This is a genomic window from Solibacillus sp. FSL R7-0668 (assembly GCF_038006205.1).
In the GTDB taxonomy this organism is placed as follows: Bacteria; Bacillota; Bacilli; order Bacillales_A; family Planococcaceae; genus Solibacillus.
Genome location: NZ_JBBOUU010000001.1, coordinates 1921143 through 2151828 on the forward strand (window position 1 = coordinate 1921143; position 230686 = coordinate 2151828).

Consider the following 230686-nt stretch of genomic DNA (forward strand, 5'->3'; position numbering starts at 1 on the left):
ATCCAGTATCATCCTCGTGACCGATATATCTTCGTTCTGTCACAGTAAACTCTGCATTTATTAAAGAAGTTGTGAGCTGTCTTTTCCGCCTTAGATAGTTATTTTTAGAGAACAGTGATATCCTCGCTTCCTGCACATCAAAGCCTGGACGGTTATCAGCATGAACTTCAAAAATATCCGAAAGAGGGAGAATCACGACATACTCATCTGGTGCCAAACCTGAAAAAACCCCGGTTTCCACGGGAAGCGGTATAGTGGAAACAAGGGTATTCAATTCCTCTAAAATATTCATATTTTCTCGATCTCCTCCTCCAGCTTGGCGACCATTGCGTTGATGCAAGGTTTCCTGGATGTATTCCTCGCAGGCTTTAGGAAGGGTTTTGCAGGCTGACCATGTTTGCCATATTCGATGATGCTGGCAAGTTTAGCATTGCTCTCACCGTCAGATCGCGGCTCAGCAAAGCCAACTTTTACATTGAAGTTACCGTTTCTATCCTGCTTTGCACTCGAGAGTCCTAATGAAGATAGCAGCTCGCCCGTACTTTTAGATGGATATTTCGTGCCCTTGCCAACCACCTTACTTAGATTTCCTTTAACTTTATCCAGCACCACTTCACCGCCAACTTCCAAAACCTTAGGAAGAATCACATCGGTCTGGTCAGCTAATCGAGATACCTTTAAAAGGAATTCTTCTGGCATCTTTATATTCGCTTTTGCCATATCCATCACCTCACAGTTGGTTCTAGCTTTTCAGCTAAAACCTCGACATACATTCCTCGATTTCTTACATCCTCAACACTTAAAATCTGATATCTTCCATCATCACAGACGATGACCATTTCATTCGTCACCTTAAGTCCGAAGATTTTCCTGAACCTGAATAGGGAAGTTGCAGATGAAAATGATGCCATATTCGTCCACCGTTCACTGCCATGCCGATCTTCCTTATAAGCAAGTACACTAGCGAGTATGTTGTCACCTTTTGTGGCGAAGCCTTCCTCATCCTTTATTGGTACCGTACAGATGATATCGATGAAGGTGTTCATCTTTCCAAAACTCATACTAAACACCCCACTCTCGGTCAAGTCGTAAAAGTAAGTTCACTGTGTTCCATACTTGTTGCCCCGCCTGTACACTATCTGCAAAGAAACCTGCCGTCGAGCCATCCCTGCTTTCATAGAAATGACTCGACAACATAATCACTGCCTGTTCTGTTGTTGGAGGCATGGCATGGGTTTCATAATAGTTTTCAGGAACATGCTGATAGCTCTGTGCATATGAAACTGCAGCAGTGATAAATCCAATAAGGAGGGAATCATCCTGATCATGCGTTAAAATTAAGTTCGCTTTAACTTTAGGCAAGAGATTATCTGCCACTGCCATACTACCAACCTCCTTTACATTCCACCTTAGTCAGTCTCCATAAGCCCCGCTGCCTTTAGTTTGGCGAGCAGAGAATTGAAGTCCGTAACTAATCCAGCAACATCGGTAGCTATGCTGTCTGCCTGATTTTCAAGAACAGGAAGCCCCGTAACCGAGGCCCCCTCTTTAATTTCTAAAACGCCACCGATAACAGTTTTTTCTCCGCCTTGTTCGGTATAGTTCTTCGTGTTATAACTCATAAAGCACCTCCGTTAGGCTTTCTGTTGGAGTACCTTAACGGCCTCCGGTAAGATAAGCTTTCCGTCAACTCGTTGAGTCGCAATAAATCCTACTTGACCTGTGACAGCATAGAGTTCATTTAAGCGTTTGAATACTCGTCCTTGACGGTCTGCCACCCAGTAATAACTAAAATCACCGAATACCACAGTCTTTGCACCTGCTTCAATAGTAGGTACATATGCTGAGGTGTACAGCGGACGGTTAAGGATCATATCAGGTGTTCCTGCCTGGATGGAAGGTTGCCATAGGTATTGCCCATTACCGTCTTTCAATTTACGAATAGCCTTTATTGTGGCATCGTTCATTACGAATACTGCCTTATTACGATAAGGTGCTTTTAAGCTGTAGAATAAATCTAATACCTCATCCAAAGTGATGGCAGTGGCACTTGCCGCAGTAACACCAACTTGGCCGCCTCCTGTCGCATTAAGAATGCCTGTTGGCTTTCCTGTACCGTCACCTACAAAGAAGGCTTCCTCCTCCTTGTTACCAATACGACGTGCGAATTCTCTCGTGATATAGCTTTCGAGATTAAACACGGAATCATTTAGCAGTTCCTCAGAGACTTTAATCATCGTTGCTAGTTTATAAGCACCAATCGATACTTGACCGAAGCTGTCATCACTTTCTGGAATGGCTCCTTCTTCATCTATCCAGCTAGCTGTGCCTTTGCTTGCAACAACAGGAATCTTACGGTCACCAGAAGATGTAGTGATTACATTGGCCAACCTACGGAAAATATTTTCTTCCTCTAGAGCTTCTACTAAATTACGCTCAAACTCATCTGGCACAAGGAATCCGCCTTCAGAATCGGTGCCAATCTTTAGAGCGTTTCTTACTTCATAGCTGACATTGTCACGCATAGCGTTCCAGAAAGCTTTTTTGTATTCAGCACTTGCACGACCAGTCTTTTCCTCTCCAGTTCTAGTAGGTTCGTTCGTAATTGGGTTACTGATTGCTTTCGACAGTTCCAAGTCAATAGTTGCTTGACGTTCCAAACGCTCAATTTCCCTGCCAAGAGCCACCACGTCTGCTTCCATTTTTTCATAGGTTGTCGTGTCCTCAGCGGATAACAGTCCGTCACCGCCACGTTTTGAATCAAGGAATGCCTTTGCTGCGTCCCAAGCTTTAGCGCGTTTCTCACGCAATTCAAGAATTTTACTCATTGTTATTTCCTCCTTTAAATTAGTGCAAAATTAAAGAAAGCCGCTTATCCAGCGACTCAATGGGTGTACCTGTTTTCTGTTTTGGTTGTTTTGGCAGTTTGCTGATAAGCGAGTTAGTAACCGCCATCCTGCTAAAGATAAGACTATCCGTCAAATCTGGTGTTTCACTTTCCATGAACATGATCTTGTCTGCAAAACCAAGTTCAATGGCTTTATTCGCATTCATCCATGATTCTGCGTCCATCAGATGGGAGAGCTTTGTTCGGGAAAGACCCGTTTTTAACTCATAGGCATTAATAATGCTTTCCTTGACCTCATCCAATAGAGCCTTTGCCCGCAACATTTCCTCACTGTCACCGATAGCAATAGTTGATGGGTTATGAATCATAAGCATGGAAACCGGGGACATATACACATCTCCACCAGCCATTGCAATAACGGATGCCGCACTTGCCGCAAGCCCATCAATCTTTACAGTGACTTTTCCGGTATACTCCATCAGCATGTTATAAATCTGAGCTGCTGCGAACACATCACCACCAGGGGAATTAATCCACACCGTAATATCGCCAGTGCCTGCCAGCAATTCATCTTTAAAAATCTTAGGTGTGACCTCATCGCCCCACCACGTTTCTTCGGATATCACTCCGTTTAAATAGAGGGTACGTTCTTCATCAGAATCTCGCACCCAGTTCCAGAACTTCCTCATTTACTGACCTCCTTCGGTTTTGGCAAACGCGCCTGCGTCAGCCAGTTTTGTCATATTTCCGTTAACCAGATATAAATCGCCGCCTTCCTCAGCTGGTATGCGGTTCATATCCTCCAGTTCACGGATATCGTTGGCAGACATCCAGCCATTTTGCCGTCCTATTGCGTAGCCATTCATACGACTTTGGTAATCACCACGAAGCAGACCGTCCAAATTGAACTTGATAAACAGTGAAGTTTTTTCAGAAGGCAAAATAAGCGATTGCTGGAGACTTTGTTCCCATCGCACCACCCACGGATCGAGGGTGTATTTTACAAACTCCAACGATTGCTGCTCAATATTGGAGAAACTAGACTTCTCAAGATCACCCACCATATGGGGCGGTACTCGGAAAATCCTCGCAATCTCATTAATTTGGAATTTCCGTGTTTCAAGAAATTGCGCTTGTTCCGGCGGGATACCAATGGCTTGAAACTTCATGCCTTCTTCCAACACAGCAATTTTGTGAGCGTTGCCTGTGCCTTGGTAGGCGCTATTCCAACTATCCTTGACCCTCTGTATATCTTTGATTACTCCTGGGTGTTCCAGCACACCTCCGGGATTAGCACCATTGGCAAAGAATGCCGCACCGTACTCTTCAGTAGCAAGTGACATACCGATTGCATTTTTCGCCATAGCGATAGGGCTATAGCCAATGAGTCCATCAAAACCTAAGCCAGGTATGTGTAGAACTTCATCTTTACGGAGTGTGACATAGCCACCTTTTGGGTTTAGGCCACTTTCATCAGTATCACGATAGTAGGTATAGACCAGCTCTCCGTTTGTTGCTCGACTAACTTCCATCTTGTTGGGAAGTAGGGGATAAAGTGCAACTGCCTGCCCACGACCGTTTCTGACCACCTGTGCATAGGCATTTCCCCAAAGCAAAAGATGACTCATCAGTGTTTCTCGAAACACGAATGAAGTCATCTCTGGATTTGGTTCATCATGAAGAAGGTAATACAGCGGGTGGAAAGGAATCTTTTCTTTACCTCCATCAGAACGATATCTATATACATGTAGTGGCAGTCCTGCAATTGCTTCAGCTAGTATCCTTACGCAAGCATACACCGCAGTTGCCTGCATTGCAGTACGCTCATTAACCGTTTTGCCAGATGACGTACCGCCAAACAAAAAGGAAAATGCACTGCCCACACGGTTTTGCGGTTTGTCTCTTGAACGAAATAGTCCTTTTATTAGATTCATAGGCATCACCTCCGAATATAAACATTGTGCTAACCATTAAGGTTTAAAAGACAATCAAACCTCGCTCGTCATACACCGAATCCCCACTATTACCTGAGCCACAACGAATAGCACGATCAAGTGCCATGATAGTTGCCACCGCGCCATCTATTTTTTCTGTACTTTTTTCTTTATCCGGCTTCACGTTGCCCGCCGGATCAGTTTTTATAAAGATGTTGTCCATCATCCACCGAAGCACTGGATGCCCACCGTGTGCTATTCTTTCTTCTAATGTCAATTTCATCAGTTCTTTGGTTGGTTGTGACATATCTTTAAAGCCTTGACCGAAAGGAACGACAGTAAAGCCTAATCCTTCAAGGTTCTGAACCATTTGAACAGCTCCCCAACGGTCAAACGCAATTTCTCGAATGTTATACTTTTCGCCCAGTTCTTCAATAAACCGCTCAATGTAGCCGTAATGCACTACATTGCCTTCTGTGGTTAGAATATACCCTTGCTTCTCCCAAAGATCGTATTGCACATGGTCTCTTCGGACTCGGAGGTCAATGTTGTCCTCTGGCATCCAAAAATACGGAAGAACAATGTATTTATCTGTTTCATCCTCTGGTGGGAACACCAACACAAAGGCTGTAATGTCTGTTGTAGAAGATAGGTCAAGACCCCCATAACATACCCGCCCTTCAAGACTTTCTGGTATAACCGGAAATGCACAGGCATCCCACTTTGCCATTGGCATCCAACGGACAGACTGTTTAACCCACTGATTCAATCTTAACTGCCTGAAGCTGTTCTCTTCAGCAGGGTTTTGCTTTGCACTTTCACAAGCTGCCCTTACCTTGTCAATTCCCACCGTAATTCCTAAGCTTGGATTTGCTTTCTTCCACACTTTTGGATCTGTCCAATCATCCTCTTCTTTAGCACCATAGATTACGGGGTAAAAGGTAGGATCGTATTTTCTGCCCTCAATAATATCAACCGCTTTTTGGTGTGTTTCGTAGCAGATACTTTGAGTATCCGTTCCCGCTGTGGTGATAAGAAAATACAGCGGTTGGGTCCTTGCATCCCCAGATCCCTTCGTCATAACATCAAATAGTTTCCGGTTTGGCTGAGTATGAAGTTCATCGAAAACAACACCATGTATATTGAAGCCGTGTTTGGAGTAGGCTTCAGCCGACAATACCTGATAGAAGCTGTTGGTCGGCAGGTACACCAATCGCTTAGTTGAAGCCAGCAACTTTACTCGTTTATTCAGTGCCGGACACATCCGCACCATATCGGCTGCTACTTCAAATACAATTGATGCCTGCTGGCGATCGGCGGCACAACCATACACCTCCGCCCGTTCTTCACCATCACCGCAAGTGAGGAGAAGTGCAATTGCTGCGGCAAGCTCGCTTTTTCCCATCTTTTTAGGTATCTCTACATAAGCAGTATTAAACTGCCGATATCCATCTGGCTTTAAAATTCCAAATAAATCACGGATTATTTGCTCCTGCCAATCGATAAGTTCAAAAGGCTTACCTGCCCATAAACCTTTCGTATGGGAGAGTGCTTCGATAAAAGCTACAGCGTAATCAGCAGCATCCTTATCGTAATATGACCCATCAGCTATAAAGGCGGTCGGCTTATATTTCTTCAGTTTCCGCATAAACACCGCCCCTTTTATGAAAAAGGACAAAAGAAAAGAGCCTCAATCCTATAGATGAAGCCCTTCTCCTTATCCTAGTTAAATTTTATTTACTTCTTTTCATCCACTTCCCCCGTCAGTATGAAATGAGCATATTCCGTTTTATGGTCTATTAAATAGACTACCAATTCATAAAACCCTCGTTCATTTGCTTCATACTGGACTCGGTTTGCATCAAACATATTTGTGACTCCACTTTCTCGGATGGAAAGGATTTGTTCTTTGATTATCTCATTCATTTATTACCTCCTCCGATTCATGTTTACTCTTCGATTCTCTTGCATAAATCCTCACCAAAGGCTACTCCAAGGGAACCACCCGAATCCCAACTGACATGAATCGTTCCTATGTCATCAACACTAGTAACCGTACCTTTAGATCCAGGCTGAAGTTTAGTATAAGGGTCGTTCATTTTAAGTAGCATCACACGTGTTCCTGGAGTGTAATAGCTTCTAAGTTGCTTTAGCATTTCTGGGTGAATGATATTCATTGTTCACTCACCTCCTGCTTGGCCGTTCCGCTTTTGAAAGCGGAGCTACCTGAAAGCTTGGAAAGGAGAATCTTTCGTTCCATCTTATATTCTGGTCCGATAAAACCAAGCCTTAGCAGGAAGCAACGGAAAGCATATTTTTCATTCTCTACTGATTTCTCGGTGGAGTTGACACGGGTCTGTTTTTTCGCCATTTCGCAAAGTGCCGTGACAAAATGGGTGTATGCCTTAACCTCCTCTGAGGAGCACTCACCTTGAAACCAAGGGAATGCTACAAATTCCTCATATACAATGATGGGAATGGAATCCGTATCAATTGCTTTCTTTATTAGAGTTGCTTTGCTCTCTACCAATCCTTTTAGGTTCTCGATTGCCGTGTCGGTAAAATCTGCCCGTGGCATTTGAATTATCAGATTGATAGATTCTTCCGTTTCATTTGCTTCTGCTTTCGGAGGTGGTGCGTCAAATTCTTCTGAAATTGCTTTGAAGTCGTGAAGTCCCAATAGATCATCGACCAGTTCCTTTTTATCTGGTCCGCTTAGAACTCCGTTTTTGTTAACATTGTAGTCTGCCACCTCATATGCAAATGTAGGTGCTCCGAGATATTTTACAGGGGCGTTTAGTTGTTGGCTGATTGCGTTAACCAGTGCTTTTCTTTTTGGTCCCGTAACATTATAGTTAATCTTCATTTTCATACCGCCTTTCTATTTTCGGTACGTACATATATCACTCTAAAAGCTGTTAATATCAAGTCATTTAGAGCATCTTTCTGTAGAAAATACGGTTTGAAAATACGGTTCCATTAATCGGCGGTATTTTGTGTAGATAACACAATGCCAGTCAGCACAAAACAAACGCATGGAAGTGCTACGCCATTACCCCACATTTTATATTCAGCTGCATCGGAATGAGGATTGTTAAGCCATTTTATAATCTTATTTCTTGTTTTTGGCCTTTTGCTTTTACCTATAATTTTGCGGTGAGTTTCCCAAACCTGCGTCCAGAATGAAATTTCATCTTCTTTAGGATTTTCCGTACCAAGATCATCGCACCAATCATCGGGAAAACCTTGCAATCTTGCACATTCCGTTGGCGTAAGCCTTCGAACAATATAGTCCGGCTCAACCAATCCATTTTGATAGCCTGGATTGGTACCATTGATAATCGTATTTGATGTACCGTCCTGTCTGTAGCATTGACTTTCAGCTTTCATCTGAGGATAAAACGAAGCTGGGTGCGCCACTGCTCCAGGACCTTTTGCTGTGAGCGTAGGTTGCTGTTCTTCATCTACAGTAGGTTTATATAGAGCATTCCTTCCTTGATTAAAAGCCGCCCTATCAATACCGTAACAAGGCTGAGTCACAACAGGGGCATCCTTATAATCTCTCGACAATAGAGTAGGTGCTTTATCTTCTTCAACCTGTGCATAGGCTCCGGTAGTCATGGCATAGGCAACAGCATGACGATCAGCGGTATTAAGCGTAAAAGAAACATCTTCATCTATACCGCTTCCTTGGGGACCGTTTTTATCCTCTCTTCCAATCATCGAGCCTTGCAGAGCAACCACTGCAATACCACCTTGATTACATCCCGGATTTCCCCCATTGGCATCAATGGTCCGAGAAGTATCCGCTTCATATATACCGCTATGCGGATTGCTAGACTGCATGGAATTGCTTTTATCAGAACAGATGCCATATGCGGTGGGCACAAAAACAGTCTGATCATTATTGCATCCAAGAGTTGCAGACTTGTCATCCTGTATCAATGCACCCTTGCCACCGCCTTCACAGCCGGAGCGGATTTTTAACGTTTTAGGAGTGCTCATGACAAGGGGGACATTCCCTCCACCAGTTCCCATACGAGAGGTAAGCGTCTGTACTTTATTATCCTCTGAGAGTTTTACACGGCTATCAGTTGGATAGTTTTCTATTACAACAGCTGTTTGATTATCTCCCATGCTTGCACGAAGTGATCCACTTAAATTTTCATCTGTATGACCACCAATACGTGAAACCGCACCTGGTTCAAAGGACATGACTGTACCTGGAACAACAACTGCTCTAAGGGTAGGGGAGCGTTCTTCCTCATATCCTACACTTCTACTCTTGGCACTGTGTTCGGTGCAAAATCCGCTTGACTGCATTACGCAAGGCTGATGGCCATGTTCCTCTGCTCGAAGTGTTGCTGTAATATCCTTCGAAACAGACATCACTCTTCCGCCTTGGTCATTTAGGCAAGTTATGCTATCGCCTGTTTTTCCAGTGCAGTTTTTAGCATTGTCGGCAGTTCTTTGCCACGGGCTGCCGCTCGGCGTAAAATTCCTTGGCATGCCTTCGGACTCAAATAGTATTTCTCCGGCACTTCTGTCTGCAAAATCTGCGACAAGGTAGATTCTACGACGACGTTGGGGGACTCCGAAATATTGCGCATCGATAGTTCGGTAAGCCACACTCCATCCGTCTCCCATATAGATGTCTGCGTAAGGCCATCGTCCTTTTTCAGGTAAAGGCACCGAGGCGTTCGGCTCTTTGACACTGATGACCGTTTCGAGGACTGCCTTGAAGTCTTCTCCTTTATTTGACGAGAATGCGCCGGGGACATTTTCCCAGACTGCGTACCTTGGATATTGTCCATTGGTCTTACACCTCATTTCTTTAATAATTCGGATTGCTTCATAAAAAAGGACGGATTGCTCTCCATCCAGACCGGCTCTTTTACCCGCCACACTCATATCCGTGCAGGGAGAGCCAAAAGTTATGATATCTACAGGTGGAAGCTCCGCACCATTCAATTTGTTTATATCCCCATAATGCTTCATCTGAGGGATGCGTTTAGTCGTAACCCGTATAGGAAACGGCTCAATTTCAGATGCCCATAACGGTTCGATGCCACAAAGCAAACCACCTAAAGGAAAACCACCACTGCCATCAAAGAGGGAACCAAGTGTCAATTTACTCATCCTCATTCACCTCCGGTAGGTCACAATATCTGAATTTCGAACCATCTCTTAAAAGAAACACACCATCAGAATTTCCGACTTGCTCAATATACCTTTTCACGATGACATCGCAGTACTTTTCATCCAGTTCAATGGTGTAACAAATTCTATCTGTCTGCTCACAGGCAATCAGTGTACTTCCTGAACCTCCAAAGGGATCAAGCACAATACAGTTACTAAGGCTCGAATTCATAATGGGGTATGCCACAAGTGCCACTGGTTTCATGGTTGGGTGGTCGCTATTTTTCTTTGGTTTCTCAAACTCCCAGATGGTGGTCTGCTTGCGGTCTGAATACCAGAGATGCTTGCCTTTCTTTTTCCATCCAAAGAGTACCGGTTCATGTTGCCATTGATAAGGAGAGCGACCGAGAACAAGGGACTGCTTTTTCCAAATACAAGTGCCTGAAAGATAAAATCCCGCATCCGAGAATGCTCTTCTAAAATTGAGGCCTTCCGTATCGGCGTGAAACACATAGATAGAAGCATCCTTCGCCATCGCCGTTTCGGAGTTCTGTAATGCCGCAAGCAGAAATTCGTAGAACGCTTCGTTTCCCATATTATCATTTTTAATTTTTCCGGCTGTTCCTTCATAGTTTACGTTATAAGGAGGGTCAGTAACTACTAGATTGGCAGCTTTCCCATCCATCAAGACATCAAAGGTGTCTTTCTTTGTACTGTCTCCGCAAACCAACCGATGTCGTCCAAGTATCCAAACATCCCCGAAATGAGAAACAGCGGGCTTTTTCAGCTCGCTGTCCACATCAAAATCATCTTCTTTTATTTTATCTTTAAGGGAATCCTTGAAAAGATCATCCAACTCTCCCGGATCAAAACCAGTCAAAGACACATCAAAGTCCGAAGCGTTTAGGTCCGTGATTAGAAGGGCCAGTTTATCTCTATCCCAGTCACCGCTTATTTTATTAAGTGCTATGTTCAGGGCCTTTTCCTTTTGCTCATCCATTTCGACAACTACGCATTCTATTTCATCCATGCCCATACTCAGCAGGACTTTCAAGCGTTGATGCCCTCCGATAACTCTGCCTGTGGTCTTATTCCATATAACGGGTTCTACATATCCAAACTCCTCAAGTGAGCGTTTAAGTTTCTCATATTCCGGATCACCAGGTTTTAAATCCTTCCTTGGGTTATATTCAGCGGGGATGAGTTGTTTCGTTTTAATCTTCTCTATCAACATACTTTTCCACCGCCTTTCTAAATTCACTGTATTTATTTACATCCTCCCAAGGGAAAAGACAACTATTAAAATGACCATAAGCCGCTGTGTCAGAATAAATCACATTTCTAAGACGTAGTTTTTCAATGATGGCCGCAGGTCTTAAGTTGAAAGTCTCCTGAGAAGCAAGAGTTAATATTTCATCAGAAACAGTTCCAGTGCCAAGGGTATTTACAGTAAAGGCTACTGGATTTGCCTTACCAATGGCATAGGAAATACTCACTTCACACTTCTTTGCATAACCACACCAAACAATATGCTTGGCAATATACCGAGCCATGTAAGCACCACTTCGGTCAACTTTAGTTGGGTCTTTACCACAAAGGGCACCTCCTCCGTGAGATGCAAGTCCACCATAGGTGTCGACCATGATTTTTCTTCCAGTCAAACCCGTGTCGGCAGCGGGTCCACCAAGAACAAACTGACCAGATGGATTGACGAGAAGTTCTGTTTCATCATCAAAAGGGAAATCCTCAAAGCATTGCCATAAGACATTGTTAAGAATATCTGCCTTAAGTTCTTCCTGCGTTTTATTCTTATCATGCTGCACAGAAATCACAATCGTCTTTATTCTTACTGGAGTGTCATCTTCATACTCCACTGTTACCTGTGCTTTACCATCAGGAAGAATCCCTTTTATCAGTTTTCCTTTGCGACAATCATCCAGTCTCTTTACGATTCTGTGGGAAAGCACAAGAGGTAGGGGAAGCATTTCTCTTGTTTCCTTTGTAGCATAACCATACATAGTTCCCTGGTCTCCAGCACCGATGGAACCGTACTGTTCGTTTATCCCATTTCGTGCTTCTAGTGCGATGTTCACACCAGCCGCAATATCTACACTTTGATTATGTACATATACATAAATCAAAAATTTTAGAGGGTTGTATCCCACATCCTTCAGTACAGTTTTTACAATGTCTCTAATATTCACTTTCTCGCTGCAGGAGATCTCGCCCGCCACGATAATTTTTCCCTTGGTTGCCATTACCTCACAAGCGACACGTGATGCCTTATCCTTACGTAGGCATGCTTCTAAAATGCTATCTGCAATGATGTCGCATAGTTTATCAGGATGTCCAGCACATACACTTTCTGCTGTTAAATATCTCTTACTCATTACATCATATCTCCTCATCTTTATTTTCCTCTGCGGGCAGATAGCAATCGCTCCATCACATCGTCCTGTGGGTTTAAACCAGAGTACTCTGTAGCACAGTTCTCCCTAACGATTTGATATATCTCCATCCATAGCCTGTTTGTCTGACTCATAAAGCTCTGGCTCATCGCTACATAAGGACTTTGAATTGCATTGCCGGTAGTTGGATGCTTTGCTAGAAAACCAAACTCGGTTACCGCTTCCTCACACTGTATCCATCTGGCCGCACTCATGGCATACCGTTCTAGAAGCTGTGGAAGTACCAAATGGGCACATTCTCGCTCCTCAAGCCATTTCCATGTAATTTCATAGATTTCACTCGCTACTAGGGTTTTCCCATCCTTTTGCACTGCGGAGAGCATGGCCCTTGGCTTTGGCATTTCCTGTCCCTTCAGGTCAGCAGTATTCTTGAACTCGACAACTTCAAGCTTTCTTTTACCGGGATTTCCCTCTGCAATTTTGTCAGCAAGTGGTTTTTTCTTTTGACCGGAGCCTATACGGGCGCCGCCTCGATTTGTTCCATCTTTGGCCATTCACTCACCTCTTTTCATCGATGGGCCTATTACCCCGTTTGAAACCGCGAATTTTCACGCGTTGCCCCACGCCCGTTACACAAATGAAAAGCTGTGGAGATTTGACTCCCCCTACCGGGTTCCCCAACGGTCTCCATCTCTTGCTGTGATAGCAGAGTGGCAAGGAGTACAAAGAGCCATCAGATTACTTCTATCGTGAGTCCCTCCTCTTGCAAGAGGAAGAATGTGATGGACTTCATTTGCTGGGGTCAGCTTTCCTTGTCGTTTACATTCCTCACAAAGAGGATGAGCTGCAATGTAGCGGTCACGTATCCTTTTCCAAGCACGACCATAACGCTTACGGGTTGCTGGGTCACGGTCGTACTTTTCATACCGTGCGGCTTCCTTTTTAGCATGTTCTTCACAAAAACGTCTGTCAGTCAGCTCTGGACAACCAGGATAAGAGCATGGACGCTTAGGTTTTTTTGGCATACTGCACCTCCTTTTGCCCATAGAAAAAGCCCTCGCAGGAGAGATGCTCCCGTGAAGGCTTCTGTTTTTTCTAATATTCCATACTACCATTATATAACTTTCACTACGGACAAACAGTGTCAACGTATGCCAAACTGTGCCACAGTGTGCCAACTTTTTGCGAGCATTCAGATTACTGCGTACAAAAACCACCAATAGATATTTTCAAAAATATCCAAAGTTATTGACATGTTTATTGTAATTGTTATAATAACAATGTCCAATATCTTTGACATAGGTGATACTGTTGAAAAATAAAATTAAAGCAATACGGAACAAATTGGGGATAACACAAGAGCAACTTGCTAAGAAGTGTGGAGTTGTTAGACAAACAATAAATTGTATAGAGAATGATAAATATGATCCCACACTGGAACTGGCTTTCAAATTATCAAAAACGTTAAAAGTAAAGGTAGATGAATTGTTTATTTATGAATAAATTTCATTCAAATTATATAATAACAATGAAAGATATTGTAAGGGAAGGTAATGATATCTTACATCGACCAACACTGGAAGTGATGGTACCTCCCCCTGAGGAAGATAAGGAAACATTAACTAGTATGATGAATTTCTTAAAAAATAGTCAAGACCCCATTCTATCCAAAAAATATAAATTACGTGGAGGAGTTGGATTATCCGCGAATCAGATTGGCTTGAATAAGCGAATGTTTGTAGCGTATTTCACTGACGAGATGGGGAAAGAACATGAATATACCCTTATTAATCCAAAAATTATTAGCCATTCCGTTTCTATGATTTACTTACCACCAAGTGAAGGGTGCCTATCTGTTGATCGAGATATAAATGGGTTCGTACCAAGATATGAGAGAATTAAAGTGAAAGGGTTTAATTTAGAAGGAGAAGAAATAATATTAAAACTCAATGGCTATTCCTCTATTGTTATTCAACATGAAATAGATCACCTAAATGGAATTATGTTTTATGAGCGTATCAATAAAGAAAATCCTTTCAAACTACCAGAAAACTGTAAAAGTTTATACTGAGATCATGCATTAGGTCGGTATTCAAAGTGGGTAAGCAATGAGTTGTTGTTTTGACAGCTCATTTTAATTTAATAATCATTAAAAAGGAGAAACTAATTATTTAAATCACTGTAATTTTCATACAATGACTAAGGTAATGGTGAAGAGGGCCTTTTAACCCTCTTCCTGCACTATTTTCCGGTTACTCCTTTTTATTTTGGAACCTTTAAATGTTGCAAAGCGGATGAGTGGAGTCTGTGTACGGTTCTCATAGAAACATTAAGGTTGACACAGATTTCTTCCCAGTTAAGAAAGTTAATGTATCGGTAGCGAAGAAGCAGCGTCTCATCCACATTTTCCATCTGGTTAATCGCTTCACGGATATCTGATTTAAGCTTTATTAATCGCTCAACCTCATGTTGTATCTGTTGCTCCAAATCTATTATCCTAATCACATATTTTTCAAAGGGTGGGTCAGTACTCTTGGTTCGACTGACTTTCTCATCAAGCACAGGGGATGAAACACTTCTTGATAAATCCCTTAAGTTTTGCAACTCTTCAAGGTCGGAGTTAATCAATTCATTCAAACGGTAAGCCTGTTTTAAGAATTCCTTAGCTGTCATCATCGCACCACCTCCTCTTGTAGTTGTTGAATTAACATGTCAGGGTTTAGAGAGGTGAGGACATTGAACAATTCAGAATGAAAGAAGCACTCAACCTCACGTTTTGTATATAAAGCAGAATCATTGCGAGGGTGTTTTGCTAGTCTTTTCAGTGCAAAACGATAATCTTTAACTGCCTGTAGAATAATGGCATTCGCCAGTTTTTCAAATGCATCCATCATACAGCATCCCTCTCTTTCCCAAGATTTGCTTTGACAGCATTGATAAGGTCGGACTGTGTCTTTTCCTTTTTCTTCAAAGCATTCATAACATCTTCATCAATCGTGCCTTTAGTAATAATGTGATGGATAACCACGGTTTCATTTTGTCCTTGTCTCCAAAGTCTCGCATTGGTTTGCTGATAGAGTTCCAGACTCCAAGTAAGTCCAAACCAGATAAGCGTTGAACCACCACTTTGTAAGTTAAGGCCGTGTCCCGCTGATGCAGGATGGATAACCGCTACAGAAATATCGCCGTTGTTCCAATCCTTAATATCCTTGGAAGTCTTAATTTCTCGTACATTGAATTTTGCCTTAATACGCTCTAAATCGTGATTATACCAATAGGCAATAAGCACAGGTTTTCCGTTAGTACCTTCAATTAAATCCTCAAGAGCATCTAGCTTGCGGTCGTGGATAATATGAGGATTTTTATCATCATCATAGATCGCACCATTTGCCATTTGCAGGAGTTTGCCTGAAAGGACGGCTGCATTCATGGCATCTATTTCTTCATCAGCAAATTCAATAACCATCTCTTCACGAAAGTGATCATATACGGATTGTTCTTTGTCATTTAGATATACTGGTACTTCATTGATCACGCACTCTGGCATTTTCAGAAAATCGACTGATTTCATGGAAATGGTAATATCCGAAATGAGCTGATAAATGGCATCTTCAGCACCTGGCAATGGTTTATATGAAAATACGATTTGCTGATTACGTTTATCCGGTGTAAAAAAGGAATTGCGGTAGTGAGTTATGTATCTGCCGAGTCTTTTACCCATGTCGAGAATACGAAACTCTGCCCACAAATCCATTAACCCATTACTGGATGGTGTACCCGTAAGACCCACGATCCGTTTTGCCCTCGGCCTTACTTTTAGTAAACTTTTAAATCTTTTTGCACCATAGGATTTAAAGGATGATAGCTCATCGATTACCACCATGTCATAGTCAAAAGGGATGCCACTTTTGTTTACCAACCAGTCCACATTTTCTCTGTTTATAAGATAGACACTTGCAGGTTTCCTAAGAGCTGCCAACCGCTCCTGTTCTGTTCCGATGGCTACCGAATACTCTAGTCCTTTCAAGTGCTCCCACTTATTTATCTCAGCTGGCCAAGTATCCCTTGCTACCCGAAGTGGAGCAATAACCAGAACCTTTCCAACTTCAAAACGATCAAGACATAGGTCAAATATAGCAGTTAGAGTAATGACGCTTTTGCCAAGACCCATTTCTAAAAACACCGCAGCAATGGGATGCTCAAGTATGAAGTTGGTTGCATAGGTCTGATATTTATGAGGATTGTATTTCACCCAGTATCCCTCCAATCTGCTTAACATCATCAATGACATAGCAGGTAAAGCCTAACTTCTGTAATTGCTTTATTCTTCTAATCTGTAACAGGCGAGGTTTCTTTCCGGGAGCCTTTAATTCCACAAATGCCATCTTTCCAAGTGGTAAAAGCACTAGGCGGTCTGGCATCCCATCCAAACCCGGACTAACAAACTTTGCTGCAATGCCTCCCATCTTTTTTACCTCAGCCACCAGTTTCTTTTCTATATATTTTTCAAGCATAAATACCTCCCATATAAAAAGGCTCGGAACAAGAAAACAACTTTGACCCAATTTTCCTATACGCGCGCGTATGCGTGTATGCACAGGCTACTATTACTTCTTTTTACTATTTATAAATAAATAGGATAATTCTTGTTCCACTTGTTCCGAACCGTTGATTTTCCTTATCGTTACTAGCTTTACGTAAAGAACCAGTATGGGAACAGAGTAAGGGACAACTTAGCGTTGTTCCTCGGCTCGGGAATAAGCTCGTTGCTTTCCGTAGACAGGAAACGTTACAACACCATTCTTGTTCCCAGTGTACTTGTTCCACTCACTGATCTTTCTCATAATGCCACCGATGGCATAGGAATCTGAAGGCTTTAGCATTGATGCCTCTTTACCGAAACACTCACACCAAATTTCCATATTACAGACAAGGGTTCTTTTTACTGTTCCAACACGGGTGCCGCCGCCAAATTCGCTACCGCCGAGGAAATTTCTACGCTCGTACAAAGACATCGTGTCCCAATCATCCGGCAAGAGCGTATCCAAGTAAGTACGAACTAGTCCTTCTCGTTCATCTGTTTCCATGGCATCTGCCTGTTCACTAGTTGCCATGGATACATCATCACCTTCAAGGTAGAGTTTTTCACCCCTCTCATAAAGAACTAGTGCCTCTGCCCAAATCTGCTGTACTTCCTCTTTGGTCATCTGCCAAGCTTTCTTTTTACTATTGCCACTAATGCGGACTGGCCAGAATCTACGGTTACCCGTAATATCCCGAAGAAATCCGCTTTCGGCATTGGTAGAACCTACAATCACGCATTGACGGGGATGGCTTTCCACGTTGACTCCATAACTGGCACGGTATTTATCATCTGCCCTCGAAATAAAGGACTTCACAATCTCCACATCCGTCTTACGCATTCCAGCAAGCTCACCCAGTTCTAACAACCAATATCCCTGAAGTTTTTCAGCACCTGATTTATCTTTCATGTCCGTAATGGTCAAACTATCTGAAAACCAATCCCCTGCAAGCTTCGCAAAGAAGGTTGACTTACCGATACCTTGAGGACCGTTTAAGATTAGAACACTATCAAACTTTGTACCTGGTCTATAAATACGGGCTACCGCTGCAACCATCGTTTTGCGAATAATTGCCTTTGTGTAGGAATTATCTGTTGCACCGAAATAATCAATTAGTAGATTTTCTACTCGGCTAATACCATCCCATTTTGGCAGGGAGTCCAGATACTCCTTAACAGGATGGTAGGCTCGCTCAGCCGCTACCGCTAACACAGCGTCCTTGGTCTTGGTAGGTGAATAGACCCCGTATTTGCTGCTTAAATACACTTTAAGAAGTGCATTATCTGAATCATTCCAACCCGCCTTGATCTGTTCCCAAGGCAGACCACCTTTGGCATCAATACCATCACGGTGGCAATTAAAAGCGATATGCTGTAATTCCTTATCATGCCGAATAATCAAAACGATGTTGTCCAGTGTGTCTTTTATTCGGCCTTGCTTATCCAATTCCAAAGCTGTCTGCCAATCCTCATCACTAAACTCCTCTTCAGCCTGTGCCTGTCTCTCCTTAGCAAACTCAGCTTTTACTCTTTCATCTTTTATAGCAAACTCGCACATTGCCACAAAAGATGGCATCTTACCAGGAGCTGTAGTGGTAGTAGCTTTATCATCTAAAGAACCGAATTTATGAATACGAACGAGATCAAAAGCATTGAGGAGTAATCCACTTGCTGGGTCTGTAGCATGGTGGCTGTATGCGAATTTATCATCATAGATAATCACACCGGCACTACTATCAGCTGGAATATAATCGTATCGTCCTTCCATAGCAGAAGGGGCATAAACTGCACCTAAGAATTTCTCAATTGCTTCACGTACGGGATAGGCACGACAGAATGTTCCTACCACACCTTCCTTTAAAAGCGGGTCTGCTTGCTCTTTAAGACTGCGATTAATAACCTCAGACTGCCTGCTTGATACGGGCCAAGTTGATGTATCTCGCCAGTTTTCATATTTTGAAAGATAAATATCCGGGTTAAGTAATGCTCCATCCTGCTCTTCGTAGACAAATTCACCGTTAGAGGAAGTGGATGGCCAATACATAAGGCGATGGGCTTCATATGTCGTATCATCGAAAAGATCTATGCCAATTTCTTTTGCCACCATACGTCCAACTGCTGCATATTCTTCTTCGCTGATTTCACGAGCAAGGGGAACGATAAGCCTGAGTCTTGGATTTTCCGGTGTGTGCTTATGGGTGGAGTAAACGCAACATTTGTAGTCGAAAAGCATACTGATTTGTTCCCAGATATCCGGTCTACCGTAATCCATATCAAGGGTAAGCAAAGAACGGCATAAAACATTGCCCTTCTTTCGCCTTCCTTCTTTTAAATGCCCTCCGACAAAGCCACCCACGTCTTTGATATCATCTTGCTGGCCTTTTTTAAGTTTCCGATATTCTTCTACCGTTTCTGTAGTACGTTGGGTTGTCTTTACACGGGAGCAAAAATCCTCCCAGGAGATATCTTTGTTTTTCCATTTTCTATCCATCCGGCTATTGCCCACTGCAATTTTCATAAGCTTTCAACCTCCTCATGCACCGGACTAAAATACCTGACCGTTTGCCTGCGTTTCTTGGCTACTTCAATCTCCCTTGCCATACCGCTTGAGATGGTATTGCCCAGCACCCACACCTCGGAGCATTTGCCCATAAGCACGATGTCCATAAATATGGCAAGCTCCCGTTCTTCGGGATTTTCATCATCCATAAACTGAGGAAACATAAGATGGGGAGCAATTGGGATACAGTTTTGGTCTAGAGCAAACCTGCAAAAACTGCGAGCCTTTTTAATGTTTCCTTCTACATCACCGGAATAGGGAGAACAGATATATACAAGCGGCTTAAAGGCAGATTTTTTCTCTGCCTTTTCCTTTCTCATTATGTTGGTCAGTGCTTCATGGGGAGTTGGGTCATGGTATCCTTCATGGTTAAATTTGTTGATTCCCATTACACACCCTCCATTTCTATCTGTGGCAAAATACCGTCTGCCTTCATCAGTTCGTAAATGAAGAGTCTGCCTTTTTGTGTCCAATATGTATGGACCTTTGTATGCTGTTGCCCATTACTGCCAAGGTAGCTATGAGTCTTAGTGCTGGTGTAACCTTTTTCCGCATACTTCTGATATAAAAGCCAAATGCCGCCTTGTTTAAATTGGATGCCCTTTTTATTAAGATAGCGGTTCATCCAAATAGCTGACTTACCGTAATCTTTGGCGATTGCTGATGTGGAAATGAGGTCTTTGCAATTTAAAACCACATCGTAATAAGACACTTTCGGTTTCATTTCTGCAATTTGCTGAATCTGAACAGCAATCGTACCTTCAAGCATTTTATTTTGTTTCCTTACTTGAGTTAGCTGTTGATTGGCAATCTGAAGTGCCCTTGCCATGATCGCTTCTGGGGAATTCCATCTTCTTTCTATTTCAAGAAAGTATTGACGGCACTCTTTCCCTTTAGGAGTACGCTGTATCATGCACAGCTCTTTTGCCATGTCAATTGTTAACTGATGGTCTATGCTTGGTCTGCCTCCAGTACTTTCGCTCAAAAATGAGCTAAAGTCTGATCCTTCCTCAAATCCGTACTCACACATTCTTGGAAACCAATCTTTATAAGCGGTCTTTACATCCAAGGCTTCATGTAAATCACGACCGAGTACGGTTGGTCGTTGATTTTCATAATTGATTTTTACTAATTCGTCCATACGAATTACCTCCTGCAATATAGTCAGAGGAAAGTTCCTCTACCTAATAGCCACAGGAGGTAATGATTGTTGAGGATTTAAAAAAAATAAATTATACATCCGATTGTTTTTCGGAATTTGAGTATGTAAAATAGATTTAACAGTTGATTCAGTAATTTTCTACTTTAACAAACGGACTAGATTGATAAACAAGAAATGGTAACGTAAACAGTAATAGGCCTATAGTGATTTGGGGCTAATAGGAAAAGAGAAAAACAGTCATTTTGGTATCATATTTTATCTATGACCTGGATGAGTAAGGTTGGTAGAGTCTGAGGAGAATCAATTAAAATAAAAAATACAGAGCGAGAAATTCTCACTCTGTATTTTTTATTTTTGCATCGTTCACTTATCGCTTTTACTTGATGTTATTTTACGAGTGGCTAAAGCTATGATCCCACCAACTGCAATAAATACAATGTCCAAAACGATTTCCAACCCTTGAAACGCATCAATATAATTTACTAAAAACCAACTTTTTCCTCCATTAGTCAAATGATTGATTAATCCTCCTACTCCCTGAATAATAAAAAGTAGGCTGAGTCCACTGATAATTTCTTTCATGATGAACACCTCTTTAATATTTTTTCTAATTTAATATGCCTCTAAGACCGATATTAAAAAAAACTGCACCTATGACTCCTATCGCTACCAAGAGTGAAGAGATTGGAGCTTCATTTAATTTTGACCTCATTTTAACAAGAATTTGTTGCAACCTTTCTTTAAATATAATATTAACCCCTAATAGAAATAGAGAAGGAAGCACCATTACTAGATTGTATCCAATAATTATTAAGATAGCAGGTGTAGTCTCAATTGTTTGATGATACATTAAAAAGATTGAATAGAAGTAAGGCAGTGCCGTTACAAATTCAATTAGGAAAACAATGATCCCTAATATAATCATCCCTTTAATAGTTGTATTATTGGGGATAAATGAAATTAAACGTTTTTTTTGTAGTCTCTTTTGGTTTACTGAAGCTTATAAGAACAAGAACTGCTCCAAGTAGGATATAAAACCAATTGATAAAGTCAAACTGAGACAATTGTTCTATTCTCTTCAATAATGAATTTCCACCAAAGTAGAGTAATAAACCCGTGATGAAATAGCCTAACTGCGTGATGAATAAAAACACAAATAAACGAGAAGATAACTGATTCGGTTGTGTCAGTAATAAATAGGCTGTTACAGTCAGTACACCGGGACTTAAAATATCAATTAAAGCACACAAAAAAATAATCATTAATGCTGAAGAAATGTCTAATGATGAAGAAGGCATCAATGCTTCAATAGTTTCGATCAAACAAACTAGTCCTCCTTTAAATGTTGTGGTATTATCTATTTAACACATCGTGCTATAAAAAGATAATAACACACTGTGCTAAATAAAGGAAGTGATTTTTATAATGCCAAAAATTGTTGATCATGATGAAAAGCGCAAACAAATTGCTGAGGCTGCATGGAATATTATTGGGAAAGAAGGGGTTGAGAAAGCGTCTATACGAAGAGTTGCAGCTGAGGCAGGGATGTCTTCTGGTGCGTTAAGACATTATTTTTCAACTCAAGATGAAATGTTATTATTTATTATGAATTACTACTTAGAAGAAGGGAAAAAACGTTCTCAAAATATAGAATGGTCAGAAAACCCAGTGCAGGCAGTAGAAGAAGTTTTATTAGAGCTAGTACCAATAGATGAAGAAAAGAAAATTGAAACGAGTGTTTGGTGGATTCTTGCATTACGTTCACTTACAAGTGATACAATAAAGGACAAAAAAGATGAAATGACGGACGGTACATATGAATTAGCAAATTCAATGATTGAAATCTTAGCTCTAAAAGGCGTATTATCAGATTCAATGAATGCAGAATTAGAAAAGAGTAGGTTAACGGCATTAATAGAGGGATTGTCGATTCATGCTTTATTAAGACCTGATGTATACTCTCCAGAAAAGGTGAAGGAAGTTATTCGTTATCATTTAGAGACACTCTGCAATAAAATCAATTAAGCTAATCGGTCGATGTATCAATTATTGTCCCATGTGTTTTTAATAGATTTAGTCTTACCCCTTGATTTATTATTAACTTTATAGAGAGAGGAGTCAAAATCGGTTCTTTCACTATATTTCTTCAAGATTCGAATTTTAACCCTTTATTCCACAAAAATGGAGCGTTTATTAAACAAACAAGATAGCACGTGCCGGTCATAAAATAAGTGCTATCCTGTTTTCATTATTTAAAAATTGAAGGTCTTTTAACCTCCTCCCACACGATTATCCGATTACCAATTAATTTAATCTTTTTGATAAAACAGACACTCATAGCCATCAGCACTAAGTAACAGGCCATTTGCCCATGTTGGTGTCCTAGCCATCTGTTCACAAATAGCGGAAAGTGACATTCCCATATCCGCATCGATGATAATTTCATCGTGTACATGAGCCACAATAGAACAATTCTTTAACGTCTGCATGGCATGACACAAAATGTCACGACTGATTGCCTGAACAATATTCTCTACAAATTTGGGTCCATAGCTTTCGATTCTTTCCCATTTCTTCGTCCCACCGACACCTTCATAAGTAACCGACTCACCGCCGAACACGTTCTCTCCCATACGGGGTTTCACATAGGCAAGCCGTCTACCAGAAGGAAGGACAATGAAGAGCATTCCACTTTGATAGATAAATTTAATGCCGTGTGTCGCTGTGGGAGTTTTTTGCTTAACACAAGTTTTTACTGCACGGTTAACATCCCACCACAATTTTGTGATATTGGGATTGGACTGTCTCCAAGCCGTTACAAGAGGCTGAAGTTCCTCTTCTTCAATTCCCATCTCTAAAGCACCCATTGATTTTAATGCTCCAATAGATCCTCCGTAACCGAGAGCAAGTTCAGCAATTTTCCCTTTTTGACGAAGGTGCCCGTTTACACCATGCTTTTCAACAGGTACATTAAACATCTGAGAGGCACTGGCACAGTAGATGTCACCGCCGTTTTGGAATACATCTAATCTCCATTTTTCACCTGCAAGCCAAGCAATGACGCGAGCCTCAATCGCTGAAAAATCTGCCACAATGAACTTCATACCTTCTCGTGGTATAAAAGCAGTACGGATAAGCTCCGACAGTACCTCTGGGATTGAATCATATAGTAAAGTAAGAGCATCAAAGTTTCCGCTTCGAACTAAAGCACGAGCCTGTTCCAAATCGGACATATGGTTTTGGGGTAGATTTTGCAACTGAATCAGCCTGCCAGAGAATCTGCCGGTTCTGTTGGCTCCGTAAAACTGAAACATTCCTCTTGCACGACCGTCACTACATACCGCATTCTCCATTGCTGTGTATTTTTTCACCGATGATTTTGCAAGTTGTTGCCGAAGTTCCAAAACAGTGCCTAGTGGTTCAGGTGCTGTCTTTAACATCTCAGCAACCGCTTTTTTACCAAGGGTATCTGTTTCTAGCCCGTTATCGGCAAGCCAGTCTTTCATTTGTTGTACAGAGTTCGGATTCTCTAAATTAGTTATATCTTGCATTAAAGCCATTAGCTTTTTACGGGAATGTTCATCTATTGCAACAGCCTGTTTTACGAAAGTCATGTCAATGGCAATGCCACGGTCATTGATTACCTGGTCGAGATGATATTCCTCCCAGATGGCCTCCGGTACTGGAAACTTAGATAACTTCTGCTGTATTGACATTTCGGCTTCTACATCACGAAGGTTATATGCTTTAAAACGCTCCCATTTATCCACGTCATGTTCCGGCAGATTACGAATTCGGCCACCATTTGATTTAGTAGGGGAGCAAGGTGTACAGAAATATTTAATGAGGTCTTTACCCTCTGTTAACTTTTGTTTCTCCAAACCTAGAACTGCACCAACTCCCTCCAAAGAAAGAGGTAATCCCATATATGCCGACCATATCATGGAACATTTCCAGGATGCAGGATCAAGATAATCTGCAAGGTTAAGCCATTTTGATAGACACACACGCTCAAACATTGCATTGAAAGCCCACTTGGTAACGAAATCATCCATAAGTGCGTTTATGATTTCATCGGGGATTTCCTCCCCACTGGCAAGGTCAACCACCTGTACTTCACCGCCATCCACCGAATAACCAAATAGTAGAATTTCAAAATCATCACTCTCGGCATAACGGTAAACTCCAGACTTCTGAAGGTTGGCACTACTAAATGTTTCAATATCAATAGAAATAGAATTCATATATTACCGCCCTTTCCAATGCAAACGAGGTGGCAGAAGAACAACCTCCACCACCTCGTCTGTATTTATTCCTTATGCTAGAAAATCATCATCATCAATAGTTGTGAAGTCATCAGCTGCATTGGTTCTTCCGCCTAAAGGCTCTCCATCTCTTATCTTCTGGATGTTGCCAAGACCACACGCTACACCCTTATTGCCATTAGAGTTAAAAGCATAGAAATTTAGGGATACTCTTGCATAACAACCGCTGTAAACCTCGTTGCGATCCAAGATAGGTCTGACTGCTTTATCTACTATTTGGGGTGGAGTCTTGCTGTTGGTATTTACAAAATAATGCCCTTTATAAGCCTCATCATCACGTTCTACATCACCATCACGAAGTGGTAGTTTAATAGCCGCCTTATTCGGCTTTTTACCACCAAACTTTGCAATGCCCTCTTCAATGGCTGCATCTACTGCTGCATTGATAGCATTGATAGTTTCCTTATCTGTTTTGGGAATCAATACGGATACACTGTATTTTTCCGCTCCGCCATTGATGGATACGGGTTCCCAGCCGTGAAAGTAGCTAAGACGTGTGTTGACGCTTGTAACAACCTTAGTTCTGTTTTGATTATTCATATTCCGATTCCTCCGTTATTTCGTTAAATTCGTTTTTTACGTTTGATATATTCATAGCTGGCCGCTTATCCGAAATTGGAACCAGCGTTGGCTTACCTGGTGGTTTATGTATGAGACCACCGAGGATTTCTTCGAATTTCGATTTACTCATCAGCTTCTGCATTTCCGTAAGGGTAATGAGACTCTGACGGTAGATATCTTTATAGCCATTTGCCTTGGCTGCTTCAGCCACAGCCTCTTCGTCCTTATATTTACGGATAGACCTGCCCTCGACTACCTTAAAACCGTGCCACTCTTTCCCGTGATTAACGGCAGCATCCGTGGCATAAGCAATGATTTCATTTGCCCACTTTGTAAGGTCGGACAATTTAGAGAGAACTTCCTCAATTTCAGAATCCGTAAGCAGGGGTGGCAGTTTAAACTCCATCTGTGCTAATTTCAGCTTTTCTTCTGCTCTTGCACGGCATTTGACAGCCGCTCGACAGAAAGTACACCATTCACCTGGAAGATAGTCACCTTCGCCTTCATAGGCCTTCTTCGCCTTTGGCTTCAGTTCATTTTCTGCCCAGTCTTTTAATTCCTTTACCGGGATTGTCCATGTGCTGACATTTTCCCTGCGGGGTTGGAAGATGGTCATGGAAACCTCCTCGATGTCATACAGGCTATCATAGATTTCCAAAGCTCCAAGGGCATATAATTTCATTTGCGGATTATCTACCGCATCTACCAGCACACCCAAACCATACTTAAAATCGATAATATGAAGCTTTTTATCGCCAATGATGATGCAGTCACCAGTTCCGAACCCCTGTGGTACATAGCAGGAAAAATCAAGACGTTGTTCAATAAGTATTAACGGGTCCGTACAGCTTTGCCTTGCCAGTTCAAGCTGCTCCATTACAAATTCCACATAGGCATCGCTGTGTTCTTCCATCTCATCGGTGTTATAAGCCGAGACAGGACGCTTACTCCTCATGTGAAGTCCTTTTTTAAGTTTATGTTCACAGAGAGCATGGGCGGCTGTACCTTCAGCGGCCGCATTGGATTCGCTATTTTCAAATTCTAGTTCCAATCTTGCAGATGGAAGGCAATTAAGCCACCTATGGGACCCTGATGCGGAAAGTACTGCGTGATCACTCATTACCTAGTACCTCCGCATCTTTCAACATATCTGCATAATGTTTTGGGTCAACTTCGCTTAATTTAGAGCCACCGTATTTTTGGATGATTTCCCTCACTTGGGCAGTAAGGCCAACCTGACTTTTTTCAGCAAGTTTTGCTCTGACTTCCTCCAGAGTGATTTCCTTTTTCTTTGGCGCAGATTCTTTTACGGTTGTAGTCGGTTCTTTTGTTTCCACAGGTTCATTGCCGGCCATTACATCAGCAACCGCTTGTATACTGTCCGCCAAAGAACGCATATCAGAAACCACATCAAGAAGTAGTTTGATTTTGCTCATGGTTTAATCCTCCCTCCTTAATCTCACTGATGGCGAGTTCCTGAACGGTGTCACCCGGAACAAGGATAGTCAGTTTCTGCTTATCACCAAGTAAGAAACGAAGGAAACGCTCCCTTATGGTGACATTACGACAGGAAACAATCCCGCCAGATTGTGGAGTTTTTGAAACACTGATTTTCAAATTGTGTTTCATGTTCTTCACCTCTTTCCGAGAGCGTTTATGTGTTGCCCTCTACCTATTAGCCCTGGCAAGAGGGGAAAGTTGAGGATTCTGGAAAAACTTTTTTGAAATTCTTCTTAGCTGTATCTAAACGGTGTGAAATGGCACTTTTACTAACACCCTCACGCTCTGCATACTCTGTTACAGAAACACCATCTAGGAATATAGCAATCAATAACTCTGCTTGTTTTTCCTTGAGGGTCTTGCGGATAATTTCACAGAGGTATTCATACTCTACTTGTTTCTCTCGAATCACTTCATCGGTGTTATCAGGGAAATAGTCCATATGGTCCGTAGCATCTTCGGATTCATCATCCTTGCGGAATGGTTTCTTTGGCATCCCTCTGTGCCTATCAAATTTATGCCAGTTATTGTACTCAGGTTTGTTGAAACGCTCGTCCATAATCTCTTGTGGAGAACGGCGTGTTACAGTTCCCTTGTCCTCGACAGAAGACAGCCTGTCCTCGTAATCTGCATCAATCATTAAGGTGAAGTCCTCGTCTGGTACCTCTAGATAGATAGATTTGTTTTCGTGCTGAATTCTAATTTTCATTTTGCATCCTTTCCGCCGGACTGCATTGGCGGCAAAGGATACAAAAATAGGTCTGTGCCTCGAAGTACACAGACCCTTTGTCCTGAAAATGAGCGCAACAAGGAAAGGTACTTCTATTGCAACGTATAACAATCCTTAACGGACTGAAGCGTAACAATATGTATCCTTTGCCCTTATTGCAAATCAGGCATTTGATATTTTTTTGTAGACAGGATCCGCTCGTCCTATCGGACTACAAAGAACCTATCCTTTGTCTGATTTCATTTTATGACTTCCAAAAAGTAACTGATAGTCAGCATATTAACTATTACTTTTTTAGAATATTTTTCTAATAGTTATTGTTAAGATTATGAAAATGAGATATTATTAACCTATAATTATTTTTATAATTACTAATTTTGGAAAATTAAAATAATAGGTTACTATTACCATTACTTTTGAGTGTTAAGGGGGTTGCGCTAATGGCTCAAAATACTGAAAATTTTTTTGAAAATAATTTATTTCGATTTGGCAGTTGCTCCTGTGATTGCGTTGAAGATATCATTCATACTGCACCTGGACAGCCAGAGAAACGAGTTTTAAAGATACAAGCTGTACCAACAGATACCATTCACTTTGCTTTCGCAGCTGGTGATGTAGGATTAGTTCGTCTTGGTACCAAAGGTGCATTAATTGAAAAGAATATACTGGGTAATTTAATCTCTATTAAAAGTGGGGACACTGCTGAATTATTTAGTTTTTTCAAAAGAAATGGTTTCTTTTTTAACGTAAGCAGTACAGAATATGAGGAGATTGACGGGGCATTAATCTTTGAATTAATTAGTAGAATTAGAGCAACCGTAGAGCTTATGAGTGCCCTTACAGCGATCCGTAGAGATTATGACAGGATATTGCACTTAACTTTATATTTGCTTTTATCGGAGCCTATCGCTTTAGACCTTCCTTCACTGGAAACCCCATATACAACCTGTAAGCATCCTTTTTTAGAGAAAATAAAAAACGCCTCTAATCTACCAGTAGTAGACCGAGGTCAAGAAAGTTTTGATAAATATACATATTCGATTTGTGATACCATCTACTCTCCAATTTATGAGTTGGATATTAATGACTACAATGATATTGTTGGTGGTTATATGAAATCCAAAATTGGGTCTGATAATCCTTATTTTAAGAACCTAACACTTTTATACTGTAATGGAATTTATGAAGATCTGCGGCTCCGGGAAATCATTGATTTTCTATTTCACTATCAATATGATGTTGGCATTATAAAAGCAATTGACTATGAAAATGGCATAGAATATTTCACAGCACCAGACAGAGACAATTTTGATAAACCTCTCAAAGATGCTTTAATTAAAGTTGCACAAATTGTGTTAGGGGAAGAAGTAAATGCTAATCTTGATGGCATTCACCCTCAATACGATGCTGTTAAAATGTCTCCATCTTGGAACATTGATACTTTGATGGCGGCACTTTACTTTTCAATTTTTTATATGACTCAATCTGAATTATATCGCCGTTGTGCTAATCCAAACTGTGGTGTGTATTTTCTTGTAAGAACCACTTCAACACGGAAAAGATACTGTTCAGATGAATGCCGTAACAGATTCCAGCAACATAAACACCGACAAAAGAAACGTTCCGAGCTAGAACGACTTGAATGAAAAAAGGCCTCTGCTATACAGTTAAACTGCATAACAGAGACCTTTCTTCAGTTATTCTCTTGTAATTTAGGTGGCGGCACTTCACCTTTAGAAAGAACCGCCTCTATGCAATCTGCTAATTGCACTTTGAATTTTATAGGATTTCCAGTATACACGTACATTAAGTATCTAGTATCTACCACAATTCCTTGAATTCTTTCATAGTTTAATTTATTAGATTTCCAATCTCCAACTGCCTCTCCTATTGTTCCAATAGGTTCCCCTAAGTTAAAGTAGTTATCTGCCATATTGTATGGCATTATGAAAGCATTAAATAGTGACTCATTAGCTATTTTTCGAGTTTGATGTAAATACTCACCATACGTAATCTGCTTATTTATCGAGGATGCATTAGGTAAGTCGTCTGGATTACCAGTTCGCCCATATTTATAGTACTTGGCATCTAATACATAATACTTACCGTTGTATATCATAATACTATCTGGAAGCAACGGACGCTTTTCTTTGTATTTACCATAGTCAAGCAGCCAGCGAGTTCGAGGAAAGTATTTGTCTTTATCCTTCTCTCCAAATACTCTATCTATCAATCTCTCCCAAACGCCTTCAAAGTTATCTGTACCAAAGTAAAATTGCTTTTCAGATGTCTTTTCATCCAAATATTCTAGCATATCCTTCATAGCCTTAAATAATCTCTTATCTTTATCATTGAAGGTGTGCATCAATTTATCATTGATTATGATAATTGATGTTTTTATATCAGGATGTGGACCTGGTGGTGGCGGCATATATGGAACATATAACCAACCCAATTTTTCAAAGCTCTCATAAACGCAATACCTGTTAATCTGGGTTATAAGTTTTGTTTCATTAGGTGTAACCGAACGGACTGTAAATTGTGTATAAATAAGCGAGTTTACACCATCTTTTTGTTGTACAAGCGGAGTCTGATTCCGGAATGTTTTGGGCCAATGAGCACTACCTCTTGCACTTGTTACATAGGTTGGATCTGTTTCAACGTAATACTGCCCGCCTTTTCCTAAGTAATAATTGATTACTTCTAAGTAGGCATGGATGGGAAAGTCCACAGTCTGTGGTGCCTCGAATTTATTCATTGCAAGCACACGGTCTTTTTTTTCTGTGAATTCCGAAAGCACTTGAAAAAGATGCTTTATATCAGTCCTAATTTCTGCATCTGTTTCAGGCAACTGATATCCTAATGGAAAATAGACGATAGCATCATCGGAATCCGCCTTCACTCCTACAAAACGATCTCCATCTTCATTCGTATTTACATGGCAGCGCCTTCTAATATCTAAATCTCTCTCCATATAGAATCACCGCCCTACTAGTTTTGCCTAGTGTTATTCTGATTTGTAAATGCATCACGTACATTTTGTTTAAATATTTCAAAACGTTCAAATTTCTTAGATTGCATAAATTTACGGATAACTGCTTCTAAACTTTGATATTCGTTTGTCTCAAAGATTACCTCACGTGAGAATTTGAATGCATCATCCCACAAGTACTTGATAACCTTTTCTGGGAATCTACGATTTTGTTGCATTGCATCTCTGATTTCAACAAGACGCATTTCTTCTTCAGAAGTAAGAATTCCTTCCTTTTCTTTTTCACAAAGGCTTTCATATTCACCCTCTGTCCTATCTTCAGATGCGGCATTATACTTTAAATCTCTCAAATGCACAAAATACGCACCCAATCTTTTGTCTTCTGCAGAAGTCATCCTTGCGTTGTTTCCAACAATAATATCATTGATAGAAACACAGAAATTTTTCCATGTAACCGTTGTATCTAGAATCTCTGCATTTGCAAAGTTCGAATCCACTCTCTCAAAACTGTTTTCGATCATACGCATTTCCCATCTACGTTGAAAAGCAGTATCCAAAGTAAATACATTTTGATCAGATGTATTCATTGTTCCTATAATAGAGAGGTTTGATGGAATACGAACCTTGCGTCTGGCATCCCCATAAACCACAAGCGCTATATTTTTATTAGTAATTCCATATTCGCTTGTACCAATAGGAAACTCGTCATCATCATCTTTAATTTCTACTTTTCTATCGAGTAGTTGGAACACTTCTCCAAAAATTGCTGGTGCATTTCCACGGTTAATTTCTTCAATTATAAGAATGTATTCTTTCTGAGGATTAACATATGCATCATGCAAAATAGTAGTGAATGGACCTGGGGTAAACTTGTAGCTAACTTGTCCATCTTCCGATACATCCGGTAAAATCTGACCAATAAAATCAGAGTAGGTGTAATCAGGGTGGAATACCAATCGTTCCACATTACTGTCCTTCTTGCAATACTCATGTTCGATAGTCCAACTCTTACCAGAACCTGGAACGCCATAAAGCAGTATATTTCTCCCCCCAGCAACCCTAGATGTTTCGTATGTATATTCACTTGAGCCTTCCCGAAGATACATATTCTCTGTTTCACTAACTTCAGGCGTTAAAATATATCTAGTATTTGATAAGCTTAAAGACGCATCGACACGCTTTTGATATGCCCTCAACTTATCTCCTAACCCATCTTTAATAGCAACTCCATTTGCATTGCCATATGTTAAAAATGGATTTAATTTATCCGATAGTGCAGATTTTAATATACGGAGTGAACCCTTTGCTTCTTTTCTATCGTTAATATCAACTGCAGATTCTTCTTCCTCCAGCAATTTCATATATACACTGTTCATATTAAAGATGATATCTTGATCCCCATCAGTTAGTTTGTACACCGCTTCCTCAGATATATAAACAAGCAAATGCAACAAAGCTTCTTCAAATGTAGATTCAATAGGGATATTTAACCCTATCCATGATAAGAGAACTTTTGAATACTGTTCATCGTCTGAGGATAGCACTGTATCAAGAATATCCATATTTTTTGTGAACAGGAGAGTTTTAGGATATCTTTTACCGCCAGTTCTCTCAGATGATGCTGGCATATTGTTGTCAAACTTAATTTTTGCAACACGCCAAATTAATTCAAATGCCACAATCAATGATTCTAGCTGTGATTTGAACAACTGGTTATTATTCACACGTTCAAGAAACTGTTCATCGGAAATTCCAATAGACGAATAAATAGGGTGATACTTTTCAATCAATCTAGTTTTTAACTCATCTGAAACTTCTATTGAATTACCTGCTTCTTTCGAGTATGCAAGTTCATCTGGATTGTTTGATGCTCTCCAAAACATCATTAATAATCCCAAGGTTGCCTTTACACTTGGTAAAGAAGATTTAATTCCTAGTTTTAAATCCACTTCTGGATATTTAACCATATTGTCTGGTCTTAACATTTTTTATCCTCCTGTTATATCATTCATAACAACCGTTGCAATAGCTTTGGCAAGCAATGGCGGAACAGCATTTCCAACTTGCTTCATCTGTGAACCTTTTGTACCTATAAAATGAAACGTATCAGGAAACGACTGAATCCTTGCAGCCTCTCGCACGGTTATTGCTCGATGTAAAAATGGATGAGTGAACTTACCAGAAGAAGGAGTATCAAATCTAGTTGTAATAGTTACAGATATCTCATCTTTGACCATCCTAGTCCAGGTTCCACTATAGATTGATTTAGTTAAATGTTCTTTAGGTAATACCTCTTTCCCTCTATTTGGAGGTATCATCTTTAATCTCTCAATTGCCAGCTCTGAATGTTTTGTCGCTTTATGATTATATAGATTATCGCTACCTTCGCGCATCATACGTTGATATTCACTTTGAGGAGGGTACCTATATGAATCACATTCTACACCTTCACCTGAATTTAAATATGCTAGATCACTAATTGCATCCCATATTGTAACTTTATAATCAAGTGGTCTTGGCATTGCAATTGCAGATTCTCCTTGTTTACCAATAATCACAGCTCTTCTTCTATTTTGAGGAACACCATAGTCGGCGGCATTGAGTGTGTCTGTTGACAATGTATATCCTAAACCCTCAAATAAATCTATAATTTCTTCCTTAAAGTAACCATTCTCCGCAGTTAAAAGATTCGGTACATTTTCCATTACAAAATATCGTGGACGTACAAAATCAACAACAGCTACAAAGTACTTAAATAAAAAGTTCCGTTCATCGTTGATGGTTTTTCTTTGTCCTTTCTGGGAAAACCCCTGACAGGGAGGGCCTCCAATAATAACATCTACCTTTCTACGATACTCATGAAATATTTTTTCAATGGGTAAATTTGTAATATCCTCAACAATCATTTTTGTATTTGGATGATTTAATTTATATGCTTTAGCTATAGATTCGTCATATTCATTTGCGAGCACAATATTAAAACCGGCCATTTCAAACCCAAGCGAAAGACCACCAACGCCCGCAAACAAATCAATCACTGTTGGCTTCATTCTTTCACCTCTTGAATACGGCGTGTAGCGATTTGAAAATAATCCTCACTTATTTCTACACCTATGAAATTCCTATTATTTAATTTTGCAGCCACACCGGCACTACCGCTACCCATAAAGGGATCAAGAACCGTCTCTCCTTCATTGGTCAGCACTTTAACAAAGAACTCCATCAATTGTACAGGTTTTTGTGTTGGATGTTTACCAAACTTGCGCTCACCGTTTGCTGCAACGCCTGTTTCAATAAAGTCATGTAGCACCTTTCCATCATTATTAAATGTGCCTGTTTTCTTCTTGTAAGTAAAATAAACCCACGCTTCCGTCGAATTAACAAAATGTAGATTCATGTTACGTGGCATAGGATTTAATTTATGCCAAATACCAGTAGTCTTATAATATAGTCCATGTCGCTCTGCAATTTTAATAATACTCTCTACCTTAATAATAGCCATGAATACAATCATAGCTCCACCCTTTTTAAGAACTCGAACGGATTCTTCGAAAAAGCTATCCATTGATTTTTCCCAATCCTCAAAACTTAGATTATCCCAACCAGCAGCCCCAAAAAAGTTATCACGCATCTTCTTTAGATTTGTATCTCTGCCTTTCATGAAATTACCTAAATTGTATGGTGGATCAGTTAATATAAGGTCTATAGAACCATTAGCGAGACGCTTCATAGAACGTATACAGTCTTCGTTATATAATATAGAATCAGCCATAACTCATTTCCTCTGCTTTAAATTTTATTAGTAGTACTTATGACCGATTGTCGAGTTCAACCTCAACAATCTCACTCAACTGGCAATTTAACTCATTACAAATACGCACTAGTACATCAAGAGAAACATATTCATTTTTACGCATCTTAGAAAAAGTACTAGGAGCAATGCCAGTGGCAAGATGCAAATCTGATACACATAACTCTTCATCTATCAATCTCTTCCAGAGTTTTTTATAGTTAACTCCCATTTTGCACCTCTCGTTTACATGGTAAAGTCATACGATTATTAATTATATCACATCTAATTCGAGTTTTCAATATATATTTTGATATCTCGAAACATATTAGTAAAAGTCAAAATGGAGATCCGCACATTCCAATCCTACTTTTTTATACATCTAATCCATCTCCACAACCCCACAAAATTATCTAATCTGTCAACTCAACCCCACGCACTTTATTACATTCGACCTGTTTCCTCAATAAACAAAAACAAGGATTTTCAAGATTGAAAGGCACTACCAGACATCCGGCAGAAAATCCTCCAACCTTGGAAATCCTTTATTTATCAGCCTTTGAATAGACCTTATTTCTCTACCCTTGACATCAAGACAACACACTCAACGTGTGTCGTATGTGGGAATAAGTCGACAGGTTGCACATTTTGAAGCTTGTAGCCAAACGGTAGCAATTCCGTTACATCCTTGGCGAATGTATCTGGGTTGCATGAAACATAGACGATTCGCTTCGGTTGTGAGCGGCCAATACGACGCATTACCTTTCCGCCAGCGCCAGAACGTGGTGGATCAATTAATAAAAGATCCGCAAATCCGAATTGCTCCTGCATTTCAGTTAGCCCTTTTCGTGCATCGCGCGCAAGGAATGTTGTATTATGCAAATCATTGTCAACCGCATTGCGTTTTGCTGATTCAATTGAAGTTTCGACAATCTCGATTCCTGCCAATTCTTTCACACGTGCTGCAAATGGTAGTGAGAATGTGCCAACACCACAAAACAGATCAATCATTCTCTCGTGTTCTTGTGGTTTCCCCACTTCTAACGCAAGCTCGACTAATTTTTCCGCTTGTTTTGGATTTGTTTGGAAAAATGTGTCGAACCATAGACGATAGCGATAGCCCGCCATTTCATCATAAATAAAATCACGTCCCGCTAATAAATGCGTGTCCTCAGATTGTGTGCGGTCTGCCCAGTCGGTATTGACAAGCCACAGCAAGCTTTTCACATTCGGAAACTTTTTAGTAATCCGCGCAACAAGATTTTCAACTGCCCCTGCTAATTCCCCATCAGGTTTTTTTGTCGCAAACAAGGCCAGCATCATTTCGCCCGTTGCAAAGGACTCTCGCACCATTAAATGACGAAGAAGCCCTTCATGTGCATCTTTATTATAGCCTTTGAGACCAAACTCTTTTACCCAGTCGCGAACTTCCAACATACCATCCACCATATTTTCCCCTGCAATTAAACAAGTTTCTAATGGTATAATTTTACGGAAGTTTCCTTGCTCATGCTGCCCCATTTCCCCATCAGGTGAAAACGTGAACTCCATTTTATTACGGTAATGCCACGGATTATCCGCACCAATCGTATCTAGCACAAGCCCCGAATCTAATCCTTCTCGCTCCAGTGCGTTTTTTACTTGCGCCGTTTTATGCTTCAATTGCCCTTCATACGTCCAGTGCTGCCATACACAGCCTCCGCAAAGCTCAAAATGCGGACAAGCGGGTGCCGTTCGCTCTGGACTTGCTACTAAAATTTCGCCCGCCTCTACTTTTCTTCTGCGCTTCTCCGGATTATCAACAACAACCTGCACAGACTCCCCTATGAGTGTTTGCGGAATTGTTAGCTTCAATTTTCTGGGATTATACCCTTTATCACTCTCACGCCAAATAACGGCTTGTCCATTGCCTCTATCATCTAAATGGTCAATTTTCGCAATGAGCGTTTCTTCTTTTATATTCGTCAAGAAATCTTGCCCCTTTCAATCGGTATTTCATCTATTGAAGGTTTGTTTCCACAATGCTTATGTAGTACTTCAAAACAGATAGACATAGTCATTATAACGAATATGCGCCGGAATGCACATTAAGTTGTGACAAGCTTAGTAATTTGATATTGGGTAATAAAGAATTGTGCCTCATTTATTTTAGAGTTAAAGCAAAATTACCAAGGAACATTTTACATACATTAAACCGAAGTGTAAAATTATGCTAACCGCATGTCATTATTTTCATTGAGAGAGGTGGATTGAATGAATAAGGACTCGGAGTTATTAGAGCGTATCGCTACACTTGAACAAGAACTTCACGTATTGCGTACAGAAGTGCAGCGTTTAAAAGCCCATGTAAAGCTTGAACAAACTGTACCTATTCAAAAAGTAGTAGCACCAACAATTGAACGACCAAAACAGCCCGTTCAAAAAGAAGCACCTATTGTCGAAGAACGAAACGCTCCTATTAAAGAGGATCGGTCACTTGAAGAAATCTTTACAAGGGCATTACCAAGAATTTTTATGGTCATTTTAGTGCTCGGTGTTCTGTGGGGCTTGAAGCTTGTGAGTGATTATGGCTTTTTATCGGACAGTATAAAAATTATCGGTGGTTTTGCGTTATCCATTGGTCTTGGTATTTGGGCATTTATAATGGAAAAAAGGCAAAAAGGTTCACGCGTTGTGGCCTTATCGCTCTATGGTGGTGCATTCATTGTCGGGATTTTAGTGACGGCAGCCGGGGCTATTTTATACGATGTCCTTCATCTATATGTCGCACTGATGATGGCACTTGTCTACATTGCATATGGGGTTCTCATTAGTTATGTAAAAGGAAATGAAGCATTAACTGCGCTCGTAATCTTTACATCCTTATTACTACCGTATTTACTTGAATATATGAAATTTAGCGCACTCATTATCGGTGTTTTCATCGTGCTACTCTTCGCTGTTGTGCAAATTGTTATTTGGAAGCATACACAACGCAAGGCGCTCTATATCGGGATGGCCTTTTCTATTTTGGCATTTGGCATCGTTTTCCTATTTAATCATGAGCAAAACGTCTTTTTCGCATTTGCAGTAGTAGTGTTATTTAGCGTCTTTATAGGGAGCTATTTACGATTATATTCTAGTAAAAGTAAAAAACATGCAGCCATGCTATTTAGCTTTACCATCCTAATTTTATCATTAATAAACGTGATGTTAATGCAAAAAGAAGGCGTCCTGCTTATCGTACTTATGCTCCTACTTGGTATTTTAGCTAGTTCTTTATACATCGTATTTAAACACGGGAACAGATTATTAATCGACATGTTTGGTACATTAGCGATCATTACAGTTTTAAATAGTATTGCACAGCTGAATATTTCACGTGAGGTCATACTACTGCTAATGATTATCGTGTCGTTTGCTGGATTGATCATTGCCGTAAAACATGCCATTGTGTTCATGAAATATTTGCAAGGAATGACGTTTTCAATCCTTTCATTTTTCGTTCTCGTCTATTATTTAGTTCAGCCATTTTTCTCTATAGAGCATTTAACGATCGTGCTCGTAAATACGATGCTTGTCGTATTATACTGGGTACTTCGCCGCTATGAGCATACAGCAGCAGAGGAAGATCAACAAGGGCTAATTCGTTTGGAAGATGTTTACCCATGTCTATTATATGTGGTCGCCCTTCTATACATTTGGAAAATCAACTGGGCGTATTTGCCACCCCATTATACGGCCGATTTACTGTTTAGTGCGATTGCGCTTGGGCTTGTATTAGTACTTCTTTTCAAACGTAATCAGATTGGACGTTTCCTGCCATTCCTAGCTACGGGTATTTACGGATTTGCGGCACTTGTGTTAATGTCCACACAATGGGTTGATGAACGGGCCATTACCGTCTCCCTTATCATTCGCATTTTATATGTAGCCATTCTTTGGGGCATTGTTGCAGATTTTTGGAAGCAAGGTAGAATATCTAAGCAATACGAACACCTTGTTAGTCGTTATACAGAGCAACTTACGCTTGTGGGTATGATTATTTCAGTTGTGTGGCTCTTTAATGTAACACACTTCATGAATTTTCATGAGCTAATAAATTGGAGCGCGGCTGTTATTTTAAATACCGTTTCGGTTTTTGTTATTGCTTGTTTATCACTCTTTTTAGCAGCAAAACGTGGTTACCAGCAGCTGAAATTAACCGGCATTGTCCTGCTCTTTTTAGGAATCATTAAAATGATTTTCTTTGATTTATCCGAACTGGATATTTTGATTCGTTCGATACTATTTATTTTCATCGGTGCCATTGGACTTGTAATTTCAAACAAGCTTCTAGGAAAAGGGAAAGCCGATTAAGTGATTGTTTGGAAGTAGCCTTGACGGATTTGTTGGGGCTACTTTTTTATTTTCCTGAACCTGGTGCTAAATCAATATTAAGGTTAAAGCGTTATGCTATTCTACTGTTATAGAATTAATTTTCAATCAATTAATCGTGAGGTGTATTCATTGAAGATGAGCGATAATTTAATAGGAGAAATCAAAGAAGAATATAAAAAACATAAATTAGATAGGCCATTTATTGTCGCAATCGATGGATTAGGTGGTGCTGGAAAAACTACGCTTGTAGATCAACTTGAATTTGAATTAAATAATGTAGTAGCTATTCATATTGATGATCATATTGTTGATACTAGATTAAGATATAATACAGGTCATGATGAATGGTTTGAATATTATCAATTACAATGGAATACTATTTTGTTAAGAGAGAATTTATTCGAAAAGTTACATCAGAATGCAAAGGAATTGTGCTTGTCATTTTATGATAAAGAAAAAAATATCTCGACAATCCGAACAATTAACCTCCCATTAAATAGCATAGTAATTATTGAAGGTATTTTTCTTTTGAGAGAGGAATGGAAGGCGTATTATGATTATATAATATACCTTGATTGTCCTACAGAAGTAAGGTACGAGCGTGTACTTCTACGTGACACATATATAGGGGATTTTGAAGAACGTTTAAGGAAATATCAAAATAGATATTGGTTGGCAGAGGAGTATTATATTAAAAAACAGAATCCTTTTAAAAATGCTCAGCGTATTCTACGGTTTTAATGTTCCTATTAATAACTCATTTTATTATATAAATCTAGGACCTGTGCATATGCGATTTTTATACACAAGTCCTTTCGTTAAGCTCTCACAGTCACTGACCCATTCCCTAGCTTTTGTTTCGCCAAGAACAACAATATATTAGATAAAATGAACTGTTCTATCTACTTACCATTTGCTAAAAATTGAAGCGTGACTTTGTTAAATTCTTCTGCTTGATCCACATTACATACATGCCCACTATTATTTAAAACTACTAACTTACTTGAGGATTGCAGCTTCACTAAGCGCTTCACGGGTTCTAAAAATACGTAATCTTCATCTCCCATAATATAGAGTGATGTGATTTTTGTATCTTTCTCATTGAATTTCACTAAATATTTGGCCATACCACCCGTTAATGTTAGCCAACGTAAAAATTCTCGGTGTTTAATTTTTTTCGCCTCTTGAATAAACAGATAACGCGAAGATTTATGTGTTTTTCTAGGCATTAATATCCACGCAAATAATTTATACAACCACATAAACGGGATAATTCTTTTAAATAGATTGGCTAAGCCCAGTAAAAAGTGAAGCCTTGGTGTAATGCGTATTACCGCCCCGGCGAGGACCATTGTATGAAATCTCTCTGGGTTCGATTCGGCTATTTGACGAATTAACATGGTTCCTAGTGAAATCCCAACAAAATGAGCCTTTTCAATATTTAATGAATCCAGCACTTCAAGAATATCTTGACTTACTAAATCAAGTGTATATTTTGTAGGGCTGTTTTCTATTTCACAAGCACCATGTCCTCGTAAATCGACTACCAACACATTGAACTGCTTTCGATAGGCACGAACTTGTTTATACCAAATCGTTGAGCTCCCGCCAGCTCCGTGCACTAAAACAACCCACTCTTTGTGTTGTTGACTATATATTTTATAATGTAACAACTACTTCTCATCCTTTGATTATTTTACGTCTATTATTAATACGAAAAGTAGCACGTGATAGTTTCATATAAATCAAATATTTACAAATTTCTTACCTAATTACGATAAAAACGTGCCTGCTTAACCAATAAGGATGCGCATAAAAATCGCGAATATTAGTAAGATCACAGCCATATTAATTATTTTCCACATTAAACTAGGGGATTTAATGGCGGTGTAGGTATCTTTTTCATAAAAAGAGCGTCTTATTAAGGATTGTTAAGTAATTCAATGGAATATCAACTTTAAACGTCCTACAAAAAGTATCGTTCAATTTCGTTAATGAAAGGATAAATGCTATGAATAACGAATGGGAAAAAGAAATAGGCTCACTTTCAACTATTAAAGTTTACTCAAACCCCAATAATATGCCGGTAACGATAAGTGGGGACGTTGCTAATTTGAAATGTATAGGTGTGGGGACAGATGCTGCTGTGTTTCAATCTCTTTCCTCCCCCACTTATGCATTTAAAATCTTTGCCCAGGACAAATTAGACAAGGTAAAAATAGAGGCAAGTATTTATCAACGATTAGGTGATTCTTCTTTCTTCCCAACCTGTTTTGCTTCATACGAGGAATACTTGGTTTTAAGTTACGAAGAAGGAAAAACGCTCTATGACTGTGTTCTACAAGGCATTCACATTCCGAGACAGGTGGTAAATGAAGTAGAGGAGGCACGAGCGTTTATTCAGAGTAAGGGGCTTAACCCACGTGACATCCATTTAAAAAATATTATACTTCAAAATGGAAAAGCAAAAATCATCGATGTCTCGGAGTACACAGTACCGGGAAATGATTATCGATGGGAACATTTAAAAAGAGGATATGAGCAATACTATCATTTAATAGATGGTAATTCTGTGCCATTTTGGATCATGGCAACCATTCAAAAATGGTATAATCAGCGTAAGGGCAATTCTTTTTCGTATGAAGAGTTTACAAAAACCATTTTGAAGTTTCTGTATAAAAAATAGTTGAACATAAGTAAGCTTATCATTACTTACTTGCTTACCTGTAAAAAATGCTGCGTGAAGCAATTACAATGAAATCCAATATCTTCTCGTTAGCTTTTGGTCGCCAGGGTCTACACGTTTATCCTCTAATATGCCACCATTGTTTTCAATTACTCCATATGAAGCGATATTGTCATCTGTGCATGTGATTAAAACGCGATCTAATCCGAATTTTTTTGCCTCGATTAAAGCAAGCTGCAACATTTTTGTACCTAAGCCTTGACGTCTTCTGCTTGGCGCAATGGAATAGCCAATATGACCAATATAATTGAATAAATAGTCATTTAGCTCTTTGCGAAAATTAAGCATCCCAACAATTGAATTTGATGTTGAATCGACTGCAATGTATTGCTCTGCTGGCATCCAACCTTCTTGCACAGATGCCCAATGGCGATTTTTTTCAACTTGATGAAGCCATTCTTCTACACTGTTGGCTAACATAAGCTCAGAACTACCTTCAATGCCATTCGAACAATCAGAAAATTCATCTTGATAAGTCAGTATTTGTGCCTTATAAGCAAGAGTTGGTGCAATTAATTGAATGGCCGTCATGAGATCTCCCCCTATTTGTTTCCAAATATTATAGCATGAGTTTATATTTCATAGATACAATATATCGATTCTTTCGTATGATGTTAAAACACCAAAAGAGGCGCTGATTCCATCACCTGGATCAACGCCTCTTTGTTTAAAGTAAAATAAAAAACGCCTGGTGACCAAACCAGACGTTGCACTGCAAGTTATTCTTCACGACAAGAATTTTACTGCCCTCCCTAATTTTATTGTGCATAATCTCCAGTATAATTAACTAGCGAACAAGAATGCAGGCCTTCAATGCTATTTAAATTATTCATAAAACTCGTATTATCATCGACTAAACGAATTTCTACCGTCATTTCAATAAACCCATTGCGGATTGTTTTTGATTTTAGCTTTGTATTTAATTTTTGTAAGGTTTTACGTACTTCTTCCCCAGCCTCATCATTATGCTGGAGAATTAGCAAATAGGTTTCGCCACGCACTTTTTTCTTTGATAACCATGCTAATGTTGCGCCAAATGCAAGCGAGCCGATAATGGCTAGAGGGTACATTTTTGCACCGATTGCGATACCTACTGCAATTGCCCAAAACATGTACACGATATCTAAAGGATCCTTTACCGCAGTACGGAAACGAACAATACTTAACGCACCAACCATCCCTAGAGATAGGACAATATTTGTGCTAATGGTCATAATAATAAGCGTCGTAATCATCGTCATTAAAACAAATGATACATTATAGTTGTAGCTATAAACGACACCACGGAAACAACGCTTATACACCCAATAAATAAACATACCAATACCGAATGAGCACAGTAATCCGATAACAATATCCAAGTATGAAACACTAGCAAAAGAATCTAGCTTAAGTACGCTTTTTTTAATAATATTTTGGAAATTTAATTGATCATCCATAAATAAACTCCTTTAATTGCTGCTTTATAATAAAAGTGGTTGCTGTTATTTATACTTTAAAGTATTGAATCGTTCTTTCACGACAGAGGACATATTTTGAAATCGCCGAACGTGTTAAGCGTTCGGGCTGAAGTAATTGCCGAATGACATCTGGTAAGAAATCATCGTATTTTACTTCTAAAATGACTTGTTCTGGATAAAGAATTTCTTGAAAGACATTATTTTTATGAAATAAGTCGATCCCATTAATGCCTGCGCGTAATTCTTTATCAAATGTAATGCGCACATTCCCTAGTTCATAAATATAGGCCTCGCGTGTGTAATCTACAATCACGCGAGGCTGAAATCGCCGGAATTCTAATGCGCGGTAAAAATCGTGAGTGAGCACTTCGGGACGCTCTTTTAAACTATGGTATTCACCGCGCAAAATGGCGTCATAGTCTTCCCGAGTTAATGGTGCACCCTCTTTATTAATATAATCACCATATTTACTCTTTCGTTCCAACTTGATAATGGCATCATTCTCGTTATAAATACGAATGCGGTATTTTTCGCGTCCGAAAATTCCGTCATTTTTATCGTGAAGGCTATGCTCATGCATTCCATCAAAATACAAGCTTCGTATATTATAGCCATCTGGGCTCGTCGCATGCTTATCTAGTGATAAAAAACTAGCTATCTTTTTTCGTAGTGCAATCATTTCAAAATACGTAATATAATATTTTAGTTCATGTCGAAAATGTTTATTTTCAAAAGCCATTACTCCACCTCAAATCGTAGGACACCAAAATGATTGATGTCTGTTTCTTCATCTCTATATAGCTCAAAAGACGTTTGTTGATTGCCTTGTGCATCGGTTACGGTCACTTCCCAATAATAAACACCCTTAGCTAATTTGGGGACGCGATATTCGTTTGTTCGCAAGCGTTTTTCTGAATAAAGCACTTGCTGCATGTACGGATCACGGGCGACTGTCACATCATAGTAAAGATCATCCCCTTGTAAATCAAAGGAAATTTCCCAACCAAAGACATGCTGATTGCCCTCCAATGGAATCTTTTCCGACATAAAAAATGGCTTTGGTTTTTCGAGATCATCATAATAGCGCATTATCGCATGTTCAGGTGTTTTTACGATACTTTCTACGAATTGATCATAGTTTTTACCGATGATTGGTAAATATTGATTGTCGGGATAGCGTTGTATATAAGGTTTGACGATAGGTCTATATAAATCTAATTGGTTTAGTATCGTTTCTTCATTAATATACATGGCGTTTAGCTCTTCTATTTTAGCTGTTAATTGCTCAATATTTTCTTGTTTTCTGAAATACCGATTTAATAATCGATTCGACCAGTAATTGCTTATCCCCGCTTGATAAGGTCTTATATATTCCTTACTGCGCTGTACATCCCAACCGCCATCATAATCCCAAGGTAAGATGAGCCATGTATCTAAATTTAAAGGAGAATAGAGGAAAAAGTTATTGGCATCTGTATCCATATTATCCATCAATATATTGATTGCTACCCAAGTAAGGATATTTTCTTCATCAAAATGGCGTTCGATGACTTCATCAATCGGTATGCTGTAATCATTGACATCATCTAGCATCTGGATTAACTTATCATGCTCCTCTCGCCCCTTAATTTCTAAAATAGATTCGAACGCTTCTTTCTCATACAGTTCATCTGTATGAGGGCGAATTTGGTCTGGATAACGATTAAATTCGAAAAAGCTGACCTTATATAAATAACCATTTGGATCAAAAAGATGATTCCGTAAAAACTGTTTGTTAGGCTGCTCAATATGTGTGTACAAGCCATAATCAACATATTCCGTTGATCCAGCAGTTGTATCTTTCACATAAAGATGAATAAATTGTGTGCGTAAGCTTGAAATATTCGGAATTGGCTCTATCAAATCAAAGCTTAATTTATTCAATAATCGACTGCCATCGGAAACATGCTTATTTAAATTAATCGTTCTTTGATCATTCCAAGTCGCCGCGCTGTCCAGCAATTTAATTTTATAAGACTTTTGCGTTTTATTGCGTGATGAATTTCCTCGGATGCTAATTTTCGCATTTGCTTTCGTTGCGTCTGCTCCAAACATGCCCGCTTGTGGCCCTGCACCATTTGGCCCACCTTCTGAAACAATAATATCTAATTTTTCTTCGCTATAACGCTCGGTAATGCGATTTAATCCGTACCAATCGAGTTCGGAGTTGTTTGCATTGGGTAAAACCGTTATATATAAGGCTTTGATTGCATCATCTTGATCGCGTTCATAAAGTCTTTTATCGTCTATTTGAATACGATTGTCGGCTGGTATTGTTGATTGTGCTAAGCTCGGTTTTACATCTTCATTCGGTAATTTTTCGGAACAGCCCACACTAATAAATGGAACTAATATAAAGAGTGCTAGTTTTGCAAATTTCATGCCCAAATTTTCACCTGATTTCAGTATCAATCGAAATGTTACTTAGATTATGTGCTGCTAGTTCACTTCAAATCGCAGTACACCAAAATGGTAGATACCTGTTTCTTCATCTTTGTACATTTCAAATGACGTTTGTTGATTGCCTTGTGTATCTGTTACGGTTACCTCCCAATAATAAACGCCCTTATCTAATTTCGGAACGCGATATTCATTCGTACGTAAACCCTTTTCAGAATGAATGACTTGCTGCATATTCGGGTCACGAGCAATTGTCACATCATAGTAAAGATCATCCCCTTGTAAATCATAGGATACCTCCCACTCGAAGATATGCTCATTTTCTTTTACTGGAATTTCCTGCGACATATAGAAAGGTTTTGGTTTTTCAAGATCTTTATAATAAAGTGCTAAAGAGTTTTTAGGTGTCTCTATAATATTTTGTAGGACTTGATCATAATTTTTACTAACAATCGGCAAGTACTGGTTGTCAGGAAACCGTTGGACATACGGTTTGACGATTGGAACATATAAGTCTAATTGCTTCTTTGCCATTGCTTCGTTAATATAGGTTGCGTGCAATTCTTCCAATTTGGCTGTTAATTTATCCACATTTTCTTGCGCTCTAAAATAACGATTCAGCAAACGATTTCCCCAAAAATTACTAATCCCAGATTGATATGGTCTAACGAAATTTTGGCTACGTCCAGCATCCCAACCATCATCATAATCCCATGGTAAGATAAGCCATGTATCTAAATTTAAGGGGGAATAAATGAAAAAGTTATTGGCATCTGTATCCATATTGTCCATTAAAATATTAATGGCTACCCATGTTAGTAAATTTTCTTCATCGAAATGCTTTTCGATGACATCATTAATAGGGAGACTGTAGTCATTAACATCCTCTAACATTTTAATAAGCTTTTCATGTTCTTCTCGCCCTTTTATTTCTAAAATCGATTCAAAGGCTTTTTTGTCATATTTTTCATCGGTACTAGCTCGTATTTTATCTGGATAGCGATTAAATTCAAAGAAAGTAACTTTATAGAGATAGCCATTCGGATCAAAAAGATGGTTCCGTAAAAATTGCTTATTCGGCTGTTCCATTTGTGTATACAAGCCGTAGTCGACATAGTTCGTTGATCCAGATGTTGCATCCTTTACATAAAGATGAACAAACTGCGTGCGTAAACTTGAAATGTTTGGTATCGGTTCCATTAGGTCGAAACTTAGCTTATTTAATAGTCGGCTACCATCAGAAACATGTTTATTTAAATTAATTGTTCTCTGATCATTCCAAGTACCCGCACTATCCATCAGCTTAATTTTGTAGGACTTTTGTGGTTGTTTTCGCGCTGAATTTCCGCGGATGCTAATTTTTGCATTCGCTTTTGTTTCATTCGCCCCGAACATGCCTGATTTTGGTCCAGCACCATTTGGTTCCCCCTCAGAAACGATGATGTCTAATTTTTCTTCGCTATAACGTTCTGTAATGCGATTTAATCCATACCAATCGAGCTCAGGATTTTTTTCATTCGGTAAAACCGTTACATACAGTGTTTTAATCGAATCATCTTGATCTCGTTCATAAAGCCGTTTATCGTCTATTTGAATACGGTTTATTATGGAGGTTGTCGGCTGACCTGAATTGGCTTCCACATCATCGACTACTACATCTTCGTTACATCCTGTTAAAATGAATGTAAGCACTACAATGGATAGGAGTGTTGTCGGTCTTTTCCTAAAGAAATTTTTGGAATTTTTTTTAGCCCCAATCGTTAATAATGGCTGTGGACAGAACGTACCGTAGTCAATATTTACTGAAATATAATTTAATCGGAAAAATGTTAAGCATAGTCCGATAAAAGACGCTATAAACATCCCCATACCGTGCCAGTTAAATTCCATTGTGATATACGATAAACTGGCATTCAAAACGATAAAAGTTCCGCTTATTACTAATAATCCTTTTCGATCATCGAAATACATGAGTAAATGGAGTAATAAAAACATCATTATAAAAAAGAAATAAGCGAAACATAAAATGATAAATAAATCTAATTGTTCCATGGAGAAGCCCATTCTTGGTAATAATAAAATACCAAGCGCGATGGATAATGTTGTAAACAATAATTGAATTTCTGCTAAAAAGCCTGTTTTATGGATGATTACTTTTTGTAGGCGCTGTTTTGCCTGCTGTATACTTTCATATGTGCCACCATCAAGAATATTTTTATAGTAATTTAAAAATTTCTCATAAAAGTCGGTTTCGATTATAACAACAAAGAATATTAAGGATGGTACCACTGTTAGATAGGCATAAAATACGGCCACATCATAAAGTGGCATCAGCAAAAACTGATTTGAAATTTGGGCATGATTATCTGCAAATAACCAATAAACAATATTGTGGATATAGACCCCTGAATAGACGAATAGCCCCGTAAATAGTGCTCCTGGATAGGTTTTAACTATTCGTAAAAATTGAAAATGATCACGCTGCTTATTGCGTGGAAATACATGCTCAAAATGCAAGGATGACCAGATAATAATACTTGCAAAGCCGATATTCATCCCAAGTAGTGCAATAACAACTGGATCCCATGATGTGAAATAAAACAAAAGAAAGCTTGTTAAAATCGAAAGGACGACGGCGATTAAAAACCCTCTAAAAATACGCTTATAATCCTTTAAAGCAGACAAGAAAATATTTTGAATCCAAATGGTAATAAGCTCAATAAAATAAATATACGCGACAATTTTATAACTGATATGTTCATTAACACCCCATAAAAACAGCGCGGCGATAATGGCAGCAATCGGTATCATGACAGTTAAACTACCGTAATAAGCCGTAATAATTTGCTCATATTGACGTTCATAGATTTTATCTGCGATGAATCTTGTCACAAGCATCGACAAGCCTGAAGTGACAATAACTGAAAACACAAAGCTATAGGCAATGGTCGCAATAAATAATTCATTTTGAAGAAAGGTACTATCGTTTTCACGCATCATCATTTGCTGTACGAATACAAGGATTAAACAAAGAATCATAGGTCCGACTGTTGTCATCGTGGAATAGCTATACGCTTTAATATTTTGAGCAAGCCCTTGTTCTCGATATAGCTTTCGTAGTTCAAAACCAATTCCAGCCATTTACCTCACCGTCCCTAATTCTTGATAGATTTCTTTGTAGCTCCTAATAAACGCTTGACGTGTGTAATGAGATGACACACGATTAAACCCATTTTGCCCCATCTCCAGTCTAAGTGATTCATCTAAACAGAGCTTAACGATGTAATTCGCCATCTCTTCATAATGCATAACGGGTACGATAAATCCGGCAGGGCCAAACGGATCATTGGGACGCCCTTCTATCAATTCTCGGCAGCTTCCCACATTCGTTGAAATAAAAGGCTTACTGCAAGCAAAGCCCTCTAATATTGCTAATGGCTGACCTTCACTAATACTTGAAAGCAGCAGAAAGTCAATATCCCCTAAATATTCCTTAATATTAACCATACCTGTAAACGTAATTTTTTGACTATTTAATAGCTGGACAAGCTGCATACATTCCTCATAATACTCCTCGTTTTCCTCGGCTGGTCCCATAATAAATAATTCGACATTCGGCAGTTGTTGCTCTACTAATGCGAATGCTTGAATCATCATTTTAATATCCTTAATCGGCACAAGACGTACAATTGCGCCAATTCGTATTGTATCGTCCTGAACGGTTCGAACAATATGACGGTAATCGTGAATATCAATGCCATTCGGAATAATACGTATTTGCTCTGGGTCACAACCGAGTTCCACTTGAATTTCCTTATTACGTTCGAATAATGTAATAATTTCGTCGGCTAATGTATAAATAGAATTAGATAAGGTGTAAAAATAATTAATCCATAAATCTTTAAAATAGCCCTTTACCCAATGTGCTTTAATGATTTCTTCTTCACGCTCCCTTGAATAAATGCCATGTTCCGTTAAAATGAGCGGCTTATTATAAATTACTTTTGCCAGGGCACCTACCACTCCGGCATAGCCGGTCGAAACCGCGTGATAAATGTCGGCTTTTGGAATGTCACCGCGCACCAGCATGAACAAAGGTAAAAGCATGGAGCCTACCGTCCAAAATAGCTCCGTAAAAGGCACATGCGTATACTTTGTTTTCGCCAAATCTTCTACTAAATCATAATAGTCCTTGCTTGATAAAAACTCACCAACATTTGTGAAATGATTACTTCTAATCAGCTGGAATAATGCGGCCCAGTCTACATTATTTGAACCGTTTACTAATGAAATTAAGCTGTTTCTTTGCACATCGCTTAAATGATAACGCTTTCCAGACTTGGCTTCTTCATATAAATGATCATCTAAAAAAAATTCATGGACTTCAATTGCGTTTGCTGGCAATGAATAGTTAAATTTCCCTTGCTGTTTACGTTCAGCGGCAATCGCATAAATGATAAATTCATGCTCTGGCATCGCATGCATCAAACTATGAATCCAACTAGAAACACCCCCCGCTACGTAAGGGTAAGAACCTTCTGCGATTAAACAAATTTTCATCTTTTATTATTACTCCTTTAATGTCACTTCAAATTGTGCATCTAAAGCTTTGATTAAATAAGCACCGTCATCAATTTTAGTAACCTTACAATTCTCAAGTTTGCTAATTTTTTTATCCGTTCGTAATATAAAATGTTGTTCATTCAAATAATTATCGATTGTTCCTTTCACGACATTGTCCTCTTTTTCGATTATAGTCGTCGTTTGCAAAGTGGAAGCAATGGCCATTGCTGCTTCTGAAGCCTTCATTGCGCGAAGCCAAGGATACGTTTCTTGAATGGTAGTCATAAAGTGATCAAACTCTTCATACATTTCTGACCAGCTGCCCCCAGCTCGGTCTGAACTAATAACATCGTCTGGGTGAACAAAGTGAGAAAATACACCGATACTTGTTAATGTATTAGCGATTGCCCAGTCATCAGAAACAGTGCGGGCATACCCAGAGGAAATACGCGGCATTTCAATAATGCCATCGTCTGCAACTTCGAATTCCTGATGGTAAGAGTTGCCGCTGATATCTTCCAAATAGAGAGAAGATATCGTAGTTAAATCAGGCCAGCTATTGATTAATGCCTGACGCCCCTCTTTTGATAAGACATTAGAAGGCGGTACATATGTCGTTATTTTATAGGATGGAAAAGCTTGTTTTGTATAGCTTTGTAACTCAAGAATGGATTTTTCCATATCTTCACGACTTTTCCATGCGTTATAGCCAAACGTAGAAGAAACCTTTTGGTCCATCGTTAGAGACTGATGATTATATCCGTGAAAGCCGATTTCCCCGCCATTTTGAATCAATTCCCGACCAAAGGAAATTAAATAGACAAATTCCTTATCTTCCACATTATCGAAAGGTGGAGTCACATTATCCAAATAGGACTCAATGATCGCGCCAGTATATCGAATATCGGCCCTAGCAGAGCTTTTTAGCATATTTGGCCACCAAATGGATTGATAGAAGGACGCAAGATTTTTTTTGTATTCATTGTAAATCATGTCATTTTGACTTTTGGCGATGGGTGCTGGGAAGTCATCAATGAAAAAGGTTTTTGTATTAAAAATAGGATACATATAATCCGGTTCCATTAAGCTAACGGCGCCAGCTATGATGCCTCGTGACGATTTTTGAAAAAGTAATCCGCCATTAAACACCATAAATGCCCCTTCGCCATAATTTGATTTCCAAAGTAACGGATTTTTTGTTGTGCTTTCCATATAGACGGTCGCATCATTATTGAGCGCAACGCCTAAGCCTACATCATCCATTGCATCTTCAAAAAATGTCTTTCCCGTTGTCCCAATTAAAACATTCGATTTCATATGCATTCCCGTTGTTGTGACATAGGTTTCATAATCTAAAATCCCTAATTTGCGATATAAAATTTCAAAGTGGGAATTCAGTGTCAGCACATTCATTAAGAACAGATGGCCACCAGCAGCTACATAGTTTTCTATTTCCTCCACCGTTCCGAGATCCTCTAAATATGGCGTACTGAGCAAAATAGTAGGACAGCGATCGAATGCTATCTTTTCCGTTGCTACATCAAATGTTCGCGTGCTTTTTTGCATATATTCAAGTGTCTTTTCTGCATTATTTTTTAAATCAATCGAACTTTCATCGTAAACGATACAATAAGCTGGATTTTCTGTATCAATTTTTCGATCTTTATTCATGTTTGCGGAAACAACGAGTTCCTTCATATCTAAAATGTCTTCATTATCCACCATTTTCAATACCATTTGAGAGCGTGTAATTTGTAAAATGATCCCAAATAAAAAAATTAGTAGGACAACAAAGATCATTTTTTGGTTATTCCATAGCCATTTCATTTGTATGATTCACTCCAGTCGACCAATAGCGTAGCGTGACTAACGCGTCATTTGTTAGCGTAATTGGTGCCTTTTTTAAACTATTTAAGACGATATTAAATTGGGTCGCGGCTTTTAATTCACAATAGATGGCTAGCAATTGTAAATAGGGCTTCTCTGAATGTGGATAAAGTTCTTTAAATAAGAGTGCGGTTTGTTCAGCAGCCTTTAATTCGCCTAGTGTTAGTTCCATATTTATTTTTTCATTGAATAATGCTTCTGTTGCTTGATTACTGTCAATAATTGTTTGGATCACTTGTATAAAGGTCATACGATAGTTTTTAGTGGACTGCGTATCTAGGAAGCCACTGCGCAAATATTCTTTAATAACGTCAACATATGTGAGTCCTACTTCTAGATCTTCAGGGTTTTGACTAAATTCCACCGATAATTTCTGTAGCAGTAAAGATAGCTCACGTTTCACTTCGATTACCGCTGTGACAGCATAGTGAGATGTTTCCGTATCATCATTCAACACCGCCGTTTGTAAAATGTCTAAATAGTTCATCGCATCTTGCTTTAATAAGTCCAACATAACGCGGCGGCGAGTTGTATAGTCACTAATAATGAGCGCCTCTTCAATCGAAACAACCGCTAATTCACGCTCTTTTTCAATGACTGTTTTTGAGGAGCGCAATTCGATTGGGATATCCTCTGTTTGGGCGTTCATATAGGCATTGAACTGGTCACCTTCATTTTTAAGCATCTTTTTCGGCCAAATGCTCGGAATCAACCAACCGATAATTGGTAAAAAAACAACCAGTATACATTTAAATAACCAAGCATGAAAATTGCCTCGTGCAAAGAACCATAAAACAATGACCGAAATCGCAACATAGAGTAAGTAAATAAATAAGAGAGCGGTCATAGCGGTACCTCATCATAAATGACATTTTCGATACCTATGTTATTAAATCGATTTATAATAAGCGGGATATCTCCTTGCTTTGTATTTGAAAGTAAAATATAAAGCGTATCTTCCAAATAGCTAATATAATCGGTCTCCCTCAATAAATGATTTACTTTTTCAGCCACTTGCTGCGATGTATGTGCGATGGCAGGAATTTTAATTAGGGCATAAGGCATATTATATTTTTCTTTTGCCAGTATTTTGCTATTCAATATTTCATGGAATACATCTGGCTGGAGCATGATGGATTGCCCGATGTATCGACTTTCTTCAGTAAATTGAATATATTCAAAGGCACGGCTTAGTGATGTTTCGATTAAACCTGCAATTACTTTGAATAAGTTTTCATGATAGTTAGAAAAGCTTGTAAAGGGTAAGCCGTCAATCGTAATAATGGCCTTAATCGTATTATTATAGTAAATGGGTGCAGCCATTACGGGTACATTGGCAAGTAATTTTCGATTAGCAAAAAGAGTATTTGTGCTAATGATTTGCTGTATATACGGTGTATCCTCTACTTTTAATGAGCTCGAATATGTTTTTTCATTTTGTAAATACGAACTTGCTACTAGTCGAAGATATGTTTCATCTTTATTTAATAAATAAATGGAGACATTTTCACAACGCATAATCTTTTGTACAACCTCAATCGTACTCGTAAAAATTTTCTCCGGCTCTACCTCGTTTAACTCTTTGATGATAGAATAAATTTTCCCGAAGCTATCCTCGTTATTTAATACACGTAATTGTAATTCATCCTTTACATCGCGCAGTTCCTCATGAATTGTTTCTAAAAAGTCATAGCGCATACGGAAATTTTCTAGCGCTTCTTTTTGTTCCGTAATTTTAATATTCTTTCGCTGCACAGAATAACCAACGACTAAGCCAATGAATAAGAAAATGGCGATTTGAAAAAAGAATGTTGTATCATACATAAGTGAAACGATTTCTCGTCCTTGACGGAAATAATCCAACAGTAGCAAACTAATGGATAAGCAAACCGCAAAGAATGCTTGCTTATTCCCGTAAATCGCACCGACCGTAATAATATAGAAAATACCAACTTCAAAAACGGATAAAACCGGCATATTTATGTTTAGTACGAGTACACTTAAAATGAAGAATAATACCGCGTTTTCTAGGTATGATTTAATATGCTTATACCAATTTGGAATGTTCTTCTTTTCCTTAACAACCGCCTGTACAGTTGTTGTCCGTGTTGTACCCCATTCATATGTTTTTTGCAGCCCTTCTTCGAGCGAATACATGGGCACCCAATCTAAATTTTGAATGATACGCCCGTTATCTAAAACAGAGCGTTGTATATCCCCTTCACGATGAGCCACTTGAATCGTTTGAATAGCTCCATGTAACGATTCATAATGGCGAATAAGATCATTGACACTGGATTCGGTATTGGTGGACAAATTATAAGTGCCTGTGAGCGAACTTTGAGAAGCGCGATAGATTGCAAATGCAACATCTCCTACATAAATAAAATCCCGTGTTTGATGACCATCCCCGTGAATTTGAAGCACATTATTCGTTAAAAGGCGTTCCAAAAATATGGAAACGACACCGCCCTCTCCTTCATGCGTTTGGCGCGGGCCATAAACATTTGAAAAGCGGAAACAAATGGATGCTAACCCTTGACTTGCTGCCCAATTGCTGCAATATTTTTCTCCTACAAGCTTACTTAATCCATAGGGTGAAATCGGATTTGTAGGCATGTCCTCCGTTATTGGTAGCAAAGCCTGCTCCCCATACACAGCTGCTGATGAAGCAAAGATAAATTTCTTCACCTTAAATTCCGTCGCAAATTTCAGCATTTGAACGAGACCAACGATATTGCTCTGTGCATCATAGCTAGGATTTTGCATCGATGTCGCCACACTTACTTGCGCTGCTAAATGGACAACGATATCAAAGTTATAAGCAGCAAAGATATCCCGACATTTCGGGTCATCTATCGAAAGCTGATAAAATTTATGTTTAAATGTAATATTTTCAACTTTCCCGGTTACTAAATTATCGATAATATGCACTTCATAGCCTTCTTTAAAAAATCGATCTGCTACATGAGAACCGATAAAACCATAGCCACCTGTTATTAATACTCTCATAAAACCTCTCTCTTTCTTTTTTTATTTACATAAAATGGTTGAAAACACGGATTCATTTTTGAAGCGATTATCCGTCGTTACTTTTTTAGAGATATTCATATGTTCTTTAGAGCTACATCTTAAATACGTATTGCTGGAAAATTCGATATTGCGTGTATGATTCTGAATGGTAACTTCTCTATAGCCTTTGTTGGAACGATCATTAAAGGTAAATTTATTAGCAATAATCAAGATATTCTCGGCTCCGCCATTATCAATACTTGCTCCACCTAAAATAAGACCCGCCTTTGTGTTTTTAGAAACAAAATTATTTCTTACGACAATATTTTTGGCGGAAAAACCTTCTTCTTCACTTGAGACTGAAATTCCGAAGTCATTATTGATAACATGGTTTTTTTCCACGACGATGTTTTGTGCGCCATCAATATAAATACCTGCCGATGATCCCGAGCCTTCATAAGCCGGATTGTTTGCAGAAGACATATAGGAAACTAAATTATTTGAAATCACGCCATTGCGCGCATAATCTATACATCCATCTCGATCACAAGCACCGTACCGGCCAGCAGCATCAATGCCGATATTATTGTTGTTGGTCAATATATTTTTATCAATGACGAAATTTTCTATATTGCCACTCAACGTTAAGGATTCACTACGACCGAGCGTTAAATCAGATAGTTTGTTGTTTGTTATTCGAATATCTTGAATGGGCTGTGGGTCATTACCGTATACAATAATGCCATGTGCATTCCCTTTTTTTGCATAATTCGCAATGTGATGAATGTTATTTTCTGTGATGTCAATATTTTCATTGTGTCCTCGTACTAAAATACCTGCTGGAAAGGATTCTTGAGAGTCGGCTTTCACATTTCGTATTTCAAAGCCTTCTATTCGAATCCCTTTCGAGTCTTTAATTTCAAACCCGGCTCTTTGTTTAGGCGTGATTTCTAAGCCTTCAGCATCGATAATCGGTGTTTCGTTCTGAAAATTTTTAATCGTTATCCATTGACCGTCTGCTGCCTCTTTATTCGAGATAACAACCAGTTCTTTGTAAGTACCTTCACGAACAAATATGACATCACCTGGTTCAGCTCGATTGACCGCATATTGGATGGATTGCCAAGGTGAACTATATGTACCTTCTGATTCGTCACTTCCATTGGGTGCAACATAATACGATGCTTGTACGGTTTCTATCGTTATCAAAAAAATAGCAATCGTAAGCATGTAACAAAAAAAGAAAACCGTTTTCCTATTTAACATTTAATTGAAATGCCCCCTTCTTACTAGCCTATTTAATGCAAAAAATTACCCATTAGTATATTTAGAAAATCAAAAATAACGATTTATGTTGAAATCTATCTGCCATAAAACTTAACCTTCTCCTCTCAAACTTTTTTCTAAGTAAGTTGACCCATTTCAAATTCTCAAGCTGAGCAAAAACATGTTGAACCGTGCGGAAAAATGCCCGTTTCGATTTCTTTTTTTGCTATTTGAAATAGTTTTAATCATTCTAGTTACGTTTGAGTATTAATTACAAAGGTTAAAATTAGGTTAAAAAATTGAATTAATTTGAAAAAAATAAATATTTGGGTAATCACAAATATCTTTATAATTTCGCAAATAAAACCCAAAAGTCGCAAATATATAACCACACATCAAGTCAATACAGAAGATGATTACGAAAATTCAACTCCATGTTTCAATGGTGTTTCATAAAATCGAGTATTTACTAGTACATTACGAGTTTTCCTCTAAATCGATTAAAATCCTCTCTCGAATGTTTATATTCTGTTTATTAGCTTATATAATCCAATTGAACAAAATCTGAACACATCAAAAAATAGTAAGGTAATTGGAGGATTTAGTTGATAAAATTGTATTAAGAGCATTTTTAGGAAAAGTTATTGTAGGGGAGAGTGCCATTTGTACTTGCTATGACTGCATTTGGCTTCCTCAAATAGAAAAAAAGAAAAAATTAAAAAATATAGAATCGTTTTGAAAAAAGAACAGCGTGAAAAAGAGGCGTTGATTCCATAATCTGAATCAACGCCTCATTGTTTTAAGCCAAATAAAAAACACCTGGTGACCAAACCAGATGTTGCACTGCATATGATTCTTCACAACAAGAATCTTATTGCCAAGGTTGTGAATTTTCTTAAATTGCTATCATTTCCTTAGCTTTTACGTCATAGCTAATAAATACACGCCAAAAGGATGGATACAGATATGAAACAAGCGATTATTTTTGATATGGATGGTACACTTTTTCAAACAAATTACATATTAGAACCAGCGCTAGCCGCAACATTTGACTATCTACGCGAACAAGGACTTTGGAAAGGTGCTACTCCGATTGACCAATACCGCAAAATTATGGGTGTACCATTAACGGTTGTTTGGCAAACATTATGTCCCGAGCATGACAAGTCGCAGCATCAGGAAAGTAACCGTTATTTCCAACAGGCATTAATCGAACAAATTGAAAATGGGACAGGTTCATTGTATGAGCAAGTTGAAGAGACCTTGAATCAATTAGCTGCGCATTATCCCCTATATATCGCAAGCAATGGTCAAATGCCCTATTTACAAGCGATTGTAAAGCAATATAAGTTAATGAAGTGGATAGAACGTGTTTACAGCATCGATACGGTTCCATCTGGTAACAAATCCGAGCTCGTTGCGAATGTCATAAGAGAAAATAGCATTACTTCAGGCTTCGTTGTCGGGGACCGCGCTTCCGATATAAAAGCTGCACAGGATAATGGCTTAACGGCGATTGGTGTACATTTTGACTTCGCACAGCCTGAAGAATTACAGCAGGCGGACTTTGTCGTGAAGTCATTCGCAGCAATTGTTCAAAAAATCCGTGCATAACAAACAACGATACTTTGTTGAATGCCATAGCTAACGTTCAATACGATAACGCCAATGGGCATGCTTAACATCATTAACATTAATATATGCGACGCTCGCCTCAATGCAATCATTTAAATTTAAGTCCTTTGCATGTGCAAAGTCTTTTAGGCATTGCAAAAGCTCCTTATCACATGTTGTACGGAATTCAATGCGATCTTTGGGACGATTTTTTTTATTAAAGCTAATGACACCAGCTTCAAGTAAATTACTATAGCCATTTTCGAGCAAGTAGCTAATATGGGTATCATGTGTTTCGGCCATTTGCTTAAGCTGCTCGAGTAGACTTGCGCTAATGCGGGTTTTATAACGCATGCGCGATTCATCCGCAGTTTGAATAAGTTTTCCGTTATGTATTTTCCACATAGGCACGCTCCTATTCTAGTGAAGTTTTCCTTTATTATAGCAAGAAAAACACTCCTTATGGGATAAGGAGTGTAAAGTGTAAAGTTACGATCGAGTTGTTCGTATTCAGTTGTCATCATCATATTTCGTACATTGTTTAACGTCATTGATCCTGCTTGAGCTGAAATCTTTTCATGAAAACCTAAGTTCGCGTATGCATTTCACTCGTCAATTGCCTGACATCTTTCGAAAATCTTCGTTAAAGCATTTTACTTCAATCGTTTTAAATAAATTGTAACGCATATCTTAATGGTCCAAAAACGCATACAACGAAGCTAATAGAAATCATAATACAAAATTTTTAGGTGTAAATCATTTATATAAAGTGATCGTAACTTTACTACAATTAGAATACCCCGTATAAACATCAATAAACCTATTTTGTAAAAAATATTTTTCATTTAGCAATTATCTTAAGAACGTATATAATAGAAGGACTGGAGGTGCCTTATGCTTAAAATAAAAAATATAGAATTTATGAAAGTATTGTACGATGATGCATTAGCACAAAATATTTTTTCCATCGCAAATATTACATTTTCAAACTATGAAACAATCAATGGCGCCCTTCTCTACTGGCAACAAAATCATTCAAAAGAGCCCTATACAAAAACAGGTGATTATAAATTCTTTTACGATTTAGCCAAAGCCCAATATTTTGCATCGGTAAAGTTTCCAAAGGATTGTGAGCTTACGCGTGACCAGCGTCAGGAGCTTGCCTATATTTTACTGGAAGAGCGCGGCGCCATCGGAACATACAGCTTTCTTTCAAAAAAGCCAAAAGTTCAATTTCATCTAAAAAAGGCATTTGAGGCCATTCTATTTCCAAGTGACTTCGATGTAACGCATTTTAATTCATTAGCCATCCTTCGCGCATTAGAGGACGGAGACGAAGCCGTTTACGAAATGCTGCCGTATGACCGTGCATTTATTAATTCCTATTATAGCTGGCTGCATTTAGCCTCGCAGCAGCATCATAGCAAATTAGTACCGTATTTAGGCTATATTCCATTTACGTATCTATGCTATGCCAATCCACTATTATCGGAGCAGTTTTTAATCGAGCATTTACAGGATGTCAATTTAGAAGCGCTGCAGCATAATAAAAGTGTATTAACCCGCCTTACAACAAGCTTCAAACGTTATTTAATCGATGAATTATTAAAAAACAAAAAGCATATTCATCCGGATTTTGTGGATCAAATAGATGATTTGATCGAAAGTAATGTTTTTTATCGCTCATTTGATATTGTGTACTTACCTGAAGCAGATGAAATACCGATTATGGACTTACAATACTTCGAGTACGACCGAGGACAATACAAATGGCCGGGCAGTGAGCATTTAGTAAAAGGAATTCCCTCATTAAAAAGTCAAAAATACGACCGCTATGGTGATATGCGCCTGACAAACAATGAGATGGACGACAAGTTTGCTAATCTGTCAAAGACCCAGCAACAATTATTTACAGCCGTATCCGAATTACACTGGATCAATCGCTACAAAAACGAAATCAATTGGTCGTATGTCTGTCAATATAATGAACATTTAACGGAAGATTTTTTAATGGCCCATATCAAATATTTAGATTTTGAAGCACTTGGTCAAAATACAGATATTGCGGTCAATACAGCATTTTTAGAAAAGTACATTCATCGTTTCAACCATTCGAAAGTAGTGCCATTAATTATTCGCCATTTGACGGAGGATTTCTACTTGTCGCATAAGGACCAAATCCAAGTCAATATCGATGTGCTTTACAAATATATCGAAAGCATTGATTTAGAGGAGTTTGCCCGCATTGAAAGTCATTTGAAACATTAAAAAAGGAGTGTCCCTCATGCTACGGGACGCTCCTTTTTTAATGTTTAGCTATGAATGCGATAAGCTCTTGTAATGGGAGTGGATCATTTAAGTATAAGCCTTGTACGAATGCACAGTTTAACTCTTTTAAAATGGCTAAGTCTTCCCCATTCTCGACTTTGGTCGCAACTACTTGTATGTTCAGTGCGTTTGCCAATGAAATAATGGCCGCAACCATCTTAGCGTTAGCTGGCACAAGATTTAGTTCATGTGTGAAGGATTGATCGATTTTTAGTAGGTTAATCGGAATTTCACGTAAATAGCTCAGTGATGAATAGCCCATACCGAAATCATCAACGGAAATGGAAATACCCATTTCATGTAATTGATTGATTTTATCATATAATTGTAGATCTGTATCTAATAAGCTTAACTCCGAAATTTCGATTTCAATGTAGTGAGGCTCGAGCTGAGTTTCCTCTAAATACGTCGTTAAATCAACAATAAAGTTCGTATCTTTTAAATAATCCGTAGATAAATCCACTGAAATTTTAAAATCATCCGCCACATATGGTTTGAGCTGTGCCATCTGTTGGATTGTATGTTTTAATGTATATTGATCAATTTCTATAATTAAGCCACATTGTGCTGCAAATGGTAGAAACTCCACCGGATTCATTTCACCATAATCCTCATCATGCCAATAAATAATTGATTCGGTTCCAATGATTTTGCCTGATTGTAAATTATAGGTTGGCTGGAAACGTAGTTCAAAAATGTTTTCACGTAATGCTTTATGCAGCTTCGTTTCTAATATTAAAAACTGGTCATTCGAACCACGCATTAATTTTTTATAGACACTAAAGCTATTGCCTTTTTTCGCTTTCGCTGCGTACATCGCAACATCTGCGGTTTTTAATAGCTTCGATACATTTTCTCCATGATCCGGATACACACTAATCCCAAGGCTGACGCTCGCATAAAATTCATATTCATCGAAGACAAAGCTTGCTTTAAAGACATCCAAAATTTTCTCTGCCATCTCATTTACAAGTTTGACATCCTCTAAAATATATACAAATTCGTCACCATTTAACCGGTAGAAAGAGTTTGATTGTGTATCGATTTCTGTTAAACGTCTCGCCAATTCAATTAAAAATAAGTCGCCGATTTTATGCCCAAGGCTGTCATTAATATTTTTAAAACGATTTACATCAAAGAAGAATACCGCAAATTGATTTTTATTGCGTAAACCATTTGAAATTTCGTTTTCAATGCGTTTTGAAAGACTACGTCGGTTCGGTAAGCCTGTTAAATCATCATGATAGGCGATATGTGCAATTTTCTTGATGTTCTTTTGGGCTGTAATATCTGTTCGGATGGAGATATAGCGTTCTGGTTTTCCATTTTGGCCAAGGAACGGAACAATGGTCGTTTTTACCCAATAGAGCGAGCCATCTTTTGCACGGTTGCATACATCGGCTTGCCACGTTTCCCCATTCCCAATCACACGCCACATTTCTTTGAAAAATGATTTCGGGTGGTAGCCAGAATTTAAAATGCGGTGGTCTTGGCCGATGAGCTCTTCACGGCTATATTTCGAAATCTCGCAAAATTGATCATTTACTTGTAGAATGAGCCCTTTTTTATCTGTTACTGCAACAATTGATGTCTTATCAAGTGCAGCCTTTAAATCGACAAGCTGCTCATATGTAAATTCCATTGATTCAAGAATTTTCGAATCGGTCATTTTTTGCATGATAATCTCTCCAGTCCATTTAGATGTTAAAAAATAGGAATGTTCTTATCTATAAAATTATAAATCGATTTGCCTATTTTAGCCAATCTTTTATGAGAAATAGCACGAATATTTTATCGTCAGCAATATGAAATTCACAATTTTATCATATTCTTATAAGTGAAATGGCTATTCATTAAAAAAACTATTTCAAAAGAAATACTTTTAAAATAGTTTTTTATAATATAAATTAAAGGAACTATACGCAAATATCCCCTTCCAATCTTAGGGATGCACTTGATCTGTTAATGATTTTAGTTGAGCAGTGACGCCGTTTAATTGGGTAATTACCTGCTCTAAACTTTGCGAAGCGGTATGTTGCTGATGGGCAGAATCGGTAATGACACGAACCGTATGAAGGGATTGCTCGTTCATTTGTGCAATTTCATGGAATACAGCTAAAGATGATTGCGTTTGATTGACGACATCCTTTGTAGCAGTTGAAATATGATCGATATCCTGCTCTAATATTGAAATAGTCTTGTAGATTGTTTCAAAAGCATATTCACTTTCACGGATAAACTGATTCCCCTTATAAACTTCTTCCATACCGGTATTCATTTTTTGTGCGACATTCCCAATTTGAAGCTGAATTCCTTCCAATACATTGTCCATTTTAACCACCGACTCTTGTGTGCTTGATGCCAAATTTCGAATTTCGCTTGCCACAACTGAGAAACCTTTCCCTGCCTCTCCCGCACGAGCAGCTTCAATCGATGCATTGAGTGCCAATAGCTTTGTTTGTTCAGATATTTTATGTACAACCATTAAGGAATTAGAAATATCCTTCGAATGGGCTTCTAAATTTTCAATCAGATGCTTAATCGATGTAATGGTATCTGTAATGACAAGCATTTGGTTTGTTACAGCGGTTACTTTTTCTTTCCCTAGTGTGACCCTTTCAAGGCCATTTTTCGCATGATGCGTTACCTTTTCGGTGCGTTCATGAATGCTTGCTAATTGTACGATACTTTCCTCGTTTTGACGTACACTGATGTTCAATGAATGCGCTTCTGTTTCTGCGTTTTTCTGAAATTTTGCTAATGCCTTTGTAATATTAAGACTTGAATCCGCCGATGCAGCAGAATCGATGGCAATTTGTCCAGATAGCGCTTGTAAATGATGACTTTCTTCATGAATGAGACGCAATAATTGTTGCATTTGTTGCTCTGCTAGTGCATTATCCGCCGCTAAACGTGTTTCCACTTTGCGAGTAGATAGGATAACAATGCTTGTAGAAACAGCCGTCATCACTAAGTAAATGGCATGAATCATGAGCAGTGAAAAGCTATAGTCCTCAGTCCCACATAATAATTGCGGAAAGAAAAAATACCCAGATAAATGATGAACAGCAAAAATAACCGTACTGATAATAATGTACTTTATTTGTTGAAAACTGGCGATCATGGCCAACACCATAAAAATGGAGAAATGATATTCTGTTAAACCATCCCCACCAGCAATGATGGAAATACTACTAAATGTTAACGTGAGTGTCATGAATAATTGCTGTGCACCGTGCTGAATTCGGTATAGCCAAATCGTAACTCCTATTAAAATGAGTGGAATAACAAGTAGCATATTCATCATAAAATACAGGCCACCTGTAACATTCGTAATGCCTTGCAGTAATAAATAGCCGTCTAAAAAATGAAATTGACGGTGTAATAAATGAGTAAAGATGGATAATACGACAACAAATGTCGTGATAATCAGCATCGTTTTGGAGTTGTTGTGTTCTTTATTCAATTGTATCCCTTCTTTTATTGTTATAAATTACGTGGATTGGGTATAAAATCATGCTTATACATATTACTAATTTCCTTCAAAAAAGTAAAGTATCGTTTCTTATTACGTAAATTATATTCGAAAGTCTATCTTTTTCTAAATATGCCAAATATAAAAAAGTCATTTTACACTATTTTTAGGTAAAATGACTCATTATGATTATAAATTTGCAAGTTCGGATTTCCCCCTTTTCTCAAGCGCGTGAGTATGATAAGCAGATAATTGGTCTTGCGATAAATTGATAAGGAAATAATGGAAGTTAACGGGCTCTAAATGATGTCGCTCGCAAGCTTCTTTATAATTTTCGAAGCCGATTCGGTAATCCATCATTCGATTTCCATCTCCATTTCGGATGCATAAGTATTATAAGCTTGGAGCTGCTCCGATGATAATTGCATAACATAATAGCGGAAGTTAACAGGCTCTAAACCAAATTGCTCGCATTTCTTTACGTATACTTGATACCCTTGTTGGAACATTGTCATTGTTCGTCATCCCCTTTGTACTATAACAGTTTTTGTTTTGTGAGTTAAATATATAACAGTTATAGTACAGTGTCAATAAGTTTTCTGAAAAAAATTAAAAAAACACATGTAAGTCTTTGCAACTCGAAATGTGTTTTAGTTTACATAATCTTATTATTATAAACTATTGAATGGATTGTTTTTTAATACTTCTTGAATTTGCTCATCTTCAATATGTGTATAAATTTGTGTTGTTGCAACGCTGGAGTGCCCTAAAATTGCTTGCAAGCTCCGGATATCTGCTCCTGCTTTATACATCATTGTCGCCGAGGTATGTCGCAGCTTATGCGGTGTTAGTTTCTCCTTTGGTGTCACGCTATTTTGGTTGATTTGCTTGACGATTTTGGCAATCGTTTGGCGTGCAAAACGTGTTCCCTTTTGTGAAACAAATAGCGGCTCTGGTCCTTCCCCTTTATAGGGTTTGCGCTCCAGCAAATAATTTTCAAGCGCAGTCAAACAGGCATCGTTCAAATACACTTGTCGTTCTTTATCCCCTTTTCCGATAACTGTCAGCATCCGATCATTTATCGAATGAAGATTCAAGGAACAAAGCTCGGAAACACGGATGCCTAAATTCAAAAAGAACACCATCATGCAATAATCACGTGAGCTATGATGCTGATAATCAACGGCCCCGATAAATTGCTGCGCTTCTTGGAAATTCAAATAGACCGGCTGTCGTTTCCCAATTTTCGGGGTTTCTAAATGTTCAGCAGGATTCTCCTCCAGTAAGCGCCGTTTCCCTTTTAAATATTTGAAAAAGGACTTTAATGTAGCAACCTTGCGTGCACGCGATGCTGCCGAATTGCCACGCTGCACCTCACAATATTCCATAAATAAATATAAGTCCTCCAGCGCTAATTCTTTGATGCTATCAATCGTCACGTCAGAAATATCAATCTTATGTATGTTCTTCATATCAAGGTCCTGCTCGATCGCTTTAATAAAACGCAAAAATAAAATTAAATCATATTCATATTCTTTTCGAGTACGAGGAGATTTCCCGGTAATCGTCGTTAAGTAAATTAAAAAGTCTCGTAAATATTTTGGCAGTTTCATAGATATAAATCTCCCTTTCTAAGTTCAATTATAGCACGAAAAACGTTCCCAAATTTATATTTGGGAACGTTTTTAAAGAAATGGACGATTTTCGGTGAATTTTGGGAGAAAATAGCCCTTTTTAGGAACGTACATTCCCTTTTAGTGATTTCGCATTCAGACGAAGTGAAATAATGATTTGCGGGTGCTAGTGCGTCTCGATTTGTCTGAGGTGGATTTTACAGACGATGGCGAAAGGGGTTATTTTTGAGTGATTATCGGGAATATTTCAAAGGGGGTGATTCAATGCAATCTGTGGAAAGTCATTATATATTCTATTATCCATTTAATTATCGGCAATTTCATTTTAAAGAATTAACCGAAACTTTAAACAAAAATCACTTTTATCATTTTCGGATAAAGCAAGAAAAAATGCATGAAGCGCTATATGGACCCGATGTTCAAATTAACTATCAATTATTGGAGCAGTTCTACTTCCCTTTTATTGAGGAAAAATTGCTGAATGATCGTGTTTCGCTTGTTCACTTTAACCGCTTTTCAAAAGATATTGGAGAAACCGGCCATATGCAAACCAAGTTTTGTAATATTAAGTTTACATTGCATAGTGCTGATATTAATTTATGCCCTTTTGGAATTGGTATTATTGCGCTAAGAATTCAACTGCATGATGTTCCTGATGTAACAACCGCATTGTCGTTCGCCCATTTTTTCCGCGTGTTACTTCCTAAAATCGATGAAGAACTTGGTGCACAATTATTTTTAGGTGAGCTACCGTATCAGCATACAGAGCAGCTAATATTAGAAAAGATTGCACCATTTTTATCTTATTTCTTTATTGATTATCAAAGGCAAAAAGCGAGTGCAAGTAAAATGCCATTTTTTGAGGATGAGCGGATGTATGTCAGCGGCTTTATGCAAGTAGATCCTACAATTGTATTAACCGATGAGCTATTATACCGTGCGGGCCAATTGAATGGCTATGATGAAACAGGGGCGGCCTACATTTCAAGTACTAACCCTGATTATATTCGGGCATTTGTCGATGAACATTTGTATATGCGCTGGATGCCAGATTTTGCTATTATGACAACATTACAGAGCCATATGCAACTAACAACGATACAGGATGCACGCTTAGACAAATATTTGTGCAATTTTCATTCAATCTCGTATTATAATGTGCTTATCCACTATTTTTATAAGATGATGCTCCTAAAATTAGCGTTTGAACATAGTGAGTTGAAGTTTTCGAAGGATAAAGATATTGTCGAAGAATTGATCGAACAAATAACAAAATTTGCTTCACGTTACTACTTTTCTGAAGTATCAGTTCGAACGGAAGGGAAAGAAATGGCTCAGTTTTTCAGGAAAACATTTCGTATAGATGCCCAATATCGTGAAATCAAAGAAACGCTCGATGAACTCTATCGCATACAGGAAGATCGTTCGACGGATCGTTTAAATGAATTGATTTTTATTTTAACTGTGTTTAGTATGATTTCAGGTATTTATGGTATGAATCTTGTCATAGATAAATTAGATAAGCCTTTTGAATTTTCGAATGTTTGGTCATTTACATTTTTTGAATGGGTAGCCTTTCTATTAACTATTGTCGGTCTTGCGATATCCATTCTATTAGTTGGGAACCAAATTCGAAATCTATTAACAAGCTATATTGAACGCAAGCGCCGCGCACGAAGTCAATGAAAAAGCAGCTTCGTTTTAAGGAACGAGGCTGCTTTTATTATTGCCCTACAAACATCTTATATAAAATAAAGAGGGTAATTATAAGAAGTGTAAATTTAAGTACTTTACTTACAATTTTAAAGATAAGCGGAATGAAAATAAACAGCAAAATTAAAAGAATAATAACTTCCATTTATACAAATAACGTTAACGTTTGACCGTTACGCTCTACTTTCCAATTTGATGAAACGATTGTTCGAATTTGCTGTTCGACGTCTGCGGATGCAGGAACATTTCGCAAGCCGTTCCCCTCCTCTAATGTATCGTATTGCTCTACCGGAATATGAAAGCGCATATGCAAAATATTACGCAAGCCATTAATCGTTAAAAATTTGATGGTATAAATATCCGTGTAGGCTTGTTTGAATGTATCAAAATCCGTATCATAAAGGGATTTAAGTACTGAAAAATCAAAGCTTTCGTCTATTGGAAAAGTAATCTCATTTTCTTTCAATTGCTCACTAACTTGCTCAAATGAAAGAGCATGAGCTTTTAATAGTTCAATCCCATAAGCCTCCATCATCGAAATGGCCATCGTTCGTTTCCCCCTTCGTTGTTTTTTTCTATTGTAACATAATTATTTTCCGTTATGGTTAAATCTTTGTCCGCGCTCATCTAACACCCATTTCCGAGCATAGCCAAATTGCTTGTATAAGTCAAAGTCCTCGGATTTCTTGAGTTCCTCTTGAATCGCATGATAACGCATATTGGTAGCGGTTACTTTAAAGCCAAGCTGTTCAGACATCGCTTTATAAATTCGCTCAACTGTTTTTACGCTAATCGGCTCCCCTAGCTTATTACCAACTCCGAGCCAAATATGTGGCGAATGCTTCGGGAGTGGCATAAAGGCATTTGTATGTAGCTGGTAGCGTTGTAAAAGTGCAAATAGCTCCTTTGAAATAGGTAAAATGCGGAATGACTTCGACGCGATTACAGTCAATTCCATTGTTTCTTCATCAAGATGCTTCCATTGCATACGCACAAGTTCGGCTGGTTTTAAGGCGAGTTCGGCAATTGTATAGACAATCGCGGTGTTGCGCAATGCAAGCCAGGCATGTTCTTCATTCAATGCAATATCATATTGATGCGGCCAAAAGCTTAGCGCCTGCTGCAACTGCTTTTTTGGTAAAACAGCCAGTACGGTCGGTTCTTTAGCAAGCTTTTGCAAATACTGTTCGTTATAAACGGTAATGACCCCACGCATTTGTAGGAAGAGTAAAAATTGGCGAATTGCTGCGAACTTACGGTTGACCGAGTTCGTAGATGAATACAGTGCTTGAATTTCTGCTGTATAGCTTTGTAATGCTTCATTTATATTCTCTGCATTTTTGGTAATGCTCGCAAATTGATTGGCATCAATTGTATATTGTTTCACGGTATGAAAGGATTTATTCAATGACCTTAAATAGGCTTCAAACGCTTGAACATTCGGTGTGAAATCAAGCATATTTCTTCACTCCTTTGCCTTTATTGTAGCATGTACGACGTTGTAATTTGAAATATGTGTAATCAAAAATGCTTAAACAATACGCATTTTTACTCGAAAATTCTAAATTGCATGTTACTTGCTATCAAAGTAGGCTATAATGAGCGATAAAGTGAAGCTTAGGAGGAAAAACAATGCAAGTACGAACGACAAGACTTGAGGCGGAAGAAGCTAAAATTATTTATCAAGAAACAGCGGGCCTTGCAATTATTACGATTCATCGTCCACAATTAAAAAACGCATTAACGGCTAATATGTGGGATCAATTAGCCAAAATCGCATTAAGCACATTAGAAAATCCAAAAAACAAAGTATTATTACTACGTGGCTCTGGTGAAAACTTCACAGCAGGCTCCGATATTAAAGAATTCAATTCCATTTCCTTAGAGAAGGCCGAAGAAGCATTCATACATATGGAGCGTACGATTTCAACGATTGAAAATTTACCGATTCCTGTGATCGGCGTCATTAATGGTCCTGCAATGGGAGCTGGTCTAGAATTAGCACTTGCATGTGATATCCGAATTGGGTCAGATAAAGCAAAAATGGGAATCCCTGTTGGTAAATTAGGGATTACATTAAACAATAAATTTGCAAAACGCCTTGTCGATTTAGTAGGTCCATCTGCAACGAAGGATTTTGTCTTTACTGGCCGTATGTATAAAGCAGAAGAAGCATATAAAGCGGGTATGTTAAATTATTTAGTCGCAGAAAAGGATTTAAATCGCTTTGCTATCCGTATGGGGAAACTGGTAGCCGGCATGTCTCCAGATTCATTAGTAGCTGTCAAACGCTCGGTGAAGGAATGCATCGATTCAACACCAGCCTTATGGGAAGGTTCAACACCATTTGTTTCTCAAACTGATTTTGCGGAAGGCGTACGAGCATTTGTCGAAAAGCGTCAGCCACAGTTTACTCGTAAATTAAAATAATCCCAACCATCCACTCAATGCGTATACAAGGCTTGAGTGGATTTTTTGGTGTCTGTCAATGTCCACAAACCTAATGAGCATGGGCTTTCGTTTCGATGCCAAATACATAGATATCAATTTGCTCTGGCTCCATCTGAAAATGAACGAAAAAGCTGTCTGCTATCGCTTGCTGTAACGCTAAAATTTGCTCTGGTAATGAATAATTTACCGGAGCCCCTAAATAAATGCCAAATGAGATGCGCGGTACTTGATTGACGACACATTGCAAATGCTGAATGCGCGTCACATGAGGATCGGCTTCCACCACATGCTTGACAATGTCCATATAGACCGATTTGGCAATAGTAATCGATTGCTGATGAAAATCTGGACGTACAAGTGTCGTTTCACCAATCTTTACACGATTAGGCGCAAAAATATCCATGCCCCGCTGTATAAAGCGTTTGAAAAAGTTTTGCTCCACTTGGCGAAATGGAACCGGCATTAGATGCTGTCCTTGAATTTCTCGAACAAAACGCGCTCGCTGGATGTCCTTTGCTGAACGAATATCCTCGACTTGATAATAATGAGCAATATCTCCTAAACCTAAGCGTTCAGCAATTTTCTTCGTCATGTTCGTTGATGTGCCGATCAGTAAAATTGAAGGGATTTCGTATTTATGTAAAGCATTTAATACTTCTGTTCGATGTGACTCATCGTCAAAAATCGCACGTCGTACTGCACGTAATGCCGATTTCTCGAATTTTGCCGAAGTACCTGCTACCTTTTCGCCATCAATAATGAGTAAGCCATCATCAATAATTGCTCGAATCTGATGATCATGCGCAAATTGTAGTGCACTCGTGCTTTTTCCTGTGCCACTCGCCCCACTTAATGAATATATTTCCATACCCTGCCCCCTATTAAAAGTAGAAATTTGCTATTCTACCTCACATAAACGCTTTTGTGTAATGAATTAATTCGAAATTCTGATTTCCTCCCCATTATACTGTATGAGTATGATAAAATGGGGCTTACATTTGAAAGTTTTAAGGAGTGTTTTACATTGAATATCCAACCATCAAAAAAAATGTCTCTATTTGCCCCTGCAATTTTTGGAGACTTAAAAAATCACGCAAAATTACAACAACAAAAAGGAATGGAACTAATCGATCTTAGCTTAGGAAGCCCCGATATTCCACCAGCTGAAAACTTACGCCAAAAGATGTCAGAATTAACAGCACTTTCATCTTCCTACGGTTACACACTTACGGGTATTCAAACATTTAACGAAGCAGTATGTCGCTATTATAAACGAGTAAACGGTGTGGAGTTAACACCAGAAACAGAAGTGGTTCAAACAATCGGCTCACAAGAAGGTTTAGTTCATTTACCAGTCGCTTTCTGTGATCCTGGCGATATCGTCTTAACGACAAACCCAGCCTATGTTGCCTATGATGCCGGTATTCATTTAGCAGGTGCAACACCGTACTACATGCCACTAACTAAGGAAAACAACTATTTACCTGACTTAAAGGCTGTTCCTGAAGAGGTGTTACATAAGGCAAAATTATTGATATTAAACCTACCAGGTAATCCTGTGCCTGCGATGCCATCATTAGAATATTTTGAAGAAGTTGTTGCATTCGCTAAAAAATATAATATTATCGTGTTACATGACGCAGCCTATTCAGAATTCTACTTTAAAGGCGATGCGCCGATTAGCTTCCTAGCAACACCTGGTGCAAAAGAAGTTGGCTTAGAGATTAATTCCTTATCTAAAAGCTTCAGCCTAGCTGGTACACGTATTGCCTATATTGTTGGGAATGCTGAACTCGTCGGTATTATGAAGCAATTAAAATCAAACTTGGACTTCGGGATTTTCGAGCCAATCCAACAGGTTGCTGCGCTTGCACTTGATAACGCGGAAGTGGTGACAGCCGAGCTTCGTAAAACGTTCTCAGCACGTCATAAAACACTAATGGAAGGCTTACAGTCAATTGGCTGGGAAGTTGCCCCAAGTGACGGAGGGATGTTCGTTTGGGCACAATATCCACAAGATATGAACTGTGTCGACTTTGCATTTAAAGCCATTGAAGAAACAGGCGTTGTTATGGTTCCCGGAACAGTATTTGGCTCTGCCGGTGAAGGCTATATGCGTTTAGCATTAGTACAACCAGTTGAAACATTACAAAAAGCTGTCGCACGTTTAGCGACATTATAATAAAACGAAAGAGCATTCGATTTTGTGTCGAATGCTCTTTTTGGTTATTCCCTATTCATTTTGTTAATCCATATTTTCATAATGATTGGTATCGTCCGTTTGGAACCGATTATAACGTATTTTAAATAAACGATAAAGATGGGTTATGAGCACTTTAATGATCGCATAGCCAGGTATACCAAGAATAACACCAGGAACACCAAATAATGCGCCAGCTGTTAATAATACGAAAATAATCGAAATTGGGTGAATGCTTAGTGATTTCCCCATAATTTGTGGTGAAATAAATTTCCCTTCGATTAATTGAACAATTGTCCACACAATCGCTAATTTGATAAGCAGCCATGGTGAATTAACAATGGCAATAATTGCTGCAGGCGTTGCAGCAATCATAGGCCCTAAATAAGGAACCACGCTTGTAATCATCGCCAGGAAACCCAGTAAAAGTGCATAAGGCATACCAATAATTAAAAAGCCAATTGTCATCATGACACCAATGCAAAATGATACTAAAATTTGTCCTTGTATATAGGAGCTAATTTGCTTATCCATATCATGTAACACTGCACCTATTTCCTCACGCATGCGCGGCGGGAATAAAAACAAGATGAAGCGCGGCATCTTTTCGCCCTCATACAATAAGTAAAACGTAATAAATGGAACAATAACAAGTGACAGAACAAAGCCAGTTATAGCAGATACAAAGCCAGTAATACCTGAGGCGATACCTGTTGCGACCGCTGTTAGTGTTTCTTTTACTGTATTAATAAAGTCATCCGTAAATTTCGTCAAAAATTCATTATAGTTGAAGTTAATTTTCCCAAAATATTCATCAAAATGTGAGTTATTTAAAAACGTTATGATATCGTTCGCAAAGGTCATTAATACGAGCGGAAACTCTTGCACTAAGTTGGTAAACTGATCACGTAAGAATGGGAAAACTAATATAACGAGTAAAACCATTAACGCAATAACAACTAAATATAAGATTAAAATCGCTAATGCACGTGGTATTTTCCAATGTAAAAGTAACTTTAATGGTGGGCGCAATAAATAAAATAAGATAACACCGAGCACACCAGGTAAAATAATCATTTCAAATAAGACGTTTAATGGTTCAAAAATGAAAGAAATTTTATCGTACATAAAGATGATGCATCCAATAAGTAGGATGATCACAAGTAAGAATAATAAATTTTTCCCACCTAAAAAACGTATAAAATGCGATGCGAATAAATTTGATTTTTCTAGTGGTAATTTCTTACCTTTGTCTACTTCTCTTTCTCTTTCCAAAAGACCACCCCAACATATCGACAAAATTAAACTATATCAATTATTTTAGCATGAATATAGGCCAATGAACTAATAGTTACTCGGCTAAATTTAAAAAATCATGCAATATTTGTTTATTTTCATCGACATCAATTTCTAATACTGAACCTGCATGTCGATAGCTACCAAATGAATAGGTCCCCTCTGCCGGGATTGTTAGCTTCTCTACATTCATTGTTCCACCAGAAACTGCTTTTAAAACTGTTGATAACTGATCTTTACTCGTTAAATCGGTCGTAATATAACCTTCCGCTGCCCCTATGAATTTTGGCATATTGGGGAGATTTTTGGGAGAGATTAGCTCTTCCTTCAATGCTTCGATTACCTTTTGTTGACGTTCCACACGCCCAAAGTCCCCTTCAGCGTCTGAACGGAATCGTGCATAGCCGAGTAATTCCTTCCCATTCAGCTGTTGTAAACCTTTTTTAATTTCGACTTGAATGTCTCCACTCATATCCTTCTCAACATCCATCTCAATACCATTTGGTGCTAAAATGTCGATTAACGATTCAAAGCTTTTAAAGTCAATAATCGCATAATGATGAATGGGTATATCAAACATATTGTTTAATGTATCTTTTAATAAAGAGATGCCCCCTAAATAATAGGCTGTATTGAGCTTATAGGATTGATGTTCTGGAATGTCTGCATAGATATCACGCATGAATGATACAAGCTTCATATCGTTTGTATCACGGTTCCAGGATAATAGCATCATCGTATCGGAACGTGATTGCTCTTCCCCACGACTATCCACCCCTGCAATTAAATAATTTTCTACTGTTCGATGGTTTTCATCCGGCTCAAATTGTTCCTCGGGTATTTTCGTTTCCGATGCTAAATTATAACCGCTTTTGTATTGCATATAGCTATAGCCTAATAACCCAATAATAATGATCAATAAGCCAACAAATAGTGTGCGCCCTTTTCTTAATTTACGCTTCCTTTGATAACGTGCTTGACGTGGTTGCTCTTCCATAAGAATAACTTCCTTTCTATTTACATGAAGTATAGACGACATCAACTAAAATTAGTTGCAAAAATTTTGAATGATAAGATTGCTCATTGTAATAGCTCAAAACAGATTGCCTAAACGGATTGAACATGATAGGATTAGTATATTTATTAGCAGTTTGGAGTGTGTTTAGATGGAAAAGGCAACATTTGCTGGTGGCTGTTTTTGGTGTATGGTTAAGCCATTTGTAGAATGGGACGGTATTGAAAAAGTCACAAGTGGCTATATGGGTGGCCATATTGAAAACCCAACATATGACGATGTAAAGCGCGGTGATTCTGGCCATGTTGAGGTTGTTCAAATTGAATTTGAGCCAACAGTATTCAGCTATGAGCGTTTGCTTGAAATTTATTGGATGCAAATTGATCCAACTGATGCGGGTGGTCAATTCCACGACCGCGGTGAATCGTATAAAACGGTCATTTTTACACATAGTGACCAGCAACAGCAAGCTGCGCAAAAGTCCAAGCAGCAATTAGCTGACAGCGGTCGCTTTAAAAAACCAATTGTCACTGAAATCCAGGAGGCCTCTCTATTTTGGCCCGCTGAAGACTATCACCAAGATTATTATAAAAAAGAACAAGCGCACTATAAAGAAGACCGCGAAAAATCAGGTCGAGATACTTTTATAGATACGCATTGGAAATAATGAGGATAGCAGCGTTCCACTTAGGGCGCTGCTGTCTTTTTGTTATTTAAAAATAGTGTGAAAGGCTTCGTAAATAAATTTCTTATAAATGGTTTCAGGATAATCCTCTACTCCATTTTTGGCATAAATAATATCACGCTTTGCGGCTACCTCATCTTGCAAATGGAAATAGGCTAATGCACGGACCGCAAAATAACGATAATATTTCGCTAAATCAAGCGGATGATGTAAATAAGAAGGAATGACAAAATTAACACCAAGTTCAATTACTTTTTCATAGTGGTGCATTTGATATTGCGCATACATTTGTTCACCAAGAAAAATAGGATTTTTAAATAAAAATAAGCTTGTCTTTAATTTTTCTTTCGTTTGCTCAATGGTTGGCTCAACCTGATCGAACTGTAATTCGACATTGTTTAAATAATGTAAGTAGTTATACACATATAAAATGGTAATGGTAGGTTCATCTGCAAATTGTGATAAGAGACGTAGCTTTTCAATATATTGCTTGCATTTTTCATATTCCTCATTTGCAACCGATTGGATAAATAACAGCTCGTAAAAGCGATCCATCCGATAAAAGATTTGCTTTTTCTGTGCCATATCTAAAGCTTTTTGCAAATAATGATTGGACATTTTCACATCATCAACTGCTGAATATGAAATCGTCAAATTATAATACAAATCGAGACGAACAATTGGGTCAATAATTAGCTCATAAGGCATAATCCGCTCTTCGCCCTGTTTTAAAATCGCTAAAGTTTTGGCATAATTTCGTTGCTCAATTGCAGCTGCGCATAAATAGAAATAACAGCGTAACATTCGGCTATAGACATGAATTGCCTCGTACTGATCGATGAATTTCCAATATTCATCAAGTGATTTGGCATTATTAATGGTACGATTCATTAAAAAATATACTTCTCTTAAGCGAATTTGCTCGTAATTCGTTCCTTGAATTTTCGCTAAATGCGGTTCGATTTTTTCAATCATCTTAACGGTTAAAGATTGTAATTCCTCTGGATCACGAATTTTTTTTCGGCGCTCCATATCATCTTCAATATCTACATACAATTCACGTAGTAAAGTTAACGTTCCATCATCAATTAAATAGCTCACTTCTACGTTTAACTGTTGGGCAATGAAACGCAGGCTTTCCATCGAAGGCTTCGCTTTATCATTTTCAATTAAACTTAGCATGCCTTTCGTTAAACGGTCTTTTGCGAGCTCCGTTTGTGTTAATTTCTTTTGTTTTCTAAGTCTTTTGATGCGGGTTCCTAAAGTCTCCAAATTTCCACCACACTTTTTTATCTGAATATTCTAATTAAACTATGAATGCAACTTTTTTACAATAGCTTAACTTAAAGTTTAATAATTTAAACTTTAAAATCTCTAACACAGCAAAAAATGTCATGAAACACCAATTTTTTTGTTTTGTGAAATAATATTGAAATGAGGTGGCTTGAAGGATATAGTCATAATTTCTTATGGTAAAAGAATTTAGTAACCCCTATTTTAGTTTAAACGTTCAATAAAATGTTTAATAGGATATTACGAATTTGCAATAATAGCGTCGATAAATGTTTTTCCATATTTTTCTAGTTTCGTTTCACCAACGCCACTCACTTCTAAAAATTGTGTGCTATTTTTGGGACGACGCATACACATATCCTTTAGTGATTTATCCGAAAATACAACAAAAGGCGGTACTTTTTCACGGTCGGCAATTTCTTTTCGGATTTGGCGCAGCACTTCAAACAGTGGATCATTTGTATCGACCTGTGCTTTAATAATACGCGCTTGTTTTCGGAGTATGGTGCGTTTACTTAAGAGAACATCCTTCCCTAAATCGGATATTGCCAGCGTTGGAAATTGACCGTTATGAACAATAATTAACTTCTCCGCAATCAAAAATTCAATAAAGTTGGCAATTTCCTTTGCATTCATCGCTTTTAATATGCCATAAGTCGGTAGCTTATGAAAATTAAAGTCAGTCACCTTTTTACTACGAGAGCCGGCCAGAACGGATGCCGTGAGCTGCTTACCAAATTTTTGGCCCATCCGTACAATACAGGATAAAACCTTCTGTGCATCGGTCGTGACATCCTGCTGAGGACGATCATCGGTGCAGTTGCCACATTTACCGCAATCTGAGCTTGTTGGGTCTCCAAAATAATCAATGATATAACTTTGTAAACAGCGCTCTGTATGACAATAATCAATCATTTTATGTAGCTTCTCTAGCTCTAGCGGAATGCGCGAACGATCCTGTGCTTGGTCGATTAAAAAGCGCTGCGTTTGCTCATCAGAGGACGAATAAAGTAAGATACATTCACTTTTCAGGCCATCGCGACCAGCACGGCCAGCCTCCTGATAATAACTTTCCATATTACGTGGCATATTGTAGTGCAGCACGTAGCGCACATTCGTTTTATTAATTCCCATCCCAAAGGCGTTTGTCGCGACCATGACCTGTACTTCATCGTTTAAAAAGCGATTTTGCTCATAGGTGCGGTCTTCCTCAAACATCCCTCCATGGTATTTGCCAACGGACACACCCGCTCTAGTAAGCATTTCATACACGGCCTCCACTGATTTTCGCGTAGCTGCATAAATGATGCCGGCTTCATTAGGATTGGCCTTTACATATTGCTTAATATAACTTTCTTTGTTTTCACCTAGTAATACGGAGAACGCTAGATTTTCACGTGCAAAACCAGTGATGAATGTATTTTCCTTTTTAATCGAAAGTAGTTGCTGAATATCTGCACTTACTTCTTCTGTTGCGGTAGCTGTCAAAGCAATAACAGCTGGCTTTTGTGTCCATAAATTAGATAGGTTCTGAATCGAGCGATAACTTGGACGGAAATCATGCCCCCATTGTGAAATACAGTGCGCTTCGTCAATGGCTAATAACGGCACATTCATTTGGGCAAGCTCCATACAGAATCGTTCATTTTCTAATCGTTCAGGCGCAATATAAAGTAGCTTAATTTTGCCGCTACGCACCGCATACAATACATCTTGTACCTCTTCAAAGCTAAGCGAACTGTTGATAAATGCTGCTGGGATACCACTATTGGTAAGCATGTCTACTTGGTCTTTCATCAGTGAAATTAACGGAGAAATAACGAGTGTTGTTCCATCAAGGCACAATGCAGGAATTTGATAACAGAGGGATTTCCCCCCACCAGTCGGCATAATAACTAATGTGTCTTTGTTGTCTAATATATTTTCTATAATTTGTGTTTGGCCAGGGCGAAAAGAATCATAACCAAAATAAGTTTTTAAATGTTGTAAAGCTTGTGTATTCATAGTACCGTTACTCATCCTCCTCGAATCATCCAGTTCATCCTATTATACATGGAAATGAACGTTCTTAAAAGATGAATTAGTTTACATAATATTATTATTGGTATATTGTACCTTCTATATAACGGTTTTTGTGAAATTCTATTATAATATGCACGGTAAATACGAAAATTTCATTTAAAATAACCTGACATCTGCTAAGGTGTATTTTTGACTCTTGTAATTTTTCCCTAAAATAATTGAATCGAACTCAAATCTTAACAACAACATGGAGGCTCGAAATATGAAAATTAAAGAAATAGATTCTGTGAGTATAATTTAACTGATTTTTCAGGAGCTACACCATTTATTCTTGATTTAGGTCTCAACATGCAAGCGGAATGGCAATTGGATGGCGAACAATTAGACAAAATTGTTGTGCTTAGTGGTGTTAAAACAGCACACAAAAAAGCCACAATTTTTAGCTTGTGGCTTTTTTGTTGACCTAATTTAAATGCAATACTTTACTCATGTGACGCCATATAATACATTACATCTGCACAAATTGCGTAAAGCTCCTTCATCACTAAAGGATGATTTTTTGCTTTAATGTTTTTCGCTGTTTTTTCGCTAATTATGTCTGCATCAATTAGACTTGCCCAATTGTCTTTCGAAGCAGGTTCGTTTAGGAAAATCTTCGCTAGTACGTCACTAGCTTCCTGTAAATCAATCGGTCTCGCTTCTTGGTAAATCATGCCGTCATAGCTATTTTGTATGGAAACACTGTATCTGGCGGTATTTTCTAATCCCATTCGTTTCGTTGCGCTCATCAGCATATTCATAAAATGATGTGTCGTGACTTCTTTTTCAAGTGGCAATTCATTTTCATAGCCTGCAACTACAAGCCCATAATCCATTAAAACTTGAATTGCGTGATCGAACCATTCATCCTGATAAGGGTATGTTGATGCGATACGATCCACAAATGCACCCTGCTGCTTCAAATTGGTGCGCAGCTGTTCAATTAGCCCCTCATCCTTACTTAATTCTCTGACCGAAATCCCCTCTTGAATAGCAAGTGAGGCTGCAACACCCGCTGCATCGCCTGTCACCATGCCTGTTGGAACAATTCGTGCACTTCCCGCTGCTAAAGACGAATAACCAGCAGAACGTCCTACAACGAGTAGTCCATCAACTTCTAATGGCACTAGCGAACGGAATGGAATGGCAAATTGCTCTGGTGATGACAGGACATAGCCATAATCTTGAGGTGTTTGGGCTTGAACATCTACCGGATAAGCACCATACCCTATATTGTCCCAATGATTCTGATTGGTCCATATATCCGACATTGGAAGTTGGTATTCTGCTAAAATATGTCTCGTTTCCCGAACGTATAGCTCAGTTGGATAGCTGACAACTTCCGCATTTTCAAAACCACTAAATTCTTTGCGTAAATAATCGACAATATGTAGTGTTTCGCGTTTTCCCTTTTCAATAGCTGCTGTTTTTGCTGCCTCATTCAACCCATCGACATCAAAAATTTGAAGTGCATTAATATAATAATTGTCGCCCTCTTTTACTAGATTCAAGCCTCGTAAGCGCGTATTGCTTTCTACAGGCTGGTACATGCTATGTAGTTCGGAAAAACCCCAAGCAACAGAGCGCGTGACCTTTGCAGGCCCAAATTTTTCAGATTTCGCAGCCTTTTTAACACCAGACCAATCAATGTTTTTTAAATGAAGCATTAATGTAACAGCCATTTTTTTATCTTCTATCCCAATATCTTTGCCGCCTACAAAGTATGGAGCCTGTGCCATTACTGCAAAATCTGCATCTTGGGTTGCATCAATAACCACTTTTCCATTAATTTGAAAAGCGCCATATTGATTTTCTACTTCAATCCCAGTTACCGTTTGATCATGCATCACCGGGTTATTCACTGTTGTATTGACTGCTAATGTTAAATTCTCTTCCGCATAGACGAGTTGTTTAAATGCTGCCTTTGCATCCTCAATATCAAATCCATTGCCGTTTCCAACTAAATCATGCCAATCCTTAAATACCCCTCGGCTAATATTTCTTTGATTTTCACTTTTAGGAATATCTAAAAAGTTGAGCATGCCAAATGTATACAGACCGCCTAAATCTTCACGTTTTTCGATGAGCAAGGTTTTTGACCCACTGCGCGCAGCCATTACCGCTGCTGCAACTCCTTCTGGTTCTCCTCCAATAACGATAACATCATATTCATTGTCAAACGTTTGAAGTGTGACGGGCGTTTCATAGGATTGCTTTAATAATTTTGGTTTAGTAATGAAGTAAATGACATACGCAACTAGAATCATTGCTGCGATAATTGTGAATGCTATGAGTCGTTTTTTATTTTTCATGATGCCCCCTATAAATTGCTTGTATTCATTTATCAAAGTATACATCAGAAAAGCAAAATTGATATGTATGTTTTGATAAAACTTGTCTTTGTGTAAAATATCAACGAAATTCAAATGAAATTGTTGCAAAATCTTGGTATTTTTTGTTATGCCTTAGTTGCTTGTTTAAAATATATGTTTGTCAAATATAGCGTCGGATAATATGTTAAATGGTGAAGTAAGATTTCCCTCGTAGAAAATCTCACTTGAATTGTATAAGTGGTACCGTTGCTTTTTGTGGTCCACAACCTATTAATTGAAATGCATTATCCCTTATTTGAACCTCATCGCATTTATAGCTTAATTGCCCGTTTTTATGAACCGAAATAGAACTGTCTTTATATGATAGCTGCCATACAATATCCTTTGCTTTAATTTTAACATCTCCTATATGCTTATTTGTGAACATTTCAAGAGCTGGTACGTCCTTTAGCTTTAATGAATTAGTAGCATCGATTGTTGCGATTTTTTGCTGCTGGATTGCATCTGAATGGATAAGGTTTGTCCCAATTAATTTGTATGCCTGTCCTTCTAAAATAAAGGTTAAGCGTACCTCTTCTTTCTCTTCATCAACGCCATTTACAAAGTAATAAACCCCTTCTCTTTTCGCCTCTTTGATTGTGAAACCTAGAATCGGCTCTTTAACAAATGCGATTTCTTTCTTCACATCATCCGAACTAATGAGTACATCTAGCTGCTCAAATTGCTGTTGCTCTATGGCCTCATTCAGCACATCAATCAATTGTGTCGCGGCATGCTTTAATTCATCGCTATTATAAGTAAACAGATTTTTATTATAAAACGTTGTAAAGTTAGTTAATTCCTCACGTTGTACTTTCTCAAGTAAGAGCTGATTCTTTTCATAGCGTTGCTGCCATTCGATTGGTGCTTCTAGTGCTGTATTTAATAAGCTTTCAATCCGTTCGGTTGTTGCCGTTATTTGCTCGCCATTTCGCGTCGTCGTATAGACATGCATTGCTGCCGTTTCATATTGTTGACTACTGCGAATACGGATGAGCGCAATATTATTCACTTCATCGATTGCTTCCACTTCACCTTCTGTTAAAAATTTATGATGAACAAGTACATTTGGATGTCCTGCTACATCCTGCGCATTGACTAAAATCCATTTTTCACGGTCTTTTTGCTTGATAACCTGCCCTGTTGTGGTCACATTTGGTGAGTAAACATCCACTTGGGCCGGATAAATGGTTACTGGCTGTGTTTGTTCTTTTGAGATGTTTTGCGCCACCCATGTTGCCTTTTCATTAGAATCTGAGCACGCGGTTAAAAGTAGCAAAAAACAGAATAAAATATATTTTTTCATGGGCACTCCTTTACGATAATAAGATTATGTAAACTTATTTAAATGAAAATGAAAAAAGTAGCCATTTCATTGACTACTTTACCATTATACGGATTTCTTCAATTTTTGCATTACGAAAATCGAAACTGACATAAACAAAAATAAAATGACAAAAATAAGCTTCGTCATGAAGTGTTCACCTGTCCAATCAAAAACAATACCGATCAAAAGTGGTAAAATCGCACTCATCATAAAGCCACCTGACAGGACCATCGAGCTCCATTCATTTGCTTCCTCATGATTTCTCGCTTCATCTAGCGGCAGCATTAAGCCAATTGGAAATAAACCACTTAACACAACACCGTAAATTATCGTCCCCATCCAAATGGCCCACGTTGCATCAATAAAAAAGAACACCGAACCGACAAGACCCATGACAACTAAACTATGTAGCCATACTATGCGATTTGGATAGCGATTGATCATCGATGGAATAATGATATTGCCGACTAATTGGACAAAGGTCATTAAGGTTAATACCGACCCAGCCGTCAGTAGGCTCATGCCCTGCTCCTCGGCAATCGAAACGAGCCATGTGGTTAAGCTAAAAAATAACGAGGTTTGTATACCAAAATAGATAAGTATAGCCCAAGCTAGTTTATCTTTCCAAGGATTACGCACCGCAACAGTTGAATTTGATTGTGCTACTATGCCTTTTCCAGAATCAACAGCAGTTAGCCAGCTGGCAAGCGCAATGACGGCTAAAAATCCCCATATGCCAAGCGCTAATGCCCAATTATCATCAAATCGCTTATAAATAATGCTCGTGATTCCTGAACTGAGCATCGCACCAAAGCCAATAGCAAAGGAGTAAACACCAATGACAGGCTCCATTTTTTTAGGGAATTTTTCTTTAATGTAGGCATTCATCATCGGACTAATAATCGCAATGGCAAATCCCGCTAAAAAGCTTGTAAAAAGCAAGGCGCTATAGCTTGAAAATGCGATACGTGCAACCGTTGCAACGCCGATTAGCACCAATAATAATGCAATGGACCATTTATAGCCGAGATTTTTTTGTAATGGTACAGCAAGTGGTGCAAATAGACCCATACAAAAAACCGGAATTGCTGTTAACAAGCTAATTTGTGTGCTTGAAACCTGTAATGCCTCACTAATCGTCGCAAGCAGTGGACCAACTGAAGTGACGGCTGGACGCAAATTAATCGAAACGAAGAATATGGCGAGGATAATGAAAACCGTCTTTTGATTCATTTTTTGTTGCATCAAATTGCCTCTTTCTACTTTTATTCGTGGAGAACGTTGAATATCTGACAACTATTAAGAGTATGGCAACCCTTCACATATTACAAGTAAAAGTATTTTCACTTGATGAGTCTAGAAATATACACACCACGGAACAGGCATTCATTAGATCGCTTTTCTTTTTATGTCAAAAAAACCACAAATTTTGAGAAATCTCAACTTTGCAGCACGATCTTTTGTGGTAGGAGTTGGTATAGCGGATGTAGCATTCATTTCCAGTACATGTATTTCAAAATTATTATGCATCTAACAAAACGTCGAATTCATTGACGTAAACAGCGATGCCAGTAATCTCAATTTCGTAAGTATCTCTATTCTTAGAAACATGTACTTTTACTTGACCATCTTTTCCGATTTCATGACCTTGCTCAACAATTAGATTTAAAGGTTCATCAAAATTATTGTCTATGTACATAGCATAATATGCCCCCATTACACCCGAAGCTGTGCCTGTGACTGCATCCTCAATCGTACCTGAATAGGGTGAAGAGAAATGTCGAGCATGCATATCAGCTCCTTTATCATAGGTATCTAGGCAAAAAGGATGAATAGATACTTTAGGCATTTCCTGTAAGACGCTAGGGAACTGTTTGTTATTTGGTTTCATCTTATTAAAAGCATCAAGTTTTTTTATCGGTATTAGCAATGTCCAAGTACCCGTACTGCCGTATAGTATTGGCAAATCTTCATGAAGGTCTGAGGCTGATAATCCAATTGAACTTGCTAATGCTTCCTTGGAGCCTGTATACGCCTTAAACTCTGGAGCTGCCTGTTTCATTGTTATAAAAACATCCCCTTCAGTAGAGGTGTTTAGTTTAATTGGTAATATACCCGCATTTGTTTCGATTGTTAAAGTCGTTTTATTTTGTAGCATGCCTTTTTCTTTAAAAGCAAAAACAGTTGCCATCGATGCATGACCGCATAAATTCATTTCATGTCCGGGTGTAAAAAAACGGATTCTAAGGTCTGCTATATCAGATTTCACAGGAAAAGCCGTTTCATTAAAGCCAACTTTAAATGCGATTTCTTGCATTTCGGATTCCGTTAACTCTTCCCCGTTAAAAACAACTCCAGCTGGATTGCCCATATTCGGTTCTTTACTAAATGTATCATAATGGTACACTTTTATTGATTTCATAGATTATTCCTCCAAATCAATTGAATAAGTGAATGTAATTTCAGATTTATTATTCAAGAATGGACATTACAGTAATACTCCAGACAATTAATACAAAAGTACCTGTTATATAGCCCATTTAAAGCCAACACTTATTCAAAGTAATGAAAACACCAAACAACAAGAAATATACTCATTATCCCCCAAGCGGTGGTAGCCCATATCCACCAAATTACGGATTTTGCCTTTGATGCATTTCCCTCGTCTTCCTTATTTGCTTTAATAAAAGCGACCTTACTTTCCATATCTTTTTTCATAGAAATAAGAACTACAAATCCAATTAATATGAAACCAATAGTTATCCAAAGTAATAGATTCACCTTTACACTCCCTTTAATGAAACTACATTTGCATTTACAGGTTCATTTTAGTGTGATAATCCAGATTTCGCTGTTATATTAAGAGTTCCAGTTTTTTGTACTTGTCATCAAGTAAAATGAGCAATTATCGGCGGTAATACTAGAAAAATAACTCCAATTATATTGAATAGTTGAGAGGCCTTTCTTGGCAATTTTTCTTTACCTTACCCGTCATACCATCCGCTAAATTGAAATTTATTTCGATACATTGCAAAAATAAGAATCAATAAGGCAATGAAGCTTATCCAGCTCCATTGCCAATAGTCAAGTACAGGTTTTCGAAAAAGTTTGCTAAAATCGCAAATATAATTAGGAAAATAAACATAACTCGTAATATCTCAAGTATGATCCTCATTTATTCCACTTAGCCTTTACTTTTCACCCAAAGTTAAATCCAAATTTTCTCAAAATATAAAAAGTCGAACCGAGAACAATTGGGGGCGCAATGAGTAAGTAGAACAGGTTTTTAGGCATGAGCATATTATAGAAATAGAAAAATAGCGTTACCAAGATAAAGACAATTGTAATGCCTAAAATTTTTTTCATTAATCCAGTTCAAATAATGCTAATGCAAAGATTTTTGCAAATTGCGCACGTGTTAACTCGCCTTTTGGATTAAAATTGCCTTTTTCGCCTTCAACGATTCCTAATTTTTGTAAAATGTTAATTGACTTCAGTGCTTCTGGATTCATTTTTTGTACGTCTTTAAATGTTGAATTGCCCTGTAATGCATCGGTATCGAATCCTTCTAGCTCTAAAAACTGCCCAATCACATAGGCCATTTCTTCACGTGTTACGGCTTTATTTGGCTCGAATTGACTGCCTTTAAAAATGGATAATACGCCTTGATTTTCTAAAATCACCACTTCTTTTGCTCCCCAAAAGTTCGTTAAATCTGTATAGCTTGAAGAAGTGTAATCTTCATCGTCGTCAAGCTCAAAGCCAGCTGCGCGGAATACCATTGCCACTAATTGACCACGCGTCACTTTACCATTCGGATCAAAGGTTGTTTCCGTAATGCCGCCAATTATTTCAGCTTGGTACAGCACTTGGATATAGCTTTCTGCCCAATGGCCAATGGTATCCTTGAAATTACCACCCGCACGTAACTCGAACCCATCCTCGCCTACGATTTCTGCTATAAACGCGGCCTTCTCTTCCTCACCAAACTTTACCCACTGACCCGCTGTATAAATTTCCGCATAAAATGAATTCCCTTTTGGCGTAAACTTTAATTGAGCCGCCTTGCCAAATAATTTTTCGTATTCCGCATATGCCTCTTTTAGAGAATCATCATCCTCAGCATCAATTAATGCTGCAATCGGCATTTTTACGATGAAATGTCCCTTTTTTGTATCCATCGTCGTTTGAATACCATCGTCTTCTAGCTCCGCGATTTTGAAAATTTTATATAGGTCTTGATACGTAATAGTCGCTACCTCTTTGGCAACTGCTGCCGTATAAACTTTTGGAGCAATAGTAGTCTCTGTAGCCTGGGCTTGAATTGTCACTCCTGATGCAAATACTCCAATACTTAGCACTCCTGCAAATAACCATTTTTTCATTCATCAATCTCTCCCTTCAAATTTCCTTTATTATACAATAAACAACCACCAGAAAATTCAGAATACCCTATTTTTTTTGCAATTTATGTCGAATCATTGACTTTTTACGTTTTCGCTTCTATTTTTTGCTCATTCATTTTCGTTCCCCCATTCCCCCCTCATTTTATACACGAACGGTTGTTTAATTTAGCAAGTGGACGTGCTATAATAGAAACATTGTGTGCAAAAGAGAAATCTCCTTTTGAAAGCAATCTAAAATTCAAACGAAAATTATTGGGAGGTACTTACATGATTCAAGTATCAGGCGTTGGTCTGCGTTATGGTGACCGTAAATTATTTGACGATGTAAATATTAAATTCACTCCAGGTAACTGTTACGGCCTTATTGGGGCAAACGGTGCTGGTAAATCAACATTCTTAAAAATCTTAGCTGGTGATATCGAGGCACAAGAAGGTAATGTGTCAATGGGGAAAGATGAGCGTTTATCAGTATTACGCCAAAACCACTTCGAGTACGATGAGTTCACAGTTCTTGATACAGTTGTTATGGGGAACAAGCGCCTTTGGGAAGTGAAAGCTGAAAAAGACGCGATTTATATGAAGGAAGATTTCTCGGATGAGGATGGTATGCGCGCCGCTGAGTTAGAAGGCGAATTCGCAGACATGAATGGTTGGGAAGCAGAATCAGATGCTGCACAACTATTAAATGGTTTAGGTATTGGCGATGCAATGCATTACATGACAATGGCTGACTTAGAAGGTTCTGACAAAGTAAAGGTATTACTTGCGCAAGCCCTATTCGGTAAGCCAGATGTACTATTACTGGATGAGCCTACCAACCACTTAGACATTAAAGCAATCAAATGGTTAGAGGAATTTTTAATCAACTTTGAAAATACCGTAATCGTTGTATCACATGACCGTCATTTCTTAAACAAAGTATGTACGCATATTGCTGACCTAGACTTCGGTAAAATCAAGCTTTATGTGGGGAACTATGACTTCTGGTATGAATCTTCTCAACTAGCACAAAAGCTAATGGCTGACCAAAATGCGAAAAAAGAAGAGAAAATTAAAGAGTTAAAAGACTTCATTGCACGCTTCTCAGCGAACGCATCGAAATCTTCTCAAGCAACATCTCGTAAAAAGATGCTAGACAAAATCGAGCTCGATGACATCCAACCATCAAGCCGTAAATACCCATTCATTAACTTCCAAATTGGTCGTGAAATCGGGAATGACGTCTTAACAGTTGATGGTCTTACTGCATCACATGAAGGCGAAACATTATTCAAAGATATTCGCTTCTCGATGAACAAGGATGACAAAATCATTTTACTTGGTAATACGATTGCGAAATCTACTTTAATGGATATTTTAATGGAGCGTCAAGAAGCTGAAGCTGGTACCTTCAAATGGGGTGTAACAACTTCTCAAAGCTACTTCGAAATGGATCATGACCAATACTTCGGTGGCGGTGAAAAATCATTAGTAGAATGGTTGCGCCCATACTCACCTGAAGACGAAACAGAAAGCTTCTTACGTGGCTTCTTAGGTCGTATGCTATTCTCTGGTGAAGAAGTGAAAAAATCTCCTTCTGTTCTTTCAGGTGGGGAAAAAGTTCGATGCATGCTGTCAAAAATGATGCTATCAAACTCAAACGTATTATTATTAGATGAGCCTACAAACCACTTAGACCTTGAATCAATTCAAGCACTAAATGAAGGCTTAATCCGTTTCAAAGGTGCGATGCTATTCACATCTCATGACCACCAATTCATCCAAACGATTGCTAACCGTGTCATTGAAATTCGTGAAGACGGCTCGATTCTAGACAAACCGTTAACATACGATGAATTCTTAGACTGGAAAGATGCGCAAGGCCTTAACTAAGCCCTGCTCCCCTATCCTCCAAATGCCCTTATTAAAAGGAAATTTGGAGGATTTTTTTGCCAATAGCCCTTATTTACAAGCGCGCTCAAAATGGTATCAGAGAAATAATCCGCCCCTCTTACCCATTTATATATCTAACCTAAAAAGTGTGCGTTTATTATTGAAAACACAATTAGTTGTTCCTAATCTATTATTACTATAGAGAAACATCCGTCATTACATTAAGGTTTCAATCGATTTCGTACTAACGTAGCCCTATGATTCTTGACTGCTATGACTGTTGTTTTTCCTAGCAAAAAGGGTCTACCCTAGAATTACTTCTCGGGCAGACCCTTTGGAATACATTTGAACTATAATTTCGTCACGTTTGCGGCTTGTGGCCCACGATTTCCTTCAACCACTTCGAATTCCACTTTTTGTGCTTCTTCTAAAGTTTTGAACCCTTCACCTTGGATTGCTGAAAAATGTACGAATACATCGTTCTCCCCTTCAATTTCGATGAAGCCAAAACCTTTTTCTGCATTAAACCATTTTACTGTACCTTGTTTCATTTGTTAAAACCCCCAAAAAATAAATTAAAATGTTCAATTAATAATGCAAAAGAATATCATTAACGCTTTGTCTATTTGTAAATTCATTGTGCTCAATCTTGCATATTAATTGTTAAATTTAGTATATACGTGATATTTATACATATCAATTACATTTTCTGAATTATGTGAATTTTAACAGAAAAATCACATTTTTTACTTAGGGTGTTTCAACAATGATTCCATGATATACTTGCGCTTCATCGTCACATGCTTCACAATATTCGCACTCATCATCTGACCAAAAGGCATAGTAGCGTTCATCTTTTGTTGCTTCATTGTCGTATTGTTGGCGGAAATTTTCTAAAATCCCTTCATAGGCTTCTTGGAATTGTTCGGCCGTTTCAAATATTTGCTCTGATACGATAAACGCTTCCCATCCTTCAAATTGCCACCAAGGCTCGTAATCTGCTTTCATATAAATAATCTTGTACATTCTGTCAAACACCTCTTCTTAACTATATTTTAAAACAACCCAAACAATTATGTCTATTTTTGTACATTACTCTATGGTAAAATAAAGGAAGTAAGGGATCAAAGGAGGATGTATAGCTTGTTTTCTGCATTAAAACCAAAGGCTGAATTACAAGATTTATTTGAACGCGGGACCGATTTAAGTGCAACCGGCCGTTTTCAAGAAACACTAGCATTTAATCATTTTAATAGTCAAAACCAAGAAGATTTAAAACAATTATATGCACGAGTTGCAGATGTATCGCCAACGATGCAAGAGATTTTCAACAAATATTTAATTGAAATTGCACCTAATGGACAAAATTCAATTTCTACCAGTCAAATCGATCGCTACCTAAAAAATTTCTTTTTAGCCGAGCGAAACGATGATTATGTTGACCAAACGATTAAATTTTTCAATTTACTACGAGAAAATCGTTTTGAAGCTGGGAAATTAATTGTTGTCTTTAACCAATTTTCATTTTATATTACAACACTTGTCTTGCATCATTTCGGTATAAAGCCACATGTTGCATTCAAATATATGAAATCCGTTTCAGCAGCTGTCAATATCGAGCAAGAATTATTAGTTGAAGTCATGTCAGAGCGTTTGATCGAAAACGTTATTGAAGAATTGGCATCACTAACCGATGCCAACGCGAATATTATGTATATGAAAGACTTAATTCAACGCTTAGATACGCAGTCTGATGATATTGCGAGTTCAACAGCAGCCTCACAAGAACTGGCCGCTTCGATTGCTGAAATTGCACGCACATCAACGAATATTGCAGAAAAAACAAATGAATCCGTAGAAAATGCCGCGCGTGGAAAACAAGCAATCGAGCATGCTCTACAGGAAATCTTCACAACGGAAGAAACATTCACAGAAATTGTACATAGCTTCACCGAATTACAAAAGCATGTCAATGATATTGAAAATGTCGTAACACTTATTAATCAAATTGCTGATCAAACGAATTTATTAGCTTTAAATGCTTCAATCGAGGCGGCCCGTGCTGGAGATCATGGTAAGGGCTTTGCTGTTGTTGCACAGGAGGTTCGTAAGCTCGCAGAAAGTACGGTTTCAGCATTAAGCGAAGTTTCTACGAATGTTCAATCGTTAAAATCCTATTCAAACAATGTCGCTTCATCCATTTCGGAAACAACAACGATTATTCGTGATGCCACAGATGAAGCAAAAGAATCTTTACCAATGCTCAATTCGATCGTGGATATTATTGAAAGCATCAATATGGATGTTACCTCGACTGCCGCTGCCTCTCAAGAGCAAGCCGCTTCAATTGATGAAATCTCAGTTCGGATGGTTCAAATTTCAAACTTACAAGAGGATATTCGTGCATTTGGGAATGATACATCACGCGATATTCACAAATTAGGTCAAGAAATTACACGCTTCCGCAATGAAGTGACCTCAGCAAATAACGTACAGCTGTCTAGTATATCACTCTTATTATTATCTAAAGCTGACCATATTTTATGGAAATGGCGCGTATACAATATGTTCCTAGGCTTAGAAAAACTCTCGCCACCTGATGTTTCATCACATCTTGAATGTCGATTAGGGAAATGGTATACAAGCGATAAAACAAAAGTGCGCTTTGGAAACCACCAAGCTTACCGTGAGCTTGACCGTCACCATGAGCAAGTGCATATTTCGGCAAAAGCTGCAGTGGAAGCGTATAATACTGGTAAGTTAACCGTCGCTGAAACGCATTTACACGAAATTGAGCGTGCCTCTCAGCAAGTCATCTATTATATTAATCAACTGATTGAAACAATTGAAAAAGAACGCCTAATGCATTAACGCTTTCAAGAAGCAAAACTACTTCGTTTTGCTTCTTTTTCGTGGTTTCATTCAATATCATTCACAACTTTCACATAAACAATTCTTTTTTGATATATAGAAAGCCTTTTACTTTTGTCGAATGAAAAAAATTGATACGATAGCTATAGGAAAAATGAAACCTTTTTTGATTTCATTCGTAAAAATAGTATCAAGTAAAGGAGGTACAAAAATGCTTGGTTCTATCAACTTTTTAACAAGACATTTAATTAACTTTATAGTAGCTACTACTGCACTTGTTGTTGCGATACTAAATATATCTGGCTTCGCTAGCCTCGTTTCGCTACCTCTTGCTATTGTCGCATACTATGTAAGTAACAAAGTAACATTGGCCATTCAAAAATCAAGCCAAAGTAAAAAAATCGGCATTTCGACATCCGAATATACATTAATTGAAGCACAATTAAGACAGGCAAAAGCACATGTACAAGCATTGAATCAACAATATGTACGCGTACGTTCGATTCGTTCATTCAAGCAAATTAACGAAATGTCAAAGCTTGCAAAGCGCATCATCAATATCGTGCATACCAATCCGCAAAAGTTTTATGCGGTTGAAGACTTCTTCTATGCTCACCTACCATCCGCGGTGCAGCTTTCTGATAAATATACGTTACTGACAAAAGAACAAATTCCTGGTACGGATGTTCATTTGGCCTTGGAAGATACACGTAAAACTTTGAAAGAACTCCAAGTGACTATGGAAGATGATTTAAAAAATGCGCTTTCTTCAGACATCGAAAATTTAAAAATTGAGCTAGATTTTGCGAAAATGTCGAATGACAAGCGTAAAGATCGATTAAAAGTCGGTGGTGAATAAATCATGACAAACAACGATAATCCATTTGAAGCGTTCAAAACAAGTGAAAATGTCGATATTCAAGTGAGTAAAGACCAATTTGCGGTGAATGTTGCGAACAATGCAGCATCACCGCTTTTCGCTTCACTTTCAAATTCTATGAAACAACGTGCGATGCAGCTAGCCCTTCAGCTAGAACCGAAGCAATATGAGGATGTACTTGCTTTTGGTCTACCAGCACAAGAAGCATTAAAAAAGTTCACTTCACAAATGCTCCATTACATACAGCGCAAAGATGTGCGCAAAGTCGGTGATGTGTTAAGCGATTTATTGCAGCACTTAGAGCTCATTGATCCAGATGCGCTAATTGAGCAGAAGAAAGGCTTTTTTGCGAAGATATTCAATAAACCGAAGCAATCCATTCAGGAAGTGATGACACAGTATAATAAGCTTTCTAAGCGTATTGACCGTTTAGGCATTCAGCTCGAGCATAACCAGCATGCCCTATTAAGCGATTATCAATTTCTCAATGAGCTTTATGCGATGAATGAGGACTATTTCCAGGAAATCAACATCTTCATTGCCTCATTAGAAATTAAAAAACAGCATCTTCTCGATGTCATACTCCCGTCTGTTGAACAAGCCGTTTCAGAAGGGGCTGACCCATTTAAGCAGCATGAAGTAAAGGATATTCACATGCAAATCGAGTGGCTCGACCGGCGCATGTATGATTTAGAATTATCGCGTGAGGTGGCCGTTCAATACGCCCCACAAATTCGCTTAATTCAGCAAACGAATCAAATGCTCCTAGAAAAAATTCAAACATCGATTATGACGACGATTCCGCTTTGGCAGCAGCAAATCTCAATGCTCCTTAGCATGAACAACCAACGCCGCGCAATGCAGTCTCAGGAGCGCCTCATGAACGCCTCAGAACAAATGCTGCTTAAAAGTGGCAAAATGCTCGAAGTACAAAAAAATAATAAGCGCCCTACTCTGTCTCATACAGATATAGACCGCTTCAAAACAACGCAAACACAGTTATTACAAGAAATTGAGGAGACACTTCGTATGCAAGTGAGTACTGCCGAGAAACGCAACGAAATCGAGCATACCATTTTGGAGCTTAAATAATGACTGTTTGAGGCTGAATTATGCAAATGCCGAACTGTTGATTTTTTAATGTTTCGGCATTTTTTACGCTTATTTTAATTAGAGCGAAGTAGTAATTTTTGTCCCTTGGTGAAAATGCATCTTTCAACGTCCGTCTATTAATTTCCATATCGAACTGCGTAGTGAATGTTCGTTCTTCATTTCATTATAAATTCGATAGGTTGTTAAAACAATTTCTTCAGACATAGGATGGATTTCAAAGTCACTCAACTTCATTTGTACAATGCTAAGACTCATTTCTCCAATATTCTCGTCTTTGTACAATACTTTACCTGAGCTTCCGAATTCAAAGAAACTGTCGGCTAGCAAATTTGATAGCTCATCTTTGGATAGCCTGATTTCTGGTTCCAGCAATTTTTTCTCTAATTGTAATAACTGTTCTTTTAAAGTGCTAGACAACATTATTCAACCACCTTTTGTATTCATATTTTTAAAAATTCATTTCCAAAAACACCATCCCTCAAAAATTTGAGAAATGGTGTTTTTCGTTTCATTATGCAAAATACTCTTTGTAATAACCGCCAACTTCGCCTGTGTTGTCGATGACGAATAGGAATTCTTCTGTTTCGTTTTTCACTTCGTATTCTTTATCAACGGTTAGCACATTTGATACTAAATATTTTGATGCGTTCGTGTGCACACATTTCACGGTGCGGATTGTCGGTGCATCTTTCCATTTTAAATGTAACATATTCATAACCTCACTTTTACATATATGCATTCTTATCTATTTTATACGATTTTCGTACGAGATGAAAGTCTATCATCCTATTTTTGCTTGCAGAAGTTTGATTTGACGCTATATTCCGTGTTACACTCACAAACGAGAGGTGTATATTAGATGGCTTTTGGTAGTGTTCCGATGTGGTTTTTTGCTATTGCGATTGCCTTTGCAATTATATTTATCATTATAAGCGAATACAATTCACGAAAATAAGCTCGCAGTATTGTGAGCTTTTTTTATGAGATGATTAGATAATTCGATTTCGCTTAATCCGTCATTTTGGTGCACCGTTTAGCGTAATGTTCGTTTAAGGAATGCTTTCGTACGGTCATGTTGTGGGTTTACGAGTACTTCGTTTGGCGTGCCCTCCTCCACAATGACCCCCTTATCCATAAAGACAATGCGATCTGAAACTTCCTTCGCAAATTCCATTTCATGCGTTACAATTAACATTGTGTTCCCCTGATCCGCTAAGTGTCGCATAACCTTTAATACTTCCCCAACCATTTCTGGATCAAGGGCTGAAGTTGGCTCGTCAAAGAGCATAACGTCTGGGTCCATTGCCAGTGCACGTGCAATCGCCACACGTTGCTTTTGTCCACCTGATAAATGCTTTGGCTTGGCATTTTTATAGGCGGCCATGCCAACTAATTCAAGATATTTCATCGCATTTTGCTCTGCTTGCTGTTTTGAGCGCTTTAATACTTTCATTTGACCAACGATACAGTTATTTAACACATCTAAGTTATTAAATAAGTTAAACTGCTGGAATACCATACCTAGATGTGTACGGTATTTTTCAATATTATGGCCTTCATTTAGAATGTTTTCGCCGTTATAAATAATAGCTCCAGCTGACGGTGTTTCAAGTAAATTGATGCAGCGTAGAAGCGTTGATTTACCTGAGCCTGACGAACCGATTAATGTAACAACCTCCCCTTTATTTACCTGGAAGTTGACATCCTTTAATACTTCATTTGTGCCGAACTTTTTATTTAAATGTTGAATATCAATAACAACTGACATATTATTCACCATCCTTTTCTAGCTTGTTCCCCGTAATAAGCTCCACTTTGAAGCTCTCTGGTCCGTCCATTTTCTTCTCGAACATTAGTAATATACGCGTTACAGCAAACGTCATAATGAAGTACAGCACTGTTGCGATAAAGAATGCTTCGATATAGCGGTAATTACTGCCGGCTACTGAGTTCGCTGTGAAGAATAGCTCAACAACTGAGATAACACTTAATACAGAGGAATCTTTAATATTCATGACGAATTGGTTGCCTGTTGCCGGTAAAATATTGCGCGCGACTTGCGGAATAACGATATGAATCATCGTTTGTAAGTGGTTCATACCGATCGCTTGAGCTGCTTCAAATTGCCCCTTGTCGATGGACATAATGCCTCCGCGCACATATTCGGCCATATAAGCACCTGTATTTAAACTAATGACGATTGACGCAGCTAAGAAACGGTCAATATCAATACCTAAGTATACTAAGCCGTAAAATACGACCATCGCCTGAACAATCATTGGCGTACCACGGAATATTTCAACATAGGCCGTTAATAAAAAGTTAAAGATTTTTAAAAGAATAGTTTTGGCATTGCGTTTACGCTGTGGAATTGTATGCATAATACCGATAAAAAAGCCTATGAATGTTCCAAAAATTGTACCGATAATTGCCAGTAATAATGCTGTCCATGCACCGCGTAGGAATAAATCCCAGTTGTTTGTAAACAAGCTCCATACAGATTCTAAAAATACCATCGAGTTGTCCTCCTTCTACTTTCACACTTTTTAGGATAAAAGTGTATCCTAAAATCACAAAAGGTTGTCTCGCACGTTTGCCGGCAAGACAACCTATTTGTTTAGCAACTTACTGAGCTGCTGGTTGGTTTGCAATTGCGTCTTCCATCATTTTTTGACGCTCTTCATCCGAAATTTCTGCTAATACTTTGTTGATTTGCTCTGTTAACGACGAGCCCTTTTTAAGACCTACTGCAATCGCCGTTGCGGATGGATCTGCCTCGAAATTTGGCTCTGGAACGATATATTTAATGTTTTCTAATGCCATTTCAGCAGAGATGCCTTCTGGACGCTCTGATACATAGCCATCAATAGCACCTGATTGTAATTGTACGCGCATCGCACCGAAGTCCGTACCAGCTACTTGCTTTTTGACACCTGGAATTTGATCAACTACATCATAGTGTGTTGTTGCTTGTTGACCCGTAATTTTAGCACCTGAGAAGTCTTCTAATGTTTCGGCATTTGCATAAGGGCCATCTTCTTTTACTACAATTACATAATCACTTGTGTAATAGTTTTCAGTGAAGTCGATTGTTCCTTTACGCTCAGGCGTTGGTGACATCCCCGCGATTACGACATCAATGGCACCTGATTGTAATGAAGGGATTAAGCCGTCCCAATCCGTTTTCACGATTTCTAGCTTCATCCCTAAACCATCAGCAATTTTCTTCGCAAATTCTACGTCATAGCCTGCTGCAAATTCCTTAGAGTCTTTAATCGCTACCCCACCGTTCGCATCATCTTTTTGCGACCAGTTGAATGGTGCATAGGCTGCTTCCATTCCGACTTTTAAAACCTTTTGATCCGTACCAGAAGTACTAGTAGTTCCCTCATCTTCTGTACCACATGCTGCTAATACGAGCATTGTCATCATGGCTGTTAAGAATATTAATAGCTTCTTTTTCATAGCATTTCTCTCCTTATTTTTTAATTTTTGGGTTTTATGTATACTAAAAACGACCTAAAAGAAGTCTTTAGGTCGTTATACGTGTACAGTTAGCCCAAATCCTCTACATTCCCTTTTTGAGATAGCACAACTCAATCATCCGGGGTGACGATTGAGACAGTTCTGCACTTATTCACTGCAGACCCAGCATTATTAACTCGAGCTTTAATAACACTTCGGCGACATTTCCTTCTTTCAAACTTCTTAGCCAGCTCATTGGCTCCATCAAAACTAATAAATATCGCGCCTCTACCTCACAAGTTTGTGAGGTTTTGTTATGAAATTGATATGTTAATCTTACATGAGTGACACAATTTCGTCAATAAGCAATTTTCGAAAAGTTGTTTCTATTTATTACTATTCCTTGTTACAACAAGTTATGCTTAAAAATTGCTGAAATAGTATCTACTATTGCAATGTGGGTTCATTTATGCACTTAAGTTTTTAAAAAAGCCCTTTATACTACTCAAATCCATATCAAATTCATGATAAATTCCTACTTTTCATGGCGCACTCTTATTTACTAAAACCATTTACATGGGCAAATTTAGATTTGTTATATATAATATTGTTCTCTTAAACGGATGCTTAGGTGTTTTAAATGGAAATTACTTTGTGAAAGAATCAAAAGTATCAAAATTTAAGTTTTCATGTATTAATTATTTTATTTTCCCCATAATAATCCTTGTATGAATATGAAAATGAAAGGAAGATGGAGTTTGGGAATACTATCTGGAAACCCTAAAGATGAACCATTGCACTATGGAGAGGTATTTACTGTTTGGTCTAATTTAATGGTAGATTATGGAATGATTGCGGGATTTCAAACATTTTATAATCATACCGGTGATGTCGATTTAAAAAAGTTTATAGAAGATGCGATTCAAGTAGCACGTGAAGAAATAAAAATATTAGAGAAAATTTTAAAAAGTAATGGGGTTGGATTACCACTTGCTCCTCCAGAACGTCCAGTAGCGAGGGTAGAAGATATTCCACCGGGTGCAAGATTTAATGATCCAGAAATTAGCGCTGCACTTTCGGCTGACATTGCTGCTGGGTTAGTTGCATGTAGTCAAGCAATGGGCATTTCTTTACGCGAAGATATTGCATTAATGTATGGCCAATTCCATTTAGCTAAGGCACAGCTTGGCGCAAAATTATTACGTATGAATAAAGAAAAAGGATGGCTTGTTCCGCCGCCATTACACTTAAAATATTCTAAAGAATAGCATCTGCTAATTTGTTCCCAGTTTAAACTGGGGACTTTTTTCTTATACCTTTTATTTTGTGTTCCTGATATCTTTTTTTGCGTTTTTATTCAACCTAGTCTTCACTTCCAACGCTAAAATATCCCTTAAAAGAAAAGCTATACTTGATTTTTGAGTAATAAATTTTAGCTTAATTTCCAGCCAAAAAAATCTAAGGATAATTAATATTCTTTTGTACAGACTAATTTCGGGAGGTGAATTACATGTCATATGATAACAACGAATACGTAAACCAAATTAGACAAAAGATCCAACAGGCAGAAGCGAACAAAAATCAAGCTTCTGGTCGTTTTGCATCACCGAATTCAATGAACGAGGAATTCGGAAGTGAAACTGATGTTAACCAAATTAAACAACAACTGCAACAAGCAGAAGCTAACAAAATGCAAGCTTCTGGTCAATTTTCAAATAACAATAACAAGTCCTATTAAGTTAAAAAAGACAAAACCAGCAGTCATTTGCTGGTTTTTTTGTCTACTTTTTCACTTGCGCATTTATACATTACTTGGCTGTAGCATAAGAGCACGCTACAGCATTTTATATTAATTAATTCAGTGTACTGTTTATACTAGATCAACCTATTGGCAGTCAATTATTATAATCAACCTCTTTAATAGCATATATAATACCCTATCCCCCCTTCCATTTACCATTCCTACCTACTTATTCGATTTATCCTATTGCTCGTCTCATTTAACATTTGATGTTATTCATTTCCATAAAACTATCGAAAAAACCCCACAAACACTGATATTCCAGCGATTGTGGGGTTTCGGGTTTCTTATGAGTTTAATAATAAATCTTCTGGGTTTTCGATCATTTCTTTAACTGTTTTTAAGAAGCCTACAGAATCTTTACCATCGATAATACGGTGGTCATAAGATAATGCCACGTACATCATTGGACGGATTTGTACTTCACCGTTTACAGCTACAGGGCGGTTAACGATTGAGTGCATACCTAAAATACCAGCTTGTGTACCGTTCATGATTGGTGTAGACATTAATGAACCGAATACACCACCGTTAGTGATTGTAAATGAACCACCAGCCATGTCGTTTAAGCCTAATTTTTTGTCGCGAGCCTTGCCTGCTAATTCAGCAATGTTTTTCTCAATTTCAGCGAAGTTCTTAGCGTTAGCATCACGAACTACTGGTACAACTAGACCTTCTTCAGTTGAAACCGCGATTCCGATATCGAAGAAGTTGTTTAAGTGAATTTCATCACCATTGATTTGAGCGTTAACATATGGATATTTTTTAAGTGCTGCAACAACCGCTTTTGTGAAGAATGACATGAAACCTAATTTAATGTCGTTTGCTTTCACGAACTGCTCTTGTTTGCGTTTACGTAATGCCATGATGTTTGTCATGTCGATTTCGTTGAATGTTGTTAACATTGCTGTTGATTGTTTTACTTCTAATAAACGTTTAGCAATTGTTTGACGACGACGAGACATTTTTTCAACTGTTACACGGTCTGTTTCACCAGCAGGCGTGAAGATCATTGGGCCTGCTGTAGCTGCTACTGGTGCTGCTGCTTGAGCAACTGGTGCCGTACCATGCGCTGCTACGTCTTGTACACGTACGCGACCTTGTGGATCTACTGGAGAGATCGCTGCTAAGTCAATTCCTTTTTCACGAGCTAATTTACGTGCTGCTGGAGATGCGATTACACGCTCACCAGACGTTTCTTCAACTTCTACTGGAGCTGGTGCTGCTTTTGGCGCTTCTTGTGCTGGAGCCGTTTCTTCTTTTGCTTCAACTGGAGCTGGTGCTGCACCTTCGCCAGCCTCAACTACTGCGATTACTTGACCTACAAGTACAGTATCGCCTTCTTCAGCTAAAATTTGTGTTAATACGCCTGCTTCCTCAGAGATGATTTCAGCGTTTACTTTATCTGTTTCTAATTCTACGATGAATTCGCCTTTTTCTACGCGATCTCCAACTTTTTTCACCCACTGGGCAATTGTACCTTCAGTAATTGATTCTGCTAACTCAGGGACTTTAATTTCAGCCACGTTAATATCCTCCTTTAATAACGCTATACATATTCGTATAGCTGGCTACTCCATTTTATGAAGTAGCCGTATTTCAATCAAACTATATCTAAATTGCTTGCTGTCATTGTCTTTTATCGTAAAGACAGAGATTATTTTTCAAGTGCTTCGTTCACTAATTTAGCTTGAGCTGCTTTATGTGAATCGCCGTCACCTTCAGAAGTTGAGCTCATTGCAGGACGACCTACATAGCGCACTTTTTTGCCTTCAGCGATATTATATAATGTTTCAAGAACATAAGTCCATGAACCTTGGTTTTTCGGCTCTTCTTGTACCCAAACAATTTCTTTCACATTTGGGAAACGCGCGATAATTTCTTTTACTTGCGCTGTTGGGAATGGATAGATTTGCTCAACACGTACGATGTGTAAGTGATCGAAGCCTTCTCCATCTTTCACACGTTCAGCAAGGTCAATCATCACTTTACCTGAACCAAGTAATACTTTTTCTACTGCTTCTACGTTTTTACCTAAGCCCTCTTGCTCGATTACTTCTTGGAAGCGACCTGTTGCAAGTTGCTCAGCAGATGCTGCAGCTAATGGGTGACGTAGTAAAGATTTTGGTGAAACAACTACTAATGGACGAACGCCTTCAGTTCCAAGTAAGCCTGCTTGACGACGTAATAAGTGGTAGTAGTTACCTGCGTTTGAACAGTTTGCTACGAACCAGTTGTTTTCAGCTGATAATTGTAAGTAACGTTCCATACGGCTAGATGAGTGCTCTGGACCCTGACCTTCATAACCATGTGGTAAAAGGATGACGAAACCAGATTTTTGACCCCATTTAGAGCGTGCACTTGAGATGAAGTTATCGAACATTACTTGTGCCATGTTTGAGAAGTCACCGAATTGTGCTTCCCATACAGATAATACGTTTTCGTTTTCTAAGTTGTAGCCATATTCATAACCTACAACCCCAGCTTCAGTAAGTGGTGAATTGTAAACAGTGAATGAAGCTTTAACGCCCTCTACATGGTGTAATGGTGTGAACTCAGAACCGTTGTTTTTGTCGTGTAATACTAAGTGACGTTGAGAGAACGTACCACGCTGTGCATCTTGACCAGTGAAACGAACTGGTGTGCCGTCTTGCGTAATTGTAGCGTATGCTAATGTTTCCGCATGACCCCAGTCAATTTTTGCTTCAGCAAATGCATCACGACGTTTTGCTAAGATTTTGCCTAATTTGTTTTGTGGCTCGAAACCATCAGCAAATACTAATAAATCTTCGTTTACTTTTGCTAAACGCTCAGCATCAACAGTTGTGTCGATTTCTGGGAATTCAACTTTTAATTCTTCTGGCATTTCTAACGTTTTGTGCTCGTCTTTTTCTGCCATTGCTTTTACGTGATCGTATGCAGCTTGCATTTCAGCATAGATTTTCGTATCAAGCGCCTTTACTTCGTCCGCTGATAATACACCAGCTGCTGCTAATTCAGCACCGTATAAAGCACGGATTGGCTCATGTTTAGATACTAATTTATATGTTTCTGGGTTTGTTACTGTTGGGTCATCTGTTTCGTTGTGACCATAACGACGGTAACCAATTAAATCAATTACGATGTCTTTTTTGAACTTCGCACGGTATTCTGCTACAAAGCGACCAACAGCAGCCACTGTTTCTGGGCTATCCGCATTTACGTGAACTACTGGAATATCATACCCTTTAGCTGGGTCAGATGCGTAGTTAGAAGAACGTGAATCGAATAATTCCGTTGTGAAACCGATCATGTTGTTAGCGATAATTTGAACAGTACCACCTGTTTTGAAGCCCTCAACTTGTGAGAAGTTAAAGCCTTCTGTAACAATCCCTTGACCTGCGAATGCAGCATCACCGTGTAATAGGATACCTAATGCTTTAGAATCATCATGTTTTGCAAAGCCTGGAGCTGATGTATCATCTTGTGCAGCACGAACGCCACCGATAACTAACGGATTCCCAACTTCTAAGTGAGATGGGTTGTAAGCTAATTTGACGTTTAAACCAGAATCATATGTGTAAGAAGCACCCATATGGTATTTAACGTCGCCCGTCCAACCTTTTGTAATTTCTAACTTACCATCTTCCGGTAAGAATAGGTCATTAGAAACATGTGCAAAGTCCGAGAACATCATGTCATATGGTTTGTTTAATACATGCGTTAACACGTTTAAGCGACCACGGTGAGCCATACCAATACGTACATCTTTCACGCCTTTTGCTTCTGAGCCTTTAATGATTTCATCTAATAAAATAATTTGAGTATCTAAACCTTCACCAGAGAAACGTTTTTGACCTACAAATGTTTTATGAATAAATTTTTCAAAGTTTTCGATGCGAGTTAGGCGTTCTAAAACCGCTTTCTTTTGGTCAGCAGCTAGTGTTTGTTTGAATGCGCCAGCTTCCACTTGAGCTTCAATCCAAGCGCGCTCTTCAGCATTTTGTAAGTGTGCTACTTCAACACCAACTTTGTCAGTATAAACTGATTTTAAATAGTCGATTGCTTGCTTACCATTTGTAACACCTGCTGGCACGGACGTGAAGAATACTTCAGCCGGAATGGCAGCAAGGTCTGCATCAGTTAAATTGAATCCGCTTACTTCAATGCGAGAAGTGTCTAATTCACGGTTTTTAAGTGGATATAAATCCGCAGCTAAGTGACCGTTTTCGCGAATTGATGCTGCTAATTTAACGGCAGCTAATACTTTTTTGTAGTCTCCAGAACCTGCTACTGCACCTGTTGCAGCTGGCGCTTGACCATCTACAAATACAGGACCACCGTAAGCTTGGAATAATTGTACTAATTCCGGTTCAACTTCTTCAGGAGATTGCAGGAATAAGTCATATTGCTCTAATACATAACCTAAGTTAGGACCAGAAAACGCTGACCATGGAGAACCTGCAGGTAATACATTGTTCGACATGAAAATAACCTCCAAATTTTGCCTTATGGCTGTTCCAATAATTTACTTAGAAAAACATTTCTTGAATAATATTATTACTATTCAAAAAGCTGTTTTTTCTGCTGTCGATAATAAAGATTTTCTTTATTATCTACCAAAATAAATTAAATAATATTTTACCATTCTTTATCGCTGACCGAAAGAAAGTAATTCGAACGCGCTAGAGAACATTTTTTCCATCTCAATCTTACTACTCTTCACAAAAAATACAACTATTTTTAGAAAAATAAGCATTTTTTTTCTTGAACCATTGAAATTCCATGAAGAAGCACTATATTTACTCTACTTCTTTGGTAATTTAATTACAAATGCCGTCCCTTTATTCAACGTACTTTCGACATTTATCTCTGCTTGATATTTTTCGAGGAGCATTTTAGTAATGCTTAATCCGAGCCCAGTACCTGTAATCGCATTCGTTCGTGACTCATCAATACGGTATAAACGATCAAAAATATACGGGATATGTTCTTTGGCAATGCCAATCCCGTTATCAGCAATCGTCACAAAAATAGCACGCTCTGTATAATTTACGGTTGTTTGAATTTTTGGTTCGTTGCGATTATAACGTATCCCATTACTCATAATATTTCGGAAAATTTGTGTGAGTGCATGTTCCGTTATGGCGGCGGTTTCCTTCTGTCCTATAACATGAAACTCAAACTGTGCCGTTGGATAAAGCTGCTGCAGCTCTTTGCTTACTTCTTCATATACGATTTCGACATCCGCGCTTTTGGATTCATCGACCTCTTCATTCCGCGCAAGCTGTAACAGCTCTTCAATCATCTTTTTCATGCGTGTAATTTCAGTCAAGGATGTGTGTAATGATTCATCTAATACTTGCGGATCATTTTTGCCCCAACGTGAAAGAAGCGATAAATGCCCTTCAATTACCTGAATAGGCGTCCGTAGCTCATGGGAAGCATCGGCCACAAATTGCTGTTGCTTAGTAAACGAAATTTCGAGCTCATTCATTAACGTTCGATACATATGAAGCAAGTCGCCAATTTCATCATCAGCTTTATATTGAAATTCAGGCTGTGCCTTAAAGCCATCATTGCGGACTAAATTCATCGCATCGCGCAGTTGTACAAGGGGCTTCATAAGTAGATTAACCAAATAATAGCTAATGGAAACCGAGAATACTAATGCGCCGATACCTACGATAATAATCGTCGTTAAAATATACTTCATCATCGCTTGAAAAGTCGTTAACGGATGAATTAGCTGCATCACACCATGAAACGGACCAATTTGTACAAGTTTATGGACAACAAAAGCATCCTTCCCATCTATTGATTGTTCATTAATAAGCGTCGCACGATAATCGTTGCCATCAGGAAATGCTGCGATTGGGGTAATATCATTAATGCTAATCACTTCGATGCCATCTAGATTAAAAATACGCACCGTTTGCTCTTGTGTTAAAATGGCCTTCATCAAGGCAGTATTGTTTTGCAATCTCTGTATTGTAACAGAGCTTCCTTGCGCCTCAAAAAAACTCGTTAGGTCCTCGACAGTGCGCACTGCATTTTTTTCTTCATTATTTATTAGCCAGGTTTGTAAGGCGATGTAGAGCACCACTGAAATTATGGCATAGCTTATAAATATCGTCGCGCCCACTGCTAATATCCATTTAGATTTTAATGATGTCTTTAAAAAGCGTTCCTGCAATCTTTTCATACACGCACCACATAGCCAACACCGCGCACTGTCTCAATATAAGGCGCATCCTCAGTTTTTAGTTTTGACCGTAAATGACGAATATACACATCGACTACATTTGTTTCAACTTCTGATTCAAAACCCCATACCCGTTCTAGGATCGATTCACGCGTACAAACATGATTATTATTTTCGACAAGCAGCTTGAGTAAATCAAACTCTGTTCTAGTAAGCTCTAGCTTTTTACCTTCGAATACAACTTCATAAGCATTGACATCGATTTCTAAGTTGCGAATTTTAAGAACATCCTGTTGCTCTGTTGGCTTCACACGGCGCAAAATAGAACGTATGCGCGCCAATAGCTCTTCAATGGCAAAAGGTTTTACAATATAATCATCTGCCCCAGCATCAAGGCCCGCCACACGATCCATTACCGCATCTCTTGCAGTTAGAAGTAAAATCGGGACATCGCTTACTTTCCGAATTCGACGACACACTTCAATTCCATTAAGTTCTGGCAGCATGACATCGAGCAAAATGCAATCAAAGGTTTCCGCTAGAGCTAATTCGAGCCCACTTCTCCCATCATGTGCCTGAGTTGTTTCAAATTGTTCATGCTGCAATTCCAACTCTAAAAAACGCGCGATGTTTTTTTCATCTTCAACAATTAATATTTTCTGCTTCACATTAACGCCTTCTTTCTTAATTTACATGAAAGTTAGTTACAGTGTACCACGAGAACAACTATTCACCCATGAAAAAAGGGATGCAACTGTGCTGCACCCCGTAAAATTATTTCAATTGCGTCTCTTGGCAAAGCTGAAAGGAATTTTTCGATGTTTGCTTTGCTTCATATAATGCTTGGTCAGCTAAATCAATAAGCTCGTCCAAATCTGTACTGTTTTCAGGGTAAATGGCAATCCCAATTGTTGAAGTCGGTGAAAAATGTACATTATTAATTTCCCAGCCAATAGCAAGCTGTGCTTTTAAGCGGTCAATAATATGCCTAATTTGATTCATTCTTTCAAACGATTCTAAAGACAAGCCTGTCACGACAACTAAAAATTCATCGCCACCAAAGCGAATGACTAAATCATCGTGTCGCACACTGCTCACAATCGTTTGCGCAAAGCATTTTAAAAATTCATCGCCCACATCATGCCCATATTGATCATTGATTTGCTTAAAATTATCGCCATCTAAATAAAAGATAGCAAGACTTGTTTCAGTTTCTTTTGCCCGCTCCACAATCATGGGAAATTCTTTATAAAGCATACGTCTATTGCCTAAATGCGTTAAACTGTCGTGATACGCTAAATATGTGAGGCGCTTTTCTAATTCCTTGCGCTCTGTAATTTCACGCGAAACCATAACGATTTCTGCTACTTCCTGTTCCATCAGCTCAGTAGAAATCGTATAATTGCCCTCTGTCCAAATGGCAGCACTTGATTTGGAGCGTAGCTGTAATTCAATTTTTTGCTCTTGAATGGCACTTGTATGAGGCTGTTGAATGACATCTTGCCAAATTGCCTGACTATCGGATGTTAATAAGCGTTCATATGGTAAACCGATTAATTCATCATGGCTGTAGCCGAGTTTTCGCGTATAGGATGGCGATGCATATTTGATTAATCCACATCGATTTGTTATGACGATAAAATCATTCGTGTTTTCGGTAATTGCGCGGAACGTTTGCTCAATTTTATGAAGCTCTGACATCAATCGTTTTTGAGAAGAAATATTGTATTGGAACGATAAAAACTGATCGATTTCGCCTTGAACATTTTTCAGAGGTATTATTGTAGAATCCATCCAATATAGATCCCCATTTTTTTTACGGTTACATACTTCATCACGCCAAATATTGCCGCTTTTTATCGTATTCCACATGTTCTCATAAAATTGAGGTTCGTGATAACCTGAGCTAAAGATTCGGTGATTTTGTCCGATTAATTCTTCTCGTTGATAACCAGTATTTTGAATGACTCGATCATTGACATCCAAAATCGTTCCATCAAGACTCGTAAACAAAACATCTGCAACCGAACTAATCGCATTCTTAAACATGTCTAAGCCATGAGAGGCCGTTTTTAATGCCTGACTCTGCTTAATGAAGCTTGTAATTTCCTGCAAGATAATGAAGACCGCAAAAATCTCATCATTGCTCGACAATGAAGAAAAGGTCGCACTATAATGACGTGTTTGCCCCGATTTATCAATGAAATAGAGCATTTTGGATGGAATATTTTTCTCCTCTTGCGCAAGTAGTATATACTTTCTTAAAATTGCCGCATTCTTCGTGTCCACAAAAGGAAGGTCAAAAATCGTTGTGTCTTTTACGATTTCTGGTTTTAAATTATAGTCATCTGCAAATTTCGGGTCAGCCTCAATTAGCGTCATTTCATTTGAAATTACAATCGATGATAAAAACGATTTAAAAAATAGTGAGCGGGTAAACAGATATTTGTCTTCCGTATCACGATTCAAATGCACTTCTTTCGTAATCGCTAAAATATATTGCTTGTCCCCTTCAATTACAGGGATTGTAGATGTATGTTGTTTTCGTACTTCCATTTCAGCGTAAGTATAATCCTCATAATCTACTTGTTCACAGTTTTGAAGTGTTAGATTATAGTTCTTTAAAATATTTTGGGCTAAATGTGACGGCACGACTTGCCCAACAAATTTCCCTGTAGGATCCATGTGAATTAGTTTTATCGCTGCTTCATTTACATGGATATAGCGATAATCCTCATGGACCTTTTCCATAAAGAACACAGCATCAAGACTTTTACCAAATAAAAGTTCGAATTGCCCAACAGAAAACACCGAGCTCATGAAATACCTCCCAAAGGACTATACACTAAATATATTGACCTAGTTTATTTCTTGCAAAAATATCACATTTCTCATATTGTACCTGTTCTTTTGTTAAAAAACAATTCGAAAACACGAAACTATTGGCTATCGGTTCTACCTCGTAATATCCGATAATGGTAGCATTCCCGATTAATGATAATTCATACTGATTTTCATATGTTTGAACATGACATTGCACGAAGCCACCTGGATTGTAAACAGTCACAAGCGGAACATTTACATAGTGCTCTAAATTGGCAATTAACGCCGAAGCTGTCATCGCTGTACCACACGCATTTGTAAAGCCAACACCGCGCTCATATGTACGAACAAATATTTCATGCTCAGACATAGGGTACACATAGCTGACATTGACGCCATCTGGACAAAATTCATTATTTTCATTCAAATAGGAAGCAAGCTGCTCTTGATGTGCTGAATCTTTAATATAAGAAGCCTCGACAATCCCTACTAAATGCGGGTTTGGTACAGTAACAGCGGAAAATAATATATCTGGTGCAAACTTCGTTAACACTTGATGGCGGATTTGTGATAGGTCATTATAGCACATCGGCAATGCTTTTAACTCAAATGAAACGGGTGAAATTTCGACGGCATAGGTTGGCAGCTCTTCAAAAATTGGTTGAGCTTTTTTTACATGCAAATTGGCACGCATTGTTTCAATTACTGCTTCTTCAACGCCTAGCTTTTCACAAACATAGCGCGCAACACAGCGAAGCCCATTGCCGCACATAGATGCTTCCGAGCCATCCGCATTCAAAACACGCATTTTGGCATCTGCATTTTCGGAAGGAAGAACTAATAATAGCCCATCTGCACCGCCTTCATTGGATGGATTACATAGCCATTTTGTTAATGGTACATAATTGGCATCATCATCATATAATGCTTCGAATAAATAAAATGTATTGCTTGAACCGTGAACTTTCAGTAATCTCATCGTTTTAACCGCTCCCTCTTCAATATATCCATTTTTTTATTATACTGCGCAAAAATTCATTATGACAATAAAGAATGGAATATTAAGATTATTCAGAATATATATGCAATTAGATAGAAAAAAATGTTCTTTTCGAGCTTGAAAGTTGCACAAAGAGACGTTATTATAATAAAATGTAGATAATAATTATATTTCGATATTGTTTTTCATCGTCTAGTGTAGAGCGAGACTTCAGACTAACGTACAACTAGTTTAACGTCAGATTCTTTTAGGTTGAATCAAGTTCGAAATGACTGCTGCCTTTGGATATAAAACCTTTTTCATCTCCATTTGAATGAGGTTTTTTCATTTTCAATTTAGGCTCTACCATTTTCTTCTTAAAAGGAGGCGTTTCTCATGTTAAAACAAAGAGAACTTCACGAAACTGCAGAACTGTACGAGTTACTACGTCATCCATCTGTGTTTCCTTATGTACGTCAAAAAGCAACATCCGCTGAAGAATATTTATTTATGACGAAGCAATTAATGGAAGAAGAGCAAAACGGCTTCACAATATCACGAACAATTATCGATGAATGGGGTACGCCAATCGGGACAATTAGTATTTTTGATATTCACGAGGGTGCTGGCTTCTTAGGGACTTGGATTGGTCAACCCTTCCAAGGCTTTGGCTACAACCAAAAAGCAAAGTTAGCTTTTTTAAATGAGTTATTTTTTGACTATAATTTTAATACGGTTTTTTTACGTATTCGTGAAGAAAACGGTCGCTCACAAGCTGCCGCACTCAAATTACCTTATGTAGTCGATGCGGAACATTCCAATCCCTCACTATTTAATGAAATTAATCAGGGCGAGACGAAATTTCGCCTATTTAAAATTCCAAAAGACTTGTTCTACTTAACAACGGCTTACACACCAAGCGACGAAGAAGAGCAAGCAATGTAAAGAAATCGCCGAGGCAACCATACCTCGGCGATTTTTATTTTTCATATTGTGTAATTAAGGACACCATTTCTGCTGGTGTTTTTGGTTGCTCTACATCAAGCATTTTATCGATCATTTCATCGGCATTTGCAGCAAGTAACGCCACCGCCTTATAAAATGATGCATTGGTCATTGTATCTTCATCCAAAACATGTGCAAAGCCCTGTTGTTTAAACAAACGGGCATTTAATATTTGGTCGCCACGACTTTTGGCTGCGGATAACGGAATTAATAGCATCGGTTTGTGTAATGCTAAAAATTCAAAAATAGAATTGGAGCCTGCACGTGATACTATGAAATCCGCCGCATATAACAAATTCGGCAATTCATCCGTTACATATTCAAATTGACGATACCCTTCTAACCCTTCTAATGACGGATTTACATTTCCCTTACCACATAGGTGGATGATTTGATAGCGCTCGCGTAATTGCGTTAAATTTTCACGCACCGCCTCGTTAATAACTACGGACCCAAGGCTACCCCCCATAATTAAGAGCACCTTTTTATCCGCTGTAAAACCACAGTAAGCAAGCCCACGCTCCCGATTGCCTTCAAATAATTGCTGGCGAATGATGGAGCCCGTACAAGTCGCCTTATCATTTGGTAAATGTTTGACCGTTTCCTTGAACACCGTAAAAATATGAGATGCAAATGGAAGTGCGATTTTGTTGGCTAACCCTGGCGTTACATCTGATTCATGTACAACAACTGGAATATTTGCTAATTTTGCAGCAATTACCACGGGTACTGAAACAAAGCCACCTTTTGAAAAAATAACACTTGGCTTTACCTTTTTAATAATTGAAAATGCCTGCCCTATCCCCATTAACACTTTAAATGGGTCTGTAAAATTTTGCATTGAAAAGTAACGGCGTAATTTTCCACTCGCAATACTATGATAAGGTAATTCAGGAAAAGCGTTGCCGATTAATTCCTTCTCGATTCCATCCTGTGATCCAATATAGTGCACATCATAATTTGCTTCGATTAAAGATGGGATGATTGCCTCATTCAACGAAACATGACCAGCTGTGCCCCCACCGGTTAAAATAATTGATTTTGCTTCCATAAGTTTCTCCTAACAAACAATATGAGTATTCCATTCTATGCAACATTATTGCGTTTCATGCATTTTGATCTGCTGCCACCGCATCAGTTATTATTTTTATATAATAATTTCCTCAAGTAACGATACGTTTTTCTGTCTATATTATTTTTGTTTTTTTGAAAGTAGTTATGTACTTACATAAGATTCAAATGAATGGTAACAATATTTTGCATTTAACATATAAACTACCTTGTGTATTGTAGCATATTTCATGAGTTTAGAAAACTTTTCATTTAAAAATAACGATAGAACGTTTGAAATCCATATCGCTTTATTGTTGAATGAGACAAAAAAATATTATATGTAGAAAATGATTTACAGATATTTAAAAAGCCTACCCTAAAAAAGGTAGGCTACTTCATTATTTTTTAATAAATTGTTGTGTCCATATATTGCCCGACTTAACATAGCCGACACCAATATGCGTAAATTCTGGATTTAAAATATTTGCTCGGTGGCCTTCAGAGTTCATCCAAGCTTGGACAACCTGTGCCGCACTTGTTTGACCCTTTGCAATATTTTCCCCAGCTGATTTATAGGAAATACCTAATGCTTTCAAACGATCAAATGGGCTACCAAATGTCGGTGAAGTATGAGAGAAGTAGTTGTGATCTTTCATATCCTGAGATTTCTCACGTGCAGCTGCCATTAATGGTTGATCCATTGCAAGCGCTGGTAACCCCTGATTCGCACGTTCTTTATTCGTTAATTCAACGACTTGCTTTTCAATCGCAGCAACATCAGCATCATCTACATTATTATCAGGCTGACTTGGTTGTTCTGGTTCAGTCACTTGACCTGGTGGTGTTGTTGGTTGCTCCGGTTTCGTTTCTGGTTGTGGATCTGGCTTCACTTCCGGTTTTGTTTCCGGCTTTGGATCTGGTTTTACTTCCGGCTTTGTTTCCGGCTTTGGATCTGGCTTCACTTCCGGTTTCGTTTCCGGCTTCGGATCTGGTTTTACTTCCGGTTTTGGGAAGGGCTTTAAGATTGATTCTAAATCCCCGATTTGTATATTTTCAAATGGCCATTGAATGTTAAGTTTAGTTGCATTAATTTGCAATTGTAATTCAGAAGCCGATTGGAAGTAATTCACTTTCGCTTTAACTTCAGCATTGCCCTCCTCTGCATTTGCAACGGGCGCTTGCGTTGCTAAAAGTAATACTGTACAAAATGATAGAACTGATTTTTTCATTTGTACGCCTCCTTTCGTGATTTCATCGTACATGCAAAATCAAAAAAAAAATGGCCTATATTTTGGTAAGTTGTCCAACTCCCAATCTATAAGCCTAGTTTTAGGGGTTTATTCTACTTTTTTATGCGTAAATTTATCCAACCTGCGCAACAATTTCATGTCAAAAGCTATTGACGCCTATTCCCCAATGACCGAAATCTCTTTTATATTTTCACCAATCATCACTAAATTCGGTGCCATTTTTACATACTCTGGCAGCCATTGCACCATTCCGTATGCATATTGGAACAGCATCGGATTTTTTATCCCTTCAATGGGTACATAACCCTTCATACGGTATACCGTTTCTGGTAATTGGCGTACCCAGTCTTCAAAATCCTCTTGTGTAAAGCTTGTCTCAAATTCAATTAAGCGTGAGCCTAAGTTAAAGCTTTCCCCAATGCGCGCAGAGATGATTTCGTCTTTTGAAATTCGCGCAGTAGACTGCATGTTTTGTAGCAACTTGAGTGGCACGCGCCCATTTGTTGTTTGTAAAATGAATGCTTTTTCGTTAAAGCCTTGTAATTCGTAGACCACCTGCGCTTGCTCAGACTCTGTTAGTAAATCCGTTTTGTTGGCTAACAATAAGTGTGCGTGACGAATTTGCTCCATAAATAATGAGCGCACTTGCGGTGTCAAGCTTGCACGATCCAGCCACAGCTTGCTATCTGCTACGGTGACAATGCCCTTAATATTTAATTGATCGGCAAATAGCGGCGAATACACGGCATCCAATGCTTCAACCGGGTGAGCCGCGCCTGTTGTTTCGATTATTAGCACATCAAAATCTTGGTCATGTAACAAGGATTGAATTTGGGCCTCTGTTTTTTCTGCACCGCTACAGCAAATACAGCCCTCCAGCATTTCCTTTAATGGTACATCTTCTTCCACCGCCTGCGAATCGAACGGCAGTTTTCCAAGCTCATTCATGATTACAGCAGGTTTTAAACCCGCTTCTTTTAACTGGCGAATGACATCCGTTAACATCGATGTTTTGCCACTTCCTAAAAATCCGCTAAATAAATATACATCCTTCATGTCGTCACGTCCTTAACACAATGGGCTGGCTTAGGATAAACCCAAGACCAGCCCAATTGAATTATTCATTTGTTGCTTCTGTCGTACCTAATAATTCTTTTGCTTTTAAAATTTGTGGATCATCTGTTTTTAGCTTTTCACTGATGGCATCCATTAAGGCATACGTTGTTTCTCCAGTTAATACACCTGTTACCTCCAACTTATTATCTTGTTGGTATTGCTTTAAGGCGTCTACAGATTCTTCAGTGAACATTGTATCCACTGTGCCTGGATTGTAGCCAAGCACCTCTAAAATGCGCTCCGCCGTTTGAATCATTGGGTTGGTTGCACCCGCTTCAAAGGACTGTGTAGGGTCAACATAAGGTAATGATGCATAGTCAGGATATTTGACCTCGACATCTGGCTTAATCCCTTTTTCATTTATCCAGTTACCATCTGGTGTTAACCATTTACCTGTTGTGAATTTTAAATTTGCACCGTCTTCCATATAAAGGACTTCTTGCATTGTTCCTTTACCGAATGATGTTAAACCGATTAGTTTGGCCCCAGCAGATTCTTTTAACGCACCTGCTAAAATTTCTGAAGCAGAGGCACTTCCTTCATCGATTAATACCGTAATTGGCAGATTATACTTAATACCATTATCTGCTTTTACTATAGACGGCTCTTGATCTTTTTCTTGGATTTGGACAATCGTTTTACCAGATTCAACAAATAAGTTTGAAATATCGATTGCCGCTTTTAAGAAACCACCTGGATTTTGACGAACATCTAAAATGATAGCAGTCATGCCTTGCTTTTCAAATTCTTCAAGTAGCTTTTCCAGTTCTGTTGCTGTGTTCTCGCTAAATGATGTAATTTGGAAGTGTGCGATTCCATTTTCGTCAATATCGCCATATACCGTTTCAACAGGAATATCATCACGCACGATGGTTACATCAAACGGTGTTGCATCTCCACGTTGAATGGATAAAGTGACTTTAGTACCCTTCTCACCACGGATTAGTAATACCGCTTCCGTAGAGCTCATGCCCTTTACGCTTTTGCCATCTACTGAAAGCACCAAATCTTTTGGCTGTAATCCTGCTTTTTCTGCAGGCGTATTTTTGATTGGTGAAACGATCATAATATAGCCGTTTCGCTCCGAGATTTCTGCACCAATGCCTTGGAAGCTCGATGATAAGCTATCATTAAATGATGTTGCTTCCTCTTTATCCATATAGTCAGAATAGGGGTCACCTAATGAATCGAATAATCCATTAATGGCACCATGAATCAATTGATCTTCCTCGACGTCTTCATAGTACTTATCTTTTAATGCATCATACGCTTCATATAGCTGCTTAAATTCGGTACGCTCAACCGGAACCTTTACTTCAACAACTTTTTGCTCACCAAATGTAAGCGCAAAAATTGTTAAGCCGGCTGTAACTAAAATCGTTAGAAATAGGAGCATAATGAATGCAAATGGTTTCATGCGTAAATATTTACCCGCAGGTTTTACTTTCACTTGCTGCTCGTTGTTTTCGGGTTGTTGCCCACTTTGATTTTGTTCATCCATTAAAATTTTCACCACTCTCATATTTGCCATGACTGATTTCACACATATACCAATAATAGCAGTTTCCTAGCAACTAGAAAAGAATAGTCACCAATTTTTTTATTTAGATGACAATATAAAGAAAAAAGCAGTGCGATTCAGCAAGATTTTGCCGCTGCACTGCCTCCATTATTGAGAAACTGCTTTGTCCTTGACCTCTTTTGGTACAGTAATTTCTGCTAACTCGTCAAATTTACTATATTCAATGGTCGCATCATTCACTATTTGCGCTGGCTGACCTTCCATTTCCATATTCATTGTTAGATCCATCTCAATTTCTTTTGTATCAAACGTATTCTTATCAATGACCAGCTCATATTTGGAGTCTTCAAATGTCATCGTTTTCATGAGATCATTCGACATTTCTGCTGTTTCCCCAACGGTTGCCTCCAATTGCCCAGCAATAAACTCTTTAAATTTGTCCCCTTCAATATTCAATGTTAATAAATAGCTCTTATCATCCTGTTTGAACTCAAAATCATCAATGAACTGCTTCAATTGCTGCAGTTGAACTGTGGCATCGGTTTGTGCACCTGTTTGCGCGAGTATTTGCTGATATTGGTCGTCGGGAAGCTTTACCCACTGATTCGCCTCACCATTTAACAAGTAAAAGCCATCCGCTTTGCTCATATACATTTCGATCGGCATTTCCATCGATTCACCGCCCATATCCATTGCGACCGTTCCTTTTGTATACATGGCCATTGGATTTTGCTGAATATCCATTTCTAAATCAGAAGATGTTGAAAATTGGACGGTTTCTCCTTCGATCACCATTTCGGTATATTGCTCCATATCCACTGATGCATGTACATTTTTTAATGTTTGCTGACGCTCGATTGCTTTTTCAAAAACCTGCTGGAGTGTTAAGCTCGATTTATCTTGCGTGCCTGTAATAGGTTCAGCCGTATCTGAGCAAGCTGCTAAGGTGAATACCATTAGTGCCGATGTTGCCAATACGTAATATTTTTTCAAAAGCTTCAACCCCTTTTCTATTCATCTATACCCGAACTTATCAATTATTATCGTATTTCGATGAGGTGTTATTTATTCCCTTTATTTGTAACCGTTTAATGCTCGGAGGCATTTTCAAACCTCCCACTGAGCAAAGGTTCACGCTATAATTCAATGTCATATTTTTCTTCAATAAACTTATGTAATTCAACATAAGTTGCAAACGCGACACCAATAACTATTTCATTTTCAGTGGATTCTGGGTCAATTTTCTTCTCATTTTCGCTTGAAATATGAAAATCCATTGGTAGCCTTTTGATTTCCTCATGTATATTATGCGCGGCTTTATTGCGCCAATGATTGAGTAAGCGTAAATTATCATATAGTTTATGATCAATGAAGCCCATCGAGAATACAAAATAGAGTTTTGTAGCATAATTTGAATCTAATATAGGGATGTAGGTATCTCCTCTATTTTTTTTAGAATAGTCCTCTACACCGACTCCCTTAGCTTTTATCAAGCAGTTAATCGCATTTTCACAAAAAAGGTGGACGGTCACAATATTGGATAACGGGTCACTATTGGTCGTTAATCTTTCTACAAATATTTTCCCTACTTCTTTACTCATTTTTTTCATCTCCTCTTTATCATTATTTGAAGAAGAGGACCAATCCATAACCTATTCTTGAGAATATTTTTTGCGTATACAACCGTCGATACATTTCTTTCCTAACTTTTCATTATTTTGAGGATTTCAATGAGGCTTGTATACAACATTGACTGCAGCGTTACTCTTTGACACAAATTACTTGTCCTCGACATCAATCAAGAAAATTGCCTTTTCAAAGCCTCCACGTTTCTCATTTTTTTGCTGTCGTATTACTTCTAGTTCTTCATAAGTCACACCTAATGCACTAAGAGCTGTATGTACTAACTCTAAAATATCAGCTAATTCTTCAACGCTTGCATGGACAGTATCTGCCGCGTAAAACTCTTTTGCTTCTTCAATCATCTTCGCCTTAACTTCTTTTAAAAGCTCATTAGGTTCCATGATTCGAGCGTTATATGTTAACCCATCTGCTTCGATAATTTCTAAAATCTTATCTCTTACTAATTTATTATACACAGGCATAATCTTTGGCTCCTTTTCCTATAAAAACTGTGTCCAACTAAATGGTTCCTATCAATATTGCGAATGTACTTATTATTTTATTTTTTTGTAATATCCGCGTGCTGGGTAGTAACGGTCATAGTCAATTTTATCTAATGCTTTTAAGTCATATACTTCATATACCCCATCGACCATGATATAATCGCAAGTTTCACCGGTTTCATAGGTTGCCTTGAGCTTTTTATTTTTTATACCATTGATGAAAATAGATTTGCTTCTATCTTTTTCGACTCCAAATACGTCATAGGACTCTACTAATAATTCAAACCCTAATTTTTTATAAAAATGATTTGCTTGTTCATCTCCCCGTGTATACAATTCTATAAATTCAATAGGAGTACTTTCCAGTTCTTTTAAAGCTGTTTCATATAACTGACGCCCAATTCCTTTAGATTGGTAGTCCGGATGAACAGCAATAACTTTTAAAAACGCGCCTAAGCCTTTTGCTAAAAAGGATGTTTTTAATTGTTCTGTATCAAGTACCATATCTAGTAGTCCAACAACAATCCCGTCCTCTATTGCGATCAACTCAATGGATGGACGCCCTTCAAATGTTGGTTTCGACGTTTCAACATCTTCGTACATAGATGTATATAAATACGCTAGCACTCTACAACGGAGCCAACTATCCTCATATTTTGGTGTATACTTTTGGATGTTCATAAATGTCTCCTTTTAAATTTTTTTGTTTATATAGAAAAAACAACCAAAAATCCTCCTGAACTTAAATGTCAGAAGGATTAGTTAGATTTCAATAGCTAAATTATAGACAAATAACTATTATTATTCTATATTATGGAAATTATTTTGCATAAATAAGTTTACTCATTAGGTTTTGTACACCTTATGGAATGGTATTACTAATAACCGTCACAAAGCCGTTCGCAAAAGCCCTATCAATTAATGTATCCATGGCTTGTCTTGCGTTTTCATTAAACAAATACCATTGATGCTCAGTAGGCACATGAATCAAAACTTGGGGTTGACTGGATAAATTGTCATCAAAACTTTGAACTAAAGTATACATATCAAAACGCGCTATGCTATTCCCTTCTTGGTCTATAAAATCGTATTGACCGCTTTTATAATATTCCCCAGGTGAAGGATGACTCATCCACGTATAATTAGCAGGAGCTTCTATCTTACTTCCTTTATTTTCTATAAAAACATTATAAATAGCTTCGTTATAACCATGCCCTTTAATTTCCTGGATTATTCCGCCCATTGTCGCATGATATTCGTGCTGTAATGCTTTGACTTTTACACTATCAATAATGAATGGCTTCGTATCAACCGTGACTATACCGTATTTATAATTGACATTGCTGCCAAATGATTCGGCAATAAAACGCATCGGAACAAACGTACGATTATTCTTTATATATGGTTTTACATCAAGAAGTTCCGTTTTTCCATTTTTTACTACTTTATTGCTATTAAATTTTAAGATTACTTTCATATCGTTTTTAGTAAGCGTGACTTGCGAATCTGACCAATTGACGTTAGCTCCTAAGTTTTCACTAATTACACGTAAAGGAACCATTGTACGATTATTTTTAACTTCTAGATTCACATCAGATGCAATCGTAATACCATCAATTGTTATTTGATTGGTTGTCGCATAGGTGGGCGTAGATATATTGATTAAATTTAGTGCAAGTAAAATTCCTAAGATTACTTTTTTCATTTTTGACCATTCCTTTTATGTAATTGTATTCCTGTTTTAAAGATTCAATAAAGGCTTCTAAATTCCCTTCATGCTTAAATGTCATTTTTTAGTTCCAATAATCACTATGTTCGGGTTAATTGAACAAAAGGTTACTTTATAAATCATTTATGTCATTCATTTTGATATGCTTTTAATTTATGGAGATTATTTTCGAGTTTGCGTATGTGTTGTGCCGAACGTTTATTGTTTACTAAAAATACACATACTTCAAATAATGAAGGAAGTGACAATATGAAAATTTTACTATTATTATTCACGATTATTATCCCAGTTATCATGCTCTATTTAGATCGTAGAATAGATAAAGCCCATAATTTTTTTAATCTATTTGCTGTAATTAGTTTTTTAATATTTAGTATTATTGCCTCAACCTCCATCTACCAAATAATCGCTGACGGGGATGTATTTATGACGACGATTCACGGCCTTTTCCTGAATGAAGTATTTTTACTGACTGGTGCTTATGTTGGAGTATTCACCATTTATCGATTATTGAAGCTGACGTTAGAGGAAAGTTGAGAAGCATTTCAAAGCGCGGAGATATAGAATACACAAAAATTCCTGCATGAATCGAGCTACATGCAGGGATAATTTTACGTAAGATTTACCATTTCCATAATGATTTCTAAGCCGAAGTACAATGATAGTAAGCAGAGCGCTGTGAAAACATATTTTTCCACTTTGCCTCCCGTTTTGATTGTAAGGGGAAACCGTACTTTTATTTTGATTGGGAAAAACAGCTTAATCCCCTGTCTCGTGCACATATCTAGAAGATAATGACTGAGCATTCCTAAAAGTAGCCCGACTGTGACGGCTTTATTAGGTACGAAAGCATTCATTAGCACCGCTACACAAAGTAAAAATAGTAAACTATGTGTGAAAGAACGATGGCCAAAAAGCTTATTAATAATTTTTGAACTAATCGGAAATGTCCGCCCTATTTTACTTCCTCCATGGCAAATATCGGGCAATAACGCACCGACAATCCCTGCACCGACCAAGATGACTGGATTTTCATTCGAAATTTGTGCAAAAGCAAGACTAGCTGTGATGCCTCCTACGATGTGTGTGTTCCCTAGCATTCGTCAATAATTCTCCTTGCCCATATGTTAAAAACGTTTCTTACAACTCTAACATATTTCACATAAAAAGAGAACGTATATTCCAAACATACGTTCACAACTACCGATATCATTTGGAATTAAATCAAAAAAACATGCAACATCCCTCATAAAAGCATTTCCCCAGTTTATGGTTAAAATAACTTTCACTAAAAAATGTCACATGTTTTAGAGGATTATGAGCTAGTTTACATTATGCAGGTACCACTCACACTATGACAAGGCAAGCATTCATTTTTTCCGTTGCAACTACTAACTACTTGGCTGTAAATTCAATTTCTTTCGGTGGCTCGCCTTTTTTGTTCATTAGGCGCATTCGAATCGGCTCAATCTTCAGCGTTAGCATTTCATCTTTCGTTCCGATAAAAATACCTGAAAACAGCTCTGCAAGCTTATTTTTTATACCTTCATCTTCAAATGCCGTCACTTTGCCTTCGATTTCTACATAAGCATCACCAAATCCTTCATTTTCATAGCCATATAAAATATGGGTATACGGATTTTGTTGCAGCTCTTCTACTTTTTCGGAATGCTTACTTGTAACCGTGTATAGCACGAAGTCCTCATGCTGGAATGTCATATAACGAGAATATGGTTTCCCATTGCGAACGGTTGCCATTGTACCAATTTTTTCACGATTTAATATTTCAAGTATGTCATCACGTACAGAAGTCATTTCATCCCATCCTTTCAAGTTACACGTTTAATTTACCCTTCCTCCACCATTTTAAACAGTGTTCTTGAAATCGTAGAACCAAAAAAGCGAGTGACCTTTACGAGAGTCTGTGAAAAATCACTTTACTCTCTTTTGGTCACTCGCTAATTATTAGAGTAATGCTAACCGTTGCTACAACTACTCTTGAATCGCCGCTTCTAACGCTATGATCATCATATCGTTAAAAGTAGTCTGTCTTTCTTCAGACGTTGTTACTTCACCTGTTAAGATGTGGTCTGAAACCGTTAATACTGTAAGGGCTTTTCGACCATATTTCGCTGCTAATGTGTATAGCGCTGCCGTTTCCATCTCAACAGCTAGTACACCATATTGTGCTAGCTTTTCGTTTTGTGCCTCATCCGAATAGAACATATCTGCTGTGAATACGTTCCCTACGCGCACACTTAGATCCGCTTCTTTAGCCGCTGTGTATGCTTTTAATAATAAATCAAAGTCTGCAGTTGGCGCGTAGTCGATGTTGCCACCGAAAATGACGCGGTTTAAGCTTGAGTCTGTTGAAGATGTTTGCGCGATAATTACGTCACGTACTTTTACATCTTTTTGGATTGCCCCACAAGTACCAACGCGAATTAATTTTTGTACACCGTATTCTTGCATTAGCTCTGTAGCGTAAATTGAAATAGACGGTACACCCATACCCGTACCTTGAACAGAAATACGTTTGCCCTTATAAGTACCTGTATAGCCTAAGATGTTACGTACTTCATTGTACTGTACAACGTCTTCTAAAAACGTTTCGGCAATATACTTTGCACGTAATGGATCTCCTGGTAATAATACGATTTCTGCGATTTCGCCTTGCTTGGCATTAATATGAACGCTCATTTAGATTACCTCTTTTCTTCATCATTCTATTTGATTGTAAACGGTTTCGTATAAATATTCAATCGTTAGACGTCTTTCTTTAACAAAAAAAATCACGTACTTTTGCGAACTAGCACGTAGACTTAGGATAACGAGCTACATTCATTACTACACTGCTCTCGAAACAAAATACTCAAAATTATGCAAATACAGGCCAACTATTGAAACTTCAACTCATACATTGCCCAGAGAGAATCGAAGGCATCTGCTGTCAAATACTCATCAGATTGCATTTCAATATAGTCCGATAGTTCTTGAAAATCTTCTGACATCTTTGGAAAACCGTGATCAATGAACATACTTTCCGCAAAACGTACTTTATTATCATCCCAATCTCCCCCTCTAAATGTTAAAACATAATGATAAAATGACTTTTTCAACAATTTTCCTCCTATTTTGTATTTTTTCCATTAAATAGTGTACAAATGGACTCCTTGTAGTAGAATAATAAAATATTGATCTATTAGAAAGTTGGTGAATTTTTTGCTCAAGAGAAGGAAATCGAAACCTAAGGCAGAAAAAACTACAAAAAAGAATAATAGCAAAAAATCCAAATTTAAATTTCTACATCTTATTCGAGGCAGAATTGTTGTCGCCTTCTCGGTATTGATGGCCATTATTATCGCCATGCAAATTTTATCGTACATCAATATTACCAATTTACAAAACAACTTACGAAACTTCGCTGATGAGAATTTAAAGCAACAAATGCTCATTAATAACTTAGTTACGGATATTGCCAAGCTTTCTAGTCACGAACAGGGCTATATCATTACTGGTGATAATTATCATTTAAAGGCCTATGAAGAAATGAAGGAAACAATCAATGACAATTTATCACTTATCCAAAGCTCCCTTGAAAATCAAAAGAAAGAATTAGATTTAGTCGTACTAATCCAGCAGTTTTATGCCAATTACTTATCTTATTCTAAATCGACTATTGAAGTTCGTCAAAATTATGGCTATGAAAACGCAGCCATCATGTTTAAAACAAGTGGGAGTCAAAGCTTTAAAAACTATATCGATGAGAATACAGACAAGCTACTTCAAATACTACAAGAGCGTAACGAGGAAACACTGTCAGACCTTGAGCAGTTTGCACTTGTTTCCAAAATTTCGTTTTTCGTTCTTTCAGGGATGGCTCTGTTTATCACCGTATCTTTAGGCTATGTATTATGGAAATCCATTCGTCGAAATACGACTGCCATTAATCACTCGATTTTAGATATTGCGCAAGCTGGTGGTGATTTAACAAGGCGTGTTAAAGTCAAGACAAAAGACGAATTTGCACAAATCGCAAGTTCCACAAATACATTAATTGATGCGATTGCTCATCTTGTAAAACGGGTGTCAAGCCTTGCAGAAAATGTTTCGGGCAGCTCACAGGCGTTAATGACATTAGCTGATGAAAATGCCCGAACAATTGATTCCATCGCAAATTCCACACAGGATATTGCCAGTGACAGCAACGAAATATTAACAAGCATCAGTCAATCCGCAAACGAAATGAATAAGCTTGAAACGTCGATGCACGAGTTAAACAATAAAGCGCTAGAAGTACAACAAGCTGCGACAGCCATGCAGCAAGCGGCACACTTAGGAAGTCGTTCAGTCGCTCAATCTTCCCATGTGATACTTGAAATTGAAGAAACAATGGCTTCTACTACAGCAACGGTTGAAAATTTAGGTCGTAAATCATCTGATATTACATCTATTATTAGTACGATTACAACAATCGCTGAGCAAACGAATCTATTAGCACTCAATGCAGCTATCGAAGCAGCCCGCGCTGGTGAACACGGACGAGGCTTTGCCGTAGTAGCGGATGAAGTTCGAAAGCTAGCCGAGCAATCCCAGCGAGCTGCTAGTGAAGTTACATCTATTGTTGGCTCTATTCAAGCTGAGGTGAAATCGATCATCGCGCAAAATGAAACCGGTGTTCAAAAGGTCATTCGTGGTGTCGAAGTAACGAATGAAACAACCGAATCCTTACACAAAATTTTGCAGCAAACTGCAATAACCTCTGAAATTTTAAACGATATGGTCGTTCAAATCGAACAAACGTTAACAAATTCTCAAGATGTCACTTCTTCATTCATCCATGTGTCTGCCATTGCTGAAAATACGGCTGCAAACACCGAACTTAGTGCCACGGCTGCTACACAAGGCTCCGCGTCCATGCAGGAAATCAATGCTTCAGCCATTGAACTCGCAGCACAGGCCGATGATTTACGCAGTGTCGTCGCAGAATTTAAGATCTAAGGAAAAAACTCGCTCCCATTGTGATTTTCACAACAAGAGCGAGTTTTTATTTAAATAACGAAAGATACTGCCCGTAGCCCTCTTTTTCCAACTCTGCAAGTGGCACAAAGCGCAGTGCTGCTGAGTTAATGCAGTAGCGCAAGCCCCCTAATTCACGTGGACCGTCTGGAAAAACATGTCCTAAATGTGAATCGGCTGTTTTACTGCGTACTTCCACACGGCGCATCCCATGTGATGCATCAAAATGCTCCGTTACCTCTGGCGCATCAATCGGCTTCGAGAAGGAAGGCCAGCCGCAGCCCGCATCAAACTTGTCTGTTGAGCTAAATAGCGGCTTCCCTGATACGATGTCAACATAAATCCCATCTTCAAAAACATCATGATATTCATTTTGAAATGGTGGCTCTGTCCCTTGATTTTGGGTCACATGAAATTGCATATCTGATAATTGCTTTAAGCGTTCCTTTTTATCCACTATCGTTTCCCCCAATGCTGTTCAATAAATCCAGCGCGTCCTGAGCCTACGGAATAACGCTCATAATGGGCTGGATTTTTCTTATAATAATGCTGGTGATAGTCCTCTGCTTTGTAAAATGGCTTAGCTGGTAGGATTTTTACCGCGATTGGTGCGCGGAATTTACCGCTTGCCTCTAGCTTTGCCTTAGATAGCTCGGCTAACTGTCTTTGTACGTCATCCTGATAAAAGATGGCCGTTGTATAAGATTCGCCACGATCGTAAAACTGACCGCCCGCATCTGTCGGGTCGATTAATGTCCAGTAGAGCTCGACCAATTTTTCGTACGGGTAAATGTCTGGATCGAATGTAATTTGAACGGCTTCTAGATGGCCGGTTGTTTCACTACACACTTGCTCATATGTTGGGTTTTCAACATGTCCACCTGTATAACCTGATATGACTTCAATAATACCTGGCTGCGTATCAAACGGCTTAACCATACACCAGAAGCAGCCACCTGCAAATATCGCTTTTTGTAATGCCATGATAATGCCCCCTTATTTTGATTCATTTGGAATAACCACCTGCAAGACAATCTTGTCATTGGCTAAATCAATTTCCTGTGCTCGTACTCGTGATCCACTCGCAATATTAATACGAGATAAGTCTACATAAATTTGCTCGTCATTCGGCTGTACGGTAATCCATGAAGGAAAATCGACTGCATCTGCCATTAATTTTAATACCATTTCTGGCGGGATCTTTTTCATGCCAACATGGACGGCATCCTGCTTCAGTATGATATTGCCCTCACTGACAACCGGACTAAAATCCATTTGAATCGGTAACTCAAAATTAAACAATGTTAACGTACTATATAAGTAAATCTTATCATCAATAACAAGTTCAACTGGAACCGGGGATTTCTTTGTCTCGTCTACTAAATATTGCTTGGCGATTGCTTCAAATTCCTTCGCCGTTGTTTGAACTGTTAAAATATTGCCCTCAAGCGCAAGTGGCTCTTTTGGACTTGCTTGCTCAATGTCTGCAGTGACTAAATACACTAAGCCTACAACAACCATAATGATCAATCCTGCTAGGACAAAAAACGCCACTTTCCATTTATTCATGCTGTTCACTCTCCAAAACCTATTAACCCGTTCGACATTGACTCAATATCGCATGCTTGCATCGATTCTATGACGCGCGTTGCCATTCGATCGTAGCCCGTACTATTCGGATGGAAGAAGTCTACATGATATACTAGATCTTCATTCGATACAAATAAATCCTCCACTGGCGCAAAGCATACATTGCTATTAACCTGACTCAGTTTTTCAATTTCTGTATTCCATTCTGAAATGATGGGATCAAAGGGTGTGATTTCATCGACGACAATGGACATCGGATTATAAAAGCCAATCAGGATAATCGGTACGTCAGCATTGCGAAGCCGAATTTCTGTTATAATTTTATCATAGCGCTTAATAAATAACGGCAATTCTTTATCAAACATCGACTTTTCCATTGAAAATAAATTTTTCTTAACAATTTTCATGACATCATTCCCACCGAGTGTGATGGTAATGAGATTGGCATTAGCTAGCTCCTCATCATAATGCCCTTTTTTCAGTAATGTTAATAGCTGATTACTGCGACGACCGTTTTTGCCACGATTATCGAGCTCTACGGAGTTAATCATCGGCCAGTCTTCTAATTCCTTTTGTAATCGGATCGTATAGCCATAATCCTGTTTTTCATCCCCGACACCGCGCGTTAAGGAATCTCCTAATGCCAAATAAATTATATCTTGTGCATTTTCGGCTTTTAAATCCTTCAGTTCTATATGAAATACATCGCTAATTATCTCTTTTAAGCGCTCTGTCCTTGATTGTTCTTCTTCAAGTGTTGGGGCGATATCTGAAATCATGGATGCTCCGTTTTGTATGGATTTTTCAACCGGTATCTCTTCTGCCGTTTCCGGGTCAATTGATACCGAACATGCTGATAGTAGCGTGATGAGACACAACGCAAGTAATAGACGCCACATACAATCTCCCCTTTAGTACATTGTTATACTATTATAAGATATTTGTGAAAAAGAAAGGAATGTTTTGCCTAAAAAATCCGTAAAAATTTGAAACCTTTTCTTCTTTATATCGTATGTAATAGTATATTTTGTTATTTTAAAGGAGAAACGATTTTTTTGTCACATTGAACCAAATATTTTTTATTCTTTTTTTACTTCATCACCATTTCGGATGCCTTTTATTCAACCGTCATCCAATTAGAAGCAAAATCACCACCACAGCACCAAACCATTCAAATTGGTTATAATGATGCTTTAAATTACGGAATTGTGCGGTGACAAAGATCGTAAAAACAAGAAACGTGGTAGAAGCGTAACAGTTCAAAACGTTGTTCACTCGCTTATTAAAACTGTTACTAAAGTAGTAGAAGCGCCCTTTTTAAATTGGTCGGGTCGCTATAATATACGTTGTTGACACATGAAGGGCTTGTTCGGAAATTATTTTCTGAACAAGCCCTTTTGCTAATTTATATCATTTCAATTAAACTGACAGTACTCACTTCAAATCGTATTGTGAAACGAGTCTCCGTACACAAAGTTATTTACTCTGTATAGTAGACGAAGCCCATTGCACCCTCGCCAGTGTGAGTACTAATTACAGGTGATGTGAAGGCCATTTCAACCTCTCCATCATAGCCAATAGCGCGTAGCTGTTCGATTAACGGATTGGCTAGTGTATCCAATGCATTGGCATGAGAAATACCCACTGATTTTACTACTTTACCTTTTGTATCTTTTTCAAATTCACTGATTAAATATTTCACAACTTGCTTGTGGCTACGAGGTTTCGCGCAAATTGTCACTTCCCCAATATCTAAATGCCCGATTGGCTTAATATTGAGCAAAGAGCTGACAACGGCTTTCCCTTTTCCGATCCGGCCACCTTTTACCATGTTTTCTAATGTGTCTAATACGACGAATAGACGTGTGTTTTCACGAATTTGCTTGAGACTTGCTACAATTTCATCTACACTTGCGCCTGCATCACGTAAACGAATTGCTTCACGAATTTGGAAAGCTAAACCAAACGCAATATAACGTGAGTCAATAACTGTTACATTTGCATCGCACATTTCCGCAGCTTGGCATGCTGATTGATAGGTACCACTCATACCACCCGTCATGTGAATCGAAATAATTTGCGATCCGTCCTTGCCCAGCTCATCATAAATTTCTTTAAATACGCCTGGAGCTGGCTGAGAGCTTTTCGGTAAATTTTCTGCTTTGTTCATTAATTCAATAAAAGTATCCGCCTGTAAATCCACGCGATCTGTATACGTCTTGTCATCAATTTGTACTGATAATGGGACCATACGAATGCCGTGTTTTTTAATTTCTTCATCTGTTAAATCACATGTAGAATCCGTTACAATTTGGATTTGAGTCAAAGTAAACACATCCTTTTTATATCTTCTTTACTATTATAAAGAAATCCTATTTTTTTACCAATATGACGTTTGTCATTCTTTCGAGACTCTAATTATCATATAACTGGTATGACATATTGCAGTATAACATAATGACAATGCACATTCACAAGCAATCACATTTTAAATTATAGTAAGAAAGTAAGGGAGCGTGAGCAAGATGCAAATAATTGAAGCATTTGACTATAAAACATTAAAAGAAGAACGCTGGAATGCCATTACACATGGAATCGGGCTATTGCTGAGCATTCCAATCTGTGTATTACTTATCTTTTACGCTACACAAAATGGCTCTGCTACTCAAATTACTGCCTTTTCCATCTTTGGTGCATCGCTTATTTTGTTATTTTTAATGTCCACACTTTTACATAGCCTGCCTGAAAAATACAAGTATGTTTTCTCGATTTTAGACCATGCTTCCATTTATATTTTAATCGCAGGCACGTATACGCCATTTTTACTCATTGCCATTGGTGGGGTGTTAGGCATCGTGATGCTTTGTGTCATTTGGACAATCGCCCTATTTGGTGTAGTGTTTAAATTTTTGTTTATTCACCGTTTTGAAAAGTTTTCGTTGGCGCTTTACATCATCATGGGATGGTTGATTATCTTTTTAATCCGTCCGCTTTATAGCTATCTGACATTTGATGGCTTTATGCTATTACTTGCCGGTGGTGTGTTGTTCACGTTTGGTTCCATTTTTTATATGTGGACTAAGCTACCGTATAATCACGCAATTTGGCATGTATTTGTTATTCTTGGCTGTGGTTGCATGGCTGGCTGTGTGTATTTTTATTTATAGAAAAAAGGACGATTTCTCAAAATGGAGAAGTCGTCCTTTTTCAATTATATACGGGCTAAAATCGCCTTAACTACCTCATCCATCGTAGCTGTACCACCGATATCACCCGTTTTTATACCCGCTTCAAGCGTCGCTTCAATCGCTGCCATTACCTGTTCCCCTGCTTCAGGATGCCCTAAAAAATCTAGCATCATTTTCCCTGTCCAAATTTGTCCGATTGGGTTGGCAATGCCTTTACCAGCAATATCTGGTGCAGAACCGTGCACAGGCTCAAACATGGAAGGGTATTCGCGTTCAATATTTAAGTTTGCGGCTGGTGCAATACCAATACTGCCCATAATCGCTCCACCAAGATCCGTTAAAATATCACCAAATAAATTCGATGCTACAATGACATCAAATGCTTGTGGCTTCATTACGAAAAAGGCTGCGAGTGCGTCGATATGATTAACTGCTGTGTCGATTTCAGGATAATCTTGTTTCACTTCAGCAAACACCTCATCCCAAAATGGCATGGAGTAAGTTAACCCATTTGATTTTGTCGCACTTGTTACATGACCGCGTGAATGCTTTGCTAACTCGAACGCATAACGCATCACACGTTCAGTTGCCTTGCGCGTGAAAACGGCATTTTGCATCGCAATTTCATCTTGCCCTGCATGAATACGCCCACCTGATTCCGAATATTCGCCCTCTGAATTTTCTCGAACAACCATAATATCAAAATTGTTCGGATTTTTTAACGGTGAATCTAAACCTTTTAATAATTTCGCAGGTCGTACATTAATCGCTTGCTTCATTTCGCGACGAATTTTAATCAGTAAACCCCATAGTGAAACATGGTCTGGCACTATATCTGGCATGCCCACCGCGCCTAAGAAAATTTGATCGTACTGTTTTAAAGTTTCTATGCCATCTGCTGGCATCATTTCACCATGTTCCAAGTAATATTCGCAACCCCATGGAAAATACGTCCATTCAAATTGAAAAGTACCCTCTTTTTTTGCAATTTTATCTAAAACTTTAATAGCCGAGGGAACTACTTCCACCCCAATACCATCTCCTGGTATAACAGCAATTTTGTATGTTTGCATCTCATTCATCCCTTACTTATGTATGTTGAAAGATTTTTTACTTACTATAATCCTATTTTTACAAAATTGGTAGTTACTTTTGAAGTTTCTTTTACTAAGACCCGTCGATAATTTGAAGAAGATGATGGCACATATATTAATCGCCATTGGTACTATTTACACGGTGATGCCAAGCTAGAAATGATACAAAATGGGCTATAATAATATTTAGCACGATCAACTTAAAATGTTCAAAATTATTTCTATATTATATTTTTCCTATAATAGCTCTTTAATTCCTAATACTTAGTGAATTAAGGAGTTTTTTCATATACAGATTCCTTTTATAATTTCATACCTAGTTAATTATCGGAAAATAATCCCTGGTAATATGCTATAATTTTACATTATTAATTACTAAAGGAGTAGTTTTTGTGAAGAAATTAGTACGAATGTTCGTTTGCATTGGAATAATTGCAACATTAGCTGGTTGTAATGACGCAAATAATTCATTAGAGGAGAAGCTCATCGAAGCCGAAGCGTCACAGTTTAGTGTTGGTGTTCTTTTGCCTGATATCGGACTTGGAGACCAATCGTTCAACGACTTAGCAGTAAATGGTTTAGTTAACGCGCGTGATGACTTAAACATTCTCTGGTCGTATCGCGAAGCAACAACAAATGACATTATTGAAGAGCAATTGCAGGCATTAATCGAAGAAAAACATGATCTCATCATTGGTGTTGGTTATACATCACAGGAGGCTTTGGAGAAATTAGCGGTTGAAAATCCAGAGCAGCAGTTCGTTATTGTTGATTCTGCAAGCGAAGTGGAAAACATTGACGGTATTATGTTTAAAGAGGATGAAGGTAGTTATTTAGCAGGTGTTGTTGCAGGAAGAACTTCGAAAACAGGCGTAATTGGATTTGTTGGTGGCTTTGAAGATCCGATTATCTTAAAATTTTTAGAAGGCTTTGAGCAAGGGGCAAAATCCGTAAATCCTGACATCCAAGTGCTCGTTGAATATGCAAACACGTATTCAGACGATAAGCTCGGAGCAAGCATTGCAAGTAATATGATTGCCGAACAGGCCGATGTCTTATACGCAGCAGCTGGCTACACAGGTGTGGGGCTACTACAAGAAGCTCAGCGTAAAGGTGTTTATGCAATCGGTGTTGATATAGACCAATACTTCTATGCAGAAAAAGCGGTTATTACGTCGATGACAAAAAATATTGATGTAGCGGTATTTGATTATGTTAAAAATTATATCGACAAGAAGCCTACTTCACAGCTGAACCTAGAATTCGGAATTGCGGAGGATGGTGTCGATCTTGCGCCTATTCGTATCGTTGAAGACGCAATCGATCTTGAACAAGAAGTTGAAAAAATTAAAAATGACTTGAAATAATATAGGAGTGAGATAATGTCCATCAGTAAAAAATTATTAGTGAACTCGCTGACAATTATCGTATTAGCCGTGTCATTAATAGGTGTCGTTATTTTTAGTATGCTTAATGTCCAATCATCTAGCAATAATGTCATGCCAAAATTTATTGCGATTTCTGAAGTAAAATCCGATTACTTACAAGTTCAAAATATTTTAAATAATTATGCGAATAGTATTAGTGTGGCACAGCCTCAGAGTGTCACAGTTGACGCACAGCTCGCAACAGAAAAATATTTTGCACATATTGACGAAAATATTGCCATTATTGAAGCGAGTATCTCTACTTCCCTGGAACAAGAAACGCTTGATGCCTTTTTAAATGAGCATGTGAAAATTCAGGACTTAGCGATTGCTGGAATTACAGCCAAAGAAGCAACAATTGTTCGCACACAAGCAGCTCGTATTATTGGCGCATTAAATGATATACATAAACTCGAGCTTTTCGTCAATACAGAATATAATTACAGCCAAGAGCAATTAGCAAGTGATCTAAAATTAGTCATTACCTTTGCGTTGATTGGTATTTTAATCATTGCCGTTGTTGGTGGTATCTTCACGATTTTGACAACACGGAAAATCACAACCCCTCTTCGCGAATTATCAAATCGTGCAGAGCTAATCGCGGATGGGCAGTTATCAGTTGACCCGATTTCCTATCATACAAATGATGAAATCGGTGCACTGAATGCTTCCTTCACAAAAATGGCCGCGCAGTTAAAAGATTTACTTTCTTCGATTCAACAAGTAAGTGATCAAGTTCAGGTTTATTCGAATGAATTAATGGAGGAAAACCGTACGCTTGAGCAAATTAGTATTCAAGTAACGGATTCTACATCTGTTTTATCAAAAGGGACATTAACAATTGCTAGTTCTTTAGGTGAAACGGTAGAGCTCGTTGAGAAAATGGATCATAATTTCACCATTACCGAAGAACGCTCAGCTCACTCCGTTCAACGTAGTGCCGAGGCGTCTAATGCCATTGCCAATAGCCAGCAAGCTATCGCAGTACAGCAAGATTTAATTCGAGAAAATATCGAAACAACGAATACCATTCATAATGCCTCTGTAAAGTTCTTAGAGCATACGAGTCAAATTGAAATGATGGCCAAAGCGGTGTCAGACATTGCGGATCAAACTAATTTACTCGCATTAAACGCCTCGATTGAAGCAGCGCGTGCGGGTGAACATGGGAAAGGTTTCGCAGTTGTTGCTGAAGAAGTTCGCAAATTAGCCGAGCAATCCAATGCCTCAACAACTGAAATCTTTGAGATTGTGCAGTCGATTAAAGGTGGCATTAACGATATGACGGAATCAGTCAAAGTCGGTGTTACGATTGCCGATAAGCAGCAATCCTCTATGCAGCAAACAACGGAAGCGTTCACTTTAATTGAACGTGAAGTACAGGCGATTATGGAGGAGATTTCAGTTGTTGCCAACAATATGATCACTTCACGCAACGTTGGCTCTCAAGTTTTAGAAAACGTTGAAGGCATTAGCGCGTTCGTGGAAGAAACAGCAGCAGAAAGTAAGGAAATTTCGAACTCTGCCGATATCCAATTACAATCGATTTCAAACGTGGTCACGAAAGCAAAACAGCTTCAAGAGCTGGCCAATAGCTTAAATGATTCTGTGAAGCGATTTAAAATGTAATATGAAAAGGTGTGCTGATATAAAAACAGCACACCTTTCTTATTTTTCAAATATGCAATAACGGAATGAATAGCCGTTTCCAGAATCGATCGCTTCTTGGCTAGATGTTAAGCGCCAAGCATCGTAGCGTGGAAAATAAGTATCCCCTTTGAATTCATGATCGATTAACGTAATGTACAATTTTTCGGCTATGGACATTGCCTGCTCAAAAATTTGTGCGCCGCCAATGATCATAATTTCAGGTACATCTTGCACTAACTGCAGCGCGACATTTAAGCTGGCTACTGTTTCAATCCCTTCAGCAGCATAATTTTCATTTCGTGTAATGACGATATTGCGACGCCCTGGTAATGGACGACCGATTGACTCAAATGTTTTACGCCCCATAATGATTGGCTTGCCCATTGTCATCTCTTTAAAATACTGTAAATCACCAGGTAAATGCCACGGCATCCCATTTTCATAGCCGATGACATAGTTTTTATCATGTGCGACGATTAATGAAATCATTGCTTCTCCTCCTCTATACAGCTATTGGTGCTTTAATTGATGGATGTGGGTCATATCCTTCAATTGTTAAATCTTCCATCTCGATATCAAAAATTGATGTCTTTTCTGGATTAATTTTTAATGTTGGGAGGTTTCGTGGCTGACGCGATAATTGTTCTTTAACTTGTTCAATATGATTCAAATAAATATGTGCATCACTAATACTGTAAACAAACTCTCCAACCTCTAAATTACATTCTCTCGCGACTAAATGTGTTAAGAGTGAATATGAAGGTATATTAAAATTTGCCCCAAGAAATGAATCAGAACTGCGTTGCAAGAGATGACAACTTAACTTACCATTCGCTACATAGAATTGGAATAATACATGACAAGGCGGTAAAGCCGCTTTACTTCCTTTTGCTCCAGCATTTACAACATCTTCTGGATTCCATGCATTAACTATTAAACGTCGAGAATCTGGATTAGTTTTAATTTGCTGTATTACATCGACTAATTGATCAATCCATTCGCCTGTTGACGTTGTCCAATTACGCCACTGCTTACCATATACATTGCCTAATTCCCCATATTTTATTGCAAAATCATCATCTGATAGTATACGCTCACAAAAGAGTTTTAATTCTTTTTGATATAATTCATTAAATTCTTCATCTACTAAGCAACGACGACCGAAATCTGTCATATCTGGACCTTGGTAATCATCCGATTCTATCCACTTTTTAAATGCCCATTCGTTCCATATATTATTATTATGTTGAAGTAAATAACGAATATTTGTATCTCCTTTAATAAACCATAATAATTCACTGGCAATTAAACGAAACGGTGTACGCTTTGTCGTAAATAAAGGAAACCCTTTTGACAAATCAAAACGCATTTGATAACCAAAGACACTAATTGTACCAGTTCCTGTACGATCTTCCTTCTTCACACCATTATCTAAAATATGCTGTAAAAAATCTAAATACTTTTGCTCTGACTCATTTATCATTATACTTCACCTCCGTTTCATTATAGCGGAAAATATAATTTTTTGTAGAACAACATTATATTTTTTTAAGTGTATTCCTCATTCAATTAACATAAAGATTCCTTTAAATAAATTAGCCCCTAGTTTTAAATTTGAAAATAACCTTAATACCTTGATTTCAAAATCACTTTTTCTGGATATCCACTAAAAATATAAAATAAAGATTCAGGAATATACCCTTTACTACTTAAAACACTTTGAAGATATTTTTTCATCCCATCCTTCTCTGCAATTTCTAATAAATACTCAATTGTTTTATTATGTATCTCATTTCTGTTAATTCCTGATTCAGTAACCTTTTCGAAATATTGTTCGTATGGTGTTTTTCCATCCTTATTTTTGGTTATAAACCACTTTTCTAATTTATTTGTCGAAGTCAATATTTCGGAAAAAACATTGGCATTAATTATGCGCATCCACGCTTCTGATAAATCATAACAAAGATGATGCCCATCAATTACTTCAGAAATGTAGTAAAAAAACCTTTGAGTCAACATCGCATTTTCTTTAACATTTACTGGTATCAAAGTCCCTAATACGGCTAACGCCCCTACTTGTAAGAAACGGTCACTAATTGTAGCTTTGCCAGTCCCTTTAACTGCTACATGACATGCGCTAAGTATTATAATAGGTGGCACCTTTAAATTATCTTTAGGAATCCAGTATTCCTCTCCGACCTCTAATCCAGCTTCCCCATGTTCATTATACTTACCATGTGCTGAAACAATAAGAAAATCAATATCTCTATATTTATTTATAATTGATTCCAAGACATCAATAGACTCAGCTTCTTCATAATAGACATTAATCCACTTGTTATTATTAAGTTGTTGCTTTACTACCAACCATGCAATGTCAGAAATTAACCTAATAGTATCTTTTTTATCTAAACACTCCACGATTAGAACTTTAAATCCCTTACCTCTACCTATGTAATGTTCTTTTATCTGTGGCAAATTAGATCCAAGAATTGAATCCAATGGTGTTAACGGTCGATATGTAATAGGTATTAAATTACATATAGGGTCGTCATATCCAGGTAATATCGCCAGACCTATTGGGAAATCTGTAAAAGCTATTAACTTTGAAGACGCCATAATAAACTGCCCTAACTCATAATTCGGAAAACATTTCACTAACTCTTTACCAATTTTCCGTTGAGTTCTCTTAACATAATTCATATTAATATTTTTTTCATGAAAATGTTTCTCTAACTTTGCTATTTCAAGAAACAATTGTGATGGAATTAACTCGCCTTCTAACCAAACACCACCTAAAGAAATTGCTCGTTGTACAGCTAAAAAGTCTATTATTTCCTTCTCCTTTGTTGAATTATAGAAAGTTTTATATTCTGGTTTATTAGTTAAATTTATTTTAGGTCTGCCTGGCAAGGTCAATATTAATGCAGTAGGTTGCGTCTTATAATTATTCTGTTTAATGGTTTCAAAATCTTTTTCAAATTTATTTAAAGTATCACCTAGTTGGCTATATGCATTTGCGATAAATAATGCTTCTTTAGCATGCAACGCTCTTTCAATAGCAGAGTAACTATTTTGTTTAAATTTCTCTAATAGCGAGTTTAAATCATCCTCACCATATTGATTGTGTAAATATATATTGGGTAAAACGCTTCTCTGTTCTTTATTGATAAGTTGAACAGACATTCCTTTTAGAGTATCTCTTTTTATCTTAAATTTCTTACAGAAATCTTCTACATCTTCCCTTAAATCATGCCACATTTTTTTTAAATTATCCGAATCCAATTTTTCTAATGTTTCTATACCTAATTTAGCTGGCACTAAATCATTCAACTCTAAAGCTTCTTTTCTGCAAGTTTCTTCCGTTAAATATACTGTAGGTGGAAAAGTGGATAAGAGATTTAAATTTCCCTGCGTCTTTTCATTTGTAATAATGAATATATTATGTTGCTGTATACCGTCTCCTACTGAAAACAGTTTATCAGGAGCCATTATTAAATCAAAACCGTGTCTAGGTAATTGCAAGCAGTACCACAAAGCATCAACTAAATCTCCCATTACTGGGTTAAAATCATGTAAGAAACTTGAGACTTCTCTACTTTTATTCGAATCATAAATAATATAGTAATTATATAAAAAATCCGTTACTAAATTCCCTAACTCTAAAGAATTACTTTTTTCTTCACAGCAGTTTTTGAATTTTTTACCACTACCACAAGAACATCTATCATTTCTGCCTAATTTCATTAAATTTCCTCCTAAGATTTTGCCACATTTTATAGCAATTTAAGAAGTTGTCAATTTCCTATTTTTACGAATTTATTTGACGTTGCAAAGCTTCTTTCGCTAATTGTAATTTCCTTGTTGCATCTACATACTTAACAAACCATCTTGCTGCTTCTTCTTTGGATAATGCTAGCTGACTCTCTAACTGTTGAATTTTGTCTTCTTCCGTCATCACAATTGTAAATGGCTCTATTTTTATATTTTTCTTTTCTACGAGCTATAATAACTTTTCAGGCGCCTCGTTCACCCATTCAACTCGTTCTATTTTCTTAAACGTATTTCTTCCTGTAGCATTTTGCTTTTCTAGCGATTTCAGACCATCCTGCAAGCCTCACAGAAGGTTTTGAATATTTTTCTACGTATTAGATTATTCACTTTGATCCCCAGAAGGAATTGGAGACTTTCTAATTTTTTTTATTGTGATTTCAACAATTACAAATCCAATAATCAGATTTATTAAAAGAACAATAAGGAAAGCAATCCAATCCACACTTATCAATCCAAATATTCCGTAAGTAGCAAGTATTGCGTCTTTGTTTAACCAAAAGCTATATCTCTTGAAAGCAATTATTCCAAACAATATTACTAGATTAACAGAAAATAATATTCCGAAGTAACTATATAATATTCCTCTTAGTTTCGAATAACTTAATCCGTCTAATAAATTAATTGTACGATCCTTTATCATAAAACGAATGCTTATCAAAGTATTCCATATAGCTAGACAAACAATGGCTACCAACAAAATACAAATAATAATACAGATTACTTTTATTAGATTGGCATAATAATCTTCAAAATCGTTAAAGTTTTCTTGTTGACTAAAAAAGTTAAATTTTAAACCTAAATTTTTCTGGATAAATGCACTTAAATTCGTAGCGTTTTCTTTTGTCGAATCAAGAAGTGCAATGTCCATCAAACCATTAACTTGGAAGTCTAAACCTGTACTTTGAATAAATTCTTCATTAACAGGTAGAAAAACCGAAAAATTGAAATAGTTATTTAAGTTTGGAAAATAATAATTAGAACGGGAAATGTTTTTCTCTAAAATACCTTGAACTTTTAAATTGACAAGTTGTTGGGTGACAGGATCTGTAACCTCAATATTTGAACCAATAGGATATGTTGTAGACAGACCTGCACCTACTAAAACAGGTATTTCTTCTTTATTAAATTCATAGTCAAAATTTAAATGCTTTCCTTTAGATAATCTAAATTGATTTATCTTATAAGATTCTTCATTAAAATAATTGAAAGATACATCCATATTATATCTATTATGTAATGGAGTGATAAAACCACCGACTTGAAGAGCATAAGTATAATTGTTATTTAAATATTCATATACTTTTTGTGTATCCTCTAGTTCAATTTTATTAAAATCTGCGTCACTATTTGGATCTAGATTGAAGATAAATGTTCCTTCTTGATTCATAGTTTCTAATTCTTCATAACCTTGAAAAGTTGATACCAATGCACGAGCAGCCGTAAAAGAAAGGTAGTTGACAATAAAAAGTAATATTATCATTCCCAAAACCATTATCCATCTTTTTAAAAAAATTCTAGTTATAAAAAATTGTAAATTTTTCATTATTTCCCCCTCCCTATATAAAATAAGACTCTTTTAATCTTACAAGGTTTCCATAAAAATCCTCTCATTAAAAACTATAACCTTTACGAAAACAGCCTTTATAAATTAAATAGATTATATGAAGGTGAGGCAAATATATCGATTTTATCTTCACCACCTAGAATTTCCATGAGTAAATTCCTCTTGTTTATGTTCCCTTAATTTTTTAGTTCTCAGGATTTAAAAAATGTTGCATCTTCTCTATCAATGCAACATTTTTAATACTTAAGACCACTACCACAAGGACATTTATTATTTCTACCGATTCTGATTATATATCCTCCCCTTAAATTTAAGACAAACATATATACTTTTATATTCCTATTCAAATTACTTTCCCAAAATAATTTCAATACAAACATAAAATCTAGGATTCATCAATTCTATTTCGCTAACTAAAATTTGCTAAATCAAATCGCATTTGAAAGCCAATTACGCTACGTGTCCCTGTTCCTGTGCAATCAGATTTGTCTGTGCCGTTGTCTAAAATATGTTGCAATAATTGTAAATACGTTTGGTCTGCTTGGTTTGTCAAAATGTTCACTCCTTGATAACTGTCTTGTCTATTATAAAGGCTCCGCGCGCAAAATTCATCAAATGTCGTTAAATAGACAGAATGAAACGCATCTAAAGCGTGGAAGCGTAAATAAACGATTGGAATTAGAGCCAATTTTACTTTACGTATTTATATTTCATTTAATACAATGAAAAACGAAAGAATTGGCTAATGCTGTTGCTTGCTCAAATTCCCAATCCTCATAAATATTAATGGCCGAAAATCCTGCTTGCAGTAAGTTGTGCTCGATCGTTTCTTTCTCTCTAAATATTAACTGCATCTTTAAACGAACAACGTCTTCCTTTGTATGGGCATTTTTCACTGTTTCATAGAATGTAAAAACATCATTCGTAAAGCCATCATAAGTTGTCCAAATTTCAAGTGGATCATCAGTTTCAGGATCAATTGCCTTATCTGGGGTATCATCTAATTGCCACTTTTCCCACACTTTTGCTAATGGGTTGCGCGTATCAAATATAAAATGCCCACCAGGTTTTAATGCGCGATATACATCTGTAAGCAAATGGTGCCAACTTTCTTCTGTTAGAAATACTTGAGCTACATTAGCGGTCATAATTACGGCATCATAGGCAGCTGTTTGTAGGTTGGAACTATCTCCAACAATCCAAGTGACGTTTTCTGTATGTGGCTTTGATTTAGCCACGTGAATAGCTTCTTCATTTGGATCAATCGCTGTAATTTGATAGCCTTGTTGTGCAAAATATGTCGTCAATCTACCCGTACCGCAGCCTAAATCTGCCATTGTTTTAATATCTATCTTTTTTAAAAGAGCTAAAAAGAACTCATCGTCTTTTCCCCAACCATTAACTTGATCATATACTAGTGGAATCATTTTATCGCCGACTTTCTGTATAATTATATGTATTTTAAATTAATATCCATTATATGTATATAAAAACAAACATAATAAAGGCGCTACTCGTCTTACTTGGTTTGAGTAGCGCCTTTAGTCAAATGTGTCTAAATCATCAAATAGTTCAATTGTTTTTTCCAATTCTTATGTTGCCTCCCGGAGAATGGTTTTGTTGTTTTCCAGTAATTGAATGATTTGCAGTAAAATTTTCTCTTCTAACTTTGGAGAGCTATTTACTTCCTTTGCAATTACTTTGTTTAATTCTAAAATTGTGTTTACGTCGAGCTTATGTTTTTCCGCTAATTGGAATGCTCGCTCTAACTGACCGGTTATCATCGGCAGTCCCCCTTTAGTATAATTTTACGTATCTCCGTATAAATAATCACACAGAAATATGTATATGTATTTATTTTACCTGTTTTCGCAAAAAAATTCACTATAAAAGCCTAAACTTGATAAAAATTTTTTCAGTTCTTATTTGTCTGTAATCAGCGTGTAAAAGAAAAATTTGAAAATAAATAGCTATTAGCAAGCTATAACAGAATTACTCCAATAAAATTCACAGTTTATAGAGATGAATAAACCAAATAAATGTTCATACTCTTTAGAAGGAGGAAGATTTTGAAGAAAATAATTATTAGCTTTGTGGCTTTCTTAATGGTCATTACTTCATTTTTCCTTTTCTTTTCGGAAGCATCAGATGAATCACGAAATGAAGCTATTGAAAGTGCTTTAGTTAAAAGTATGGATGAAACCAAAAAAGAAAAAGAAAAGATCATTAGATTATTAAGTAAAATTCCACAAGAAATTAATAAAAATAGATATGGCCTAACCTCATTAAGTTATTCTCCAGATGGTCGAATCTTTACTGTTCAAGCGATTGATTCAAATAGTATAAAAAATCAAAAAAATATAGAAAAAATAATTAAACATAATGCAGGAGAGATGGCATTCGAAAACTTTGAGATGAAATTCATTGCCTTGGATAGTGATCGTGTGACAAAACAGGAGGATAACAAATTAATTGAACTAAATACAGTATTGAAAATAGCTACGGAATATTTAAAAGAAAAGGGATATGACCACTTCAGTTCAGGAATAACCGAATCAACATTAGAAGTTAGTATTGAAGTATCGAATGGTAATTTGGTCAATAAGGATGAATTGGAAAAACAACTAGCTCATGTCATTTTTTCGAATACGAATCTTAACTTTGAGGTTTCGTTACGTGAAAAAGACAAAAGTGAAATGGAAGACCAACTATGGCAACCTATATTTGAGGTAATCAGAGAAGAAACCGAAAAGGAATTCGATGAGTATAGGGGATTTGCATACTCCTTTCACCCTGAACCATTGCAGATTATTATTAAAACCAACATAGAATCGCCGAAATTATTTGGAAAATCTAAAAAACAAGTTAAACGAATTGTAAACTATGTTGATAAAATTATAGAGCTTAAATTCAATGAACTTGCCATCGAAAAAATCCCCTATACGGTGATTGTGAGAGATAAAAACAATAAGACGCTTAGATAGGATTAATAATCTAGTTGTATCAATGAAAAAAACACTCGTTTCTACACGAGTGTTTTTTGTAATATTAAGACAACCACTTCGGCGGGGTGTTTTTCGACCAATAAATATCGCCGAGGTTGTAGTGCGTTTGGTAGTTGTCCTCAAATGTATGGTAATGGAAATTATAGTAATAGCCATCAAACGGGCGGTTTTCTGTGCGCACATGGAAGCGAATGACGTCTTTTTTGGAGTCATTATCGACAATGTGGAAAATTTTCTCTGAATATTCACCACTTGGTTTTTCAGTAATGCTTAAATTCGATAAGCTCTCATGACCGAGTCGATCCACTGTCATCGCAATCGCTTCTTCGATTTTCGGGAAAATATTTGTTTCAAATTCGTCTTCAATGACCGGGCCAATACGCGTTCCGAATTTTATGTACGATTGTTCCTTCGCTGCTTCTACGAATGTATCAACAGTTGCGATTTGCTGCTGGTCAACGATGATTTCATCTAACTGATAGGCAGCGGAAATTTGGTTATCTGATGGGCGATCCAGAATCGATTTCGTGGCACGCTCTTCATCAAAGTTTGCCCAAATTTCATGATTTGGCGTAATCAGACCAAATGTAACGAAAGCTACGGAGACTACGAGTGATTTATAAAGCCATTTTTTCATCATTTCCACCTACTTTAATTATGTATAATTTTTAAACTTCTTCTATAAATATATACGTTTGTCCTAAGAAAAGGTTTCATCTTCCTTGTAAACATTGTACAATAAAAAGGAAGATATTGTGAGTTATTTAAAGGAGGTTTACAAAATTATGACAATTGCAATCAGCCTAGGCTTATTATGTATGCTTGGTTATATGACTTCTTTATGCTTCACGGACTAATACTCTTTTTTCCCGCCATCCAAAAAATTTTTGGATGGTATTTATATTGGCATTTTTCCCATTAAATTGGACAAGGGGACTCCTGAATATCAGGAATCCCCTTTAGTATTTAATAGATAGTTTTATAAATAAATGTAAGTCTCAACCCGATCATCCGGGGAATTTATATCATTCGAAAGCAGATACTTTCAGTTTTAACCGCGGTAAAATTCCACTAATCTTTTCTAACTTAAGCAACATAGTCCCTACCTGCTACTATGTCCTTGCAGCCCTTTAGCTTGCGCCAGTGTGAATAAGTATCCTCAAAAACACTAGCAGAAATGCCAATTTATTTATAGCGCTATCTAAAATAGCACATTCTTATATTAGCATATACGTTCGCCTTTGTAAAGGATTGAGCTTCCATCATTTGTTCGTTATACTAAATGGATGTGACGTAAAGGAGTTCGAAAAAAATGACCGAAATACAAGAAGAAACGACATTAGCTATCAAAATGAAGCGCATGGCTGTGACATTGCTCGATATGCAGCAAAGCCGATTCGTATCAGCCAGCCAAACAATGGACTTAACGCAGCTTGAATCAGACGTCTATAGCGAGTTTTTTGAAAGCTATATTGATGCCACAATGAATAGTCCCAAATCGGTGGCTGGTAAGTTTTTGGATCGCGACAATGATATTTTAACTAAAATGAATCGTTATATTGAATTTACCGATGATACGCACTTTTTGTCATTAGCGAATGACCTATCGAACAAGCTGTATCAAATTATGCAAAATGTGTCTTCTTCAAATGGCTCGGTGTTTGTGGCGCATCTTGAAATGATTGGCGAGGAATATATTCTACTCTTAAAGCTTGATCCGAAAGATGCCGTACAAATCGATTTAGAAACATTGGAACTCTCAACAATTGAAAATATTTTACCGGATGCGACAAGCCGCGTGCAAAAATGCGCGTTAATTCGCATGGACTATAACCCACTTGAAGAGAATGTCTATGTGCTGGATAAGCAATCCGATGGTGAGCCAGCCAAGTTTTTCTTGGAGACCTTCCTGCAAGCAACACCCATTGCCTCAGACAAAAAGAAAACGAAGATGCTGATGAAGGAATTGTACGAAAAAATTGGAGAATCGATGGAAGACGAAGAAAAGCCGCGCCTCCAACGGGTTATTGATGATGAGTTTGAAAACGGAAAATATGTCGAGCTCGATGCTTCTGTACACAATATTTACACAGCAATCGCACCAGAAAATAATCAGGACGACTTTGTTGAGCAAGGCGCGAAATTATTCATCAACGAATTTACAGACCGCAATCCAGACTTCACCCCGACCTTTGAGGTAAAGCGCGATGATTTGAATGTGCTTTATAAATCAGCGGAGGGCGAAATCGTATTTCGTTATGATAAGCGTTTAGATGACAAAATTGAAGTCCATCAAGACCAAGTGAACGGCACCTTTACAATTACCATTCACGATGCCGATGCAGTTGACTTTAAATTGCGCAAGAAAACATTATAATCACTAAAACAGGCTACTACGTCAAATTGCGTAGTAGCCTGTTCTAATTATTTTGAAGTTAATGCAATAAATTCTTCGACATCTGTTTCGCAAAGCGCAATGCCTTTTAACCAGAAGTCTTGTTTCGTAATGTCCTCGCCTAAATGCTTCATCGCTAAATCTTCTACTGTCATAATTGCTGTGTCACGCAGTAAGGCCATGTATTTTTCTTCAAAGCCTGTCCCCTCTTCTTTCGCTTTTGCATAAATGCTTAGCGAGAATAGGTAGCCAAATGTGTACGGGAAGTTATAGAACGGTACACCTGTAATGTAGAAGTGCATTTTAGAAGCCCAGAAATGAGGGTGTGTTTCGCCTAAGCCCCCTGCATATGCCTCGATTTGTGCTTGTTCCATTAACTCGTTGATGCGCTTTGTTGACACAACACCGTTTTTACGTTCTTCATAGAAGCTTGTTTCGAATAAATAGCGTGCATGGATGTTCATAAAGAATGCCACAGAACGCTGAATTTTATCTTCTAATAATGCAATTTTTTCTTGTTCGTTTGTTGCTTCTTGCACAGCTGCATCGGCCACGATCATTTCTGCAAAAGTCGAGGCCGTTTCCGCAACATTCATCGCATAGCGGCGGTTTAATGGATGCACTGGGCGTAATGCATACGAATGGAATGCATGGCCTAGCTCATGCGCTAATGTCGATACATTTGACATCGAGCCTGAATAAGTCATGAAAATACGGGATTGATCCGATAATGGCATTCCTGTACAGAAGCCCCCTGGACGCTTGTTGTCGCGGTCCTCTGCTTCAATCCAGCCATCTTCAAATGCTTTACGCGCAAAGCTTTCCATTTCCTTACCGAAACGTCCGAAATGTTTTAAAATGAACTCCGCGCCTTCTTGGTATGGCATTGTCGCAGTTGAATCCGTTACTGGTGCGTCGAAATCATACCAAGCTAATTTTTCCGTGCCAAGCATCTTTGCTTTATGTGTTAAGTAATTAGCAAATGTTGCCTTACGAGATGTAATAGCACCCCACATCGCATCGATTGTTTCTTGCTTCATACGGTTAATTTGCAGTGGCTCTTTTGTTACCGATTCCCAGCCGCGCTTTTTGTATACTGCCAATCGGAAGCCTGCTAAGTGATTTAATGTTTTTGCGAAAAATTCCTCGCGCTCTGTAAAGACTTTTTCCAGTGCATCAAACGCAGCCTTACGCACAGTACGGTCTTTATGTGACGATAGATTATTCGCTTGGCCGATTGATAATAACTTTTTCTCGCCGTCCACTTCAACTTCCACTTTAATATCGCCGATTAACATGCTATAGAGTTGGCCCCATGAGCTGTATCCATCTACGCCTAAAGCAGCGATTAACGCTTCCTCATCCTCTGATAACGATTCTTTGGACTTTTCACGCCATTCCGTCAAGATAAATGCAAATTCGCTTGCCTCTGTATCATTCACAATTGAATCGAATGTATCTTGCTCAATTTGACCGAGCTTTTGATTAAAACTTTCTAAAATTGGTGATAGATTGGCTGTAATGCCTGATAATTGCCCCTGTAAAAGTAGTGCTTCGCGGTCTGTAATATCCTGCGCGGTTAAACATGAAAGCATCGCACCTGCCTGTGAAATATGCATCATCGTTTCTTTAATGCTTTCTAAAATCGATAATAGCGCAGGTGCCGCATCTGTAGACGTTGGAATTTCGAAATGATCCACCTTTTCTTTTAATACATCAAATTTCGGGTTTAAATTTTCAATATGCTGTTTTAACTCAGGTGAAGCTGAGCCTCCTGGAAAAAATACATCCAAGTCCCATACTTGTGGATAGGTTGCGATTGTCATCTAAAAACGCCTCACTTTCAGAATTGTAATTCAATTCCCATTTTACTAAACTTTTAGGGAAAAATCTCGTATTTATTTCGAATTTTGAAATAAAGGGACGCTTTGTCGCCAATCGGCATCTTACTAGATAAAAAAAATCTACCCCCTTTCTCGCAAAAGAAAAGGAGTAGATTGTCTTTTATAAAATAGGCGAAATTAAACGTGACACAGCTTCTCGTACCTTTGTCCAACTACTACGTTGCTCAAACAGCTCCTTCGTCATTTCAAAACTATCTTGCTGATCTTGTTCAAATAGCTGACGGCATTGTATTGCAAAATCTGCATCGTATATAAGTGCATTAATTTCAAAATTTAAACTGAAGCTGCGGACATCAATATTTGCTGTCCCAATTGTTGCCACTTCATCATCAATAACGAGCATTTTGGCATGTAAAAAGCCTTTTGTATAGCGGAATACACGTCCCCCTTGCTCTAATAAATCACCATTATAGGCAGAGTTTGCTCCATAAATAAAGGGATGATCGGTATTTTCAGGTGTCATGACGCGCACATCGACCCCAGAACTTGCTGCAATTTGAACGGCGTGTAAAAAGGCTTCATCAGGAACAAAATAAGGCGATTGAATATAAACATAGCGTTTAGCACTAAGAATCATGCGAATATAACTATTTTTGATCGATTCAAAATCGCTATCTGGCCCGCTTGATACAATTTGCACTGGTGTCATATTCATCAATTCAAACGATGGGAAATATTTTTCATCGCCTGATTGAAACTCTTCATTCCGCGCTTGATGCCAATCGAATAAAAAATGGGCTTGCATGCTGTAGACCGAATGCCCTTCAATGCGCAAATGCGTATCTCGCCAAAAGCCGAACTTTTTGTCTAGTCCAATATACTCGTTGCCAACATTAAAGCCTCCTATATAACCTACTTTGCCATCGATAATAACCAATTTTCGGTGGTTACGGAAATTGACACGGGGATTAAGTATTTTGAAAAGGGATGAAAAGAACGCCACGGCTTGTCCACCTGCCTCGGTTAGTAACCGTAAATGATGTGGTCGTAATTTACGTGAACCTAAATCATCATAAATGAGTTTCACCTCTACGCCTTCCTTTGCCTTTTGTACTAATGCATTGAAAACGCGGTTTCCGACATCATCCAATTTAAAAATATAATATTGAATATGGATAGATTCCTTCGCCTGCATAATATCCTCAATGAGCGCAGTGAATTTTTCATTGCCATCCGCGAACATTTTGACCTCATTATGACTGCTTAGCATGGCGTGATTATAATCCACGTTCATTTGAATGAGTGGCGCATATTTTTTAGTGATTTCATTTGGAAAATCATACGTCCGATCATGAATATTTTGCTGCTGTTCTTTATACACTTCCAATGATTCACGCTGATGTATCGCCTGCCATCGAACAAAATGTTTTTTTTGTAAATTTCTGCCGAATAATAAGTACAGGAAAAATCCGACAATTGGCAAGAAAAAGAACACAAATAGCCAAGCCCATGTGGAAGAAGGACTTTTTCTGCTAATAAACATTACGAGAAGGGCAAAAATGATGTTTAATGCATAAAGTGTAATGGTTAATATACTTGCGATTGACATGGTGTTCACCTCGATTTGCTTTTTATAAATATCCGTTCATCACAATTGCCCAAATAATCGTAGATAACCCGAGTATAATTACATGGTACCATTTCGTTATCTCTAATAACCCGATAAATTCCCGCATAAAGGCGTTTGGTAAATAATACATTGCGGTTTTCGAACCAACCCCAACGGCCTTTAACCCAACTTTTTCGGCATAGATACTTGCACGGTAAACATGGAAGTTATTCGTAACAAATATCCCTTTTGCATTTTTCACATGGGCATCGATCATTTTTTTCGAAAATAGCATGTTTTCATAGGTAGTCGTTGATTGGTCCTCTACAATGATTTTTTCAGGTGCAATGTCATACTTATCAATAATGTATTTTTTCATCGCCACCGCTTCTGAAAGCAATTCATCGCTTCCTTGCCCTCCTGAAGTAATAAATAACGCGCGCTCACCATATTTACGATATTGCTGCACCGCCTTATCTAATCGGCTTGCAAGTAATGGTGGCACACGATCCCCTATTAACCCTGAGCCAAGAACAATAATATACTGCGGTTCAAATAAAAATGGAGTTGCTAAGTAAACACATGTATATATCGCGCTTGCAGTAAATAATCCTAAAAAATAAATGAACAATGCGACAATATAATAATAGAAAAATTCCAAAGCACTCGAATGAAAATTGTTCATATATTGATAAACGGAAAATAACAAAATGACAAGTGATGCTATACCAATTAATGAAATAAATAAATTCCGAACGCGTCTCCCTTCTTTTTCCATCAATATTTTACTATTAAAGAAGGTAACGACCGATAAAGTTAATAAAACGAGTGGTAAAAAGGCAAAAATAAAAATGGATAAAGAAAAGCTATATAATTTAGAATCTTCCTGTGGCGCAAAGAAAGTAAGATCTAAAAAGGACAAGATCAACGCCAATAGGATGAAAGCTAACCAATAAATATTAAAAAATCGGCTTCGCTTCGTCAAAAACAATATGGTAAATACTGCTACTAAAAAAACCATTTATACCTCCGATCGATTTCAGGCATTTTTACTAAGTGTCGGGCTGTCATTTTTCTTATCTATGTAATATGCTCGAATCGTATAGCAAATAGATTCACCTCTCTTTATAGTAACCTTTTTTATCATATATACAAACCTCGCATTTCATTTCAAATAGCATAAAATGACGTCTTTTCGTTTGTGGCGTATATTAAAAAACTACTATTTCCTCACTCCCTAGAAAATTCTTTATTTTTTAACCCAATTTTAACCTTTCTCTTTTATTCTTTGCTATAAGGGATTTGCAATAGAGTTCCTAGAAAAATAAATATTGGAGGTTTTATTATGAAAAAAGTATTAATCGGAAGTACAATCGCAGTTGGTTTATTATTTGCTGGAGCAGGGTCACCATCTGCCGCTTCAATTCAAGGTGTAGGTGGCGTGGACCTTAGTTCAACGGATATCGAAACATCTATGCTAACGGTGCAAACACAAAGAGCTACACTATTAGAAGGTCAGTTACAAACACAACTAGCAGAGGTTCAAAAGAAAAATGAGCAAATCGCAAACTTTAATGCACAGCTAGACAAATTAGAAGTAGAGAAAGCTGCTACAACGGATAAAGCTAAGCAAGATGAACTGCAAGCACAAATTCAAGATGTAAAAAATCAAATCGATTCATTGAGCAATTCACAAAATATGGACATGCTTCGTCTTCAAAGTTTGAGCAATAAACGTAATGAAGCGTTCGACACGATGACAAACTTTATAAAGAAAATGCAAGAAAGTCGTTCATCAATTATTGGAAATATGCGTTAATTTTCGAAGGGGCTATCGTTTTGCTATAGCCCTTTTTGCTATCCCCTACAATGAAAAAAGATGTGCTCCGTAAGAAACACATCTGAATATCGTTATTTCTTTTTCTTCAGTGACTTCGAAATTTGCTTCCATTTACGCTTTTCGGCTAGCTGGGCATCGGTATTTGTTTTCTTTTCAATATAGGCCAATTCACGCTGAAGTTTAAAGTAGCTCGTTAAACGTGCGTGCTCTATTTCACCTTGTTGAATGGCTTTTTGTACTGAGCAATGGGGTTCGTTTTTATGAGTGCAGTCTCGGAAACGGCAATTTTCGGCTAGCTGCTCAATATCAGCAAAGCTAGATGCCAAGCTATCGCCCTGATCCCAAAGCTGCAATTCCCGCATCCCTGGTGTATCGATCAAACAAGCGCCTGTTGGTAATACGACAAGCTCTCGATGTGTTGTCGTATGACGGCCCTTTGCATCGTCCTCACGAATATGAGAAACCTTCATTTGCTCACTGTTTAATAAAGCATTTGTTAGTGTCGATTTCCCTGCACCTGAAGAGCCTAGTAATGCGGCGGTTTTCCCTACTGTTAGAATCGCTTGAAGCTGTTCGATGCCACGACCAGTTAATGCACTGACAACCATTACCTCTACACCAAAGGCAATAGCCTCCACCTCTTGGACATAGTGTTCTACGTCCTCACAAAGATCTGCCTTTGTTAAAACAATGACAGGTGTTGCCCCCGAATCCCATGCAGCTACTAAATAGCGCTCTAATCGGCGAATATTAAAATCAGCATTTACGCTCATCACTAAAAACACGACATCCACATTGGCCGCAACGATTTGCTCATCGATTTCTAACCCCGCCATTTTTCGCGTAAATTTTGATTTGCGCTCAAATAAGGCATGGATGATGGCACGTTCTTCGCCTTGCATTTTTTCGACGAGCACAAAATCCCCAACCGCCGGAAAATCCTTACGTGAAAAGCTATGATAAGCAAAGTTACCTGAAACGGTCGCTAATAGCTCGCCTTGCTCTGTCATGACACGGTACGAATGCTTATGCTCGAGCATGACGCGCCCGACTAGTTTATTTGTTGTTTCCATTTGTTCTAGCTGTTGTTCAAAAAATTCAGTAAATCCTACTAATTGATTTTTCAATTCCGTTTGCCTCCTAGGCGTATGATTTTTTTGTTTTTAGGCAAACAAAAAGCCTTATGATAGGCAATGGCCGCTCATCATAAGGCTACACACGCACGGTAAAGAAGCATATACCTTAAAAGGCACACGTATGGTGAGTCGCATATGACAAGTCCCATTGCACGAATACATTCTCAAATTGATTTGTCATATTGCTCACCTACTTCCGAAATTTGTTAAGCTTACTATAGCAAGGTTTAAAAGGCTTTGTCAATACAATTCGATCGTTTACTTTAAAATGGTGAGAAGCTACACAAGCTCTTCATCTTTTTTGTCCTTCATAGTATTAAAATCGCAGTACCAATCCATTTACGTTCATCCGACTCAATGAGCTGTTCTATTTCTGAATTTGTTACACTGCTCATCCCTTCATCTATAGAACGAAGCTCGTCAGCATTGGTTTTAGAACTAGTAATTTTTTTATCTCGTATTTCGCACATTTACTTTTATGTCGAAAAAAGCTTTAATAATTGTAAGAGGTGATTATTATGAACTTTGAATTAAAGCGAGCAGCTATACAAGATGTTCATAACATTCAAACGATTGGTCGAGAAACGTTTTTTGAAACTTTCCATGAAAATAATGATAAACAAACAATGCAGCACTACTTACAACAGGCCTTTTCAGAAGAGAAATTATTAATAGAAATTAATAATCAACAATCCATTTTCAAGCTGCTCTATGTAGATAATCAATTGGCAGGCTATTTAAAGGTCAACGAAGGCAACGCGCAAACAGATGCAATTGCTGAAAATGCATTAGAAGTTGAGCGTATTTACTTATTACGTGCCTTCCAAAACATGGGACTTGGAAAAGCGTTGATGAATGAGGCCATTTTAATCGCACAGCAGCTTCAGAAATCGAATATTTGGCTTGGTGTATGGGAGAAAAACGAAAATGCCATCGCCTTTTATGAAAAGCAAGGTTTCGTCAAAACATCAACGCACACCTTTATGTTTGGTGATGAAGCGCAACAGGATTATATTATGGTGAAAAAACTGGGCTAGCGCGTAACGCTATTTAACATCAGTAAGATAGAAAATACTGAATTTTCTATCTCTTCCTATTCGTAGTTTACTAGTTCGATTGAAGCAATTCATTAAAATAATGTAAAATGAATACGATATACCAATATTTCTTTCTAGAATGGAGGATTTTCATCATGGCTCAAAATCTTTTCGAAACGGTCCAAAACACGCGAATTTCATTGCGTCAACAGCAGCTACATATGATTTTTGAACAGTTTGATCGACAAACAATGCACTTAACCGCCGCACAGCGTATTGAAAAATACAAAAAAATGGCGGATAGTCCGTTTCGTTATTTCCGAGGCAGTGCGTATCTTTATTATTACGATACGACTAATTTCCCTTCCGCGTTCCATACACCTGAAGAACGTCCGACATGGATCATGGGCGATATGCATATGGACAACTTTGGTGCTTTCCAAAATGAAAATGGCGACATTGTCTATGATGTCAATGATTTTGATGAGGGCTATGTCGGGTCCTATTTATATGATATCTTACGCATGAGCATTAGCATCGCGCTGTATTTAGAGGAGCAGTTACTTGATGAATCCGCGCAACAGCAGGCTATTGAACACTTTTTACAAGCCTATCTCAAGCAATTAAAGCGATTCCAAGCGAAAAAGGATGATGCACTAAGTCTTGTGTTTACGCAGGAAAACACAAAAGGACCGATTAAGCGTGTGCTGAAAAAATTAGAAAAACGCCAACGCACAGAGCTCATTGATGATATTACAGAAATACAGGAAAATGGAGAACGTGTGTTTATTTGGAGTGACGAAATTCACCCGATTGATAATGCCCTATTCGAAAAAATTACTGCGCTTGTCCCAAACTATCATGTGAAGGATATTGCCATTAAACACGGTTCTGGTACGGCTTCCATCGGGTTAGATCGCTTTTATTTATTAGTAGATAGTCATAAAGATGCGCTGAATGGAAAGGATTTAGTGCTTGAAATGAAAGAGGTACGCTTGGCGATTCCTGCCTACTTCCTTCCCTATCACACGCCATTTTGGTCGCAATATGAGCATCAGGGGGCACGCGTTGTTGGGACACAAAAGGCTATGCACCATTTACAAGACCCCCATTTAGCATATGTGACAATGGACGACAAGGACTATTATATTCGCGAGCGCTCTCCATATAAAAGAAAGGTAAAGCCAAAAAACTATCGCTCACTGGAAGATTACTATACAACAACTGAAATTATGGGCAAAATCGCAGCTAAAATTCACGCGCGTGCCGATTTGGATTATTCAACGATCTTTACGTATCACAGTGAAGATGAAATTTTAAAGCAAGTACGCGGACATGAGGAAATTTTCCTTGAGGCAATCGTCCTTCAGGCAATGCGCTACAAGCATATTGTGAACGCCGATTACAAATTATTTATAGACTATGTCCAGCAGTTTGAGGCACTGCACCCAGATGTAAGTGATGAACAGCAGCCGATTGTGGCGAAATAACATAAATAAGGATATTAAAGGACATTCCATCTGCTTAATGTGGAATGTCCTTTCTCTTTGTATAGATCTTTGCTTATACTTAAAAAAAGCCGAACCGCATTAATCAGTAGGCTCAAATTCCCCCCCATATATACCACGGTATTTTATCATCCATTTTCTTGCCCTTTTTTTCACTTTTATCTGTTACAAACCAACTACCATCTTTCTTTTGGATCGTATATTTTACATTTGTACCGTCAGACTTTTTAAAGAGGATATAGCCTTCGTTGTTTTTTAGAAAGGTTACTGGATCAATCACATTTTTATCGGGTATTTTTCGTTCAGGAAGCAATATGGTGGTTGATATTTCATCCACAAGATTAAAAAGAGATTTAAAATCATGATTTATTTCTGTTTGGTACTGCAATTGATTGTATGTGTAAGAAGTGTAAGACCCTAAATTCAGCTTAAAAGACTGTTTGATATCTGAAAGTGTTGCTTGATAAAATTCATTGATATCCTTTTCTAATGGATCGCCCTCATGCTGAAAGCGAATCGTTTTAACCCCAAAAGGACTTATATTAAACGTCATAGTTTCCTTTCCATACGGAGGGTCATGTGCATGTTCAAATGTTGTGATTTGGACTTCTGCATTAAAATCATAGCTGCCTTCATAATTTCTTGTAATACTCAGAATTTTAGCATCCTCAAATTGCTTGAGATAGCCATAATAATTAATCAATTCTTTTTCTATGGAGGGAAAGAGTGTTGTAAGCAACGTATCATATATCAGCTTATACTCTGGTTGCTCACTTTGGGAAACAAACTCTCCCGAAGTGATTGCTACTATAGCATCTTTGGTCAAGTCCGCATTCGGGGCTTTTTCCACAATCAATGAATGATTGATTAGATAGATAGAAAGAAGAGTAAAAGAAAGGATTCCTAGTATTTTTTTCATCGCATGCTCCTTAAATAGAGATTTAATTTACGCGTATGTTCCCCTGAAATCTTTAAAATACTCTTGAACTTCACTCATTCGAATAAAATAAATTGCGATAATCTATACGTCCATGTTTATCGAATTGGACATGTTTGTACGGCGTATCCTCTCGCACATAATAAGTATGCTTCCTTTGCGTAATAAATTTCACTGTATAGGTTTGCTGGATAAAATGCTCTATTTCATGGAAAATCATCGGATCAGCATTTTTTTGCACAACCGTTTGTAAGAGTTGCTTTACGTGCATTTCGGCACTACTTGTTAAAAAATTTAAAATTATTTTCGGTTCTGCTAAGTATGATTGCAATAGTGATAAGATTAGATTTTGTCCGAGTGCAATGCCTCCAATAAACAAATCAATTGTTTCATTTACTTTATTTTGCTGCTCTTTAAAGTTAATACATGTCAACTTCACGTTAATCCCCATCTCGCTAAGTTGTTGCTGTAAAATTTTTGCCTTCTCTTCATGATTGACACCTTGACGAATTTGTTGATAGCCGATGACAAGCATTTCTGGTAGCTTTGGTTTTTGTTCAGGCTCAGGTAATATAATCCCTTCCCCCTCTAAATGCCAGCTGTACGCTACTTTTTCATTTTCCTCCGCTAAAATAAAATCGGAAGGCTCAATTGCATGCCAAATATAGGCACGTAATTGCTCATCTACGAAAGGACCATAACGGCTATTGAAGCAAATATAGCAAGCGCCTGGCTCTTCAAATTCTATTTTGCGACTTGGTATTGTTGGTTCAAACGGTTCATAACGAATCGCGTCCATTTGAAATTCTCGGTTATAAACGATTTCAACACAGTCAATCCATGGACGTGATTTAAAATAGTGCTGAAAGGCTTGGAGCGTTAATTGATTTTCATTTTGCTCCAATAACATAAATGGACCACAGCCAATATTTTTCTGTCCATCCTCTGGCACAATGGCTAACCGGGTACTCGCTAAAAAATAGGGAAATAGTGCACACGCATTTTTTAACTTCACTACGAGTTCATAGCGATCAATTACTTCTATAGATTCTATTTCAAATGAATGTTTATAAATAAATGCCCCTGCTAAAAGGGTTGCTTTAACATCGGTTACAGTAACTTCCTGCAAATGGTGAAATTGAATTCCTTTTCGTAATAGAAAATGCCAAGTGATTGCATCCTGTGTAGAAAAATGAAACAGTAAATTAGGCTGAACGCGTCCTGCATCATCAATAATAAACAAGGTTTCATGAATTTGTTCTAATACATGTATATCATGTCTCGATAAAGCTTGATGTGGATCTAGACAAAGCTCCACAAAATACATTGATTGGCGAAATACATGCCTATTTTTTTCATGTTGTATACCAAATCGTATAGTAAGCCAATGCTGCACATTTGGATGATTGAGTCGTCCCATTTCTTTCGCTAATTGAATAGCCTCTTCAAATTTTGATTTTTGCCACAATGTTTCCATGGCATCCAGTAATACGTCCATTTCTTGCACTAAAATTGTAAGAAATGGCTTTTTCCCGCGCCCTTGAAACGTTTCCCAGTGAATGATTTGTTGTTCATGTAAGCGATGTAGTTGAGTTTTTGCATGACGCGTTGAGCAATGCCAGATTGTTGCGATCGTTTCAATTGTTGTTTCCGTTTTACGATTCGGCTGAAAATGTTGAAATAATGTTAATTCATAATTCATTGCTTCCTCCTAAAAGGTGAATTGATTTTTTAATTTATTCACTTTTTGTTCCCCTTTTTTTATTTTACACTTTTCAAAGGGAGTGAGACATATGAACTTATTTAAAAATCATACTTTTCGTAAAATTTATAGCATCCACTTTTTCGTAAACATTTCAATAACTATTTTTTCATTTATTGTTCCAATTATTCTTTATGATTTAACAAAATCCGCACTTGCAATGAGTACAATGCGCATGATGGAATTCTTGCCAAATATCTTTCTTGGTATGCTAATTGGCGTGTTTGTTGATCGTATCAATCGAAAGTATATTTTAATTTATGGCAATTTGATTCGCGTCATTTTATCCATCATTTTAGTCTATTTATTGAACAGCACTGATTTTGTCTTATGGCATGTGTATGTGATTGGATTTTTACTCTCATCCACTGGCTATATGGTAGGCAGTGCATTAAATGCCATTATGCCTCAATTATTTGAGAAATCACTGATGACAGACATACAAGCTAAATTTTCGTTGCTGTCGACGATGATTACAATTATAGGACCAGGTTTACTTGGGATGTTACTGTTATGGGTATCTAACGAAGTCTTTTTATGGCTTTTCGTGAGTTGTCAGCTCTGTGTAATGCTCATTTCATTGTTTATTGAAACTGTACCTACACCCGAGCGAAACATGAATAATTCGATAGTTCGTGATATGAAGGAAGGGATTGATGCATTGCTTGAAAATCGGTCGTTGCTGCTTCAAACATGGACGATATTTTTCTCGAATTTCGCGACCAGTTTAATCATTGGCGTGTTAACGTTTTATGCGCTGGATCAACTTCAATTTTCGAAAGAGCAGTTAGGCTTTATGTTTACGGTATCGGCATTTGGAGGCATTATTGGCGCAAAACTGATTCACCCATTGCGCAACCGTTTTACACGGGGACAAATTTATACGTTTTCGATGCTCGTGGATGCAATCGCTCTAATGTTATTATTCTTTAGTCATCATTGGCTGTTAATGGGTGCTTTACTAGCGCTTCGTACTTCCGTTTCCACCATGACGAATATTGTCTATTTAGCAATCCGACAAGAGACTACGCCGAATCATTTACTTGGCCGAGTTGCGGGTACAACCTCTATGATTATGAAATTAGCGCTACCTGTTGGCTTGTTTATTGGTGGGATTTGGGCTGATATTTTACCCGTTGAACCGATTTTCCTTATTAGTGCACTGATTATCGGATTGAACTTTCTCATATTGTGGAGAAATAAATTTCAAACTACGATTTGAGCAAATAACGAAACCCGCTCCGCTTCTATTGAACGAACGGGTTTGTTTCCTTTTTTCCATCAAAATAAAAAACCAACTGCACAAAACAAGCGCAATTGGTTTCTACTATTATTAGAAGCTATTAAACTGTACAAATTCCCCTACAGGCTTACGATAACCGCGTGGACGTGTTTTATCTACGCTTTTGCCAATTGTAATCAGCATCATCGGCTCTAGATGCGCAGGAATATTAAACTCCTTTTTCACCTCTGCAATATTATGAATATGCATCGGACACGTATCAAAGCCATAATGTTTGGCTGCGAGCATGAATAGCATCGCATGTAACCCTGAGTTACGGATAATCTCTTCTTTCACTAATGCATCGTCTGTTTTTAACCCTTCTGCGTAACCACGAATTTGATCCATTGTCATATCATATGTGTGCTCGTCCATCATTTTTAACATTTTCATCGGACCATAGATTTTTTCTGCATTGTCCAGTTCAATTGCTTGACGATTGCCCATGACGATAACGGCTGCACTTGCAGAGTGAATTTTATATTGATCAAAGTTTAATTCACGCACACGTTCTTTTTTATCCTCATCCATTACAACTAAATAGTTCGTAAATTGTAAGTTGTACGCACTCGGCGCTGTTTTCGTTAAGTTGAATATTTTTTCGAAATCCGCCTCTGTCATTTTAAAATCCTTTTCAAAATTGACAGCTGAATGACGAGCTGTGGCTAATTGTTCGAAATCCATAATAAACCCTCATTTCTGTATTATACTATGTAAAAAATAGGAATGGGTTGTCCCGAAACATATTTCTGGACAGCCCCTCCTCTATCCTATTATATTAGCGTATTGTTTTTAATGCCGTTGACCAAGGGATTACTTGATCTAACATTTGATTGACTGAATCCTCTTGTACGTCTTTTGGTGTGAATTTTGTACCATTTTCAAAATCTGTAAATAATGATAATGCCGGGTGTACACGAACATCTGCTACCAATAGTTCTCCTAAAATACCACGTAAATGTTCGGCAGCACGAGCACCACCTACTGAACCATAAGAGACAATCCCCGCTGCTTTATTATTCCATTCCGCACGTAAGTAGTCTAATGCATTTTTAAGAGCCCCTGTAATCGAGTGATTATATTCTTGTACAATAAATACGAAACCATCTTGTTCAGCAATTACTTTCGACCAATCTGCTGCGCCTGGTGCATCGGCAGTGCCTAAGAATGGTAGGTTGTAATCCGCAATATCAATAATTGTATAATTTGCATCACCACGTTTGTCAGCTACCTTTTTCACCCACTCTGCTACTTGTGGAGAGACACGTCCTTCACGTGTTGAACCGATAATAATTCCAATGTTTAATGTTTGTGCCATTGTTAAATCCTCCTCTTGTTGATTGCCAAATAATTTATTAAAAAAGCCCATGACTTGTGTCACCTCAACTAATTTGTCTTTTACCTCAAATTCAATTATTCTAAATTCGAGATAAATATACCATGCTAAAAAACAGGTGTCAACAAAAAGTTACAAAAAGTAACTAACTTTTAAAAAGTTATTTAAAAGCGATACTTTGCAACTTTTTTTGCGATTGAACATCTTTTCTAATATGGATTTTTTAAAAAAACTTATACTTTCAAATCCACTAAAAAAAGACTACCGACAGTTTTGCCAGTAGTCTTCAACTTTTATTCATTTTTTTCTGTCACAGGAGCTGGTGGATAAAGCTTTCTACCAATATAGGTTTGGACAATTAAGAATGCCCCACCCACTGCCCAATACAATGGAAGTGCTGCCATAGATGATAATGAAATAAACACAATCATAATTGGCGAAATGTAAATCATAAGTTTCATTTGTGCCTTTTGCGCTTCTGGAACGGTTTGTAAAGATACTTTCGCTTGGACGAAGTAGACAATACCTGCAATGGCCGTCATGATTAAATCCGTTGCACCAAGGTCAAACCATAAGAATGAGTGTGTTTTAATTTCAGTAGAATACAAAATAGCAAAATAAAGGCCCATTACGATTGGCATTTGAATCAGCGTCGGCAAGCACCCGACATTTAATGGGTTTAAATTATGCTCTTTGTACAAGGCCATCATTTCTTGTTGCACGCTCATTTTTTCCTCTTGCGTTTTTGCTTCTTTTAATCGCGCCTGGATATCCGTCATTTGTGGACGAACTTTGTCCATTTTTACTTTCATTTCAGATTGACTCTTATACGTTTTCAACATAAATGGTAGTAAGATTAATCGAATAATTAAGGTAATGGCGATAATAGCTAAACCATAACTACCATCAAAAGCATTGCCTAACGTATCGAGTGCCCAGTTCATTGGCTTGACAAACGTTGCATAGAAGAAGCCTTCCTTATTTTCAACACTTTGGCAGCCTGCTAATAAAATCGTTGTGCTCAATAATAGTAAGCTTAATTGTATTCTCTTCATATTTCACCTACTTGCGTTATTTGTACCGTACATATCGTACACTACTTTTGGCAATTACAACAGTATTCACTCTGAATTTTGGAAAGTTTTTCACAAAAAAACTCGCGCTAATATAGCTCGAGTAAATGTTTCTTTATTTGAATTAAACAAAATTGTTTATAATAAGTTCCCTATGCTTCCCTTTTGACAGGATTGGGTATAATCGATTAAAGATTTTTCCCCTATCAGCTCGGTGGAAATATCTACAGTTACGCATTTTTAAATCGAATGAATGTACGGCTTGCCATTCTTTTAACATATAAACGTTCTTATTCAGCATCGCGTCCAGGTAGTGTATTGTAGCTCTCTTTTTGTGTGGTATTTTCATTTTCACGTTTCCCATGTTCTTTTGCTGCTTTAAGATGCTCGGTTTGGTTTAAATCCTGTTTCTTTTTACTTTCTTCGGGGTAATAATTATACGAGATTTTTTCTGTATCTAGTTGTTTCTTTTTATTTTCCATAGATAATCGCTCCTTTATGATTCATTTATTAAAGAAAAAATGGAAAATATTATTTTTTATCTTTCGTATTATGTTCCCCTATATTCACTCTGTTAAAACTTCAAAAAGGCTTTTACCGAAGCAAAAGCCTTTTTATAACATCATTATGCCTTTATAAATCGTAATACACGGCTCATCGTTGTCGGAATGATTGACGCATGATTTTCACATTCTGCGACATAAAACTCACTTGGAATGCCTTTTGTATGGGCAATCTCATGGAATTTTTGTGCATCGTCCACCATATCGCCTTCCTCACCACCAACTGTCATATAAAGTGGTGCCGGGTTTTGTATATCGGTCCTTTGTAAAATACCGAATAATTCATGCTTGTTCCACCAAATGGAAGGACTTAGTGCCACATATTTTGTAAATACATGCGGGTGCTGTAAATAACTCCATAATACAAATAGCCCACCCAATGAATGCCCATAAAGCGATACATTTTCGAGATTTACTTCACATTGCTTTGCTATATGTGAAAGCACCTGCTCGGTCAGATACTGCATCAGCTGTTCCGCGCCCCCTGCTGGTAGTGGCTGCATTTCTTTGCCACGGCGCATCGGAAAGGAATAATTATCTGCTGGTGCGGTAAAATCGTAAAAGCGTTGATTTGGAATATCTTTTTCGTGATGCCCAATACCAATGATAATCGCTGCTTCTACGCCTGTTTTTAAACGATTTCGTAGCTGATTTGCAAGTGTATCATGCATCATTCGTGCATAGCGCGTTCCATCTAATACGATAATAACGGGAAAACCTTCTGCTGGCGGCGCTTCCTCTGGTACGAAAATATCTAGCTGGTATTCATAATTATTAAATGCTGATTTCAATGGTTGCACCTACTTTATTAAATTGTATGAAAAGCATACTGGTACATTATGCTCGTCATCATGAATAATTTTTGCATCAATTTGGAAAACTTCCTGTAAGATTTCTTTTGTCATTAGCTTTTTCGGTGTACCCGTATGCAACACTTTACCTTTACGCATCGCGATCAATTCATCTGAAAAACGCGCAGCATGGTTTAAATCATGAAGTACCATAATAATTGTACAATCATAATTTTTATTAAGCTGCTCAACAATTTCTAGCACCTCTAGCTGATGCGCCATGTCTAAATAGGTTGTCGGCTCATCGAGTAATAAAATATCCGTTTCCTGTGCAAGTGCCATCGCAAGCCATACACGCTGACGCTGCCCACCTGATAATGCCGCGATTTCACGCTCACGAAACTCGTACGTTTGCGTCACTTCCATCGCCCAGTTAATTTTTTCTACATCCTCATTTGTTAGGCGTCCGACATTTTTACGGTGCGGATAACGACCATATGCAATCAATTCATGCACTTTTAATTGTCCCGGTGCAGATGGGGATTGTGCAAGAAGTGCTAATTTTTTGGCGATTTCTTTTGTAGACATGGCATTCATATTTTCTTCTTGTAGAAAAATATCACCGCGCTCTTTTTTCAAAATCCGACCAAGCGTTTTTAATAATGTCGATTTCCCACAACCATTTGGACCAACAATGGTCGTCACTTTGCCCTCAGGTATCGATACATTTAAGTCTTCAATAATACGAGCTTGTTCATAGCCCGTTGTTAAACGATCCACTTTGAATACTGTTTTCATTGTATATTATCCTTTCGCCTTTACAAGTAAAAATAAGAAATAAGGAATGCCTATGATGGAAACAACAATACCGACCGACAATTCAACCGGAGCAAATAACGACTTTGCCACATAATCCGAAAATACAAGTAAGATCGCCCCGACAAGTAAACTAACCGGCATTAAATAGCGATGGTAGATTCCAACAAGCTGTCTTGCAATATGCGGTGCCATCAGCCCAATAAAACCGATACTACCAGATACAGAAACACAAGCGCTTACTAAACCAACAGTCGCCAATAGAAGCTTGATTTTTTCCTTTTCAAGTGAAATACCTAGGCTCAAAATCGTTTCTTCTTCTAATTGAAAATAATCAAGAATATATGCTTTGCGGTAAATATAAAAACCTAAAATCAACAACCAAGGGAGCATTGCCGACACAAAATACCAGTTCGAATTGTAGATGGAGCCATTCATCCAGATTGCCGCAGCCTGATAGTCATTTTCGTCCATTTTTAATGACCAAAACAAGGTCAAAGCACTAAATCCGGTATTAATCGCAATTCCGGTTAAAATAAGCTTTTGCATATCCATGCGCCCATATTTGTACGACATGAATAATATGATGGCAGCGGCCAATCCCCCACCGACAAAGCCAAAAATAGGGACAATTAAAATTTTCACGAGGCTATTAATTTCTACATCAATTAATTCTACTTGGAAAAAGTACATAAAAATTACGATGGCACAGCCAGCACCAGCATTAATCCCAATAATGCCCGGATCAGCAAGTGCATTTTTCGTAATTCCTTGTAATACTACCCCTGCCATCGCGAGACCCATGCCAACAAGTGCAGCCGTAATGATGCGTGGTAAGCGTAAATCAAAGATGACTAAATCAAAATTTGGAGTAGATTCGATGCGCAATAACGTTTTAAACACTTCAGTGCTTGACATCGTAAATACACCACTTGTTAAATGAAGATACATCGCTGCAAGGAGCATCAACAACATAATAACTAGCGTAATAATCCATTTTGCTTGTTTAAGCGGCATACTTTTCACCGCCCTTACTACGAATTAAGTATAAGAAGAATGGTACACCAACGATGGCTGTGACAACTCCAATGGGTGTTTCAAATGGAAAGTTAACATAGCGACTAATCAAGTCACATGCTGATAAGAAAAAGGCTCCGAAAACGGCCGAGCATGGGATAATCATTCGATAGTCCACCCCCATTAGCATGCGGACAATATGCGGAACAACTAAGCCTACAAAAGCAATTTTCCCAACTAATGCAACGGCCGTACCTGTCAAAATGGCTACTGAAAGCATGCTTAATACTTTTACTGTACGTGTTTTTTGTCCTAAGCTAACCGCTACTTCCTCTCCAAGCGCTGTAATCGTCACGGCACTCGATAGTGAAATAGCAAGTGCGAGTCCAATAAGTCCAATTGGCACGCAAAGTAACACTAAATCCATATCTACTGTATGTACTTTTGAGTTATACCACATTGTGATCGTTTGTGAGATTTGATGATACATCGCAATCGCCGTACCAAAACTACTCAAAAATGTACCGATAACTGTACCAATAATTGCGAGGCGTACTGGTGATAACCCATTTTTAATAATCGATGCAAAGCCAAATACTAATGCGGCTCCAAATAGCGATCCTATCATGGAAATACCGACTAATTTAAAGCTAGAAATCCCGGGCAAAAACACAAAGGTCATCGTAATGAAAAAGGCTGAGCCATCTGTTACCCCCATTATCGAAGGAGAGGCTAGGAAATTTCGTGTGATGCCTTGCATGATTGCCCCCGCCGCAGCTAAAAAAGCTCCAACAAATAATACTGCTAGCGCTCTAGGTATTCGGCCAGACCATATAATTTGATGGCTCGCTTCAGTTTCATCAAAATGAACAATTGCCTGCATGATTTCAGAAAATGGGATCGATTTTGTACCAAATGAAACCGAGAATAAAAAGACCAACACAATTAAAATAGGCATAATCATAGAAAATAAAAGAATATGTCGATTTGAACTGTTCAATATTTGGAACCTCCTTTGAGTGATTGTGCATGCCAGGCATACCAAGTTAAAAAGCCGGTAAGAATTTACTTACCAGCTTTACATATCACTATTTCACTACATTTTCTTTAAATGCATCTAAGAAATTGATTTTTGACCAAGCTGTACCGCCTTGCGCAAGTGGTTCCACAATATTTACATAAACTTGATTGTCTTTTGCTGCTGTCGTACTTTTAAAAATGGCATTTTCTAAAATTTCATCTAGTAGCCCTGGATTTTCAGTGTTTTCATCCGCTGCGAATTGTAATAAAATCACATCTGGATTCCAGTCTGCAAGCGTTTCATAGGTGATTTTTGTTTCTGTTTTCGCCTTTAGTGCCGCTAATCCTGCTGGTACTTGTAAGCCTAAATCTTCATATAGAGAAGGGTTTAAATACACAGCCTCTGGATAGACCGCTAATCCGCTACGTACACGAATTAATAAAACATCCTTGTCTTTTATATCACTGTTCGCAATCTTCTCTTTTGTCTCTGTCAAAGAAGCTTCATAATTCGAGATAGCTTCTGTAGCCTCTGCTTCTTTACCAGCTAACTGACCTAATAATGTTAAATTTTCTTTCCAATTTGTTGAGATATGTGAATACGGGAATGTTGTCGCCACTTTATTGAAGTTTGCCATCTGCGTTTCATCAAATTTACTCGTACCTAAAATCACATCTGGACTTAGTGCCAACATCGCTTCTGTACTCGGCTCTCTTTTACTACCTACAACTGTTGCACCCGCTAATTCCTTTTCTAAGTATTTTGGAATGGAAGAGCCATCCGTCGATATAACACCAGCAGGCTTGATGCCAAGAACAGCTGAATCTTCCATTGCTTCTAGGCTTGCTGCAATCATCGTGTTAATTTGTATAGGTACTTCATAATCTGTGCCTAAATACGTTACTTTTTGAGTAGTTGCCTCTTCTTGTTTCTGTTCTTTTGCTACTTCTTCCGTTTTAGCATCTGTTGAAGCCGCCTCTGAAGATTTGACTTCCTCTTCATCATTATTACATGCCGCAAGCATAAGAGTTAATGCTGCTGCACCAATTAATACACCATATTTTTTCAAAATAAACGCCTCCATATCGATAACGATTCTCATTATCACTTATTTACATTCATGATAATATCAAACAGACGAGTAAGCGTAAATAGACATTTTTACATTAACATTGCATTAAATTAAAACACTATTCATCAAGAGTCCTTCTAACTAAAAAAATTCCAAAACAAGGTATTCCGTTGCACAAAAAAACTCCTTATAATTAGGTTTGGTAGTTCTGTCCAAATCCCAATTAAAAGGAGCCAACCATGAACAAGGATACCACAAAATCCACATTAAATGAATTGTTAAAAGTACTAAATGAGAAAACATTTTTAAAAATTGTGAACGTCTCCAATCTTGATTATTACGTGAAAAAGCTGTCAGCCTATAAGTTTTTACAACTGTTCATCATTGCACAGCTGAATGAAAAAGATTCGCTCAAAAAATTGGCGAAACATCTGAAGGAAACTGAAGAGCTTCAAACCTTTGTTCAAATGGGTACCATTAGTTCGTCGCAGCTTTCACGCAGACAGTCCTGCTTGACGCCGGGCATATTTGAAAAGGTCTTTCGCCATCTCGTCGTTGCCGCCCAGGTAAAATTGAAGAGAAGGCAACCGTTTGTTCGGGATATCGATCAACTACTTGTTATCGATTCTTCTACCATGTCCATGAGTCTGAGCCAATATCCCTGGGCTACGTTTCGAAAAACCAAGGCAGGTGTTCGTCTGCATTTACGCGTCGTTGTCACAAAAGATGTGACGCTCCCAGATCAGGCGGTTCTTTTGCCGGCGAAACATGCAGACCGTACGCAAATGGATACGCTGGTGGCGTTCGATTCCGATGCCATTCATCTGTTTGACCGAGGCTATACGGACTATAAACAGTATGACAAATTGTGTGAGAAAGAGGTTCGCTTTATCACGCGATTGAGGAAAAATGCAAAGATTGAAGTGCTGAATGAGCAAGCCCCAGACGTTGAAAATAACATCTTTTCGGATCAAGAAGTCTTTTTGGGGGATGAGCAGAACCGCACGAAAATGTCGAATTCGCTGCGTTTAATCCGAACAGTCGATCGCGAGAAAAATGAAATCATTATTCTCACAAGCTGTTTCGATTTGTCGGCGAAAGAAATTGGAGACCTCTATCGCTACCGCTGGAAAATTGAAACGTTTTTTAAATGGATGAAACAGCACCTAAGAATCAAAAAGTTCTTCGGAAAAAGTCAGAACGCCGTCTACACACAAATCTGGATTGCTCTGATTACGTATTGCCTGCAAGTATTGCTAAAGCTGGAACTGAACCATGATGGACCACTTTTAGAGATGAAAGAAACGCTTCAGAATCTTCTTTTCAAGCCTTTTGAAACTTTTGTTAAAGCACTTTTCAGACCGCCGACAAGGCAATCCAAAGGACGAAAAAAGCATGATTGGGACAGTGAGTTTCAGCTCATCGTCAAACAGTTTGACGAAAGAGAGGTGGAACATTTAGACAATTTAACGTACGACCCGATTTTCTAGGTTATATCATATGTAAATAATTTACAATTTGTGGATGAGGACTACCGCTTATGCCCACGTTGACTTTTTTTCAAATACGGAGAAATCGTTCGTTCTGAATTTTCAGATATATGAGTCAGGTAGGTATTATGCCCCTTTTGACAAATGTTAAAAATTTTTATGCAACGCTAATGACATTTTTACAACGTATATGGATTTTTGCTCAATCAGGTTAAAATTGCTTACGATATTCTGTCGGTGTCATCTGATACTGCTTTTTAAAGACGCGGCAAAAATAAAACGAGTCCTGATAACCTACCAGCTCAGCAATCTCCTTCACTGGCATCGCTGTAGTACGGAGAATATGTTTTGAATGCTTGAGGCGAATTTCCGTTAAAAACTGAATGGGTGACATCCCCACTTCTTTATCAAAATAATACGCTAAGCGACGTCGATCACACCCAACCTCTGCGGCAATTTCTGCAATGGCAATGGGCTGCGCATAATTTTCCGTCATAAAACTAACCGCATGGTCGAAAACATTACTTGTAGTCTTCATTTTTGCGCAAATAAGAAGCATTTCGATTATATGTAAAAAGATCGATTTACACTTTAATTTATGTAAGTCTCCAGGAATTTTTTCCGTCTGAATCATTTGCTGCACAAAATAATCAATTTTATGATTTTCCCCACTCTCAATAGTAAAATGAGCATTTTTAAATGGTACTGTACGTTCAATCACTTCATAATGAAGGACTACATAATGCCAAGGCTCCTCACTCGTCACTTCAATATTGATTTCCATTCGTGGACCGGCGTGTAATACTACCCCTTTATTGATGGCATAGCACGCACCGTTCAACGAAAAATTAGCACTTCCAGACAAAGTGATAACAAGTCCATTATAATGGGCTGCTGTGTAACGATTGCCATCTTGAATATTTGGGTTTAAGCTTGTCACAAATAAATCTGAAAATTGAATCGGTGCATTGGCAAAATATTTTATTAACTCATTAATTGGTATGTTCATAGTCGATCCCTTCTTGATATAAATGGTAATACCTCTATTATGCAAATGATAATCATTTTCATCAAGTGTTTCCGTTAAATTAAGAATTTTAGTGTTGGAGATTTATAATTAGCATTTTAAATTATTGCTCTATCGTGTTTGGATAATTCTTTCATGTTAGCATTGTTGCTATTCCGCTATAAATGCTATTGTAGAAACATTTTCACTACGCTATAGTGTATATATTTTAGTGGAATTGAGGGAATACTTGCGTGTTTTATGTGATTCAATTTATTATTGGCGGCACAGTCATGCTGCTTGCTTCTTGGTTAAGTCGTTCGAATCTGCATTATTTATCTGGCGTGATTACGCTGTTGCCGATTTTAACGTTACTCAATATGCGTCAGCAAATGAAAGCCATGACGGATGAAACGTTTCATCTTGTGCAGCAAAACGCGATTTTTGGTGCGATTGGAATGGTACTGTTTACAGGCCTTGTCTTTTATTTCTCAAGTATTTGGAAGCCTAGGCAAGCCGTGCTCTTTGCCCTTGGGATTTATATTGTTTTTATGGTCATTGGTAAGCCCATTATGGCTATGCTACAAAGCTAAAATACCGCGCTTCTCAAGTAAATGAGAGGCGCGGTTTTGTTATTTTAACGTTTGGATGCTTGTTTCAAGGTTAATCAACCAATACTAAACGAATTCCAAATGGACGTCCCAAAGGCAAAAATAAATGTAAGTATATGCAAAATAACAAGCCAGATTATTCGATTTCTGTTGACGAAAAGGATGATAAGTATACCGAGAATTAGTAAAGCTGGGAATGTGATCATCATCATGCCAATTGCAGCAAAGCCGTCACGATACAATGTCCCGACAGAAAAAGAAATAAGCCATGTTAATATGGGAACTTGAATGAAAATCCATACGAGTGACCACACAAATTTTTGAACCCGTTGAGAGCGTTTTTGAATAAGCAAAGGCATACCTACTAAACTGACAAGTGCAATTGCTAAACAAATAAGCATTGTTTTCCCACCACGTGTGAGCCATGAATTTTTATATGTTGCTTCTTCAAATTCAAGCGTTTTAAACTCATTGTGCTCGATGAAAGTTTTCACAAATTCCGTCATTTGTACTTTTGATAACGAGCTATTTTCACTAAATCCGATGTAATAAATATAGCCTTCTGCAATCGTATAAAATTCATTTGCCCTCGTTCCTGTCAAATGAATCCTATTTTCCTCTTCATCATAAGAATAATACGTGTACACTAATCCTCCATCGCCTTCTAAAAATTTCGTCACAAGTGTTGACGAAGAATTTAAGCGCTCTAGCTCAATTGGTGTTCCATAAGCATCTACTAAATTAGCAGCAAGGGCGTCATATTCCATTGGTTCCATGAATGTTCTTGTCATCGAAATATTGATAAACTCTTTTTCGTATGGAAAATGGAATTGAAGTTCAGTAAAATAGCCATCGTTCACTGCAATAACCTTGCCATCCTCTACTTGAAACGGTGTCGGAATATCAATTGTATTTACATTCGTTTTTTGTAAAAAATCTATATAGGGCATTTCTTTATAATATTTAAGTATTCTTATATTTTGCAGATCATAGGTCGTAAAATTTTGATTATAGGTGACGCCATCCCCTTCTATTTCGTAAAAAATATTCATTAAGGTAGGTTCATTAGCTGTACTATGCCGCATGTCTGTTGGTGTCAAGAGCTGAATGAGTAAAAAGATAATCGCAGTACTCACGATGATTGTTAGGATTGGCACACGAAAATTTAGTTTTCGTTTTGGTTTGCTGATTTGCTGTTGCACATTTTGCCTAATACGCTGTTCATTCACATCTGTCTGTTTCAGTTCCTTTAATTTATAGCGTGTCATCCTTTAACACCTCCCATTCTACTTCTGGTAACTGTGCCTTTAACAGCTTTCTTGCTTTTACTAGCCTTGATTTCAATGTGTTTTCGTTAATTTGAATGAGCTCAGAAATCGCCTTTAACGTCAATCCTTCTAAATAGTAATAAGCAATGATTTCTCGTTCCTTCATTGGCAAACGGAGTACCGCAGTACTTATGAGCTGTTCTTCATCGTGAATAACGAGTGCATCCTGCTGCTGATTTTTTAACGAATGCCATTTTTCTTGAAACACAAGTCTTTGATAATGCCAGCTTTTTAAATAATCTTTCGCTTTATTAGCAGTCATTTTTATTAAGTATCTCTCGGTTATTGATGGATCAATAGGTTGCCTCAAATGATAATACTTAATAAACACATCCTGCACAATGTCTTCGGCTGTATGTAAATTTTTCGTATAATAATAAGCAACACGCAATAGTCGTCCGCTATGCTGCTTCATTAATAGGTCAAGCTGCTCTTCATTCACAGTTTTCACTCCCTTCTATTTAGTATAACGATGCCGAATGACGAGTGGTTGAAAAAAGATACAATGTCACCCTTCTAATAACAAAAAAATACAGAAATTCATTTACAATTTCAGTTAATTTCGCTATTGTTGACGTACATTCCGTTGATTGGGGGCCATGTTATGCAATTTGATCAAATTAAAATGGAGTTACTTGCATTCTTAACACCTGAGCAAGTTTCAGATAATGCTATTATTCGTGAACAACACGGTCAAGACGAATCGTATCACACACCTGCATTGCCTGATTTAGTTGTTTTTCCTCGCTCCACACAAGAGGTTAGTGACATCTTAAAAATAGCCAATGCCTATGAAGTTCCCATCATTCCATTTGGACGTGGTTCGAGTTTGGAAGGTCATATTATTCCTTACAATGGTGGTATTTCAATTGATTTTAATGAAATGAACGCGATTCTAGCCATTGAGCCTGAAAATTTACTCGTAAAAGTACAGCCTGGTGTTACACGCTCAGAGCTCAATCAAGCGCTTAAAAAGCACGGATTATTTTTCTCAGTCGACCCAGGCGCTGATGCATCACTTGGTGGGATGGCTGCTACCAATGCAAGTGGAACGACAGCGGTTCGTTACGGGGGGATGCGCGATCAAGTGCGTGATTTAGAGGTGGTGTTAGCAAATGGTGACATCATCCATACAGGGAATTCCGCTGCAAAATCATCTTCCGGTTTACATTTAAATGGATTATTTGTCGGTTCTGAAGGAATTTTGGGCTGTATTACTGAGCTTACGTTACGCGTTTACGGCATTCCAGAGCATGAAGTCGCTGGCCGCGCCGTGTTTGCTTCTACAGATGTTGCGGTGCAAGCAGTTACTGCCATTAAACATGCTGGGATTCCTATTGGTCGTGTGGAATTGGTTGACCCATCATCCATTCGGGCCGTCAATCTTTATAGTGAAACGGATTATCCTGAGCAACCGACTTTATTTTTAGAGTTTCACGGAAATGAAGCCGGCTTACAACAGGATATAGAATTTGCGACAGAAATTTTACAAGACTTTGGCTGTGATCAGATTCAATTTGAAAAGGATACCGCTGCTCGCAATCTATTGTGGAATGCACGCCATAATTTAGCATACGCATTTATTCATGCGAATCCGGGGAGAAAACTGATGTCTACGGACGTATGTGTACCGATAAATGAATTAGCCAATGCCATTGAATTTGCGCGTAGAGAATTAGAAGTGAGTGGCTTAATCGGAGGTCTGACTGGCCATGTTGGTGATGGTAATTACCACGCGATTTTAATGTTTGATATAAAAGATGCGGAGGAAGTAGCACGTGCCAAGGCATACAACAAAAAAATTGTAGAATATGCTTTAGCAATCGGTGGTACTTGTACAGGCGAACATGGTGTCGGTATTGGAAAAATGGAATATCAGCAGCAAGAGCATGGCAACGCACTTCAGGTCATGAAGGCCATTAAGCTTGCTTTAGACCCGAAAAATATTATGAATCCAGATAAGCTACTTTAATGTAAAGCCTGACTCCATTCAATATGTAGTCAGGCATTTTAATGATTTAGTTATAAACAGCCATTATTGCAATACTCCAAACAATTAATACGAAGGAAAATGTTAATAAAAATGAATTAAAACTAGTAGGCTCATCGTCTTTTACTTTTTTGATGATGGCTATTAAATTAACACAAAAAATAATAGCTAATACGGGTGTTAAATATATACCAATATATATAAATATAATCATCCTTATTTCCCCCTATTTAGAATTAGTATCATTTGTTGCGGTTGACTTAAGTTTTCTCCTGAATATTTTGGGATTAAGTGGGGAGTCGTAAGCATTTTTGAAAAATCGCACGTATCCTCATGGAGTATTAGAGCTTTTCATGTTATTGAAAACCCCCACTTTTTAAAAGTGAGGGTTCGATAAAATTTATTCGTAAAACGGTGTTACGCTGTAGCCAGCTTGCTCTAAATGGTAGCGAATGTTTTTGTCGACTAAGAAATGGCCAGCTCCTACTACGACAAAGAATTTGCCCGGCTCGTTTTTAAGCACATCTACAATCGACTTCGCCATGTTTTCATCGCGTTGACCGAATAGCATCGTGGCAAACTCTGAAACATCGCCTTCCATTTCCGCTAAGCTTTTCGCGAAGTTTTCGACATCTCCCGTTTTCCAGTTCATAAACCATTCTGACAGTAATGCTATATCTTCATCCGATTGTTCAACTGGCTCTAGAATGCTATCTAGCACGCTCACTAGTGATTCTTCCTGCGCTTCTTTTGATAAGCCATTGAACATATCGACCTGTGCATTCACGCCTTCTAGTTCATAAATCGGCTTTTGCTGTAAGTAAGCACTTAGTAAAAATTGCATATCAATGCCGTGCATCGCCAATTCCTCAACGGATAAACCAAACGCTCCATCCATCGCTAATGTTGAAAAATTATTTGCTACTAACCACGGTTTCATTGCTTCTAGTTCCTCAATTGGCATCTCTAACAGCTTAGCTACCTCTTGAAGCTTGGCATACGTTGCTTCGCTAATATCATCTTTAATCGATTTGCCCTCTTCGTAAATTGCTTGTTCCATATAGTAGGCCATGCCTTCAGGATCCAAAATATTCGCTTCTACAAATAGACCTTGTGAGTCGTTAAAGGCATTTGTTAGCTTTTTATGCATTGGGTACAAATCTGGCACACCGAGATGGATCGAGCCTAATAAATAGACCGTTGTATCCTCGTCCGCTACGACCCAAGCAACCCCTTTAGCTCCAGCATTTGCTTGCTCATAAACATCCTGAATTAAGCGAATCGCAAAAATAACAGCCTGCTGCGTCGTTGCCTTGTCTTCCAGCATTAGTCCTGCACCAGATCCAAGCAATACATTACGCTTTTGCATATCTTTTACGGGGTCATTTTCCGAGCCAATATTATATTGCGCAACGATATTGTATAAGCGGTTGACGATATCTTCACGTGTATTATTGCCTTTAACGACAGCTGGTTTGAATTGATCATTTTTCTCTAAATCCAACGAAGCGATTTTTTCTGCAGTTAATTGTACTAATGTATTTAAGCGCTCTTGAGAAATAGCTGTTTGGAAATCTTCATAATACCATTCAAGTGGGAAAATTCCGTACTTTTCCCCATCGTTTAACGTTTCCAATGCCCAGTTGCTTATCTCAGGTGCAGCTTGCTCAGCTTGAACAGCTGGTGCAATTGAAGTGAGCATTAAAGTCGCCCCTAAAGTCGAAGCAAAAGCTGTTTTTGTCAATTTATTCATAACCCCATCCTCCAACATCTATAAAAATACACCTACCTTTATAAATTATAACATGGAAGATTTAGAATAATTTGTCTACTTACGCAATTATTTGTATTAATTATACATTTTTTCTATTTTACATATTGATTGCTTACTAATTGGCCTTCAATAAGTTCTGTTGGAATTTCAAACTCAACTAGCCCCATATAGCCCGGTGCAACCTCGTATTTATCAAATGCAATAACGAGCTTGCCTTCATCTGTAATGTAAAAGTTTTGGTCGGCTTTAATCGTTTCGAAGTTTTCGAATATATCTTCGCTCGTTTCCGTTTTTACCCAATAGGTTTTATCCCCATTCGATTCAGCCATTTCACGTCGCATTTCATCAGCAATATATGTGCTAAGCGTTTCAATATAACGATCATCTTTAAATAGGCTTGGTAATGTAATGGCGATTTGCTCCTTTTTATCGATTGTAGTATATTTCATTACCGTTGAAGATGAACCGACGATTTCGACAACATAGCGCCCAAATGACAATAGCTGTTCATTGTCAGTCAACACAACATAGCCACTATCAATACCATAGTGCCCATCCTTATCCATTTCTGTAGAAAATTGAAGGTATTGCTCATACAATTCACGTCCTTCTTCGGCATATTGTGCATTGAGTGCGGCAATTTCCTCCGATTCACCTGAGATTTTTGGAATTTCAATGGTTGCTTGGTGATTACCTTGGTGATCTTCAATTTTGGAAATCGTCAGCACTTCCACAATTGAACCCAAAATCGGAATTTGCGAAATATTTTTTGCCAATGTCATATTGGTATTTACGGTAATCGTAAATGCCATAACTGCCGCAGCTGCCGTTACACCCAACCATCTTGCCTTGAATCGTTTTTTTGTATTGCGCTTTAATGCCTGCTCAACTACCTCTTCAAGCTCCTCTGGTATCGCCACGTTTTCATATTCCTTTTTTAATTTTGATAATTTTTTATCCATGATACCACTTCTCCTCGTCTTGTAATTCGATTTTTAAAAGCTTTAATGCTTTATACAGCCTGGATTTGGCCGTACTTAAAGGGATTTCGAGTACGTCTGATACGTCCTCTAATTTTAAATCTTCAAAATAGCGTAGGATGATAACTTGTTTTAATGATAAAGGCAATGTATCAAGCGCATTATTCAAGTCTGTATCCTTATACGTATCCTCCGTTTCTTCGCATAAATACAGAAGTGTCTCATCATCTGTTACACGAATTCGCTTCATTTTGCGTAAAAAATCAATGGCTGTACGAACAACAATTTTGTAAAACCAACTTTTCATTTGACTATGATTTTCAAGCTTTTCTAAGGCTACCCAACCTTTTTGAATACTATCTTGTACGACATCGAGGGCGTCTTGCTCATTTTTGACATAGCTATAGGCTAAAAGATAAAGCTGATTTTTGTTGTCCCGCACATAATTAATAAATAGCTCTTCAATCGTTGGATTCATTGTGTAGGACCTCTCTTATTTTTTTAGACATCTATTAGACGGACGAATCGGCTTAAAAAGTTTATATATTTTTGAATTTGAGGAATTTCTTTTTTTGACAAATGTTTTTTTTAGATACTCATGCTTTTCAGTGCGCTCTAATTACTACTATTCCCCGTTTTTAGAGCAACGTTAAAAAAGATGCTCAAAATGGGCAGTCGCCATTCTGAACATCTTTTTAATTTACATCATTTTCGCATGTTTTAATGTGCGCTGCAATACTTTGGCCATTTGCGCGCGTGTTAACTGGCCGTTTGGATCAAAGCGACCATCTACTTTTCCATCAAAAATGCCTAACTCGTTGGCAACGGCTGCATAATACCGGTCCGCTTCGGTCATTTGCTTAAAATCTTTAAATCGGACAGCCGAATAGTTCGGTGCGGAAATCGGAATGCCTGCATGCTCTAACATTCGAATGGATATTTGAGCTGCTTGCTTACGAGTCACAATTTGATTTGGTGAATGATTGCTGTCTAAAATATTGGCTGCAACAAGTGCTTCCATCGCATCCTCATACCACTTTCCTTGAAGGTCACCATTTGATGCACGGTCCGCTGGTGGTAAGTCCATCGCGCGACTAATCATCGTGGCATATTGTGCAAGCGTGATATTTGCTTTGGGTCTGTAATAATTTTCTTCTGGGCCCGAGACAATTTTACGCTTAGCTAATTGCAAAATTTCATATCGAAGTGGCTCAGTGACGACATCATAAAAGAAGAGCTCGTCGTTTTCAACGGCATATTCATTAGATGTCTTCGTTTTAATCGTATGTTGCTTTGCTGTTCGTTTATGCGGTGCGGCCACAGTATCTCCATTTTCTGCAACTTTTACGATTGTATCGTCTGCGTTTAAGCCTTTGACAATAATATCGATATACGTGGAAAATTCAAGTTCCTTATCGTAAATAGACGCATAAAAGTTTAAGCCGTAATCCTCATAATCGTCAATGGTCATCACTATGACAGCACTTTCGTTGGATTCGGGAACGGCTGACTTTGGTATTACCAGCGTGATTGTGTTAGACACTTTAATTGTCGTAGCCGAACGCGGATTCATTTTTGAAACAGGTAAGTAAATCGTGTAGGTCGATCCGTCTTCGATAACAGAAATCTTGTCATTTGGAATCACTTCTTCTTCATTTTCATCTACATAATCTGGATTCCAGCCGTTCGGGATGTTCTTTTGTACATCCTCAATATATTGCAGGTCGCGATAATTGGCGATATAGCTCTTTTGGAGTGATGTTAAACCATTGTATAAGGCGCGAACTTTCGCAACATCTGCTTCATGTGAGGAAGTCGTCAGTTTGGAAATCGCTGTAATCACCTGCTGGGCAATGGAACGATTGTAATCTGTATTATGGTATTGATTATATTGCTCGATTTTTATGTTTACAGTTTTTTCGATTAACTTTCGATAGTTGTAATCGAGCGTATTGTAATCACGTAAGGCTGCTAAATAATTGGCCACATAGTTTGTATCCATAACATCGAGCGCATTGAAGCTATTTTCGACCGCTGTCATCTTCGCAATATTCGTATTATATGTAGTCAGTTGTGTCACATAATAGTGAGGAACCCCCGCCTTTTGTGCCTCCGTCAAGGAATCATAAGAACGATTGGCTTCTTTGACATCACGTAAAAATGTCGCCTTACCGATCGAAATGGCATTCATTTTTTTGATAAAGCTGTCTATTCCGGGTTGAACATGGTTACCATCGGAGCTTGTATTATTATAGTAATAAAAGAGACGACTGGCATTCGATACAAATTGACGCTCGTATTCGGACAAGCGGTAATAGGCATTATACGCTTCTGTTAAATAGTAATTATATGTAGTGCTTTTCGGATCAATTTTATCGATTAATTTGACGACTTCCTGCGCTTGGGTCCAGTCATATGTATTGTTGGCAGCTACATCATTACTAGCAAATGTCACAGCGGCTGGAATGGCGGCTAATGATAGTAATAATGCTGATTTTTTGTTTTTCATCTCGATCAACCTTTCTAATATTTCAATCGTAACAGTAGTGTAACATGAAAATAGAATTGGTTGTTTGATTTTCCTTATTTTATGTATATTGAAACGCTTATTGTAATTGTATTTTTAAACTGGTTCCCAACCCCAAATAATGAGATGACAGGCATCGAACTTATCTGCGGTAAGTGAAATGCCTGTTACTTTTTCAACAATCTACTACTGTATGGAGCCGGTACTTTTTAAACCTGGGTTGACCTTGATTTTTACTTTTGCATTTTTATATGCCTCTTGCCATTCATCTTTACTCATTCTGTGATTATGCAGTTTCTGTCCTTTATAATTAATCCCAAAGCCTAATGGATCATAACCTATTTTTTTCAGCTCATCTAAAAACTCCTTAAATTTTTCCTCAGCCTCCTTTTTTAACAGTTTGTTATATTTCGGTAATTCCATATTATTTAAAGCCTTTTTGGATTCAGATATATAACCGTATAACCCCATTTCAATCTCAAGCTCTATTTTATCGTCATTTAGAATATTTACTTTATAGTTTGATTTTATTGTGTCAATTTTTGCAATAAACTGTTCACCATCTTCCATAATGACAACCTCTGCATGATTGGTTTTTTCCCTTAATATATTGTATAGTGCCGTATTAAGTGAATTTAACTCATACGGTCGCTTATTGTTTGCTATTAATAATGACTTATTAATTTTAAAATGTTTGTTTTCCGCATCGATTTCGATAATGGGTAAAACAGGATCAATCCCATATTCCTTCATATTTCTTCTAAAATGAAATAAATACGTTGTGACTACATATTGACTTTCAGTTCCATTATGATCTAAAAAATTGAATAATTCCGGGTATCCGGCTCTTTCTCCCTTTGGTTCCAACTTGATGACTTCATCTGCAGTAGGTCGGCCAACCGCAATCCATGAAATCATTTGAATATCTGGTCTACGTATCAAAAAATCTAAGATCTCGTGATTTTTTTCTTCTTTAACAAGTTCTTCCCCTATGACGATCAGCTTCGTATGTCCGAAATCTAACTCCTTATCAGTATACGATTGCAATAAACGAATAGCTTCAGATAGCGTTTCCCCTGATTCGGAAATATACGAATATTCAGGTTGTGTTGATTGCTTAAAGGAACTAACTGGTTCATAAATTTTTAACGTTATTTTGTATGGTTTTTTTTCTTCATCAGACTTATCTATAGCAATCATTGCAACAAATACATTTTTATCGATATCCTTAAATGCACAGCCTGTTAAGAATAGAAGGAATAGTAGTAACAAAAAAATAAAATGCTTCTTTTTGATGTGGTTACTTGGCATATTTCATCCTCCTTTTTATAAAGAAAAATAAAATGACCATTATTGGAAAAATGACAACGACGAGATGATAAAAGTAACTCGAGTAACGAAACAGTTGATATTCATTTAGTAAGCTCACCATAAGTAACGAGATAGATATGAAAAAAGGGATAGGAAGATAGTTCCCGATAACTTTTTCTTTATATTTAATGTCATCTAATTTGAAAACAAACTTTAAAAGCTCTAAAGAGACATGCCAATGAATTAAAATACTTAAAAAGGCGATTCCTAGATAAAACAACAAAAAAATAAATAGAACGCGCTCAATCACAAAGAAATCCATGTTTAATGAATCTGATGTAGAAATCCAAGGATAAACGAGCTCGTCAATATGTTCGAATCCGTTAAAACCTATTGGAATAAAATATGTCGTAAATAATGTAACAATAGAAATCATGAAAATGAATACAAGTTGCTTCATACGAAAAGTTTGTTTTTCTTTAAAAAAACGATTAAAAAGAAATAAGTTTGCAACTCCTAAAAATATAAAAAAACTAGCAGAGAAGGAATTGAAATTAGGATACTGATTCACGTACAAAGCGGCTTCCTTTACAAAATCCCACTTTAAATTATCACTGCCATAAGCTTTAATAAAAATATATATAATAAGAGGACTCGAAATAATTAAAATAATTTCAACTGTATATAACACACGTTCAGTTTTCATTAAACAACCAAAAATAACGGATAAACTTAGGGCTAGGCAAATTTGAATAATGGGCATTTCCGGGGTAAGATATCGAATAAGCAGAAATGTAAACGTGATTAATGTTATCAATCCTGCAACAAACCAAATGACGGCTAATGAAAAGACAAATGGTAAGTGAAACCATTTAGCTGTTGTTGTTGCCAAAAGCTCTGGTAATGTTTTTCCAGGAAAGGAATTAAAAAAGCGTGTATAAATCGTGATTAGAAGAACTCCAAATATTAGTGCCATAATCATAGCAGACACTGCGCCTTCCTTATGATAATGCAAGAGTATTGCAGGAACGGAAGCAATAATATTGGCTACCATATTAATTAATATTAAGTAGTAATAAAATCTACTCATACTCATCCCTCCGTACTTCCCCTTTTTTCCTTGTTGGGCTAAATTTCAAATAAGGCTCTCCAAAGCTATCTAAATTCACTAAATACATAATTAATGCAAACAGACCTAGTGCTAATCCCGCTAAACCAAATATTGTAGTAACGAGAATAAAAAATAATCGAACGACGCGAATGGAAAAGGCCATTTCATTGACAGGAATTACAAAGGTAGAAATAGCAACTGCAGAAACGATGATGACCATAATATTTGACGCAAGAGAAGCCTCTGTAACCGCCGTCCCTAAAATTAACCCACCTACTGTAGTTGCAGTAGCACTTACCGCTTTGGGGAGCCGAATACTAGCCTCTAAAAGCATCTCCATAAAGAAAAGCATAAAGAGCACTTCAACAAATGAAGAGAAAGGAACTCCGATTCGACTGCCAGCAATAGTCAAAGCTAATTCCGTACGAAAAACTTCAGGAGCAAATGAGGTGATTCCTATATAAATTCCTGGCAGAAGAAGGCTGATGAATAAACCTGTATAACGGAGAATTCTTAAAAAAAAAGTGATAAAGAATGTATGATAATTATCCTCCATCGTCGTCATAAAATCGAAAAAGGAAACAGGTGCAGCTAGTGCCTGTGGATCTCCGTCTACTAATAAAATGACCTTACCTCCATCTAGATTATAGACAATACGATCTGGACGTTCTGTCATAATCATTTGCGGAAATAATGTAAAGCGCGTATTGTTTAAATAATTATTTAACTGTGTTGTTGTAGTAATAATTTGATTATTAACATGCTGCAATTTTTTTTGAATCATTTTTAATAAATCAGCATTTACCTTCTGCTGATCATAAACGATTGCAATCTTTTGTTGATTTACTTTTCCTATTTTAAAATACTCTACAAACAATGTAGACTGGTGATAAGTAGAACGAATCATATTAATATTTGTAGAAAGATTATCACTTAATGCCGCTTGTGAGCCATGTATAGTTGTTTCTACATTCGTAGTGTTCGCGTTTTCATTTGAAGTTAATTTAAAATCGAGTAAATAGCACTCATTTTGAATAATGACGACTACATTTCCATACATTAATTCTGATTTTAATTCCTCCTTTGACTCCGCTTCTTGATAGAACGGCAATGCTTTCATATACTGTCTAAATTTTTGTTCCGAAGACATCTCAAAAAAGGGCTTTATTATAATTTGTTGTAGCAATTCTTGATTAATAAGAGGCTTAATAAAAAATAATAGGGCATGTTTTTGTTCATCTTCTAATGTTTTCTGAGTTAGTTCATTTGTACTTTTTAATTGTTCCTTTAACCAGTTAATCGTTTCTAAAGAAGACACCTAACTCCCTCCATCTTTAATTATGTATAAAATAGAGGTTGCCCAATTATTGAATTGTAATGCATAAATTATTGAATTAAATTTAGTATCTTAGCCGATTCTGAGATTCATTTAATTGAAACTGTCATTCTCCAAGTAACTTATAAACAAAAACCGAAGCTCACGTTAACGTAGCTTCGGTTAATTCAAAAATTATTTAGATTCGTTATAAGCGTTTAAGAATTCCTTTACTTTTGCTGCATCTGCTTCTAGTTTAAGACCTGTGTCTACTAAAGGAGAAACCGTTGATACAGCTGGTTTTTTCTTATCTTGGTAGTAGCTGATGAACTCATCTTGGTTGATTGAGTAAAGAACAGCTTTACGTAAATCTACTGATTTTGATGTTTCACGGCCCGTTGTGTTAAATAATAAGTACGATACGGCGTTACTATCTGCTGTTTTCAGCTGTAAGTTAGCATCTCCTTCTACAACATCTGTTTTTGTTTCAGGTACTGATTGTAACACGTGAATCTCACCGTTACGTAATGCTGATAGTGCGCTGTCATTGTCTTGGATGAAGCGAACGGAGATATTATTAATTTTCGGCTCATTTTCCGTACCTACTTGGTAAGCAGGGTTTTTCACAAATGTCGCCTCATAGTCATTTTTCTTCACTAAAATATATGGACCTGATGCTGCTAAATGGTTTGCATATGTTGCGCCTTCTGTCACCGTTGCTTGGTCACCGTATGCAATATCCGTATTTGGATCATAGCTTGCGACGTCAAATGTGTTGACTGCCGTTACCGCTTTTTCCGATACAATTCCACCTGATTGGTGCGCTAAATAGTTTAAAACTTGCGGGAATGGTTTTGGTGTAGTTAGCTTAATTACTTGGTATTTCCCTGCTGCGTTATCTACCGCTTTTTCATCTGTTACGATTTCTGAAATCGCTGCAGGTAATTGATCAGAAAGCTCTTCTAACACAGATTTCCCATCAGCCGTTTTTACAGATTCGAGGGCTGTAATATCAGATACAATTTCGACTGTATCAATATTTTCGTGAATGGAATACGTACGGTGATCTGGTACCGCATCTTTATCTTTAGCACGGTTTAAGGAGAACACAACATCCTCTGCCGATACTAAATCGCCTGTATCCACTGCTTTGTCGCCTTCTACTTTTGCAAAATTGATATCATCTCGTAATACAAAATAGTATTCTTCATTATTTTCAGCTGCTGCATGATCATAGGATAATGAACCCTCTGAAACAACTTCATCTGTATCAGATAAATTGACTAGTCGTACATACATATTTGTGTTTAATGTATTGATTGAGCCGTCATTTGCTTTTACTGGGTCAAGTGAAGTTAATGAACCTAACGCTTGATGTAAAATTAACGTTTCAGAACTATTTTTCGCTACATCATTGAATGAAATTGATTCCCAAGCCTGTGCACGTGATTTTGGTAAACGCACTGTATCTGGATTGACTTCGACTTTATAAATCCCTTGGAATTTTTGTGAAATGTATAAAGGTGCTATGTAAGCATTGTCGAATACAAGCGCTTGTTCTAGCTCTTTATACTTTTCCTTTGCTTCGTCCCCTGTTAATGTACTCGCTTCGTCTATTAATTTATCTACCGTTTCATCTGACGTATCGCTGTAGTCGCCACCTGTTTTAAATAATCCACGTACTGCATAGTCAGGGTTACCTGTTACCGTCGTCCAGCTTGAAATCGAGATATCAAAATTGCCGGCATCTTGTTGTGCTTTGAATGAGCCATAATCTGGTTGGATGTTTAGCTTTACATCAAATCCGTTTTTCACCAATTGATCACGCACAATGTTCATGTCCTGCTCTGAAGCAGCCATGCCTAATAACTCTATTGTTGGTGTTGCACTTGCAGTTTCCGTTGTGTTTCCATCATTTTCTTTGACATCCGATTTTGTTTCCACACAGCCTGCTAATGCCACCGCAGCAATTGTTGCCGTTGAAGCTAACGTAAATAATTTCTTGTTCATAAGTAAATTCCTCCAAAAAGTTAATTTGATTTCGGATCTAGTGCATCACGCAAGCCATCACCGAAAAAGTTAAATGATAAAACAAGGAGCATAATACATAACCCTGGGAAAATGGCTAAATAGGAATGTGACTCCAAATAGGTGCTCCCGACTTTTAAAATATTTCCCCACTCTGGAATATGCGGTTCAATCCCAAGTCCAAGGAAGCTTAAACTACTCGTCGAAATGACCGCGCCACCAATGGTCAATGTTGCCTTTACAATCATCGGTGCCAGTGCATTGGGCACAATATGCTTGAAGATGATTGTTCCATCACTTGCGCCTAACGCACGCGCAGATTCCACAAATTCATAATTGGAAATTTGCATGACATTTGCACGCATCGTCCTCGCATACGTAGGGATGGCGCCAACACTTAAGGCAATAATTAAATTCATTGTATTCGCACCAAATGCCGCAATAATCGCAATCGCCAGTAAAATCCCTGGAATCGCATAGAGGATATCCAATGCGCGCATAATGATATTGTCCGTATTTTTGCCATAATACCCCGAAATGGCACCAAGCGCCCCTCCGATTAACGCGGGAATGACCGTGGCACAAAAACCAACAATGAGTGAAATTTGCGCACCAAACACAATGCGGGAAAACAGGTCACGACCAAAGTTATCCGTCCCTAACGGATATTCCAATGTTGGCGTTAATAATAACGCACTGTAGTTATTTTCAACCGCGAAATCATAATCAAATGTCCAGCGGCTAATAATCGATAAGCTAAACATAAAGACGATGAAAAATAAGCCGAATAATGCCATTGTATTGCGTAAAATTTTGTCCCATAGCTTTTGCCATTTTTCAACAGCTGAAGGATCCGCATTACGAGCTTTACGAATTAATGTAATGCCTGCAAGCAGTGAGAAAAAGTTCCCCGTTACAACTGGGATTAGGAGCACAACGCCAAGCCATAGCATCCATTTTGGCGCAGTTGCTAGCGTCACTTGACGTGCAATCAATATCGCTGCACCTAAATAAACAACTGCTAAGGCAATAAACACCCCCATCGCAAGTAAAAACGTATCCACGACATACGGTTTAAAAATATTTAAACTCGAGATGAGTAAAATAAAGATTTGTGTATGGAAGGCATATACGACAAATGTATATTCCGCTGTTTTATTTCTCGTCGCGAGCATAAAACCAAAGCCTGACGCAAAAACATTGCCAACGAAAATTGTTAAAATTAAAGGAATGCCTAATAATCTCGTACGCTTTGAAATTTCACTATGTGTAGCTAAATCCTTCTTTATTAAGGAGGCTACAAAAGCTACATAGAATGTTGTGACAACATAGATGGCGAAGAATAGTAGTACTACTGGTCGCCAAACTTGTTCATTAAAATTAAAGCTATAAAGTAAAAACAATATTGAAAAAATCGATGAAAAAGCAATGGTAAACTGTGCATTTACATATTCTTGTGTGATTTTCAATAGCAGTTTTACATCAGAAATGAATTTCACCTATTACCCTCTCCTATGACTTCTTCATTTTTGAACGAATACGCGGATCAAAGAATGCGTATAAAATATCAATCAGCATATTGACGATGGAAATCGTAATCGCAATATAAACAACCCCACCTAAAATAGCGGGTATATCCGGAATAAACTGCTTATCTACTATATAGCTTCCGAGACCGCTAATATTAAATACCTTTTCTGTTACCGAAGCCCCGCCAAGCATACCGCCGAATAATAAACCAATAACGGTAATAATCGGGATCATTGCATTGCGAATCGCGTGCTTGGTAATAACTTTGCGACCTGACAAGCCTTTTGCCTTTGCCGTAATAATATAATCCTCATGAATGACCTCCAGCATACTCGACCGTGTCATCCGGGCAATGGAGGCTGTAATTGAGGTCCCGAGTACGACAATCGGTAGTACGAGCGACATCCAGTTGTTTGGATTGTATGTCGCTGGGAACCATTTTAATTCTAAACTAAACGTTAAGATAAAAATTAACCCTTGCCAAAAGCTTGGAATCGAAAGACCAATTAAGGCAATTAACATAAATACATAATCTATAAATGAATTGGGACGAACTGCTGAAATAATGCCTACTGGTATTGCAATTGCAACTGCCATTAATAAGGAGAACAGCGCGATTTCTAGCGTTACCGGGAATTTGTTTAAAATACTTTGTGTGACATCTTCCTTCCCAGCAAAAGACGTTCCTAAATCAAATGTAAATAATCCAGATAATGAGTGCCATAGCTGGACGAAATACGGTTGATCTAAGCCATACAGACGATTAAAATTCGCTACCTGCTCTGCTGTTGCCTCTGCCCCAAGTAAATTGCGGGCAGGGTCGAATGGCGAAATATACAAAATGGTAAAAACAAGTGTCGCTACCCCCAAAATAACGAAAATACTTTGAAGGAATCTTTCAAAGATAAAGCGAATAAAAGGATTACAAGTAAAGATAAGTAATACATACATCAGTAATCCGGGAAATAGGCTTATGAATAGAAATAATGGATTTTTTAATAGCTGCCCAAAATAATGGCGATACGTGTTCTGCTCGATTCCTAGTGCCGCTAGTTCTTTCGCGACCATACGTTGAATTTTTTGTTGCGTGAGTTGCTGCGCTTGAAGCTTAATTTTTTGTTCATCTACCGATTGTTTAAAAAACGTGGCTTTCGTTCGCTCTTGTGCTTCGTATTCACATGTCCAGTTAAGCACTTGCCCATCATCAATTAGCTTTTGCTGGATTTGCATAGCAATCGCATTGCTTTTTGTTTTCATACCGCCACTTCGATACAGAATATATGTAGCGATATGCACGATGAAGCCCAATAAAACAAAGGCAACATAATAGCCTTTATGTGAAGCATTTTTTTCAAAGCTGTCCTGTAAAATTTGTACTACTTTCACCTGTGCAACTCCTTTCTAGTATTCTTTTTATAAATGTCGGAATCATTGAAAACTTTATATTGCATAATCCCTACCTGTTTAGTACAGTATGTATGAGCAACATCATTTCGTCAATATCAAATAGTGAATATTTTTAAAGGATGAGTCCAAAATGAGCGAAAAATTATTAACCGTAAAGGATTTACGAGTTTCTTTTATAACAAATGAATCAGAATTTGAGGCTGTAAAAGGTGTGAGCTTTCATGTCAATGCGGGAGAAACAGTTGGCATTGTAGGCGAATCAGGAAGTGGTAAAAGTGTAACAGCGCGTTCGATTATGCGCTTATTGCCTTCACCGCCCTCCTATTTGAAAACAGGGTCGATTGAATTCCAAGGAAAAAATCTTGTACAGCAAAGCGAAAAGCAAATGGAAGCGATTCGCGGAAAAGATATTAGTATGATTTTCCAGGACCCGATGACTTCGACGAACCCAACAATCCGCATTGGTGACCAAATTGCGGAAGGTCTAATCAAGCATCAGGGATTATCGAAAAAAGAAGCATATGCCAAAACGATTGAACTGTTAAAATTAGTCGGAATCAAAAATAGTGAAGAGCGCTACAATCAATATCCACATGAATTTAGCGGCGGGATGCGTCAGCGCGTAATGATCGCCATGGCACTTGCCTGTAATCCTTCCCTACTCATAGCTGATGAACCAACAACAGCACTTGATGTAACGATTCAAGCGCAGATTCTTTCATTAATGAAGCAAATGCAGCAGCGCCTCGGTACTTCGATTATTTTAATTACCCATGATTTAGGGGTTGTGGCAGGTATGTGTGACCGTGTCATTGTAATGAAGGAAGGCGAAGTGGTGGAGCAAGGGACAACCGAAGAAATTTTCGCCAATCCACAGCATGACTATACGAAACGTTTACTAAATGCACTTCCGAAATTGCATGAAAAGAAAGATCCAAAAGTAATGCCTCAGTTAGCACCAGAGCTAGATAGGAACGTGCCGCTTGTTGAGGTCAAGCATATGTCCAAGCATTTCGAGCTCGCGAAAGGCAATGTTTTAAAGGCGGTTGACGATTTATCATTTCAAATTTTCCCAGGTGAAACATTAGGACTCGTTGGAGAGTCTGGTTCTGGAAAGTCAACAACAGGCCGTACCCTCCTTCAATTACATGAACCAACTGATGGTGAAGTACTCTACAAAGGGGTTCCTGTAAGCCGTTTAACGAAAAAAGAATTAAAAAGCATGCGTCGTCATATGCAAATTATTTTCCAAGACCCGTATTCGTCATTAAATCCGCGCAAAAAGGTGCTTGATATTATTGGTGAGGCGTTAGATTTACATAAGCTCACAACGTCAAAAGATCAACGCCGTGCACGTGTCGAAGAGCTGCTTGAGCTAGTTGGCTTGAATAAAGAGCATGCGCTTCGTTACCCGCATGAATTTAGCGGTGGTCAGCGTCAGCGAATTGGCATTGCCCGTGCACTAGCGGTAGAGCCTCAATTTATTGTGTGCGATGAGCCGTTGTCTGCACTTGATGTGTCGATTCAAAAGCAAGTGGTAGATTTACTGAAAGATTTGCAGCAACGTCTAGGCTTGACCTATTTATTTATTGCCCATGATTTATCAATGGTGAAACATATTAGTGACCGTGTCGCTGTGATGTATGGCGGTAAAATTGTGGAACTCGCAGAAAGTGAAGAATTATATGCGAACCCACAGCATCCTTATACGAAAATGCTGTTAAATTCAATCCCGATTCCAGACCCAGCAATTGAAAAACAGAAAAAGCGTGAAGTGATGTCGGAAGAGCAGCTATTATCCAACCGTTTTGATGTAGAACACACGAAATTAGTGGAAGTGTCTAAGGATCATTGGGTGGCGATTTAATTAGTGTGTATTATTTATTTTATTGTGTAAGATACTGATTCATGACGAAAGGTGGTTGTCGTAAAATCGACACCGCCTTTTGTCATGCTATCAATATGATTATCGCTAAAACGCATCAGCAACGCCACCATCGACCGTAATCATACTGCCTGTGTCAAATACATATAAACAAAATTAAAACAAAAAAACACTTAACCTAAATATGGTACCTAAAGTTTTCACACTCCTTTCAAGTGCCCTAACTCTAGGTACCATACTAGGCATTCAAGCGTAAATTTTTTTAAACTTTTACTGGTACTGACTTCGGTGGCATTACATTATCAGGAATTGCACAAATGTACTCTTTACCCGCACGTAAACGGTCGAATTCTGCCCTAGCATTCACAATAATTTCTGGATTTAATAAAGAATCCAGTGCCGCACCAGCCATTGTTTTTGCAGCATAGTGCATCCCTTTCATTCCAATAGACGTACCAAATGACGATGTTGCTTGCCAAGTATGCACCTGTACCCCATGTGGTGCACACACTGTTGTCACCTGTCCAAGTGGCGCAATCCAAGAAACATCGCCTAAATCACTTGAACCCGGCATTGATTGACGGAAAAGCTGTGGAATATTGAGCGGTTCTTTCGTAAATAGTTGGCTCACATCGACGCCCATCATTGCAAGCTGATGATTTGCACCAGCTAAAACAGATGGTTCGATGGATTGCTGTAATGCTTTTGCATAGGCTTGCTCTTCTTCAGTAAAATCAATTGGTGGTATTTCCTGCCACTGCGCATACATTTGGTTATTTAGCGTCATGTTTGGCAATGAATCATAACAACCAGAACGGATTTCCCAACGCACTGTCGTTTCCGTCATATGCGCTGCCCCTTCTGCCACACGTATTAAACGACGTAATAAATCATCGACCGCATCACGTGTTGCTCCTCGCAAGAAATAGTAAACACTTGCCTTATCGGGTACAATATTTGGCGCTAATCCCCCATTTGTAATTTGATAATGAATTCGTGACCCATCTGGCACATGCTCGCGTAAATAATTTGAACCGACATTCATAATTTCTACGCCATCTAATGCGCTACGCCCCAAATGCGGTGCGCCAGCTGCATGTGCTGTACGACCACTAAAGAAAAACTCAACGCCCGTTAATGCTTGCATGGAAGGATGTACCACCATATTAAACGTCCCTGGATGCCATGTGTATACGATGTCTAAATCATCAAATACCCCTGCACGTGCCATATACGATTTACCTGATAATAATTCCTCAGCAGGACATCCATAATAACGAATTGTTCCGACTATTTTCTCTGCTTCCATAGTATTTTTAAGCGCTACAACGGCTTCAACACCAGCAGTTCCAAGTAAGTTGTGTCCGCAACCATGCCCAGGACCACCTTCAACAATTGGTGAAAGAGTCGCTGTTGTTCGTTGGCTAAACCCTGGTAATGCGTCAAATTCACCTAAAAAGCCAATAATGGGTGCGCCTGTTCCCCACTCTGCCACAAATGCTGTTGCTATATCGCCGCTCCCCGTGGTAATCCGGAAGCCTTGTTCCGCTAAAAAGTTTTTTTGTAGCTCAAAGGCAAATGTTTCTTCATACCCTATTTGTGGGTTGTCCCAAATCTCCTTGGCCATTTTTGCAAACGTTGCCTCACTTTGCTCCATTTGATTAAATAATTGTTTTTTCATCAATTATCCCTCCACTGCTTCCCATTTAATTTCTTCTACTTCTGTTTTCTTTACTGGTAACAGCATCGCAATACATGCTGCAATTCCACAAACAACCGCTAAGAAAATAAACGATGTATTAAATGAGCCACCTGATGCCGTAATTAATAAACCCATAATTGTCGGTGCTAAAATCCCTGCTGCCTGTCCTCCAAAATTGACAATTCCAAATGCTGTCGCGACATTACTTTCTTCTACTACTCGATGTGGGGTTGTGAAAATAAACGCACTGACAAATGACATAAATGAAAACGCAACACACTGGTACACAATAATTAATATAATCGATGTCGTATTCGCCATTAAAATGAGCGCAATCGCTAAAATTGACGTCCCTAAAATGACACCATACTTTGATTTCGAGCCTAATTTTGTGATGATACGTCCACTTATGATCATACCGACTGCTGCAAATAATGCCGGAATAGCCGCCACTATTCCAATGCTCGCCATATTAATATTATGTTCTTGCATTAAATAAGTTGGCATCCACGAGCTTAAGCCCCAGCTTGCAAGATTTACAAAGAAAAAAATCATTAATACTTTTACAAGATACGGATTCGTTAAAACTGCCTTAAATGACCCTTTTGGTTTATCTTGTTGATCTGCAATATATGTTATTGCATTGCGTGTGAAGAACAATAGACTTATAACAAAGATGATACCTAATGCAGAAATAATAACAAAAACTGTACGCCAGCCAAATATCATTAGTAAGGGTGCACAAACAATTGGAGCAAGCGCTGCACCTATCATATTTGAGGACATCATCGTTGATTGTGCTTTTGTACGTTGTGATTTTTCATAATAAGTTGCAATAGCTTTCGTACTCGCCGCTGGATATCCACCTTCACCTAGTCCAAATAAAAAGCGAATGATAATTAATGTGGTAAGAGACCAGGCTAAGCCCGTAAACGCTGTGAAAAATGACCAAAATAAAACAGCAATAATTAAAATTTTCACAATCCCAAAGCGATCAGCTAGCCAACCTCCTGGAATTTGCATAAACGCATAACCCATAAAAAACGCACTTAACACAAACCCTAGCTGCGTTGCATTTAACACTAAATCATTACCAATGCTCGTTAAAGCTAACGTGATAGCTGTACGGTCTATATAAGATACAATCCACCCAAAATATAAGACCGCTAAAATCCATGCACTTCTATTTTTTAATTGTGCTTGCTCCATACTATCGCCTCCTTATTAAATTATCTAAATATTACGAAAAATAAGAGACATTTTCATTGGAACAAGTTACAATTTTATTAAAGGTCCATTGTATAAAGTTCTAAAAAACAAAGAATTTAAGGAGCGTGTCCACCTTGAGCGTACAAAGATACCATGTGATTGGACAGGAACATTGCACTTTTTACATATACAGCGCTACAAATGAGTGGTTTTTATTTAGTGGTATACCTACCACCATGAAGTCGCTTCCATCAAAATTTGTCCTTGACGAACAGACAGGCTTTTTTACGACTACATTTGAAACCACTATCCCTGAGCGCTATTTTGTGTATTGCCACATTGCACTAGACTTGCGCGGCTTTGATGTTGAAACCGTGCAACTTCAAGCCGAAAAAATCTTTTTCCAACAGCTATACACAAAGCAACAAGAACAGCAATTGGCGATTTCAGAAATTATGATTGCACTCAATTCCGACTTAAAAATCAAGCCGCTGCTACAAAAAATTATGGAATACTCACTAGAAGCCATCCCGTCAATTGACCGAGGATTTGTTATGCTATTTGACGAGAAGGAAAATCGTTTATTTACCGTTGCTAAAAAAGGTACGACTGATTCAATTTTTAACTACTCGCCTTCAAGTGGTGAAGGGATTGCGGGTTACACATTTCAAACTGGGGAATCAGGCATTTATGATATAAACGCAGCACAAAAAATTATGTGGAATATTTCACATCAAAATGCCCTTGCCCTTGAACATGCGTTAAGTGATAATGCATCAAAAAACCTCATCACGATGGCGGTACCCATTTTTTCAGACACTCGTAAATTCGGTATTATGATTGTTCATCAGTATTCAAATAAAATGCCTTTTCAGTTTCGCGATTTACAGCTTTTAAAAAGTTTCGCATCACAAGCGGCCGTAGCATTAAAAAATGCGGAAGCCTATGAGCAAATCGAACAGTTGAATCGTGATTATGAGCACAATAACACGATTCATCAGCTGTTTTTAGATCTCACATTGCATAATGCCAATGAATCGCTCATTTTAGAACAAACAATCGCTCTCTTACAGCGTGATATTCACTATGTAAACTTACTTAATCGCGATACGTTTCCATCTGATTATACAGTCAATCAATTAAAGTCGATTACTGAACCAAGCATCCATTTACTTCCGCAAAAGACATATGTTTATCCAGTTAAAAATGAACATCAAATTTTTGGTTTTCTATTATTTGAGACGGAGCACCCAATTGAAGCAGATGATAAACGAATTCTCGAAAACGCGAGTATTAGTTTGGCGTTAATGGCCATACAATTTCAAGTGAAAAGCCAAACGAGCTTCAAGGAACGTTTCGAATTATTTCAACACATTTTAGCAGGACAAGCACCCTTACTAGATCCTCGCTATGAGGATTTGCATTTAACTATCTATGTACCAACATTTTGCATCGTTATAAAAATTAGCAATTTTACGAACTGGCATGTTGTGCAATTTATTGAACACTTGACTCATTACTACCCGTCTCATCCTTTTATTTTTACACAGGCGGATCAAGTCGTTTGGGTTATTCAGGCTAACGAGGCTTTTCGAGAAAAATTACTTCAACAATTACCTACCCATTTAGAAGGCTGGGTACAATTCCATCAGCAGCCGATTATGATTGGTGTCGGTACAATTCAAGAAAACTTATTAAAAATCAGTACAAGCTTCAATGAAAGTGAACATGCTATTCGCCATCATCAAAAAACGGGTATAGGTATCTCGATTGTGCGTTACGAGGAAATCGGCATAAATCGCCTGTTTGGTAATCATGCGAGTGAAGATATTCAAAACTTTATAACCCAGGTGCTGGAGCCATTAATAAAGAAAAAAGATTCTGTCCTGCTTGATACACTGATTTGTTATGTAGAACATAATCGATCCATCTTAAAAACATCTGAAGCGCTGCATATTCACCAAAATACGCTCTATCATCGTTTGCAGCGTATCGAACAATTAACAAAACGTTCTTTAAATGAGCCCGATCAATTATTGGAGCTTACATTAGCACTGCATTTATTTCGGACATATGCACAATAAAAACACCACAAACGCTTATTATGGTGCGTTTGTGGTGTTTTATCGTTAATAAGCTACTCGATTTTTCTCATAAGCTGCGATTTGGTCTTCGTATTGGAAGGTTAACGAAATTTCATCCCAGCCGTTCAGTAGCATTTCTTTATAGTATGGATCAATTGTAAATGAATATGTTTTACCATAGTCCGTTGTAACGGTTTGTGCTTCTAAATTGACTTCGATTGCTTGTGCCTCGGCGATTCCTTTTTCAAGGAGCTCATCGCATTCTGCTTCGGTTAGCTTAATTGGTAAAATGCCGTTTTTGAAGCAGTTGTTATGGAAGATATCGGCAAAGCTTGGCGCGATGACAACACGGAAGCCATAATCTAAAATAGCCCATGGTGCATGTTCACGTGATGATCCACAGCCGAAATTATCTTGCGCAACTAAAATTTCTGCACCTTTATACGCGGGTTTATTTAATACGAAATCCTCAATTGGATTGCCGTTTGCATCAAAGCGCCAGTGATAAAATACGAATTGACCGAAGCCTGTACGCTCAATACGCTTTAAAAATTCTTTTGAAATAATTTGGTCTGTATCAACATTTTTGCGGTCTAGTGGCGCGTAAATGCTGTTGACAATATTAATTGGTTGCATACAATCTCTCCTTACGCCTCTTGCTTTTGTAGTTGACGAACGTCTACGAAACGACCATGAATTGCCGCGGCTGCAGCCATTGCTGGTGACACGAGATGCGTACGAGCACCTGCACCTTGACGTCCTTCAAAGTTACGGTTTGATGTTGATGCACAGCGCTCACCCGAAGGAATCACGTCTTCATTCATTCCTAAGCATGCCGAGCAACCTGATTCACGCCATTCAAAGCCTGCATCTAAGAAAATCTTATCTAAGCCTTCTTGTTCTGCTTGTTGTTTCGTTGACCAAGAGCCTGGTACAACAATCCCCTTTACGCCTGGTGCTAGCTTTTCACCTTTTACGATGTCTGCTGCCGCGCGTAAATCATTAATTCGTGAGTTTGTACAAGAACCGATAAAGACATGCTGAATTTCAATATCGGTAATTTTTTGACCTGGTTGTAAATCCATATAAGCCAGTGCTTTGTCTAATGCAGCACGGTCTGTTTCGTTATCATAATCAGCTGCTGTTGGCACAGATTTCGATACGCCAACGCCCATCGCTGGGTTTGTTCCCCAAGTAACGATTGGCTCGATTTCATCCGCTTCGATTTCAAGCACAACATCATAGGTTGCATCTGCATCTGAAGCGAGGCTTAGCCAGTATTTTGCTGCTTCCTCAAATTTTTCTCCTTGTGGTGCATGACGACGACCACGTAGGAATTCTACCGTTGTTTCGTCTGGTGAAATTAAACCAGCCTTTGCACCAGCCTCAATCGACATATTACAAATCGTCATACGCTCTTCCATTGAAAGCTTTTTAATTGCTTCTCCAGTGTACTCGACAATATGCCCTGTACCAACGCCGATGCCCCATTTCGCGATAATCGCTAAAATGATATCCTTTGCAGTTACGCCCACACCTAGCTCCCCATTGACACGGATTTCCATTGTTGGTGGCTTTAATTGCCAAAGCGTTTGTGTTGAAAGTACGTGCTCCACCTCTGATGTACCGATACCGAATGCGATTGCACCGAATGCACCATGTGTCGCTGTATGGGAGTCACCACACACGATTGTTTTACCAGGTTGTGTTAAACCAAGCTCTGGGCCAATGACGTGCACAATCCCTTGATCGGGGTGACCGATATCAGCAAGTTCAATCCCGAACTCTTTTGCGTTTTCAGCAAGTGTCATAATTTGCTTTTTCGCGATTGGGTCGTTAATTGTTGGTAAGTTTTTTGTTGGTACGTTGTGGTCCATTGTCGCAAAGCACAGGTCTGTACGACGCACTTTGCGGCCTGCTAAGCGTAGTCCCTCGAACGCTTGCGGGCTTGTTACTTCATGGATTAAGTGTAAATCGATGTACAGTAAATCTGGCTTGCCAGCTTCACGATGTACGACATGTTGTTCCCACACTTTTTCAATGATATTTTTCCCCATAGTATTCACCGTTCCTTAGTTATATGAAATCATTATGCTATCCGAAACGAAGCTTGCGTCAATTTCGTTTAGTACTTTTTCTGTCCATTCATTTGTTGAAAGTGCACGTGTATGTTCTTGTGCTAGGTCACCTGTGAAGTAGCCATCGTCGAATACTGCGGCAACTGCGCGTTCGATTTCTGCTGCTTCTTCTTTTAAGCCGAATGAGTATTGTAATAACATCGCCACTGAAAGAATTGTAGCGGCTGGGTTTGCAACACCTTGACCCGCAATTTCTGGTGCTGAACCGTGTACTGGTTCGTAAAGGCCGAAGTTATCGCCGCGAATAGACGCAGAAGGTAATACCCCTAAAGAGCCCGTAATAACAGAAGCTTCATCACTTAAAATGTCGCCAAATAAGTTTTCTGTCACGACGACATCATAGTGACCTGGATTTGTAATCAGCTTCATTGCCACTGAATCCACTAAGTTATGTTCTGTTTCTACATCTGGGTACTGCTTTTTCTTTTCTTCTACAATCTCACGCCATAAACGGGATGTATCGAGTACGTTTGCTTTGTCTACTGAGCAAAGTTTGCCACGACGTAAGCGAGCTAATTCGAAAGCATTGTCTACGATTCGCTCAATTTCCTCACGTGAATACACACATGTATCAATAGCACCTGCATCTGTTTTTTTACGTGGCTCCCCGAAGTAAAGCCCTCCTGTTAATTCGCGGACAATCATTAAGTCAACATTTTCCGCAACTTCACGTTTTAATGGAGAAGACGCAAGTAAACTTGGGAATGCTTTTACAGGACGTAAATTGGCAAATAAATCGAAGTGCTTACGAATTTTTAACAAACCTTTTTCTGGACGCAATTCAGGTGGATTATTATCCCATTTCGGACCGCCAACTGCACCTAATAAAATGGCATCGCTCGCCTCACATTTTGCAATGGTTTCATCTGGTAGTGGGTTGTTATATTGATCGATTGCTGCCCCGCCAATTGCCGCATAGTCTAATTGAAACGTATGATTGAAACGCTTCCCGATTACTTGTAATACTTTTACCGCACTTGCAACAACTTCTGGACCAATGCCATCACCTGGTAGTACTGTAATTTTCTTTTCCATTTGAAAAACACCTTTCTTTCGACGTGAAATTACTTGTAGTTGAAGCACCACCAAAATTGATGGTGCTTATTTATTTATTGCATTACAGCTTGCTCTTCCCGAACATACTGTTGGATTAAATGGCGATTGATCGCGTTTAGGTAGGCTTTTGCTGACGCTTCTAATACGTCTTGTGCGGAGTCGCGACCTGTTGATGTGTAGCCATTATATTTTAAGTTAATAACAGCTTCACCTAATGCGTCGCGTCCCTTGCCTACTGATTTTACGCGGTAATCTAAAATATTTACTGTACCATTGACAAGCTGCTCTAATGTGTTGAAGATCGCTTCTACTGAACCAGAGCCTGTAGCGGCAAGTGTTTTAACATCTCCTTCTGGCGTAACAACAGATGCTGTCGCTGTAGGGATATTTTCTGTACCGTATTGTACTTGCACCGATTTTAATTCGAATAGTGGCACATTTTCAAATGACACTTGTTGCTCGGTTAAAATCGTTGTTAAGTCTTCTTCGGTAACTTCTTTTTTGCGATCCGCTAGTTTTTTGAACTCGGCGAATGCTTTATTTAGTTTTTCGTCTGATAGCTGGAAGCCCATTGTTTCCGCACGATCACGGAATGCTGCACGACCAGAGTGTTTGCCTAAAACTAATGGTACTTCATCTTCCCCAACAAGTGCTGGTGAAATAATTTCGTACGTTTCAGGATTTTTTAGAACGCCATCTTGGTGAATGCCTGATTCATGCGCGAATGCATTTTTCCCAACAACCGCTTTGTTTGGTTGAATCACTACATTCGTCAAACGGCTTACCATTTGTGAAGTACGTTTAATTTCTTTTAAATTCAGACCCGTTTCGACACCGTAGAAGTCTTTACGAATATGAAGTGCGACACCGATTTCTTCTAATGCGGCATTACCAGCACGTTCACCAATACCGTTAATGGTACACTCTACTTGGTCTGCACCGTTTTGCACGGCTGCAATTGAATTCGCTACCGCCATTCCTAAATCGTCATGACAGTGAGCGGAGAATTTAATGTTTTCTGAACCGATGACATTTTCACGTAAATAACGGAATAATGCCCCATATTCTTCTGGTGACGCATAACCAACTGTATCTGGAATGTTGATCGTTGTTGCTCCTGCTTTAATCACTTCTTGGCAAATACGTACTAAAAATTCCTTGTCAGAACGGAACGCATCCTCCGCAGAAAATTCCACTAATGAGAATTTCTCTTTTGCGTATTTTACTGCTGTGACAGCTTGTTCTACGACTTCATCTGGATTTTTCTTTAGCTTGTATTCCATGTGGATTGGGCTTGTAGCGATGAATGTATGTACATGAGGTTGCTCCGCATGCTTAATCGCTTCCCAAACCGCATCGATATCACTTTTAACTGCGCGAGCTAAGCCTGTTACGATCGAATTCTTCACCGTTTTGGCAATTAATGATACCGCCTCTAAGTCACCAGGAGATGAGGCAGGGAATCCCGCCTCAATAATTGTGACACCTAAACGCTCTAGCTGCTTTGCGATTTCTAGCTTTTCAGCTGTATTTAAGTTAATGCCAGCCGATTGCTCCCCATCGCGCAATGTTGTATCAAAAATGTCAATTTTTCGCATATTATTTCACTGTAACCTTTGTTTTGCCTTGGTTGATGAATGGCATCATCGCACGTAATTTTGCGCCTACTTCTTCGATTTGGTGGTTTGCACCAGCTTCTTTGAATTTCGTGTACTCTGGGCGACCTGTTTCGTTTTCTTCGATCCAACGTTTCGCGAATGTACCGTCTTGGATGTCCGTTAATACGTCTTTCATACGTGCTTTTACTGAAGCGTCGATGATACGTGGACCAGATACATAGTCTCCCCACTCAGCTGTGTCTGAGATTGAGTAACGCATAGTCGCCATACCGCCTTCGAACATTAAGTCAACGATTAATTTAAGCTCGTGTAATGTTTCGAAGTACGCTAATTCTGGTTGGTAACCCGCTTCTACTAATGTTTCGAAACCTGCTTTTACTAATTCCGTTGTACCACCGCAAAGTACTGCTTGCTCACCGAAAAGGTCTGTTACTGTTTCTTCTGCGAATGTTGTTTCAAGTAAGCCACCACGAGCTGAACCAATCCCTTTACCGTAAGCAAGTGCTAAGTCACGCGCTTGGCCTGTTGCATCTTGATGAATTGCGAATAAACCAGGAACGCCAGCACCTTCAGTGAATTGACGACGAACTAAGTGACCAGGACCTTTTGGCGCAACTAAGAATACGTCTACGTCTGCTGGTGGTTGGATTTGACCGAAATGTACATTGAAGCCGTGCGCGAACATTAATGCTTTACCAGCTGTTAAGTGTGGCGCGATTTCTGCTTCGTAAACTGCTTTTTGACGCTCATCTGGAAGTAAGATTTGGATTACATCCGCTTCAGCTGCTGCTTCCGCTACTGTTTTTACTTCTACGCCATCTTCTTTTGCAGCGTCATAAGATTTACCTGGGCGGATACCTACTACTACATCAAAACCTGATTCTTTTAAGTTAAGCGCATGTGCATGGCCTTGTGAACCATAGCCGATGATCGCGATTTTTTTACCTTTTAATACTTGTTCGTTGATTTCGTTTTCATAATACATTTTTGACATTTTCATTTCCTCCAATAAGTTAAGTAATATATTTTTGAAATACGGGCATTGGATGACATCCTCCGCCCCGTATGGAAAACCTTATTTTAAAATGGATAACTGTGGACCCTCTACCTTTTGAGCTTCACGGATGGCAGCTGTAGCACCTGTACGTGTTAATTCTTTAATGCCATATGGGCGAATTAACTCAATGAATGCGTCGATTTTTTCGGGATGCCCTACTACTTCATACGTGACAACATTTTTCGAAGTGTCGACTACTTGTGGTCTGAATGGCTCCACGATGGCATTCATTTCTAAGCGTAAATTGGGTGGTGATACAACTTTGATTAAAGCGAGTTCACGTAAAACAATCGCTTTTTCCGTAATATCATTGACCTTTAATACATCAATTTGTTTGGACAACTGTTTAATCAGCTGTTCAATTTTTGTTTCATCCTCTACATTTACGATGAAAGTCATTTTGGAAGAGTTCATTTGCTCTGTATGACCTACTGTAATTGATTCGATATTGAATTGACGCTTCATTAATAAACCAGTCACACGGTTTAAAACACCACTTTGATTAATTACGGTTACAGTGATAACACGTTTCATGGTTTTTTCACTCCAATCATTTCATGTAATCCTTTACCAGGCGCTACCATTGGGTATACACTCACTAACTGCTTCACGCGGCAGTCAATGACAACTGGCTCATCTGAATTGATGGCTTCTGCAAACATCGCTTCTGCTTCAGATAACTTTTCGATGCGAATACCTTTAATACCGTACGCATCTGCTAATTTTACAAAGTCAGGCTGAATCGGCATTAAGCTTTGAGAATAGCGCTCGTCGTAGAATGTTTCCTGCCATTGACGTACCATGCCTAGACAGCTGTTATTTAAAATAACGACCTTAACTGGTAAGTTGAATTCTTTTAATAACGCAAGCTCTTGGTTCGTCATTTGGAAACCAGCATCCCCTACGATTGAAATTACTTTCTTATCTGGTTTCGCGAATTGTGCGCCAATCGCTGCTGGGAAGCCGAAGCCCATTGTTCCAAGACCACCTGATGTTACCCAGCCATGTGGATTGTTTAGACGGTAGTATTGCGCTGCCCACATTTGATGTTGCCCTACGTCTGTTGTCACGACTGCTTCTCCATCTGTTATACGGTGAATAATTTCCATCGCCTGCTGTGGTAAAATTTCTTCCCCAGCATCCTCATACCATAATGGATATTTTTCACGACTTTCGTTTAAATATTGAATCCAAGCCGATGTGTCAGCTACTTGGAAATCCTTCTTTAGTAAGGCAAATAGGGCTTCTTTTGCGTCCGCTACGATTGGAATATCCGTTGGAACGTTTTTGCCGATTTCAGCTGGATCGATATCGATATGAACGATTGTCGCGTTTGGTGCAAATGTTGCTAAATTCCCTGTTAAGCGGTCATCAAAGCGAGCGCCAATATTAATAAGTAAGTCACATTTTGTAATGGCATCGTTTGCTGTTGCATAGCCATGCATCCCCGCCATTCCGTAGAACTGTTTATGATCTCCGTGGATGCTACCAAGTCCTAGTAATGTGTTAACTACCGGTAAATTGTATTTTTCGATAAATTCAGTCAATTGTTCACGTGCATCGGCAAATAAAACACCCGCACCAGCAAGTACTAATGGTTTTTTCGCTAAAGTTAACGCTTGGATGGCCTTTTGAATTTGTAAATAGTTTGGCTTTGTTGTTGGCTGATAACCTGGTAAATAAATCTCTTCAGGTGCTTGAATTTCATCTTGGAACACCGTTTGTGAAATATTTTTGGGGAAGTCAATGACAACTGGCCCTTTACGACCTGTATTAGCAATATGGAACGCTTCTTTTACGATGCGCGGAATATCGCGTACATCTTGCACTTGGTAGTTATGCTTTGTAATTGGCGTTGTAATCCCCATAATATCGGCTTCTTGGAAAGCATCTGTACCGATAACAGAAGTCGCTACCTGACCCGTAAACACGACAAGTGGAATCGAATCAATCATCGCATCAGCAATCCCTGTTACTAAGTTTGTCGCACCAGGACCTGATGTCGCGATAACAACGCCCGGTTTATTCATCACTCGCGCATAGCCTTCTGCTGCGTGAATCGCGCCTTGCTCATGTCGCGTTAAAATATGGCGAATTGGATTGCGGTAAATCGCATCATAAATTTGTAACACAGCTCCACCTGGATAACCGAAAATGATATCTACATCTTGATCGTGTAGCGCCTGCACTAAAATATCAGCACCATCACGCGGTTTTTTGATTTCTTCTGCTTGTGGCTGGGTTTCTTGATTTTCTGAAACATTTGCACTCATGTAAAATTCTCCTTCCTTCATTAAAAAATGTATTATCATTGGAATTTTAGATAAAAAGAAAAAGCCTTTTCTCCGCACGCAAAAGAACACCTCTTACGTAGGGATGAAAAAGACTTTCCATGGTACCACCCTTGTTTATAGCTTTGAGAAAATAGGTACTTTTAATAAAAGCAACCAATTCCACTTTGCTACCTCGCGAATCATGTGGATCGCAGAGTTCCAGCTTTCATATGAGAAAACTGTGCAACTAAACTCCTGCGCACGATTCATTAATAACGAGCACTTCGATTATGCCCGGAGCTATCTAATGGCGAATTGCGTTTAATAGCTCACTCCGAGGGGATGTCGGATACAGTTGTATCGCCGGCTTCCACCACTACCGGCTCTCTGGTAAATACAAAGCTCTGTAACCTTTAACCTCATCAACGTTTTGACGATTAAATTTTTCGTTAGATTTTCATGACGCCGCCTTTTGAAGCATTCGTTACTAACGCTGAATAACGAGCTAACCAGCCGCGTTTAATTTTTGGTTCAAACGGTTGTAAACTTTCACGACGTTTTGCTAATTCTTCATCGGAAACATTTAAATTAATTGTACGACTTGGTAGATCAATTTCGATTGTATCTCCATTATTCACTAAAGCGATTGGACCGCCTTCAGCTGCTTCTGGAGAAATATGACCGATTGAAATACCACGTGATGCACCGGAGAAACGTCCATCTGTAATTAATGCAACTTTTGTACCGAGCCCGCGACCTTGAATCGCTGACGTTGGTGCAAGCATTTCAGGCATTCCAGGACCACCTTTTGGCCCTTCATAGCGGATGACAACAACATGCCCTTCACGAACAATACCTTCATCAATTGCCTGTTGTGCTTCCTCTTGTGAGTTGAAGACGATTGCTTCACCTACGAACTTCTTAATCGAAGGATCCACTGCACCGACTTTAATAACGGAGCCTTCTGGTGCGATGTTACCGAATAATACCGATAAACCACCAACCGGGCTATATGGGTTATCCTTTGTGCGAATGACTTTGTCGTTTGAAATTTCATAATCTTTGACAAGTTCACGCATTGTCACACCTGCAACGGTAGGACGGTCTGGATGAATCGCCCCCGGTATTTTTGTTAATTCATTAATAATCGCTTGCACACCACCTGCTTTTGCAATGTCATCCATCGAAATATCCGATGCTGGCATAATTTTCGCTAAATACGGTACGCGCTCTGCTACTTTATTAATATCTTCAATGTTATAATCGATTTCCGCTTCATTTGCGATGGCTAATGTATGAAGTACAGTGTTTGTAGAGCCACCCATTGCCATATCAAGCGCAAAAGCATCATCAATTGCTTCTTTTGTTACGATGTCGCGTGGTTTTACGTCTTCTTTAATCATGCGCACCAAATGTTTTGCTGCTTCGTAGATTAATTCTTTACGTTTTTCACTCGTTGCGACGATTGTGCCGTTACCTGGTAATGCTAAGCCTAACATTTCCATTAAACAGTTCATCGAGTTCGCTGTGAACATCCCTGAGCATGAACCACATGTTGGGCATGCGTTGTTTTCGATATCTAGCAATTCCTCTGCCGTCATCGTGCCAGCTTTATGTGCGCCGACGCCTTCAAAAACACTTGTTAATGAAAGTGTTTTACCTGATGCCGATGTACCTGCCTCCATAGGGCCACCAGATACAAAGACAGATGGAACGTTTGTGCGAACCGCTGCCATTAACATCCCTGGTGTGATTTTGTCACAGTTTGGAATGTAGAACACCCCATCGAACCAGTGTGCGTTAATAACGGTTTCAGCTGAATCAGCGATAATTTCTCGTGATGGTAATGAATAGCGCATCCCAATGTGACCCATTGCAATGCCATCATCTACACCGATTGTATTGAATTCGAATGGAATCCCACCCGCTTCTATAATGGCTTCCTTGACAACGTCCGCAAACTCGCGTAAGTGAACATGTCCCGGAATAATATCAATGTAAGAGTTACAAACACCGATAAAAGGCTTCTCCAAATCTCTCGCCTTTACTTTTCCAGTAGCATATAAAAGACTACGGTGTGGAGCTCGGTCAACTCCAAGTTTAATCATGTCACTTCTCATTTTAAACGCCCCTCAACGTATTGCATTTACTCTCGATGTATGATCTATCTTATACATATTTCGACGATTCTCGAAATATTCAAACTTCTTATTTCGTAAGCGTCGAATCCTACCTCGCTATAAACTGACATCACTGTGAAGTTTTACGAAGCGGTGTACTAAATTGTTGTTATCATAGTACGAATTTGCCTATGGCGTCAATACTATTTTTTGAATTTTTTATACAATTCAAAAAGTTCACAAACATTGGAATCGCTTTCATCCTCATTGTTGCATGCTTTTTCTCTCCTGGTACTATTTTTTGATAATTTGAATTTTTAAATAATTTATTTATTAATTTGATATTCTCCAAAGATATTGCGGAAATAATGCGTTAAAAAAACATCATTCGGATCTTGCTGTTTCCGAATTTCATTAAATGTTTGTGCATTACTATAGTAAAAATCAATATTATCTTTATGATAACGATTTTGTTTACCCCAATGTGGACGTCCGTTATATTTTTGCATCGTCTCATGAACCCAATCAAAATACGGCCCCTCATTCATGCCTTTATACATATGGAATGCGATAAACGCGCTTTCCTGTCCCTGAGTCGGACTTAAGTAGCCGGCTTCTCCTGCTGTTGTACGGATTTCGATAGGGAAATGAACATCAAACTGCTGCTTGTTAAACATAGCATGCACTTCCTCCAAGCAGGCTTCTACCTGTGACAAGGGGATGGCATATTCGGTTTCAACAAACTTCACACTACGCGGAGATGGATAAATTTCATGGCTTTTCCCCGTGCGTTCTTCTCCACCGACTACCTTTGACGCCAGTTTACTCACCGTTAAGCTTGCTTTTGGCATATACTTACAAAGCTCCGAGGCGATATAAAACACACCATTTTCCAATGCTTGCACCTTAATTTGATCCACAAATTTTTCGAACTTTGGTTGATCTACCGGTGCAACGGCCTGCATCTTTTTTACTTGAATGTGTTCACTTCCAGGGAAATAAAACCACTCGACATTCCGGTAATCTCGAATCGTTTGCTGTAGCAGAGAAACTTCGCTATAAAAATTGCTGCGCTCAGACGTATAAGCCAAACTATAGAGCGGCACAACCTATAATGTTACTTTTACTAGAATACCGAGCATCCCAACCGAAACATGTAAGCTTTCCGATAATGCATCCTCGCCTCGCTCATGCTCGATATAATCGCCTTCCCCATTGACAAAGCCCCAGCTTGTCACCATAGAAGAAAAGGACCCAAATTCAATGCCTGTCCCATGTGTACCTGTTGAGATCGCGCCGGCAAGTGTCTGCTGCTGAATATCGCCCATGTTGCTAAGTGCAAAGCCGTGCTGCGCTAACATCGAGCCCACTTCATATAAATAGGTCCCCGCCCAAAATGTAGCGGTTTGCTGTTCTTGATCCACTGATATTAAGCCGCGCATATGATGTAGTGATAGCGCTGATTGCTCCGGTAAAGCAACGGGACTAAATGAATGTGCAGCACCTGTCACACGAATCGTTCGTTTTAGTAACGCGTGCTCCTTAACAATTTGGGCTACTTCCTCGATTGTATGTGGTGCATAATACATGCTTGGATACGATACATAGCTCTCAGACCAGTTCGTCCACTTTTGACCATTCTTCCATTTATTTAAAGAAAACATTGTCCTTCCCCCCGATATGTTTTGAGTGGTCCTTTGTACTTACCACCTTCAATTGTATGTAGCACATGGAATCGCTCACCTAGTTCTCCAGCTTTTGCATGACGCATATAAATCGTATCCCCAATTGATACCGTACCCTGCTTGACCAAGATAGGTGTTTGTACTTCCCCTGCGCCTTCTAATGGAAGAAGTGCAAATCGATTCGGCTCTAAAAAGGTCGGTAAGCGGTCTACTCCCGCCGCCCCGGACGCACTATAGCCTCCACCATGACAGACAACGATGTCATCCGAAAATTGGCGTGTCACACGTAGCGCAAAGCCGACAGCAGGTGTTAAATGTAGACTTTCGTAATGGTCGAATAATGCCGGGGCAAAAAATGCGGAGCCAACTGTAATTTCTGTTACATCCGGTTGTTGCGCACACCAACTCATGCTGCCAGAGCCCCCCGCATTCACAAACGCCAAGTCATACATGCTTTTGACATGTGCAACAGAAAACTGACGTAGCGCTGTAATCTTCTGTAAAGACTGCTTTTTCAATGTGCGAATAAGTGCGCCCTTTGCTCCAAAATAATTTTTAGTCTGATCGGCAACCCCAGCAATTTGGGCATCATACGCCATGACCGCCGTGATTTGTATGTAGGGAAATGTTTTGAGCTGCTGTAATAACGCATCTAATTTTGCATAACTGGTAATCGGAGAACGTTTGGAGCCAAAATATAATACTTTAAAATCCGTCGAAACATTAATATCGATACAAACTTGCAGTGTAATATTTAAATTACGGGCAATGGCATTTAATAACGCCGCCTGGTCTACATGGTCAACCATAAATGTAAGCGACTTTCCTTTTTTCACCCATTGTGCCAACTGGCTTATCGCATGCTGTTCATAAACGGGATAGCCAATCAATAAATTGTCGAGCCCATTATCAAATAAAAACAATGATTCACTCGCAGTAAATGTCATAAAGCCTGCAAAATGATTGAGGCGCTTTGCAATATACTCAAGCGCGGGCACGGAACGAATCGATTTGGTTGCAATGCGTACTTGCTTGTCCCCACAGCTTTTATTGACGTACGCAATATTGCGATTGAGCGCATCTAAATCAAGCCACGCAAACGGGTGCTCTATATTTTGAAATGCATCATGATATCGCTGCATTCAGTTCCCTCCTTTAATCGTTTAATATAGGAAATTTCGCTATGAATCTCAAATTTCCTTTATGTATGGGAAATGTTTTATGCTTTCAACGTTATTCTTTGTGAAAATACCTCTATAAAATAGGATCGATAAGATTGTTCACTCCCTCATTAATCGGCATCGTTAACGCGATATTTATTGCTGCCAGGACGTTTCTTGATGTCATTCCAAGCAGCTATTGCTTCCTCACGACTTTTTCCTTGATTATTTGAATCGGCATAAAAGTCACGAATAAATTGATTGTATTCAAATTGTGGGGCAATACTATATTTATACGAGGGATCTTTTTTTCTTGTCTCTTCTTCGTGCCATGCCATCACAGCATCTTGGTAGGTCTTTCCAATATTAGCTTTAAAGTAGTTTTGAATGTAAGTAGAAAAGTGGAATTTCGGAATTACGCTCTTAAAAAACGCTCTTACCTGCTGGCTACAGCGATGGTTTTCCGTTATGACGGTTTCAAGACTTAAAGCTACTTGTGGCTCTTCCTTTTTCTTTAATTTAGATTTTCTAATCGGAACTTTGATTTCTCCTGTTAGAAGAAATGTTACAACTCTATTGGAAATTTCTATTTTGGAACCAGAAGCACTTATGCCATTTTCTCTACAAAAAGATTGCAATTCTTCTTTTAACCAATAATATTCTCTAAAGCTTTCTGCACTGATTTGTTTTGTTAGATTGGGTCTCATCCGCATTACCTCCAAATATAGTTTTCCACATTATAGAACAAACGTTCTCAATTGGCAAATAAATCCTGCACACAATGTTTCTCCACAACGTGTTTCCTACCAAAATAAAAACCTAGCAACAATCTGCTAGGTTCATTAGTTAACAAATTTAGTGTACAAATAAAAACTCCAATGCAAAATTTAACACGATTAAAGTGTGAATTCCTACAAACAATAGACCTTGACGATTTAGTTTTTTCATTAATGCCATATCCATTCACATCACCTCATTTAGTTGTGTTACGAATTACTATACACTAGCCGCGCCCAAAAATCAAAACTTTCTGAATATTTTGCTAACTTTTTTTACTAAACATAATTTATACTAACATGGCATAATAGAAGGACAAACTTATGGGAGGTTTTTAAAATGAGTAACAAAGCGCTAATAGTCGTTGATTATACGTATGATTTCGTCGCATCAGATGGAAAATTAACTTGTGGTGCACCTGGGCAAGCAATCGAAAAAAAAATCGCTTCATTAATTGAACAATTCGTTCAAGAAAAACACTATGTCTTTTTCGCTAACGATTTGCATCAAGAAAATGATCCGTTTCATCCCGAGACGAAGCTTTTTCCACCCCACAATATTGAAGGAACGCACGGACGTGAGCTATTTGGTGCCGTAAAAGACATGTATGAAAAATACCAAAACGACGTCATTTCATTCGATAAAACTCGTTACAGTGCATTTGCAGGTACAAATTTAGATATTTTACTACGTGCGCGACAAGTCAATGAAGTCGTAATCGTCGGCGTTTGTACCGATATTTGTGTACTCCATACAGCAGTGGACAGCTATAACTTAGGCTACAACATTACTGTTTATAAAGATGCTGTCGCTAGCTTCAATGATATTGGACATAAATGGGCACTTAGTCATTTTGAATCATCTTTAGGCGCAACTATCATATAAAACATGAACTAACAATATTATTTTAATAAAAACAGGTTTAATCCTTTGGCATATTGGAAATAATTAATTAGATGCAATTATCTTTTATATTATTTCAAAGGAGTGAAGTAAAAATGATCAGTTTCATTTGGTTCTTAATCATCGGAGGAATTCTTGGGTGGTTAGCAGGTGTTATTTTAGGTAAAGACGTTCCGGGCGGGATTATCGGAAATATCGTTGCAGGTATTATTGGTTCTTGGATTGGTAGTATGGTTTTAGGTAACTGGGGTTGGAAAGTATCGGACTTCTATGTTTTCCCAGCATTAATCGGAGCCATCGTATTAATTTTCATCGTAAGCTTTATTATGAAATCGATGCGTAAAGCAACATAATCTTAATCTTGATGAAGAATGGGAATGTCTCGGATGTACTTCCGAGACATTCCCTTTTTGGGTAGCATTGCGAAATTAATCGTTTAGTGCAATTAATTTTAATTGGTCACCGTAATCTTTATATTGGTTGTAAAAATGTAAAATATCCTGCACATATTCGTCGCTGTGGTTGTATTGGTATATTGCCTTTTTGAATTGACCATCCTTCACCCCAGCAATCGATAAAAATTTGGCTGCACTAAAAACGGCATCCTCAATATCGAACGGATCAGCTACTCCATCACCATTTGCATCTACCCCGTAGCCTCCGTATTTTTTTATAATGGCGGGGTTTGTTTTATCCTTATCTGGAATATCACCCTGGCCTAGTCCCTTACATGACGGGTGCTGCCAGCCAACAAATGTACAGGGCATGAAGTAGAGTAAGAACCCAGCGCCTTGGCATATTTCTATGCTAGGTTTCCAAGAACTCCTCCCCGAACCGTACGTACACCTCTCAGCGTATACGGCTCTCCACCTATCAGTCTAATTTACCGTTGTGTAAGTCAACGTGGCATTTCTTGCATAGTGCCATCGTCTTACGGTTTCTTTCAATCATACGCTTTTCCCATCGTTTTTTGCCCTCGAGGTCTTTTAACTTCTTAATATGATGAATTTCTAAATCCACATTTGTGGCATGGCACCATTCACATTCCTTTGCTACAAGTCTTTCAATAAGCCCTGTTCGGTTGTAAATAATGTTTCTTGTCTTAGAAATAACATCAACATCGGCATATGAAGATGGTAATAGTTTCTTTTTGAATCCATCTTTGTAGAAGAAAGCGATTTTACTGCCGTTGGCAGTTTCATATCTAACCGCAAAATCTCCGTTAATACTGTATTTTCTATGGATTTTTCTAACGCTTGATTTATATTTGTTTGCGAATGTTTTATACATGCTATATTCCATAATGAATTTAAAGCCATCTAGTTTATAGACATTGTTCGCTAACTTGTAATAATTATATAAACCTCTAATTTCCGCATTGTAAATCATCAATATTTCAAGGTCATCGTTTTGCAGAAGATGCGCTCGATGCGTGGACTTCCATTTTTGTGTCTTTTGATCTATTTCTAACGCTTTATATTCGATTAATTTATTTCGCCATACTTCATGTGGCAAAAGAAGTTCACAGCTCATTGTACGTGTTCTTTGTTTATGTCCACTTGCTGTATACTTTGTCGTTTTATTATCATGACTGATTTTAATATCATATCCAAGAAATCTTGCTCTTTTACTTGAATGCGTAATGAGCGTCTTTTCTTGTGATAATTCAATTTTCAGTTCTTCACTTAGGAAAGTGCTGATGTCATGTTTTATTTGCTGACAATCTTCTTTACTACCGATTACACCGATTATGAAATCATCGGCATATCGCACATATTGTATTCGTTTGTAGTTTTCATCCATTGGGTCTTTATAGGGCAATTCCATCATGTGATTTTTCAACTCGTCCAAGTGTTGAAGTGCTTGTTCCTTTTCTTCCTCGTTCATTTCTTCCCATTTTTCCTTATATCTAGCATTAGCTCTGTATAATCTGGCTTCTCTTGTGCGGTATTCCGTTAAGCGTTTTCTCCCTTTACCTCTATCAAACTTTTCTTTATAAGCTAGTACAAAGTTATCTAATTCATTTAGATATATATTTGAGAGAATCGGGCTAATGATGCCGCCTTGTGGTGTACCACTGTACGTTTTGTGATATTGCCAGTCCTCTAGAAAACCCGCTTTCAGGAATTTCCAAATTAAATCGATGAATTTTTCATCGTTAATTCTTCTTTTAAGGATTTCTATTAGTTTGTGATGATTAATGTTATCAAAGAAACCTTTAATATCACCTTCCACAAACCATTTAGCGCCAGTAAATCTGTCTTTTACTTGCATGAGTGCAGTATGACAGCTTTTTTCCGGTCTGAAACCATGGGAATGGTTCGAGAAAGTTTTTTCATACATTGCTTCCAGTAGTGTTCTTACAACTTCTTGAACTAATTTATCTTCGAAAGATGGTATACCTAATGGTCTTTTACCACCGTTCTTTTTTGGAATGTAAACCCTTTTGGACGGTTTTGGTTGATAACTACAATCTTTTAGACTTTCAATTAATCTTTCAATGCGTTCTAGACTCATACCATCAATAGTTTGTCCGTCGACACCTTGTGTCATATTGCCTTCTTTCGCGTAAATCTTTGCGTAAGCCATTAAATAGAATTCCACGTTATACAGATTTCGATAGATTCGTTCGAATTTGTAATCTTCGCGCGTTGATTGTTTTGTTAGAATGTCTAACACAGTGTTTGGACTTCTCATAGAGCCTCACGCTCCTTTCCAATTTTAGTTAGACGAGATAAGCTGTTCCCCTTCGCCATGTAGTGGGCTTTCCCCACCTCGGACTACTACGGGAACTCCGTTACCATATCAGATATTCAGATACATATTTATCATAGCTCTTATACATAAGCGTTCTGACGTAGGTAATCACCATTTAGCACATATAAGAACAAGCACGATGTAATGTCGGATATGACGTTCGCCCTTTACCATTTATTATAGTTGGTCAGCGATAGACTACGCACTTTTGACATGCAGTTAATCAAAGTGTATCCAGAGATGGTCTCCAATTCCCCATTCTGTTTCGCTGTATGACGTAAATAATCATCTTCCGTCATAGGTGGGACAATAACCCCCTCGGACTGTCATTCAGGCAGTTTAGCTTTTATCCTCGTTTACATCTTTTCATTTTGCTATTCAGTCGTATCGTGATGATTCGATAACTCATAGCTTTCCCAACATGCTACACTCCCCGATATTTGGTTTCCCTCACGGATAAGTTGGGTAATGATAGGCATTGTAGTCTCGCCTACTCCTTGCTAATGGAGATTTCTTATATGACCTTATGGTCGCACTTGAAGATGTCCTTCTGCCCCAACTGGTGAGACGAGTGTTTTCATGGTAGAAAAGCGGGTTTCTACACGGTGATGTGCAGCCAGCAATGTCCAAGGCACTCCATATTTTTCTTCCGCTGCTACATAGATCGGAATGTATTCAATCGGAATGGCTAAATCGAACTGCTCTTGAATTTGCTGATACACCGATTTTTCAGCGAACTGCTCCATAAATGGCAGTTCTCGAATTTGCTGCCAACTAAAATAGGCAAATATGTAGACTGTTAAAGCAATGGGGATTAATAATACGATTAAAAAAAGCTTTACATTCGGTGATATTATTGGTTTTTTCTTTTTGTTTTTTGCCATATACGCCACCAATCTTAATTCTTGTTGAGATTCTCCTATCCATTATAATGGAAATGAATACTAGATTCCTAGTTGAAAATATTAATAACAATCGGTACAATAGGAAATCGCAATACTATCTATTCTAAGGAGCTGTTTTTATGTGGAAAGACTTTAAAGCATTCGCAATGAAAGGGAACGTAATAGATTTAGCCGTAGCGGTCGTTATCGGTGCTGCATTTGGTAAAATCGTTACGTCATTAGTAGAAAATATCATTATGCCATTAGTTGGGATTCTAACAGGTGGGATTGACTTAACAGAGAAATGGAAATTTGGTTCAGCTGAGGGTGATGCACAGGTAGCGCTTGGTGTATTCGTCCAATCGATTATTGACTTCCTCATCATTGCCTTTGCGATCTTTATGGCATTACGTTTAATTTCAAAATTAAATCGTAAAAAAGAAGAAGCTGTTGTTGAAGAACCAACACCAGAATTAGATGCCAAGGAAGAATTATTAAAAGAAATTCGCGATATACTCAAGAAAGAACAAGCTGAATAATCCTAAAAAATGCTATTTTACACGGGGTAAAATAGCATTTTTTATTTGTAATAATAAATTTATTGGAAACTAATTTATCATTAAGATTATTGTAATTCAAGCAACCTAACGCTCTTAATTACTCCATTTTTTCACATATTCACAGTCTTTTTTAACCATCATTCGCGAAGCAAAAAAATAAAATATACACACGGAATTTGACTGATAAAAGTCAAAATAGGACTAAATAATTGATAATTCCCTGAGATTTGGGGTATGATTAAAAGGTGCTTTACTATTTTAGTAAAATACGTATTCGATTTTTATGTAACGTAATTTGAAACAAGGAGATGAAAAATATGCTACATATCGAAAAATTAAGGAAAGTTTATCGTGGCGGAAAAATTGCAGTTGATAATTTGACGCTGGATATTCAAAAAGGTGAATTTATTGCCTTTATTGGTACGAGTGGTAGTGGTAAGACAACTGCACTTCGCATGCTGAATCGTATGGTCGAGCCTACAAGTGGCACCGTGACCATCAACGGAAAAGATATAATGAAAATGAATCCAGTCACACTTAGGCGTAGTATTGGCTATGTCATTCAACAAATCGGTTTAATGCCGCATATGACCATACGAGACAATATCACGCTCGTTCCTCGTTTACTTCAATGGCCAAAGGAAAAATCCGAAGCCACTGCAAAACACTTAATCTCATTAGTCAACTTGCCAGAATCCTATTTAGATTACTATCCTACTCAATTATCTGGTGGTCAACAGCAACGGATCGGTGTCATCCGAGCATTAGCTGCTGAACAGGATATCATCTTGATGGACGAGCCTTTTGGTGCGCTCGATCCCATTACACGCGATACTTTACAAGATCTCATAAAAGAGTTGCAAAAGGACTTAAACAAAACCATCATTTTTGTAACACATGATATGGACGAGGCAATCAAATTAGCCGATAAAATTGCGATTATGCATGATGGCAAGCTTATTCAATTTGATACGCCAGACAATATTTTGTCTAACCCTGTCAATGATTTCGTAAAAGAATTTATCGGCTCACATCGACTAATCCAACAAAAACCCAATTTTAAAACCGTTGATGAAGTAATGATTAAACCCATTTCAATTACGCTTGAACGCAGTTTAGATGAGGCCATTCGATTAATGGTGAAATCACGCGTCGATACATTATTTGTAACAGATGGCGACAATCGTTTACTCGGTTATTTAAATGTTGAAAGCTTAACAGGTGAAGCACGCTCGAAAAAAAAGCGTAGCAGAAGTGTATATTAAAGACATTGTTTACATGAAAACGGGCTCAAAATTACAAGATTCCGTCCGCCGTATTTTAAACCGTAATTTAAATAATATTCCCGTAGTCGACCATCAAAATCATTTAATTGGGCTCATTACGCGCGCAAACATCGTAGATATCGTCTATGAAACAATTTGGGGCGATGATGAACAGGAGTTGACAAACTCATGATCAGCTTTTTCACAGATAACATGGCGGATATTTTATTAAAAACATGGGAACATCTTTATATTTCTTTCATTGCCTTATTGTTAGGAACACTTATTGCCGTCCCTATAGGTATCTTTTTATCGAAAACAAAAAAGATTGCTAAAATTGTGCTCACGATTACGAGCACGCTACAAACTGTCCCTTCCCTCGCCTTGCTTGCAATAATGATTCCGTTTTTAGGCGTAGGGAAAATACCTGCAATAATTGCCCTTTGTATTTATTCCCTTCTTCCCATTTTAAATAATACCTATACGGGCATGCAGTCAGTGAATGAAAACGTCAAAGCTGCTGGTCGTGCAATGGGCATGACACCGTTCCAGTCACTTCGTATGATTGAGCTACCACTTGCAATGCCAATCATTATGTCAGGGATTCGACTATCTGCGGTGTATGTCATTTCATGGGCAACACTCGCTTCCTATATTGGCGCTGGTGGTTTAGGTGACTTTATCTTTAATGGTTTAAATTTATTCAAACTTGAACTTATTGTAGGTGGTGCGATTGTCGTTACGATATTAGCGCTCTTTACAGACTTCTTGCTAAGCCGCATTGAGCGTGTGATGATACCAAAAGGGCTTCGCATCCAAGGAGGTCGTACATCATGAAAAAACTCTTCCTTCTTTTAATCATGTCGGTAATGCTAAGCGCATGTAATGAGCAGGATAATAGTACGATTCGTGTCGGTTCTATGGTGACAACAGAAAGCCAAATATTAGCTCATATGATCAAAGATATGATTGAATATTACACCGATGAAGAGGTTGAACTTATTAATAATCTTGGATCGTCCATTGTTCTCCATCAAGCGATGCTAAGTGGCGACGCGAATATATCAGCAGTTCGCTATACTGGAACCGATTTAATGGGTGCCCTTAAGCAGGAGCCTACGAGCGATCCAGAAGAAGCGTTAGAAATTGTGCAAAGACTTTTCCAAGAACAATACAATATGACCTTTATGGATTCTTATGGTTTCAATAATACGTATGCCTTTATGGTGACACGCGAAACGGCTGAAAAATATCAGCTGAAAACAGTGAGTGATTTTAAAGCAGTCGCACAGGATTTAGCTGTCGGTGTTGATACGTCTTGGATGAATCGTGAAGGCGATGGCTATAAAGCATTTAGTGAGACGTATGACTTGGAATTTGGACGTGTTTTCCCTATGCAAATCGGCCTTGTTTATGATGCCGTTGAGCAAGGTGAGCTTGATGCTGTTCTAGGTTACACAACGGATGGACGAATCGCCTCTTATGATTTAGTCATTTTAGAGGACGATCTTCAATTTTTCCCACCCTATGATGCATCACCCTTTGCAAACACCGATTTATTAGAGAAAAAGCCCGAAGTGAAAAAAGTATTAGAGCTTCTAGTTGGGAAAATTTCCACAGCAGAAATGCAGCGATTAAATTTCTTGGCGGATAATAACTTAATCGAACCCGCAATCGTCGCTGAAAAGTTTTTAATTGAGCATAATTACTTCTCTGGAGGTGACACGCCATGACGGATATGACCAAGCTTTCGGTTGTCGAGCAATTTTTCTTTTATATAGGTGAAAATGGGTCGTACATCTTTTCACAATTTTTAAGCCACTTTTTAATTTCGATTTATGGCGTTTTACTCGCCTCGATTGTTGGGATTCCGATTGGGATTCTCATTTCTAAAATGCCCCGCTTCTCTGGGCCAATCATTACGCTGGCGAATATTATTCAAACAATACCCGCCCTTGCATTAATGGCGATGATTATGCTTGTTTTAGGACTCGGAAAAACGACCGTCATCGTGACCGTTTTCTTTTATTCGTTATTACCGATTATTAAAAATACACATGTTGGTATTACAACGATTAATCGTAGTTTAACGGATGCAGGACGTGGGATGGGCATGACGAAACTTCAAGTACTGTATATGGTGGAAATTCCACTAAGCCTATCTGTCGTCATTACCGGTATACGTATCGCGTTAGTTGTAGCGATTGGGATCGTCGCAATTGGTGCCTTTATCGGTGCTGGTGGTTTGGGCGATATTATCATTCGTGGGACAAATGCCACAAACGGAACAGCCATCATTTTAGCAGGCGCGATTCCAACTGCCCTTATGGCGATTTTGGCAGATGTCTTGCTCTTATGGTTGGAGCGACGTCTTGATCCAACGAAACGAAATAAAATAAAAACGATTTAAGCCCTATCGTTTAGGCATCTTCTATTTTATATGGAAGATGCCTTTTTTGTTTCATTCGTGTCTATTATCTAGCCTCCATCGCTATGTTGGCGATGTGTAGCTGCTTGTAGAATCTACACCGTTTTTTGCCGTTTTTATAATGAATCTGGCAAATCGTTCATATACATATCTATAGCATTCGAAGCTTCCTTTAAAACGGCGATTGTTTTTTCATTTGGCACCATAAAAATCGTCGGATAATCTAGTTCCTCTAGCCTTTCATTGACGGAAAATGCGAGTTGTTCTTTCTCTATCGAAAACTGTGCATCTACGCCTTTCTTGTTCCCTCTTGCATCCATTCGAATCCATTTATTGAGCGATGCAATAAAAACAGCATTGAGCGCATGAATACAATAGCCCTTTTCTGGCGTATCAAATAGCATTAAACGCTGATAACAAAATCCGGTCGGAATAGCTTGGGAACGCAGTAACGCCGCCAATAAATTTGATTTCGCATAGCATATTCCCTGCTTGTGCTGTAAAACTTCAGAAGCTGAACACGTTACTTTTTCACTTTGAATATCCCAGGAATGCGCAATCACATCACGCACATAGTGGAATGCGGTCTGTATTTTTTCGATATCGGATTGCTGCGAGTGGAAGAGCTCAACGATTAATGCTTGAATCGAGGTATTTGAATAATTAATCTCTTCTGACTCCTGTAAATAATCAACCATATTTTCTGATTGTAGTTTTAATTTCATAAATTCACCTCTAATTGAATTTTTATTCATTTATTTGTATTTTTATTATACAAGAATCTCCTTTTATTACAAGATTAATTTTTAATATGCGATCCTCATCAGCCAACTAAGTAAGATTTCTTTCACTAAATGTAAAAAATACTTTACTATTAGTAAAAAATATATTACATTATACATTAAGAGGTGACAATATATGGCATTCAATAATGGAAGAGTGATTCATAATCGAATCGTTGTTCTAAGAGCCGAACATGGATTATCACAAAAGGATTTAGCCGATCAACTAGGCGTTAGTAGGCAAACGATTATTTCGCTTGAAAAAAATCGTTATAACCCTTCATTAAAATTAGCCTTCGAAATAGCCTTATTGTTTGGCGTAGAGCTACAAGAAGTTTTTCAATATGATTTCGAAAAGGAGCTATAACTATGGACATTTTCATCGTGATGTTGCGTATTGTTTATGTACTTATTTTCTTTCTCGCCATCTTTATTGTGTTGAAATTTGAATGGGGCGAAGAAAGTAAAGATGAGCGTGGAAAAAGCATTTCCAATAAATCCTATGGGGTGGTCTTCCCCCTCATCCCATTAGGCTGGTTGTGTATTGAATTATATGACCGCTTCATTCAACACCTCAATTATGATACATACAAATTAGTGATTTGGTTTTTAATTACCGGATTGATGATTTTACATGCAGCAAATATTACTATTTTGAAACGAAAATATTAACCAAGCAGGAAAAGGAGACGACCATGAGCAGCCTATTTGGGTCATTGGCAGGACTTGTAATTATTCTCACATGCGCCTCGTTTATTGCACGTAAAGAACGAATTGCTCTATTTAGCATTTTATCTATTTACTTCTTGTTGTATTTTGGCTCGAATATTGCGAAGTTAATGTAATCCTTTTTACAACTATTTTCAAATTCCTCTAATAACCTATTGTTTCAGTCGGTTTTTTTTGTTAAATTGGTGTAATAATCGATTCATTCGAAATATTGAGTATATTTTAAGGAAGTGTTTGCATGTCTCAACGTTCAATCGAAACAAAATTAGTACAATTAGGAAATCTTTCTGACGCGAAAACGGGTGCAGTCAATCCTCCGATTTATCTTTCAACTGCCTATAAGCATACGGGCATTGGTGAATCGACTGGCTATGACTACACACGTACGAAAAACCCAACGCGTACGATTTTAGAGCAAGGCATCGCAGATTTAGAGGGTGGCGATCAAGGTTTTGCCTGTAGTTCGGGAATGGCGGCGGTGCAGCTGGTTATGTCTCTATTCAAACCAAATGATGAGTTGATTGTGCCTGAGGATTTATACGGTGGGACATATCGTTTGTTTAAAACATTTGCAGAAAACTATAATATCAAGCCGGTTTATAATGCCTTTACGAATGTGGCAGAAGTCGAAGCGCTAATTAATGAAAACACAAAGGCACTCTTCATCGAAACACCGACCAATCCTTTAATGCAGGAAATTGATTTAGTGGCGTATGCAGCACTTGCCAAAAAGCACAGCTTGTTACTAATCGTGGATAATACCTTCTACACACCGTATTTCCAACGTCCGATTGAGCTTGGCGCGGACATCGTGCTCCATAGTGCAACGAAATACATAGGTGGTCATAATGATGTGTTAGCCGGCTTAGTCGTTGCTAAAGGTGAGACATTATGCGAAAAACTAGCCTTCTATCATAATGGAATTGGCATGGTATTAGCGCCGATGGATTCTTGGCTGTTAATTCGTGGATTAAAAACATTGCACTTACGCTTAAAACAACATGATGCCAATGCGAAGAAAATTGCCGACTATTTAGCAAAGGAGCCACTTGTTACAGATGTGCTCTATACAGGGAAAGGTGGCATGCTGTCATTCCGCGTAAAGGATGCAGCGATGATTAATCCATTTTTAAAGGCGATGCAATTAATTACTTTTGCCGAAAGCTTGGGCGGTGTGGAAAGCTTTATTACATACCCAGCGACGCAAACGCATGCGGATATGCCGTATGAAGAACGCCTAGAACGTGGGGTTTGCGATCGATTACTACGCTTCTCTGTTGGAATTGAGGAAGCCGAAGATTTAATCGCTGATTTACAGCAAGTATTCGACATATTACGAGGTGAATTCGCATGAGTAAACGACTAGAAACGGCGCTCGTTCACGGAGCCATTCGTGAAGGCTATACCGACAAAAAAGGTGCGGTCAATGTACCAATTTATTTAAGCTCGACCTTCCATCAAGAATCCATGGATGAATTTGGTGAATATGATTATGCACGTTCAGGCAACCCAACGCGCGCGGCACTTGAAAAAGCAATCGCAGAATTAGAGGGTGGCCATCGTGGCTTCGCGTTTGCAACGGGGATGGCTGCTGTCTCGGCATGCTTTATGCTGCTATCTGCTGGCGACCATATCGTTATAACAGAGGATGTTTACGGCGGAACGTATCGCTTTGTCACAAAAGTATTACCACGCTTTGGCATTACGCATACCTTTGTTGATTTCACCGATGTCGAGGCGGTTAAAGCTGCCGTCAAGCCGGAAACGAAGCTCATTTATATCGAAACACCTTCTAACCCAACACTCGGTATTACCGATATTCGCGCAGTTGTAGAAATTTCCAAGGAGCACGGTGCGATGACGTTTTTAGATAATACATTTATGACGCCACTTCACCAGCGTCCGCTTGATTTAGGGGTGGATGTGGTCATTCACTCGGCGACGAAGTTTTTATCGGGGCATTCGGATATTGTGGCGGGCTTAGTTGTCACAAAGGATGAAGAATTAGGCAATCAAATTTATTTCATTCAAAATTCATTTGGTTCTGTCTTAGGGGTACAGGATTGCTTTACATTAATTCAAAATATGAAAACAACGGCCGTGCGCTTTAATGAGCAAACACGTGTTGCTGGACGTATTGCGGACTATTTAGCGCAGCATCCCCTTGTGGAAAACGTTTATTATCCAGGGCTCGCGACACACCCAGGCGCTGCCATCCATGCAGGTCAAGCTACTTCAGCGGGTGCAGTATTATCGTTTAGCTTACCGAGCTATGCGGTCGCGAAAGCATTCGTTGAGGCGATGCAAATTCCAGTATTCGCCGTAAGTCTAGGTGGTGTGGAATCGATTCTTTCCTACCCTGCCAAAATGAGTCATGCCGCAATGGAGCCTGAAGAACGCGCAAAACGTGGCATTACAGACGGATTATTACGCTTTTCAGTAGGCTTAGAAAACGAAGATGATTTATTAGAAGATTTTGCACAAGCGTTAGCCGTTGCGCAGCAGGTGAAATAATAACCTATTTTAAATAAATTAGTACCCTATTTGGTTGGCGCTTTGAAAGAAGTCGAGCAAATAGGGTGCTTTTCTTTTGAGCGCATCTAGCCCTTAATCCTTCAAAACAAGTCTTCTTGCAACACGGTATTCCCCTTCTATTTCTACAGCCAGCGAGCTTTCAATAGCAGAAGTAATGTCAATATCCTTTATTTTGTAAAGCTTTATACCGTTTGTCAGCTTGAATCCTTCTCCATGTTCAGTTGGTAATTCACTTGTTTCGGATGTAATTTCCCCTATTTGCTCCTCTAATTGGTCTTTCATGATTGGCTCATGCGTAACCACATAATGGACACCCTCCCAGTAGACGATTGGGTAATCCGATTGAAATTCTTTGTTCGTACAGCCGATTAAAAAAGCAAGTGCGCTTATAGACAGTAATACTAGTAGCTTTCTCAAGATTCTCCCCCCCTTTTGTCGCTATTGTAGTAGTATTCAATTCCTAATAAAGCATTTCCTTTTAATCGCTCCTTTTCAGTAATGATTACATAGACAGACGAACTAATTTTAGGCGGCATTTTTTCGTTTCATAAAAAGGGTGTCCTCGAAATATTTTCAAGGACACCCTTTTTCTATTCAAATTGCATCGTTGCTACATAGGTCGCATAGTTTTCGCCCCAATAGGCAATAACCTCTAAAATAAACGGCTCGGATGTTTCAATCTCTCCAATTGATTGATAGGTCGCAAGCATTTTTTCCTGATTCCACACACGATATTCCACACGGCTTGGCTCTACTTCAAATTGAATGTTTCGTGAAGCAGATTGATCAACCTTCACCGCTTTAGCGACATCAACCATTTGATTGGGTGCTGCATGGTCTGTTTCGATGGTCATCATTTCTGCCGGATTCTTCGTTGGCAATGTCCAAGCATACGTTCCTTTTTGAATAACCAGTGCCGTTTCACCAATTGTCAGAGCCATTTCGGGAAGATGCTCCTTTGTAAACTGTTTCTTTTCGGTATCAAACGGCAATGCAAGAACATGGATCTTTGCGTCCGTCGTATCGCATTGTGTTAAGAAATATTCCAGCTTCTCTCCGTTATGTACAGAGTCCAATGCTTTACATGCGTAATTTTCAAACCCACCACTTCCGAACCGGTCGTTACGCTTATCAATTTCTAACTGATATTTTGTGCCATCATAATCGGCACGGTAGTAAATTGGGTCGCCTTCAATTGTGTAATGGGTAATGGCTATGGTTGCTGGCTTATTTTCGCTTACTTGCTGAACAAATCGCTCAAACACTTCACCGTTTTCAATCTGCCCATGCACATCAATAACCGACTTTAAGGAATTTATTTTCTCATATAAAAATGTCACAAAGGGCTCGGCTTTTTCCGCCTTCAACCGTCCGTAGCCTTCTTTTTCATCTGAACTGATGATTGTCAGTGACTGATCATTTTCTATCCAAATGCGATAGGTAATAATTGATTCTGGCATGTTTGGATTTTTTTCAATAAATAATTGCAATTGAACATCCTCAATTCTCGCCATCTCTGCTTTCACATTGGGCTCCCATTTCACCTGATTCAATTGCTCTTGAATCCATTTCATCTCTGACTGCTCAAGAATCATGATTTCTTCGGTATCTTTACTCTTTTCGAGAACCACTCGTTCTACTTCACCCGTTTCATCTGTTGAACAGGCCGTTAATACAAGAAAGCTCAATAACATCCAAAGTTTTTTCATTTTTATCCACCTCTTGGAAAATCAGTCGTTTTACATCCCAAAAAGTTACAAGCGCAAATTATTTTGGATTCGAGATATTTTCATTGACTTACCATCACTTGAGTAGTAAAGTGATAACTAAGAAAGGACGTGACGCAGTGAAAAACAATACACTCGGCTCACTCATTTGGTTGCGTATGATGCGCTTTACACATCAAAGTAACCTATTATCGAACGAGTTTTTAAAGCAATACGATTTGACAACCGCGCAATTTGATGTGCTACTACAAATTTCAATAGCGCAGCCGATTACCCAAAGTGAGCTCGCAAAAAAGGTCACCGTTACAGAGGGTGGAATTTCACGCATGCTAACACGTCTTGAACAGGAGCAATTAATTACCCGGACACAGCAGTGGAAAACAAAATACATCGAGCTAACCGAAAAAGGTAATCAATTATTAACAAGCGCACTGGATGCACAAATTCAATTTCAATCATCGTTTTTTGATGATGTATTAACAAAAGAGGAACAAAAACAGTTATATGATTTAGTTTCTCGCGTCGAAAAAAACAGTCAAAGACATTAGGAGGAACATTATATGTACACAATTCCAGGACATCATCATATTTCGATGAATACAAAAAACGCAAAATCAAATAACCACTTCTACCGTGAAGTGTTAGGCTTACGTCGTGTTAAATTAACCGTCAATCAGGATGCGCCTTCGATGTATCATCTATTTTATGGCGATAAAACAGGAAGTCCAGGTACAGAGCTATCCTTTTTTGAAATCCCATTAGTTGGTCGCACCCATCGTGGAACGAATGCGATAACGAAAATCGGCTTAATCGTACCGAGTGAAGAAAGCTTAGTTTATTGGCAGCAGCGTCTGACTTCTTATGGTGTTGAACAAAGTGAAATGAGCACGTATGCCGGTCGCCCTGCCCTGCTTTTCGAGGGTTCAGAAGGGTTGCGCATGGCACTCATTGCGGCACCGAACACAAAGGTCGCACATTGGGAAACGTATGAAGGCTCCCCTGTTCCAGCAACGCATCAAATTCAAGGGATGGGCACAGTCGAAATAACCGTGAAAAACAAGAAAAAGTTAATGGCGACGTTAACTGAAATCTTCGGCTATCACGTAGCAGAGGAAACAGCAACAACCGCGCTCATGCAGTCTGTTGATAACGAGCTATTCGGCGAAATTTATATTATCGAGCAAGATGGCGAATCCGAAAAACCGGGACGTGGCAGCATTCATCATTTAGCAATTCGCGTGAAAAATGAGGACGAATTAATTTACTGGGATGAACAGGTAAAAAAACGTGGCTTTATGAGCTCAGGCATTGTGGATCGTTTCTACTTTAAGAGCTTATACTTCCGCGAATCAAACGGCATTTTATTTGAAATTGCGACAGACGGACCTGGATTTTTACTTGATGGAAACATCGAAACATTAGGTGAACAGCTTGATTTACCGGACTTTTTAGAGTCTAAGCGCGAGGAAATCATCGCGTCATTAAAACCGATTCAATAAGGAGCAAAAAAACATGGAAAACTATCGAATTAACGAAAAAAACGGCATGGAGTTTGGCATTTACACATTAGGTGACCATATCCCAAATCCATTAACAGGCTCACGTATCTCCGCACAGGCGCGGATTCAGGAGATTATCGAAACGAGTAAGTTCGCGGAACAAGCGGGCATTGACGTCTTTGCTGTCGGTGAAAGTCATCAGCAGTACTTCGCAACGCAAGCCCATTCCGTTGTGCTTGCGGCAATCGCTCAGGCAACTTCAAAAATCAAGCTGGCGAGCTCGGCAACGGTTTTGAGTGTCGCCGATCCGGTACGTGTGTATGAGGATTTTGCGACGCTAGATTTAATCTCTAGTGGACGGGCAGAAATCGTTGCAGGTCGCGGTTCTCGTGTCGGGGCGCATGAATTATTCGGTGTGAGCTTACGCGACTATGAAGAAATTTTTGAAGATAAGCTTGCATTATTAAAGCAATTAAATGACAAACAAATCATCAATTATGAAGGCAAATTCCGCGCACCTTTAAACAATGCGCATATTTTACCTCAGCCACTCAATGGGTCTCTACCGATTTGGCGTGCAGTTGGTGGCCCTCCTGAAAGTGCCATTAAAGCGGGGAAAATGGGCATTCCGATGATGCTAACAACATTAGGCGGCCCTGCTATAGCATTCGCTCCCTCTGTCGATGCCTACCGTGAAGCAGCAGACCGCAGTGGACATGATGCGTCGAAACTGCCGATTGCCACAGCGAGCTTATTTTATGTAGCGGAAACAGAGGCGGAAGCATTAGAAGGCATGTACCCACACTTAAACGGTGGGATGCAGGCTATTCGCGGACAAGGCTACCCACGTGGACAATTCGAGGCAGCTACTTCTGTAACAGACGCACTCATGGTCGGCTCAACGAATCAAATTATTGAAAAGTTGCACTACCAATATGAGCTATATGGCATGCAACGCTTCATGGCACAAATTGACTTTGGCGGGATACCTATTGAAAAAGTAATGAAAAATATTGAGATTATCGGCAATGACATTATTCCAGCGGTGAAGAAGTTTACGGCGAAATAGCATTTAATCAACAATTTTTATGCAAAATATGTAGCAGTTAATAAATCGAATGGCGATTTATTAGCTGCTTTCTTGGATTAATAGTTACAATAACTAATAGGTTCTCCTTTAGCTCTAAAATAACGCAACGATCTTGTTCACCAATTGAAACTTAGGTCACTCTAGCATAACTCCCCATTCGAATGACATATTAGCGATTGTCTTTAAAGATAAACGTATTTTATGAAACTATTTCACACCCAAACTCGTTATAATCATGATAAACTTTACTTAACGACAATACTATTTTATGACCATAGAAAGGAGGAAGATGTTGTAAGCTTTCAGCATCTGTAAATCGCATGGCATTGATACGAAAAATTTTCCTCGCTACCCTTTTTCTTGGTGCCATTTTTGGGCTTATATTTTTCGGACTTATCCATTTTTTAACTCCATCAACGAACACAGCTACTCCGCAACCGCTTGAGGAAAGCCCTTCTGTTGAGGAATTTATAGGTAAAATTGCAGAAACCGCGCGCAAGCTTGGTGCAGACAACGATTTATATGCATCCGTTATGATTGCACAGGCTATTCTTGAGAGTAAAAGCGGACAAAGTGGACTCGCAGCATCGCCAAACTATAATTTATTTGGCATCAAGGGACAATATCAAAACGATTCGGTCATCCTCGAAACGCAAGAAGATGATGGCACAGGCAATATGACAACGATTCAAGCTGAATTCCGCAAGTATGCTTCCTATGAAGAATCTTTAAAAGATTATGTCAACTTACTTCGAAACGGGGTCTCTTGGAATAAGCAATTTTATACGAGCGTATTCAAAAGCAACACCGCTTCTTATAAGGATGCGACCCACTTCTTAACAGGCACCTACGCCACAGATTCCAAATACAATGAAAAGCTGAACGCGCTCATTGCCCAATATGACTTAGTGCAATATGACAAACCGATTCAAAGTAAAAAGACGGTACAAGTTGAAGATGGCGATTCCCTAACGCAAATTGCGGAAGCTCATCAAGTTAAAGTCACTTCCATTAAGCAATGGAATCAACTAAACTCCAATTATATTGAAGCTGGACAAACGTTAAATATTTATTATTAGAAAAAGGAATTGAGTGTAAGTGCTCAAATCCTTTTTCTATTTTATTGAAAACATTGTATGAAAAAAGTTTCATGTAAGGATTCATTGAAATCTCTTCCTCATTCAGATATGCTGATGATAAATCTAGCTATATCAGGAATAATTGTCAAAAAGGTTGTGAATGTATGAACGGAATACAGCTTAGTTTAATTATCATCAGTTGGATCATTAGTTTTTTCTATTGTATACACCTTTCAAAGAAGCATGGCATTACTTGGTGGCGTGGTTTGATTGTATTTGTTATTGGGCTTTTCAGCTTTTCATTTTCGCTACCATTTTTTCAGACAACGATTCAAATCGCCATTCTTCCTTTAGGGATTTTCTTCCTTTACTTAGCTTTGCGGAATAAAGACAGCTGGGAAAAATATCGTCATTTTGCGTGGAGTGGCTTTTTGCTAAATTATGTATTTTTATTCATTTTGATCGTCAGTTATTTTGTAAGTCCGCTTGTTTATCAACCAGAGCGACTGTCAACGTATATTCGCAGCACTGAGCAGTTACAGCTAATTTCAACAGCAACGGATCAAACGCAAATACTTGCCTTGACCAACGATATTATTGAACAGGCCAATTTGGAAATTCTCACGTTTGAGAAACCACCATATGAAGAAACACCCGAGCGCTTCCCCTATTTGTTAATGGGACAACAGGCGCAAAAAGGGAGTGCCATCACTTCGAAAATTTATATTGAAGAAAACGGCAAAGGCATTTTAGTCGATTCCAATCAAAAGCAATATTACTTTACCGTTCCATCATCACTTTTTGAAGGGAGGCACTCTCAATAAATGAAAATGAAAAAATGGCTAATCGGTGGGCTTTTTATCCTTTTATTAGGTGGATTCGGCTTCTATTATTTCTCTCCACCTAAAGCTTTTTATACGCAAGAGCAATTACTAACCGTGCTCAAAAACTATCCAGATAAGCAATACCGGGCAGAAAAAATCGATGACATTATTTTTCTGAATGACCGACATGTTTTCGTTCCCTATACCAATCATGAAAAGCTCCCTGGAATTTTGCTCTTTAAATGGGATAAACGTGATTGGCATGTCGTTGGTGGCAGCGTCAATATGCCAAAGCATTTATGGCAGCTGGATACAACCGATTCTTCAACGACATACGTGCTCTGGCATCATAACTTTAAGGAAGCGGTTGATTTTCAGGTGAAATTAGATCGAATAGGAGGTTGGAGCACTTCAGATGGCATGACCATTTATTCACCACGCATTCATATGACCCACGAAATAACAGATGCACCGAATTACGGTGTGCTTCAAATATCAGACGAATGGGCTGCGGTGACTACCCCATCCATCAAGCCTTCTTTTCTGCAATCATTTTTAGGCTATAACGAGGATTACTCATACCAATTTTCCGCCAAATTTTTAAATGACCGACAAGAAGAAGTATATTTAGAAGGCAATGGTGGCGGCTTCGGTAACGGCTATACCAATATGTTACATCAGATTTTATAATATTTTTATCTTCAAATTTTTAATAGCTCTAGCTTTATGTGATTACACTCACCTATAAGTAATCGAAGAAGCTAGAGCTTTTTTTACAAAATCTATGTAAAAATACTAAAGTAAATCTTCAATCAGTGGGGTTTTTCCCACATCCCCCACTGATATTTAGATGAACCTATCTGCCATAAATCCTCCATTTTACTTCCCCATTTTTACAACCCATTCAAAAATACTTCGAATTCCATGATATTTTTATATAACAGTTTTCACTACGTAATGTGTGTTTATCTATGTTTTATTTGATTATTCACACTTTTAATATATCTTCATAGCTAAATTTTCAAAAAACTCTGTTTACAACCCTATCTTCAGTTTATATAATTTGAATTATCAGAAAAATTGGAGGACGATTTATGTATACACTTCTTGGTTCGATTGCTCTATTAATTGTAGGGTATATCGTTTATGGAAAGTTTATTGAAAAGGTGTTTATTGTTAATGATGCAACACCGACACCAGCTTATACAAAAGCTGATAACTTAGATTATATGCCGATGCCTGCTTGGAAAGGCTGGACGATTCAATTATTAAATATCGCAGGGCTTGGTCCGATTTACGGGGCGATTGCAGGTGCACTATATGGACCTGTTGCAATGATTTGGATTGTATTTGGTTGTATTTTTGCCGGAGCCGTTCATGACTATTTTGCTGGGATGTTATCGCTGCGTCATGGAGGCGCACAATTCCCTGCACTTGTTCAACGTTATTTAGGTAAAGTAATGCGCGTATTCACGGATATCGTTTCAGTTGTATTAATGGTTTTAGTAGCAGCTGCCTTTACTGCAGGGCCTGCCGCTGTTCTTTCGTCAAAATTAGGAATTACATTTATGACAGCACTTATTGCGATTTTCATATACTTCTTATTAGCAGCCATTTTACCAATCAATCAAATTATTGGTCGTATTTATCCAATCTTTGGTGCCGTATTAATCGTTATGGCCGGTGCGGTATTAGTAGCACTTGTCACTTCAGGTATTGCGATTCCTGAGGTTTCTTTAACAAATATGCATCCAAATGATTTACCAGTTTGGCCATTATTAATGGTAACCATTTCTTGTGGTGCAATCTCTGGTTTCCACTCTACGCAAAGCCCGATTATTTCAAGAACCATCAAGAAAGAATCTGAGGGTCGCAAAGTCTTCTTCGGTGCCATGATTGGTGAAGGTGTGATCGCGTTAATCTGGTGTGCAGCTGGTATGAGTTTTTACGGCGGTACTGAAGGTTTATTACCAAAAATCGCCGAAATTGGTGCAGGTGGCGTAGTAGACGAAATTTCATATGCTTTACTTGGAACATTCGGTAGTATTTTAGCCATTTTAGGGATTGTCATCTTACCGATTACAACAGGTGATACGTCATTACGTTCTGCACGTATGATCGTATTAGACTTTTTAGGCTCTCGTTTACCAAAAAGCAGTAGCGCAACAGCGATTTTAGCAACCGTTGCCGTAGCAGCACCTGCTTTCTTCTTATCAACAATTGATTATCAATTCTTATGGCGTTATGTAGGGATGACCAATCAAATGGTTGCGACCGTGATGCTTTGGGTGGCCGCCTCGTATTTATTAAAAACAGGCAAGTTCCACTGGATTGCAGGTTTACCCGCTCTATTCATGACTTCTGTCGTCTTTGTTTACTTAATGGTCGCACCAGAAGGATTTGCCCTAGCTTATGATACAGGTGTCATCATTGGTTTAAGCTTCACTGTCCTAGTTGCGTTCATTTATATTTATCAAATCTTTAAACATAAAGCATTTACAAATCCAGTATTTTTAACAGAAAAATAAGCTTTTCTTAATGATAAAATCTCGCATTTTTATGAAAACTAAAAATGCGAGATTTTTGTTTAGAAACTTGAATTGGTTATATGCCCCCTGAATTCAAAACCTAGATTATTTTACCATAATCATTTAAAATCATCACAAGAGGTGAATACAATGAAACGTTTTTTAGCAGCGATCGTTCTTGTGATGCTCGCGCTTGTCGGCTGTTCAAGCGAAGAAAGCGAAAGTTACAAAACCATCGAATTAACTGAAATCGAAGCGTACACAGCAAAAGGCTATGAGGTCATTGACGTACGTGAGCCCGATGAATTCGCAGCTGGGCATATTCCGGATGCACAAAATCTGCCTTTATCTACCCTTCAATCAGGAGCTGACCTTATTTCCTTAAATCAAGATGGCAAATACATTATTATTTGTCGTAGTGGCAACCGCTCTCAGCAAGCGAGTGAAATTTTACACGAGCAAGGCTATACCGTCGTCAATGTCAAAGAAGGCATGTCGAGTTGGACAGGGCCGGTGAGTAAATAAAGTTGAAGAGAATTAGAAAAGCCAAAAACGTTTGACAAGGAACGTTTTTGGCTATTTAAAATTATAAGCAAGCATCCATAAAATAGCCCATTTCGATACGAACTTCCTTGTTCTTCCTATCTTCATTCGAATACGAAGCTAAGTTCAAACCAACGAGCTGAAAACCATTCTTCAAATAGAACTGAATAGCAGGATAATTGCACGTTTGTGTTTCCAGCGTTATCATTCTGACACCCATTTCGTGTGCCTGCTTTTTAGCGAACGCAAATAAAGCTGTCCCAATGCCCTGCCGTTTAAATTGTAACTCTACGTATAAATTATGTATAAGCAATGTATTATTCCATTCCATCTTTTGAAGAGCAATAACGCCACATTCCTGACCATTGATTTCACATACAAAAACGCCTGCTTCTTTATTATGGGCGTCAAATAGCTCCTCTTCCAAATTTTTTTCAAATGGGCGATCAAAATCCTTTTCCGTTAATGAAAAGTTCCAGCCGTGTTGGTGCTTTTCTATCTCAATATCATAATATTTTTCGGATGTATACCGATAAAAGACCTGTTTTCCCGTTGGATAATGTTTTCTATCAATTTGGCGAATCGTTAACATAATACCTCCTTTTTTCACAAATCAGACATACGGTTTGATTATCGTAATGACTCATTTTACTGCTTCGCCTTCATCACCTCATCATACATAATTTCCTCATAGTATTGCTCATAGCCAACCATGCCAAGCTCACGTGCCGCTTGTAATTCAGCTGCTCGGTCATATGGAACGCGAACAAATTGAATCGCATTTGCACCAAAAGACCCTTCCAAAATAACATATGTTGCATCGACGAGATCTAAGCCAACGCTGCCTACATTACACAAAATCTTCGTATCATAGCTTCTTAACAATGTCATATGAATGTCCCCGTAAAATACCATATCCGGCGTGCGGTCTTTATGCAGTGAATTAGTTTCTTCACTATTGTCAAATAATGATAAGCATGCCTCTTTTGAATGATGCTCCGGTGCAATCCGCTCAAATACACTGCGCGGTGATGCATGGAAACAACGAATGAGCTTGCCGTTTAACTCAAAGTCTATAAAAAAAGGTAATGCAGCTAAATACGCATAATCTTCATCTGTTAGTTGACTTTGCATCCACTTAATGACGTCATTATCAATTTCATCACGCATAAATACTTCCCAGTTGCCGTAAATCACCTTGTCACAATATTTTTTCACAAGCGCGATACATTCCGAACCACGTGGCCCCTTTCCAACTAAATCGCCTAAACAAAAAATTTGATCCACATCACGCTTCGCAATATCGTTTAATACTGCCTCAAGTGCCGTTAAATTGCCATGTATATCTGAAATGATTGCAAACTTCGACAAATTAGGTCCCTCCCTACACAACTCTCACTAGATAAATTTTACAATAAAAAGGAAGTGAATGGGTGCTAATTTATATTTTGAGTGAAATAAAGGGACCTAACATTAATTTTGGCGGTGAACTGTTTGAAAAAGTGATAGTAATTTAATTCCAGGCTTACACCTTTATTAAAATCAAACCTAGCCCTATTCTTCTTCCGCCTGTTCGGCTAGATGATTGATTCTTTCCAACATTGGCGGATGCGTGTAGCGAAACCATTTGACTAGTGCTGGTGGGTTTACTTCGCCAAGGCCCACTTTAGTCAACTGTTGAAACGTCGAAATCGCGACCTCGGGATTGTCGATTAGTTCCATTGCATAATCGTCGGCGCGAACCTCCTGATAGCGTGAAACCGCATTGGACAACGGGCTTGAGAAAAATAGTAGAAAAGATGAAATCAATAAAAACAATGGCAATGAATGAATATTGCTCATTTGCTTAATATTTAAAAGTGGTCCAAAACGATGAATCACTCGAGGCATAATTTTTGCAATGAGCCATAGCCCAATGAGCGTCATCAGCAAATAGACCGTGATATTTAAATACACGTCCTTAACGACGTAATGCCCCATCTCATGTGCCATAATAAACAGAATTTCTTCATCTGTTAACCGATTCAATGTCGTGTCCCACAGCACAATCCTCGAGTTTTCCCCAATTCCTGTCACATACGCATTTAAAGCGTTGGTCTTCTCCGACATGTTCACTTCATAGACATGCTCTGAAGGAATATTTGCTTGTGCTGCAAGTGAAAGAATTTTCTCCTCCAATGCTTTATCTTTAAGTGGCGTGAAATCATTGTATATCGGGTCAATAACGACGGGTTGGATGAACATAAGGAAAAGTGAAAATGGAACCGTAAGCGCCCATGCAGAGAGCCACCATCTTTTCGGACTTTTTTTAATGAGCCAATAAAGAACCGTGAAGATGATTACCGACATTCCAAAACTCATCCAAAAATCAATCACATTATCCCGCATCCACGAGGAAAAAAGCTGCGTACTAATGCCATAGCTTTTACTCAGCTTATAGCGGTAATAATCTAGTGGAAATTGGAGAACGAACAAGAGCAAGGATAGCAAAAATACATACGACGCATTTCTCCAAATCGCCCATTTCTTTTCGGTATCCCCTCCTGCGAACAAACGTGAGGTACCCGTAATCAAAATCACAAAGTAAAGCAACCACTCAAACGGCGTGGCAATAAAAAATAAGAAATTTCTTATTTTGGATAAATCCTGACTTAATACCATTTCCTGCGCTGTTAGAAAAGTACTTGGATCTGCTACCGTTCCTTTTAGCTCGGCAGGTATCCCACTGTTTGGACTATGAAAAAAGTAAACATACATCGCCACAACGTATAAACCAAATGCTAGGACAGCTAGTAAACCCCATTTTTTCTTAATTGCTCCTCCACCTCAATTCATTCGATTATCCTATCTTATTATTGAAAGGTGGAAACTATTTTCAATTTCAACGCATGTCTCAGATTTATTAAAGACCCTGTAAAGAGAAGGTAAGCCTCAATATGACAACGACTAACTGATTTACGCCCTGAAGCCTCCAAATAAAAAATTAAATACCGTCACAGCAAGGCTCAATTCATACTTTGTTTTTATCGGTTCTATACGCTTCGAAATCATCATAAATTGGAGAAAAATCCACTCAATCTTCTATTTGAGTTTACAAGGAGCGTATCATCATGTTTGCGATTCATTATTTTGAAAAAAACACAGCTGTCCTAAGTCAATTATTACAACGTATACCAGAAGTCGAAGAAAATATTAAAATTAAAGGCCGTAAAGGGAAGGTTGTAACGGTCAGCCAGATTGAAGAAAACAAATTTCACGTTCATGTGGTGTTAGAAAAAGTAGTTAAGAAGGATTTATTATTAAAAGATGATAAGAAGAAAAAACGTTAGTGTGTAGGAGGAAAAGCGCGCGTATTTCGTTTTTAAAGTAACAAAAAAAGTAAAATCAGTAGTTTCCTATGTACCTTTTCCATCATAAATGTTATGATGATTGATAAGAACAAGTTATTTTGTATCTTATCAAGGTCTTGTAGCTCAGTTGGGAGAGCATCACCTCGACAAGGTGGGGGTCGCTGGTTCGAGACCAGTCGGGACCATCACGCTGAAAACCTTAATTAAAAAGGGATTCAGCTTTTTTTATTCCATAATTTCCGCATGAAAATGAATAGTGTTTGCTGTTGCGTGTCGGATGTGTGACGAATTTTTAGAAACCCATAATTTCATTAAATAAGCGTCAAAAATTTGAAGTGCATTTTTACCTGTTCTATGACGGATGTTGATTATTATTTTAAATAGGCGTTAACACGTTCAACTACGGTACATTCTTTATACAGCTTCTCCCATAATTCTGAGCCACGCACTGGATACCAATATTTCCGAATATCCGATTCACATCTGATTTTAAACACCTTCTGAACCTACTCTAAAAAAATTCCGGTTTTCTCTAAATATTGTGTATTGTATTTCTCATCTACAAATACAATAATCCCCTTGCCATTTGCGTAGCATGGGGATTATTACATTTATGGGCCGCATTTCTCGCCCATATAGTTATTAATAGTTTTCAATCTGATATTCGTTCATCATATGGGCTAAACGAATGGTCACTT

The 230686-nt window shown here is 38.3% G+C and carries 218 protein-coding genes, 1 tRNA gene, 2 pseudogenes and 1 riboswitch (2 of these 222 only partly in view); of the genes and pseudogenes, 57 read left to right on the plus strand and 164 right to left on the minus strand.

Annotation, left to right across the window (positions count from 1 at the left end; translation table 11 throughout):
• The 17 genes from MKX47_RS09345 to MKX47_RS09425 all read right to left on the minus strand — a co-directional run.
• A protein-coding gene (locus tag MKX47_RS09345) for a hypothetical protein (protein ID WP_039236509.1) crosses the window boundary here: on the minus strand, nucleotides 1-292 show its 5' portion. It extends 50 nt beyond the left edge of the window; the window shows 292 of its 342 coding nt (coding positions 1-292); it begins with the start codon at nucleotides 290-292; its stop codon lies off the left edge, out of view.
• The gene (locus MKX47_RS09350) at nucleotides 289-720 is read right to left on the minus strand and encodes an HK97-gp10 family putative phage morphogenesis protein (RefSeq protein WP_053995424.1); all 432 of its coding nucleotides are present in this window, start codon (nucleotides 718-720) and stop codon (nucleotides 289-291) included. Before MKX47_RS09350 ends, MKX47_RS09345 begins: the two co-directional genes overlap by 4 nt.
• A gap of 5 nt (nucleotides 721-725) precedes the next feature.
• Nucleotides 726-1061 carry a head-tail adaptor protein gene (locus tag MKX47_RS09355; RefSeq protein ID WP_039236515.1) on the minus strand — a complete coding sequence of 112 codons (336 nt, stop codon included), beginning with the start codon at nucleotides 1059-1061 and terminating at the stop codon, nucleotides 726-728.
• Between the two features lies 1 nt (nucleotide 1062).
• Nucleotides 1063-1383, minus strand: coding sequence for a head-tail connector protein (locus MKX47_RS09360; protein WP_039236518.1), 321 nt, complete (start codon nucleotides 1381-1383; stop codon nucleotides 1063-1065).
• A gap of 26 nt (nucleotides 1384-1409) precedes the next feature.
• Nucleotides 1410-1622, minus strand: coding sequence for a head fiber protein (locus tag MKX47_RS09365; protein ID WP_039236521.1), 213 nt, complete (start codon nucleotides 1620-1622; stop codon nucleotides 1410-1412).
• 12 nt (nucleotides 1623-1634) lie between these two features.
• Entirely contained in the window at nucleotides 1635-2828 is a 1194-nt protein-coding gene (locus tag MKX47_RS09370) for a phage major capsid protein (RefSeq protein WP_039236524.1), read from the minus strand.
• Between the two features lie 19 nt (nucleotides 2829-2847).
• The gene (locus MKX47_RS09375; protein ID WP_015926200.1) at nucleotides 2848-3537 is read right to left on the minus strand and encodes a head maturation protease, ClpP-related; all 690 of its coding nucleotides are present in this window, start codon (nucleotides 3535-3537) and stop codon (nucleotides 2848-2850) included.
• The gene (locus MKX47_RS09380; RefSeq protein ID WP_147716705.1) at nucleotides 3538-4782 is read right to left on the minus strand and encodes a phage portal protein; all 1245 of its coding nucleotides are present in this window, start codon (nucleotides 4780-4782) and stop codon (nucleotides 3538-3540) included.
• 43 nt (nucleotides 4783-4825) lie between these two features.
• Nucleotides 4826-6430 (minus strand): terminase large subunit, encoded by a 1605-nt coding sequence (locus tag MKX47_RS09385; protein ID WP_340773357.1) that lies wholly within the window; start codon nucleotides 6428-6430, stop codon nucleotides 4826-4828.
• Nucleotides 6431-6519: 89 nt separating this feature from the next.
• Nucleotides 6520-6708, minus strand: coding sequence for a DUF5049 domain-containing protein (locus tag MKX47_RS09390; RefSeq protein ID WP_015926203.1), 189 nt, complete (start codon nucleotides 6706-6708; stop codon nucleotides 6520-6522).
• A gap of 23 nt (nucleotides 6709-6731) precedes the next feature.
• Nucleotides 6732-6959, minus strand: coding sequence for a DUF4314 domain-containing protein (locus MKX47_RS09395; protein WP_055742201.1), 228 nt, complete (start codon nucleotides 6957-6959; stop codon nucleotides 6732-6734).
• Nucleotides 6956-7648 (minus strand): hypothetical protein, encoded by a 693-nt coding sequence (locus MKX47_RS09400; protein WP_015926205.1) that lies wholly within the window; start codon nucleotides 7646-7648, stop codon nucleotides 6956-6958. The genes MKX47_RS09395 and MKX47_RS09400 overlap by 4 nt, the downstream gene beginning before the upstream one ends.
• 113 nt (nucleotides 7649-7761) lie before the next feature.
• Nucleotides 7762-9921, minus strand: a complete 2160-nt coding sequence (locus tag MKX47_RS09405) for a DNA cytosine methyltransferase (protein ID WP_156986383.1) — start codon at nucleotides 9919-9921, stop codon at nucleotides 7762-7764.
• On the minus strand, nucleotides 9914-11155 hold the full coding sequence (locus MKX47_RS09410) for a site-specific DNA-methyltransferase (RefSeq protein ID WP_340773370.1): 1242 nt from the start codon (nucleotides 11153-11155) through the stop codon (nucleotides 9914-9916). Before MKX47_RS09410 ends, MKX47_RS09405 begins: the two co-directional genes overlap by 8 nt.
• On the minus strand, nucleotides 11136-12311 hold the full coding sequence (gene metK, locus MKX47_RS09415; RefSeq protein WP_148347959.1) for a methionine adenosyltransferase: 1176 nt from the start codon (nucleotides 12309-12311) through the stop codon (nucleotides 11136-11138). Before metK ends, MKX47_RS09410 begins: the two co-directional genes overlap by 20 nt.
• 20 nt (nucleotides 12312-12331) lie before the next feature.
• Entirely contained in the window at nucleotides 12332-12883 is a 552-nt protein-coding gene (locus MKX47_RS09420) for a P27 family phage terminase small subunit (protein ID WP_042357509.1), read from the minus strand.
• 111 nt (nucleotides 12884-12994) lie between these two features.
• A complete protein-coding gene (locus tag MKX47_RS09425; RefSeq protein WP_163200643.1) occupies nucleotides 12995-13354 on the minus strand; it encodes an HNH endonuclease in 360 nt (119 codons plus the stop codon).
• 286 nt (nucleotides 13355-13640) lie between these two features.
• Here MKX47_RS09425 and MKX47_RS09430 point away from each other — a divergent pair, with 286 nt between their 5' ends.
• Together MKX47_RS09430 and def are read left to right on the plus strand one after the other, a co-directional pair.
• On the plus strand, nucleotides 13641-13832 hold the full coding sequence (locus tag MKX47_RS09430; protein WP_027625332.1) for a helix-turn-helix transcriptional regulator: 192 nt from the start codon (nucleotides 13641-13643) through the stop codon (nucleotides 13830-13832).
• Nucleotides 13825-14400, plus strand: coding sequence for a peptide deformylase (gene def, locus MKX47_RS09435; protein WP_027625331.1), 576 nt, complete (start codon nucleotides 13825-13827; stop codon nucleotides 14398-14400). Before MKX47_RS09430 ends, def begins: the two co-directional genes overlap by 8 nt.
• A gap of 191 nt (nucleotides 14401-14591) precedes the next feature.
• Here the strand turns inward: def and MKX47_RS09440 are convergent, their stop codons facing one another.
• The 9 genes and pseudogenes from MKX47_RS09440 to MKX47_RS09480 form a co-directional block, all read right to left on the minus strand.
• A complete protein-coding gene (locus MKX47_RS09440; protein ID WP_340773384.1) occupies nucleotides 14592-15005 on the minus strand; it encodes a DUF1492 domain-containing protein in 414 nt (137 codons plus the stop codon).
• A complete protein-coding gene (locus tag MKX47_RS09445) occupies nucleotides 15002-15223 on the minus strand; it encodes a hypothetical protein (RefSeq protein WP_264371224.1) in 222 nt (73 codons plus the stop codon). The genes MKX47_RS09440 and MKX47_RS09445 overlap by 4 nt, the downstream gene beginning before the upstream one ends.
• On the minus strand, nucleotides 15220-16581 hold the full coding sequence (locus MKX47_RS09450; RefSeq protein WP_276912863.1) for a DEAD/DEAH box helicase: 1362 nt from the start codon (nucleotides 16579-16581) through the stop codon (nucleotides 15220-15222). The genes MKX47_RS09445 and MKX47_RS09450 overlap by 4 nt, the downstream gene beginning before the upstream one ends.
• Complete coding sequence (locus MKX47_RS09455) at nucleotides 16562-16843, minus strand: VRR-NUC domain-containing protein (protein ID WP_276912864.1); 282 nt, start codon at nucleotides 16841-16843, stop codon at nucleotides 16562-16564. Before MKX47_RS09455 ends, MKX47_RS09450 begins: the two co-directional genes overlap by 20 nt.
• 219 nt (nucleotides 16844-17062) lie before the next feature.
• On the minus strand, nucleotides 17063-19429 hold the full coding sequence (locus MKX47_RS09460; RefSeq protein ID WP_340773389.1) for a virulence-associated E family protein: 2367 nt from the start codon (nucleotides 19427-19429) through the stop codon (nucleotides 17063-17065).
• Nucleotides 19426-19860, minus strand: a complete 435-nt coding sequence (locus MKX47_RS09465; protein WP_340773392.1) for a DUF7768 domain-containing protein — start codon at nucleotides 19858-19860, stop codon at nucleotides 19426-19428. Before MKX47_RS09465 ends, MKX47_RS09460 begins: the two co-directional genes overlap by 4 nt.
• Entirely contained in the window at nucleotides 19860-20612 is a 753-nt protein-coding gene (locus MKX47_RS09470) for a phage antirepressor KilAC domain-containing protein (protein WP_340773394.1), read from the minus strand. Before MKX47_RS09470 ends, MKX47_RS09465 begins: the two co-directional genes overlap by 1 nt.
• A gap of 384 nt (nucleotides 20613-20996) precedes the next feature.
• Nucleotides 20997-21215: a hypothetical protein gene (locus MKX47_RS09475; RefSeq protein WP_039236448.1), complete on the minus strand. Its 219-nt coding sequence runs from the start codon at nucleotides 21213-21215 to the stop codon at nucleotides 20997-20999.
• A 25-nt stretch (nucleotides 21216-21240) separates the two neighbouring features.
• Nucleotides 21241-21931: pseudogene (locus MKX47_RS09480) on the minus strand (GAP family protein).
• A 127-nt stretch (nucleotides 21932-22058) separates the two neighbouring features.
• Here MKX47_RS09480 and MKX47_RS09485 point away from each other — a divergent pair.
• Entirely contained in the window at nucleotides 22059-22658 is a 600-nt protein-coding gene (locus MKX47_RS09485) for a TetR/AcrR family transcriptional regulator (RefSeq protein ID WP_137743047.1), read from the plus strand.
• Between the two features lie 284 nt (nucleotides 22659-22942).
• On the opposite strand, the gene MKX47_RS09490 is transcribed toward MKX47_RS09485, so the two are convergent.
• From MKX47_RS09490 to MKX47_RS09515, 6 genes are all read right to left on the minus strand, one after another.
• The gene (locus MKX47_RS09490; protein ID WP_340773404.1) at nucleotides 22943-24877 is read right to left on the minus strand and encodes a DNA polymerase; all 1935 of its coding nucleotides are present in this window, start codon (nucleotides 24875-24877) and stop codon (nucleotides 22943-22945) included.
• A gap of 72 nt (nucleotides 24878-24949) precedes the next feature.
• Nucleotides 24950-25498 (minus strand): DUF2815 family protein, encoded by a 549-nt coding sequence (locus tag MKX47_RS09495; RefSeq protein ID WP_340773405.1) that lies wholly within the window; start codon nucleotides 25496-25498, stop codon nucleotides 24950-24952.
• Nucleotides 25491-26639: a DUF2800 domain-containing protein gene (locus tag MKX47_RS09500; RefSeq protein ID WP_340773406.1), complete on the minus strand. Its 1149-nt coding sequence runs from the start codon at nucleotides 26637-26639 to the stop codon at nucleotides 25491-25493. The genes MKX47_RS09495 and MKX47_RS09500 overlap by 8 nt, the downstream gene beginning before the upstream one ends.
• On the minus strand, nucleotides 26632-26955 hold the full coding sequence (locus tag MKX47_RS09505; protein ID WP_026561415.1) for a hypothetical protein: 324 nt from the start codon (nucleotides 26953-26955) through the stop codon (nucleotides 26632-26634). Before MKX47_RS09505 ends, MKX47_RS09500 begins: the two co-directional genes overlap by 8 nt.
• Complete coding sequence (locus tag MKX47_RS09510; protein WP_000682242.1) at nucleotides 26930-27148, minus strand: hypothetical protein; 219 nt, start codon at nucleotides 27146-27148, stop codon at nucleotides 26930-26932. Before MKX47_RS09510 ends, MKX47_RS09505 begins: the two co-directional genes overlap by 26 nt.
• Nucleotides 27149-27194: 46 nt before the next feature.
• A complete protein-coding gene (locus tag MKX47_RS09515) occupies nucleotides 27195-27728 on the minus strand; it encodes an ECF-type sigma factor (protein ID WP_340773410.1) in 534 nt (177 codons plus the stop codon).
• Between the two features lie 461 nt (nucleotides 27729-28189).
• On the opposite strand from MKX47_RS09515, the gene MKX47_RS09520 reads away from it, so the two are divergent.
• The gene (locus MKX47_RS09520) at nucleotides 28190-29395 is read left to right on the plus strand and encodes a CGNR zinc finger domain-containing protein (RefSeq protein WP_340773412.1); all 1206 of its coding nucleotides are present in this window, start codon (nucleotides 28190-28192) and stop codon (nucleotides 29393-29395) included.
• A 47-nt stretch (nucleotides 29396-29442) separates the two neighbouring features.
• On the opposite strand, the gene MKX47_RS09525 is transcribed toward MKX47_RS09520, so the two are convergent.
• The 6 genes from MKX47_RS09525 to rlmD form a co-directional block, all read right to left on the minus strand.
• The gene (locus tag MKX47_RS09525; RefSeq protein ID WP_340773414.1) at nucleotides 29443-30723 is read right to left on the minus strand and encodes an LlaJI family restriction endonuclease; all 1281 of its coding nucleotides are present in this window, start codon (nucleotides 30721-30723) and stop codon (nucleotides 29443-29445) included.
• Nucleotides 30724-30740: 17 nt separating this feature from the next.
• Nucleotides 30741-32726, minus strand: a complete 1986-nt coding sequence (locus MKX47_RS09530; RefSeq protein ID WP_340773417.1) for an McrB family protein — start codon at nucleotides 32724-32726, stop codon at nucleotides 30741-30743.
• A 3-nt stretch (nucleotides 32727-32729) separates the two neighbouring features.
• Nucleotides 32730-33791, minus strand: a complete 1062-nt coding sequence (locus MKX47_RS09535; RefSeq protein ID WP_340773418.1) for a DNA cytosine methyltransferase — start codon at nucleotides 33789-33791, stop codon at nucleotides 32730-32732.
• A complete protein-coding gene (locus tag MKX47_RS09540) occupies nucleotides 33788-34513 on the minus strand; it encodes a DNA-methyltransferase (protein WP_340773420.1) in 726 nt (241 codons plus the stop codon). Before MKX47_RS09540 ends, MKX47_RS09535 begins: the two co-directional genes overlap by 4 nt.
• Nucleotides 34514-34550: 37 nt before the next feature.
• Nucleotides 34551-34763 (minus strand): helix-turn-helix domain-containing protein, encoded by a 213-nt coding sequence (locus MKX47_RS09545; protein WP_046058007.1) that lies wholly within the window; start codon nucleotides 34761-34763, stop codon nucleotides 34551-34553.
• Nucleotides 34764-35101: 338 nt separating this feature from the next.
• Nucleotides 35102-36499 carry a 23S rRNA (uracil(1939)-C(5))-methyltransferase RlmD gene (gene rlmD, locus MKX47_RS09550; RefSeq protein ID WP_340773424.1) on the minus strand — a complete coding sequence of 466 codons (1398 nt, stop codon included), beginning with the start codon at nucleotides 36497-36499 and terminating at the stop codon, nucleotides 35102-35104.
• A 285-nt stretch (nucleotides 36500-36784) separates the two neighbouring features.
• On the opposite strand from rlmD, the gene MKX47_RS09555 reads away from it, so the two are divergent.
• Nucleotides 36785-38869 carry a DUF2339 domain-containing protein gene (locus MKX47_RS09555; RefSeq protein WP_340773426.1) on the plus strand — a complete coding sequence of 695 codons (2085 nt, stop codon included), beginning with the start codon at nucleotides 36785-36787 and terminating at the stop codon, nucleotides 38867-38869.
• Between the two features lie 156 nt (nucleotides 38870-39025).
• Nucleotides 39026-39631 (plus strand): AAA family ATPase, encoded by a 606-nt coding sequence (locus tag MKX47_RS09560; protein WP_340777772.1) that lies wholly within the window; start codon nucleotides 39026-39028, stop codon nucleotides 39629-39631.
• A gap of 161 nt (nucleotides 39632-39792) precedes the next feature.
• On the opposite strand, the gene MKX47_RS09565 is transcribed toward MKX47_RS09560, so the two are convergent.
• The gene (locus MKX47_RS09565) at nucleotides 39793-40563 is read right to left on the minus strand and encodes an alpha/beta fold hydrolase (protein ID WP_340773428.1); all 771 of its coding nucleotides are present in this window, start codon (nucleotides 40561-40563) and stop codon (nucleotides 39793-39795) included.
• A 338-nt stretch (nucleotides 40564-40901) separates the two neighbouring features.
• Between MKX47_RS09565 and MKX47_RS09570 the strand changes: the two genes are divergently transcribed.
• A complete protein-coding gene (locus MKX47_RS09570) occupies nucleotides 40902-41576 on the plus strand; it encodes a serine/threonine protein kinase (protein ID WP_340773430.1) in 675 nt (224 codons plus the stop codon).
• 63 nt (nucleotides 41577-41639) lie between these two features.
• Here the strand turns inward: MKX47_RS09570 and MKX47_RS09575 are convergent, their stop codons facing one another.
• The 10 genes from MKX47_RS09575 to MKX47_RS09620 all read right to left on the minus strand — a co-directional run bounded on the left by MKX47_RS09575 (nucleotide 41640) and on the right by MKX47_RS09620 (nucleotide 56263).
• Entirely contained in the window at nucleotides 41640-42167 is a 528-nt protein-coding gene (locus tag MKX47_RS09575; protein ID WP_340773432.1) for a GNAT family N-acetyltransferase, read from the minus strand.
• A 227-nt stretch (nucleotides 42168-42394) separates the two neighbouring features.
• Complete coding sequence (locus MKX47_RS09580; RefSeq protein WP_340773433.1) at nucleotides 42395-43075, minus strand: DUF4956 domain-containing protein; 681 nt, start codon at nucleotides 43073-43075, stop codon at nucleotides 42395-42397.
• A gap of 49 nt (nucleotides 43076-43124) precedes the next feature.
• Nucleotides 43125-43835, minus strand: a complete 711-nt coding sequence (locus tag MKX47_RS09585) for a polyphosphate polymerase domain-containing protein (RefSeq protein ID WP_340773435.1) — start codon at nucleotides 43833-43835, stop codon at nucleotides 43125-43127.
• Nucleotides 43835-45517, minus strand: a complete 1683-nt coding sequence (locus tag MKX47_RS09590; protein ID WP_340773437.1) for a CotH kinase family protein — start codon at nucleotides 45515-45517, stop codon at nucleotides 43835-43837. Before MKX47_RS09590 ends, MKX47_RS09585 begins: the two co-directional genes overlap by 1 nt.
• A gap of 57 nt (nucleotides 45518-45574) precedes the next feature.
• Entirely contained in the window at nucleotides 45575-48676 is a 3102-nt protein-coding gene (gene pelG, locus MKX47_RS09595) for an exopolysaccharide Pel transporter PelG (protein ID WP_340773439.1), read from the minus strand.
• Nucleotides 48677-50095, minus strand: coding sequence for a GT4 family glycosyltransferase PelF (pelF, locus tag MKX47_RS09600; RefSeq protein ID WP_340773441.1), 1419 nt, complete (start codon nucleotides 50093-50095; stop codon nucleotides 48677-48679).
• Between the two features lie 9 nt (nucleotides 50096-50104).
• On the minus strand, nucleotides 50105-51925 hold the full coding sequence (locus tag MKX47_RS09605; protein WP_340773443.1) for a DUF2194 domain-containing protein: 1821 nt from the start codon (nucleotides 51923-51925) through the stop codon (nucleotides 50105-50107).
• A complete protein-coding gene (locus MKX47_RS09610; protein ID WP_340773446.1) occupies nucleotides 51906-52832 on the minus strand; it encodes a hypothetical protein in 927 nt (308 codons plus the stop codon). Before MKX47_RS09610 ends, MKX47_RS09605 begins: the two co-directional genes overlap by 20 nt.
• A complete protein-coding gene (locus tag MKX47_RS09615; protein WP_340773448.1) occupies nucleotides 52829-54997 on the minus strand; it encodes an NAD-dependent epimerase/dehydratase family protein in 2169 nt (722 codons plus the stop codon). Before MKX47_RS09615 ends, MKX47_RS09610 begins: the two co-directional genes overlap by 4 nt.
• 21 nt (nucleotides 54998-55018) lie before the next feature.
• Nucleotides 55019-56263 carry a right-handed parallel beta-helix repeat-containing protein gene (locus MKX47_RS09620; RefSeq protein WP_340773450.1) on the minus strand — a complete coding sequence of 415 codons (1245 nt, stop codon included), beginning with the start codon at nucleotides 56261-56263 and terminating at the stop codon, nucleotides 55019-55021.
• A 966-nt stretch (nucleotides 56264-57229) separates the two neighbouring features.
• Here MKX47_RS09620 and MKX47_RS09625 point away from each other — a divergent pair.
• Nucleotides 57230-57877 carry an HAD hydrolase-like protein gene (locus tag MKX47_RS09625; RefSeq protein ID WP_340773452.1) on the plus strand — a complete coding sequence of 216 codons (648 nt, stop codon included), beginning with the start codon at nucleotides 57230-57232 and terminating at the stop codon, nucleotides 57875-57877.
• 30 nt (nucleotides 57878-57907) lie between these two features.
• On the opposite strand, the gene MKX47_RS09630 is transcribed toward MKX47_RS09625, so the two are convergent.
• Nucleotides 57908-58282, minus strand: a complete 375-nt coding sequence (locus MKX47_RS09630; protein WP_340773455.1) for an rRNA methyltransferase — start codon at nucleotides 58280-58282, stop codon at nucleotides 57908-57910.
• Nucleotides 58283-58771: 489 nt separating this feature from the next.
• Here MKX47_RS09630 and MKX47_RS09635 point away from each other — a divergent pair, with 489 nt between their 5' ends.
• The gene (locus MKX47_RS09635) at nucleotides 58772-60145 is read left to right on the plus strand and encodes a nucleoside-diphosphate sugar epimerase (protein ID WP_340773457.1); all 1374 of its coding nucleotides are present in this window, start codon (nucleotides 58772-58774) and stop codon (nucleotides 60143-60145) included.
• A gap of 37 nt (nucleotides 60146-60182) precedes the next feature.
• Here the strand turns inward: MKX47_RS09635 and MKX47_RS09640 are convergent, their stop codons facing one another.
• From MKX47_RS09640 to MKX47_RS09660, 5 genes are all read right to left on the minus strand, one after another.
• Nucleotides 60183-61883, minus strand: coding sequence for a sensor domain-containing protein (locus MKX47_RS09640; protein ID WP_340773459.1), 1701 nt, complete (start codon nucleotides 61881-61883; stop codon nucleotides 60183-60185).
• 264 nt (nucleotides 61884-62147) lie between these two features.
• The gene (locus MKX47_RS09645; RefSeq protein WP_340773461.1) at nucleotides 62148-63671 is read right to left on the minus strand and encodes a methyl-accepting chemotaxis protein; all 1524 of its coding nucleotides are present in this window, start codon (nucleotides 63669-63671) and stop codon (nucleotides 62148-62150) included.
• A 198-nt stretch (nucleotides 63672-63869) separates the two neighbouring features.
• Complete coding sequence (locus MKX47_RS09650; protein WP_340773464.1) at nucleotides 63870-64040, minus strand: transcriptional regulator; 171 nt, start codon at nucleotides 64038-64040, stop codon at nucleotides 63870-63872.
• Nucleotides 64037-64195 (minus strand): transcriptional regulator, encoded by a 159-nt coding sequence (locus tag MKX47_RS09655; RefSeq protein WP_340773466.1) that lies wholly within the window; start codon nucleotides 64193-64195, stop codon nucleotides 64037-64039. Before MKX47_RS09655 ends, MKX47_RS09650 begins: the two co-directional genes overlap by 4 nt.
• A 156-nt stretch (nucleotides 64196-64351) precedes the next feature.
• A complete protein-coding gene (locus MKX47_RS09660; RefSeq protein WP_340773468.1) occupies nucleotides 64352-65293 on the minus strand; it encodes a tyrosine recombinase XerC in 942 nt (313 codons plus the stop codon).
• 285 nt (nucleotides 65294-65578) lie between these two features.
• Here MKX47_RS09660 and MKX47_RS09665 point away from each other — a divergent pair, with 285 nt between their 5' ends.
• The gene (locus tag MKX47_RS09665) at nucleotides 65579-67000 is read left to right on the plus strand and encodes a sugar phosphate isomerase (RefSeq protein WP_340773470.1); all 1422 of its coding nucleotides are present in this window, start codon (nucleotides 65579-65581) and stop codon (nucleotides 66998-67000) included.
• A gap of 172 nt (nucleotides 67001-67172) precedes the next feature.
• Here the strand turns inward: MKX47_RS09665 and MKX47_RS09670 are convergent, their stop codons facing one another.
• Nucleotides 67173-67574, minus strand: a complete 402-nt coding sequence (locus tag MKX47_RS09670) for a hypothetical protein (protein WP_340773472.1) — start codon at nucleotides 67572-67574, stop codon at nucleotides 67173-67175.
• A 42-nt stretch (nucleotides 67575-67616) separates the two neighbouring features.
• A complete protein-coding gene (locus MKX47_RS09675; RefSeq protein ID WP_340773474.1) occupies nucleotides 67617-68486 on the minus strand; it encodes a tyrosine-type recombinase/integrase in 870 nt (289 codons plus the stop codon).
• 173 nt (nucleotides 68487-68659) lie between these two features.
• Here MKX47_RS09675 and MKX47_RS09680 point away from each other — a divergent pair, with 173 nt between their 5' ends.
• Complete coding sequence (locus tag MKX47_RS09680; protein ID WP_340773477.1) at nucleotides 68660-69457, plus strand: enoyl-CoA hydratase/isomerase family protein; 798 nt, start codon at nucleotides 68660-68662, stop codon at nucleotides 69455-69457.
• A gap of 70 nt (nucleotides 69458-69527) precedes the next feature.
• Here the strand turns inward: MKX47_RS09680 and MKX47_RS09685 are convergent, their stop codons facing one another.
• Nucleotides 69528-70346, minus strand: a complete 819-nt coding sequence (locus tag MKX47_RS09685) for a hypothetical protein (protein ID WP_340773480.1) — start codon at nucleotides 70344-70346, stop codon at nucleotides 69528-69530.
• Between the two features lie 156 nt (nucleotides 70347-70502).
• Here MKX47_RS09685 and MKX47_RS09690 point away from each other — a divergent pair, with 156 nt between their 5' ends.
• A complete protein-coding gene (locus MKX47_RS09690; protein ID WP_340773483.1) occupies nucleotides 70503-71660 on the plus strand; it encodes an aminotransferase class I/II-fold pyridoxal phosphate-dependent enzyme in 1158 nt (385 codons plus the stop codon).
• Between the two features lie 63 nt (nucleotides 71661-71723).
• Here MKX47_RS09690 and MKX47_RS09695 read toward each other — a convergent pair whose 3' ends face one another.
• Nucleotides 71724-72953: an AI-2E family transporter gene (locus tag MKX47_RS09695; protein WP_340773485.1), complete on the minus strand. Its 1230-nt coding sequence runs from the start codon at nucleotides 72951-72953 to the stop codon at nucleotides 71724-71726.
• Nucleotides 72954-73029: 76 nt separating this feature from the next.
• Nucleotides 73030-73971 (minus strand): LCP family protein, encoded by a 942-nt coding sequence (locus tag MKX47_RS09700; RefSeq protein ID WP_340773487.1) that lies wholly within the window; start codon nucleotides 73969-73971, stop codon nucleotides 73030-73032.
• A gap of 169 nt (nucleotides 73972-74140) precedes the next feature.
• Here MKX47_RS09700 and msrA (MKX47_RS09705) point away from each other — a divergent pair, with 169 nt between their 5' ends.
• Nucleotides 74141-74656: a peptide-methionine (S)-S-oxide reductase MsrA gene (gene msrA / locus MKX47_RS09705; protein ID WP_340773489.1), complete on the plus strand. Its 516-nt coding sequence runs from the start codon at nucleotides 74141-74143 to the stop codon at nucleotides 74654-74656.
• Nucleotides 74657-74698: 42 nt separating this feature from the next.
• Here the strand turns inward: msrA (MKX47_RS09705) and MKX47_RS09710 are convergent, their stop codons facing one another.
• From MKX47_RS09710 to MKX47_RS09745, 8 genes are all read right to left on the minus strand, one after another.
• Nucleotides 74699-75946: a helix-turn-helix domain-containing protein gene (locus tag MKX47_RS09710; RefSeq protein WP_340773491.1), complete on the minus strand. Its 1248-nt coding sequence runs from the start codon at nucleotides 75944-75946 to the stop codon at nucleotides 74699-74701.
• Between the two features lie 261 nt (nucleotides 75947-76207).
• Nucleotides 76208-77971, minus strand: coding sequence for a DNA helicase RecQ (gene recQ / locus MKX47_RS09715; RefSeq protein ID WP_340777775.1), 1764 nt, complete (start codon nucleotides 77969-77971; stop codon nucleotides 76208-76210).
• Nucleotides 77972-78471: 500 nt separating this feature from the next.
• The gene (locus tag MKX47_RS09720; protein WP_340773493.1) at nucleotides 78472-80340 is read right to left on the minus strand and encodes an FAD-dependent oxidoreductase; all 1869 of its coding nucleotides are present in this window, start codon (nucleotides 80338-80340) and stop codon (nucleotides 78472-78474) included.
• A 241-nt stretch (nucleotides 80341-80581) separates the two neighbouring features.
• Entirely contained in the window at nucleotides 80582-81706 is a 1125-nt protein-coding gene (locus tag MKX47_RS09725; RefSeq protein ID WP_340773495.1) for a hypothetical protein, read from the minus strand.
• Between the two features lie 84 nt (nucleotides 81707-81790).
• Nucleotides 81791-82972, minus strand: coding sequence for an MFS transporter (locus tag MKX47_RS09730; protein WP_340773498.1), 1182 nt, complete (start codon nucleotides 82970-82972; stop codon nucleotides 81791-81793).
• Between the two features lie 277 nt (nucleotides 82973-83249).
• On the minus strand, nucleotides 83250-84149 hold the full coding sequence (locus tag MKX47_RS09735; RefSeq protein ID WP_340773500.1) for a PhzF family phenazine biosynthesis isomerase: 900 nt from the start codon (nucleotides 84147-84149) through the stop codon (nucleotides 83250-83252).
• A gap of 131 nt (nucleotides 84150-84280) precedes the next feature.
• Nucleotides 84281-84508, minus strand: coding sequence for a hypothetical protein (locus MKX47_RS09740; RefSeq protein WP_340773502.1), 228 nt, complete (start codon nucleotides 84506-84508; stop codon nucleotides 84281-84283).
• A gap of 584 nt (nucleotides 84509-85092) precedes the next feature.
• Nucleotides 85093-86112, minus strand: a complete 1020-nt coding sequence (locus MKX47_RS09745) for an S-layer homology domain-containing protein (RefSeq protein WP_340773504.1) — start codon at nucleotides 86110-86112, stop codon at nucleotides 85093-85095.
• Between the two features lie 288 nt (nucleotides 86113-86400).
• Between MKX47_RS09745 and MKX47_RS09750 the strand changes: the two genes are divergently transcribed.
• Nucleotides 86401-88005 carry an ABC-F family ATP-binding cassette domain-containing protein gene (locus MKX47_RS09750; protein ID WP_340773506.1) on the plus strand — a complete coding sequence of 535 codons (1605 nt, stop codon included), beginning with the start codon at nucleotides 86401-86403 and terminating at the stop codon, nucleotides 88003-88005.
• A 350-nt stretch (nucleotides 88006-88355) separates the two neighbouring features.
• On the opposite strand, the gene MKX47_RS09755 is transcribed toward MKX47_RS09750, so the two are convergent.
• Nucleotides 88356-88556, minus strand: a complete 201-nt coding sequence (locus tag MKX47_RS09755; protein ID WP_340773508.1) for a cold-shock protein — start codon at nucleotides 88554-88556, stop codon at nucleotides 88356-88358.
• Between the two features lie 199 nt (nucleotides 88557-88755).
• Nucleotides 88756-89031 carry a DUF1033 family protein gene (locus MKX47_RS09760; protein ID WP_340773511.1) on the minus strand — a complete coding sequence of 92 codons (276 nt, stop codon included), beginning with the start codon at nucleotides 89029-89031 and terminating at the stop codon, nucleotides 88756-88758.
• A 108-nt stretch (nucleotides 89032-89139) separates the two neighbouring features.
• Here MKX47_RS09760 and MKX47_RS09765 point away from each other — a divergent pair, with 108 nt between their 5' ends.
• From MKX47_RS09765 to MKX47_RS09775, 3 genes are all read left to right on the plus strand, one after another.
• Nucleotides 89140-90876, plus strand: a complete 1737-nt coding sequence (locus MKX47_RS09765) for a methyl-accepting chemotaxis protein (RefSeq protein WP_445683580.1) — start codon at nucleotides 89140-89142, stop codon at nucleotides 90874-90876.
• Nucleotides 90877-91087: 211 nt separating this feature from the next.
• On the plus strand, nucleotides 91088-91735 hold the full coding sequence (locus tag MKX47_RS09770) for a 5-bromo-4-chloroindolyl phosphate hydrolysis family protein (protein WP_340773515.1): 648 nt from the start codon (nucleotides 91088-91090) through the stop codon (nucleotides 91733-91735).
• Between the two features lie 3 nt (nucleotides 91736-91738).
• Nucleotides 91739-92848, plus strand: coding sequence for a toxic anion resistance protein (locus MKX47_RS09775; protein WP_340773517.1), 1110 nt, complete (start codon nucleotides 91739-91741; stop codon nucleotides 92846-92848).
• A 123-nt stretch (nucleotides 92849-92971) separates the two neighbouring features.
• On the opposite strand, the gene MKX47_RS09780 is transcribed toward MKX47_RS09775, so the two are convergent.
• The 5 genes from MKX47_RS09780 to MKX47_RS09800 all read right to left on the minus strand — a co-directional run bounded on the left by MKX47_RS09780 (nucleotide 92972) and on the right by MKX47_RS09800 (nucleotide 96334).
• Nucleotides 92972-93289 (minus strand): DUF4440 domain-containing protein, encoded by a 318-nt coding sequence (locus tag MKX47_RS09780; protein WP_445683581.1) that lies wholly within the window; start codon nucleotides 93287-93289, stop codon nucleotides 92972-92974.
• Nucleotides 93290-93380: 91 nt separating this feature from the next.
• Complete coding sequence (locus MKX47_RS09785; protein ID WP_340773519.1) at nucleotides 93381-93578, minus strand: DUF6501 family protein; 198 nt, start codon at nucleotides 93576-93578, stop codon at nucleotides 93381-93383.
• A gap of 324 nt (nucleotides 93579-93902) precedes the next feature.
• Nucleotides 93903-94637: an amino acid ABC transporter ATP-binding protein gene (locus tag MKX47_RS09790; RefSeq protein WP_340773521.1), complete on the minus strand. Its 735-nt coding sequence runs from the start codon at nucleotides 94635-94637 to the stop codon at nucleotides 93903-93905.
• Nucleotide 94638: 1 nt separating this feature from the next.
• Nucleotides 94639-95385: an amino acid ABC transporter permease gene (locus MKX47_RS09795; protein WP_340773524.1), complete on the minus strand. Its 747-nt coding sequence runs from the start codon at nucleotides 95383-95385 to the stop codon at nucleotides 94639-94641.
• Nucleotides 95386-95494: 109 nt separating this feature from the next.
• Nucleotides 95495-96334 (minus strand): transporter substrate-binding domain-containing protein, encoded by an 840-nt coding sequence (locus MKX47_RS09800; protein ID WP_340773526.1) that lies wholly within the window; start codon nucleotides 96332-96334, stop codon nucleotides 95495-95497.
• A gap of 114 nt (nucleotides 96335-96448) precedes the next feature.
• A riboswitch (Lysine riboswitch) is annotated at nucleotides 96449-96633 on the minus strand.
• A 459-nt stretch (nucleotides 96634-97092) separates the two neighbouring features.
• Between MKX47_RS09800 and MKX47_RS09805 the strand changes: the two genes are divergently transcribed.
• Together MKX47_RS09805 and MKX47_RS09810 are read left to right on the plus strand one after the other, a co-directional pair.
• Nucleotides 97093-97602: a DUF3231 family protein gene (locus MKX47_RS09805; protein ID WP_340773529.1), complete on the plus strand. Its 510-nt coding sequence runs from the start codon at nucleotides 97093-97095 to the stop codon at nucleotides 97600-97602.
• A 242-nt stretch (nucleotides 97603-97844) separates the two neighbouring features.
• Nucleotides 97845-98072, plus strand: a complete 228-nt coding sequence (locus tag MKX47_RS09810; RefSeq protein ID WP_340773532.1) for a gamma-type small acid-soluble spore protein — start codon at nucleotides 97845-97847, stop codon at nucleotides 98070-98072.
• A gap of 350 nt (nucleotides 98073-98422) precedes the next feature.
• On the opposite strand, the gene odhB is transcribed toward MKX47_RS09810, so the two are convergent.
• From odhB to dapF, 6 genes are all read right to left on the minus strand, one after another.
• On the minus strand, nucleotides 98423-99661 hold the full coding sequence (odhB, locus tag MKX47_RS09815; RefSeq protein ID WP_340773535.1) for a 2-oxoglutarate dehydrogenase complex dihydrolipoyllysine-residue succinyltransferase: 1239 nt from the start codon (nucleotides 99659-99661) through the stop codon (nucleotides 98423-98425).
• Nucleotides 99662-99792: 131 nt separating this feature from the next.
• Nucleotides 99793-102600, minus strand: a complete 2808-nt coding sequence (locus MKX47_RS09820; RefSeq protein ID WP_340773537.1) for a 2-oxoglutarate dehydrogenase E1 component — start codon at nucleotides 102598-102600, stop codon at nucleotides 99793-99795.
• Between the two features lie 321 nt (nucleotides 102601-102921).
• A complete protein-coding gene (locus MKX47_RS09825; RefSeq protein WP_340773539.1) occupies nucleotides 102922-104319 on the minus strand; it encodes a HAMP domain-containing sensor histidine kinase in 1398 nt (465 codons plus the stop codon).
• Nucleotides 104316-104987 (minus strand): response regulator transcription factor, encoded by a 672-nt coding sequence (locus MKX47_RS09830; protein ID WP_340773542.1) that lies wholly within the window; start codon nucleotides 104985-104987, stop codon nucleotides 104316-104318. Before MKX47_RS09830 ends, MKX47_RS09825 begins: the two co-directional genes overlap by 4 nt.
• 106 nt (nucleotides 104988-105093) lie before the next feature.
• Nucleotides 105094-107139 carry a sensor domain-containing diguanylate cyclase gene (locus MKX47_RS09835; protein ID WP_340773545.1) on the minus strand — a complete coding sequence of 682 codons (2046 nt, stop codon included), beginning with the start codon at nucleotides 107137-107139 and terminating at the stop codon, nucleotides 105094-105096.
• 25 nt (nucleotides 107140-107164) lie between these two features.
• Nucleotides 107165-108121, minus strand: a complete 957-nt coding sequence (dapF, locus tag MKX47_RS09840) for a diaminopimelate epimerase (RefSeq protein ID WP_340773548.1) — start codon at nucleotides 108119-108121, stop codon at nucleotides 107165-107167.
• Nucleotides 108122-108517: 396 nt separating this feature from the next.
• On the opposite strand from dapF, the gene MKX47_RS09845 reads away from it, so the two are divergent.
• Complete coding sequence (locus MKX47_RS09845; protein WP_340773549.1) at nucleotides 108518-109066, plus strand: GNAT family N-acetyltransferase; 549 nt, start codon at nucleotides 108518-108520, stop codon at nucleotides 109064-109066.
• A 34-nt stretch (nucleotides 109067-109100) separates the two neighbouring features.
• On the opposite strand, the gene MKX47_RS09850 is transcribed toward MKX47_RS09845, so the two are convergent.
• The 9 genes from MKX47_RS09850 to MKX47_RS09890 all read right to left on the minus strand — a co-directional run bounded on the left by MKX47_RS09850 (nucleotide 109101) and on the right by MKX47_RS09890 (nucleotide 117898).
• On the minus strand, nucleotides 109101-110177 hold the full coding sequence (locus tag MKX47_RS09850; protein WP_340773551.1) for an undecaprenyldiphospho-muramoylpentapeptide beta-N-acetylglucosaminyltransferase: 1077 nt from the start codon (nucleotides 110175-110177) through the stop codon (nucleotides 109101-109103).
• Between the two features lie 400 nt (nucleotides 110178-110577).
• Nucleotides 110578-111408: a CAP domain-containing protein gene (locus MKX47_RS09855; RefSeq protein WP_340773554.1), complete on the minus strand. Its 831-nt coding sequence runs from the start codon at nucleotides 111406-111408 to the stop codon at nucleotides 110578-110580.
• A gap of 177 nt (nucleotides 111409-111585) precedes the next feature.
• A complete protein-coding gene (locus MKX47_RS09860; protein WP_340773556.1) occupies nucleotides 111586-112485 on the minus strand; it encodes a CobW family GTP-binding protein in 900 nt (299 codons plus the stop codon).
• 61 nt (nucleotides 112486-112546) lie between these two features.
• On the minus strand, nucleotides 112547-114046 hold the full coding sequence (locus MKX47_RS09865) for a lmo1851 family serine protease (RefSeq protein ID WP_340777780.1): 1500 nt from the start codon (nucleotides 114044-114046) through the stop codon (nucleotides 112547-112549).
• A gap of 168 nt (nucleotides 114047-114214) precedes the next feature.
• Nucleotides 114215-115060, minus strand: coding sequence for a DUF6612 family protein (locus tag MKX47_RS09870; RefSeq protein ID WP_340773559.1), 846 nt, complete (start codon nucleotides 115058-115060; stop codon nucleotides 114215-114217).
• A 143-nt stretch (nucleotides 115061-115203) separates the two neighbouring features.
• Nucleotides 115204-115668 carry an RND transporter gene (locus tag MKX47_RS09875; protein WP_340773561.1) on the minus strand — a complete coding sequence of 155 codons (465 nt, stop codon included), beginning with the start codon at nucleotides 115666-115668 and terminating at the stop codon, nucleotides 115204-115206.
• A 177-nt stretch (nucleotides 115669-115845) separates the two neighbouring features.
• Nucleotides 115846-116172: a nucleoside triphosphate pyrophosphohydrolase gene (locus tag MKX47_RS09880; protein WP_340773563.1), complete on the minus strand. Its 327-nt coding sequence runs from the start codon at nucleotides 116170-116172 to the stop codon at nucleotides 115846-115848.
• Nucleotides 116173-116244: 72 nt separating this feature from the next.
• On the minus strand, nucleotides 116245-116874 hold the full coding sequence (locus MKX47_RS09885) for a GNAT family N-acetyltransferase (RefSeq protein ID WP_340773564.1): 630 nt from the start codon (nucleotides 116872-116874) through the stop codon (nucleotides 116245-116247).
• A gap of 181 nt (nucleotides 116875-117055) precedes the next feature.
• Complete coding sequence (locus MKX47_RS09890) at nucleotides 117056-117898, minus strand: copper amine oxidase N-terminal domain-containing protein (protein ID WP_340773566.1); 843 nt, start codon at nucleotides 117896-117898, stop codon at nucleotides 117056-117058.
• Nucleotides 117899-118171: 273 nt separating this feature from the next.
• Between MKX47_RS09890 and MKX47_RS09895 the strand changes: the two genes are divergently transcribed.
• A complete protein-coding gene (locus MKX47_RS09895) occupies nucleotides 118172-118459 on the plus strand; it encodes a transposase (protein WP_340773572.1) in 288 nt (95 codons plus the stop codon).
• A 74-nt stretch (nucleotides 118460-118533) separates the two neighbouring features.
• On the opposite strand, the gene MKX47_RS09900 is transcribed toward MKX47_RS09895, so the two are convergent.
• The 4 genes from MKX47_RS09900 to MKX47_RS09915 all read right to left on the minus strand — a co-directional run bounded on the left by MKX47_RS09900 (nucleotide 118534) and on the right by MKX47_RS09915 (nucleotide 121041).
• Entirely contained in the window at nucleotides 118534-119022 is a 489-nt protein-coding gene (locus tag MKX47_RS09900; RefSeq protein WP_340773574.1) for a metal-dependent hydrolase, read from the minus strand.
• 295 nt (nucleotides 119023-119317) lie between these two features.
• Nucleotides 119318-119737: a pyridoxamine 5'-phosphate oxidase family protein gene (locus MKX47_RS09905; protein WP_340773576.1), complete on the minus strand. Its 420-nt coding sequence runs from the start codon at nucleotides 119735-119737 to the stop codon at nucleotides 119318-119320.
• Nucleotides 119738-119914: 177 nt separating this feature from the next.
• Nucleotides 119915-120622: a purine-nucleoside phosphorylase gene (gene deoD / locus MKX47_RS09910; RefSeq protein ID WP_340773578.1), complete on the minus strand. Its 708-nt coding sequence runs from the start codon at nucleotides 120620-120622 to the stop codon at nucleotides 119915-119917.
• 197 nt (nucleotides 120623-120819) lie between these two features.
• On the minus strand, nucleotides 120820-121041 hold the full coding sequence (locus tag MKX47_RS09915; RefSeq protein WP_340773581.1) for a YozE family protein: 222 nt from the start codon (nucleotides 121039-121041) through the stop codon (nucleotides 120820-120822).
• A 103-nt stretch (nucleotides 121042-121144) separates the two neighbouring features.
• Between MKX47_RS09915 and MKX47_RS09920 the strand changes: the two genes are divergently transcribed.
• Nucleotides 121145-122923 (plus strand): methyl-accepting chemotaxis protein, encoded by a 1779-nt coding sequence (locus tag MKX47_RS09920; RefSeq protein ID WP_445683582.1) that lies wholly within the window; start codon nucleotides 121145-121147, stop codon nucleotides 122921-122923.
• Nucleotides 122924-122969: 46 nt separating this feature from the next.
• Here the strand turns inward: MKX47_RS09920 and msrB are convergent, their stop codons facing one another.
• The 5 genes from msrB to MKX47_RS09945 form a co-directional block, all read right to left on the minus strand.
• Nucleotides 122970-123362 carry a peptide-methionine (R)-S-oxide reductase MsrB gene (msrB, locus tag MKX47_RS09925; protein ID WP_340777782.1) on the minus strand — a complete coding sequence of 131 codons (393 nt, stop codon included), beginning with the start codon at nucleotides 123360-123362 and terminating at the stop codon, nucleotides 122970-122972.
• A gap of 35 nt (nucleotides 123363-123397) precedes the next feature.
• Nucleotides 123398-123925 (minus strand): peptide-methionine (S)-S-oxide reductase MsrA, encoded by a 528-nt coding sequence (msrA, locus tag MKX47_RS09930; RefSeq protein ID WP_340773586.1) that lies wholly within the window; start codon nucleotides 123923-123925, stop codon nucleotides 123398-123400.
• Between the two features lie 12 nt (nucleotides 123926-123937).
• Nucleotides 123938-124510, minus strand: coding sequence for a YpmS family protein (locus MKX47_RS09935; protein ID WP_340773589.1), 573 nt, complete (start codon nucleotides 124508-124510; stop codon nucleotides 123938-123940).
• A 5-nt stretch (nucleotides 124511-124515) separates the two neighbouring features.
• Nucleotides 124516-125430: a GDSL-type esterase/lipase family protein gene (locus MKX47_RS09940; protein ID WP_340773591.1), complete on the minus strand. Its 915-nt coding sequence runs from the start codon at nucleotides 125428-125430 to the stop codon at nucleotides 124516-124518.
• 581 nt (nucleotides 125431-126011) lie between these two features.
• Nucleotides 126012-126857, minus strand: coding sequence for a DegV family protein (locus MKX47_RS09945; protein ID WP_340773593.1), 846 nt, complete (start codon nucleotides 126855-126857; stop codon nucleotides 126012-126014).
• Nucleotides 126858-127056: 199 nt separating this feature from the next.
• Here MKX47_RS09945 and trhA point away from each other — a divergent pair, with 199 nt between their 5' ends.
• The gene (gene trhA, locus MKX47_RS09950) at nucleotides 127057-127698 is read left to right on the plus strand and encodes a PAQR family membrane homeostasis protein TrhA (RefSeq protein ID WP_340773595.1); all 642 of its coding nucleotides are present in this window, start codon (nucleotides 127057-127059) and stop codon (nucleotides 127696-127698) included.
• A 44-nt stretch (nucleotides 127699-127742) separates the two neighbouring features.
• Here the strand turns inward: trhA and MKX47_RS09955 are convergent, their stop codons facing one another.
• Entirely contained in the window at nucleotides 127743-128792 is a 1050-nt protein-coding gene (locus MKX47_RS09955) for a tartrate dehydrogenase (protein ID WP_340773597.1), read from the minus strand.
• A gap of 413 nt (nucleotides 128793-129205) precedes the next feature.
• Between MKX47_RS09955 and MKX47_RS09960 the strand changes: the two genes are divergently transcribed.
• Both MKX47_RS09960 and MKX47_RS09965 read left to right on the plus strand, forming a co-directional pair.
• A complete protein-coding gene (locus tag MKX47_RS09960) occupies nucleotides 129206-130180 on the plus strand; it encodes a BMP family lipoprotein (RefSeq protein WP_340773599.1) in 975 nt (324 codons plus the stop codon).
• 15 nt (nucleotides 130181-130195) lie between these two features.
• On the plus strand, nucleotides 130196-131869 hold the full coding sequence (locus MKX47_RS09965; RefSeq protein ID WP_340773601.1) for a methyl-accepting chemotaxis protein: 1674 nt from the start codon (nucleotides 130196-130198) through the stop codon (nucleotides 131867-131869).
• A gap of 39 nt (nucleotides 131870-131908) precedes the next feature.
• Here MKX47_RS09965 and MKX47_RS09970 read toward each other — a convergent pair whose 3' ends face one another.
• From MKX47_RS09970 to MKX47_RS10005, 9 genes are all read right to left on the minus strand, one after another.
• Nucleotides 131909-132379 carry a dihydrofolate reductase gene (locus MKX47_RS09970; RefSeq protein ID WP_340773603.1) on the minus strand — a complete coding sequence of 157 codons (471 nt, stop codon included), beginning with the start codon at nucleotides 132377-132379 and terminating at the stop codon, nucleotides 131909-131911.
• A 13-nt stretch (nucleotides 132380-132392) separates the two neighbouring features.
• On the minus strand, nucleotides 132393-133373 hold the full coding sequence (locus tag MKX47_RS09975; protein ID WP_445683583.1) for a thymidylate synthase: 981 nt from the start codon (nucleotides 133371-133373) through the stop codon (nucleotides 132393-132395).
• 143 nt (nucleotides 133374-133516) lie between these two features.
• A complete protein-coding gene (locus tag MKX47_RS09980; RefSeq protein ID WP_340773605.1) occupies nucleotides 133517-135637 on the minus strand; it encodes a YecA family protein in 2121 nt (706 codons plus the stop codon).
• Nucleotides 135638-135701: 64 nt separating this feature from the next.
• Nucleotides 135702-135851 (minus strand): hypothetical protein, encoded by a 150-nt coding sequence (locus tag MKX47_RS09985; RefSeq protein WP_340773606.1) that lies wholly within the window; start codon nucleotides 135849-135851, stop codon nucleotides 135702-135704.
• A 192-nt stretch (nucleotides 135852-136043) separates the two neighbouring features.
• Nucleotides 136044-137267: a peptide ABC transporter permease gene (locus MKX47_RS09990; protein ID WP_340773608.1), complete on the minus strand. Its 1224-nt coding sequence runs from the start codon at nucleotides 137265-137267 to the stop codon at nucleotides 136044-136046.
• A gap of 257 nt (nucleotides 137268-137524) precedes the next feature.
• Entirely contained in the window at nucleotides 137525-137668 is a 144-nt protein-coding gene (locus MKX47_RS21440; RefSeq protein WP_445683584.1) for an SEC-C metal-binding domain-containing protein, read from the minus strand.
• Nucleotides 137669-137697: 29 nt separating this feature from the next.
• Nucleotides 137698-137841 carry a thymidylate synthase gene (locus MKX47_RS09995; protein ID WP_445683585.1) on the minus strand — a complete coding sequence of 48 codons (144 nt, stop codon included), beginning with the start codon at nucleotides 137839-137841 and terminating at the stop codon, nucleotides 137698-137700.
• A 157-nt stretch (nucleotides 137842-137998) separates the two neighbouring features.
• Nucleotides 137999-138715, minus strand: a complete 717-nt coding sequence (locus tag MKX47_RS10000) for a class I SAM-dependent methyltransferase (protein WP_340773609.1) — start codon at nucleotides 138713-138715, stop codon at nucleotides 137999-138001.
• A 165-nt stretch (nucleotides 138716-138880) separates the two neighbouring features.
• Complete coding sequence (locus MKX47_RS10005; protein WP_340773611.1) at nucleotides 138881-139072, minus strand: ABC transporter permease; 192 nt, start codon at nucleotides 139070-139072, stop codon at nucleotides 138881-138883.
• Nucleotides 139073-139357: 285 nt separating this feature from the next.
• Here MKX47_RS10005 and MKX47_RS10010 point away from each other — a divergent pair, with 285 nt between their 5' ends.
• On the plus strand, nucleotides 139358-140272 hold the full coding sequence (locus MKX47_RS10010; RefSeq protein WP_340773613.1) for a hypothetical protein: 915 nt from the start codon (nucleotides 139358-139360) through the stop codon (nucleotides 140270-140272).
• A 64-nt stretch (nucleotides 140273-140336) separates the two neighbouring features.
• Here the strand turns inward: MKX47_RS10010 and MKX47_RS10015 are convergent, their stop codons facing one another.
• On the minus strand, nucleotides 140337-140930 hold the full coding sequence (locus MKX47_RS10015) for a YpjP family protein (protein WP_340773614.1): 594 nt from the start codon (nucleotides 140928-140930) through the stop codon (nucleotides 140337-140339).
• Between the two features lie 675 nt (nucleotides 140931-141605).
• Here MKX47_RS10015 and MKX47_RS10020 point away from each other — a divergent pair.
• Nucleotides 141606-142670 (plus strand): nucleoid-associated protein, encoded by a 1065-nt coding sequence (locus MKX47_RS10020; protein ID WP_340773615.1) that lies wholly within the window; start codon nucleotides 141606-141608, stop codon nucleotides 142668-142670.
• A 47-nt stretch (nucleotides 142671-142717) separates the two neighbouring features.
• On the opposite strand, the gene MKX47_RS10025 is transcribed toward MKX47_RS10020, so the two are convergent.
• From MKX47_RS10025 to MKX47_RS10035, 3 genes are all read right to left on the minus strand, one after another.
• Entirely contained in the window at nucleotides 142718-144514 is a 1797-nt protein-coding gene (locus MKX47_RS10025) for a M3 family oligoendopeptidase (RefSeq protein ID WP_340773616.1), read from the minus strand.
• A 178-nt stretch (nucleotides 144515-144692) separates the two neighbouring features.
• On the minus strand, nucleotides 144693-146141 hold the full coding sequence (cls, locus tag MKX47_RS10030; RefSeq protein WP_340773617.1) for a cardiolipin synthase: 1449 nt from the start codon (nucleotides 146139-146141) through the stop codon (nucleotides 144693-144695).
• Between the two features lie 22 nt (nucleotides 146142-146163).
• Nucleotides 146164-147162 (minus strand): YdcF family protein, encoded by a 999-nt coding sequence (locus MKX47_RS10035; protein ID WP_340773618.1) that lies wholly within the window; start codon nucleotides 147160-147162, stop codon nucleotides 146164-146166.
• Nucleotides 147163-147486: 324 nt separating this feature from the next.
• Here MKX47_RS10035 and MKX47_RS10040 point away from each other — a divergent pair, with 324 nt between their 5' ends.
• Nucleotides 147487-147960 (plus strand): hypothetical protein, encoded by a 474-nt coding sequence (locus MKX47_RS10040; RefSeq protein ID WP_340773619.1) that lies wholly within the window; start codon nucleotides 147487-147489, stop codon nucleotides 147958-147960.
• Between the two features lie 92 nt (nucleotides 147961-148052).
• Here MKX47_RS10040 and rsgA read toward each other — a convergent pair whose 3' ends face one another.
• On the minus strand, nucleotides 148053-149108 hold the full coding sequence (gene rsgA / locus MKX47_RS10045; protein WP_340773620.1) for a ribosome small subunit-dependent GTPase A: 1056 nt from the start codon (nucleotides 149106-149108) through the stop codon (nucleotides 148053-148055).
• Nucleotides 149109-149635: 527 nt separating this feature from the next.
• On the opposite strand from rsgA, the gene MKX47_RS10050 reads away from it, so the two are divergent.
• Nucleotides 149636-150154 (plus strand): GNAT family N-acetyltransferase, encoded by a 519-nt coding sequence (locus MKX47_RS10050; RefSeq protein WP_340773623.1) that lies wholly within the window; start codon nucleotides 149636-149638, stop codon nucleotides 150152-150154.
• 155 nt (nucleotides 150155-150309) lie between these two features.
• The gene (locus MKX47_RS10055; RefSeq protein ID WP_340773624.1) at nucleotides 150310-151644 is read left to right on the plus strand and encodes a DUF2252 domain-containing protein; all 1335 of its coding nucleotides are present in this window, start codon (nucleotides 150310-150312) and stop codon (nucleotides 151642-151644) included.
• Nucleotides 151645-151756: 112 nt separating this feature from the next.
• On the opposite strand, the gene MKX47_RS10060 is transcribed toward MKX47_RS10055, so the two are convergent.
• Both MKX47_RS10060 and MKX47_RS10065 read right to left on the minus strand, forming a co-directional pair.
• A complete protein-coding gene (locus MKX47_RS10060; RefSeq protein WP_340773626.1) occupies nucleotides 151757-152581 on the minus strand; it encodes a DUF3888 domain-containing protein in 825 nt (274 codons plus the stop codon).
• Nucleotides 152582-152651: 70 nt separating this feature from the next.
• Nucleotides 152652-154301: an ABC transporter substrate-binding protein gene (locus MKX47_RS10065; protein WP_340773628.1), complete on the minus strand. Its 1650-nt coding sequence runs from the start codon at nucleotides 154299-154301 to the stop codon at nucleotides 152652-152654.
• A gap of 91 nt (nucleotides 154302-154392) precedes the next feature.
• On the opposite strand from MKX47_RS10065, the gene MKX47_RS10070 reads away from it, so the two are divergent.
• Nucleotides 154393-155583 (plus strand): MFS transporter, encoded by a 1191-nt coding sequence (locus MKX47_RS10070; RefSeq protein WP_340773631.1) that lies wholly within the window; start codon nucleotides 154393-154395, stop codon nucleotides 155581-155583.
• 111 nt (nucleotides 155584-155694) lie between these two features.
• On the opposite strand, the gene MKX47_RS10075 is transcribed toward MKX47_RS10070, so the two are convergent.
• The 9 genes from MKX47_RS10075 to MKX47_RS10115 form a co-directional block, all read right to left on the minus strand.
• Nucleotides 155695-156327, minus strand: coding sequence for a nitroreductase family protein (locus MKX47_RS10075; RefSeq protein WP_340773634.1), 633 nt, complete (start codon nucleotides 156325-156327; stop codon nucleotides 155695-155697).
• Between the two features lie 94 nt (nucleotides 156328-156421).
• Nucleotides 156422-157012: an NADPH-dependent FMN reductase gene (locus MKX47_RS10080; RefSeq protein WP_340773636.1), complete on the minus strand. Its 591-nt coding sequence runs from the start codon at nucleotides 157010-157012 to the stop codon at nucleotides 156422-156424.
• 260 nt (nucleotides 157013-157272) lie between these two features.
• Complete coding sequence (yidC, locus tag MKX47_RS10085; RefSeq protein ID WP_340773639.1) at nucleotides 157273-158034, minus strand: membrane protein insertase YidC; 762 nt, start codon at nucleotides 158032-158034, stop codon at nucleotides 157273-157275.
• Between the two features lie 308 nt (nucleotides 158035-158342).
• A complete protein-coding gene (locus MKX47_RS10090; protein ID WP_340773641.1) occupies nucleotides 158343-158534 on the minus strand; it encodes a hypothetical protein in 192 nt (63 codons plus the stop codon).
• Between the two features lie 143 nt (nucleotides 158535-158677).
• Nucleotides 158678-159415 (minus strand): alpha/beta hydrolase, encoded by a 738-nt coding sequence (locus tag MKX47_RS10095; RefSeq protein WP_340773643.1) that lies wholly within the window; start codon nucleotides 159413-159415, stop codon nucleotides 158678-158680.
• Nucleotides 159416-160204 (minus strand): ABC transporter ATP-binding protein, encoded by a 789-nt coding sequence (locus MKX47_RS10100; RefSeq protein ID WP_340773645.1) that lies wholly within the window; start codon nucleotides 160202-160204, stop codon nucleotides 159416-159418.
• Between the two features lie 6 nt (nucleotides 160205-160210).
• Nucleotides 160211-161239, minus strand: coding sequence for a FecCD family ABC transporter permease (locus tag MKX47_RS10105; protein WP_340773647.1), 1029 nt, complete (start codon nucleotides 161237-161239; stop codon nucleotides 160211-160213).
• The gene (locus tag MKX47_RS10110) at nucleotides 161229-162239 is read right to left on the minus strand and encodes a FecCD family ABC transporter permease (RefSeq protein WP_340773649.1); all 1011 of its coding nucleotides are present in this window, start codon (nucleotides 162237-162239) and stop codon (nucleotides 161229-161231) included. The genes MKX47_RS10105 and MKX47_RS10110 overlap by 11 nt, the downstream gene beginning before the upstream one ends.
• Before the next feature lie 88 nt (nucleotides 162240-162327).
• A complete protein-coding gene (locus MKX47_RS10115) occupies nucleotides 162328-163329 on the minus strand; it encodes an ABC transporter substrate-binding protein (RefSeq protein ID WP_340773651.1) in 1002 nt (333 codons plus the stop codon).
• A 242-nt stretch (nucleotides 163330-163571) separates the two neighbouring features.
• Between MKX47_RS10115 and MKX47_RS10120 the strand changes: the two genes are divergently transcribed.
• Entirely contained in the window at nucleotides 163572-164822 is a 1251-nt protein-coding gene (locus MKX47_RS10120; RefSeq protein ID WP_340770156.1) for an IS4 family transposase, read from the plus strand.
• 211 nt (nucleotides 164823-165033) lie between these two features.
• Here MKX47_RS10120 and MKX47_RS10125 read toward each other — a convergent pair whose 3' ends face one another.
• Entirely contained in the window at nucleotides 165034-165831 is a 798-nt protein-coding gene (locus MKX47_RS10125; RefSeq protein ID WP_340773653.1) for an AraC family transcriptional regulator, read from the minus strand.
• Between the two features lie 251 nt (nucleotides 165832-166082).
• On the opposite strand from MKX47_RS10125, the gene MKX47_RS10130 reads away from it, so the two are divergent.
• The gene (locus MKX47_RS10130; protein ID WP_340773657.1) at nucleotides 166083-166421 is read left to right on the plus strand and encodes a GlpM family protein; all 339 of its coding nucleotides are present in this window, start codon (nucleotides 166083-166085) and stop codon (nucleotides 166419-166421) included.
• Nucleotides 166422-166495: 74 nt separating this feature from the next.
• On the opposite strand, the gene MKX47_RS10135 is transcribed toward MKX47_RS10130, so the two are convergent.
• Nucleotides 166496-167707, minus strand: a complete 1212-nt coding sequence (locus MKX47_RS10135) for a hypothetical protein (RefSeq protein ID WP_340773659.1) — start codon at nucleotides 167705-167707, stop codon at nucleotides 166496-166498.
• Nucleotides 167694-168209, minus strand: coding sequence for a sigma-70 family RNA polymerase sigma factor (locus tag MKX47_RS10140; protein ID WP_340773662.1), 516 nt, complete (start codon nucleotides 168207-168209; stop codon nucleotides 167694-167696). The genes MKX47_RS10135 and MKX47_RS10140 overlap by 14 nt, the downstream gene beginning before the upstream one ends.
• Nucleotides 168210-168371: 162 nt before the next feature.
• On the opposite strand from MKX47_RS10140, the gene MKX47_RS10145 reads away from it, so the two are divergent.
• The gene (locus tag MKX47_RS10145) at nucleotides 168372-169739 is read left to right on the plus strand and encodes an FAD-binding oxidoreductase (protein WP_340773664.1); all 1368 of its coding nucleotides are present in this window, start codon (nucleotides 168372-168374) and stop codon (nucleotides 169737-169739) included.
• A gap of 46 nt (nucleotides 169740-169785) precedes the next feature.
• Here the strand turns inward: MKX47_RS10145 and MKX47_RS10150 are convergent, their stop codons facing one another.
• The 11 genes from MKX47_RS10150 to MKX47_RS10200 form a co-directional block, all read right to left on the minus strand.
• On the minus strand, nucleotides 169786-169971 hold the full coding sequence (locus tag MKX47_RS10150; protein ID WP_340773666.1) for a hypothetical protein: 186 nt from the start codon (nucleotides 169969-169971) through the stop codon (nucleotides 169786-169788).
• Nucleotides 169972-170157: 186 nt separating this feature from the next.
• Nucleotides 170158-171510 carry a TraB/GumN family protein gene (locus MKX47_RS10155; RefSeq protein ID WP_340773668.1) on the minus strand — a complete coding sequence of 451 codons (1353 nt, stop codon included), beginning with the start codon at nucleotides 171508-171510 and terminating at the stop codon, nucleotides 170158-170160.
• A 113-nt stretch (nucleotides 171511-171623) separates the two neighbouring features.
• Complete coding sequence (locus MKX47_RS10160) at nucleotides 171624-172493, minus strand: DUF3298 domain-containing protein (protein WP_340773670.1); 870 nt, start codon at nucleotides 172491-172493, stop codon at nucleotides 171624-171626.
• Nucleotides 172486-172989, minus strand: coding sequence for an RNA polymerase sigma factor (locus MKX47_RS10165; RefSeq protein WP_340773672.1), 504 nt, complete (start codon nucleotides 172987-172989; stop codon nucleotides 172486-172488). Before MKX47_RS10165 ends, MKX47_RS10160 begins: the two co-directional genes overlap by 8 nt.
• 222 nt (nucleotides 172990-173211) lie before the next feature.
• Nucleotides 173212-175020: an S-layer homology domain-containing protein gene (locus MKX47_RS10170; protein WP_340773674.1), complete on the minus strand. Its 1809-nt coding sequence runs from the start codon at nucleotides 175018-175020 to the stop codon at nucleotides 173212-173214.
• Between the two features lie 204 nt (nucleotides 175021-175224).
• A complete protein-coding gene (locus MKX47_RS10175; protein WP_340773676.1) occupies nucleotides 175225-176349 on the minus strand; it encodes a Ger(x)C family spore germination protein in 1125 nt (374 codons plus the stop codon).
• Nucleotides 176339-177439, minus strand: a complete 1101-nt coding sequence (locus MKX47_RS10180; protein ID WP_340773677.1) for a GerAB/ArcD/ProY family transporter — start codon at nucleotides 177437-177439, stop codon at nucleotides 176339-176341. Before MKX47_RS10180 ends, MKX47_RS10175 begins: the two co-directional genes overlap by 11 nt.
• A complete protein-coding gene (locus MKX47_RS10185; protein ID WP_340773679.1) occupies nucleotides 177432-178778 on the minus strand; it encodes a spore germination protein in 1347 nt (448 codons plus the stop codon). Before MKX47_RS10185 ends, MKX47_RS10180 begins: the two co-directional genes overlap by 8 nt.
• 192 nt (nucleotides 178779-178970) lie before the next feature.
• Entirely contained in the window at nucleotides 178971-180785 is a 1815-nt protein-coding gene (locus MKX47_RS10190) for an ABC transporter substrate-binding protein (RefSeq protein ID WP_340773681.1), read from the minus strand.
• Between the two features lie 20 nt (nucleotides 180786-180805).
• A complete protein-coding gene (locus MKX47_RS10195; RefSeq protein ID WP_340773682.1) occupies nucleotides 180806-182302 on the minus strand; it encodes an ABC transporter permease in 1497 nt (498 codons plus the stop codon).
• A 13-nt stretch (nucleotides 182303-182315) separates the two neighbouring features.
• On the minus strand, nucleotides 182316-183719 hold the full coding sequence (locus MKX47_RS10200; protein WP_340773684.1) for an ABC transporter permease: 1404 nt from the start codon (nucleotides 183717-183719) through the stop codon (nucleotides 182316-182318).
• 151 nt (nucleotides 183720-183870) lie between these two features.
• Here MKX47_RS10200 and MKX47_RS10205 point away from each other — a divergent pair, with 151 nt between their 5' ends.
• Nucleotides 183871-185607, plus strand: coding sequence for an ABC transporter ATP-binding protein (locus tag MKX47_RS10205; RefSeq protein WP_340773686.1), 1737 nt, complete (start codon nucleotides 183871-183873; stop codon nucleotides 185605-185607).
• Between the two features lie 280 nt (nucleotides 185608-185887).
• Here the strand turns inward: MKX47_RS10205 and MKX47_RS10210 are convergent, their stop codons facing one another.
• The gene (locus MKX47_RS10210; RefSeq protein WP_340773688.1) at nucleotides 185888-187306 is read right to left on the minus strand and encodes an amidohydrolase; all 1419 of its coding nucleotides are present in this window, start codon (nucleotides 187304-187306) and stop codon (nucleotides 185888-185890) included.
• Nucleotides 187307-187309: 3 nt separating this feature from the next.
• Nucleotides 187310-188536 carry an MFS transporter gene (locus MKX47_RS10215; RefSeq protein WP_340773690.1) on the minus strand — a complete coding sequence of 409 codons (1227 nt, stop codon included), beginning with the start codon at nucleotides 188534-188536 and terminating at the stop codon, nucleotides 187310-187312.
• Nucleotides 188537-188670: 134 nt separating this feature from the next.
• Between MKX47_RS10215 and MKX47_RS10220 the strand changes: the two genes are divergently transcribed.
• Entirely contained in the window at nucleotides 188671-190620 is a 1950-nt protein-coding gene (locus MKX47_RS10220) for a helix-turn-helix domain-containing protein (protein WP_340773692.1), read from the plus strand.
• Between the two features lie 45 nt (nucleotides 190621-190665).
• Here the strand turns inward: MKX47_RS10220 and leuD are convergent, their stop codons facing one another.
• From leuD to MKX47_RS10280, 12 genes are all read right to left on the minus strand, one after another.
• A complete protein-coding gene (gene leuD, locus MKX47_RS10225; RefSeq protein WP_340773694.1) occupies nucleotides 190666-191256 on the minus strand; it encodes a 3-isopropylmalate dehydratase small subunit in 591 nt (196 codons plus the stop codon).
• 11 nt (nucleotides 191257-191267) lie between these two features.
• Nucleotides 191268-192677 (minus strand): 3-isopropylmalate dehydratase large subunit, encoded by a 1410-nt coding sequence (gene leuC / locus MKX47_RS10230; RefSeq protein ID WP_340773696.1) that lies wholly within the window; start codon nucleotides 192675-192677, stop codon nucleotides 191268-191270.
• A gap of 15 nt (nucleotides 192678-192692) precedes the next feature.
• Nucleotides 192693-193793, minus strand: a complete 1101-nt coding sequence (gene leuB / locus MKX47_RS10235) for a 3-isopropylmalate dehydrogenase (protein WP_340773698.1) — start codon at nucleotides 193791-193793, stop codon at nucleotides 192693-192695.
• Nucleotides 193794-193867: 74 nt separating this feature from the next.
• Nucleotides 193868-195412: a 2-isopropylmalate synthase gene (locus MKX47_RS10240; protein WP_340773700.1), complete on the minus strand. Its 1545-nt coding sequence runs from the start codon at nucleotides 195410-195412 to the stop codon at nucleotides 193868-193870.
• Between the two features lies 1 nt (nucleotide 195413).
• On the minus strand, nucleotides 195414-196427 hold the full coding sequence (gene ilvC / locus MKX47_RS10245; RefSeq protein ID WP_340773701.1) for a ketol-acid reductoisomerase: 1014 nt from the start codon (nucleotides 196425-196427) through the stop codon (nucleotides 195414-195416).
• Between the two features lie 81 nt (nucleotides 196428-196508).
• Complete coding sequence (ilvN, locus tag MKX47_RS10250; protein WP_340773703.1) at nucleotides 196509-197024, minus strand: acetolactate synthase small subunit; 516 nt, start codon at nucleotides 197022-197024, stop codon at nucleotides 196509-196511.
• Entirely contained in the window at nucleotides 197021-198763 is a 1743-nt protein-coding gene (ilvB, locus tag MKX47_RS10255) for a biosynthetic-type acetolactate synthase large subunit (protein WP_340773704.1), read from the minus strand. The genes ilvN and ilvB overlap by 4 nt, the downstream gene beginning before the upstream one ends.
• Before the next feature lie 449 nt (nucleotides 198764-199212).
• The gene (gene ilvD / locus MKX47_RS10260; protein WP_340773707.1) at nucleotides 199213-200883 is read right to left on the minus strand and encodes a dihydroxy-acid dehydratase; all 1671 of its coding nucleotides are present in this window, start codon (nucleotides 200881-200883) and stop codon (nucleotides 199213-199215) included.
• 326 nt (nucleotides 200884-201209) lie between these two features.
• Nucleotides 201210-201989, minus strand: a complete 780-nt coding sequence (locus MKX47_RS10265) for a D-arabinono-1,4-lactone oxidase (protein WP_340773709.1) — start codon at nucleotides 201987-201989, stop codon at nucleotides 201210-201212.
• 3 nt (nucleotides 201990-201992) lie between these two features.
• Nucleotides 201993-202547 (minus strand): FAD-binding protein, encoded by a 555-nt coding sequence (locus MKX47_RS10270; protein ID WP_340773711.1) that lies wholly within the window; start codon nucleotides 202545-202547, stop codon nucleotides 201993-201995.
• Nucleotides 202535-203710 carry an alanine racemase gene (locus MKX47_RS10275; RefSeq protein WP_340773713.1) on the minus strand — a complete coding sequence of 392 codons (1176 nt, stop codon included), beginning with the start codon at nucleotides 203708-203710 and terminating at the stop codon, nucleotides 202535-202537. The genes MKX47_RS10270 and MKX47_RS10275 overlap by 13 nt, the downstream gene beginning before the upstream one ends.
• 149 nt (nucleotides 203711-203859) lie before the next feature.
• Nucleotides 203860-204435, minus strand: coding sequence for a DUF6434 domain-containing protein (locus tag MKX47_RS10280; RefSeq protein ID WP_340773717.1), 576 nt, complete (start codon nucleotides 204433-204435; stop codon nucleotides 203860-203862).
• 409 nt (nucleotides 204436-204844) lie between these two features.
• Here MKX47_RS10280 and MKX47_RS10285 point away from each other — a divergent pair, with 409 nt between their 5' ends.
• Nucleotides 204845-205390, plus strand: coding sequence for a cysteine hydrolase family protein (locus MKX47_RS10285; protein ID WP_340773719.1), 546 nt, complete (start codon nucleotides 204845-204847; stop codon nucleotides 205388-205390).
• 113 nt (nucleotides 205391-205503) lie between these two features.
• Nucleotides 205504-205761: a GlsB/YeaQ/YmgE family stress response membrane protein gene (locus MKX47_RS10290; protein WP_340773721.1), complete on the plus strand. Its 258-nt coding sequence runs from the start codon at nucleotides 205504-205506 to the stop codon at nucleotides 205759-205761.
• A 75-nt stretch (nucleotides 205762-205836) separates the two neighbouring features.
• Here MKX47_RS10290 and MKX47_RS10295 read toward each other — a convergent pair whose 3' ends face one another.
• The 3 genes from MKX47_RS10295 to MKX47_RS10305 all read right to left on the minus strand — a co-directional run bounded on the left by MKX47_RS10295 (nucleotide 205837) and on the right by MKX47_RS10305 (nucleotide 209049).
• Nucleotides 205837-206175, minus strand: a complete 339-nt coding sequence (locus tag MKX47_RS10295) for a hypothetical protein (protein WP_445683586.1) — start codon at nucleotides 206173-206175, stop codon at nucleotides 205837-205839.
• 106 nt (nucleotides 206176-206281) lie between these two features.
• The gene (locus MKX47_RS10300; RefSeq protein ID WP_340773723.1) at nucleotides 206282-208105 is read right to left on the minus strand and encodes a reverse transcriptase domain-containing protein; all 1824 of its coding nucleotides are present in this window, start codon (nucleotides 208103-208105) and stop codon (nucleotides 206282-206284) included.
• Nucleotides 208106-208689: 584 nt separating this feature from the next.
• Nucleotides 208690-209049 (minus strand): hypothetical protein, encoded by a 360-nt coding sequence (locus tag MKX47_RS10305; protein WP_340773725.1) that lies wholly within the window; start codon nucleotides 209047-209049, stop codon nucleotides 208690-208692.
• 140 nt (nucleotides 209050-209189) lie between these two features.
• Here MKX47_RS10305 and mscL point away from each other — a divergent pair, with 140 nt between their 5' ends.
• The 5 genes and pseudogenes from mscL (at nucleotide 209190) to MKX47_RS10330 (ending at nucleotide 213284) form a co-directional block, all read left to right on the plus strand.
• The gene (gene mscL, locus MKX47_RS10310; RefSeq protein WP_340773727.1) at nucleotides 209190-209588 is read left to right on the plus strand and encodes a large conductance mechanosensitive channel protein MscL; all 399 of its coding nucleotides are present in this window, start codon (nucleotides 209190-209192) and stop codon (nucleotides 209586-209588) included.
• A gap of 338 nt (nucleotides 209589-209926) precedes the next feature.
• Nucleotides 209927-211067, plus strand: a pseudogene (locus MKX47_RS10315) (betaine/proline/choline family ABC transporter ATP-binding protein).
• Nucleotides 211064-211711 carry an ABC transporter permease gene (locus MKX47_RS10320; protein ID WP_340773728.1) on the plus strand — a complete coding sequence of 216 codons (648 nt, stop codon included), beginning with the start codon at nucleotides 211064-211066 and terminating at the stop codon, nucleotides 211709-211711. The pseudogene MKX47_RS10315 and the gene MKX47_RS10320 overlap by 4 nt, the downstream one beginning before the upstream one ends.
• Entirely contained in the window at nucleotides 211708-212607 is a 900-nt protein-coding gene (locus tag MKX47_RS10325; protein ID WP_340773730.1) for an osmoprotectant ABC transporter substrate-binding protein, read from the plus strand. The genes MKX47_RS10320 and MKX47_RS10325 overlap by 4 nt, the downstream gene beginning before the upstream one ends.
• Complete coding sequence (locus MKX47_RS10330; protein ID WP_445683587.1) at nucleotides 212604-213284, plus strand: ABC transporter permease; 681 nt, start codon at nucleotides 212604-212606, stop codon at nucleotides 213282-213284. The genes MKX47_RS10325 and MKX47_RS10330 overlap by 4 nt, the downstream gene beginning before the upstream one ends.
• A 134-nt stretch (nucleotides 213285-213418) precedes the next feature.
• On the opposite strand, the gene MKX47_RS10335 is transcribed toward MKX47_RS10330, so the two are convergent.
• Nucleotides 213419-214027: a transglutaminase-like domain-containing protein gene (locus MKX47_RS10335; protein WP_340773733.1), complete on the minus strand. Its 609-nt coding sequence runs from the start codon at nucleotides 214025-214027 to the stop codon at nucleotides 213419-213421.
• A gap of 193 nt (nucleotides 214028-214220) precedes the next feature.
• Between MKX47_RS10335 and MKX47_RS10340 the strand changes: the two genes are divergently transcribed.
• The 4 genes from MKX47_RS10340 (at nucleotide 214221) to MKX47_RS10355 (ending at nucleotide 217327) form a co-directional block, all read left to right on the plus strand.
• Nucleotides 214221-214451 (plus strand): helix-turn-helix transcriptional regulator, encoded by a 231-nt coding sequence (locus MKX47_RS10340; RefSeq protein WP_340773734.1) that lies wholly within the window; start codon nucleotides 214221-214223, stop codon nucleotides 214449-214451.
• A 2-nt stretch (nucleotides 214452-214453) separates the two neighbouring features.
• Entirely contained in the window at nucleotides 214454-214756 is a 303-nt protein-coding gene (locus MKX47_RS10345) for a hypothetical protein (protein ID WP_340773735.1), read from the plus strand.
• 295 nt (nucleotides 214757-215051) lie between these two features.
• Nucleotides 215052-216167 carry a methionine biosynthesis PLP-dependent protein gene (locus tag MKX47_RS10350; RefSeq protein WP_340773737.1) on the plus strand — a complete coding sequence of 372 codons (1116 nt, stop codon included), beginning with the start codon at nucleotides 215052-215054 and terminating at the stop codon, nucleotides 216165-216167.
• Nucleotides 216164-217327 carry an aminotransferase class I/II-fold pyridoxal phosphate-dependent enzyme gene (locus MKX47_RS10355; protein WP_340773738.1) on the plus strand — a complete coding sequence of 388 codons (1164 nt, stop codon included), beginning with the start codon at nucleotides 216164-216166 and terminating at the stop codon, nucleotides 217325-217327. The genes MKX47_RS10350 and MKX47_RS10355 overlap by 4 nt, the downstream gene beginning before the upstream one ends.
• Nucleotides 217328-217420: 93 nt before the next feature.
• Here MKX47_RS10355 and MKX47_RS10360 read toward each other — a convergent pair whose 3' ends face one another.
• Nucleotides 217421-217765 (minus strand): hypothetical protein, encoded by a 345-nt coding sequence (locus MKX47_RS10360; RefSeq protein WP_340773739.1) that lies wholly within the window; start codon nucleotides 217763-217765, stop codon nucleotides 217421-217423.
• A 173-nt stretch (nucleotides 217766-217938) separates the two neighbouring features.
• A complete protein-coding gene (locus MKX47_RS10365) occupies nucleotides 217939-219057 on the minus strand; it encodes a DUF4362 domain-containing protein (RefSeq protein ID WP_340773740.1) in 1119 nt (372 codons plus the stop codon).
• Between the two features lie 137 nt (nucleotides 219058-219194).
• Between MKX47_RS10365 and MKX47_RS10370 the strand changes: the two genes are divergently transcribed.
• The 8 genes from MKX47_RS10370 to MKX47_RS10405 all read left to right on the plus strand — a co-directional run bounded on the left by MKX47_RS10370 (nucleotide 219195) and on the right by MKX47_RS10405 (nucleotide 226620).
• Nucleotides 219195-219623, plus strand: a complete 429-nt coding sequence (locus MKX47_RS10370; protein ID WP_340773741.1) for a MarR family winged helix-turn-helix transcriptional regulator — start codon at nucleotides 219195-219197, stop codon at nucleotides 219621-219623.
• A gap of 12 nt (nucleotides 219624-219635) precedes the next feature.
• Nucleotides 219636-220574: a ring-cleaving dioxygenase gene (locus tag MKX47_RS10375; RefSeq protein ID WP_340773742.1), complete on the plus strand. Its 939-nt coding sequence runs from the start codon at nucleotides 219636-219638 to the stop codon at nucleotides 220572-220574.
• Between the two features lie 13 nt (nucleotides 220575-220587).
• Nucleotides 220588-221643, plus strand: a complete 1056-nt coding sequence (locus MKX47_RS10380) for an LLM class flavin-dependent oxidoreductase (RefSeq protein WP_340773743.1) — start codon at nucleotides 220588-220590, stop codon at nucleotides 221641-221643.
• 341 nt (nucleotides 221644-221984) lie between these two features.
• Nucleotides 221985-222743 (plus strand): glucosaminidase domain-containing protein, encoded by a 759-nt coding sequence (locus MKX47_RS10385; RefSeq protein ID WP_340773744.1) that lies wholly within the window; start codon nucleotides 221985-221987, stop codon nucleotides 222741-222743.
• Nucleotides 222744-222907: 164 nt separating this feature from the next.
• Nucleotides 222908-223567 carry a hypothetical protein gene (locus MKX47_RS10390; protein WP_340773745.1) on the plus strand — a complete coding sequence of 220 codons (660 nt, stop codon included), beginning with the start codon at nucleotides 222908-222910 and terminating at the stop codon, nucleotides 223565-223567.
• Entirely contained in the window at nucleotides 223568-224257 is a 690-nt protein-coding gene (locus MKX47_RS10395) for a hypothetical protein (RefSeq protein WP_340773746.1), read from the plus strand.
• A gap of 404 nt (nucleotides 224258-224661) precedes the next feature.
• Nucleotides 224662-226095 carry a carbon starvation CstA family protein gene (locus MKX47_RS10400; RefSeq protein ID WP_340773747.1) on the plus strand — a complete coding sequence of 478 codons (1434 nt, stop codon included), beginning with the start codon at nucleotides 224662-224664 and terminating at the stop codon, nucleotides 226093-226095.
• A 150-nt stretch (nucleotides 226096-226245) separates the two neighbouring features.
• Nucleotides 226246-226620 carry a rhodanese-like domain-containing protein gene (locus tag MKX47_RS10405; RefSeq protein WP_340773749.1) on the plus strand — a complete coding sequence of 125 codons (375 nt, stop codon included), beginning with the start codon at nucleotides 226246-226248 and terminating at the stop codon, nucleotides 226618-226620.
• A gap of 61 nt (nucleotides 226621-226681) precedes the next feature.
• On the opposite strand, the gene MKX47_RS10410 is transcribed toward MKX47_RS10405, so the two are convergent.
• The 3 genes from MKX47_RS10410 to MKX47_RS10420 all read right to left on the minus strand — a co-directional run bounded on the left by MKX47_RS10410 (nucleotide 226682) and on the right by MKX47_RS10420 (nucleotide 229452).
• Nucleotides 226682-227230 (minus strand): GNAT family N-acetyltransferase, encoded by a 549-nt coding sequence (locus MKX47_RS10410; protein ID WP_340773750.1) that lies wholly within the window; start codon nucleotides 227228-227230, stop codon nucleotides 226682-226684.
• Between the two features lie 56 nt (nucleotides 227231-227286).
• Nucleotides 227287-228009: a metallophosphoesterase family protein gene (locus MKX47_RS10415; protein WP_340773752.1), complete on the minus strand. Its 723-nt coding sequence runs from the start codon at nucleotides 228007-228009 to the stop codon at nucleotides 227287-227289.
• Between the two features lie 183 nt (nucleotides 228010-228192).
• On the minus strand, nucleotides 228193-229452 hold the full coding sequence (locus MKX47_RS10420; RefSeq protein WP_340777787.1) for a M48 family metallopeptidase: 1260 nt from the start codon (nucleotides 229450-229452) through the stop codon (nucleotides 228193-228195).
• Between the two features lie 296 nt (nucleotides 229453-229748).
• Here MKX47_RS10420 and MKX47_RS10425 point away from each other — a divergent pair, with 296 nt between their 5' ends.
• Both MKX47_RS10425 and MKX47_RS10430 read left to right on the plus strand, forming a co-directional pair.
• On the plus strand, nucleotides 229749-229967 hold the full coding sequence (locus tag MKX47_RS10425; protein ID WP_340773754.1) for a hypothetical protein: 219 nt from the start codon (nucleotides 229749-229751) through the stop codon (nucleotides 229965-229967).
• A gap of 133 nt (nucleotides 229968-230100) precedes the next feature.
• Nucleotides 230101-230173, plus strand: a tRNA-Val gene (locus MKX47_RS10430).
• 186 nt (nucleotides 230174-230359) lie between these two features.
• Here MKX47_RS10430 and MKX47_RS10435 read toward each other — a convergent pair.
• Nucleotides 230360-230485, minus strand: a complete 126-nt coding sequence (locus MKX47_RS10435; protein WP_340773756.1) for a hypothetical protein — start codon at nucleotides 230483-230485, stop codon at nucleotides 230360-230362.
• A 145-nt stretch (nucleotides 230486-230630) separates the two neighbouring features.
• Nucleotides 230631-230686 carry the 3' portion of an S-layer homology domain-containing protein gene (locus tag MKX47_RS10440; protein WP_340773757.1) on the minus strand. 2173 nt of this gene lie beyond the right edge of the window, so only the last 56 of its 2229 coding nucleotides appear in the window; its start codon lies off the right edge, out of view; its stop codon occupies nucleotides 230631-230633.

Excerpts from the sequence above, each read along its gene's own strand:
- MKX47_RS09850 (WP_340773551.1), bottom strand. The coding sequence starts at position 110,177 with ATGGAAGCAAAATCAATTATTTTAACCGGTGGGGGCACAGCTGGTCAT.
- dapF (WP_340773548.1), bottom strand. The coding sequence starts at position 108,121 with ATGAGATTACTGAAAGTTCACGGTTCAAGCAATACATTTTATTTATTC.
- MKX47_RS09935 (WP_340773589.1), bottom strand. The coding sequence starts at position 124,510 with ATGAATAAATGGAAAGTGGCGTTTTTTGTCCTAGCAGGATTGATCATT.
- MKX47_RS10180 (WP_340773677.1), bottom strand. The coding sequence starts at position 177,439 with ATGAGTAGATTTTATTACTACTTAATATTAATTAATATGGTAGCCAAT.
- MKX47_RS09680 (WP_340773477.1), top strand. The coding sequence starts at position 68,660 with ATGCAAGTACGAACGACAAGACTTGAGGCGGAAGAAGCTAAAATTATT.
- MKX47_RS09795 (WP_340773524.1), bottom strand. The coding sequence starts at position 95,385 with ATGGTATTTTTAGAATCTGTATGGAGCTTGTTTACAAACAACTGGGAT.
- MKX47_RS10345 (WP_340773735.1), top strand. The coding sequence starts at position 214,454 with ATGGACATTTTCATCGTGATGTTGCGTATTGTTTATGTACTTATTTTC.
- MKX47_RS09380 (WP_147716705.1), bottom strand. The coding sequence starts at position 4,782 with ATGAATCTAATAAAAGGACTATTTCGTTCAAGAGACAAACCGCAAAAC.
- MKX47_RS09470 (WP_340773394.1), bottom strand. The coding sequence starts at position 20,612 with ATGGACGAATTAGTAAAAATCAATTATGAAAATCAACGACCAACCGTA.
- MKX47_RS09420 (WP_042357509.1), bottom strand. The coding sequence starts at position 12,883 with ATGGCCAAAGATGGAACAAATCGAGGCGGCGCCCGTATAGGCTCCGGT.
- MKX47_RS09835 (WP_340773545.1), bottom strand. The coding sequence starts at position 107,139 with ATGAGCTCGGTGTTTTCTGTTGGGCAATTCGAACTTTTATTTGGTAAA.
- MKX47_RS10105 (WP_340773647.1), bottom strand. The coding sequence starts at position 161,239 with ATGCCGCTTAAACAAGCAAAATGGATTATTACGCTAGTTATTATGTTG.
- MKX47_RS10290 (WP_340773721.1), top strand. The coding sequence starts at position 205,504 with ATGATCAGTTTCATTTGGTTCTTAATCATCGGAGGAATTCTTGGGTGG.
- MKX47_RS09545 (WP_046058007.1), bottom strand. The coding sequence starts at position 34,763 with ATGGGAGTTAACTATAAAAAACTCTGGAAGAGATTGATAGATGAAGAG.
- MKX47_RS10125 (WP_340773653.1), bottom strand. The coding sequence starts at position 165,831 with ATGAACATACCAATTAATGAGTTAATAAAATATTTTGCCAATGCACCG.
- MKX47_RS09880 (WP_340773563.1), bottom strand. The coding sequence starts at position 116,172 with ATGCCTGTGTATAATAAATTAGTAAGAGATAAGATTTTAGAAATTATC.
- MKX47_RS09800 (WP_340773526.1), bottom strand. The coding sequence starts at position 96,334 with ATGAAAAAGAAGCTATTAATATTCTTAACAGCCATGATGACAATGCTC.
- MKX47_RS09425 (WP_163200643.1), bottom strand. The coding sequence starts at position 13,354 with ATGCCAAAAAAACCTAAGCGTCCATGCTCTTATCCTGGTTGTCCAGAG.
- MKX47_RS10025 (WP_340773616.1), bottom strand. The coding sequence starts at position 144,514 with ATGACAATCGCAACCTATCCACAAGTATGGGACTTGGATGTATTTTTT.
- MKX47_RS10040 (WP_340773619.1), top strand. The coding sequence starts at position 147,487 with ATGAAAAAAGTATTAATCGGAAGTACAATCGCAGTTGGTTTATTATTT.
- MKX47_RS09750 (WP_340773506.1), top strand. The coding sequence starts at position 86,401 with ATGATTCAAGTATCAGGCGTTGGTCTGCGTTATGGTGACCGTAAATTA.
- MKX47_RS09660 (WP_340773468.1), bottom strand. The coding sequence starts at position 65,293 with ATGAAACTGCCAAAATATTTACGAGACTTTTTAATTTACTTAACGACG.
- MKX47_RS10405 (WP_340773749.1), top strand. The coding sequence starts at position 226,246 with ATGAAACGTTTTTTAGCAGCGATCGTTCTTGTGATGCTCGCGCTTGTC.
- MKX47_RS09400 (WP_015926205.1), bottom strand. The coding sequence starts at position 7,648 with ATGAAGATTAACTATAATGTTACGGGACCAAAAAGAAAAGCACTGGTT.
- MKX47_RS10205 (WP_340773686.1), top strand. The coding sequence starts at position 183,871 with ATGAGCGAAAAATTATTAACCGTAAAGGATTTACGAGTTTCTTTTATA.
- MKX47_RS10210 (WP_340773688.1), bottom strand. The coding sequence starts at position 187,306 with ATGAAAAAACAATTATTTAATCAAATGGAGCAAAGTGAGGCAACGTTT.
- MKX47_RS09620 (WP_340773450.1), bottom strand. The coding sequence starts at position 56,263 with ATGTTAAATAGGAAAACGGTTTTCTTTTTTTGTTACATGCTTACGATT.
- MKX47_RS10340 (WP_340773734.1), top strand. The coding sequence starts at position 214,221 with ATGGCATTCAATAATGGAAGAGTGATTCATAATCGAATCGTTGTTCTA.
- MKX47_RS09445 (WP_264371224.1), bottom strand. The coding sequence starts at position 15,223 with ATGATGGATGCATTTGAAAAACTGGCGAATGCCATTATTCTACAGGCA.
- MKX47_RS09520 (WP_340773412.1), top strand. The coding sequence starts at position 28,190 with ATGGCTCAAAATACTGAAAATTTTTTTGAAAATAATTTATTTCGATTT.
- MKX47_RS09700 (WP_340773487.1), bottom strand. The coding sequence starts at position 73,971 with ATGGAAGAGCAACCACGTCAAGCACGTTATCAAAGGAAGCGTAAATTA.
- MKX47_RS10020 (WP_340773615.1), top strand. The coding sequence starts at position 141,606 with ATGACCGAAATACAAGAAGAAACGACATTAGCTATCAAAATGAAGCGC.
- MKX47_RS10350 (WP_340773737.1), top strand. The coding sequence starts at position 215,052 with ATGTCTCAACGTTCAATCGAAACAAAATTAGTACAATTAGGAAATCTT.
- MKX47_RS10120 (WP_340770156.1), top strand. The coding sequence starts at position 163,572 with ATGAACAAGGATACCACAAAATCCACATTAAATGAATTGTTAAAAGTA.
- MKX47_RS10215 (WP_340773690.1), bottom strand. The coding sequence starts at position 188,536 with ATGGAGCAAGCACAATTAAAAAATAGAAGTGCATGGATTTTAGCGGTC.
- MKX47_RS10165 (WP_340773672.1), bottom strand. The coding sequence starts at position 172,989 with ATGAATCCAACGATTGAAGAGCTATTTATTAATTATGTGCGGGACAAC.
- MKX47_RS10065 (WP_340773628.1), bottom strand. The coding sequence starts at position 154,301 with ATGAATTATGAATTAACATTATTTCAACATTTTCAGCCGAATCGTAAA.
- mscL (WP_340773727.1), top strand. The coding sequence starts at position 209,190 with ATGTGGAAAGACTTTAAAGCATTCGCAATGAAAGGGAACGTAATAGAT.
- MKX47_RS09610 (WP_340773446.1), bottom strand. The coding sequence starts at position 52,832 with ATGACCGCTCTCTTATTTATTTACTTACTCTATGTTGCGATTTCGGTC.
- pelG (WP_340773439.1), bottom strand. The coding sequence starts at position 48,676 with ATGGCTGGAATTGGTTTTGAACTACGAAAGCTATATCGAGAACAAGGG.
- MKX47_RS09515 (WP_340773410.1), bottom strand. The coding sequence starts at position 27,728 with ATGAAAATTAGAATTCAGCACGAAAACAAATCTATCTATCTAGAGGTA.
- MKX47_RS09360 (WP_039236518.1), bottom strand. The coding sequence starts at position 1,383 with ATGGCAGTGGCAGATAATCTCTTGCCTAAAGTTAAAGCGAACTTAATT.
- MKX47_RS09570 (WP_340773430.1), top strand. The coding sequence starts at position 40,902 with ATGAATAACGAATGGGAAAAAGAAATAGGCTCACTTTCAACTATTAAA.
- metK (WP_148347959.1), bottom strand. The coding sequence starts at position 12,311 with ATGAGTAAGAGATATTTAACAGCAGAAAGTGTATGTGCTGGACATCCT.
- MKX47_RS10240 (WP_340773700.1), bottom strand. The coding sequence starts at position 195,412 with ATGCGAAAAATTGACATTTTTGATACAACATTGCGCGATGGGGAGCAA.
- MKX47_RS10320 (WP_340773728.1), top strand. The coding sequence starts at position 211,064 with ATGATCAGCTTTTTCACAGATAACATGGCGGATATTTTATTAAAAACA.
- MKX47_RS09745 (WP_340773504.1), bottom strand. The coding sequence starts at position 86,112 with ATGAAAAAATGGTTATTTGCAGGAGTGCTAAGTATTGGAGTATTTGCA.
- MKX47_RS09865 (WP_340777780.1), bottom strand. The coding sequence starts at position 114,046 with ATGGATGAACAAAATCAAAGTGGGCAACAACCCGAAAACAACGAGCAG.
- MKX47_RS10390 (WP_340773745.1), top strand. The coding sequence starts at position 222,908 with ATGAACGGAATACAGCTTAGTTTAATTATCATCAGTTGGATCATTAGT.
- leuD (WP_340773694.1), bottom strand. The coding sequence starts at position 191,256 with ATGCAACCAATTAATATTGTCAACAGCATTTACGCGCCACTAGACCGC.
- trhA (WP_340773595.1), top strand. The coding sequence starts at position 127,057 with ATGCAAATAATTGAAGCATTTGACTATAAAACATTAAAAGAAGAACGC.
- MKX47_RS09650 (WP_340773464.1), bottom strand. The coding sequence starts at position 64,040 with ATGATGGATTACCGAATCGGCTTCGAAAATTATAAAGAAGCTTGCGAG.
- MKX47_RS09790 (WP_340773521.1), bottom strand. The coding sequence starts at position 94,637 with ATGTCAGTTGTTATTGATATTCAACATTTAAATAAAAAGTTCGGCACA.
- MKX47_RS10035 (WP_340773618.1), bottom strand. The coding sequence starts at position 147,162 with ATGGTTTTTTTAGTAGCAGTATTTACCATATTGTTTTTGACGAAGCGA.
- leuC (WP_340773696.1), bottom strand. The coding sequence starts at position 192,677 with ATGGGGAAAAATATCATTGAAAAAGTGTGGGAACAACATGTCGTACAT.
- MKX47_RS09780 (WP_445683581.1), bottom strand. The coding sequence starts at position 93,289 with ATGTTGTCTAGCACTTTAAAAGAACAGTTATTACAATTAGAGAAAAAA.
- MKX47_RS09465 (WP_340773392.1), bottom strand. The coding sequence starts at position 19,860 with ATGGGAATCAACAAATTTAACCATGAAGGATACCATGACCCAACTCCC.
- MKX47_RS09855 (WP_340773554.1), bottom strand. The coding sequence starts at position 111,408 with ATGAAAAAATCAGTTCTATCATTTTGTACAGTATTACTTTTAGCAACG.
- MKX47_RS10375 (WP_340773742.1), top strand. The coding sequence starts at position 219,636 with ATGTACACAATTCCAGGACATCATCATATTTCGATGAATACAAAAAAC.
- MKX47_RS10335 (WP_340773733.1), bottom strand. The coding sequence starts at position 214,027 with ATGAAATTAAAACTACAATCAGAAAATATGGTTGATTATTTACAGGAG.
- MKX47_RS09560 (WP_340777772.1), top strand. The coding sequence starts at position 39,026 with ATGAGCGATAATTTAATAGGAGAAATCAAAGAAGAATATAAAAAACAT.
- MKX47_RS10410 (WP_340773750.1), bottom strand. The coding sequence starts at position 227,230 with ATGTTAACGATTCGCCAAATTGATAGAAAACATTATCCAACGGGAAAA.
- MKX47_RS09770 (WP_340773515.1), top strand. The coding sequence starts at position 91,088 with ATGCTTGGTTCTATCAACTTTTTAACAAGACATTTAATTAACTTTATA.
- MKX47_RS09365 (WP_039236521.1), bottom strand. The coding sequence starts at position 1,622 with ATGAGTTATAACACGAAGAACTATACCGAACAAGGCGGAGAAAAAACT.
- MKX47_RS09735 (WP_340773500.1), bottom strand. The coding sequence starts at position 84,149 with ATGAAATCAATAAAAGTGTACCATTATGATACATTTAGTAAAGAACCG.
- ilvN (WP_340773703.1), bottom strand. The coding sequence starts at position 197,024 with ATGAAACGTGTTATCACTGTAACCGTAATTAATCAAAGTGGTGTTTTA.
- msrA (WP_340773489.1), top strand. The coding sequence starts at position 74,141 with ATGGAAAAGGCAACATTTGCTGGTGGCTGTTTTTGGTGTATGGTTAAG.
- ilvD (WP_340773707.1), bottom strand. The coding sequence starts at position 200,883 with ATGAGAAGTGACATGATTAAACTTGGAGTTGACCGAGCTCCACACCGT.
- MKX47_RS10365 (WP_340773740.1), bottom strand. The coding sequence starts at position 219,057 with ATGAAAAAACTTTGGATGTTATTGAGCTTTCTTGTATTAACGGCCTGT.
- MKX47_RS09975 (WP_445683583.1), bottom strand. The coding sequence starts at position 133,373 with ATGATAAATGAGTCAGAGCAAAAGTATTTAGATTTTTTACAGCATATT.
- MKX47_RS09495 (WP_340773405.1), bottom strand. The coding sequence starts at position 25,498 with ATGAATAATCAAAACAGAACTAAGGTTGTTACAAGCGTCAACACACGT.
- MKX47_RS09720 (WP_340773493.1), bottom strand. The coding sequence starts at position 80,340 with ATGAAAAATAAAAAACGACTCATAGCATTCACAATTATCGCAGCAATG.
- MKX47_RS09510 (WP_000682242.1), bottom strand. The coding sequence starts at position 27,148 with ATGAAACACAATTTGAAAATCAGTGTTTCAAAAACTCCACAATCTGGC.
- MKX47_RS10075 (WP_340773634.1), bottom strand. The coding sequence starts at position 156,327 with ATGGATTTCGAACAATTAGCCACAGCTCGTCATTCAGCTGTCAATTTT.
- MKX47_RS09580 (WP_340773433.1), bottom strand. The coding sequence starts at position 43,075 with ATGGATGATCAATTAAATTTCCAAAATATTATTAAAAAAAGCGTACTT.
- MKX47_RS09820 (WP_340773537.1), bottom strand. The coding sequence starts at position 102,600 with ATGTCGAACAATGTATTACCTGCAGGTTCTCCATGGTCAGCGTTTTCT.
- MKX47_RS09350 (WP_053995424.1), bottom strand. The coding sequence starts at position 720 with ATGGCAAAAGCGAATATAAAGATGCCAGAAGAATTCCTTTTAAAGGTA.
- MKX47_RS09940 (WP_340773591.1), bottom strand. The coding sequence starts at position 125,430 with ATGTGGCGTCTATTACTTGCGTTGTGTCTCATCACGCTACTATCAGCA.
- MKX47_RS10070 (WP_340773631.1), top strand. The coding sequence starts at position 154,393 with ATGAACTTATTTAAAAATCATACTTTTCGTAAAATTTATAGCATCCAC.
- msrA (WP_340773586.1), bottom strand. The coding sequence starts at position 123,925 with ATGGCATTACAAAAAGCGATATTTGCAGGTGGCTGCTTCTGGTGTATG.
- MKX47_RS09440 (WP_340773384.1), bottom strand. The coding sequence starts at position 15,005 with ATGATGACAGCTAAGGAATTCTTAAAACAGGCTTACCGTTTGAATGAA.
- MKX47_RS09575 (WP_340773432.1), bottom strand. The coding sequence starts at position 42,167 with ATGACGGCCATTCAATTAATTGCACCAACTCTTGCTTATAAGGCACAA.
- MKX47_RS09685 (WP_340773480.1), bottom strand. The coding sequence starts at position 70,346 with ATGGAAATATATTCATTAAGTGGGGCGAGTGGCACAGGAAAAAGCACG.
- MKX47_RS10355 (WP_340773738.1), top strand. The coding sequence starts at position 216,164 with ATGAGTAAACGACTAGAAACGGCGCTCGTTCACGGAGCCATTCGTGAA.
- MKX47_RS09990 (WP_340773608.1), bottom strand. The coding sequence starts at position 137,267 with ATGAAAAATTTACAATTTTTTATAACTAGAATTTTTTTAAAAAGATGG.
- MKX47_RS09500 (WP_340773406.1), bottom strand. The coding sequence starts at position 26,639 with ATGAGTGATCACGCAGTACTTTCCGCATCAGGGTCCCATAGGTGGCTT.
- MKX47_RS10380 (WP_340773743.1), top strand. The coding sequence starts at position 220,588 with ATGGAAAACTATCGAATTAACGAAAAAAACGGCATGGAGTTTGGCATT.
- MKX47_RS10170 (WP_340773674.1), bottom strand. The coding sequence starts at position 175,020 with ATGAAAAACAAAAAATCAGCATTATTACTATCATTAGCCGCCATTCCA.
- ilvC (WP_340773701.1), bottom strand. The coding sequence starts at position 196,427 with ATGTCAAAAATGTATTATGAAAACGAAATCAACGAACAAGTATTAAAA.
- MKX47_RS09530 (WP_340773417.1), bottom strand. The coding sequence starts at position 32,726 with ATGTTAAGACCAGACAATATGGTTAAATATCCAGAAGTGGATTTAAAA.
- leuB (WP_340773698.1), bottom strand. The coding sequence starts at position 193,793 with ATGGAAAAGAAAATTACAGTACTACCAGGTGATGGCATTGGTCCAGAA.
- MKX47_RS09625 (WP_340773452.1), top strand. The coding sequence starts at position 57,230 with ATGAAACAAGCGATTATTTTTGATATGGATGGTACACTTTTTCAAACA.
- MKX47_RS09665 (WP_340773470.1), top strand. The coding sequence starts at position 65,579 with ATGCAATCTGTGGAAAGTCATTATATATTCTATTATCCATTTAATTAT.
- MKX47_RS10275 (WP_340773713.1), bottom strand. The coding sequence starts at position 203,710 with ATGCAGCGATATCATGATGCATTTCAAAATATAGAGCACCCGTTTGCG.
- MKX47_RS09390 (WP_015926203.1), bottom strand. The coding sequence starts at position 6,708 with ATGAATGAGATAATCAAAGAACAAATCCTTTCCATCCGAGAAAGTGGA.
- MKX47_RS09895 (WP_340773572.1), top strand. The coding sequence starts at position 118,172 with ATGAAAATTTTACTATTATTATTCACGATTATTATCCCAGTTATCATG.
- MKX47_RS10080 (WP_340773636.1), bottom strand. The coding sequence starts at position 157,012 with ATGGGCTTTTTTAATAAATTATTTGGCAATCAACAAGAGGAGGATTTA.
- MKX47_RS09765 (WP_445683580.1), top strand. The coding sequence starts at position 89,140 with ATGTATAGCTTGTTTTCTGCATTAAAACCAAAGGCTGAATTACAAGAT.
- MKX47_RS10395 (WP_340773746.1), top strand. The coding sequence starts at position 223,568 with ATGAAAATGAAAAAATGGCTAATCGGTGGGCTTTTTATCCTTTTATTA.
- MKX47_RS09605 (WP_340773443.1), bottom strand. The coding sequence starts at position 51,925 with ATGAAATGGCTATGGAATAACCAAAAAATGATCTTTGTTGTCCTACTA.
- MKX47_RS09410 (WP_340773370.1), bottom strand. The coding sequence starts at position 11,155 with ATGTTGATAGAGAAGATTAAAACGAAACAACTCATCCCCGCTGAATAT.
- def (WP_027625331.1), top strand. The coding sequence starts at position 13,825 with ATGAATAAATTTCATTCAAATTATATAATAACAATGAAAGATATTGTA.
- MKX47_RS10155 (WP_340773668.1), bottom strand. The coding sequence starts at position 171,510 with ATGAATAAATTGACAAAAACAGCTTTTGCTTCGACTTTAGGGGCGACT.
- MKX47_RS09405 (WP_156986383.1), bottom strand. The coding sequence starts at position 9,921 with ATGAGTAAATTGACACTTGGTTCCCTCTTTGATGGCAGTGGTGGTTTT.
- MKX47_RS10425 (WP_340773754.1), top strand. The coding sequence starts at position 229,749 with ATGTTTGCGATTCATTATTTTGAAAAAAACACAGCTGTCCTAAGTCAA.
- ilvB (WP_340773704.1), bottom strand. The coding sequence starts at position 198,763 with ATGAGTGCAAATGTTTCAGAAAATCAAGAAACCCAGCCACAAGCAGAA.
- MKX47_RS09670 (WP_340773472.1), bottom strand. The coding sequence starts at position 67,574 with ATGGCCATTTCGATGATGGAGGCTTATGGGATTGAACTATTAAAAGCT.
- MKX47_RS10160 (WP_340773670.1), bottom strand. The coding sequence starts at position 172,493 with ATGGATAAAAAATTATCAAAATTAAAAAAGGAATATGAAAACGTGGCG.
- MKX47_RS09775 (WP_340773517.1), top strand. The coding sequence starts at position 91,739 with ATGACAAACAACGATAATCCATTTGAAGCGTTCAAAACAAGTGAAAAT.
- MKX47_RS10190 (WP_340773681.1), bottom strand. The coding sequence starts at position 180,785 with ATGAACAAGAAATTATTTACGTTAGCTTCAACGGCAACAATTGCTGCG.
- MKX47_RS09375 (WP_015926200.1), bottom strand. The coding sequence starts at position 3,537 with ATGAGGAAGTTCTGGAACTGGGTGCGAGATTCTGATGAAGAACGTACC.
- pelF (WP_340773441.1), bottom strand. The coding sequence starts at position 50,095 with ATGAAAATTTGTTTAATCGCAGAAGGTTCTTACCCTTACGTAGCGGGG.
- cls (WP_340773617.1), bottom strand. The coding sequence starts at position 146,141 with ATGTCAATCGCAAGTATATTAACCATTACACTTTATGCATTAAACATC.
- MKX47_RS09505 (WP_026561415.1), bottom strand. The coding sequence starts at position 26,955 with ATGAGCAAAATCAAACTACTTCTTGATGTGGTTTCTGATATGCGTTCT.
- MKX47_RS09825 (WP_340773539.1), bottom strand. The coding sequence starts at position 104,319 with ATGAAAAGATTGCAGGAACGCTTTTTAAAGACATCATTAAAATCTAAA.
- MKX47_RS10135 (WP_340773659.1), bottom strand. The coding sequence starts at position 167,707 with ATGACACGCTATAAATTAAAGGAACTGAAACAGACAGATGTGAATGAA.
- MKX47_RS09785 (WP_340773519.1), bottom strand. The coding sequence starts at position 93,578 with ATGTTACATTTAAAATGGAAAGATGCACCGACAATCCGCACCGTGAAA.
- MKX47_RS10050 (WP_340773623.1), top strand. The coding sequence starts at position 149,636 with ATGAACTTTGAATTAAAGCGAGCAGCTATACAAGATGTTCATAACATT.
- MKX47_RS09615 (WP_340773448.1), bottom strand. The coding sequence starts at position 54,997 with ATGAGAGTATTAATAACAGGTGGCTATGGTTTTATCGGTTCTCATGTA.
- MKX47_RS09485 (WP_137743047.1), top strand. The coding sequence starts at position 22,059 with ATGCCAAAAATTGTTGATCATGATGAAAAGCGCAAACAAATTGCTGAG.
- MKX47_RS21440 (WP_445683584.1), bottom strand. The coding sequence starts at position 137,668 with ATGTTTGTATTGAAATTATTTTGGGAAAGTAATTTGAATAGGAATATA.
- MKX47_RS09675 (WP_340773474.1), bottom strand. The coding sequence starts at position 68,486 with ATGCTTGATTTCACACCGAATGTTCAAGCGTTTGAAGCCTATTTAAGG.
- MKX47_RS10175 (WP_340773676.1), bottom strand. The coding sequence starts at position 176,349 with ATGCCAAGTAACCACATCAAAAAGAAGCATTTTATTTTTTTGTTACTA.
- MKX47_RS09630 (WP_340773455.1), bottom strand. The coding sequence starts at position 58,282 with ATGTGGAAAATACATAACGGAAAACTTATTCAAACTGCGGATGAATCG.
- recQ (WP_340777775.1), bottom strand. The coding sequence starts at position 77,971 with ATGAATACACAAGCTTTACAACATTTAAAAACTTATTTTGGTTATGAT.
- MKX47_RS09355 (WP_039236515.1), bottom strand. The coding sequence starts at position 1,061 with ATGAGTTTTGGAAAGATGAACACCTTCATCGATATCATCTGTACGGTA.
- MKX47_RS10055 (WP_340773624.1), top strand. The coding sequence starts at position 150,310 with ATGGCTCAAAATCTTTTCGAAACGGTCCAAAACACGCGAATTTCATTG.
- MKX47_RS09760 (WP_340773511.1), bottom strand. The coding sequence starts at position 89,031 with ATGTACAAGATTATTTATATGAAAGCAGATTACGAGCCTTGGTGGCAA.
- MKX47_RS10145 (WP_340773664.1), top strand. The coding sequence starts at position 168,372 with ATGCAATTTGATCAAATTAAAATGGAGTTACTTGCATTCTTAACACCT.
- MKX47_RS10295 (WP_445683586.1), bottom strand. The coding sequence starts at position 206,175 with ATGCCCTGTACATTTGTTGGCTGGCAGCACCCGTCATGTAAGGGACTA.
- MKX47_RS10280 (WP_340773717.1), bottom strand. The coding sequence starts at position 204,435 with ATGAGACCCAATCTAACAAAACAAATCAGTGCAGAAAGCTTTAGAGAA.
- yidC (WP_340773639.1), bottom strand. The coding sequence starts at position 158,034 with ATGAAGAGAATACAATTAAGCTTACTATTATTGAGCACAACGATTTTA.
- MKX47_RS09395 (WP_055742201.1), bottom strand. The coding sequence starts at position 6,959 with ATGAATATCATTCACCCAGAAATGCTAAAGCAACTTAGAAGCTATTAC.
- MKX47_RS09640 (WP_340773459.1), bottom strand. The coding sequence starts at position 61,883 with ATGCAAAAAATGACCGATTCGAAAATTCTTGAATCAATGGAATTTACA.
- MKX47_RS09725 (WP_340773495.1), bottom strand. The coding sequence starts at position 81,706 with ATGAAAAAATATATTTTATTCTGTTTTTTGCTACTTTTAACCGCGTGC.
- MKX47_RS09455 (WP_276912864.1), bottom strand. The coding sequence starts at position 16,843 with ATGCTTGAAAAATATATAGAAAAGAAACTGGTGGCTGAGGTAAAAAAG.
- MKX47_RS09980 (WP_340773605.1), bottom strand. The coding sequence starts at position 135,637 with ATGAAATTAGGCAGAAATGATAGATGTTCTTGTGGTAGTGGTAAAAAA.
- MKX47_RS09810 (WP_340773532.1), top strand. The coding sequence starts at position 97,845 with ATGTCATATGATAACAACGAATACGTAAACCAAATTAGACAAAAGATC.
- MKX47_RS09490 (WP_340773404.1), bottom strand. The coding sequence starts at position 24,877 with ATGAATTCTATTTCTATTGATATTGAAACATTTAGTAGTGCCAACCTT.
- MKX47_RS09385 (WP_340773357.1), bottom strand. The coding sequence starts at position 6,430 with ATGCGGAAACTGAAGAAATATAAGCCGACCGCCTTTATAGCTGATGGG.
- MKX47_RS10285 (WP_340773719.1), top strand. The coding sequence starts at position 204,845 with ATGAGTAACAAAGCGCTAATAGTCGTTGATTATACGTATGATTTCGTC.
- MKX47_RS09905 (WP_340773576.1), bottom strand. The coding sequence starts at position 119,737 with ATGACTTCTGTACGTGATGACATACTTGAAATATTAAATCGTGAAAAA.
- MKX47_RS09590 (WP_340773437.1), bottom strand. The coding sequence starts at position 45,517 with ATGAAATTTGCAAAACTAGCACTCTTTATATTAGTTCCATTTATTAGT.
- MKX47_RS09370 (WP_039236524.1), bottom strand. The coding sequence starts at position 2,828 with ATGAGTAAAATTCTTGAATTGCGTGAGAAACGCGCTAAAGCTTGGGAC.
- MKX47_RS09655 (WP_340773466.1), bottom strand. The coding sequence starts at position 64,195 with ATGACAATGTTCCAACAAGGGTATCAAGTATACGTAAAGAAATGCGAG.
- MKX47_RS09635 (WP_340773457.1), top strand. The coding sequence starts at position 58,772 with ATGCTTAAAATAAAAAATATAGAATTTATGAAAGTATTGTACGATGAT.
- MKX47_RS09875 (WP_340773561.1), bottom strand. The coding sequence starts at position 115,668 with ATGAGTAAAGAAGTAGGGAAAATATTTGTAGAAAGATTAACGACCAAT.
- MKX47_RS10385 (WP_340773744.1), top strand. The coding sequence starts at position 221,985 with ATGGCATTGATACGAAAAATTTTCCTCGCTACCCTTTTTCTTGGTGCC.
- MKX47_RS09970 (WP_340773603.1), bottom strand. The coding sequence starts at position 132,379 with ATGATTTCATTAATCGTCGCACATGATAAAAACTATGTCATCGGCTAT.
- MKX47_RS10015 (WP_340773614.1), bottom strand. The coding sequence starts at position 140,930 with ATGAAAAAATGGCTTTATAAATCACTCGTAGTCTCCGTAGCTTTCGTT.
- msrB (WP_340777782.1), bottom strand. The coding sequence starts at position 123,362 with ATGCAATTTCATGTGACCCAAAATCAAGGGACAGAGCCACCATTTCAA.
- MKX47_RS10000 (WP_340773609.1), bottom strand. The coding sequence starts at position 138,715 with ATGATTCCACTAGTATATGATCAAGTTAATGGTTGGGGAAAAGACGAT.
- MKX47_RS10005 (WP_340773611.1), bottom strand. The coding sequence starts at position 139,072 with ATGATAACCGGTCAGTTAGAGCGAGCATTCCAATTAGCGGAAAAACAT.
- MKX47_RS09460 (WP_340773389.1), bottom strand. The coding sequence starts at position 19,429 with ATGAAAATTGCAGTGGGCAATAGCCGGATGGATAGAAAATGGAAAAAC.
- MKX47_RS10150 (WP_340773666.1), bottom strand. The coding sequence starts at position 169,971 with ATGATTATATTTATATATATTGGTATATATTTAACACCCGTATTAGCT.
- MKX47_RS09535 (WP_340773418.1), bottom strand. The coding sequence starts at position 33,791 with ATGAAGCCAACAGTGATTGATTTGTTTGCGGGCGTTGGTGGTCTTTCG.
- MKX47_RS09555 (WP_340773426.1), top strand. The coding sequence starts at position 36,785 with ATGAATAAGGACTCGGAGTTATTAGAGCGTATCGCTACACTTGAACAA.
- MKX47_RS09845 (WP_340773549.1), top strand. The coding sequence starts at position 108,518 with ATGTTAAAACAAAGAGAACTTCACGAAACTGCAGAACTGTACGAGTTA.
- MKX47_RS09730 (WP_340773498.1), bottom strand. The coding sequence starts at position 82,972 with ATGCAACAAAAAATGAATCAAAAGACGGTTTTCATTATCCTCGCCATA.
- MKX47_RS10305 (WP_340773725.1), bottom strand. The coding sequence starts at position 209,049 with ATGGCAAAAAACAAAAAGAAAAAACCAATAATATCACCGAATGTAAAG.
- MKX47_RS09955 (WP_340773597.1), bottom strand. The coding sequence starts at position 128,792 with ATGCAAACATACAAAATTGCTGTTATACCAGGAGATGGTATTGGGGTG.
- MKX47_RS10060 (WP_340773626.1), bottom strand. The coding sequence starts at position 152,581 with ATGAAAAAAATACTAGGAATCCTTTCTTTTACTCTTCTTTCTATCTAT.
- MKX47_RS09540 (WP_340773420.1), bottom strand. The coding sequence starts at position 34,513 with ATGGCTGATTCTATATTATATAACGAAGACTGTATACGTTCTATGAAG.
- MKX47_RS10270 (WP_340773711.1), bottom strand. The coding sequence starts at position 202,547 with ATGTTTTCTTTAAATAAATGGAAGAATGGTCAAAAGTGGACGAACTGG.
- MKX47_RS10325 (WP_340773730.1), top strand. The coding sequence starts at position 211,708 with ATGAAAAAACTCTTCCTTCTTTTAATCATGTCGGTAATGCTAAGCGCA.
- MKX47_RS09885 (WP_340773564.1), bottom strand. The coding sequence starts at position 116,874 with ATGAACATCCAAAAGTATACACCAAAATATGAGGATAGTTGGCTCCGT.
- MKX47_RS10090 (WP_340773641.1), bottom strand. The coding sequence starts at position 158,534 with ATGGAAAATAAAAAGAAACAACTAGATACAGAAAAAATCTCGTATAAT.
- MKX47_RS10330 (WP_445683587.1), top strand. The coding sequence starts at position 212,604 with ATGACGGATATGACCAAGCTTTCGGTTGTCGAGCAATTTTTCTTTTAT.
- MKX47_RS09890 (WP_340773566.1), bottom strand. The coding sequence starts at position 117,898 with ATGAAAAAAGTAATCTTAGGAATTTTACTTGCACTAAATTTAATCAAT.
- MKX47_RS10100 (WP_340773645.1), bottom strand. The coding sequence starts at position 160,204 with ATGAAAACAGTATTCAAAGTGGATCGTTTAACAACGGGCTATGAACAA.
- MKX47_RS09900 (WP_340773574.1), bottom strand. The coding sequence starts at position 119,022 with ATGCTAGGGAACACACACATCGTAGGAGGCATCACAGCTAGTCTTGCT.
- MKX47_RS09965 (WP_340773601.1), top strand. The coding sequence starts at position 130,196 with ATGTCCATCAGTAAAAAATTATTAGTGAACTCGCTGACAATTATCGTA.
- deoD (WP_340773578.1), bottom strand. The coding sequence starts at position 120,622 with ATGAGCGTTCATATTAATGCCAAGCAAGGCGAAATCGCAGAAATCGTA.
- MKX47_RS09860 (WP_340773556.1), bottom strand. The coding sequence starts at position 112,485 with ATGAAGGATGTATATTTATTTAGCGGATTTTTAGGAAGTGGCAAAACA.
- MKX47_RS09585 (WP_340773435.1), bottom strand. The coding sequence starts at position 43,835 with ATGGCTTTTGAAAATAAACATTTTCGACATGAACTAAAATATTATATT.
- MKX47_RS10300 (WP_340773723.1), bottom strand. The coding sequence starts at position 208,105 with ATGAGAAGTCCAAACACTGTGTTAGACATTCTAACAAAACAATCAACG.
- MKX47_RS09475 (WP_039236448.1), bottom strand. The coding sequence starts at position 21,215 with ATGAAAGAAATTATCAGTGGACTCAGCCTACTTTTTATTATTCAGGGA.
- MKX47_RS09525 (WP_340773414.1), bottom strand. The coding sequence starts at position 30,723 with ATGGAGAGAGATTTAGATATTAGAAGGCGCTGCCATGTAAATACGAAT.
- MKX47_RS10400 (WP_340773747.1), top strand. The coding sequence starts at position 224,662 with ATGTATACACTTCTTGGTTCGATTGCTCTATTAATTGTAGGGTATATC.
- MKX47_RS09755 (WP_340773508.1), bottom strand. The coding sequence starts at position 88,556 with ATGAAACAAGGTACAGTAAAATGGTTTAATGCAGAAAAAGGTTTTGGC.